General features: G+C 66.7%; 201 protein-coding genes, 2 tRNA genes and 2 riboswitches (2 of these 205 cut by a window edge). Of the genes, 120 read left to right on the top strand and 83 right to left on the bottom strand.

Features of this window, described 5'->3' with window-relative positions; translation table 11 throughout:
- The 9 genes from ASD15_RS20560 to ASD15_RS20600 all read left to right on the top strand — a co-directional run.
- Positions 1 to 517: the 3' portion of a sensor histidine kinase gene (locus ASD15_RS20560; protein ID WP_057156901.1), read on the top strand. 734 nt of this gene lie to the left of the window's left edge; only the last 517 of its 1251 coding nucleotides appear in the window; its start codon lies off the left edge, out of view; it ends in the stop codon at positions 515 to 517.
- Positions 514 to 1119, top strand: coding sequence for a response regulator transcription factor (locus ASD15_RS20565; protein WP_057156902.1), 606 nt, complete (start codon positions 514 to 516; stop codon positions 1117 to 1119). The genes ASD15_RS20560 and ASD15_RS20565 overlap by 4 nt, the downstream gene beginning before the upstream one ends.
- A gap of 108 nt (positions 1120 to 1227) precedes the next feature.
- Complete coding sequence (locus tag ASD15_RS20570; RefSeq protein WP_057156903.1) at positions 1228 to 1605, top strand: response regulator transcription factor; 378 nt, start codon at positions 1228 to 1230, stop codon at positions 1603 to 1605.
- 25 nt (positions 1606 to 1630) lie between these two features.
- Positions 1631 to 3397: a methyl-accepting chemotaxis protein gene (locus ASD15_RS33690; protein WP_082552004.1), complete on the top strand. Its 1767-nt coding sequence runs from the start codon at positions 1631 to 1633 to the stop codon at positions 3395 to 3397.
- Positions 3397 to 5619, top strand: coding sequence for a PAS domain-containing hybrid sensor histidine kinase/response regulator (locus tag ASD15_RS20580; RefSeq protein ID WP_057156905.1), 2223 nt, complete (start codon positions 3397 to 3399; stop codon positions 5617 to 5619). Before ASD15_RS33690 ends, ASD15_RS20580 begins: the two co-directional genes overlap by 1 nt.
- Positions 5616 to 6833 carry a hybrid sensor histidine kinase/response regulator gene (locus tag ASD15_RS20585; protein ID WP_057156906.1) on the top strand — a complete coding sequence of 406 codons (1218 nt, stop codon included), beginning with the start codon at positions 5616 to 5618 and terminating at the stop codon, positions 6831 to 6833. The genes ASD15_RS20580 and ASD15_RS20585 overlap by 4 nt, the downstream gene beginning before the upstream one ends.
- Before the next feature lie 76 nt (positions 6834 to 6909).
- A complete protein-coding gene (locus ASD15_RS20590; protein WP_057156907.1) occupies positions 6910 to 9174 on the top strand; it encodes an EAL domain-containing protein in 2265 nt (754 codons plus the stop codon).
- 8 nt (positions 9175 to 9182) lie between these two features.
- Positions 9183 to 10949 (top strand): DUF885 family protein, encoded by a 1767-nt coding sequence (locus ASD15_RS20595; protein ID WP_057156908.1) that lies wholly within the window; start codon positions 9183 to 9185, stop codon positions 10947 to 10949.
- Between the two features lie 71 nt (positions 10950 to 11020).
- Entirely contained in the window at positions 11021 to 11248 is a 228-nt protein-coding gene (locus tag ASD15_RS20600) for a hypothetical protein (RefSeq protein ID WP_057156909.1), read from the top strand.
- Here the strand turns inward: ASD15_RS20600 and ASD15_RS20605 are convergent.
- From ASD15_RS20605 to ASD15_RS33320, 3 genes are all read right to left on the bottom strand, one after another.
- A complete protein-coding gene (locus tag ASD15_RS20605; protein ID WP_057156910.1) occupies positions 11245 to 12417 on the bottom strand; it encodes a hypothetical protein in 1173 nt (390 codons plus the stop codon). The genes ASD15_RS20600 and ASD15_RS20605 overlap by 4 nt on opposite strands.
- A 94-nt stretch (positions 12418 to 12511) precedes the next feature.
- Positions 12512 to 14143, bottom strand: a complete 1632-nt coding sequence (locus tag ASD15_RS20610; RefSeq protein ID WP_057156911.1) for a hypothetical protein — start codon at positions 14141 to 14143, stop codon at positions 12512 to 12514.
- A 63-nt stretch (positions 14144 to 14206) separates the two neighbouring features.
- On the bottom strand, positions 14207 to 15643 hold the full coding sequence (locus tag ASD15_RS33320; RefSeq protein WP_057156912.1) for a sodium:proton antiporter: 1437 nt from the start codon (positions 15641 to 15643) through the stop codon (positions 14207 to 14209).
- Between the two features lie 217 nt (positions 15644 to 15860).
- Between ASD15_RS33320 and ASD15_RS20620 the strand changes: the two genes are divergently transcribed.
- From ASD15_RS20620 to ASD15_RS20655, 8 genes are all read left to right on the top strand, one after another.
- Complete coding sequence (locus ASD15_RS20620; protein ID WP_082552006.1) at positions 15861 to 16820, top strand: urease accessory protein UreD; 960 nt, start codon at positions 15861 to 15863, stop codon at positions 16818 to 16820.
- 9 nt (positions 16821 to 16829) lie between these two features.
- A complete protein-coding gene (locus tag ASD15_RS20625; protein ID WP_057156913.1) occupies positions 16830 to 17132 on the top strand; it encodes an urease subunit gamma in 303 nt (100 codons plus the stop codon).
- 10 nt (positions 17133 to 17142) lie between these two features.
- On the top strand, positions 17143 to 17469 hold the full coding sequence (locus ASD15_RS20630; RefSeq protein WP_057156914.1) for an urease subunit beta: 327 nt from the start codon (positions 17143 to 17145) through the stop codon (positions 17467 to 17469).
- Between the two features lie 3 nt (positions 17470 to 17472).
- Positions 17473 to 19173, top strand: a complete 1701-nt coding sequence (ureC, locus tag ASD15_RS20635; RefSeq protein WP_057156915.1) for an urease subunit alpha — start codon at positions 17473 to 17475, stop codon at positions 19171 to 19173.
- A 10-nt stretch (positions 19174 to 19183) separates the two neighbouring features.
- The gene (gene ureE, locus ASD15_RS20640; protein WP_057156916.1) at positions 19184 to 19723 is read left to right on the top strand and encodes an urease accessory protein UreE; all 540 of its coding nucleotides are present in this window, start codon (positions 19184 to 19186) and stop codon (positions 19721 to 19723) included.
- A 106-nt stretch (positions 19724 to 19829) separates the two neighbouring features.
- On the top strand, positions 19830 to 20510 hold the full coding sequence (locus ASD15_RS20645) for an urease accessory protein UreF (RefSeq protein WP_057157308.1): 681 nt from the start codon (positions 19830 to 19832) through the stop codon (positions 20508 to 20510).
- A gap of 14 nt (positions 20511 to 20524) precedes the next feature.
- On the top strand, positions 20525 to 21157 hold the full coding sequence (gene ureG / locus ASD15_RS20650; RefSeq protein WP_057156917.1) for an urease accessory protein UreG: 633 nt from the start codon (positions 20525 to 20527) through the stop codon (positions 21155 to 21157).
- Positions 21154 to 21792 (top strand): HupE/UreJ family protein, encoded by a 639-nt coding sequence (locus ASD15_RS20655; protein ID WP_082552007.1) that lies wholly within the window; start codon positions 21154 to 21156, stop codon positions 21790 to 21792. The genes ureG and ASD15_RS20655 overlap by 4 nt, the downstream gene beginning before the upstream one ends.
- Here the strand turns inward: ASD15_RS20655 and ASD15_RS20660 are convergent.
- Entirely contained in the window at positions 21789 to 22400 is a 612-nt protein-coding gene (locus ASD15_RS20660) for a 1-acyl-sn-glycerol-3-phosphate acyltransferase (RefSeq protein WP_057156918.1), read from the bottom strand. The genes ASD15_RS20655 and ASD15_RS20660 overlap by 4 nt on opposite strands.
- A gap of 186 nt (positions 22401 to 22586) precedes the next feature.
- Here ASD15_RS20660 and ASD15_RS20665 point away from each other — a divergent pair, with 186 nt between their 5' ends.
- From ASD15_RS20665 to ASD15_RS20695, 7 genes are all read left to right on the top strand, one after another.
- Positions 22587 to 24029 carry a sigma-54 dependent transcriptional regulator gene (locus tag ASD15_RS20665; RefSeq protein WP_057156919.1) on the top strand — a complete coding sequence of 481 codons (1443 nt, stop codon included), beginning with the start codon at positions 22587 to 22589 and terminating at the stop codon, positions 24027 to 24029.
- A 294-nt stretch (positions 24030 to 24323) separates the two neighbouring features.
- Complete coding sequence (locus tag ASD15_RS33555; protein ID WP_057157310.1) at positions 24324 to 26030, top strand: hypothetical protein; 1707 nt, start codon at positions 24324 to 24326, stop codon at positions 26028 to 26030.
- A gap of 2 nt (positions 26031 to 26032) precedes the next feature.
- Positions 26033 to 26533, top strand: coding sequence for a hypothetical protein (locus ASD15_RS32940; RefSeq protein ID WP_057156920.1), 501 nt, complete (start codon positions 26033 to 26035; stop codon positions 26531 to 26533).
- Positions 26530 to 27246: a C39 family peptidase gene (locus ASD15_RS20680; protein ID WP_057156921.1), complete on the top strand. Its 717-nt coding sequence runs from the start codon at positions 26530 to 26532 to the stop codon at positions 27244 to 27246. The genes ASD15_RS32940 and ASD15_RS20680 overlap by 4 nt, the downstream gene beginning before the upstream one ends.
- 10 nt (positions 27247 to 27256) lie before the next feature.
- Positions 27257 to 27727, top strand: a complete 471-nt coding sequence (locus ASD15_RS20685; RefSeq protein ID WP_057156922.1) for a hypothetical protein — start codon at positions 27257 to 27259, stop codon at positions 27725 to 27727.
- Between the two features lie 10 nt (positions 27728 to 27737).
- Complete coding sequence (locus ASD15_RS20690; protein ID WP_057156923.1) at positions 27738 to 29105, top strand: hypothetical protein; 1368 nt, start codon at positions 27738 to 27740, stop codon at positions 29103 to 29105.
- Between the two features lie 80 nt (positions 29106 to 29185).
- Positions 29186 to 30142: an MBL fold metallo-hydrolase gene (locus ASD15_RS20695; protein WP_057156924.1), complete on the top strand. Its 957-nt coding sequence runs from the start codon at positions 29186 to 29188 to the stop codon at positions 30140 to 30142.
- A 29-nt stretch (positions 30143 to 30171) separates the two neighbouring features.
- Here ASD15_RS20695 and ASD15_RS20700 read toward each other — a convergent pair whose 3' ends face one another.
- Both ASD15_RS20700 and ASD15_RS20705 read right to left on the bottom strand, forming a co-directional pair.
- Positions 30172 to 30756, bottom strand: a complete 585-nt coding sequence (locus tag ASD15_RS20700) for a chromate transporter (RefSeq protein ID WP_057156925.1) — start codon at positions 30754 to 30756, stop codon at positions 30172 to 30174.
- Positions 30753 to 31346 (bottom strand): chromate transporter, encoded by a 594-nt coding sequence (locus ASD15_RS20705; protein ID WP_057156926.1) that lies wholly within the window; start codon positions 31344 to 31346, stop codon positions 30753 to 30755. The genes ASD15_RS20700 and ASD15_RS20705 overlap by 4 nt, the downstream gene beginning before the upstream one ends.
- Before the next feature lie 96 nt (positions 31347 to 31442).
- On the opposite strand from ASD15_RS20705, the gene ASD15_RS20710 reads away from it, so the two are divergent.
- A complete protein-coding gene (locus ASD15_RS20710) occupies positions 31443 to 31652 on the top strand; it encodes a hypothetical protein (RefSeq protein WP_057157311.1) in 210 nt (69 codons plus the stop codon).
- Positions 31653 to 32036: 384 nt separating this feature from the next.
- On the opposite strand, the gene ASD15_RS33560 is transcribed toward ASD15_RS20710, so the two are convergent.
- The 3 genes from ASD15_RS33560 to ASD15_RS20720 all read right to left on the bottom strand — a co-directional run bounded on the left by ASD15_RS33560 (position 32037) and on the right by ASD15_RS20720 (position 33643).
- The gene (locus tag ASD15_RS33560) at positions 32037 to 32729 is read right to left on the bottom strand and encodes a PAS domain-containing protein (RefSeq protein WP_082552008.1); all 693 of its coding nucleotides are present in this window, start codon (positions 32727 to 32729) and stop codon (positions 32037 to 32039) included.
- Between the two features lie 73 nt (positions 32730 to 32802).
- Positions 32803 to 32982 carry a hypothetical protein gene (locus ASD15_RS32480; protein ID WP_157201054.1) on the bottom strand — a complete coding sequence of 60 codons (180 nt, stop codon included), beginning with the start codon at positions 32980 to 32982 and terminating at the stop codon, positions 32803 to 32805.
- 70 nt (positions 32983 to 33052) lie between these two features.
- Positions 33053 to 33643 (bottom strand): phosphohydrolase, encoded by a 591-nt coding sequence (locus tag ASD15_RS20720; protein WP_157201055.1) that lies wholly within the window; start codon positions 33641 to 33643, stop codon positions 33053 to 33055.
- A gap of 160 nt (positions 33644 to 33803) precedes the next feature.
- Between ASD15_RS20720 and ASD15_RS20725 the strand changes: the two genes are divergently transcribed.
- Positions 33804 to 36914 carry an NAD(P)-binding protein gene (locus ASD15_RS20725; protein ID WP_057156928.1) on the top strand — a complete coding sequence of 1037 codons (3111 nt, stop codon included), beginning with the start codon at positions 33804 to 33806 and terminating at the stop codon, positions 36912 to 36914.
- A gap of 196 nt (positions 36915 to 37110) precedes the next feature.
- On the opposite strand, the gene ASD15_RS20730 is transcribed toward ASD15_RS20725, so the two are convergent.
- Both ASD15_RS20730 and ASD15_RS20735 read right to left on the bottom strand, forming a co-directional pair.
- Positions 37111 to 38196: a DNA topoisomerase IB gene (locus ASD15_RS20730; RefSeq protein ID WP_057156929.1), complete on the bottom strand. Its 1086-nt coding sequence runs from the start codon at positions 38194 to 38196 to the stop codon at positions 37111 to 37113.
- Between the two features lie 81 nt (positions 38197 to 38277).
- Positions 38278 to 41304 carry a hybrid sensor histidine kinase/response regulator gene (locus ASD15_RS20735; RefSeq protein WP_057156930.1) on the bottom strand — a complete coding sequence of 1009 codons (3027 nt, stop codon included), beginning with the start codon at positions 41302 to 41304 and terminating at the stop codon, positions 38278 to 38280.
- Positions 41305 to 41392: 88 nt separating this feature from the next.
- On the opposite strand from ASD15_RS20735, the gene ASD15_RS20740 reads away from it, so the two are divergent.
- Positions 41393 to 42019 (top strand): LysE family translocator, encoded by a 627-nt coding sequence (locus tag ASD15_RS20740; protein WP_200954025.1) that lies wholly within the window; start codon positions 41393 to 41395, stop codon positions 42017 to 42019.
- Here ASD15_RS20740 and ASD15_RS20745 read toward each other — a convergent pair.
- Together ASD15_RS20745 and ASD15_RS20750 are read right to left on the bottom strand one after the other, a co-directional pair.
- Positions 42003 to 42749, bottom strand: a complete 747-nt coding sequence (locus ASD15_RS20745; protein ID WP_057156932.1) for a YceI family protein — start codon at positions 42747 to 42749, stop codon at positions 42003 to 42005. The genes ASD15_RS20740 and ASD15_RS20745 overlap by 17 nt on opposite strands.
- A 218-nt stretch (positions 42750 to 42967) precedes the next feature.
- Positions 42968 to 44935, bottom strand: coding sequence for a methyl-accepting chemotaxis protein (locus tag ASD15_RS20750; protein WP_057156933.1), 1968 nt, complete (start codon positions 44933 to 44935; stop codon positions 42968 to 42970).
- A gap of 278 nt (positions 44936 to 45213) precedes the next feature.
- On the opposite strand from ASD15_RS20750, the gene ASD15_RS20755 reads away from it, so the two are divergent.
- The 3 genes from ASD15_RS20755 to ASD15_RS20765 are packed head-to-tail and all read left to right on the top strand — an operon-like array spanning position 45214 to position 47359.
- Positions 45214 to 45921, top strand: a complete 708-nt coding sequence (locus ASD15_RS20755; RefSeq protein ID WP_057156934.1) for a glutathione S-transferase family protein — start codon at positions 45214 to 45216, stop codon at positions 45919 to 45921.
- A 3-nt stretch (positions 45922 to 45924) separates the two neighbouring features.
- Positions 45925 to 46545, top strand: a complete 621-nt coding sequence (locus ASD15_RS20760; protein ID WP_057156935.1) for a glutathione S-transferase family protein — start codon at positions 45925 to 45927, stop codon at positions 46543 to 46545.
- Positions 46546 to 46555: 10 nt separating this feature from the next.
- On the top strand, positions 46556 to 47359 hold the full coding sequence (locus ASD15_RS20765) for an ABC transporter substrate-binding protein (protein ID WP_082552009.1): 804 nt from the start codon (positions 46556 to 46558) through the stop codon (positions 47357 to 47359).
- Between the two features lie 6 nt (positions 47360 to 47365).
- Here the strand turns inward: ASD15_RS20765 and ASD15_RS20770 are convergent, their stop codons facing one another.
- Both ASD15_RS20770 and ASD15_RS20775 read right to left on the bottom strand, forming a co-directional pair.
- Positions 47366 to 50071 carry a M1 family metallopeptidase gene (locus ASD15_RS20770; RefSeq protein WP_057157312.1) on the bottom strand — a complete coding sequence of 902 codons (2706 nt, stop codon included), beginning with the start codon at positions 50069 to 50071 and terminating at the stop codon, positions 47366 to 47368.
- A gap of 57 nt (positions 50072 to 50128) precedes the next feature.
- On the bottom strand, positions 50129 to 50971 hold the full coding sequence (locus ASD15_RS20775) for a helix-turn-helix transcriptional regulator (protein ID WP_373888197.1): 843 nt from the start codon (positions 50969 to 50971) through the stop codon (positions 50129 to 50131).
- A 99-nt stretch (positions 50972 to 51070) separates the two neighbouring features.
- On the opposite strand from ASD15_RS20775, the gene ASD15_RS20780 reads away from it, so the two are divergent.
- On the top strand, positions 51071 to 51844 hold the full coding sequence (locus ASD15_RS20780; protein WP_057156938.1) for a methyltransferase domain-containing protein: 774 nt from the start codon (positions 51071 to 51073) through the stop codon (positions 51842 to 51844).
- A gap of 19 nt (positions 51845 to 51863) precedes the next feature.
- Here ASD15_RS20780 and ASD15_RS20785 read toward each other — a convergent pair whose 3' ends face one another.
- The 4 genes from ASD15_RS20785 to ASD15_RS20800 form a co-directional block, all read right to left on the bottom strand.
- Positions 51864 to 52715, bottom strand: coding sequence for a CheR family methyltransferase (locus ASD15_RS20785; RefSeq protein ID WP_082552010.1), 852 nt, complete (start codon positions 52713 to 52715; stop codon positions 51864 to 51866).
- Between the two features lie 10 nt (positions 52716 to 52725).
- On the bottom strand, positions 52726 to 57606 hold the full coding sequence (locus ASD15_RS20790) for a HAMP domain-containing protein (protein ID WP_057156940.1): 4881 nt from the start codon (positions 57604 to 57606) through the stop codon (positions 52726 to 52728).
- A gap of 197 nt (positions 57607 to 57803) precedes the next feature.
- Positions 57804 to 59849, bottom strand: a complete 2046-nt coding sequence (locus ASD15_RS20795) for a prolyl oligopeptidase family protein (RefSeq protein ID WP_229418282.1) — start codon at positions 59847 to 59849, stop codon at positions 57804 to 57806.
- 65 nt (positions 59850 to 59914) lie between these two features.
- Positions 59915 to 61606: a CehA/McbA family metallohydrolase gene (locus ASD15_RS20800; RefSeq protein WP_229418283.1), complete on the bottom strand. Its 1692-nt coding sequence runs from the start codon at positions 61604 to 61606 to the stop codon at positions 59915 to 59917.
- A gap of 184 nt (positions 61607 to 61790) precedes the next feature.
- Between ASD15_RS20800 and ASD15_RS20805 the strand changes: the two genes are divergently transcribed.
- Positions 61791 to 64949, top strand: a complete 3159-nt coding sequence (locus ASD15_RS20805; RefSeq protein ID WP_057156942.1) for a CHASE domain-containing protein — start codon at positions 61791 to 61793, stop codon at positions 64947 to 64949.
- Positions 64950 to 65003: 54 nt separating this feature from the next.
- Here the strand turns inward: ASD15_RS20805 and adhP are convergent, their stop codons facing one another.
- On the bottom strand, positions 65004 to 66032 hold the full coding sequence (gene adhP, locus ASD15_RS20810) for an alcohol dehydrogenase AdhP (RefSeq protein WP_057156943.1): 1029 nt from the start codon (positions 66030 to 66032) through the stop codon (positions 65004 to 65006).
- 203 nt (positions 66033 to 66235) lie between these two features.
- Between adhP and paoA the strand changes: the two genes are divergently transcribed.
- The 6 genes from paoA to recD are packed head-to-tail and all read left to right on the top strand — an operon-like array spanning position 66236 to position 79495.
- Positions 66236 to 66895, top strand: coding sequence for an aldehyde dehydrogenase iron-sulfur subunit PaoA (paoA, locus tag ASD15_RS20815; protein WP_057156944.1), 660 nt, complete (start codon positions 66236 to 66238; stop codon positions 66893 to 66895).
- On the top strand, positions 66892 to 67845 hold the full coding sequence (locus ASD15_RS20820; RefSeq protein WP_057156945.1) for a xanthine dehydrogenase family protein subunit M: 954 nt from the start codon (positions 66892 to 66894) through the stop codon (positions 67843 to 67845). Before paoA ends, ASD15_RS20820 begins: the two co-directional genes overlap by 4 nt.
- Positions 67846 to 67848: 3 nt before the next feature.
- Complete coding sequence (gene paoC / locus ASD15_RS20825) at positions 67849 to 70056, top strand: aldehyde oxidoreductase molybdenum-binding subunit PaoC (protein ID WP_057156946.1); 2208 nt, start codon at positions 67849 to 67851, stop codon at positions 70054 to 70056.
- Between the two features lie 52 nt (positions 70057 to 70108).
- Positions 70109 to 73648, top strand: coding sequence for an exodeoxyribonuclease V subunit gamma (gene recC / locus ASD15_RS20830; RefSeq protein ID WP_057156947.1), 3540 nt, complete (start codon positions 70109 to 70111; stop codon positions 73646 to 73648).
- Positions 73648 to 77484, top strand: a complete 3837-nt coding sequence (gene recB / locus ASD15_RS20835) for an exodeoxyribonuclease V subunit beta (protein ID WP_057156948.1) — start codon at positions 73648 to 73650, stop codon at positions 77482 to 77484. The genes recC and recB overlap by 1 nt, the downstream gene beginning before the upstream one ends.
- Positions 77474 to 79495 carry an exodeoxyribonuclease V subunit alpha gene (gene recD / locus ASD15_RS20840; RefSeq protein ID WP_057156949.1) on the top strand — a complete coding sequence of 674 codons (2022 nt, stop codon included), beginning with the start codon at positions 77474 to 77476 and terminating at the stop codon, positions 79493 to 79495. The genes recB and recD overlap by 11 nt, the downstream gene beginning before the upstream one ends.
- A gap of 39 nt (positions 79496 to 79534) precedes the next feature.
- Here the strand turns inward: recD and ASD15_RS20845 are convergent, their stop codons facing one another.
- Complete coding sequence (locus ASD15_RS20845; protein WP_057156950.1) at positions 79535 to 80410, bottom strand: serine hydrolase; 876 nt, start codon at positions 80408 to 80410, stop codon at positions 79535 to 79537.
- A 204-nt stretch (positions 80411 to 80614) separates the two neighbouring features.
- Complete coding sequence (locus ASD15_RS20850) at positions 80615 to 81649, bottom strand: sulfate ABC transporter substrate-binding protein (protein WP_057156951.1); 1035 nt, start codon at positions 81647 to 81649, stop codon at positions 80615 to 80617.
- Positions 81650 to 81889: 240 nt separating this feature from the next.
- On the opposite strand from ASD15_RS20850, the gene ASD15_RS20855 reads away from it, so the two are divergent.
- From ASD15_RS20855 to ASD15_RS20890, 8 genes are all read left to right on the top strand, one after another.
- The gene (locus ASD15_RS20855) at positions 81890 to 82363 is read left to right on the top strand and encodes a GNAT family N-acetyltransferase (protein ID WP_307188293.1); all 474 of its coding nucleotides are present in this window, start codon (positions 81890 to 81892) and stop codon (positions 82361 to 82363) included.
- A gap of 11 nt (positions 82364 to 82374) precedes the next feature.
- Positions 82375 to 82917, top strand: coding sequence for a putative 2OG-Fe(II) oxygenase (locus ASD15_RS33335; protein WP_057156953.1), 543 nt, complete (start codon positions 82375 to 82377; stop codon positions 82915 to 82917).
- Positions 82857 to 83417 carry an EAL domain-containing protein gene (locus ASD15_RS20865; RefSeq protein ID WP_229418284.1) on the top strand — a complete coding sequence of 187 codons (561 nt, stop codon included), beginning with the start codon at positions 82857 to 82859 and terminating at the stop codon, positions 83415 to 83417. The genes ASD15_RS33335 and ASD15_RS20865 overlap by 61 nt, the downstream gene beginning before the upstream one ends.
- A 191-nt stretch (positions 83418 to 83608) precedes the next feature.
- Entirely contained in the window at positions 83609 to 84322 is a 714-nt protein-coding gene (locus ASD15_RS20870) for a DUF882 domain-containing protein (protein ID WP_082552012.1), read from the top strand.
- 59 nt (positions 84323 to 84381) lie between these two features.
- Positions 84382 to 84798: a hypothetical protein gene (locus tag ASD15_RS20875; protein WP_057156955.1), complete on the top strand. Its 417-nt coding sequence runs from the start codon at positions 84382 to 84384 to the stop codon at positions 84796 to 84798.
- A gap of 20 nt (positions 84799 to 84818) precedes the next feature.
- On the top strand, positions 84819 to 85625 hold the full coding sequence (locus ASD15_RS20880; RefSeq protein WP_057156956.1) for a transporter substrate-binding domain-containing protein: 807 nt from the start codon (positions 84819 to 84821) through the stop codon (positions 85623 to 85625).
- A gap of 3 nt (positions 85626 to 85628) precedes the next feature.
- On the top strand, positions 85629 to 86297 hold the full coding sequence (locus ASD15_RS20885; RefSeq protein ID WP_057156957.1) for an amino acid ABC transporter permease: 669 nt from the start codon (positions 85629 to 85631) through the stop codon (positions 86295 to 86297).
- A 115-nt stretch (positions 86298 to 86412) separates the two neighbouring features.
- Positions 86413 to 88650, top strand: coding sequence for a bifunctional diguanylate cyclase/phosphodiesterase (locus tag ASD15_RS20890; RefSeq protein ID WP_082552077.1), 2238 nt, complete (start codon positions 86413 to 86415; stop codon positions 88648 to 88650).
- 8 nt (positions 88651 to 88658) lie between these two features.
- Here the strand turns inward: ASD15_RS20890 and ASD15_RS20895 are convergent, their stop codons facing one another.
- The 12 genes from ASD15_RS20895 to flgB form a co-directional block, all read right to left on the bottom strand.
- Positions 88659 to 89690: a hypothetical protein gene (locus ASD15_RS20895; RefSeq protein ID WP_057156958.1), complete on the bottom strand. Its 1032-nt coding sequence runs from the start codon at positions 89688 to 89690 to the stop codon at positions 88659 to 88661.
- Positions 89691 to 89709: 19 nt separating this feature from the next.
- The gene (flgL, locus tag ASD15_RS20900; protein WP_057156959.1) at positions 89710 to 90624 is read right to left on the bottom strand and encodes a flagellar hook-associated protein FlgL; all 915 of its coding nucleotides are present in this window, start codon (positions 90622 to 90624) and stop codon (positions 89710 to 89712) included.
- Between the two features lie 10 nt (positions 90625 to 90634).
- Entirely contained in the window at positions 90635 to 92005 is a 1371-nt protein-coding gene (gene flgK, locus ASD15_RS20905; RefSeq protein WP_057156960.1) for a flagellar hook-associated protein FlgK, read from the bottom strand.
- 96 nt (positions 92006 to 92101) lie between these two features.
- Complete coding sequence (locus tag ASD15_RS20910) at positions 92102 to 92527, bottom strand: hypothetical protein (RefSeq protein WP_157201056.1); 426 nt, start codon at positions 92525 to 92527, stop codon at positions 92102 to 92104.
- A gap of 11 nt (positions 92528 to 92538) precedes the next feature.
- Positions 92539 to 93678, bottom strand: a complete 1140-nt coding sequence (locus ASD15_RS20915) for a flagellar basal body P-ring protein FlgI (protein WP_057156961.1) — start codon at positions 93676 to 93678, stop codon at positions 92539 to 92541.
- 9 nt (positions 93679 to 93687) lie between these two features.
- Complete coding sequence (gene flgH / locus ASD15_RS20920; RefSeq protein WP_200954028.1) at positions 93688 to 94350, bottom strand: flagellar basal body L-ring protein FlgH; 663 nt, start codon at positions 94348 to 94350, stop codon at positions 93688 to 93690.
- Positions 94350 to 95141: a flagellar basal-body rod protein FlgG gene (gene flgG, locus ASD15_RS20925; RefSeq protein ID WP_200954029.1), complete on the bottom strand. Its 792-nt coding sequence runs from the start codon at positions 95139 to 95141 to the stop codon at positions 94350 to 94352. The genes flgH and flgG overlap by 1 nt, the downstream gene beginning before the upstream one ends.
- Positions 95142 to 95166: 25 nt before the next feature.
- Positions 95167 to 95892, bottom strand: coding sequence for a flagellar basal-body rod protein FlgF (gene flgF, locus ASD15_RS20930; RefSeq protein WP_057156964.1), 726 nt, complete (start codon positions 95890 to 95892; stop codon positions 95167 to 95169).
- A gap of 16 nt (positions 95893 to 95908) precedes the next feature.
- Positions 95909 to 97174, bottom strand: a complete 1266-nt coding sequence (locus ASD15_RS20935; protein ID WP_057156965.1) for a flagellar hook protein FlgE — start codon at positions 97172 to 97174, stop codon at positions 95909 to 95911.
- Between the two features lie 68 nt (positions 97175 to 97242).
- A complete protein-coding gene (locus ASD15_RS20940) occupies positions 97243 to 97914 on the bottom strand; it encodes a flagellar hook capping FlgD N-terminal domain-containing protein (RefSeq protein ID WP_057156966.1) in 672 nt (223 codons plus the stop codon).
- Between the two features lie 3 nt (positions 97915 to 97917).
- Positions 97918 to 98334: a flagellar basal body rod protein FlgC gene (flgC, locus tag ASD15_RS20945; protein ID WP_057156967.1), complete on the bottom strand. Its 417-nt coding sequence runs from the start codon at positions 98332 to 98334 to the stop codon at positions 97918 to 97920.
- Between the two features lie 11 nt (positions 98335 to 98345).
- Complete coding sequence (gene flgB, locus ASD15_RS20950; RefSeq protein WP_057156968.1) at positions 98346 to 98708, bottom strand: flagellar basal body rod protein FlgB; 363 nt, start codon at positions 98706 to 98708, stop codon at positions 98346 to 98348.
- A 136-nt stretch (positions 98709 to 98844) separates the two neighbouring features.
- Here flgB and flgA point away from each other — a divergent pair, with 136 nt between their 5' ends.
- The gene (flgA, locus tag ASD15_RS20955; protein WP_057157317.1) at positions 98845 to 99540 is read left to right on the top strand and encodes a flagellar basal body P-ring formation chaperone FlgA; all 696 of its coding nucleotides are present in this window, start codon (positions 98845 to 98847) and stop codon (positions 99538 to 99540) included.
- Here flgA and ASD15_RS20960 read toward each other — a convergent pair.
- The 17 genes from ASD15_RS20960 to ASD15_RS21040 all read right to left on the bottom strand — a co-directional run bounded on the left by ASD15_RS20960 (position 99525) and on the right by ASD15_RS21040 (position 113550).
- The gene (locus ASD15_RS20960; protein ID WP_057156969.1) at positions 99525 to 100304 is read right to left on the bottom strand and encodes a glycoside hydrolase family 73 protein; all 780 of its coding nucleotides are present in this window, start codon (positions 100302 to 100304) and stop codon (positions 99525 to 99527) included. The two genes, flgA and ASD15_RS20960, sit on opposite strands and share 16 nt — an antisense overlap.
- Positions 100291 to 100761 (bottom strand): flagellar export chaperone FlgN, encoded by a 471-nt coding sequence (flgN, locus tag ASD15_RS20965; RefSeq protein WP_229418286.1) that lies wholly within the window; start codon positions 100759 to 100761, stop codon positions 100291 to 100293. The genes ASD15_RS20960 and flgN overlap by 14 nt, the downstream gene beginning before the upstream one ends.
- Positions 100758 to 101030, bottom strand: coding sequence for a flagellar biosynthesis anti-sigma factor FlgM (locus ASD15_RS20970; protein WP_057156971.1), 273 nt, complete (start codon positions 101028 to 101030; stop codon positions 100758 to 100760). Before ASD15_RS20970 ends, flgN begins: the two co-directional genes overlap by 4 nt.
- Positions 101031 to 101096: 66 nt before the next feature.
- Positions 101097 to 102089 (bottom strand): flagellar motor protein MotB, encoded by a 993-nt coding sequence (locus ASD15_RS20975; protein ID WP_057157318.1) that lies wholly within the window; start codon positions 102087 to 102089, stop codon positions 101097 to 101099.
- The gene (motA, locus tag ASD15_RS20980; protein WP_057156972.1) at positions 102073 to 102990 is read right to left on the bottom strand and encodes a flagellar motor stator protein MotA; all 918 of its coding nucleotides are present in this window, start codon (positions 102988 to 102990) and stop codon (positions 102073 to 102075) included. The genes ASD15_RS20975 and motA overlap by 17 nt, the downstream gene beginning before the upstream one ends.
- Positions 102991 to 103017: 27 nt before the next feature.
- On the bottom strand, positions 103018 to 103761 hold the full coding sequence (locus tag ASD15_RS20985) for a FliA/WhiG family RNA polymerase sigma factor (protein ID WP_057156973.1): 744 nt from the start codon (positions 103759 to 103761) through the stop codon (positions 103018 to 103020).
- Between the two features lie 25 nt (positions 103762 to 103786).
- On the bottom strand, positions 103787 to 104254 hold the full coding sequence (locus ASD15_RS20990; protein WP_057156974.1) for a flagellar basal body-associated FliL family protein: 468 nt from the start codon (positions 104252 to 104254) through the stop codon (positions 103787 to 103789).
- A gap of 7 nt (positions 104255 to 104261) precedes the next feature.
- The gene (locus ASD15_RS20995; protein ID WP_157201057.1) at positions 104262 to 105611 is read right to left on the bottom strand and encodes a flagellar hook-length control protein FliK; all 1350 of its coding nucleotides are present in this window, start codon (positions 105609 to 105611) and stop codon (positions 104262 to 104264) included.
- Positions 105608 to 105925 (bottom strand): hypothetical protein, encoded by a 318-nt coding sequence (locus ASD15_RS21000; RefSeq protein ID WP_200954031.1) that lies wholly within the window; start codon positions 105923 to 105925, stop codon positions 105608 to 105610. The genes ASD15_RS20995 and ASD15_RS21000 overlap by 4 nt, the downstream gene beginning before the upstream one ends.
- A 31-nt stretch (positions 105926 to 105956) precedes the next feature.
- Positions 105957 to 106346 carry a flagellar export chaperone FliS gene (fliS, locus tag ASD15_RS21005; RefSeq protein WP_057156976.1) on the bottom strand — a complete coding sequence of 130 codons (390 nt, stop codon included), beginning with the start codon at positions 106344 to 106346 and terminating at the stop codon, positions 105957 to 105959.
- Between the two features lie 27 nt (positions 106347 to 106373).
- Positions 106374 to 107777, bottom strand: coding sequence for a flagellar filament capping protein FliD (fliD, locus tag ASD15_RS21010; RefSeq protein WP_057156977.1), 1404 nt, complete (start codon positions 107775 to 107777; stop codon positions 106374 to 106376).
- Positions 107778 to 107857: 80 nt separating this feature from the next.
- A complete protein-coding gene (gene fliJ / locus ASD15_RS21015) occupies positions 107858 to 108310 on the bottom strand; it encodes a flagellar export protein FliJ (protein ID WP_057156978.1) in 453 nt (150 codons plus the stop codon).
- Positions 108307 to 109617, bottom strand: a complete 1311-nt coding sequence (gene fliI, locus ASD15_RS21020; RefSeq protein ID WP_057156979.1) for a flagellar protein export ATPase FliI — start codon at positions 109615 to 109617, stop codon at positions 108307 to 108309. The genes fliJ and fliI overlap by 4 nt, the downstream gene beginning before the upstream one ends.
- On the bottom strand, positions 109614 to 110312 hold the full coding sequence (fliH, locus tag ASD15_RS21025; RefSeq protein ID WP_057156980.1) for a flagellar assembly protein FliH: 699 nt from the start codon (positions 110310 to 110312) through the stop codon (positions 109614 to 109616). Before fliH ends, fliI begins: the two co-directional genes overlap by 4 nt.
- Positions 110312 to 111334: a flagellar motor switch protein FliG gene (locus ASD15_RS21030; RefSeq protein ID WP_057156981.1), complete on the bottom strand. Its 1023-nt coding sequence runs from the start codon at positions 111332 to 111334 to the stop codon at positions 110312 to 110314. The genes fliH and ASD15_RS21030 overlap by 1 nt, the downstream gene beginning before the upstream one ends.
- Positions 111318 to 113075, bottom strand: coding sequence for a flagellar basal-body MS-ring/collar protein FliF (gene fliF, locus ASD15_RS21035; RefSeq protein ID WP_057156982.1), 1758 nt, complete (start codon positions 113073 to 113075; stop codon positions 111318 to 111320). The genes ASD15_RS21030 and fliF overlap by 17 nt, the downstream gene beginning before the upstream one ends.
- Positions 113076 to 113187: 112 nt before the next feature.
- Positions 113188 to 113550 carry a flagellar hook-basal body complex protein FliE gene (locus ASD15_RS21040; protein WP_057156983.1) on the bottom strand — a complete coding sequence of 121 codons (363 nt, stop codon included), beginning with the start codon at positions 113548 to 113550 and terminating at the stop codon, positions 113188 to 113190.
- Positions 113551 to 114080: 530 nt separating this feature from the next.
- Between ASD15_RS21040 and ASD15_RS21045 the strand changes: the two genes are divergently transcribed.
- Genes ASD15_RS21045 through ASD15_RS21075 form a run of 7 tightly spaced genes read left to right on the top strand, consistent with a single transcriptional unit; the run spans position 114081 to position 120372 of the window.
- Entirely contained in the window at positions 114081 to 114947 is an 867-nt protein-coding gene (locus tag ASD15_RS21045; RefSeq protein ID WP_229418287.1) for a FliM/FliN family flagellar motor switch protein, read from the top strand.
- 4 nt (positions 114948 to 114951) lie between these two features.
- The gene (locus ASD15_RS21050) at positions 114952 to 115335 is read left to right on the top strand and encodes a FliM/FliN family flagellar motor switch protein (RefSeq protein WP_057156984.1); all 384 of its coding nucleotides are present in this window, start codon (positions 114952 to 114954) and stop codon (positions 115333 to 115335) included.
- On the top strand, positions 115332 to 116090 hold the full coding sequence (fliP, locus tag ASD15_RS21055) for a flagellar type III secretion system pore protein FliP (protein WP_057156985.1): 759 nt from the start codon (positions 115332 to 115334) through the stop codon (positions 116088 to 116090). The genes ASD15_RS21050 and fliP overlap by 4 nt, the downstream gene beginning before the upstream one ends.
- A gap of 2 nt (positions 116091 to 116092) precedes the next feature.
- Positions 116093 to 116365 carry a flagellar biosynthetic protein FliQ gene (locus tag ASD15_RS21060; RefSeq protein WP_057156986.1) on the top strand — a complete coding sequence of 91 codons (273 nt, stop codon included), beginning with the start codon at positions 116093 to 116095 and terminating at the stop codon, positions 116363 to 116365.
- 11 nt (positions 116366 to 116376) lie between these two features.
- Positions 116377 to 117156: a flagellar biosynthetic protein FliR gene (locus ASD15_RS21065; protein WP_057156987.1), complete on the top strand. Its 780-nt coding sequence runs from the start codon at positions 116377 to 116379 to the stop codon at positions 117154 to 117156.
- Positions 117149 to 118285, top strand: coding sequence for a flagellar biosynthesis protein FlhB (locus ASD15_RS21070; protein ID WP_057156988.1), 1137 nt, complete (start codon positions 117149 to 117151; stop codon positions 118283 to 118285). Before ASD15_RS21065 ends, ASD15_RS21070 begins: the two co-directional genes overlap by 8 nt.
- Complete coding sequence (locus tag ASD15_RS21075) at positions 118285 to 120372, top strand: flagellar biosynthesis protein FlhA (protein WP_057156989.1); 2088 nt, start codon at positions 118285 to 118287, stop codon at positions 120370 to 120372. Before ASD15_RS21070 ends, ASD15_RS21075 begins: the two co-directional genes overlap by 1 nt.
- Positions 120373 to 120413: 41 nt before the next feature.
- On the opposite strand, the gene ASD15_RS21080 is transcribed toward ASD15_RS21075, so the two are convergent.
- The 3 genes from ASD15_RS21080 to ASD15_RS21090 all read right to left on the bottom strand — a co-directional run bounded on the left by ASD15_RS21080 (position 120414) and on the right by ASD15_RS21090 (position 124245).
- A complete protein-coding gene (locus ASD15_RS21080) occupies positions 120414 to 121361 on the bottom strand; it encodes a flagellar hook-length control protein FliK (RefSeq protein WP_057156990.1) in 948 nt (315 codons plus the stop codon).
- A 98-nt stretch (positions 121362 to 121459) separates the two neighbouring features.
- Positions 121460 to 122338 carry a flagellin gene (locus tag ASD15_RS21085; protein ID WP_057156991.1) on the bottom strand — a complete coding sequence of 293 codons (879 nt, stop codon included), beginning with the start codon at positions 122336 to 122338 and terminating at the stop codon, positions 121460 to 121462.
- A 230-nt stretch (positions 122339 to 122568) separates the two neighbouring features.
- The gene (locus ASD15_RS21090; RefSeq protein WP_200954032.1) at positions 122569 to 124245 is read right to left on the bottom strand and encodes an electron transfer flavoprotein-ubiquinone oxidoreductase; all 1677 of its coding nucleotides are present in this window, start codon (positions 124243 to 124245) and stop codon (positions 122569 to 122571) included.
- Positions 124246 to 124418: 173 nt separating this feature from the next.
- On the opposite strand from ASD15_RS21090, the gene ASD15_RS21095 reads away from it, so the two are divergent.
- Positions 124419 to 125195 (top strand): SDR family oxidoreductase, encoded by a 777-nt coding sequence (locus ASD15_RS21095; protein ID WP_057156993.1) that lies wholly within the window; start codon positions 124419 to 124421, stop codon positions 125193 to 125195.
- Positions 125196 to 125383: 188 nt separating this feature from the next.
- Here the strand turns inward: ASD15_RS21095 and ASD15_RS21100 are convergent, their stop codons facing one another.
- Positions 125384 to 125944 (bottom strand): LuxR C-terminal-related transcriptional regulator, encoded by a 561-nt coding sequence (locus ASD15_RS21100; RefSeq protein ID WP_057156994.1) that lies wholly within the window; start codon positions 125942 to 125944, stop codon positions 125384 to 125386.
- Between the two features lie 106 nt (positions 125945 to 126050).
- Between ASD15_RS21100 and ASD15_RS21105 the strand changes: the two genes are divergently transcribed.
- Together ASD15_RS21105 and ASD15_RS21110 are read left to right on the top strand one after the other, a co-directional pair.
- Entirely contained in the window at positions 126051 to 126749 is a 699-nt protein-coding gene (locus ASD15_RS21105; RefSeq protein WP_056391373.1) for a CoA transferase subunit A, read from the top strand.
- A gap of 10 nt (positions 126750 to 126759) precedes the next feature.
- Positions 126760 to 127410 (top strand): CoA transferase subunit B, encoded by a 651-nt coding sequence (locus ASD15_RS21110; RefSeq protein WP_082552014.1) that lies wholly within the window; start codon positions 126760 to 126762, stop codon positions 127408 to 127410.
- A 6-nt stretch (positions 127411 to 127416) separates the two neighbouring features.
- On the opposite strand, the gene ASD15_RS21115 is transcribed toward ASD15_RS21110, so the two are convergent.
- Positions 127417 to 128154, bottom strand: coding sequence for a PEP-CTERM sorting domain-containing protein (locus tag ASD15_RS21115; RefSeq protein WP_157201058.1), 738 nt, complete (start codon positions 128152 to 128154; stop codon positions 127417 to 127419).
- 113 nt (positions 128155 to 128267) lie between these two features.
- Positions 128268 to 128744 (bottom strand): GNAT family N-acetyltransferase, encoded by a 477-nt coding sequence (locus ASD15_RS21120; protein WP_057156997.1) that lies wholly within the window; start codon positions 128742 to 128744, stop codon positions 128268 to 128270.
- A gap of 212 nt (positions 128745 to 128956) precedes the next feature.
- On the opposite strand from ASD15_RS21120, the gene ASD15_RS21125 reads away from it, so the two are divergent.
- Positions 128957 to 130690, top strand: a complete 1734-nt coding sequence (locus ASD15_RS21125; protein WP_082552015.1) for a rhamnogalacturonan lyase B N-terminal domain-containing protein — start codon at positions 128957 to 128959, stop codon at positions 130688 to 130690.
- 8 nt (positions 130691 to 130698) lie between these two features.
- Positions 130699 to 131382, top strand: a complete 684-nt coding sequence (locus ASD15_RS21130; RefSeq protein ID WP_162249929.1) for a PEP-CTERM sorting domain-containing protein — start codon at positions 130699 to 130701, stop codon at positions 131380 to 131382.
- 7 nt (positions 131383 to 131389) lie between these two features.
- Here the strand turns inward: ASD15_RS21130 and ASD15_RS21135 are convergent, their stop codons facing one another.
- A complete protein-coding gene (locus ASD15_RS21135) occupies positions 131390 to 132703 on the bottom strand; it encodes a dicarboxylate/amino acid:cation symporter (RefSeq protein WP_057156999.1) in 1314 nt (437 codons plus the stop codon).
- A 142-nt stretch (positions 132704 to 132845) separates the two neighbouring features.
- A complete protein-coding gene (locus ASD15_RS21140) occupies positions 132846 to 133640 on the bottom strand; it encodes a 3-hydroxybutyrate dehydrogenase (RefSeq protein ID WP_057157000.1) in 795 nt (264 codons plus the stop codon).
- Positions 133641 to 133766: 126 nt separating this feature from the next.
- Between ASD15_RS21140 and ASD15_RS21145 the strand changes: the two genes are divergently transcribed.
- From ASD15_RS21145 to ASD15_RS21155, 3 genes are all read left to right on the top strand, one after another.
- On the top strand, positions 133767 to 134648 hold the full coding sequence (locus ASD15_RS21145; protein ID WP_057157001.1) for an alpha/beta fold hydrolase: 882 nt from the start codon (positions 133767 to 133769) through the stop codon (positions 134646 to 134648).
- 20 nt (positions 134649 to 134668) lie between these two features.
- Positions 134669 to 135019, top strand: coding sequence for a RidA family protein (locus ASD15_RS21150; protein ID WP_057157002.1), 351 nt, complete (start codon positions 134669 to 134671; stop codon positions 135017 to 135019).
- A gap of 86 nt (positions 135020 to 135105) precedes the next feature.
- The gene (locus tag ASD15_RS21155; protein ID WP_057157003.1) at positions 135106 to 137355 is read left to right on the top strand and encodes a bifunctional (p)ppGpp synthetase/guanosine-3',5'-bis(diphosphate) 3'-pyrophosphohydrolase; all 2250 of its coding nucleotides are present in this window, start codon (positions 135106 to 135108) and stop codon (positions 137353 to 137355) included.
- Between the two features lie 6 nt (positions 137356 to 137361).
- On the opposite strand, the gene ASD15_RS21160 is transcribed toward ASD15_RS21155, so the two are convergent.
- Both ASD15_RS21160 and ASD15_RS21165 read right to left on the bottom strand, forming a co-directional pair.
- Positions 137362 to 138270: a cation diffusion facilitator family transporter gene (locus tag ASD15_RS21160; protein ID WP_057157004.1), complete on the bottom strand. Its 909-nt coding sequence runs from the start codon at positions 138268 to 138270 to the stop codon at positions 137362 to 137364.
- Between the two features lie 5 nt (positions 138271 to 138275).
- Positions 138276 to 138722, bottom strand: coding sequence for a cache domain-containing protein (locus tag ASD15_RS21165; protein WP_162249930.1), 447 nt, complete (start codon positions 138720 to 138722; stop codon positions 138276 to 138278).
- Between the two features lie 108 nt (positions 138723 to 138830).
- On the opposite strand from ASD15_RS21165, the gene ASD15_RS21170 reads away from it, so the two are divergent.
- The 12 genes from ASD15_RS21170 (at position 138831) to ASD15_RS21225 (ending at position 149392) form a co-directional block, all read left to right on the top strand.
- Positions 138831 to 138907, top strand: a tRNA-Val gene (locus ASD15_RS21170).
- Between the two features lie 54 nt (positions 138908 to 138961).
- Positions 138962 to 139038: transfer RNA gene (locus tag ASD15_RS21175), tRNA-Val, on the top strand.
- 210 nt (positions 139039 to 139248) lie between these two features.
- Positions 139249 to 141156 (top strand): threonine--tRNA ligase, encoded by a 1908-nt coding sequence (gene thrS, locus ASD15_RS21180; protein ID WP_057157006.1) that lies wholly within the window; start codon positions 139249 to 139251, stop codon positions 141154 to 141156.
- A gap of 29 nt (positions 141157 to 141185) precedes the next feature.
- Positions 141186 to 141731: a translation initiation factor IF-3 gene (infC, locus tag ASD15_RS21185; RefSeq protein ID WP_307188299.1), complete on the top strand. Its 546-nt coding sequence runs from the start codon at positions 141186 to 141188 to the stop codon at positions 141729 to 141731.
- Between the two features lie 177 nt (positions 141732 to 141908).
- Entirely contained in the window at positions 141909 to 142106 is a 198-nt protein-coding gene (gene rpmI, locus ASD15_RS21190; protein ID WP_008449407.1) for a 50S ribosomal protein L35, read from the top strand.
- Positions 142107 to 142131: 25 nt separating this feature from the next.
- Positions 142132 to 142491, top strand: a complete 360-nt coding sequence (rplT, locus tag ASD15_RS21195) for a 50S ribosomal protein L20 (protein WP_028833836.1) — start codon at positions 142132 to 142134, stop codon at positions 142489 to 142491.
- Between the two features lie 100 nt (positions 142492 to 142591).
- Positions 142592 to 143608: a phenylalanine--tRNA ligase subunit alpha gene (pheS, locus tag ASD15_RS21200; protein ID WP_057157008.1), complete on the top strand. Its 1017-nt coding sequence runs from the start codon at positions 142592 to 142594 to the stop codon at positions 143606 to 143608.
- A gap of 12 nt (positions 143609 to 143620) precedes the next feature.
- Entirely contained in the window at positions 143621 to 146047 is a 2427-nt protein-coding gene (pheT, locus tag ASD15_RS21205) for a phenylalanine--tRNA ligase subunit beta (protein WP_057157009.1), read from the top strand.
- Between the two features lie 153 nt (positions 146048 to 146200).
- Entirely contained in the window at positions 146201 to 146548 is a 348-nt protein-coding gene (locus tag ASD15_RS21210) for an integration host factor subunit alpha (RefSeq protein ID WP_057157010.1), read from the top strand.
- Positions 146549 to 146561: 13 nt separating this feature from the next.
- A complete protein-coding gene (locus ASD15_RS21215) occupies positions 146562 to 146966 on the top strand; it encodes a MerR family transcriptional regulator (protein ID WP_057157011.1) in 405 nt (134 codons plus the stop codon).
- Positions 146967 to 147129: 163 nt separating this feature from the next.
- The gene (locus tag ASD15_RS21220; protein ID WP_056391326.1) at positions 147130 to 147762 is read left to right on the top strand and encodes a response regulator transcription factor; all 633 of its coding nucleotides are present in this window, start codon (positions 147130 to 147132) and stop codon (positions 147760 to 147762) included.
- Positions 147763 to 147880: 118 nt separating this feature from the next.
- A complete protein-coding gene (locus ASD15_RS21225; protein WP_057157012.1) occupies positions 147881 to 149392 on the top strand; it encodes a CHASE3 domain-containing protein in 1512 nt (503 codons plus the stop codon).
- Here the strand turns inward: ASD15_RS21225 and ASD15_RS31895 are convergent.
- Positions 149295 to 150104: a Crp/Fnr family transcriptional regulator gene (locus tag ASD15_RS31895; RefSeq protein ID WP_082552019.1), complete on the bottom strand. Its 810-nt coding sequence runs from the start codon at positions 150102 to 150104 to the stop codon at positions 149295 to 149297. The two genes, ASD15_RS21225 and ASD15_RS31895, sit on opposite strands and share 98 nt — an antisense overlap.
- A 304-nt stretch (positions 150105 to 150408) precedes the next feature.
- On the opposite strand from ASD15_RS31895, the gene ASD15_RS21240 reads away from it, so the two are divergent.
- Positions 150409 to 150735 carry a hypothetical protein gene (locus tag ASD15_RS21240; protein WP_057157015.1) on the top strand — a complete coding sequence of 109 codons (327 nt, stop codon included), beginning with the start codon at positions 150409 to 150411 and terminating at the stop codon, positions 150733 to 150735.
- 32 nt (positions 150736 to 150767) lie between these two features.
- Here ASD15_RS21240 and ASD15_RS21245 read toward each other — a convergent pair whose 3' ends face one another.
- A complete protein-coding gene (locus ASD15_RS21245; protein WP_057157016.1) occupies positions 150768 to 152804 on the bottom strand; it encodes a methyl-accepting chemotaxis protein in 2037 nt (678 codons plus the stop codon).
- Between the two features lie 200 nt (positions 152805 to 153004).
- Here ASD15_RS21245 and ASD15_RS21250 point away from each other — a divergent pair, with 200 nt between their 5' ends.
- The 10 genes from ASD15_RS21250 (at position 153005) to ASD15_RS21295 (ending at position 165433) form a co-directional block, all read left to right on the top strand.
- Positions 153005 to 153349, top strand: coding sequence for a hypothetical protein (locus ASD15_RS21250; protein WP_057157017.1), 345 nt, complete (start codon positions 153005 to 153007; stop codon positions 153347 to 153349).
- 92 nt (positions 153350 to 153441) lie between these two features.
- Positions 153442 to 154149: a response regulator transcription factor gene (locus ASD15_RS21255; protein WP_057157018.1), complete on the top strand. Its 708-nt coding sequence runs from the start codon at positions 153442 to 153444 to the stop codon at positions 154147 to 154149.
- On the top strand, positions 154142 to 155530 hold the full coding sequence (locus tag ASD15_RS21260; RefSeq protein WP_057157019.1) for a sensor histidine kinase: 1389 nt from the start codon (positions 154142 to 154144) through the stop codon (positions 155528 to 155530). Before ASD15_RS21255 ends, ASD15_RS21260 begins: the two co-directional genes overlap by 8 nt.
- A gap of 123 nt (positions 155531 to 155653) precedes the next feature.
- Positions 155654 to 156076, top strand: coding sequence for a type IV pilin protein (locus ASD15_RS21265; protein WP_057157020.1), 423 nt, complete (start codon positions 155654 to 155656; stop codon positions 156074 to 156076).
- Positions 156064 to 156711, top strand: a complete 648-nt coding sequence (locus ASD15_RS21270) for a Tfp pilus assembly protein FimT/FimU (protein WP_057157021.1) — start codon at positions 156064 to 156066, stop codon at positions 156709 to 156711. Before ASD15_RS21265 ends, ASD15_RS21270 begins: the two co-directional genes overlap by 13 nt.
- A 7-nt stretch (positions 156712 to 156718) precedes the next feature.
- Positions 156719 to 157231, top strand: coding sequence for a prepilin-type N-terminal cleavage/methylation domain-containing protein (locus ASD15_RS21275; RefSeq protein WP_157201059.1), 513 nt, complete (start codon positions 156719 to 156721; stop codon positions 157229 to 157231).
- Complete coding sequence (locus ASD15_RS21280; protein WP_057157022.1) at positions 157231 to 158391, top strand: PilW family protein; 1161 nt, start codon at positions 157231 to 157233, stop codon at positions 158389 to 158391. The genes ASD15_RS21275 and ASD15_RS21280 overlap by 1 nt, the downstream gene beginning before the upstream one ends.
- Positions 158388 to 158969, top strand: coding sequence for a hypothetical protein (locus ASD15_RS21285; protein WP_229418288.1), 582 nt, complete (start codon positions 158388 to 158390; stop codon positions 158967 to 158969). Before ASD15_RS21280 ends, ASD15_RS21285 begins: the two co-directional genes overlap by 4 nt.
- Positions 158970 to 159007: 38 nt before the next feature.
- Positions 159008 to 163678: a PilC/PilY family type IV pilus protein gene (locus ASD15_RS21290; RefSeq protein ID WP_057157023.1), complete on the top strand. Its 4671-nt coding sequence runs from the start codon at positions 159008 to 159010 to the stop codon at positions 163676 to 163678.
- An 87-nt stretch (positions 163679 to 163765) separates the two neighbouring features.
- Entirely contained in the window at positions 163766 to 165433 is a 1668-nt protein-coding gene (locus ASD15_RS21295) for a peptide chain release factor 3 (protein WP_057157323.1), read from the top strand.
- Positions 165434 to 165436: 3 nt separating this feature from the next.
- Here the strand turns inward: ASD15_RS21295 and ASD15_RS21300 are convergent, their stop codons facing one another.
- From ASD15_RS21300 to ASD15_RS21325, 6 genes are all read right to left on the bottom strand, one after another.
- On the bottom strand, positions 165437 to 165811 hold the full coding sequence (locus ASD15_RS21300; protein ID WP_157201107.1) for a cupin domain-containing protein: 375 nt from the start codon (positions 165809 to 165811) through the stop codon (positions 165437 to 165439).
- 35 nt (positions 165812 to 165846) lie between these two features.
- Entirely contained in the window at positions 165847 to 166215 is a 369-nt protein-coding gene (locus ASD15_RS21305; protein WP_057157024.1) for a hypothetical protein, read from the bottom strand.
- 410 nt (positions 166216 to 166625) lie between these two features.
- Positions 166626 to 168746, bottom strand: a complete 2121-nt coding sequence (locus tag ASD15_RS21310; RefSeq protein ID WP_057157025.1) for a peptidase domain-containing ABC transporter — start codon at positions 168744 to 168746, stop codon at positions 166626 to 166628.
- A 25-nt stretch (positions 168747 to 168771) separates the two neighbouring features.
- The gene (locus ASD15_RS21315; protein ID WP_057157026.1) at positions 168772 to 170058 is read right to left on the bottom strand and encodes an HlyD family secretion protein; all 1287 of its coding nucleotides are present in this window, start codon (positions 170056 to 170058) and stop codon (positions 168772 to 168774) included.
- A 103-nt stretch (positions 170059 to 170161) separates the two neighbouring features.
- A complete protein-coding gene (locus ASD15_RS21320) occupies positions 170162 to 170341 on the bottom strand; it encodes a hypothetical protein (protein ID WP_157201060.1) in 180 nt (59 codons plus the stop codon).
- A 93-nt stretch (positions 170342 to 170434) separates the two neighbouring features.
- Positions 170435 to 173620 (bottom strand): winged helix-turn-helix domain-containing protein, encoded by a 3186-nt coding sequence (locus ASD15_RS21325; protein WP_057157028.1) that lies wholly within the window; start codon positions 173618 to 173620, stop codon positions 170435 to 170437.
- Here ASD15_RS21325 and ASD15_RS32800 point away from each other — a divergent pair.
- On the top strand, positions 173513 to 173749 hold the full coding sequence (locus tag ASD15_RS32800) for a hypothetical protein (RefSeq protein WP_162249927.1): 237 nt from the start codon (positions 173513 to 173515) through the stop codon (positions 173747 to 173749). The genes ASD15_RS21325 and ASD15_RS32800 overlap by 108 nt on opposite strands.
- Positions 173750 to 173868: 119 nt before the next feature.
- Positions 173869 to 175569, top strand: a complete 1701-nt coding sequence (locus ASD15_RS21330) for a hypothetical protein (RefSeq protein WP_157201061.1) — start codon at positions 173869 to 173871, stop codon at positions 175567 to 175569.
- A 92-nt stretch (positions 175570 to 175661) separates the two neighbouring features.
- Here ASD15_RS21330 and gcvP read toward each other — a convergent pair whose 3' ends face one another.
- From gcvP to gcvT, 3 genes are read right to left on the bottom strand one after another with little or no spacing between them, the layout of a single operon-like run.
- On the bottom strand, positions 175662 to 178553 hold the full coding sequence (gcvP, locus tag ASD15_RS21335) for an aminomethyl-transferring glycine dehydrogenase (protein ID WP_057157030.1): 2892 nt from the start codon (positions 178551 to 178553) through the stop codon (positions 175662 to 175664).
- Positions 178554 to 178612: 59 nt separating this feature from the next.
- A complete protein-coding gene (gene gcvH / locus ASD15_RS21340) occupies positions 178613 to 178996 on the bottom strand; it encodes a glycine cleavage system protein GcvH (protein WP_057157031.1) in 384 nt (127 codons plus the stop codon).
- Positions 178997 to 179033: 37 nt separating this feature from the next.
- Positions 179034 to 180167: a glycine cleavage system aminomethyltransferase GcvT gene (gene gcvT / locus ASD15_RS21345; protein ID WP_057157032.1), complete on the bottom strand. Its 1134-nt coding sequence runs from the start codon at positions 180165 to 180167 to the stop codon at positions 179034 to 179036.
- A gap of 55 nt (positions 180168 to 180222) precedes the next feature.
- Positions 180223 to 180328: riboswitch (glycine riboswitch) on the bottom strand.
- A 19-nt stretch (positions 180329 to 180347) separates the two neighbouring features.
- Positions 180348 to 180434: riboswitch (glycine riboswitch) on the bottom strand.
- 83 nt (positions 180435 to 180517) lie between these two features.
- Here gcvT and ASD15_RS21350 point away from each other — a divergent pair.
- From ASD15_RS21350 to ASD15_RS21360, 3 genes are all read left to right on the top strand, one after another.
- Positions 180518 to 181114 (top strand): zf-TFIIB domain-containing protein, encoded by a 597-nt coding sequence (locus tag ASD15_RS21350; protein ID WP_157201062.1) that lies wholly within the window; start codon positions 180518 to 180520, stop codon positions 181112 to 181114.
- A gap of 154 nt (positions 181115 to 181268) precedes the next feature.
- On the top strand, positions 181269 to 182057 hold the full coding sequence (locus ASD15_RS21355) for an ABC transporter substrate-binding protein (protein ID WP_162249931.1): 789 nt from the start codon (positions 181269 to 181271) through the stop codon (positions 182055 to 182057).
- A gap of 53 nt (positions 182058 to 182110) precedes the next feature.
- Positions 182111 to 182467 carry a low molecular weight protein tyrosine phosphatase family protein gene (locus ASD15_RS21360; RefSeq protein WP_082552022.1) on the top strand — a complete coding sequence of 119 codons (357 nt, stop codon included), beginning with the start codon at positions 182111 to 182113 and terminating at the stop codon, positions 182465 to 182467.
- 9 nt (positions 182468 to 182476) lie between these two features.
- On the opposite strand, the gene ASD15_RS21365 is transcribed toward ASD15_RS21360, so the two are convergent.
- Positions 182477 to 183220 carry a hypothetical protein gene (locus ASD15_RS21365; RefSeq protein ID WP_057157035.1) on the bottom strand — a complete coding sequence of 248 codons (744 nt, stop codon included), beginning with the start codon at positions 183218 to 183220 and terminating at the stop codon, positions 182477 to 182479.
- Positions 183221 to 183366: 146 nt separating this feature from the next.
- Here ASD15_RS21365 and ASD15_RS21370 point away from each other — a divergent pair, with 146 nt between their 5' ends.
- Complete coding sequence (locus tag ASD15_RS21370) at positions 183367 to 183924, top strand: ATP-dependent Clp protease proteolytic subunit (RefSeq protein WP_057157036.1); 558 nt, start codon at positions 183367 to 183369, stop codon at positions 183922 to 183924.
- Positions 183925 to 184013: 89 nt separating this feature from the next.
- Here ASD15_RS21370 and ASD15_RS32485 read toward each other — a convergent pair whose 3' ends face one another.
- Entirely contained in the window at positions 184014 to 184229 is a 216-nt protein-coding gene (locus ASD15_RS32485; protein ID WP_157201063.1) for a hypothetical protein, read from the bottom strand.
- A gap of 160 nt (positions 184230 to 184389) precedes the next feature.
- On the opposite strand from ASD15_RS32485, the gene ASD15_RS21375 reads away from it, so the two are divergent.
- Complete coding sequence (locus ASD15_RS21375) at positions 184390 to 187215, top strand: DUF1631 family protein (RefSeq protein ID WP_057157037.1); 2826 nt, start codon at positions 184390 to 184392, stop codon at positions 187213 to 187215.
- A gap of 9 nt (positions 187216 to 187224) precedes the next feature.
- Here ASD15_RS21375 and ASD15_RS21380 read toward each other — a convergent pair whose 3' ends face one another.
- Positions 187225 to 187728: a low molecular weight protein-tyrosine-phosphatase gene (locus tag ASD15_RS21380; RefSeq protein ID WP_082552023.1), complete on the bottom strand. Its 504-nt coding sequence runs from the start codon at positions 187726 to 187728 to the stop codon at positions 187225 to 187227.
- Entirely contained in the window at positions 187712 to 188044 is a 333-nt protein-coding gene (locus ASD15_RS32805; protein WP_162249932.1) for a FlxA-like family protein, read from the bottom strand. Before ASD15_RS32805 ends, ASD15_RS21380 begins: the two co-directional genes overlap by 17 nt.
- A 178-nt stretch (positions 188045 to 188222) precedes the next feature.
- On the opposite strand from ASD15_RS32805, the gene smc reads away from it, so the two are divergent.
- The 6 genes from smc to ASD15_RS21415 all read left to right on the top strand — a co-directional run bounded on the left by smc (position 188223) and on the right by ASD15_RS21415 (position 198236).
- Complete coding sequence (smc, locus tag ASD15_RS21390) at positions 188223 to 191750, top strand: chromosome segregation protein SMC (protein WP_200954039.1); 3528 nt, start codon at positions 188223 to 188225, stop codon at positions 191748 to 191750.
- On the top strand, positions 191747 to 192925 hold the full coding sequence (locus ASD15_RS21395) for a cell division protein ZipA C-terminal FtsZ-binding domain-containing protein (RefSeq protein WP_057157039.1): 1179 nt from the start codon (positions 191747 to 191749) through the stop codon (positions 192923 to 192925). The genes smc and ASD15_RS21395 overlap by 4 nt, the downstream gene beginning before the upstream one ends.
- 9 nt (positions 192926 to 192934) lie before the next feature.
- Positions 192935 to 195283, top strand: a complete 2349-nt coding sequence (gene ligA / locus ASD15_RS21400; RefSeq protein WP_057157040.1) for an NAD-dependent DNA ligase LigA — start codon at positions 192935 to 192937, stop codon at positions 195281 to 195283.
- Complete coding sequence (galU, locus tag ASD15_RS21405) at positions 195280 to 196179, top strand: UTP--glucose-1-phosphate uridylyltransferase GalU (RefSeq protein ID WP_057157041.1); 900 nt, start codon at positions 195280 to 195282, stop codon at positions 196177 to 196179. Before ligA ends, galU begins: the two co-directional genes overlap by 4 nt.
- The gene (gene def / locus ASD15_RS21410; RefSeq protein ID WP_057157042.1) at positions 196176 to 196712 is read left to right on the top strand and encodes a peptide deformylase; all 537 of its coding nucleotides are present in this window, start codon (positions 196176 to 196178) and stop codon (positions 196710 to 196712) included. Before galU ends, def begins: the two co-directional genes overlap by 4 nt.
- Positions 196713 to 196814: 102 nt before the next feature.
- Positions 196815 to 198236, top strand: a complete 1422-nt coding sequence (locus ASD15_RS21415; RefSeq protein ID WP_162249933.1) for a serine hydrolase — start codon at positions 196815 to 196817, stop codon at positions 198234 to 198236.
- 132 nt (positions 198237 to 198368) lie between these two features.
- Here ASD15_RS21415 and recJ read toward each other — a convergent pair whose 3' ends face one another.
- Together recJ and ASD15_RS21425 are read right to left on the bottom strand one after the other, a co-directional pair.
- Entirely contained in the window at positions 198369 to 200063 is a 1695-nt protein-coding gene (gene recJ / locus ASD15_RS21420) for a single-stranded-DNA-specific exonuclease RecJ (protein WP_057157044.1), read from the bottom strand.
- The gene (locus ASD15_RS21425; RefSeq protein ID WP_057157045.1) at positions 200060 to 201106 is read right to left on the bottom strand and encodes a hypothetical protein; all 1047 of its coding nucleotides are present in this window, start codon (positions 201104 to 201106) and stop codon (positions 200060 to 200062) included. The genes recJ and ASD15_RS21425 overlap by 4 nt, the downstream gene beginning before the upstream one ends.
- A 122-nt stretch (positions 201107 to 201228) precedes the next feature.
- Here ASD15_RS21425 and ASD15_RS21430 point away from each other — a divergent pair, with 122 nt between their 5' ends.
- The 4 genes from ASD15_RS21430 to ASD15_RS21445 are packed head-to-tail and all read left to right on the top strand — an operon-like array spanning position 201229 to position 205262.
- Complete coding sequence (locus tag ASD15_RS21430) at positions 201229 to 202503, top strand: lipoprotein-releasing ABC transporter permease subunit (RefSeq protein ID WP_057157046.1); 1275 nt, start codon at positions 201229 to 201231, stop codon at positions 202501 to 202503.
- Between the two features lie 8 nt (positions 202504 to 202511).
- Positions 202512 to 203777: a lipoprotein-releasing ABC transporter permease subunit gene (locus ASD15_RS21435; protein ID WP_057157047.1), complete on the top strand. Its 1266-nt coding sequence runs from the start codon at positions 202512 to 202514 to the stop codon at positions 203775 to 203777.
- Positions 203770 to 204459 (top strand): lipoprotein-releasing ABC transporter ATP-binding protein LolD, encoded by a 690-nt coding sequence (gene lolD / locus ASD15_RS21440; RefSeq protein WP_057157048.1) that lies wholly within the window; start codon positions 203770 to 203772, stop codon positions 204457 to 204459. Before ASD15_RS21435 ends, lolD begins: the two co-directional genes overlap by 8 nt.
- Before the next feature lie 2 nt (positions 204460 to 204461).
- Entirely contained in the window at positions 204462 to 205262 is an 801-nt protein-coding gene (locus ASD15_RS21445) for a TatD family hydrolase (RefSeq protein WP_057157049.1), read from the top strand.
- An 80-nt stretch (positions 205263 to 205342) separates the two neighbouring features.
- Here ASD15_RS21445 and ASD15_RS21450 read toward each other — a convergent pair whose 3' ends face one another.
- The 3 genes from ASD15_RS21450 to ASD15_RS21460 are packed head-to-tail and all read right to left on the bottom strand — an operon-like array spanning position 205343 to position 207447.
- Entirely contained in the window at positions 205343 to 206509 is a 1167-nt protein-coding gene (locus ASD15_RS21450) for a trypsin-like peptidase domain-containing protein (RefSeq protein WP_082552026.1), read from the bottom strand.
- 26 nt (positions 206510 to 206535) lie between these two features.
- Positions 206536 to 206994 carry an Hsp20/alpha crystallin family protein gene (locus ASD15_RS21455; protein WP_082552027.1) on the bottom strand — a complete coding sequence of 153 codons (459 nt, stop codon included), beginning with the start codon at positions 206992 to 206994 and terminating at the stop codon, positions 206536 to 206538.
- A 15-nt stretch (positions 206995 to 207009) separates the two neighbouring features.
- Positions 207010 to 207447 (bottom strand): Hsp20/alpha crystallin family protein, encoded by a 438-nt coding sequence (locus tag ASD15_RS21460; RefSeq protein WP_057157330.1) that lies wholly within the window; start codon positions 207445 to 207447, stop codon positions 207010 to 207012.
- Positions 207448 to 207614: 167 nt separating this feature from the next.
- On the opposite strand from ASD15_RS21460, the gene ASD15_RS21465 reads away from it, so the two are divergent.
- The 9 genes from ASD15_RS21465 (at position 207615) to ASD15_RS21500 (ending at position 216922) form a co-directional block, all read left to right on the top strand.
- On the top strand, positions 207615 to 210155 hold the full coding sequence (locus tag ASD15_RS21465) for a DNA internalization-related competence protein ComEC/Rec2 (RefSeq protein ID WP_057157050.1): 2541 nt from the start codon (positions 207615 to 207617) through the stop codon (positions 210153 to 210155).
- Between the two features lie 288 nt (positions 210156 to 210443).
- A complete protein-coding gene (locus ASD15_RS21470; RefSeq protein ID WP_229418290.1) occupies positions 210444 to 211178 on the top strand; it encodes an N-acetyltransferase in 735 nt (244 codons plus the stop codon).
- A gap of 2 nt (positions 211179 to 211180) precedes the next feature.
- Complete coding sequence (locus ASD15_RS21475) at positions 211181 to 212074, top strand: ThiF family adenylyltransferase (RefSeq protein WP_057157332.1); 894 nt, start codon at positions 211181 to 211183, stop codon at positions 212072 to 212074.
- Complete coding sequence (locus tag ASD15_RS21480; protein WP_057157051.1) at positions 212071 to 213144, top strand: hypothetical protein; 1074 nt, start codon at positions 212071 to 212073, stop codon at positions 213142 to 213144. Before ASD15_RS21475 ends, ASD15_RS21480 begins: the two co-directional genes overlap by 4 nt.
- Positions 213145 to 213496: 352 nt before the next feature.
- Entirely contained in the window at positions 213497 to 214351 is an 855-nt protein-coding gene (pepA, locus tag ASD15_RS21485) for a flocculation-associated PEP-CTERM protein PepA (RefSeq protein ID WP_057157052.1), read from the top strand.
- 157 nt (positions 214352 to 214508) lie between these two features.
- Entirely contained in the window at positions 214509 to 214673 is a 165-nt protein-coding gene (locus tag ASD15_RS32490; protein ID WP_157201065.1) for a hypothetical protein, read from the top strand.
- Between the two features lie 63 nt (positions 214674 to 214736).
- On the top strand, positions 214737 to 215573 hold the full coding sequence (locus tag ASD15_RS21490) for an alpha/beta fold hydrolase (RefSeq protein ID WP_057157053.1): 837 nt from the start codon (positions 214737 to 214739) through the stop codon (positions 215571 to 215573).
- 105 nt (positions 215574 to 215678) lie between these two features.
- Positions 215679 to 216245 (top strand): dCTP deaminase, encoded by a 567-nt coding sequence (gene dcd, locus ASD15_RS21495; protein ID WP_057157054.1) that lies wholly within the window; start codon positions 215679 to 215681, stop codon positions 216243 to 216245.
- 95 nt (positions 216246 to 216340) lie between these two features.
- A complete protein-coding gene (locus ASD15_RS21500; RefSeq protein WP_057157055.1) occupies positions 216341 to 216922 on the top strand; it encodes a YSC84-related protein in 582 nt (193 codons plus the stop codon).
- Between the two features lie 2 nt (positions 216923 to 216924).
- Here the strand turns inward: ASD15_RS21500 and ASD15_RS21505 are convergent, their stop codons facing one another.
- Both ASD15_RS21505 and ASD15_RS21510 read right to left on the bottom strand, forming a co-directional pair.
- On the bottom strand, positions 216925 to 218508 hold the full coding sequence (locus ASD15_RS21505; RefSeq protein ID WP_057157056.1) for an ATP-binding protein: 1584 nt from the start codon (positions 218506 to 218508) through the stop codon (positions 216925 to 216927).
- 2 nt (positions 218509 to 218510) lie between these two features.
- On the bottom strand, positions 218511 to 219200 hold the full coding sequence (locus ASD15_RS21510) for a response regulator transcription factor (protein ID WP_057157333.1): 690 nt from the start codon (positions 219198 to 219200) through the stop codon (positions 218511 to 218513).
- A 183-nt stretch (positions 219201 to 219383) separates the two neighbouring features.
- Here ASD15_RS21510 and ASD15_RS21515 point away from each other — a divergent pair, with 183 nt between their 5' ends.
- The 9 genes from ASD15_RS21515 to ASD15_RS32950 all read left to right on the top strand — a co-directional run.
- Complete coding sequence (locus tag ASD15_RS21515; RefSeq protein WP_057157057.1) at positions 219384 to 219938, top strand: Spy/CpxP family protein refolding chaperone; 555 nt, start codon at positions 219384 to 219386, stop codon at positions 219936 to 219938.
- 98 nt (positions 219939 to 220036) lie between these two features.
- Positions 220037 to 220621: a hypothetical protein gene (locus tag ASD15_RS21520; protein ID WP_057157058.1), complete on the top strand. Its 585-nt coding sequence runs from the start codon at positions 220037 to 220039 to the stop codon at positions 220619 to 220621.
- A gap of 12 nt (positions 220622 to 220633) precedes the next feature.
- Positions 220634 to 221521, top strand: a complete 888-nt coding sequence (locus ASD15_RS21525; protein WP_157201066.1) for an intradiol ring-cleavage dioxygenase — start codon at positions 220634 to 220636, stop codon at positions 221519 to 221521.
- 159 nt (positions 221522 to 221680) lie between these two features.
- Positions 221681 to 222289, top strand: a complete 609-nt coding sequence (locus ASD15_RS21530; protein WP_057157060.1) for a hypothetical protein — start codon at positions 221681 to 221683, stop codon at positions 222287 to 222289.
- Positions 222290 to 222308: 19 nt separating this feature from the next.
- Positions 222309 to 223061, top strand: coding sequence for a hypothetical protein (locus tag ASD15_RS32945; RefSeq protein WP_057157061.1), 753 nt, complete (start codon positions 222309 to 222311; stop codon positions 223059 to 223061).
- A gap of 6 nt (positions 223062 to 223067) precedes the next feature.
- The gene (locus tag ASD15_RS21540) at positions 223068 to 224423 is read left to right on the top strand and encodes a hypothetical protein (RefSeq protein ID WP_057157062.1); all 1356 of its coding nucleotides are present in this window, start codon (positions 223068 to 223070) and stop codon (positions 224421 to 224423) included.
- Between the two features lie 10 nt (positions 224424 to 224433).
- Positions 224434 to 226659, top strand: coding sequence for a hypothetical protein (locus ASD15_RS21545; RefSeq protein ID WP_057157063.1), 2226 nt, complete (start codon positions 224434 to 224436; stop codon positions 226657 to 226659).
- A 15-nt stretch (positions 226660 to 226674) separates the two neighbouring features.
- Entirely contained in the window at positions 226675 to 227784 is a 1110-nt protein-coding gene (locus tag ASD15_RS21550) for an aminotransferase class I/II-fold pyridoxal phosphate-dependent enzyme (protein ID WP_057157334.1), read from the top strand.
- Positions 227781 to 228439, top strand: the 5' portion of a protein-coding gene (locus ASD15_RS32950) for a hypothetical protein (protein WP_057157064.1). 292 nt of this gene lie beyond the right edge of the window; 659 of the gene's 951 nt are visible here — the first part of the coding sequence; the start codon lies at positions 227781 to 227783; its stop codon lies beyond the right edge, outside the window. The genes ASD15_RS21550 and ASD15_RS32950 overlap by 4 nt, the downstream gene beginning before the upstream one ends.

The raw sequence follows: 228439 nt of genomic DNA on the forward strand, positions 1-228439 counted from the left end.
GAAGAAGTCCGATCCGGTGGCGCAGCGGCTGGACCTGAACGAGGCCATGGCGCAGGTGGCGGCCTTGCTGGGCAGCGAGGCGCGCATGCGGCGCGTGCAGCTGCACACCGAGCCGGCCCCGCTGCCGCTGATGGTGTCGGCCGATCCGGTGCAATTGCAGCAAATCCTGATCAACCTGGTCCTGAACGGCATGGACGCCATGGGCGAGCCGCCGCAGGGCGGCGCCGCCGCGGCGCCGGCCAGGCCGCGCCGGATCACGCTGTGCGCGCGCCGCCGCGACGCCGCCATGGCCGAGGTCCAGGTGAGCGACCATGGCTGCGGCTTCGGCGGCAACCGGGAACGCCTGTTCGAGTCCTTCTTCACCACCAAGGCGCACGGCATGGGGCTGGGCCTGTCGATCGCGGCGGCCATCGTGCAGGCGCACGGCGGCCGGATCTGGGCCGACAACAATCCCGGCGGCGGCGCCACGGTGGGCTTTGCCTTGCCGCTGGCGGCCAGGGCGGGGGCGGCGGCGTGAAGATCCACATCATCGACGATGACGAGCCGCTGCGCACCGCGCTGTCGCGCCTGCTGGGCGCCTGCGGCTACCGGGTCAGCGCCTACGAATCGGGCGACGCCTTCGTGCAGGCGGAAACCGGCGACGAGGCCGGCTGCATCCTGCTGGACGTGGACATGCCCGGCCTGACCGGCCTGCAACTGCAGGATCATTTGCGTGCGCGCAACAGCATCCTGCCCATTGTATTTCTCACGGGAAATGGCGACATTGCCATGAGTGTGCGCGCCATCAAGGCCGGCGCCGAGGATTTCCTGTCCAAGCCCATCGGCAAGGACGCGTTGCTGGACGCCATAGGCCGCGCCATGCTGCGCTACGAGGCGGCGGCGCAGCACAACAGCCAGCTCAGCGAACTGCGCAAGCGCGCCGCCACGCTGACCGCGCGCGAGCGCGAGGTGTTCGTGCTGGTGGTGCAGGGCATGCTGAACAAGCAGATCGCCTTCGAACTGGGCAACACCGAGCGCACCGTGAAAGCGCACCGCCACAGCCTGATGGAAAAGCTGGGCGCCGGTTCGCTGGCCGAGCTGGTACAGATGGCCAACCGCCTTGGGCTGGTTGCCGCCTAGCGCCTTGCCGGCGCGTCCGCGCGCTACCTGTACCAAAGGACACGTTACAGCCGTGTGAAATCTCCCTACAGTCATAACTATCGGTGCTTGCACCTTAGGGATGGCGTCATGGAAACAGGAAAACTCGTCGTTGCCGTCGTGGAAAACGACGCCGGCATGCTCAAGGCACTGGGCCGGCTGCTGCGCGCGGCCGGCTATATGGCCCAGCTTTATGCGTCGGCCGAGCAGTATCTGCAGCGCGGCGACCATAGCCACATTGCCTGCCTGATCCTCGACATCGACCTGGGCGGCCTGTCCGGCATCGAGTTGCAGCAAATGCTGGTCGGCGCCGGCAACGCGCCGCCCATCGTGTTCGTCACCAGCCAGATCGACGGCGGCATGGAGGCGGCGGCGCAGCGGCTGGGCTGCCTGGCCTATCTGCGCAAGCCCTTCGCTTCGCAGGATCTGCTGGCCGCCCTGCAGCAGGCCGCCGCTCACCAGCCATAACCATAAGACGACCAGGGATACCATCATGAAAAACCTCACGATCAAAGCCCGGCTTATCGCCGCCATCGCATTTCTGACCGTGCTGCTGGCGGCCATCGGCTTTGCCGGCCTGAACAGCCTGAGCCGCACCAACGCGTCGCTGCAGACGGTGTACGACGACCGCCTGGTGGCGATGGGCATGCTGAACCAGATCGGCACCGGCCTGCTGTACCAGCAGATCGCGCTGGGCAACGCGGTGGACGCGCAGGACGGCGGCCACAGCACGCTGCTGGCCCAGGCGCAACAGCGCGGCGGCGAGATCGACAAAGTGTGGGCGGCCTACATGGCCACCTACCTGACACCGGACGAGGCGGTGCTGGCCAAGGCCTTCGCGGCCAGCCACGCCGCCATGCGCGAGCAGGCCATGCAGCCGATGGCGGCGGCGCTGGCGGCGGGCGAGCGCGAGCGGGCGGCGGAATTGCAGCACAAGAAGCTGGACCCGGCCATGGCGGCGGCCGACCATGCGCTCGAAGCGCTGGTGGCGCTGCAACTGGCGGTGGGCAAGCAGGAATATGCGGATTCGCAGGCGCGCTATAGCACTTTCCGCGCCATATCCATCGCCTCCATCGTGCTGGGCGTGGCGGTGGGTGCGGTGATGGGCTACTGGCTGCTGCGCGCCATCCTGGTCCCGTTGCGCGGCGCCATCGGCGTGGCCGAGGCGGTGGCGGCGGGCGACCTGACGCAACGCATCGAGGTCAGTTCGAACGATGAGATGGGCCAGCTGACGGCCGCGCTGAAGCGCATGAACGACAGCCTGGCGACGATCGTGGCGCAGGTGCGGCAGGGCACGGAAACCATCACCGTGGCCTCCGGCGAGATCGCCAGCGGCAATGCCGACCTGTCCTCGCGCACCGAAACGCAGGCGTCCAGCCTGGAGGAGACCGCCAGCTCGATGGAAGAGCTGACCTCCACGGTGCAGCACAACACCGAAAGCGCGCGCGCGGCCGACACCCTGGCCCACGAAGCGGCGGCGGTGGCGCAGCGCGGCGGCGCAGTGGTGGCGCAGGTGGTGGCCACCATGGGGGCGATCAACCAGTCCTCCAACAAGATCGCCGACATCATCGGCACCATCGACGGCATCGCTTTCCAGACCAATATCCTGGCGCTGAACGCGGCGGTGGAAGCGGCGCGCGCCGGCGAGCAGGGACGCGGCTTTGCCGTGGTGGCCTCGGAAGTGCGCAACCTGGCGCAGCGCTCGGCGGCGGCGGCCAAGGAAATCAAGGAACTGATCGGCGACTCGGTGGCCCACGTCGGCGCGGGCAGCAAGCTGGTGGACCAGGCCGGCGCCACCATGCAGGAAGTGGTCACCAGCGTGGAGCGCGTGACGGGCATGATGTCGTCCATCCTGTCGGCCAGCGTGGAGCAGAGCTCGGGTATCGAACAGATCAACCAGGCGGTGGCCGAGATGGACACTGTCACCCAGCAGAACGCGGCGCTGGTGGAGCAGGCTGCGGCGGCCGCCGAATCCTTGCAGGACCAGGCGCGGACGCTGGAGCAGGCGGTGAGCGTATTCAAGCTGGATGCCGGCGCGCTGCGCACGGCGGCCCGCAGCGCGCCGGCGGCGGCAGCGCGCCCCGCGCAAGGCGGGCGCCCGGCCGTTCGGCCAGCGCTGCAGCCGGCGCGCGCCGCCCTGGCCCAGCCGGGGAAGGGGGGCGCCAAGCCGGCGGCGCGGTCCCCGGCCCAGGCAACTGCCGCTCCGCGCCACTTGAAGGCGGTGCCGGCGGCAACCGACGGCGACTGGGAAGAATTCTGATGCACTCGCCCGCGCACCGCGTCGCCGGTTTGCGCGCCAAGGGCGAGATCTCGATCGCGCTGCTGGTCAGCGTGGCGGTGACGGCAGTGGTGACGCTGGTGCTGGCCGCCTTCGCCGCCTATTTCTACCAGAGCGAAAAAGCGCAGCGCTGGGCGCAGCTGCGGGCCGACCTGGCCGCCAGCGCGGATGAACTGGCGGCGGCGGCAGCGCTGCCGGTGTGGAACTACGACGAAGCGCAAATCGTTACCATCATGAAAAGCGGGCTGAGCAACCGGGGGCTGCACGCCAGCATGGTGGCGCCGGCCGGCGTGCGTCCCTACATCCTGGTGCGCGGCGCCGACGGCCGGCTGCACGGCGTGGACAAGGCCCCGGCCGGCGCCGAATTGCTGCAGGAGCGGCGCGCCATGCGGGCGGCGAACCAGGATATCGGCAGCATCACGCTGTACGCCTCGCCGGCCAGGCTGCTGGCCGAACTGCGCAGCCGCAGCTACGCCATCGCCGGCATGATACTGGTGCTCGACGTGGCGCTGGTGGCCGGCCTGTACCTGGTGCTGTGGCACATGATGCTCAAGCCGGTGCAAGCCATCGGGCGCTACGCGGCCGACGTCAAGGCCGGGCTGAACCCCGCCGCGCCGGCCCCGCGCGCCTGGCTGTTCGGCGAACTGAAGAGCCTGCAGGCCTCGCTGCGCGAAATGATCGCGCTGCTCGAGAGCCGCTATCGCGCCATGCACGCCAGCGAGCAGCGCCTGCAGATCGCCACCCGGGCGGCCGCCATCGGCATCTGGGACTGGGATATCGGCAGCGGGGTGGTGGAGTGGGACGAGCAAATGTACCGCCTGTTCGGCGTGCAGCGCGCGCCCGTGGCCGAGCCGCTGCAACTGTGGCGCGAAGCGCTGCATCCGGAGGACAAGGCGCAGGCCGAGGCTGCGCTGCAGCGCACGCTGGACGGCGGCGGCCAGTTCGACCAGGCTTTCCGCATCGTCTGGCCGGACGGCTCGGTGCGCCATATCCAGGCCGACTCGATGCTGTTCCGCGACGGCGCCGGGCGGCCGCTACGCATGGTAGGCGTCAACTACGACATCAGCGCGCACAAGGCGGCGCAGCAGGAACTGCGCCAGCACCGCCACCACCTGGAAGAGCTGGTGGCCGACCGCACGCGCGCGCTGTCGGTGGCGGTGGCGCAGGCGCAGGCGGCCAGCCAGGCCAAGAGCGTGTTCCTGGCCAATATGAGCCACGAGCTGCGCACTCCCCTGAACGCGGTGATCGGCTTTTCGCGCCTGATGGCCGATGCGCCCGGCATGCAGGCCGGGGACAAGCGCAACCTGGGCATCATCCACCGCTCCGGCCAGCACTTGCTGACGCTGATTAACGATATCCTGGAGCTGTCCAAGATCGAGGCCGGCCGCATCGCGCTGCAAAACGAGCCGGTGCTGCTGACCGAGATGCTGCAGGAAGTGACGGACATGGTGAGCATGCGCGCGGCGCCGGGCGTGACGCTGCGCCTGGACAGCCGCCAGCTGCCGCTGCGCGCGCAGCTGGACGGCACCAAGCTGCGCCAGGTGCTGCTGAACCTGATGTCGAACGCGGTCAAGTTCACCCGTGCCGGGGGCATCGTGCTGCAGGCGCGGGCCAGCTGGACGGACGGCGCGGACCCGGCCGGGAGCGGGTGCTGGCAGCTCGAATTCGCCGTCAGCGACAGCGGTCCAGGCATCGCGGCGGCCGACCACGAACGCATTTTCGAACCTTTCGTGCAGGCCGGCCAGGACGGCGTGGCCGAAGGCACCGGCCTGGGGCTGGCCATTTCGCGCGAGTTCGTGCAGTTGATGGGCGGCGAGCTGACCGTGCATTCGGCGCTGGGCGAGGGCGCGGTGTTCCGCTTCGCGGTGTCGGCCGGGGTATCGGCCGGACTGGCGCTGGCCGGCGCGCGGGACGGCGCCGCCGGCGCGGCGAGCGCATTGGACGGCGCCGGGGGTGACGAGAACGGTGGCGCGGCGCTGACGGCGGCGGCGCTGGCCGCGCTGCCGGCGGGCGCCGCCGATGCGTTGCGGGAAGCGGTGCAGCAGCTGAACCTGGCCCGCGCGGCGCGGCTGCTGCAAGCGCTGCCGCCGGCCTGCGCAGGCACGGCGGCCGCGGTCGGGCGCATGCTGGCGCTGCACCAGTATCCGCAGCTATGCGCGCTGCTGGCGCCGGCGGCGCACGATGCAGGGCAGGGGGCGGCATGATGCAGCGCGCAGACCAGAACTCAAGCGGCGAAATCCTGGTGGTGGAAGATACGCCGGCCTCGCTCAAGCTGCTCAGCGAATTGCTGGGCAACGCGGGCTACCTGGTGCGCCAGGCGCCGGACGGCGGGCTGGCGCTGTGGAGCGCGCAAGCCCGTCCGCCGGAACTGATCCTGCTCGACATCCGCATGCCCGGCATCGACGGCTTTGAAGTGTGCCGGCAGCTGAAGGCCGATCCCGGCCTGAAGGAGATTCCGGTGATTTTCCTGTCGGCGCAGTACGATACCGATGACAAGGTGCGCGGCTTCCGCGCCGGCGCGGTCGACTTCATCGCCAAGCCTTACCAGTCCGAGGAGGTGCTGGCGCGCACGCACGTCCACATCCAGCTGTCGCGCGCGCAGCAGGCGCTGGCCGCCAGCAATGCGCAGCTCACGCGTACGCTGGATGAGCTGGGCTCGGCGCACGCCGAGATCGTGCGCTCGGAGCGGCTGGCGGCGCTGGGTGCTCTGGTGGCGGGCGTGGCGCACGAACTGAATACCCCGATCGGCAACGGCGTGCTGGCCGCCAGCGCGCTGGAGGACCGCAGCCGCGCCTTTTTCGGCGCGCTGGCCGAAGGCGCCGGCGTGCGCCGTTCGGCGCTGGAGCGCTATGGCGCAGACACGGCCCAGGCCACGGCACTGCTGCTGCGCAACCTGCACAAGGCGGCCGACCTGATCGAGTGCTTCAAGCAGGTCGCGGTGGACCAGACCAGTTCGCAGCGCCGCAGCTTCGAGCTGGCCAGTCTGGTGGACGGCATGGCCAAGACGCTGGCGCCGTCGCTGCGCGCGGCCGGCGCAACGCTGCGGGTGGAGGCGGTGGGCGGACTTGCCATGGACAGCTACCCGGGCGCGCTGTGCCAGATACTGACCCAGCTCACCCGCAACGCGCTGCTGCACGGATTCGGGCCGGACGGCGGCGCCATCACCGTGCGCATGGCGGCCGACGGCGCGGCGGCGCTGCTGGAATTCGAGGACAACGGCGCCGGCATTGCGCCGGACGGCATGGCGCGGCTGTTCGAGCCGTTCAACACCGCCAGCATGGGGCGCAGCAGCGGGCTGGGGCTGCACATCGTGCACAACCTGGTGGTCAATGTGCTGGGCGGCGCCATTGAGGCGGCCAGCGCGCCTGGCCGCACCCGCTTCGCCATGCGGCTGCCGCTGGACGCACCCGGACTGTAGGCCGGCTGCCCTTGGGGGCTGGTCCATTCTATGGTAGGGTGGCGAGGGATTCTGGATCAGGAGAGGACGCAAGGCGATGCATCGGGATTTGTCGGAACAAGGCAGCAAGGGCGAAGTGTTGATCGTGGAGGACACGCCGGCTTCGCTCAAGCTGCTCAGCGACCTGTTGACGGAGGCCGGCTACTACGTGCGCCAGGCGCCCAACGGCGAGCTGGCGCTGTGGACGGTGCAGTCGCGCCCGCCGGAGCTGATCCTGCTCGACGTGCGCATGCCCGGCATCGACGGCTTCGAGGTGTGCCGCCGCCTGAAATCCTCGCCGGCCACGGCCCATGTGCCGGTGATTTTCCTGTCCGCCCAGCACGACACGGACGACAAGGTGCGCGGCTTTGCGCTGGGCGGCGCCGACTTCATCGCCAAGCCGTTCCAGGCCGAGGAAATCCTGGCCCGCACCGATGCCCAGGTGCGCCTGGGGCGCGCGCAGCTGGCGCTGGCCGCCGAACGCGCCCACCTGGAGCTGCGCGTGCATGAGCGTACCGCCGAGCTGGCCGAGCTGGCCGCCTCGCTGGAGCGCGAGGTGGAGCGCCGCCGCGCCAACGAGGACACGCTGCGCCTGGCCGCGCGCGTGTTCGCCGCCACCCAGGACGCCATCGTCATCGCCGACGCCGGCGGCACCATCGTGGCCACCAATCCGGCCTTCACCGACATTTCAGGCTACGACAGCAGCGAGATGGTGGGGCGCCATGTCAGCACCCTGCAGACCGTGCAGCACAACACCAGTGCCTACCACGCCATGATGGCGGCGCTGGCCGGCCATGGCCACTGGTCGGGCGAGATGCTGGCGCGGCGCAAGAACGGCGCCACCTTCCCCGGCCTGCTGAGCGTGTCCACCGTGGCCGGCGCCAACGGCGAGGTGGAGAACTACATCGTCGTGTTCATGGACATCACCGAGCGCAAGGCCGAGCAGCACATGATCGACTTCCTGTCCTACCACGACGCGCTGACCGGCCTGCCCAACCGGCTGCTGGCGCGCCAGTGCTTCGACGAGGCGCAAGCGGCCGCGCAGCGCAACGGCCAGTGCGTGGGCGTGATGTGCCTGGACCTGGACCGCTTCAAGAGCGTGAACGATTCCTACGGCGCGCCGGTCGGCGACCAGGCCTTGCAAGCGGTGGCGCGCCTGTTGCGCAGCTGCGTGCCGGACGGGGCCACCGTGTCGCGCCAGGGCGGCGACGAGTTCCAGATCATCGTGCCGGACGACGCCCAGCTGGGCGCCACCGTGGCCGCCGCGCAAGCCATCCTGGCCGGGCTGCGCGACGGCTTGCCGCTGGCCATGGCGGCAGCCGAGGGGGCGGCGCAAGCTGCCCAGCCATCGCCCCAGTTGTCCACCCAGCACCTGGGACTGACCACCAGCATCGGCATTGCCGTGTGCCCGGCCGACGGCAGCACTTTCGACGAGCTGCTGCGCAATGCCGACACCGCGCTGTACCGCGCCAAGGAGGTCGGCCGCGACAACTATGCCTTCTTCACCGAGCGCATGGACGCCGACATCCGCGCCAAGCTGGCCATCCAGGCGCAGCTGCGCGGCGCCATTGCGCGCGGCGAGTTCGAGGTGCACTACCAGCCGCAGATGTGCTTGCGCACCGGGACCATGCTGGGCGCGGAGGCGCTGCTGCGCTGGCACAACCCGGTGCTGGGCCAGGTGCCGCCCAACCGCTTCATCCCGCTGGCCGAGGAGTACGGCCTGATTTCCGCCATCGGTGTCTGGGTGCTGGACACCGTGTGCGCGCAGATCGCGGCCTGGCAGGCGCAGGGCCTGGGCACGCTGAAGGTGGCGGTCAACCTGGCCGGCAGCCAGTTCGCGCACGACAGCACGGTGGCCAGCGTGGAGCAGGCGCTGCGCCGCCACGGCGTGCCGCCGGCCTCGCTGGGGCTGGAGATCACCGAAGGCACGGTGATGGGCGATCCGGACAAGGCGGTGGCCGCGCTGGGCCGATTGAAGGATATCGGCGTGGCCATTTCGCTGGACGATTTCGGTACCGGCTACTCCTCGCTGGCCTACCTGAAACGCTTCCCGATCGACGTGCTGAAGATCGACAAATCCTTCGTCGACGACGTGACCACCAAGGCCAGCGACGCGGCCATCGCGCTGTCGGTGATCTCGCTGGCGCACAACCTGAACATGCGCGTGATCGCCGAGGGCGTGGAAACGCGCGAACAGGTCGAGTTCCTGGCGGCGCACGGCTGCGACGAAATGCAGGGCTACTACTTCAGCCGGCCGCTGGCGGCCGGCGCCTATACCGCGCTGCTGCGTGAAAAGCGCTTGCTCAACCTGTTACCGGAATAAGGAAGTCCATGAAGAGAACCGCTGCCTCCCTGGCCGCCGGCGTGCTGTTGGCGCTGGGCGCTGCCACCGTTCCCGCGCTGCCCGCCCATGCCGCCGGCGAAAGCGCCGCCTTCAAGGCGCTCTACACCGAGGAGTGGCAATGGCGCATGGCCCAGCGCCTGGAGGACGAGGAGGACGATGTCAACGGCATCCGGCCCGACCTGCCGCGCATCGACGCCGCCACCCAGCAGGCGCGCCTGGCTTACTGGCAGCGTGTGCTGGCCAGGCTGGACGCGATCCCGGTGGCCGCGCTGGAGCCGGCGCAGCGCATCGATTACGCGGTGTACCGCGCGCAGATCGCTGCGCTGATCGAGAACCAGCGCTTCCGCGAATACGAAAAGCCGCTCAACTCCGATTCGGCCTTCTGGTCCAACATCGCCGGCGAGGCCGACAAGAGTTTCCGCAGCGAGGCCGAATACGCGGCCTACGTGCGGCAGCTGAACGACATGCCGCGCTACTTCGCCGAGGCCACCGCCAATATGCGCGCGGGCCTGCAGCGCGGCTTCACGCCGCCGCGCGTGACGCTGTTGGGACGCGACAAATCGGTGGCCGCCGTGGCCGAGGAAAAGACGCTGGAGAAACTGGCCTTCTACCGGCCGTTCAAGGACATGCCGGCCGCCATCCCGGCCGCGCGCCAGGCCGAGCTGCGCGCCGCCGCGCTCAAGGCGCTGCGCGAGTCGGTGGTGCCGGCCCACCAGCGCTTGCTGGCCTTCCTGCGCACCGAGTACCTGCCGGGCGCGGCCGAGGCGCTGGCGGCCGAGCGCCTGCCCGACGGCAAAGCGTATTACCAGTCCAAGATCAGCGAGTACACCACCACATCGCTGAGCGCCGAGCAGATCCACCAGACCGGCCTGGCCGAAATGGCCAAGATCCGCGCCGAGATGCTGGAGGTGATCAAGCAGGTCGGTTTCCAGGGCGGCTTGCCGGAATTCCTGCAGTTCCTGCGCACCGACCCGCGCTTTTACGCGCGCACCCCGGAGGAGCTGCTGATGCGCGCGGCCTACGTGGCCAAGCGCTTCGACGCCAAGGTGGGCGACTACTTCGGCTACCTGCCGCGCAGCCGCTTCGCCATCATTCCGGTGGCGCCGGACATTGCGCCGTACTATACCTCCGGCCGCGGCGGCCCCGGCGTCTACATGGTCAACACCTACAACCTGCCGGCGCGCCCCCTGTACAGCCTGCCGGCGCTGACGCTGCACGAGTCGGCCCCGGGCCACGCTTTCCAGATGCCGATCGCGCTGGAACAGAAAGGCCGTCCGGCCTTCCGCAACGCCTACATCTCGGCCTACGGCGAGGGATGGGCGCTGTACACCGAACGGCTGGGCGTGGAAATGGGCATCTACGAGACGCCGTACGAAATTTTCGGCATGCTGAGCTACCAGGCCTGGCGCGCGTCGCGCCTGGTGGTCGATACCGGCGTGCACGCCAAGGGCTGGACCCGCGCGCAGGCCCAGGCCTACCTGCGCGAGAACACGGCGCTGTCCGAGCACGAAGTCACCACCGAGGTGGACCGCTATATTTCCTGGCCTGGCCAGGCGCTGTCCTACTACCTGGGACAGATGGCGGTGCAGCAGGCGCGCAAGAAGGCGGAAGCGGCGCTGGGGCCGAAATTCGACATCCGCGCCTTCCACGACACGGTGCTCAACCTGGGTTCGGTGCCGCTGCCGGTGCTGCATGCGCGCATCGATACTTTCATCGCGGAAGGCGGCAAGAGCCCGTATCCCAAGGACGAGTGAGCGCGCTACGGTTTGCTTTGCGGCCGCGCGCGGGGCGGACTACACTGTAGGGACGACTGAAAGGACTCCCCATGGCAAGCAAAATCACGCACCGCGGCGTTGCCATTGTCACCTTGGACGATGGCGAAGCCGTGCTGGAACATTGCAAACCGAACTGCATTGCCATCCGGCATGACGACGCGGGCTGGTGGACCTGCTTTGTCGGCCCGGACGGCGAGGTGGATGACTACGACCAGCCTTTCCCCAGCCGCGACCAGGCGGTGTGGGCCGCCAAAGCGGCCGCCGAGTACGGCATTTAGCTGGATTCGCGGCGTGCTGGGGGCGTCTCGGGCGCCTGCTGCAAGTGCCCGGGCTGGACGATTCGCCCGGCCTGCCTGACCGCCACCGGCTGCGCCACGGGCTCGGCTTCCAGTGCCTTGCCTATCAGAATCGTAAAGCCCACATACATCAGGCTCAGGTTGCGCAACTCGCCCACGGCGGCGAAGGCGGCGAACAGCGGCAGGTTGATGGCTGCCGCCAGCAGGATATGCTGGCGCGCTTGCTTGGGACTGGCGCGCCAGCCGCGCGTGACCACGGCGGCAATCAGCACCAGCGTCAGTACAAAAGCCTGGCGCGGCCCCATGATGCCGTACGTTAGCTCCATCTGGCTATAGGTTTGCGGCGACAGGTAGGCCACCAGGTTGTCGGCCAGATGCAGCTCGACCGGGGTTCCGCCCGCCGCGGCGAACTGCAGCTTGGCGGCCACGTTCACCAGTCCGGACACCAGCACCGCCGCCGCCGTGGCGGCGACGGCTTTGGTCTTCGGATACGCGGCCAGCAGCAGCGGCAGCAGCGTGATGATATAGAAGAAGAACGATTCCTTGTTCAGCGTGGCCGGGATCAGCATGGCGAAGAACCACGCGATGCGGCGGCGCGACACCAGCAGGTAGGCCAGGCAGAAGAACAGCAGTTCGGCGGTGTCGTAGAAATAGCCGCCCAGCGTTTGCATGTAAGGGAAGGCCAGCGACAGCACGGTCGGCGCGAAGATGGCCGCCAGCCGGCCCGTGCCGGCGTCCAGCGCGATGCGGTGCAGCAGGAACAGGCTGCCCAGCAGCGACAGGAACGACAGGTAGTACACCACCACGTAGCGGAAACCGTAGGCCGGCCGTGCCGCGCCGTAGGTCTTGACGTAGACCTTGCTGGGATTGAGCTTGTCGGCCACGCGGGCTTTGATGTGCTCGGGCACTGCCCGGTCGGCGGCGTTGGCGATCAGCGGCAGCAGCTGGCGGTAAACGAAGGGACGGTCGGCGGTGGCCTCCAGCATGGCTTCGAGCGAGAAGCGCGGGGTGTTGTCGCGCAGGCCCCATTTGCCGATATAGCCGGAAAAGCTGGCCGCCGCCACCATCCAGAAGAAGGCGAAGTGCAGCAGCAGCGATAGCCAGTTGGACCAGGCCGCTCTGTGCCAGGCTTGATGCAGGAAGGAAATCATCGGTACTCCGGGACGAGGGGAGTGACCAATATTTCACGCCGTTAGCTGGCGGGACTACGAATGCGTCAATAGTGCTGCAGATTTTTGTTGCGCTTTACCCAGCCCGCAGCGCGTTCAGCACCTTGTCGATGTCGGCGCGGTGGAACTGTTGCCGCATGCGGTAGGGGTGCTGGCACGGCACCGCCAGCGTGCCGCCGTCCTGCAGGCCGAGCAGCACCTGGCGGCGCGCGGTGCAGGCCGCCGCCATCGCCTGGCCGGTGCCGGGATGGCCGAACACGGGCAGCCCTTCGATGGTGGTCGCATGGGCTTCCTGCAGGAAGGTCTTGCAGGCTTTCATGCCGTCCAGGATGACGCCGTGCGGCGTTTCGGTGGTGCCGCTGCGGCCGCCGCAATCGTCCTGCATCAGCTTGACGACAGCGCGCAGCACCATGGCGTCGCGCATGGCTTGCGTGGGCGGCTGCGGCGTGGCCAGGGCAGTGCTGTCCAGCATGGAGTCCCATTGTTGTTCCATGGAGCCGTCCGCGCCCAGCAGCTTGGGGAGCCAGCGCGGCTGGCAGGCCGGGGTTGCGGCCGCACCTGCGCCGCATTCCATGGCGTGGGCAAAATCGGGCCGGGCCCCTTGCCGGAGGCTGCGGTAGAAGCCATTGATGCGCGCCATGGCGCTGCCCTGGCCCTGGCGCGCAGCGAGCGCGTAGACGTACGCGGGCAGGCCGCACTTGTACTCCAGCCGGTTGCCGCCGACCTGGCGCGGCGTGAGTGCGCGCCAGCTTTTCGGTTCGCTGTACAGGATGCAAGTGGCCAACGCGTCGTCCAGTTCTTCGGCGGCCTGCGCCGGCGTCAGCCAGCCGTTGTGGATCGAGGCCATCCAGCGCAGGAATTCACCGCCGCCTTCGTGGATCAGGCGCGCGTCGGGATAGTCGTCGACGGCGTCGCGCAGCTGGAAGCGGTGGCTGAATTCGTGCGCCACCAGCAGCGTGGCCTTGGCCTGGTCGGCGGCGGAAGGGGCGCGCGGCCAGTTGTACAGCGCCAGGCGCAGCACGTCGCTGGCGTCGCCGCCTATATACACACCGCCCGGGGCCGCCACGTAGGCGGCGGCGACGATGGGGCGCTGGAAGACGGCGTCCGGCAGCGCCTTGCGCAGGTAGCCCACCGTGCCGGCGGCCACCATGCCGATGTGGGCCACGGTGGCCGCCGGCAAGCGCGGATCGAAGTAGCTTGGCGTTTCGGCGCCTGGCTGCGCCAGCGGGGCGGCCAGCAGCAGGGCGGCGGTGTCGGCGCCGGACTGCGCCTCGGCGGCGTGCTCGTAGCTGCGGCCGTTGACGGCGATGCCGGGCGCGGCGAAGCGGTAGTTCACCTTGCCGCAGCCGTCGCCCACGGCGTAGTTCGACAGGTGCGCGTACAAGCCCTGGCCCATCGGGAAGGCGGCCGGGTAGCCGGCCTGGCGGGTGGCGGCGGGCACGCGGAAGCGCAGGGTGGAGCAGGCGGCGTCCTGGCGGGCGAGCTCGCCGGCGCCGGCCGTGCCGCAGCCGTCCAGCGCCTGCCAGGCTTCGCGCGTGGCGCGTCCGGCGTCGCCATGCTTGGCGAAGGGGAGTGCGCGGCATGCGGCGGGCAGCGTGTAGCTCACTTCCAGCGCCTCAGGCGACAGCAGTTTCAGCTGGACATCGACTTCGGCTGCGGCGGATGCTTGCAGCAGTAGCAGTAATAAAGCAATGCCCGGTGGGCGCATGCGGATTCGCCTGAAAGATGAAAGGGCGGATAATATCATATAGGCAACTCCGGCAGGGCCGGCCTAGTCGCTCCAGAAACGGTCGAACAGGGGCTTGACGCTGATGCCGTGCACCGCGATGGACAGCATGATGACCACCAGCGTGATGTCGATTAGCTCCCGCGCCAGTGCCTGGGGCAGGCCGTGGTTGATCGCGTACATCAGGTAGTACACGGAGCCGATGCCGCGCACGCCGAACCAGGCGCTGATGCCGCGCACCCGGCCGCGTACGGTGGAGCGCACCAGGCCCAGGTAGACGCTCAGCGGCCGCGCCACCGCAAACAGGAACAGCGCCGTGCTCCAGGCGCGCCAATCCCATGCCTGCGCCGTGACGGCGCCGCCCAGCAGCAGCACCAGCGTCAGTTCCGACAGCCGCTCCAGGTGCTCCTTGAAGATCAGCGATTCGCCGCTGACGGTGAGCGGCGCTTCGGCCGGCGTTTCCGCCGCTGCCGCTGCGGGACCGGCAGCGGTAGCGGTGGGTGCCGGCGCATGGGACGCGCCGGGCCGTGCTTCGCCCTGGCTGGCGGCCGCCGCCGCGCCCGTTGCTGCCAGCGTGGCGGCGCCCGGTGCTTGCTGCGTGGCCGCGCCTGCCGCCGCCTGGCCCGCGCAGGGCTCCTTGAGCAAGCCATGGCGGTCCTTGCCGGCGCCCGCCAGCACCAGCTCGCGCTGGCGCAGCGCCACGCCGGCGAAGAACACCGCCAGGAAGCCCCAGGCGTGCAGCCACAGGCAGGCGCCGTACACCACCGCAATCAGCCCCAGGCCCACCAGGTCGTCCAGCACGTCGTGCCTGGGATCGGTGTTGCGCAGCGCCCAGCCCAGCTGCGCCAGCGCCGCGCCGCCCGCGATGCCGATCAACACCGCGCCCATCGTGCCCCACAGGACATCCATTGCCAGCCACCGCCAGCCGAAGTCGCCCAGCTCGTGCAGGCCCAGCAAGCCCAGCCCCAGCATCACGAAGGGGAAGGCGCTGCCGTCGTTCATGCCGGCTTCGCTGGTCAGGGCGAAGCGCAGCTGGTCGCGGTCGCCGGCGTGGCGCACCTGCACATCGGTGGCCAGCACCGGGTCGGTCGGCGCCAGGATGGCGCCCAGCAGCACGGCCGCGCCGAGCGGCAGGCCCAGCACCAGCGTGCCGAAGGCCGCCATCAGCCCTACCGAAATACTCATCGACAGCCACGCCAGGCGCAACGACGGCGCCCAGCGCGCCAGCGAGAACGGCACCGGCATTTTCACGCCGGCCGAAAAGAGGGAAATCAGCACCGCCAGTTCGGTCATCACTTCCAGCACGCCGGCCTCGGCATAGGGATCGACCGCGAACACGCCGAAGAAGGCCGGCCCCAGCGCCAGCCCCACGCCCAGATAGACGATAGCCGAGGTGACGGGCAGGCGCGCCAGCGTGGTGGCGGCCAGTCCGCGCGCCAGCATCAGGCAGCCGATCAGGATGAACCAGAGAGTGGTACTCATGCTGGAACAATATACGCTGTGCTTTGCTGCAATGGCGCGGCATTGCTGCGGGACGGGCGGCGGGCGAAGGGGGGCGGACCGGCCTTGCGCCAAGTTGGTGCGTGCGGTCCGAATTGGTGCGCTCCGTCCAGCCAGCGGCGAGGTAAAAGCACGCAAGTGCTGGCATGCTACTTGCGTAATGCATGTCCAGTACATAACGAGACCAGAAATCCGCCGCATGCCCGACACCGCCGCCAGCGCAGACCCGCTGTATAGCGCTACCAGCGCGATGAGCGCCTCCAGCACCGCCCCGGTCGCCCCACCGGCCGGGGCGGACGCTGCGCATCCGCCGTGGCAGGCCAGCCTGTCGCTGCGGTTCGCCGACGACCAGGGCACCACGCGCCTGGTGGAGCGCCGCCACAGCGGCCCGCTGCGCGTGCAGAAGCCGCTGTACCCGGAAGGCGGCGCGGTCTGCCATGCCATCATCGTCCATCCTCCCGGCGGCGTGGTCGGCGGCGACAAGCTCGAACTGAGCGCCACGGTGGGCGAGGGCGCGCACGCCTTCCTGACCACCCCCGGCGCGGCCAAGTGGTACAAGGCCAACGGCAAGGTGTCGCGCCAGACGGTGCGCCTGCACGCGGGCGCCGGCGCCGCCATCGAGTGGCTGCCGCAGGAAACCATTTTCTTTGACGACGCCCGCGTGGAACTGGCGCAGGACATCACGCTGGAGGCGGGGGCCAGCTACATCGGCTGCGAAATCCTGTGCATGGGCCGGCGCGCGTCGGGCGAAACCTTCCGCAGCGGCCGCGTGGCGCAGCGCACCCGCATCCGCCAGGGCGCGCGGCTGCTGTGGTGGGAGCAGGGTGCGCTCACGCCGCACGGCATCGCCAGCCCGCTGGGCATGGACGGGCATAGCGTGTGCGCCACCTTGCTGGCGGTGGGCGCCCCGCTGCCGGCCAGCGTGCTGGCCGCCATCCGCCGCGACGGCGCCGCCGCGACCGGCAGCGGCTCCGCCATGCCCGGCGCCGCCTCCAGCGCAGCCGTATTCGGCGCCACCCAAATGAAAGGCCTGCTGGCCGTGCGCTACCTCGGCGACGACAGCGAGGCCGCCCGTGAAATCATGCTGGCAGCCTGGCGCACCCTGCGGCCGGCACTGCTCGGCCGCGCCCCCTTCGACCCGCGCAGCTGGCGCACCTAGGACAAGAATATGGACCTGACCCCACGCGAAAAAGACAAGCTGCTGATCTTCACTGCCGCCCTGCTGGCCGAGCGCCGCCGCGCGCGCGGCCTGAAACTGAACTATCCGGAAGCGGTGGCGCTGATCAGCGCCGCCATCATGGAAGGCGCGCGCGACGGCCGCAGCGTGGCCGAACTCATGTCCGACGGCGCGCAGATCCTCACGCGCGCCGACGTCATGGAGGGCGTGCCCGAGATGATCCCCGACATCCAGGTCGAAGCGACATTCCCCGACGGCTCCAAGCTCGTCACCGTACACCACCCCATACCTTAAGGAGCACATCATGATCCCTGGTGAATTCATGCTCGAAGAAGGAGAGATCGGCCTCAACCAGGGCCGTGAAACCGTCACCGTCGTCGTCGCCAACCGGGGCGACCGCCCGATCCAGGTCGGCTCGCACTTCCACTTTTTCGAGGTCAACCCCGCGCTGGGGTTCGAGCGCTGGAAAGCCTACGGCATGCGCCTGAACATCGCCGCCGGCACCGCCGTGCGCTTCGAGCCGGGCCAGACCCGCACCATCGAACTGGTGAAGCTGGCCGGCGACCGCGTGGTGCACGGCTTTAACGGCGCCGTCAACGGCAAGCTGGCCGACACTCCGCCGAAAGCGTAAAACATGGCCACCATCCCGCGCGCCGCCTATGCCGAAATGTACGGCCCCACCACCGGGGACCGCATCCGCCTGGCGGACACCGAACTGTTCATCGAGATCGAGCACGACTACGCCATCTACGGCGAGGAAGTGAAATTCGGCGGCGGCAAAGTGATCCGCGACGGCATGGGCCAGTCGCAGCGCCCGCACGCCGAGGTGATGGACACCGTCATCACCAATGCGGTGATCCTGGACCACTGGGGCATCGTCAAGGCCGACATCGGCCTGAAGAACGGCCTGATCGCCGCCATCGGCAAGGCCGGCAATCCCGATATCCAGTCCGGCGTGACCATGGCGATTGGCGCGGCCACCGAGATCATCGCCGGCGAAGGGCTGATCGTCACCGCCGGCGGCATCGACTCGCACATCCACTTCATCTGCCCGCAGCAGATCGAGGAAGCCTTGATGAGCGGCGTGACCACCATGCTGGGCGGCGGCACCGGCCCGGCCGTGGGCACCGCCGCCACCACCTGCACGCCCGGTCCCTGGCATTTGCACGCCATGCTGAGCGCGGCCGACGCTTTCCCCATGAACCTGGGCTTTCTCGGCAAGGGCAATGTCAGCCAGCCCGTACCGCTGGAGGAGCAGATCCGGGCCGGCGCCATCGGCCTGAAGCTGCACGAGGACTGGGGCACCACTCCGGCCGCCATCGACAACTGCCTGTCCGTGGCCGACCGGCTCGACGTGCAGGTGGCCATCCACAGCGACACGCTGAACGAGGGCGGCTTCCTGGAGCACACGCTGGCCGCCTTCAAGGACCGCACCATCCACACCTTCCACACCGAAGGCGCGGGCGGCGGGCATGCGCCGGACATCATCGCGGCGGTGGGGCAGGGCAATGTGCTGCCCTCGTCGACCAATCCGACCCGGCCCTACACGGTCAACACGCTCGACGAGCACCTCGACATGCTGATGGTGTGCCATCACCTCGACCCGGCCATCGCCGAGGACGTGGCCTTTGCCGAATCGCGCATCCGGCGCGAGACCATCGCCGCCGAGGACATCCTGCACGACATCGGCGCCATTTCCATGATGTCGTCGGACTCGCAGGCCATGGGCCGGGTGGGAGAGGTCATCATGCGCACCTGGCAGACCGCACACAAGATGAAGGTACAGCGCGGATCGCTGGCCGAGGACAGCGCGCGGCACGACAATTTCCGCGCCCGGCGCTACATCGCCAAGTACACCATCAACCCCGCCATCACGCACGGCATTTCGCACGTGGTCGGTTCGCTGGAAGTGGGCAAGATCGCCGACATCGTGCTGTGGAAGCCGGCCTTCTTCGGCGTCAAGCCGTCCATGATACTGAAGGGCGGCATGATCGCCGCCGCGCAGATGGGCGACCCGAACGCGTCGATTCCCACGCCGCAGCCGGTGCACTACCGCATGATGTTCGGCGCCTACGGCGGCGGGCTGCGCAAGTCCTTCACCTTTGTGTCGCAGGCCGCGTTCGACGCCGATATCGGCGGCCAGCTGCGGCTGCAGAAGCAGACCATCGCCGTGAAAAACATGCGCACCCTGCGCAAGCGCGACATGATCCACAACGGCGCCACGCCGCACATGGAAGTCGATCCCGAAACCTATGAAGTGCGCGCCGACGGCCAGTTGCTGGTCTGCGAAGCGGCCGCCGTGCTGCCGATGGCGCAGCGCTATTTCCTGTTCTGACGAGGCCTGCATGTTTACCCTCCATACCAAACTGCCCGCCAGCGCCGGCCCCGGCGCGGTGCAACCGTCCGCGCGCCTGGTGCTGCCTTACGAGCTGCGCGAAAAATGCCGCCTGCGCGCGGTGCTCAGCAACGGCGAAGAAGTGGGCGTATTCACCGTGCGCGGCACGGTGCTGCGCGACGGCGACCTGCTGGTGGGCGAAGACCGCAGCAAGGTGGTGCAGGTGGTGGCCGCGCGCGAACCGACCTACAAGGTCACCTGCGCCGACCCCCACACCTTGCTGCGCTGCGCTTTCCACCTTGGCAACCGCCACACGCAGGCGCAGGTGGGCGACGGCTTCCTGCGCATCCGCGCGGACGCGGTGCTGAAAGAGATGCTGGCCGGGCTGGGCGCCACCGTGGTGGCCGAAGACGCCGCATTCGAACCGGAATCGGGTGCCTACGGCGGCGGCCATGGCCACAGCCACGACAGCCACGCCCACGGCGGCCATCCCTTGGCCCCCATTCCGCTGCGCCAAAAAATACACCGTCCCGGGGACAGTGCGGCATGAGCACGCGTCGCGTCGCCGCGGCAGGGCGGGATACGCCGCGCCGGCTAACCCGCCCTGCGGACCTGCGCTGCCTGCGCGTAGCCCGCCAAACCGGTGCCGCTCCATGATGCACGCGTCGGCCTTGCTGCACCTGCTGCAGTTCGCCAGCCCGGCCTTGCCGATCGGCGCCTACAGCTATTCGCAAGGACTGGAAGCGGCGCTCGAGTGCGGCGCCGTGCACAACGCGGACACGGCCCGCGCGTGGATCGCGCGCCAGCTGCACGAGGTGATGGCGCAATGGGAAGCGCCGGTCTGCTGGCGCCTGATGCAGGCATTCCGGCGCCGCGATGCGCAGGCCGTGGCGCAGTGGAGCGAGCGCTTCCTGGCCTCGCGCGACAGCGCCGAATTCCGCGCCGAGACGCTGCAAATGGGCTATTCGCTGGCCCGCCTGACGGCCGAACTGGGCATCGCCGACGCCGCCGTCACCGCCATGCTGCCGCCGGAAACCGAGCTGGCGCTGCCGGTCGCCTACGCCTGCGCGGTGGCCGCGCTCGACATCCCGCACCAGGAAGCCTTGCTGGCCATGCTGTTCGCTTGGACCGAGAACCAGGTGCTGGTGTGCGTCAAGTCGGTCCCGCTCGGGCAGGTGGCGGGGCAGCGCATGCTGCTGTCGCTGCGCCCCGATCTGGAGGCGGCTGCGCTGCATGCGCAGCAGCTGGCCGACGAAGACCTGAGCAACTGGGCGCCCGGCCTGTCGCTGCTGTCGATGCGGCACGAGGTGCAGTACAGCCGTTTATACCGATCTTAAAGAAGGAAAATGACATGAACCCATCCAACCCGCTGCGCGTCGGCATCGGCGGCCCGGTCGGCTCCGGCAAGACCGCGCTGTGCGAAATGCTGTGCAAAGGCATGCGCGATCACTACGACATGGCAGTCATCACCAACGACATCTACACCAAGGAGGACATGGAGATCCTGCTGCGCGCGGACGCCTTGCCGGCCGAGCGCCTGATGGGCGTGGAGACCGGCGGCTGTCCGCACACCGCCATCCGCGAGGATGCCTCCATCAACCTGGAAGCGATCGCCCGCATGCAGGCCGACTTCCCGGACCTGGACCTGATCCTGGTCGAATCGGGCGGCGACAACCTGGCCGCCACCTTCAGCCCCGAGCTGTCCGACCTCACCATCTACGTGATCGACGTGGCTGGCGGCGAGAAGATACCGCGCAAGGGCGGGCCCGGCATCACGCGCTCGGACCTGCTCATCATTAACAAGACCGATCTGGCGCCGCACGTCGGCGCCGACCTGGCCGTCATGGCGCGCGACGCCAAACAGCAGCGCGGCGCAAGGCCGTTCCTGTTTACCAATCTGCGCAGCGGCGAAGGGGTGGCCGCCGTGATCGACTTTATCCGCGAACAAGGCCTGCTGGAACAGGCGCACAAGGAGCAAGCATGAAAGCAAGCCTGAACATGAGCGTCAAGCTGACCCCGCGTAACGCCATACTGGTGCTGTTGACGGCAGGGGCGTGCCTGCCGGCGCTGGCCCATCCGGACGCCGCCGGCATCGCGCACGCCCATGCCGGCGCCGCCGAGCCGCTGCTGGCTGCCGCCCAGGCCAGCTGGATGGACGCCTTCCAGGCTGGTCTCCTGCATCCTTTCACCGGCTTCGACCACCTGCTGGCCATGCTGTCGGTCGGCATCTGGAGCGCGCGCCAGCCGCAGGGCAAGGCGCTGCCGCTGGTGTTCCTGGGGGCGATGCTGCTGGGGGCGCTGAGCGGCGTGGCGGGCGCCACTATCCCGGGACTGGAAGCGGGCATCGCCGCCACCGTGGTGCTGGCCGGGGTGCTGATCGCCATGGCCGCGCGCCTGCCACTGTGGGCCAGCGCCGCGCTGATCGCCGCCTTTGCGGTATTGCACGGCAACGCGCATGGCCACGAGCTGCCGCTGGCGGGCAGCGCCTTTGGCTTCCTGGCCGCGAGCGGCGTGCTGATGCTGGGTGGGCGCTGGTTCGGCCGGGCGGCCGGGCTGGACATGGTGCGCATCACCGGCGCTGGCATTGCCGCCACCGGCATGCTGCTGCTAGCCGCCTAGTTCGGCTTGCGGTCCGACAGCACGATGGGCGCCGCGTTCTCCGGATGCAGGCCCTGGTGGCCTGCGTACACCGCGCGGATGGCGGCCATGTCGGCGTCCTGGTCGCCGCTCAGGAACAAATGGTCCCGGATGCCCAGGGTCTTGTTCGGGTAATCGATGTACACCAGGCACAGCGGCACTTTAGCCGCCAGCGCCAGGTGGTAAAAGCCGCTTTTCCAGCTGGCGCGGTAGCCGCGCGTGGCTTCGGGCGTAATGCCCAGCCAGTACCAGTCGGCGGCGTGCATGCGCTCGGCCTGGCGCTGTATCATGCCGGTCTTGGCGCTGCGGTCGACCGGTTCGCCGCCCATGGCGCGGAACCATGTTCCCAGCAGCGGGATCTTGAACAGCGTGTCCTTGGCCAGCCAGCGGAACGGCAGATTCAGCGCCCATTTGGTAAAGATGCCGACCATGAAGTCCCAGTTCGAGGTGTGCGGATACACCACGCAAATGCCGCGCGGACCGGGCAGCGGCCGGTACAGCACGCGCCAGCCGAACAGCGTCAACACGCGCAGCGCGACACGCTGGCCCAGCTTGGGCAGGTCTGCCGGTTTCAGTTGATCATTGTTCATATTGGTCTGCTTGCCTGTCGGAAAAAGTGCGCCGACATTCTATCCGGGTGGAAAGGCCGCGGCAAGCGCGGCGCGCCGCCGCACGGCTGCTCAACAGGAAAACAACGCTCAGCAGATTGAGCTCTGGTACAGTATGCATTGCTGTTTTGTCACTATTGCCAAGCAGGCCAGCACGGAGACTACGCAATGACAACAAAAATACTGCTTTGCCTTACCCTGGGGACGTCCGCCCCGTCCGCCTGGTCCGCTGCTTCGCCGCGCGAGCTGGAGGCCTTGCTGCCGGGATGGGAATTGTGCCAGGCCGCCAATCTGCGCGACGCCAGCCGCCGGCTGCGCGGCCGCCGCTTCAGTGTAGGCCTGTTGCTGCTGGATTTCGAGCCGGACGGGGCCGACCCCGGCCCGTTGCTGGCCGGCATGGACGCCTTCCTGCGCGAACACCACCAGCCGTACTGGATCGCCGTGTGCCACCGCGCGCTGCTGCAGCGCGAGCCGTGCCGCCAGCTGGTGCGCGAACACTGCAGCGATTTCCACACCTGGCCGCTGGATGGCGCCCGCCTGCAGCACACGCTGGGTCACGCGCTCGGCCTGGCTGCGCTGCGGGCCGCACCTTTGCCGGCGCCCGAGCCGGCGCAAGGCGGCCAGGCGCTTGCCGGCGCGGCGGCGGGCGCCTGGTCCGGGCCGTCCGGGCGCAGCCGGCTGATCGGCCACGCCCCCGCCATGCGGCGCCTGCAGGGCCAGATTGCGCGCGTGGCCCCGGCCGATGCGGCCGTGCTGATCTGGGGCGAGAGCGGTACCGGCAAGGAACTGGTGGCGCATGCCATACACGCCCGCTCCGGTGCGGCGGCCGGGCCCTTCGTGGCGGTCAATTGCGCCGCCATTGCACCCAGCCTGGCGCAGTCCGAGCTGTTCGGCTATGTGCGCGGCGCCTTTACCGGCGCGGCGCAAGACCGGCGCGGGCTGCTGGAATCGGCCGACGGCGGCACCATTTTCCTGGACGAGATAGGCGACCTGCCGCTGGAGCTGCAAGCCAATCTGTTGCGCTTCCTGCAAGAAAAGTGCGTGCTGCGCGTGGGCGGCACGCGCAGCGTGCCGGTCAATGCGCGCGTGGTCGCCGCCTCGCACGTTGACCTCGAGGCGGCGGTGGCGCGCGGCGCCTTCCGCCAGGATTTGTACTACCGCCTCAATGTGCTGGCGCTGCGCGTGCCGGCGCTGCGCGACCGCAAAGACGACCTGCCGCTGCTGGCTGAACATTTCTTCGAACAGTACGCCGCCGAGCGCGCGCCACGCATCCGGGGTTACAGCGCGGCCGCCCTGGCGGCCATGCGGCGCTACGACTGGCCCGGCAATGTGCGCGAGCTGATCAACCGCATCCGGCGCGCGCTGATCATGGCAGAAGGCAAGCTGATCCAGCCAGCCGATCTTGGCCTGGACGGCGAGGCCGCGCCGGAGGGCTGCGAGCCGCTGGGAGGGGTGCGCGTGCGTGCCGAGCGGCAAGCCATCGAACTTGGCCTCGGCCTGGGCAAAAGCATGACCCAGGTGGCCGGGGAACTGGGGGTGTCGCGCATGACCTTGTACCGCCTGATGGCCAAGCACGGCATCAGCCACCCGGCGCGCGTGCGCGGCAAATAGCCCGGCCTCCCTCATAGCGTCGCGTCCGCCACAAGCGTGTTACACGCGGGACGCGGGCGCTGCCCAGCCAGATCAGCTTTCTTTGCCTGAAATCTGCGGCTGAGCATGTCACGAAGCTGTGACGGGTCCGCCGCCATAGCTTCCCCTTTCCTCCGGTGTTCCAGAAATTAGTCTGCGTTATCAAGCACTTGGCGCGCCGCGCCGGGCTGGCATCGCGCTTGCAAATCAGCCTCTGACCGGGGCCAGTTCCCGGCGCTCTTTAACGTTGAACTTTTAACCTGGTGAGGCATGGAAATGAAGATAACATTGCTGGCAACAACCATCGCGATGCTCTGCTGCTCAAGCGCATATGCTCAAAGCGACCCTGAAACCAACGCCGACGCCATGGCGCGCGCCCTGTCCGACGCCAAGGCGGCGGCGGACCGCGGCGCCACCGCGACGTCGAATCTGAGCAACGCCTTCAATCGGTCGTCCGCCACGGCGATCAGCCGCCTGAACGGCTCGGTCAGCGGCAACGCGGTCCACCACATTGGCAACACCGCCGGCAACTGGGGCGGCAGCAATGGCGGCAGCGCGCAAGGCGGCTACGGCGGCAATGCGACGGGCGGCTCGAACAGCGGGGCGAACGGCGGCAATGGCGCCACCGCGTTCGGCGGCGCAGGCGGCAGCGGCGCCTCGGCCTTCGGCGGCGCCGGCGGCAACGGCGGTACCGGCGGTACCGCGCAAAATGGCAGCGCCAGTTCCGGCGCGGCCGCCGGCGGCGAAGCCATGGGGGCCAACGGCGGCAACGGCGGCAACGCCAGCAACGCCAACAGCGGCCGGGCCGGTGACGGCGGCATGGGCGGCTACGGCGGCAACGGCGGCGCGGCGGGCGCCAGCAACGGCGGCTATGGCGGCAATGGCGGCGCCGGCGGGCTGGCCTCGGGCGGCGCGGGCGGCGCCACCGGTAACGCCAACGGCGGTGCCGGCGGCAATTCGGGCAGCGCCGGTGGCGCGAACGGCGGCTATGGCGGCGGCACCGGCGCGGCAAGCGGCGGCAACGGCGGCGGCAGCGGCGCGGCAGGCTACGGCGGCGCCGGCGGGGCCAGCGGCTCGGCCTCCAGCGGCAACGCGTCGGCCCAGCAGACCGCCTACGGCGGCAACGGGCAGGGCGGCGCCGCAGCCAGCACGGCCTCGGCCTCGTCCACCGGCCTGCCGGGCGGCGGCGGCATGCCGGGCGTCGGCGGCGGCCAGAGTGCCGACGCCACGTCCGGTGCCGGAACCGGCGGCTCGCCCAGCGCCGGCACCAATGGCGCCACGTCGGGTGCGCCCACCTCGGGCGCGGGCGGCGCGGGCGCGGCCGGCGGCGCGTCCGGTGACGGCGGAGCCGGTGCTGCGGCCAGCAACGCCGGCGGCGCGGCCGGCGACGGCGGCACCAACACCAGCGGCGGCGGCGGCGCGGGCGCCTCCGCCAGCAACACCGGCGGGGCCGGCGCGGCTGCCACCGGCGGCAATGGCGGCGGCGGCGCTGCCGGCGGCAACGGCGCCAGCACCGGCGGTGCGGGCGGAGCCGGGGCGGCAGGCGGGGCCGGCGGCACCAGCGGCACGGCCAGCAATACGGGCGGCGCCGGGGCAGCTGGCGGCGGCGCCACCGGCGGTGCAGGCAGCAGCGGTGCGGCCACCAACGGCAACGCCTCGGCCGGTGACGGCGGCAGCGGTGGCGCCGGCGGCGGCGGCAATACCGGCGGCGCGGGCGCGGCGGGCGGCGCAGCCAATGGCGGCGCGGGCGGCCAGGGCGGCACGCAGACGGCGGGCAACGCCGCCGGCGGTGCGGGCGAGGGCGGCAGCGGCGGGCAGGGCGGCAGCAACACCGTCAACGCCGGCACCTTCAACATGTCCAACACCATGAGCAGCGTGGGCCAGTCGGCTGCCGGCATCATGACCGTGAGCCAGAACAACGGCTTCTCGTCGCTGATCCAGCAGAGCGTCAACGTGCAGGCCAACCTGGCCGTCGGCAGGTAGCGATGGGCAGCGCTGTCAAGCTGGCGGGGGCCTCCACCCTCGCGCTGGCGCTGGCGGCGCCCGTCCTGTCCCAGGCGGGGCAGGACGGTGCGCCGCAGCTTCGGCCGGCGCCGGCCGCCGAGCAAGCGGCCGGCGTCGCGGGCACCGTTCCGCTCGCGCCGCGCGAGGCCGGTGCGGCCGGCGCCGTGGCCGCAGCGCCGTTGGGTGCGCCAGCCGGCGCTCCTGCCGGCGCCCCTGCCGGCGCCCCTGCCGGCGCCCCATTCGGCACGCCGCTCGACGACCGCCTGCTGGCGGTGCTGCGAGGCGGCAGCGACACGCCGTGGAGCGACATCAAGCTGAACGGCGCGGTCAGCGGCAATAGCGCGGTTTCGGTCGCCACGGGCGCCAATCTCATCACGGAAGGCGCGTTCAGCAGTGCGTCCGGCCTGCCCATGGTGATCCAGAACTCGGGCGCCAATGTGCTGATCCAGAACGCCACCATTGTGAACGTGCAGTTCAAATGAGGACGCTGCGCACAGCCCGGCGCATCAGGGCGTGGCTGGCGCCGGCGGCGGCTGCGCTGCTGGCGCTGTGCCTGCCGGCGCCGTCTTCACTGGCCGCTGACCTGGCCGGGGCCGACGGCGCCAGCTATGCGTTGCGTATTTCCAGCCTGAAAGAAGTACGCTTCCGTTCCACCGTGCGCCAGCAGTTCGACTACAGCTGCGGTTCGGCGGCGGTGGCGACACTGCTGACCTACCATTTCGACCACCCCGTCTCCGAGCAGGCGGCGTTCCAGCAGATGTATCTGCACGGCGACCAGCAGCGCATCCAGCGCGACGGCTTCTCGCTGCTGGACATCAAACGCTACCTGGCCAGCCTTGGCTACGCGGCGGACGGCTTCGAGCTGCCGCTGGAGAAGCTGGCCGAGGCCGGTTTGCCCGCCATCGTGCTGGTGGCGGAGCGGGGCTACCACCATTTCGTCGTCGTCAAGGGCGTGGCCGGCGGCCGCGTGCTGCTGGGCGATCCGGCCGGCGGCACGCGGGCGCTGCCGCGCCGCCAGTTCGACGCCATCTGGCAGGGCGGCCTGCTGTTCGTGGTGCACGGCAGTCCGGGCACGCCGCGCTTCAACGCAGCCGCCGACTGGCGGGCCGCGCCGCAGGCGGTGCTGGCCGGCGGCATCGAGCGCGACAGCCTGCTGCGCCAGACCCTGCCCAAGTTGGGCGACGGCAATTTTTAAGGAGTGCGCGATGACCCATCTGCGCTGCATCGCCGCCTTGTGCGGCTGCGTTTTTTCCGCCGGGGCGGCGGGGCTGCCGCCCGGCTGGACGCCGGTGCCGGACCAGACGCTGGAGGAGCGGCGCGGCGGTTTCGACACCGGCAGCGGCTTGCTGGTTTCGCTGGGCGTCGAGCGGCTGGTGGCCATCAACGGCGGCACGGTCGCCAGCAGCCAGTTCCATATCGCCGACCTGGCGCGCATCACACCCGGCGAAGCCTTGCAGGCGCAGGCCGCCATCCAGCCCCTGCTGGTCCAGAACGGCATGGGCAATGCCGCCCCCGCCGGCGTCCCGGCGTTGTTTATTCAGAACACCGTCAACGATCAACTGATACAGAGCCAGACAACGATCAATGCAGCCGTTTCCAGCTTATCTATGCTGACCAGTACCAATTTTGAAAGCAGCATGCGCGTTGCGCTGTCGAGTGCGCTCGCGCCCAGATAAGGAGGAGTGCATGCGCCTTGCAAATGTATTGCGCGCCGGCTCGGCCGGCGTGTCGATGATGGTCTGTATTACGCTGGCCCACGGCCAGACCGCCGCGCCCGGCACCGCCGAGCTGGCGCTGGAAATCGAGGCGCTGAAACGGCAACTGGCCGAGCAGCGCGCCCTGCTGCAGCAGTTGCGCCAGCAGATTGCGGGGCAGGCGGGGCAGCCGCCAGCGCAGCAAATGGCGCAGCAGCCGACGCAGCAAGCGGCGCAGCTGCCGATGCAGCAGCCGATGCAGCAAGCGGCGCAGCCGGCGCCAGGCCCGCAGCCCGCTCCCAGGCCGCCGGTGGCGCAACAGCCTGCGGTCCCGCAACCCGCAGCGCGCCAGCGTGACGGCGCGCCGCCGGCGGTCGGCCAGGCGCCGCAGCGCGACGGCCGTCCGCCGGAGGTGGCGCCGCTGTTCGAAGCCCCCGGCGTGCTCACGCCCAAGGGCGGCTACGTGCTGGAACCGTCCTACCAGTTCGGCTATTCGTCCAGCAACCGGGTGGTGCTGGTCGGCTACACCATTATTCCCGCTTTGCTGATCGGCCTGGTCGACGTGCGCGAAGTCAAGCGCAACACCATGACCGCCGCGCTGACCGGCCGCTACGGATTGACTCCGCGCACCGAGCTGGAACTGCGCATTCCCTACGTCTACCGTTCCGATTCCACCGTAAGCCGCGAAATTTTCACCGGCACGGCGGTGGAAAACGTGTTTGCCACCAGCGGCCGGGGCCGCGGCGATGTGGAACTGGCCGTGCGCCACCAGCTCAACGCCGGCGGTCCCGACCAGGCCTACTATGTGGCCGGCCTGCGCCTGAAAAGCCGCACCGGGCGCGACCCGTTCGAAGTAGTCACGGACTGCGTGCAGCGCTGCGTCGGCCCCAACGCCACCGGCACCGGCCTGCCGCTCGACCTGCCCACCGGCTCCGGCTTTTACGGCCTGCAACCCAGTATCACCTGGCTGTACCCGTCCGACCCTGCCGTGCTGTTCGGCAGCGTCAGCTACCTGCACAATGTGCAGCGCAGCGGCGTGCGCCGCCTGGTGCGCAACGGTGAATTCGAGGACCTAGGCAGGCTGAAACCCGGCGGCGTGATCGGCTTCAACTTCGGCATGGGACTGGCGCTGAACGAGAAGACCACCCTCAGCCTTGGCTACAGCCACGACTCCATCGGCCGTACCAAGCAGAACGGTGTGCCGGTGCCGGGTGCGGTGCGCACCCAGCTTGGCACCTTGCTGATGGGCTTTTCCTATCGGCTCAGCGATAAGCGCGCGCTCAACGTCTCGGTGGGCGCCGGCCTCACGCGGGACACGCCCGATGTGACCCTGTCGGTGCGCTACCCGGTCAGTTTCTGAGCGCCGTTGTTGCTGTTGCACACGTATCGTATTTTTACGATATGATGTGCAATTCAACAACATTCATCGAAAGAGCCACCATGAATTCTCGTCGCATTCCCGCCGCCGTGGCCGTCGCCATTGCCGCCATCCTGGGCCAGGCGCCCGCGTTCGCCGCCGCGCCGCTGGCCAAGAGCCAGGCCCCCGGCTACTACCGCATGATGCTGGGCGACTTCGAAGTGACCGCGCTGAACGACGGCACGGTGGACCTGCCGGTCGACAAGCTGCTGCACGACAAGCCGGCCAAGACCAACCAGGCGCTCAGCAAGTCCTTCCTGAAAGCACCGCTGGAAACCTCGGTGAACGGCTACCTGGTCAACACCGGCAGCAAGCTGGTGCTGATCGACACTGGCGCGGCCGGCCTGTTCGGCCCCACCCTGGGCAAGCTGCTGGCCAACCTGAAAGCGTCCGGCTACCAGCCGGAGCAGGTCGATGAAATCTATATCACCCATTTGCATCCGGACCATGTGGGCGGTGCGGCGGCCGCCGGCAAGGCGGCTTTCCCGAACGCGGTGCTGCGCGCGGACAAGCACGACACCGATTTCTGGCTGAGCAAAGTGAACCTGGAGAAAGCGCCGGCCGACAAGAAGGGTTTCTTCCAGGGCGCGATGGCGTCGGTGTCGCCTTACAGCGACGCGGGCAAGCTGAACCCGTTTGAAGGCAATACCGAGCTGGTGCCGGGCATCAAGGCCGTGACCCGCTACGGCCACACGCCGGGCCACACCACCTATGTGGTGGAAAGCCAGGGTCAGAAGCTGGTGCTGCTGGGCGACCTGCTGCACGTGCAGGCCGTGCAGTTTGACGATCCATCGGTGACCATCGACTTTGACAGCGACAGCAAAGCCGCGCTGGCCCAGCGCAAGCTGGTGTTCGCGGAGGCGGCCAAGCAAGGCTACCTGGTCGCGGCGTCCCACCTGCAATTCCCGGGCATCGGCCACATCCGCAGCCAGGGCAAGGGTTACCAGTTCGTGCCGGTGAACTACACTATTCCGCGCTGAGGCGGAACCGGCTGGGCTGGCAGCCGGATTTAAACCAGCTGGAACCAGCCCAGCGCCGCGCCGCCCGCCAGCAGCCACAGCAAATGAAGGCGGGTGCGCCAGATCACCAGGCCGGCAGCGGCCGACAAGGCCCACAGCGGCCAGTGCGCTGCGGTGTCGGCGTTGGCGGTGGCCAGGATGATGCCGGTGGAAACCAGCAGGCCGACCACCACCGGCGCCATGCCCTGCTTGAACGCGCGCACGCCGCGCCGTTCGCGGTTGCGGTGCAGCCACTGCGCCGCCAGATACGTCAGCGTCGTGCTTGGCAGCATGATGCCGGTCATGGTCACCAGCACACCCAGCACGGCGGCTACCCAGCTGCCCGCGTTCAGTCCCACATTCCAGCCCATCAGCGCCACGAACAGCACGTTCGGGCCCGGCGCCGCCTGCGCAATGGCAATGGCGTCGTTGAACTGCGCCGGCGTCAGCCACTGGTGCTGCTCGACGAGGTAGCGATGCATTTCCGCCGTGGTGGAGATGGCGCCGCCGATCGACATCAGCGACAGCAGCAGGTAGTGGCCGAACAGGCTGATCCAGTCGCCCAGGCTCAACACGATGTGGATGGGGGGAGTCATGCCTTGATCCTGCGGTAGGTGAGGGCGCAGCACAGGCCGCCAAGGCCCAGCAGCACATAGGCGAGCGGCACGCGCAGGAAGGCCACCAGGGCCACGCCCAGCACGGCCGCCGGCAGGCTCCAGGCCAGCGGCAAGGGGTGCTTGCGCAGCGCTGTCGCAAGCTTGAGGCCGGTTGCCCCTATCATGCCCGCCGACACCGCCGCCATGCCGCGCAGGGCGCCTTGGACTCCCGGGTGATCGGCGTAGTGCGCGTGCAGCACGGCCAGCATCAGCACCACGAGCAAGGGCACCGCCAGCATGCCGGCCAGCGCCGCCATGGCGCCGCGCAAGCCGAAATAGCGCGCGCCGATTACCAGCGACAGGTTGACCACATTGGGGCCAGGCATGATCTGTGCGACCGCCCATTCCTCCAGGAACTCCTCTTGCGTCAGCCAGCGCTTGCGTTCCACCATCTCGCGCTGGACCACGGCCAGCACGCCGCCGAAGCCTTGCAAGGCCAGCAAGGTGAAGGAAATGAAGAGGTCGCTTAGCGACTTGGGCCGGGGCCGCTGCGCATCCGTTTCAGGAGGGAATTCATTGCTGGATATCATCCTGCCATTATCCTTGACTTTGGGATTTATTGTTCGATACTCCTTTCACCGGGCTTTACCGGCCCGCCCGACCTGTGAAGGATGATGATGGATGCAATGACACTTCCTGCCCAGTCCGAGAGGCTGGCGCCACCTCAACAGCGTTCGGATGAGCGCTGCAGCGAGATCGTGAACAAGGGCATTGCGGTGCAGAACTGCTTTAGCACCTTGTGCGCGATCGAGTATCTCAAGTCCAACAATGTCCGGCCGGACGTCATCGAGCGCGTGCTGCTGCATCCCGATCTGCGCCGAAAATTCCCCCATTAAGTCTTAATTCCCGCAATTTCCGCCCGCTGCCGCAGCAATGCCCCGGCGGGCCGACTTATGCACAAAAATTGGTAATAAGAAAATGCGCAAAAATATTTTGCGGACCCTTTGCTTCTTGAGCTAAGTGATTGATTTTTAAGGGTATAAAATCTGCCTTTTGAATGGGCAGTTTGTTGAAAAGCCCATAGATACGGGCTGTCTGGGCTGTCAAGTGGCCCTTATCCACAAAGATATCCACATTCGCTGTGGATATCGGAAAAAGCGCTTCAGAATCCGCCACTTAGCGCAACGGCGAAGAACGATGGGGGTGTGTACGGGGCAAGATGCGGGGAGTTCCCAGCGAGATAACTACTGTACGAGCATACAGTGATTTGTCGAGGCGGCTTACCGGCGCTCCTCGCCGGCGTCGTCCGCAACCGCGCTCAGCACCAGTTTACGGCCCAGCAGCGCCTCTTCAGGGGCACCCAGCAGCGCGGCCGCCAGGCCGTTCAGTCCCAGGATGCGGCGCTGCTCGTCCAGCACGAAGCGCACACTGTTGTCGAGCTGGGCCTGGAGTTCCGCCAGGTGGCGGTCCGCCTCCACCAGGTTGGCGTAGCCGCGCAGCGAGGAGATCACCGTGGTGAACAGCTTGCGGGTGGTGAGGTCGCTTTTGCACCAGAAATCGTTGATGTCGTAGTCCAGGATGATGCTGTGTTCCAGCGCCTGGCCGGGCTGGCCGGTGCGCAGCACGATGCGCACCAGCTTGTTGTGCAACTCGTCGCGGATCTGGCGCGCCACCTTCAGGCCCGCCTCGCTGGTTTCCATGATTACGTCCAACAACACCAGCGCCACGTCCGGTGTGGTGCGCAGGATGTGCAGCGCCTCGTCGCCGCTATAGGCGTGCAGGAAGCTCAGGCGGCGCCCCTGGAAGCAGGCGTTGCTGAGAGAAAATTTGGTGACCACATGGACATCCACGTCGTCATCGACGATCAGGACGCGCCAGGGCGCGAGGACGGGCGCGGGGCCGGACTGGTCCGCATTGGCAGGCATATCTTCTTCTATCATCCAGTCGGCGCTGGTATCTTCTTTCACGTCCATGCACAATCCCGTGGGCTAGTAAAACTGTGAGTGCATCTGCTTCCGTCAACACTATTCCTCGCCTGCATTTTTGTCAAAGGATTCTATCGGGCACTTCCCGGCAGGTGAAAAATATTTTTTCAACTGGCAAAAAACCAGTCCATGATGCGTCCAGATGCCTTTCCAAGTCGTTGATTTTATTGAGTTTAAAAACTGCCTGCCAAACTGGCATTTTATTGAAACCCGCACCTGTGCTGGCTTTGCGGGCTGTCAAGTGGCACTTTTCCACATCGTTATCCACAGTTGATGTGGATAAGCTGAAAAAGCGCTTTAAAAACGGCTCTTTACAGCCGCTTCTTCAAGTTCTCCAATTCCGCCATAAAACGGTCACAGGCCAACGCCGGCGGCCACGGCTCCCAGGGGGCGCCGCCGTAAATGGCGTGCAGCGGATCGGTTTCCAGCACGCCGGCGCGTATCTTCAGCGTCCGCCGCACCTCCTCGGGCGACCAGCCCACCACATGCACCGCCTCGCTGGCGGCCGCCAGGCGGTCGGCCTTTTTGTGGATGCGGTGCTCGGCCGGCGTCCAGCCCGGTACCCCGTAGCGCAGGAACACCGCGCGCTCGAGACGCTGGCTCAGCGCCCGAAAACTGTCGCCCAGGAACGGTTTCAATACCGAGATGCAGTCGAAGCCCAGCAAACCCTCCTCGGCGTCGTGCAGCAGTTCGCGCAGCTCCAGCACCGGGTTCATCGGCTTGCTAGCCCAGCCGCGCCGCAGCTGCAGCACCGACAGCGAATGCTGGGCAACCGACAAGGGTAGCGGCCACGCCGAGTGCCCACCCCAGCGGTAAGTGCGCGCCAGGCCCAGGGCGAGGTCGCCATCGTCCCAGTCGAAGGGAGTGGGATCGAGCAGGTCCAGTCTCTTTCCGGAAGGCATGCGGACCCAGGCGCGGGTCTGGTCGCGGGTGTGGTGATTAACGCGGCTCATCCCGCATTGTAATCCGGCCACGCCCATTATGGAAATTGGTATGCTTTAGAGCAATACTGTGCATTTTTGCAATACACTGGCGGCTGTCCTTACCTACTCTGGAGACACCATGGCGGCACGTCCTTCCTACCTCTATCCCGGCGGCTCGGTGATGATGCATTCCCCGCTGCAGCTGAAACAGTCCGATATGTACGGCTTTTTCGTCAAGGGCGACCTGGCCAGGCTGCAGCGCACGCTGGACGCCGGCCTGAACGCGGTGGCCAACGGCCGCATGCGCTTCCAGGCGCTGTCGCCTTACGTGATGCTGACCTTTACCCGCGTCAACCATGCCGACTCGGCGGTGGCGGCGGACCAGGCCAAGGGCTGGATCTCGGAGGTGGACATCGTCACCTGGATCATGACGGGCGCGATGGATGCGCAAGGCAAGCTGGACCATATCTACTGGTATCCTTGCCACATCTTCGTCGATGACGCCATGGCGCTGATCAATGGCCGCGAGCTGTTCGGCTATCCCAAGTACTTGTGCGAGTACGAGATCCCGGAGGCGGGCGCGGCGCCGCTGCGCTGCTCGGTGGCGGCCAAGGGCTTCCATCCGTTCTCGCCCGACACGCGGATCGCCATGCACCCCTTGCTGGAAGTGAACGCCACCGAAAAGACCGGGCTCGACAAGCCGATCGGCAGCGTCGCCGACCTGCTCGAGGAAGCCATCACCCTGTTCCTGTCGCTGCCGGACTTCTTCAATATGGACCAGGACGGCTGGGACGACGTGCTGTCGCTGCTGCGCAACCCGCGCATCGACCAGCTTTTCCTCAAGCAGTTTCCCGACAGCGCCGGCATCAAGGCCGTGTACCAGGCCATCGTGGCCGCGCCGGCGGAGATAGACACGCTGCACAGCGCGCGCCTGCTCGGCTACGAATACGAATGCGTGCTGCATGCCTTCGACAGCTTCCCGCTGCACGAAACGCTGGGCCTGCAGCTGGGGCAGCAGCCAGCGATCCTGCCGTTCAATGTGAAGTTCGACTTCACCGCCATGCCAGGCGAGGAGCTGGTGGACAACTCCAGCATCGCGCCGGAAAAGATCGCCGTGCTGGGCGGCGGCGTCGGCTCGATGACGGCAGCCTACTACCTGACCGACCAGCCCGGCTGGCAGAACCGCTACGACATCACGGTCTACCAGCAGGGCTGGCGCCTGGGCGGCAAGGGCGCCAGCGGGCGCAATCCCGCCATGGGCGAGCGCATCGAAGAGCACGGCCTGCACATCTGGTTCGGTTTTTACGCCAACGCCTTCCGGATGATCAAGGCCGCCTACGCCGACCCCGGCCGCACGCCCGGCCAGGCGCTGGCCACCTGGCAGGACGCGTTCAAGCAGCACGATTACGTGGCCCTGTCCGAGAAGGTCGGCCAGGAGTGGCGCAGCTGGTCCATCGTCTTCCCCACCTTGCCGGGCGAGCCGGGCGAGGGCGGTGGCGACGTCACGCTGTGGCAGATGGCGGTGGCCATGGTGGGCTGGATCGAACAATGGCTGCGCGACGTGCGCGCTGTGACTGCCGGGCTGGAGCACCAGCGGGAATTGCCGCGCGGCGACAGCCTGCCGGACTGGCTCCACAACATGGCCGACGCCGTGCGCGGCGAAGCGCTCGACCTGGCCGGCGACGTGGTGGTGTCGGCCGGCGCGCTGCTGGCGCTGGTGAGCAATTTGTCGCCGGATGCCAGCCTGCACGAGCGCGGCCAGCACCGGCTGCTGTCCAATTCGCTGGGCGGCATCCGCGCCTGGCTGCACGCGCGCTACCGGCAGTTAATCGACGGCAATGACGACCTGCGCCGCATTTTCATCTGCCTGGACCTCGGCATCACCGTGATGAAAGGCATGTTCGAGGACGACGTCTTCTCCGAAGGCTTCGACGTCATCAACCACATCGACTTCCGCGATTGGCTGCGCAAGCACGGCGGCGACGAGGAATACAGCGTCAACTCCGCCCCGGTGCGCGGCTTTTACGACCTGGTGTTCGCCTACGAAGGGGGCGATTTCGGCAAGCCCAACGTTGAAGCCGGCACCATCTTGCGCTCGATGGCGCGCATCGGCCTGGCCTACAAGGGCGGCATCATGTTCAAGATGCAGGCCGGCATGGGCGACACCATCTTCACGCCGCTGTACGAAGTGCTCAAGGCGCGCGGCGTCAAGTTCGAGTTCTTCCATAAGGTAGACGAGCTGGTGCCGGACGGCGAGACTGTCGGCAGCATCCGCATGACGCAGCAAGTCAAGCTGGCCGGCGCCGAATACGACCCGCTGGTGACGGTGAAAAATCTGGGCTGCTGGCCCTCCGCGCCCAACTACAAGCAGCTCGACCCCGAGCAGGCCGAGCTGCTGCAGGTCAAGGACATCAATCTCGAATCGCACTGGAGCGACTGGCCGGCGGTGTACAGGGAAGCGTTCGGCCAGGAGCTGCCGCAGCGCGTGCTCAAGCGTGGCGTCGATTTCGACAAGGTGGTGTTCGGCATCTCGGTCGGCTCGCTGCCCGTGGTATGCCCGCAACTGCTGGCGCGCAGTCCCAAGCTGCGCCTGGCTGCCGAAAAAGTGCAGACCGTCGCCACCCAGGCCTACCAGGTCTGGCTCGACAAAGACCTGGCGCAGATGGGCTGGACCCACCAGCCCGGCGGCCAGCAGCCCGTGCTGAGCGGCTTCACGGAGCCCTACGACACCTGGGCGCCGATGGACCAATTGCTGTGCCGGGAACAGTGGCCGGCCGGGCTGGAGCCGAAGAACGTCAGCTACTTCTGCAGTGCGCTGCCGGTATCGGACTATCCCCCGATCAGCGACCACGGTTTCCCGGCGCGCATGACGGAGGTGGCCAGGGCGGGCGCGCTGAACCAGGTCGGCAAGGATCTCTGCGCGCTATGGTCGGCTGCCGGCCCGTCGGGCGCCTTCCCGTGGCAATGGCTGATCGACCCGGCCGGCGGCAGCGGGCCGGCGCGCTTCGACAGCCAATACTGGCGCGCCAATGTCGACCCTTCCGAGCGCTACGTCATGTCGGTAGTGGGCAGCACCAAATACCGCCTCGCCACGGACGAATCGGGCTTTAGCAACCTCTACTTGACGGGCGACTGGATCAAGACCGGGCTCAACGCCGGCTGCGTCGAAGCAGCCGTCATGGCCGGCATGCAAACCTCGCGCGCCCTGACCGGCCACCCCGCCACCATCCACGGCGAGACCGACTTCTAAAACGTGCCGCCAAGACAAATGGGGTCAGGGTTAATTATTCCGGAAATATTTCTTGAATAATTAACCCTGACCCCATTTGTCGTTCCGGAAATATTGGAAAAATTTCCTGGCTAGTTAACCCTGAGCCTTTGTCGATTGGTCGCTTCAGAAATATTTCCCAAATAATTAACCCTGACCCCATTTGTCGGGGTGGCAACTAGGGGTGCAGGCGGCGTTGGAGGAGGGCGAGCACGGCGGCTTCTTCGGGGCTGAGGGCGTGCAGGTCGGCGCTGAATTCGCGTTCGGTGCTGGCGCGCAGCGCGGCCATGTCGCCGCCGTCGAGGTAGGCTTCGATGACGGCGGGGTGGACGTAGCATTTGCGGCAGATCGTGGGCGTGTTGCCGAGCTTTTGCGCCACCGCTTCGATCGCGCGCACGATGTTTTTCTTGGCCTGCGCCTCGCTGTCGAAGCGCTCGAACTCTTGCAGCGCGAGCGCCGCCAGCACCGTGCCGTACCAGGTGCGGAAGTCTTTGGCGGTGTAGTCCTCGCCGCTGATGCTGCGCAGGTAGTCGTTGACGTCGGCCGAGCCTATGCTGTGCGTGGCGCCGTCGTCGCCAACGTACTGGAACAGCTCCTGGCCGGGCAGCTCGCGCGTGCGCCCGATGATGCGCGCCAGGCGCCGGTCATTGACCGTGACGCGGTGCTCCACGCCGCTCTTGCCCCGGAAGTGGAATTCGACCGCGCTGCCGTCTATCCGCACGTGGCGGTTGCGCAGGGTGGTCAGGCCGAAGGATTTGTTTTCGCGCGCGTACTCTTCGTTCCCGACCCGCATCATCGTCACTTGCAGCAGGTGCACCACGGTGGCCAGCACTTTTTCACGCGGCAGGCCGGGCAGGCCGAGGGCGGCGTCCACCGCCGCGCGGATGCCGGGCAGGGCGCGGCCGAAGGCGAGCATGCGTTCGTATTTCACGTCGTCGCGCACGCTGCGCCAGCGCGCGTGGTAGCGGTATTGCTTGCGCCCGCGCGCGTCGCGCCCGGTGGCCTGCAGGTGGCCGTTGGCCTGCGCGCAGATCCAAACCTGTTCCCAGGCTGGCGGGATGGCCAGCGCCCGGATGCGGGACAGCGTGGCGGCGTCGCGCACCGGCTTGCCGCCGGCGTCCACATAGCGGAAGCCTGTGGCGCTGCGCCTGCGCGCAATGCCGGGCTGCTGGTCGCCCACGTAGCGCAGCCCGGCTGCCTTGGCCGCTGCGGGTGCGTCGGCCGGTGGCAGGGGACTGTTGGCGGAGGGCGTGTCGCGTTTCATCGCTGTCCTTGTGAATGGATGAGACGATGGTAGGGGCTTTTCGGCGGGAATTCCGTTCCCTGCCGCACATAGTCCGGCGGCTTATTCGGCGGCGACCCGGGCTTCGGCGGCGCCGCGGCTGCAGCCGCGCAGGTCGGCGCAGGCTTGCTCGAGGGCGGCGGCGACTTCGGGCAGCGAGTCGATCACCAGTTGCAGTTCGCCGGCGGCGGACAGTTTTTCCAGGTCGTGGCACAGGCTGTGCAGGCCGGTGTCGCTGAGGTAGCCGGCGCTGCCTTTGAGCGCGTGGAAGGCGGCCGACGCGGCGTGGCTCTTGCCGCTGAGGGCGGCGTTGCGGGCCACCTCCAGCCGGCGCGGCGCCTCTTCGAGGAAGGCCTGGGTGATGCGCTGCATGTGTTTCGGCGACAGCCCGGCCAGCGGCATGATGCCGATTTTGCCTTGCGCTGCAGCGCCGCCGCTGGCCGGCTCGACTCCGAACTGCGCGGCCAGCTCGGCCTCGGAGGGCGCCGCAGTCGCCCCATGCGCCGCTGCGCCGGCGGGCGCCGGGCCGGGCGCGGCCAGGGTGTAGCCGGAGTTCCAGGTGCTGCCGTCGTGCGCGGCGGGCTCGGGCGGCGACTCGGGGGCCGGGCCCAGCGGCGGCAAGGTGCGGCCGCGGCTGAGCAGCTGGGCGATGGTCTTCTCGATCTGGTCGTACAGCAGCCGTTCGTCCACCGGCTTGCTGAGGAAGCCGTCCATGCCGACCGCCAGATAGCGCGCGCGGTCGTGGTCGCTGGCATTGGCGGTCAGCGCGATGATGGGCACGCTGGTGTCGCGCACCCGGTAGTCTTCGCTGCCGCCGCGCCGCACCAGGCGCGCGGCCTGTTCGCCGTCCATGGCCGGCATGCGGCCGTCCATCAGCACCAGGTCGTAGTCGCCGGCGCTGAGCGCTTCCAGCGCTTCGATGCCGTTTTCCACCAGCACCACGTCGTGCCCCATGGTTTCCAGCAGCGTGCTGATGATGATCTGGTTGGTGCGCACGTCCTCGGCGCACAGGATGCGCAGGCGGTAGGCGTGGCGCTGTTCGCGCGGCGCGGCCAGCACGTCCGTCTCGGGCGGCACGCCCAGCGTCAGCGGCAAGGTGAAGAAGAAGGTGGAGCCGACGCCGGGCTGGCTGGCCGCGCCGATGTCGCCGCCCATCATTTCCACCAGCTCCTTGCAGATGGCCAGCCCCAGGCCGGTGCCGCCGTAGCGGCGCGTGGTGGACATGTCGGCTTGCTCGAATTTCTGGAACAGCCGTCCCAGCGTGGTTTCGCTGATGCCCGGCCCGGTGTCGCTGATGCTGAAGTGCAGCATGGTGACGCCGCGCTTGTCCTTGCCGGCGGCCGCTTCCAGCCGCACTTCGCCGCGGTCGGTGAACTTGATGGCGTTGCCCAGCAGGTTGAGCAGGATCTGGCGGATGCGGGTGGGGTCGCCCAGCACGTAGCGCGGCAGGTCCAGCGCCAGCTCCCGCCGCAGCAGCAGGCTCTTGGCGTCGGCCTGCGCCTGCAGGATGCCGATCGCTTCGTCGATCAGGGTGCGCAGGTCGACGTTGATGGTTTCGATCGACAGCTTGCCGGCGTCGATCTTGGAGAAGTCGAGGATGTCGTTCAGGATGGCCAGCAGGGCCTCGCTGTTTTGCAGGCCGATGCGCAGGTATTCCTCGGTGCGCCCTTGCACGGTCTGGTCGCGCAGCGCGAATTTGAGCATGCCGATCACGCCGGCCAGCGGGGTGCGGATGTCGTGGCTCATGGCGGACAGGAAGTCGATGCGGTGCCGGCTGACGATTTCGGCGTGCTCCTTGGCCTCGGTCAGTTCGGCGGTGCGCTCGTTGACGCGCTGCTCCAGGTGGTTGCGCAGCAGGCGGATCTGGTCGGCCAGCGCAAACGCCAGCAGGATGCCGTCCAGCGTGCCGCCCAGCAGCGTGAACAGCTGGGCGTTTTCGACGGCGGCCGGAATCAGGCCGACATTGGCGGGCAGGATCAGCAGGCCGGGCAGCATCAGCGCGACGAAGCCGAGCACGAAGAAGCGCGCCGGCTGGTAGCCCTTGCGCCACACGATGATGCCGCTCACCAGGGCCATGCTCATCCAGATCATGATGGCGACGGTGGCCAGCGTGTGCGCCCAGCTCAGCGCAATGAAGCAGCTCGGCAGCAGCACCAGCGGCAGCACGATGTTGATGGTGCTGAGCTTGTAGAGCATAGGCGAGGTGTCGCGCAGCTGCAGGAAGGTGCGGTAGAACAGTGTGCTCAGCACCGGCAGCAGGAAGAAGGGAACGTAGTGCCAGTGCAGGTTGTGCCAGTCGAACAGGTCGGCTGGCAGGTGGAAGGTCAGGCCCCAGCCGGCCGCGTAGCACAGCACGTACAGCGAGTAGTACAGCGGCGAGCGTTCGCGCGTGTAGCTGTAGATGAAAAAATTGAAGATGCCCAGCGCGAGCAAGGCGCCGATGGAACCGATGATGAGGAAGTTTTCGCGCGCCACCAGCTGGCGGTAGGCGTCGCGCTGGGTCACGGCGAACACCGGCGTGCGCGCGTAGTAGGGGCTGCTAAAGCGTATCAGCACGTCGTAGCTTTCGCCCGGCTGCAGCTCGATGTCCTTGCCGTAGTGGAGCAGGTATTCGTGCGGCGCGCGGTAGCCGGACTGCAGTTGCTGCAGCGCGCCGTCCGGACCGTAGATGCGGGTTTCGACGGCGTCGATCAGGGTGTCGTTGGGGTCGATCACCCAGGCGCTGTGGCGCGTGTCGTTGCGCAGGCGGGCATGCAGCCAGTAGCCGCCGCCGAGCAGGTCGACGTCCTTGGCCGGTGTCAGCGTGGCCAGGAAGGCGGGCAGCTCGGCGGCGCCGGCCGGGAAGGGGGCGCCGGCGCGGCCAGCGTGGTACAGGTGGGCGCTGCGCATCAGGTCCAGCGCGCGCGGGCCGGTCAGCACGGCCTGGCCGATGCGGGTGTCGGCCGCGACCGCCTGGCCCGGCGCGCCCGCTTGCGTTTGCGCGGGGGCGGCCAGCATGGCGCACAGCACGGCCAGGGATAGCAAGGCAGGCAGCAAACGCGAGGCGAACAGTGCAGTGTAGCGTATGAAAATCTTGCTGGCTGTACTCATGTTGTTTGCCAAAGGTATCGCGCTGGGATAGTAGAATGGCGTAAATCTTGCCTTATTCTAATCGACTATTCATGGAATCCCTATTTTGATGATCGCTCCCGAACAAATAGTTGCCTTTCTCGCCGCCGCGGTGGTGATCACTGTGTCGCCCGGCCCGGACAACCTGATGGTGCTGGGCGTGGGCATGTCGCGCGGACGGCTCAAGGGCATGGTGTTCGGGCTGGGCTGCGCGCTGGGCTGCCTGACGCACACCCTGCTGGCCACGCTGGGCGTGAGCGCGCTGATTGCGGCCTCGCCGCTGGCGTTTACGGCGCTGAAGGTGCTGGGCGGGGTGTATCTGATCTGGCTGGGCTGGGGCGCGCTGCGCAGCCCGGGCGGCGCGCGCGTGGAGGGCGGCGGCTTGCCGGACGAATCGCTGCTGCGCCTGTTCGGCAAAGGGCTGTTTGCCAACAGTATCAATCCGAAAGTGGTGCTGTTCTTCCTGTCCTTCCTGCCGCAGTTCGTGGTGGCGGGCAACGGGCCGGTGAGCTGGCAGACTGCGCAGCTGGGCCTGCTGTTTACTTTGCAGGCGTGCGTGCTGTTCGGCTTGCTTGGCTATTTCTCGGGCGCCATCGGCAAATGGCTGAACCGCAGCCCGCGCGCCGGGCTGTGGATGGACCGCGTGGCCGGCACCATTTTTGTGGGCCTGGGCATCCGCCTTATCGTGGCGCGCTGAGTTTCCCGCCCACCGCGCTGATGTTGAAGCTGAGCTCGAGCTCGTCCTGCACGGCGAGCGCGCCGCCCATCACCGAAAACGGCTTGATGCCGAAGTCGCTTTGCTTGAGCCTGAACGTGCCGCTGGCGCTGACGCTGTCGGCGCGCGCGGTCAGCGCCGCCGGGATGGCGTAGCGGCGCGTCACGCCGTGCAGCTTGATGTCGGCCTGCAAGGGGCCTTGCGGGGTGGTCACCGCTGTCACTTCCACATAGGGATATTTTTCCGCGTCCAGCACCTTGGTCAGCATATTGCTGCGGGTGCCGGCGATGGCGTCGGCCGTGGTGACGCTGGGCAGCCCGGTTTCGGCGCGCAGCGCGCTTTCATCCACGGTTAATTGGTCCAGGCGGAAGCGGAAGCTGGTACTGCCCGGCTGGCCGTCGGCGGGCGCCGCGGCCTGGCCTTCGATGTGGCGGCTGGCCACCACGTGGTCGTGGCCCAGCTTGGCGAACAGGCCGCCGCGCCGCACCACCACCAGGATGCGGGAATGGCGGGTGTCGATCTGCAGCGGACTGGCGGCGGGCGCCGGCTTGGCCGCCTGGGGCCGTGGGGCCGCCGCGGCCCTGGTCGGGGCTGGCGCCGGGACGGCGGCTGCGGCGGGCGGCGCTGCCGGCGGCGCAGGCGCACAGGCGCCCAGCAATACTGGCAGGAGAACGGCGGAGAATGTGCAGATTGCTAGTGGCTTTTTCGTCATTGTGACTTTTCGAGAGTTTTGCCGGCATTGCTTTGTACTAATCTATGCCGGTGAGCATGAGTAAGCAAGAGCAACCATAGCACCGATGACTGTGCGCTGTCATTTCCCTGTCATAACGCTGTGCGATGATGGTGCTGCTCAAATCTCTCCCGATTTGGATCCCTTGGCCCGCAATGCAACACATTGCGGGTTTTTTTTGTCCGCGCAGTCGCGTACGCTTACCTGAGCTGGAACACGCGCACCACCTGCGCCAGCGCGGCCGCTTCCTGCTGCAGCGAAGCGGCCGCGGCGGCCGCCTGTTCCACCAGCGCCGCGTTCTGCTGCGTCACTTCGTCCATGCGCGTGATGGCCGTGCTGACCTGGGCGATGCCGGCGTTCTGCTCCTGGCTGGCGGCCGAGATCTCGGTCATGATGCCGGTCACGTGGGCCACGCTGGAGACCACTTCGTCCATGGTCGAGCCGGCCTGCTGCACCAGCTTGCTGCCGGCTTCGACCTGTTCGACCGAGGCGTTGATCAGCTCCTTGATTTCCTTGGCCGCCGCCGCGCTGCGCTGGGCCAGGTTGCGCACTTCGGAGGCCACCACGGCGAAGCCGCGCCCTTGTTCGCCGGCGCGCGCCGCTTCCACGGCCGCGTTCAGCGCCAGGATGTTGGTCTGGAAGGCAATGCCGTCGATGACGCTGATGATGTCGACGATTTTGCGCGAAGACTGGTTGATCGAGCCCATGGTGTCCACCACTTGCGACACCACCTGGCCGCCGCGCGCGGCCGTGTCGGACGCGGCCAGCGCCAGGCGGTTGGCTTGCTGCGCATTGTCGGCGTTCTGGCTCACGGTGGAGGTCAGCTGTTCCATGGCGGCGGCAGTCTCCTCCAGGTTGGAGGCTTGCTGCTCGGTGCGCTGGCACAGGTCCTGGTTGCCGGTGGCGATCTGGGTGGTGGCGGTGGCGATGTGCTCGGCGCCTTCGCGCACCTGGCCCACCACGCGCGACAGGTTGCCGCTGATGCCGTTCATCGCGCCGCACAGTTTGCCGATCTCGTCGTTGCTGTTGGTGGCCAGGTTGACCGTCAGGTCGCCCTCGGCGATGCGGCCGGCCGCGCCTTCGGCTTCGGCCAGCGGCCGCGTCACGTAGTTGCGCACCAGGACCATCAGCGCGAAGGCGAAGGCGCCCAGCGCGACAAAGCCGAACAGCACGTAGCGGTTGCGCAGGCGCACCGCGTCCACCGTGATCTCCTCGGTGTAGGCGCCGCCGGCGATCACCCAGTTCCAGTCCGGGAAGGCGGTGTAGGCCACCACCTTTTCGCGCGCGCTGCTCTCGCCGGGGTTCAGCCACGGGTAGCGGATGATGCCTTGCTTCTTCTCCAGGATTTCCTTGATGAATTCGCGGCCGCCGGCGTCCTTGCTCTCGAGGATGTTGGCGCCTTCCTTGGCCGGGTGCACCACCAGGGTGCCGTAGTTCTTGCCCGGGGTGGAGTTGAGCACGTAGAAATAGCCGGTCTGGCCCACTTTGATGGCCTTGATCTTGTCCTTCAGCGCCTGCAGCGGGGCGCTGATATCGACGCCCACGAACAGGATGCCGATCACCTTGCCGCCGGCGTCGCGGATCGGATCGTAGCGCGTCATATAGGTCTTGCCGAACAGGGTGGCCAGGCCGGTGTAGTTTTCGCCTGCGCGCAGCTTGGCGTAGCCGGGGTGGGCCCGGTCCAGCACGGTGCCGATGGCGCGCTCGCCGTTCTCTTTTTTCAGCGAGGTCGAGACGCGCATGAAGTCCTCGCCGGCGGCGGCGAAGATGGTGGCCACGCTGCCGCTGTTGCGCTGGAATTTGTCGGGCACGCTGAAGTCCATATTGACCACCCGCTCGCCGTTCTTCAGCGTGGGCGCCGGCTTGCCATCGACCGGAGTGCTGGTGGCTTGGTCCAGCGTGAACTTGTCGTCGAAGGAGGCGGCCAGCATGCCGGCGTAGCCCGCCGTTTGCGCTTTCAGCGTGGAGTTGAAGATGTCCACCATGTCGGTCACGCCCTTCAGTTCCTGGCCGACGGCGTGGGTGCTGTTGTCTTCCAGCAGATTGGTGGTGGCGTTGCTGATCATCAAGATCAGGATGCCGATGATGGCGCTGACCAGGCCGAAGGTGAACACGGTGATCTTGGCGCCGACGCCCCATTGGCGGGGATCGAATGTGAGCTTACGCATGCTGGGTCCCCTGTCGGATTGTTATTTTTTTACTTATGTTGATTTAATGAAGTTCTAAGCCTTGCCGGACGGATTGCTGGCAAAGTGTCACCTGTAGCGCGCGGCCTCCTCCGCGCGCCAGGTTGCCGTATCCCTTAGATGCGGCACGATATCCCCGCGCTCTAAAAAGCGTTTTGACCGGCTCCCTCCAAAGATCGCCGGTCTTTTTTTGCCCGTTGTACCGGACAACCCAGTTTCGCCTACACTGGCGTGCACTGCAACTAAAAAGGGGCGTTCCGATGATAGACCTGTACACCGCAGCAACACCCAACGGCCACAAGATTTCGATCGCGCTGGAAGAACTGGCGCTGCCCTATGAAATGCACGTGCTGGACCTGGCGGCAAACGTGCAAAAAGAGCCATGGTTCCTGGCCATCAACCCGAACGGCCGCATCCCGGCCATCGTCGACCGCGCAGCCGATCACTTCGCCGTGTTCGAGTCCGGCGCCATCCTGGTCTACCTGGCCGAAAAGACCGGGCGCCTGATGCCGTCCGATGCCAAGGGCCGCTCGCAGGTGCTGCAATGGCTGATGTTCCAGATGGGCGGCGTCGGCCCCATGATGGGTCAGGCCAATGTGTTCCACCGCTACTTCCCTGAAAAGATCCAGGCCGCCATCGACCGCTACCAGGGCGAGAGCAAGCGGCTGTTCCGCGTGCTGGACGGCCACCTGGCGCAGCACGAGTACCTGGCCGGCGACTATTCGATTGCCGACATCGCCAACTGGGCCTGGGTGCGCACGCACAGCTGGTCCGGCGTGGACGTGGACGGCCTGCCGCACCTGCAGCGCTGGCTGGCGCTGGTGGGCGAGCGGCCCGCTGTGCGGCGCGGCATCCAGTTGCCGCCGTCGAAACTGGATCGCGGCGCCAGCCCCGAAAAAGCCGAGCAATTTGCAGCCGAAGCGCGCAAAATGCTGGAAACCGGTCAATCACGCGAGCAAGGCGTCTAGAGCATGAAACTGTACACGAGCGCGCGCGCGCCCAATCCCCGCCGGGTGGCGATGTTCCTGGCCGAGAAGGGCGTCAGCCTGGACACCCAGCTGATCGACCTGGGCAAGCTGGAGAACCGCAGCGAGGCCTTCCTGGCCAAGAATCCCTTCGGCCGCGTGCCGGTGCTGGAGCTGGACGACGGCCGCGTGCTGTGCGAAACGCGCGCCATCTGTTCCTATCTTGAAGGCGCTTTTCCCGAACCTAACCTGATGGGGGAGGGCTTCGAGGAGCGCGCGTTCATCGAGATGGCGGACCGCCGCGTGGAATTGCACGTGTTCGCCGGCATTGCCAACTGCGTGCGCCACACGCACCCGGGCCTGGCGGCGCTGGAGCAGCCGCAGTTTCCGGAGTACGGCGCGGCGCAGGGCGAGAAGATGCGCGAGTGGGCGCGCTGGCTGGACCAGACCCTGGCCACGCAGCCATACGTGGCGGGGCAGCGCTTCACCATCGCCGACATCACGGCGTTCTGCGCCATGGAGTTCGCGCGCGGGCTGATGAAGTTCCGCCCGGGGGCGGAGGGCATGGAGCACCTGCAAGCCTGGCGCGACCGCGTCGCCGAGCGTCCCAGCGCGGCGGCGGGGTGATCCCCGGGCCATGAGCGCCGCGCGCCCGTCCGGCCGGTTCGCCACGCGGCGGCGGGTGCTGCGCGGGGCACTTTCCCTTGCCGGGACAGCCAGCGCGGGCAGCACCGGTGCTGCTGCCGCTGCGCCGGCGGCGCCGGCGGCGGCTGTGCTCAAGGTGGTGATCTTTGCGCTGGTCCCGTTCGGCATGCTGGACGCGGCGGGCCAGCCGGCCGGCGTTGCGGTCGAGCTGCAGAAGGCGCTGGCGCAGGAAAGCGGTCTGCCGATGGCCATACAGCTGGTGCCCTATCCGCGCGCCATCGCCATGGTGGCGGCGGGCGACGCTGACCTGGTGTTCAGTTTCCAGAATCAGCAACTGCAGGCACATGCGCACACGCTAGGCATGATTGCCAGCGGCGACGTGGTGGTGGTCGGCCGCGCGGGCAGCCGCTATGGCAGCCGGGCCGATTTGCGCGGCAAGAAGCTGGGCCACATCCGAGGCGCGCACTACGACGCGCAGCTGCAGTCCGATCCCGCCATCGCACGCTACGAGGCGGTCTCGTACGAACAAATGGTGAAGATGCTGGTGGAAGGACGCTTCGATGCGGTGCTGGGCGCGCGCCTGTCGATACTGCACACGCTGCGCCTGCTGGGCATGCCGCGCGGAAGGCTGGGGCCGGAGCTGGTGGTCGGCAGGCGGGACATGCTGGTCCACTACGCCAACAAGCGCTACGACCCGCAGATCGCCGCCAGGCTGGAGCGCGCGCTGGCCGCCATGCGCGCGCGCGGCACGGCGGCCGCGCTGATGAAACCCTACGAGGACGGCAGCGCGCCGTAGCGCCCTTTACAGCGCCTGGCGGTCCAGCCAGGCATCCACTTCCGGCATGCGGTCCCGGATCACGGCGGCGCGGTACTGCATGCGCGACACGGCCGTGTTGGTCTGGCTGCGCGCAGTGGCCGGCAAATTGGCGTCGGCGTAGGCCTTCAGCTTGTCCACCATGGCAGGATTGGCCGAGCCGCCCGCCAGGGCCGGGAAGTAGCCGGCGCGCGAGCTGCTTTCCACCAGCCCGTTCACCTTGGGCAGGTTGGCCAGCGCGAAGTCGAAGGCGCGTTCGCTGTGCTCCTGCGCCACGGCGGCGATGATGCCGGAGCCGATGGTGGCGTCCGGCTCGCCGCTGACGGCCAACTCCAGCGCGCGCTGCGCCAGCGCCGGATCGATGGTCTGTCCCAGCAGGCCGTAAAGCTCGGCCTTGACGATGGAGGACTGCTCCGCCCTGGCTGCCGCGTGCAGCTGCTCCCACACGCGGCTATCGGCATTGCGCGCCACCACGCCCAGCACCACGCGGCGCAACGCCGGCGGCAGCGCCGCCTTGTCGCCGGCCAGCGAGGCGTCGTAGCGGCGGCGCGCTTCGACCATCACCTCGTCGTCGCCCAGCGCACCGAGCGTGTAGATCAGCTGCTCGCGCAAGATGGCGGTGGGGGCGGCCTCGCCGCTGCGCGCTTCCCAGCCCACGCGGGCCAGTACCGGCGCCAGGCGCGAGATGGCGAAGGCCGACAGTTTGGCGCGCGTGGCCTCGTTGTCGCGCGCGTAGATGCGTACCTCGTCGAACATGCGGGCGATGCGGCCCCACACTTGCGGCGCGGCGTCCACCGGCGTGGCGCGCGCCAGGCCCAGGGCGTCGGAGGCGGGCTGCTTGCCGGCCAGGCCCAGTGCCCAGCTTTCCGTCATCAGTCCGAGCTGGTCCAGCGGGGCCAGCTTGTCGAAGCTGGCCGCCAGCGCGGCGTAGGCCTTGGGCGCGTACACCGTGCGGTAGTAGCCGGCCTGGCCCGCGTTCACCAGCACCGGACCGCAGCCGGGCAGCGTGACGGTGGCTTTGCCGCCACTGACCACGGTGCGGCTGGCATCGGCCGCACCCACGGTCTTGGCCAGCACCGGTACGCGCCACGACAGGGCCTTCTTGTTCGGCTTGTCCTTGCTGTATTCGCCCTGGGTCAGCGTTACGCTGGTCTTGCCGTTGCGGCAGCTGTACTCGGACACGCGGATCAGCGGCACGCCCGGCTGCAGCGTGAAGTCGTGCGCGATGGCTTTCACCGGCTTGCTGGCGGCGCGCTCGATGTGCTGCCACAGCTGGTCCGACACGGCGTTGCCGTAGGCATGGGCCTTGATGTAGCTGCGCACGCCGGCGCGCCAGGCTTCCTCGTCCACGTAGTTTTCCAGCATGTTGATGACGGCGCCGCCCTTGGCGTAGGTGATCTCGTCGAACGCCGCATGCGCTTCCTCCACCGTGGCCACGCGCTGCACCACCGGGTGGGTGGTGGCCAGCGCATCGCGTTCGATGGCCGAGTTGCGCCCGGCCACGCGGTTCAGCGAGGTTTGCCATTCCGGGTGCTGCAGCGCGGTGGTGCGGCCCGCCATCCAGGTGGCGAAGCCTTCGTTGAGCCACAGGTCGTCCCACCAGCGCATGGTGACCAGGTTGCCAAACCACTGGTGCGCGGTTTCATGGGCGGCGATGCCGAACGCGGCCTGCTTGTCGGCCTGGGTGGCGATGGCCGGGTCGAGCAGCATCACCGTTTCAAAGCTCATGATGGCGCCCCAGTTTTCCATCGCCCCGAAAAACTGGCTGCGGCCGGGGGCTGCCACGTTGTCCAGCTTGGGCAGCGGGTAGGGGTGGGCGAAGTAGTCGTTGTACTCGCGTAGCACCGCTTTCGACGAATCGAGCACGAATTGCGCTTGCGGCAGGCGGCCCTTGACGGTGACCACACCCAGCTCGGTGCCGCCCTCGGTGGCGGTGGCGCGCTCGAAGTCGCCCAGGCCGAAGAACAGCAGGTAGGTGGACATGCTGGGCGTGGTGGCAAAGCGCACCAGCTTGCGGCCGCCATCGATGGCGGTGCTGCTCGCCACCGGCATGTTGGACACGGCCATCTGCTCGGCCGGCACGTCCGCTTCCAGCGCGAAGGTGGCGCGGAAGGCCGGTTCGTCCCACGACGGCACCATGCGGCGCGCGTCGGCCGCCTCGAACTGGGTGTACAGCGCGCGCTTCCTGCCGGCTGGGCTGTCATAGTCAAGCGAGAACAGGCCGGCGGCCTGGTTGCCGATCTTGCCGCTGTAGTCGATGGCCAGCTGGTAGCTGCCCTTGGCCAGCGGCTGGGCGAAAGTCAGGGTGGCGGTCTGCTTGCCGGCGTCGAGCGCGATGCCGGCGGCCTGCTGCACCGCTTGCCCTGGGCCGGCGGCGATGCTGGCGCTGGCCAGCGCCAGGTCCAGCGCGTGCAGCGTGATGGCGGAGGTGGGCTGCAGCACCTCGATGGCGATCACCACGCGCGCGCTGAAGCTGGCCGCCTGCGCATCCGGCTTGAGGGAGATGGCGTAGTGGCTGGGGCGCACGTTGCGCGGCAGTTGGGTCGTGGCCAGGCTGTCCGCGCCGGCAGCGCCTTTGCCGGGTTTGGCCGGTTTCGCTTTGGCGGCCTTGGCGGTTTCGGCGGCCTGCGCCGGCGCGGCTGCGGCAAGCGCAGTCAATGACAGGATGGCGGCTGAAATCAGACTGCGCTGCATGCGGTGCTCCAAGGATGATTTTTCAAGTGAGCAATGTAGCCGCATTGGGCAGCGCGGTCAATGTGCGGCGTGTTGCACGGCGTCTTGTGCGCCATGCGGCTCAGGCATGGGGAGCAGCATGGTCAGCTTCAGGTCTTGGCGCCGGGCCAAATGCAGCGTTACCTGCTGATAGCCCAGCGCGCCGCGTGCCGGATGCTGGAATCGGCGCACGCCGCCTTCGCGGCCCAGCACGTCCTGCAAGTTCCACAGTTCACGGAACTCGCAGCTGTCGCGTGCGAGTTCCGCGATCAGCGAGGCCAGCGGCTCCTGGCCGGCGTGCTGGGCCGTGTCGGCGCGGAATTCCGCCACCAGGCGCTGCGCGCGGTGCGGCCAGTCCACAATCAGGTTGCGCGCGGCGCGCTGGCAGAACATAAAGCGCAGCAGATTCGGTGGCCGGCCGTGCTGGTCCGCGCCGCCGTCCAGCCATCCGGCAAACAAGGCTGCGGCGTCCGCATTCCACGCGGCGGCATCCCATTGCAGGTCCAGCACGTAGGCTGGCGCTTGCACTGCCTGCACGATGGCGTCCAGCTCGCGCGCCGTGCCGTCTTCCTGTCCGCCATGCGCGCCATGCATGGCCCGCTGCGGGTCCAGCCGCTCGGCCAGGCTGAACAGGTACGCCCGCTCGGCGCCGCTCAGCTGCAGCACATCGGCCAGCCGCGCCAGCATCTGGGCGGAAGCTGCCACCTGCCGGCCCTGCTCCAGCCAGGTCAGCCAGGTAGGGCTGATCTCGCACAGCTGGGCCAGCTCTTCGCGCCGCAAGCCGGGCGTGCGGCGCCGCCCGCCGCCGGGCAAGCCCGCGCTTTGCGGACTGACGCGCTCGCGGTGGCTGCGGATGAATTCTCCCAGTTTATTGGTCGTCATCGTGTGCATGGCAGCATTTATACCAGGATAAGTTGTGGTCTTGTTACAGGATAAAAGCCCGCCTATTCTGCAACAACTCGTCCCTTCATGGAGAATTAAATGCAACAACAAAGCTATGTAGCCCAGCAATTCGGCAATACCGCCAGCAGCTATCTGAGCAGCAGCGTCCACGCGCAAGGGGCGGACCTGGCGGCGCTGCACGCCATCGCCCAGGGCATGCCGGCGCCCCGTGTGCTGGACCTGGGCTGCGGCGCCGGCCACGCCAGTTTCGCCGTGGCGCCGGCCGCGCAATCGGTGGTGGCCTACGATTTGTCAGCGCAAATGCTGGACGTGGTGGCTGCCGCAAGCCGGGAACGGGGCCTGCGGAATATCGGCACGCGCCAGGGGGACGTTGGCAAACTGCCGTTCGCCGACGCCAGTTTCGAGCTGGTGGTGACGCGCTTTTCCGCCCACCACTGGCCGGACGTGCAGGCTGCCCTGCACGAGGTGCGGCGGGTGCTGTGCGCCGGCGGCCGCCTTGTCGTCATCGATATCGTTGCGCCGCAAGCTGCGCTGTTCGACAGCACGCTGCAGGCCGTGGAGCTGCTGCGCGATGGCTCGCACGTGCGCGACTACCGGGTGTGCGAATGGGGTGCCAAGCTGGGAAACGCCGGTTTCGCGCATCAGTTGTCGCGCCAGTGGAAGCTGAGGATGCAGTTTGGCGAATGGGTGGCGCGCATGCGCACGCCCGAACTGCGTGTGCAGGCGATCCGCAGCCTGTTTGACACGGCGCCGGACGAGGCGCGCGCGTATTTCAGCGTGCAGGAGGACTATTCCTTCGACATCGACGCCGCCATGTTCGATGCCGTTTGCGCGCCGCAGGAGATTTACTGACGGCGCCCGGGCCGCGCCGCTAGGCGATGCGCTTGTACCAGGGCTGCAGCGGCAGCAAGGGCCGGTAGAAGGCGGCCAGGGCTTCGCTTTCGTCGAACTGGCGGTCCAGTGCCAGCACGCCAAACGGCGCCAGGCTGGCGTGGAACAGCTGCAGCACGCGCTGGCGCAGCAGCGGGCCGAAGTCGGGCAGGGCGCGGCGGCAGACGATGAGGTTGAATTCGTTGAAAGAGGCGTCCGTCACCAGGTTGTATTGCGCCCAGGTGATGCGGCTGCGCAGCTGCGGCAGCAGCACGGCGCGCCGGCCAACCACCTGGAAGTGGTCCATCAGGCGTCCGTGGCCCGCGCCGGCATGGTCATAGCTGGCCTGGCATTCGGCCACGCGCTCGAGCGGAATGGAGGCGTCCTGGGCTTCGGCCAGCAGCGCGTCGCTGGCGACGGTGCAATGCAGCTCGGTGCGCGCCAGCAGGCCTTGTTCGGCCAGCAGCACGGCCAGCGTCCAGGCCTGCTCGGCGCCGGCGCAGTCGGCCAGCCAGACCTTGGGCAGCGCCGCGCCGTGCAGGCAGGCGGCGGAGGCCTGGCGCAGCAGGCGCGCTTCTTCGGGATCATCGAACATGGTTGCCGGCGGCACGTGCAGCGCGCGCAGCACGGCGCTGGCGGCGCCGGGGTCGTGCAGCACCTGGCCTTGCAAGGCTGACAGCGTGCGCAGGCTGCGTTGCTGCAGCACGCCGCGCAGCTTGCGCCGCAGGATGGCGCGGTCGTGGCCCCGGAAGTCGTAGCCGTAGCGCTGGAACAGCGCTTCGGCCAGCAAGTCCAGTTCCAGTTCCTCGACTTCCGGCGGCGCGTCGCGCCGCATCGGGGACACATTTGTCATCGCGCGCTCATCAGTGCAGCCAGACCCGCATCAGCGACAGCAGCTGCGCCACGTCCACCGGCTTGGTGATGTAGTCGGAGGCGCCGGCGGCGATGCACTTGTCGCGGTCGCCCTTCATGGCCTTGGCGGTCAGCGTGATGATGGGCAGCGACTTGAACTTCGGTATGCGGCGGATGGCGCGCATGGTGTCGTAGCCGTCCATCTCCGGCATCATGATGTCCATCAGGACGATCTCGATGGTCGGATCGCGCTCCAGCACTTCGATGCCGTCGCGTCCGTTCTCGGCGAAGGACACCTGCATCTGCTGGCGCTCCAGCAGCGAGGACAGCGCGAAGATGTTGCGCAGGTCGTCGTCGACGATCAGCACCTTGCGCCCGGCCAGGCCGCTGTCGGCAGCGTGGATCTCTTCCAGCATGCGGCGCTGCAGCTCCGGCAGGCTGGCCTGGGAGCGGTGCAGGAACAGCGCCGTCTCGTCCAGCAGGCGCTCCGGCGAGCGGGCGTCCTTGATGACGATGGTCTTGGCGTAGCGTTTCAGCTTGGCCACTTCCTTGCGGTCCAGCTCTTTCGCCGTGTTGATTACGATGGGCAGGTCGCGCAGCGAGGAATCCTTGCCGATGATGTCGAGCAGGTCGAAGCCGCTGATGTCGGGCAGCGTCAGGTCCAGCACCATGCAGTCGAAGTGGTTGTCGCGCAGCGCCTGCAGCGCGCGCTCGCCGGTGTCCACCGCCACGATGCGCAGGTCGGAGTCGCCGATCAGGCTGACGATGGCGTCGCGCTGGTGCTGCTCGTCGTCCACCACCAGCAGGCTGCGTTTGCCGCCCAGCAGGAACTTCTGGATGCGGGTGAATTCCTCGTGCAGCGCGTCCTTGCTGACCGGCTTGTTCAGGTAGGAGATGGCGCCCTGGCGCAGCGCGCGTTCGCGCTCGCGCAGGCTGGACATCACGTGCACCGGGATATGGCGCGTGCTCGGGTCGCGCTTCAGGCGGTCCAGCACCGTGAAGCCGTCGATGTCGGGCAGGTCGATGTCGAGCAGGATGGCCGACGGCAGGTAGTCGCGCGCCAGCGACAGCGCCGAGTCGCCTTTGTGCGTGACGATGCCCTTGAAGTTCTTCTCGCGCGCGTATTCCAGCACGACCTTGGCGAAGCGCTCGTCGTCCTCGATGATGAGCACCGACGGGTCGCCGGCCGCCACCAGCCCGCGGTCGTCGATGGTGGCGCTGTAGATGGAGAGGTCGGCTTCCGGCTCCGCGATGGTTTCCACTTCCTGCGCCGGCGGCATGTAGACCACCTGCGGCGGCTGTACCGGTGCGCGCGTCGGCGGCTGGCGGCTCAGGTCGTAGTTGATGAATCCTGCGCGGTTGTAGGGCAGGAACAGGGTGAAGGTGGAACCACTGCCGACCACCGATTCGACGCGGATCTCGCCGCCCAGCAGGCGCGCCAGTTCGCGCGAGATCGACAGGCCCAGGCCGGTGCCGCCGTATTTGCGGGCGGTGGAGCCGTCGGCCTGCTGGAACGCTTCGAAGATCAGCTGCAGCTTGTCGGAGGCGATGCCGACGCCGGTGTCGGTGACGGCGAAGGCCAGCACCGCGTCCGCGTGCAGCAGGTTGGGGTGGTCGCTGCTGAAGCCACTGGTCACCAGGCCGATGGCCAGCGACACCTGGCCGTGGTTGGTGAACTTGAAGGCGTTCGACAGCAGGTTTTTCAGCACCTGCTGCAAGCGCGTGGTGTCGGTCATCACGGCGGTCGGCAGGTTGTCCGACAGTTCCACCGTGAAACCGAGGTGCTTGGCTTCTGCCATGTGGCGGAAGGTGCGGTCGACGTAGTTGCGCAGGTTGGCGAAGCGGTATTCGGACACATCCAGCGTGACGGTGCCGGATTCGATCTTCGACAAGTCCAGGATGTCGTTAATCAGCGTCAGCAGGTCCGAGCCGGAGCCGTGGATGGTCTTGGCGAACTCCACCTGCTTGCCGGACAGGTTGCCCTCGGGGTTGTCGCCCAGCTGTTGCGCCAGGATCAGCAGCGAATTTAGCGGCGTGCGCAGCTCGTGCGACATATTGGCCAGGAACTCGGACTTGTACTTGGACGACAGCGCCAGCTGGGTGGCTTTCTCTTCCAGCGCCAGCTTGGCTTGTTCCACCTCGCGGTTCTTGCGCTCCACCTCGATATTCTGTTCGGACAGCAGGCGGGCTTTTTCGGCCAGTTCCTGGTTGGTCTGCTGCAGTTCCTGCGCCAGCGACTGCGACTGCGTCAGCAGCGATTCGGTGCGGCTGTTCGCTTCGATGGTGTTGAGCACCACGCCGATCGACTCCATCAGCTGGTCCAGGAAGGACAGGTGGGTCTCGGTGAAGCGGTCCAGCGATGCGATCTCGATCACCGCCTTGACCTGCTGCTCGAACAGGATGGGCAGCACCACGATATTGGTCGGCGGCGCCGCGCCCAGGCCGGACGAGACCACGATGTAGTCGCGCGGCACGTCGGTCAGCCAGATGCGGACCTTCTCCAGCGCGCACTGGCCGACCAGGCCCTCGCCCGGCAGGAAGGAGGTCGGCAGCTTGCGGCTGGAACGGTAGCCGTAGCTGGCGATCATGCGCAGGCGGGCGTCGGTTTCCTGCGAGTCCATCATGTAGAACACGCCGTGGTGGGCCGACACCAGCGGCGCCAGTTCGGACAGGATCAGCTTGGTCACGGCCTGCAAGTCGCGCTGGCCCTGCAGCAATCGGGTGAAGCGCGCCAGGTTGGTCTTCAGCCAGTCCTGCTGCGCATTTTTCTGCGTGGTTTCCTTCAGGTTGCGGATCATCTCGTTGATGTTGTCCTTCAGGTAGGACACCTCGCCGCGCGCCTCCACCTGGATGGAACGGGACAAGTCGCCGCGCGTCACGGCGGTCGCCACCTCGGCAATCGCGCGCACCTGGTTGGTCAGGTTGGCGGCCAGCTGGTTCACGTTCTCGGTCAAGTCCTTCCAGGTGCCGGCCACGCCGGACACGTTGGCCTGGCCGCCCAGCTTGCCCTCGGTACCGACCTCGCGCGCCACGCGCGTGACTTCCGATGCGAAGGACGACAATTGGTCCACCATCACGTTGATGGTGTCTTTCAGTTCCAGGATCTCGCCCTTGACGTCCACCGTGATTTTCTTGGACAAGTCGCCGCGCGCCACGGCGGTGGTCACCGCCGCGATGTTGCGCACCTGGCCCGTCAGGTTCGATGCCATGAAGTTCACGTTGTCGGTCAAGTCCTTCCAGGTGCCGCCCACGCCGGGCACGTAGGCCTGGCCGCCCAGCTTGCCCTCGGTGCCCACTTCCCGCGCCACGCGCGTTACTTCCGAGGCGAAGGAGGACAATTGGTCCACCATCACGTTGATGGTGTTTTTCAGTTCCAGGATTTCGCCCTTCACGTCCACCGTGATCTTTTTCGACAGGTCGCCGTTCGCCACGGCGGTGGTCACTTCCGCGATATTCCGTACCTGGCCGGTCAGGTTACCCGCCATCGAGTTCACGCCGTCGGTCAAGTCCTTCCAGGTCCCGGCCACGCCGGGCACGTTGGCCTGGCCGCCCAGCTTGCCCTCGGTGCCGACTTCCCTGGCCACCCGCGTTACCTCGGAGGCGAAGGAGTTCAGCTGGTCCACCATCACGTTGATGGTGTTTTTCAGTTCCAGGATCTCTCCCTTCACGTCCACCGTGATCTTTTTCGACAAGTCGCCGTTCGCCACGGCGGTGGTCACGTCCGCGATGTTGCGCACCTGGCCGGTCAGGTTACCCGCCATGGAGTTTACCGAGTCGGTCAAGTCCTTCCAGGTGCCGGCCACGCCCTTCACCTGCGCCTGGCCGCCCAGCTTGCCCTCGGTACCCACCTCGCGCGCCACCCGCGTCACCTCGGATGCGAAGGAGGACAGTTGGTCCACCATCACGTTGATGGTGTTTTTCAGTTCCAGGATCTCGCCCTTCACGTCCACCGTGATCTTCTTGGACAAGTCGCCGTTCGCCACGGCGGTGGTCACCGCCGCGATGTTGCGCACCTGGCCCGTGAGGTTGGACGCCATGAAGTTCACGTTGTCGGTCAAGTCCTTCCAGGTGCCGCCTACGCCGGGCACGTAGGCCTGGCCGCCCAGCTTGCCTTCGGTGCCCACCTCGCGCGCCACGCGCGTTACTTCCGAGGCGAAGGAGCGCAGCTGGTCCACCATCACGTTGATGGTGTCCTTCAGCTGCAGGATCTCGCCGCGCACGTCCACCGTGATTTTCTTGGACAAGTCGCCGTTGGCCACGGCGGTGGTCACTTCGGCGATGTTGCGCACCTGGGAGGTGAGGTTGCCGGCCATGGAGTTCACCGAGTCGGTCAAGTCCTTCCACGTGCCGGCCACGCCTTTCACCTGTGCCTGGCCGCCCAGCTTGCCCTCGGTACCCACTTCGCGCGCCACGCGCGTCACTTCGGAGGAGAACGAAGACAGCTGCTCCACCATGGTGTTGGCGGTGGTGGCCGCGCGCAGGTACTGGCCCTTGAGCGGATGGCCGTCCACTTCCAGCGCCATGGTCTGCGACAGGTCGCCTTTCGCCACCGCGCCGATCACGCGCGCCATTTCGGTGGTGGGGCGCACCAGGTCGTCGATCAGCGTGTTGACGGAGCTCAGGATGGTCTGCCAGCCGCCGGTCACGTTGGGCACCAGCGCGCGCTGCGTCAGGCGGCCTTCGCGGCCCACCACGCGGCTCACCTCGGTGACCACTTTGACCATTTTTTCCTTGGTCTCGATGATCTCATTGAGCGTGTCGGCGATCTTGCCCGGCATGCCAGTCCAGTCGGACGGCATGCGTACCGTAAAGTCGCCTTTTTTCAGGGCCATCAAGGTCTGCAGCAGCAGCTTGATGTCCAGTTCCTCGGCAAAGTCGGTCATGTTGTTCATCGGCGGAAATCCTCGGCAGGGGGAGCGGATATGGACGTAAAAGATACTCCGCTAAATAGCGGAGTCAAGCAGTCGTTGCACGCAGCAACACGCTGCAAAAATAGTTAGTTTAGCAATAAGGCAATACTGTTGGGAACTATTTCCAAAGATAAAACTTTCTGTCTTTCCGCCGCGCACGATAGGCGCAACGACAGCGCTTAGCCCAGCTGCTTGAGCAGGAAGGCGTAGGTCAGCGCCCACATCATGGCTTGCTGGTCGTTGTTGGCGGCGCCGGCATGGCCGCCCTCGGTATTTTCCCAGTACAGCACGTCGTGTCCCTGGCCTTGCATCAGCGCTGCCATCTTGCGCGCGTGGCCGGGATGGACGCGGTCGTCGCGGGTGGAAGTGGTGAACAGCACGCGCGGATAGCGCTTGCCGGCGTGCACGTTCTGGTAGGGCGAATAGCGCGCAATGTAGTCCCACTGCGCCGGATCGTCCGGGTCGCCGTATTCGCCCATCCAGGAGGCGCCGGCCAGCAGTTGATGGTAGCGCTTCATGTCCAGCAGCGGCACCTGGCACACCACGGCGTTGAACAGTTCGGGGCGCTGCGCCATGACGGCGCCCACCAGCAGGCCGCCGTTGCTGCCGCCCATGATGCCGAGGCGGCGCGGAGTGCTCAGGCCGCGCGCGAGCAGGTCTTCTGCCACGGCGATGAAGTCGTCGAAGGCGCGCTGGCGGTGTTCCTTCAGCGCCGCCTGGTGCCAGCGCGGGCCGAATTCGCCGCCGCCCCGGATGTTGGCCAGCACGTAGACGCCGCCTTGCTCCAGCCACGCGGAGCCGGTGACGGCGCTGTAGAAGGGCTTCAGCGACACCTCGAAACCGCCGTAGCCGTACAGCAGCGCCGGGCGTTCGGCGCCGGGCGCCGCGTCCTTGCCGCTGACGACGAAATAGGGCACGGCAGTGCCGTCACGCGAGGTGGCCTGGAACTGCTGCACCCGGCATGGCGCGGCGTCGAAATAGGCGGGCAGGGCTTTCAGCTGCAGCCGCTCGTCGCTGCCGGCCTCGGCCAGGTAGAGCGTGGTGGGCGTGAGGAAGTCGGTGACGGACAGGAAGTACTGGTCGCTGTCGATGCTGTCGAGCGCGCTCGCGTCCAGGGTGCCGAAGGCGGGCGCGTTGACGGTGCGGCGCTGCCACGCGCCGTCCACGTGGCGCAGCTCGACGATGCGGTTCTTCACGTTGTCCAGTTCATTCAGCAGCAGGGCCGAACGCGTGGCGCTGACGCCGTCGAGCGAGCTGGTGGGCGTGGGCGCGAACAGCACCGCGAAGTCGCGCTCGCCCCGCATGTGGCGCCGGAAATCCGTGGCCAGCAACGCGCCTTGCGGATAGACGGCGCCGTTCACCGTCCATTCGGAGCGCAGTTCGATGATGAGCTGGTCGCGCACGGTGTAGGCGGTGGCGTCGTCCGGCTTGTCCACCTTGACCAGGCCGGCGCCTTCGCGCAGGTACAGCTGGTTGGCGTAGAAGCTCATGGAGCGCCAGATCAGCTGGAACTCGTGGCCGGGCGTGAAGTCCTTGGCCGCGCCCACTGCCAGGTCGTCCGGCGCGCCTTCGAACACGGTCAGCGCCTGGTCCAGCGGCGTGCCCCGGCGCCATTCCTTGACGATGCGCGGGTAGCCGGAACTGGTCATGGACCCCGGGCCGAAGTCGGTGGCGACAAACAGGGTGTCGCGGTCGATCCAGGCCGAGCGCGTCTTCGCTTCCGGCAGCCTGAAGCCGTCCGCCACGAAGGCGAGGGTGGCAACGTCGAATTCGCGCAGCACGCAGGCATCGCCACCGCCGCGCGACAGCGACAGCAGGCAGCGCGTATCGCGGTGCAGGAAGTCGGCGCCGGCCCAGACCCAGTTCTCGTCCTCGGCGGCGGCCAGGGTGTCGAGGTCGAGCATGGTCTGCCACGCCGGATCGGCCAGCACGAACTGTTCCGGCGTGGTGCGGCGCCAGATGCCGCGCACATGGGTGGCGTCGCGCCAGAAGTTGTAGTAATAGCCTTCATGCAGGCTGACGTAAGGAATGCGGTCCTGCGAATTGAGGATGGTCTTGAAGCGCGCATGCAGCGCCGCGAACTGCGGCGTGGCTTCCAGTTCGCCGCTGGCGACGGCGTTTTGTCCGCGCACCCATTCCAGCGGCGCCTCGCCTGCCACGTCCTCAAGCCAGAGATGGGGATCGGCGCCGGTGGCGGTTTGGGCGGTATTCTGTCGTGCGGGCATGCAAGTCTCCATAGCGGCGCGTGGTCTCATCCGTCTATTGTGACATGCCCGGCGCATGCCTGTTGCTAGGGCGGCGCAGGCTGCTGGCTAACCCAGACCGGGGCGGACCACAGCACGGCGCCGTCGTCCTGGGTGATGCGCGCGTAGTAGAAGTGCTCGCCCGGCGTGGGGGTGATGGTGGTGCTGGCGGAGGCGCCCGGCAGCGGGGCGGCCGAGTTGCGGCGGCCGGGCTCGCCTTCGATGATGGCCAGCGCGGCTACCTGCTTGCCGCCAGCGCTGGCGTGCCGCACTTCCAGCGTCAGCGGCCCGCTGTTGCTAAAGCGCTCACCCATCAGGCGGCCGTTCGCGGTGAGAATGATCTGGGCCTGCTTGTCCATGGTGGCGAACACGCGCCGGGCGCGGATCGCCTCGAGGAAGGCGGTGGACGACAGCGCGGATGCTTGCGGTATCAATATTGCCGTGCGGTTGGGCGCCGACATGCCCCAGTTGGCGCAGTGGTTGTCCTGGTTGGTGGCAAAGGCCACGTGGTAGCCGGCCTCCAGGAGGCGCTGGCACGTTTCCTCGTAGGTGCTGCGGCGCGTTTCCGTTTCGGTGGTGTTGACGGAGAAGGCGTTGGTGTTCATCACTTCGCACAGCGCCATGGCGGCGTCGCCGTCTTCGGTGTAGCCCAGCGGCTTGCCGCCGGCGCGGAATTGGTTCTGCTTGGGATGGTTGAACTGGCCCAGCCAGCCGCGCTCGCGCATCAGCGTGTAGAGTGCGCCGTAGTCCCCCTTGGCGGTGGCGGTGTCGGCCAGCAGGTCGCCGCCGGCGTTGCGTTCCCAGCCCAGCAATTCCTGGCTGTTCAGGATGTTCAAGTGGCCGCCGCCGCTGATGACGCCCCATTCCAGGCCGTATACGGCCAGGAAGTCCGGGTGCGCTGCGCTGTAGGCGTTCGCCGCCGCCAGGCCGCTGCGGTACAAGCCGGTTGCGCGGGCCGGATCGGCGGACGCATCGGTGCCTTCCGAGCCGTCGTACATGTGGTTGTGTTCGGACGTCATCAGGAAATCCAGGCCGTGGCGGCGGGCGTAGTCGTACGCATCCTCCGGTCCGAAGGGTGCGCTTTGCGGCGCCTGGGCGCCGCTGCAATGCTCGATCGCACCGCCGCCGTCGCTGTGGCTGGTCTGGCTGTGCAGGTTGCCGTAGTAGACGGTATAGGGCAGTTCGCCGGCGGCCGGCTGCAGGCCAGCGGCGCTGCGCGCGGCGCGGGCGGTGGGCAGCGGGGCGAACTGCCGCATGGCCAGCGGCGCCGGGTGTCCCACCATGACTTCCCAGCGTTGCCGGATGACTTCGCGCGCGCGGCCGCTGCCGGCCTCTGCGCGCAGGCGCAGCTGGTAGACGCCGTCGGGCAGGGCGGGCGCCGCGCCCTGCCGCTGCGGGCGGCGAGCGGCGCAGCACGGCAGCGTCACAGTGCCTTCGCCGTCGCGTGCCCCGCTGGCGCCGCGTTGCGTGGTAGCCGCACCACGCCATTGCCGTACGGTGTTGCCGGCCGGGTCCACCAGCTGCAGGCGCCAGCCGACCTTGCGTCCCAGCGCGCGCGGCACGGTGAAATGCAGGCGCACCGCCGCATCCGCTGCGCCCGGGCCGCCGCTTGCCAGCTGCGCCGGCACTGCCAGCACCGCGTCGAATTCGCTGTGCTCCCGCTCTGCGGCGGTGCAATTTGCGCCCCATGCGAGGCCGGCAGCGATTACCATGGCGGATGGTCGTGGAATGGCATGCATGATCACCTCCTGCTCGTTGCTTAGAGCGCAAAAAGGAGCAGAGGTTCCGTGCTTGCCATAAAACCAATCCGCGCATCACTAGCGTGTTGCTAGCAGCGGCTATGGCCAGTTAGTTCTGGTTGAGAAACCGTGTTTAATAGTATGCTGCTCCAATGCAAAACAACTTGGCATGAAGTGACCGTGAATGCGTAACCTGGGTTCCCTGCTCAAAGGCCTGATGAATTTAAGGACTGTGCTCTGGGGCATAGGCTTGTCGCTGGCAATGTCGGTCGGCATGGTGCTGTACTCGAACGCGGCGCGCGCCGTGGAAGACGACGACCGCCAGCGCTTCGACAACCTGGCGCGCAGCACCCAGTACAGTATTTCGCAGCGGGTGAAATCCTATTCGGACGTGGTGCGCGGGCTGGTGGCGCTGTTCCAGACCAGCGACTCGCTCAACCGCCAGCAGTTCCACCAGTACGTGGCCAGCCTGAACCTGCCGCAGCATTTCCCGGCCATCGAAGCGCTCAACTACGCGGTGCCGGTGACGGACGCCGAACGCGACGCCTTCGTGGCCGCCGTGCGCAACGACCGCAGCCTGAATCCGCAGGGCTACCCCAATTTCGACATCAAGCCGCCCGGCCGGCGCGACCAGTACACCGTGCTGCTCTACCTCGAGCCGATGGACAAGGTCATGGAGCGCTTCGGCGTGGACATCGGCGTCAACCCGGCCATTGCGCGCGCAATGGATTTGTCGCGCGACACCGGCCAGATCAGCGCCTCCGGCCAGCCGGTGATCGTGAAGAAGCCGCTGCCGCACATCGGCCTCGGCATGCGCCTGCCGGTGTACAAGCGCGGCATGCCGATCCACGACGTGGCCAGCCGCCGCGCGGCCTATATCGGCTCGGTCGGCATCGGCTTTTCGGTCGCCAAGCTGGTGCAGGGCGCCATCGACGAGATGGCTATCCGGCAAGTACACATGCTGCTGTACGCGGACAGCTCCACCGACGTGGAAAAGCGCCGCCTTGCCATCGAAAAAACCGACCGCCTGCTGTACAACGACGACGGCTCGATCGAAGCGGCGCCGATCGCCCCATCCAACCCGGACGAGTACATGGAAACGGTGCTGCCGATCGACTTCAACGGCACCTTGTGGAAGGCGCTGTTCCGCGTCAAGCGCTCCGACATGCACACCGGGCTGGACGCCTACTTCCCATGGATCGCGCTGGCCACCGGCTTCATCGTCACCATGCTGATCTACAGCTACCTGCTGACCATGTACTTCTCGCGCCGCAGCGCCGTCGAGCAGCGCCTGCTGCTGGATAGCGTGCTCAACAACGTGGATGCGCGCGTCTTCATGAAAGACCAGCAGCGCCGCTATATCTACGCCAACGCCAAGACCGCCGAAGCCATGGGCTTGCCGGTCGAGGACATCATCGGCAAGAGCGACCGCGAGCTGATGCCGGCCGCGCAGGCCGACGCCGCCTGGGCCGAGGAGCGCGAAGTATTCCTGGACGGCGTGAAGCGCGCCGGCGAAGAGCGCTATGTGGGCCGCGACGGCGCCGTGCAGCACTTGTGGACCGTCAAGGCGCCGGTGCGCATCGACGGCGACGTGGCGGCCGTGATCGGCCTGGCCACCGACATCACCGAGCTGCACAACCTGAAGGAGCAGGCCCAGGCCGCCAACCAGGCCAAGAGCGACTTCCTGTCCAATATGAGCCACGAGATCCGCACGCCGATGAACAGCATCATCGGCATGGCGCACCTGGCGCTGAAGTCGGTCACCCATCCCAAGCAGCGCGACTACTTGCAAAAAATCTATCACTCCGGCCAGCACCTGCTGGGCATCATCAACGACATCCTCGACTTCTCCAAGATCGAGGCGGGCAAGCTGGAGCTGGAAGTGCTGGATTTTGCGCTGGAAACCTTGCTGGGCAACGTTTCCAGCCAGCTCGGCGAAAGTGCCGCGCGCAAGGACCTGGAACTGATTTTCGAGATCTGGCCCGGCCTGTCGCACCAGCTGCGCGGCGACCCGCTGCGGCTGGAGCAGGTGCTGCTCAACTTCACCAGCAACGCCATCAAGTTTTCCGAGAACGGCAAGATCTACATCCGCGCCCGCCCGGTGGAAGACCGCGACACCCACACCGTGGTGCGCTTTGAAGTGCAGGACCAGGGGATCGGCATGACCAAGGAGCAGATGGACAAGCTGTTCCAGTCCTTCCACCAGGCCGACACCTCCACCACGCGCAAGTACGGCGGCACCGGGCTGGGCCTGGTCATCAGCAAGCAGCTCGCCGAGCTGATGGGCGGCGCGGTCGGCGTCGACAGCCTGCGCGGCCACGGCAGCACCTTCTGGTTTACCGCGCGCCTGGCCAAGGGCACCAACTTCCTGGAGCAAAGCCGCAACGACGTGCTGCAGGCTGACGTCATGGCCACCATCCAGGGCGCCAACATCCTGCTGGTGGAAGACAACATCTTCAGCCAGCAGGTGGGCCAGGAATTGCTGGAAGACGCCGGCGCCACGGTGTGCATCGCCAACAACGGCAAGGAAGCCATCGACCTGCTGCTCAAGGAGCGCTTCGATTGCGTGCTGATGGACGTGCAGATGCCGGTGATGGACGGCTACGAAGCCACGCGCCTGATCCGTTCGCATCCCAGGCTCACCGGCACCCTGGTGATCGCCATGACCGCCAACGCCGGACGCGACGACCAGGCCCGCTGCATCGCCGCGGGCATGGACGAATTCATCACCAAGCCGATTGCGCCCAATCTGCTGTTTACGGTGCTGTCGCGCTGGATGATGCAGCGTGCCGTGGAAGGCACGCGGCCGCCGCGCCTCGATGGCAGGCTAGCCGTGTCGGCCGCCGCCGGCATTGAAACGCCGCTGCCGGAAAGCCCGGCGGCGCTGGACGACGCCGCTGCCATGGCCGCCGCATCCGCATCCGCCGCCGACCTCCCCGGCGCCGGCCCGCCGGCCGGCCCCGCCGACACCCGGCCCGTGCCCGTCGCGGACGCCGACTTGTTCGACATCGCCGCGCTGGCGCAAACCTTCGGCAACAAGCACGACAAGATGCGCAAATACGCGCTGATGTTCCTGGACGCCGCGCGCGACGGCATGGTGGAAGTAAGCCAGGCCATGGCCGAAGCCGACATGACGCGCCTGGCCGAGCTGGGCCACCGCATCAAATCGTCGGCCCGCGCGGTCGGTGCGATGAGCTTCGCCGAGCTGTGCCTGGCCCTTGAGCACCTGCCGCCCGACGCCACGCCCGCCCAGGCTCAGCAAATCGTCGCGCAAATGCAGCCGCTGCTGGACGTGCTGAAGGACCACATCGCCCAGGAGTTGACGGCGCATGCGGCGGGGTAGGATCTGGGGCCGGCGGAACGCGCGCTGACAGGCGCATGCCGCCGGCCGGACTGCTCAATGCGATAGGTCCAGCACCACCCGGCCTTCGATATCGCCCTCGCGCATGCGGTCGAAGACCTGGTTGATGTTGTCCAGGCGGTCGGTCGAGACGGTCGCTTTGACCTTGCCTTCGTCGGCGAACGCCAGCGATTCCTGCAGGTCCAGGCGGGTGCCGACGATGGAGCCGCGCACTGTGATGCCGTTCAGTACCATGTCGAATATGGGCAGCGGGAAGTCGCCCGGCGGCAGGCCGTTCAGGGAAACCGTGCCGCCCCGCCGAACCATGCCCAGCGCCTGGGAGAAGGCCTTGGGCGACACCGCCGTTACCAGCACGCCATGTGCGCCGCCGATCTCTTTCTTGATCGCAGCCGCCGGGTCGGCGGTGCTGGCGTTGACGGTGAGGGCGGCGCCCAGCCGCCGCGCCAGGGCCAGCTTGCGCTCGTCGATATCGACCGCCACCACGTTCAGTCCCATGGCCCTGGCGTATTGCACCGCCATATGCCCAAGCCCACCGATGCCGGAGATGACAACCCAGTCGCCCGGCTTGGTGTCGGTTACCTTCAAGCCCTTGTAAACGGTGACGCCGGCGCACAGGATGGGGGCAATGTCGACAAATGCGATGTCCTTCGGCAGGTGGCCCACGTAGCCGGCATCGGCCAGCGCGTATTCGGCGAACCCGCCGTTGACGGAGTAGCCGGTGTTTTGCTGCGATTCGCACAGCGTTTCCCAGCCGCCCAGGCAATGCGGGCAGTGTCCGCAGGCCGAGTACAGCCAGGGGATGCCGACCCGGTCGCCGGCCTTGACGTGCTTGACGCCCGCGCCGACTTCGGCCACGTAGCCTACGCCTTCATGGCCGGGGATAAAGGGCGGATTGGGCTTGACCGGCCAGTCGCCGCAGGCCGCGTGCAGGTCCGTGTGGCAGACGCCGCACGCCTCGATCTTGACCAGGACTTGCCCGGGACCCGGCGCCGGCACGGCCACGTCTTCAATGTGCAGCGGCTGGCCGAAGGCCCGTACCACCGCTGCTTTCATCATCTTGCTCATGGAATCTCCCTGTCGAGTGTGGGGGCCACCAGGCCCGCGTCTCAGTGATCGTAAGAAATTAATCCGCCCAAACCTTTGATCTCGATCAAAAACACCGGGAACGGATCACCTTCATTGCGTTAAATCCGGCAGGCAACAGTGCAAGTCGTGTTCGATAGTTGTCCTAGAATGGTTCGCGTCACCAGCCCCGGAGGATGCGAACCATGGATGAGTTACCCGGTACCAAGATCTCCCGCCGCGACCTGCTGATCGCGGGTGCGCTGTCCGCCACGGCGGCCGCCATTCCGCCCGTGGCGCTGGCCAAGGCACAGGACGGCGCAGCGCCGCCGGCCAGCCTGCCGCCGGTCAAGTGCGCCTTGACGGTGAACGCCGCCAGGCACGAGCTCAATGTGGACGCGCGCACTTCGCTGCTCGACGCGCTGCGCGAGCATCTGCACCTCACCGGCACCAAGAAGGGCTGCGACCACGGCCAGTGCGGCGCCTGCACCGTGCTGCTCGATGGGCGGCGCATCAATTCCTGCCTGACACTGGCTGTGATGCACGAGGGCGCGCAGGTCACCACCATTGAGGGGCTCGGCAATCCGGACAGGCTGCACCCCATGCAGGCCGCCTTCGTCCGGCACGACGGCTACCAGTGCGGTTACTGTACCCCCGGCCAGGTCTGTTCGGCGGTGGCGGTGCTGGATGAGATCAGCCAGGGCAAGCCCAGCCACGTGACGGCGGACCTGACCGCCAGGCCCATGCTCAGCGTGGAGGAAATCCGCGAGCGCATGAGCGGCAACATCTGCCGTTGCGGCGCCTACTCCAACATCGTGGACGCCATCGTCGAGGTGGGCAGCGGCGCGGCCGGGAGGGCGGCATGAGAGCCTTCACTTATCAGCGCGTGCAGTCGCCGGCCGAGGCCGCGGCGGCCGCGCAGCGTGCGCCCGGCAGCCGCTTCATCGCCGGCGGCACCAATCTGCTGGACCTGATGAAGCTGGAAATCGAAACCCCGGCGCACCTGATCGACGTGAACGGGCTGGCGCTGGACCAGATCGAAGTGCTGCCGGACGGCGGCCTGCGGGTGGGCGCGCTGGTGCGCAACACCGACCTGGCTTCCGACGAACGCGTGCGGCGCGACTACGGCGTGCTGGCGCGCGCGCTGCTGGCCGGAGCGTCGATGCAGCTGCGTAACCGCGCCACCACGGCCGGCAACCTGCTGCAGCGCACCCGTTGCCCCTATTTTTACGACACCAACCAGCCCTGCAACAAGCGCCAGCCGGGCAGCGGCTGTTCGGCCATCGGCGGCTACACGCGGCATCACGCGGTGGTCGGCGGCAGCGACGCCTGCATCGCTACCCATCCGAGCGACATGGCGGTTGCCATGCGCCTGCTGGACGCGGAAGTGGAAACCGTGAAACCGGACGGTTCGGCGCGCACCATCCCCATCGTGTCGCTGCACCGCCTGCCGGGCAATACGCCGCATATCGAAACGGCGCTGGAAGCGGGCGAACTGATCACGTCGGTGAAGCTGCCCAGGCCGTTGGGCGGCAAACATGTCTACCGCAAGGTGCGCGACCGCGCGTCGTATGCGTTCGCGCTGGTGTCGGTGGCCGCCATCGTCCAGCCGGACGGCAGCGGGCGGGTGGCGCTGGGCGGCGTGGCGCACAAGCCGTGGCGCATCGAAGCCGCCGAGCAGAACCTGGCGCGCGGCGCCGGGCCGGTGGCCGAGCAGATGCTGGCCGGCGCCCGCACCACGCCGGACAACGCCTTCAAGATCCAGCTGGTGCAGCGCACCCTGGCTTCCGTGCTGGCCGAAGCGAAGAAAGGTTGAGCCATGAAATTCAACACTCCCGCAGGCACCAATCCCATCGACCAGCTCAAAGTGGTGGGCCGCGCCACGGACCGCATCGACGGGCCGATGAAAACCAGCGGCACCGCGCCCTATGCCTACGAACAGCATGGGGTAGCGCCCGGCGCGGCCTACGGCTACGTGGTCGGCTCGGCCATCGCCAAGGGCCGCATCGCTTCCATGGACGTGGTCATGGCGCAGCGCGCGCCTGGCGTGCTGGCGGTGGTCACCGCCGCCAATGCGGGCAAGCTGGGCAAAGGCAAGTTCAATACCGCCAAACTGCTGGGCGGCCCCGAAATCCAGCACTACCACCAGGCCATCGCGCTGGTGGTGGCCGACACCTTCGAGCAGGCGCGCGCCGCCGCGCAACTGATCAAGGTGAAATACGTGCGCGAGAAGGGCGCCTATGACCTGGCGAAGGCCAAGGACAAGGCCAGGTCGCCCAGGCCCGACCCGGATTCGCCGGCCGATTCCAAGGCGGGCAACTTCGATGCCGGCTTCGCGGCGGCGCCTGTCAAGCTGGACTTGCACTACACCACGCCGGACCAGTCGCACGCCATGATGGAGCCGCACGCTTCGGTGGCCTCATGGAAGGGCGACCACGTCACCGTCTGGACCTCGAACCAGATGATCGCCTGGGGCAAGGGCGACTTGGCCAAAACGCTGGGCATCCCGAAAGAGCAGGTGCGGCTGGTGTCGCCGTATATCGGCGGCGGTTTCGGCGGCAAGCTGTTCGTGCGCGCCGAGGCGCTGCTGGCGGCGCTGGGCGCGCGCGCGGCCAGGCGGCCGGTGAAGGTGGCGCTGCAGCGGCCCCTCATGATGAACAACACCACGCACCGTCCCGCCACCATCCAGCGCATCCGCATCGGCGCCACGCGCGACGGCAAGATCACCGCCATCGGCCATGAGTCCTGGTCCGGCGATCTGCCCGGCGGCAAGCCGGAAGTGGCGGTGCAGCAGACCCGCTTGCTGTACGCCGGCGCCAACCGCATGACCAAGACCCGCCTGGCGGTGCTCGACCTGCCGGAGGGGAACGCCATGCGCGCCCCCGGCGAAGCGCCCGGCCTGATGGCACTGGAAATCGCGATGGACGAGATGGCCGAGAAGCTGCAGATGGACCCGGTGCGCTTCCGCATCCTGAACGACACCAAGGTCGATCCCGAAAAGCCCGGCCGGCCGTTCTCGCAGCGGCGCCTGATCGACTGCTTGCGCAGTGGGGCGGAACGCTTCGGCTGGAACGCGCGCAAGCCGGTGCCGGCCAGCGTGCGCGACGGCCGCTGGCTGGTGGGCATGGGCGTGGCGTCCGCTTTCCGCAACAACCTGGTGATGAAGTCGGCCGCGCGCGTGCGGCTGGAGCGGGACGGCAGCGTCACCGTGGAAACCGACATGACCGACATCGGCACCGGCAGCTACACCATCATTGCGCAAACCGCGGCCGAAATGCTGGGCGTGCCGCTGGCCAGCGTGGCCGTGCGCCTGGGCGATTCGGAATTTCCCGTCTCGGCCGGCTCCGGCGGGCAGTGGGGCGGCAACAGCGCCACCTCCGGGGTGTACGCGGCATGCGTGAAACTGCGCGAGGAGGTGGCGCGCAAGGCTGGCTACCCACCGGCGGACGCCGTGTTCGCCGATGGCCAGGTGAGCGCGGGCGGCAAGTCCACGCCGCTGGCCAAGCTGGCCGAAAGCGGCGAAATCGTGGGCGAGGACGCCATCGAATTCGGCAAGCTGGACAAGGAATTCCAGCAATCGACCTTCGGTGCGCATTTCGTCGAAGTGGGCGTGGACGCGGCCACCGGCGAAACCCGCGTGCGGCGCATGCTGGCCGTGTGCGCGGCCGGGCGCATCCTCAACCCCAAGTCGGCGCGCAGCCAGGTGATCGGCGCCATGACCATGGGCGTGGGCGCCGCGCTGATGGAGCACCTGGCGCTGGACAAGCGCCACGGCTTCTTTGTCAACCACGACCTGGCCGGTTACGAAGTGCCGGTGCACGCCGACATACCGCACCAGGATGTGATCTTCCTGGATGAAACCGACCCCATTTCCTCGCCCATGAAGGCCAAGGGGGTGGGCGAGCTGGGCATCTGCGGGGTCGGTGCGGCGGTGGCCAACGCCATCTACAACGCCAGCGGGGTGCGGGTGCGGGATTATCCCATTACGCTGGACAAGCTGCTGGCGCGAATGCCGGCCTACACTTAAAGCCGGTCTGGGGTGATAATGGCGGTTCCGGCGCCGCCTTTACACTTCATCTATGGAATCAAGCATCACCCCAGGCCTGTTGATCCTGCATGGCAACCAGATGGAATTGCTGCGCGCGGCCGTGTTCCAGTGGCTGCGCAACCATCCGCTGGCGCCGCTGGAGTCCGACATTTTCCTGGTGCAGTCGAACGGCGTGGCCGAATGGCTGAAAATTGCGCTGGCCGAGGAAATGGGCGTGTGCGCCGCCAACCGCGTGGCGCTGCCGGCGCGCTTCCTGTGGGAGACTTACCGCGGGATGCTGGGGCGCGACCGGGTGCCGCGCATTTCCGCTTTCGACAAAGGGCCGCTGACCTGGCGCCTGATGCGCTTGCTGCCTACGCTGCTGGCCGACGAGGTGTTCGCGCCGCTGCGCCACTTCCTCGGCGACGGCGACCCGGAACGCCGGCTGCAGCTGGCCGAACGCCTGGCCGACTTGTTCGACCAGTACCAGGTCTACCGCGCCGACTGGCTCACCGACTGGGCCGAAGGGCGCGACGCGCTGCGCACGGCGCGCGGCGAGAGCATCCCGCTGGCGCCGGACCAGCAATGGCAGGGCGCGTTGTGGCGCGCAGTGATCGCCAGCGTGCCGGAGCAGGATCGCGGGCTGGGGCGCGCCACCGTGCACACCGAGTTCGTGCTGGCCGCCGAGCGCGGCGAACAGCCGCAGGGCAAGCTGCCGCGCCGCATCGTGCTGTTCGGCGTGTCGGCGCTGCCGTACCAGACCTTGCAGGCGCTGGCCTCGCTGGCGCGCTACACGCAGGTGGTGCTGGCGGTGCCCAATCCCTGCCAGTTCTACTGGGGCGACATCATCGAAGGGCGCGATCTGCTGCGTTCGGCGCATCGCCGGCAGCAGCTGCGCAACGGCGTGGACCTGGGACTGATTCCGCTGGAGGAACTGCACGCGCACAGCCACCCGCTGCTGGCGAGCTGGGGCCGCCAGGGGCGCGACTTCGTGCGCATGCTGGACGAGTTCGACGCGGCTGCCAACGAGGCAGCGCAGCTGGCGCAGGAACGCGGCGACGGTGGCGCCTTGGCGCCGCTGCGGGTGGACCTGTTCAGCGACGGCGACGGCGACACCATGCTGGCGCAGATGCAGGCCGCGGTGCGCGACCTGCTGCCGCTGTCCGACCACCACTACCCGCAGCCGCCGGACGATGACCGCTCCATCGAGCTGCACGTGGCGCACAGCGTGCAGCGCGAAGTGGAAGTGCTGCACGACCAGCTGCTGGCCATGTTCGCCGCCGCCCAGCACACAGACCGCCCGCTGCGTCCGCGCGACGTGGTGGTGATGGTGCCGGATATCGACGTCTTCAGCGCAGCCATCCACGCCGTCTTCGCGCAGCACAAGCGCAGCGACCCGCGCTACATCCCGTTCGAAATCGGCGACGTGAACGACCGCAGCGTGAATCCGCTGCTGGTGGCGCTGGAATGGCTGCTGCGCCTGCCGCAGCAGCGTTGCCGGCAGAGCGAGGTGCGCGACTTGCTGGACGTGCCTGCGCTGGCGGCCCGTTTCGGCCTGGAGGAAGAAGACCTGCCCACGCTGGGCCTGTGGATCGAGGGCGCCGGCGTGCGCTGGGGCCTGGACCAGCAGCACCGCGCCGGCCTGGGCCTGGCGCCGGCCGGCGAGCAGAATGCGTGGATCTTCGGCGTGCGGCGCATGCTGCTCGGCTACGCCAGCGGCAGGGACACGGCCTTCAGCGGCATCGAATCGTACGGCGAAGTAGGCGGGCTGGACGCCGCGCTGGCCGGCTCGCTGGCGCAACTGGTGGAAGCCTTGCTGCACTGGCGCGCCTTGCTGGCGCAGCCGCGTTCCCCTGCTGAATGGGGCGTGCAGGCGCGCGCGCTGCTGGCGGCCTTCTTCAACGCGCGCGAGGAGGGCGACCGCCTGACTTTGGCACTGCTGGACGACACACTGAACCGCTGGCTGGAGACCTGCGAAGGCGCGGGCTTCGACGAAGCGGTGCCGCTGGCGGTGCTGCGCGAGTCCTGGCTCGGCGCGCTGGACGAGCCGACGCTGGACCACCAGTTCGTGTCTGGCGGCGTCACCTTCTGCACCTTGATGCCGATGCGCGCGGTGCCGTTCCGCGTGGTCTGCCTGCTGGGCATGAACGACGGCGACTTCCCGCGCCGCGCCCGCAAGGCCGACTTCGACCTGCTGGCGCTGCCCGGCATGGCCCGTCCGGGCGACCGCTCGCGCCGCGACGATGACCGCTACCTGATGCTGGAAGCGGTACTGGCCGCGCGCGACAAGCTGTACCTCAGCTGGGTGGGCCGCCATGTGCGCGACAACAGCGAACAGCCGCCGTCGGTGCTGGTGGCGCAGCTGTGCGACTACCTGAAGGCCGGCTGGCATGTGGACTTGGCCGCGCGCACCACCGAACACGCCCTGCAGCCCTTCAGCCGCCGCTACTTCGAAGCCGGCGGCCTGCTGACCTACGCCGGCGAATGGCGCACCGCGCACACCGCCGCACCGGCGTCCGCGTCCGATGCCGGCGGCGCCGCGCCAGGCGCCCGCGCAGCTGCCGGTACCGCCGCGCCTGACGCCGGCGCCGATGCCGCCGCGCCGTCCGTGACCGCCGGCATTCCGCCCTACGAGCTCGAACCCAGTTTCCGCCTGCGCCTGAACAACCTGGCCAGCTTCATGCGCCAGCCGGTGCGCTACTTCTTCCGCCAGCGCCTGGGCGTGATGTTCGCCGAAGCGGCGGTGGTGGGCGAGGACGAGGAACCGTTCGCCCTGAATGCGCTGCAGCGCTACCAGCTGGAAGACCTGATGCTGGACGACAGCGGCGAACCTGAACCGATGGCCGATGTGCGCGCCAACCTCACCGAGCGCGCCGAGCAGCTGGGCCGCGAAGGCCGCTTGCCGATAGGCCTGATCGGCAAGCAGGAACAGGCCAAACTGGTCGACGCCCTGGTACCGGTGCGCACCGCGTGGCTGCAGCTGTGCGCCCGCTACCCGCTGCCCGCGCCCAAACTTCCGGTCAGCCTGGAATTCGGCGCGGCGGGGGACAGCATCGTCCTGGAAGACTGGGTCGACCAGCTGCGCAGCAACGGCACCGACAAAGTCTGGCTGGCGCAAATCTCCTCCAAGGCCGCCACCAAGGCCAAGGATGAATACAAAGGCCGTGGCGACAAGCTCATTCTTATGTGGCTGCGTCAGCTGGCCGCCGCCGCGCAAGGCGAATCCGTTACCGGCTACCTGGCCGCGCGCGACGTGATCGTCAAGATGGACCCGCTCGGCTTGCAGCACGCGCGCGAAACGCTGGCCCGCGTGGTCGCCATCTGGCGCGACGGCATGAACCGCCCATTGCCCACCGCCTGCAAGACCGGCCTGGCGCTGGTGCAGGGCGGCGACCCGCGCGCCACGTACGACGGCGGCTTTGAAGTGAACGGCGAGAGCGACGACCTGTGCCTGGCCCGCCTGTGGCCGGACTTCGCGGCGCTGGCCGGCGAAGCCGAATGGGCCGACGTCGCGCAGGAACTCTACGGCCCGCTGGCCGAATGGATGGCGCAGCAAATAACGATAACGCCCATCGCAGGCGAGGACGAATAATGAGCTTGCTCGCACCACTGACTTTCCCGCTGCACGGCTCGCGGCTGATCGAAGCCAGCGCCGGCACCGGCAAAACCTGGACCATCGCCGCATTGTATGTGCGGCTGGTGCTGGGCCACGGCGGCGAGCATGCCTACCGCCGTCCGCTGCTGCCGGCCGATATCCTGGTAATGACCTTTACCCGCGCCGCCACGCGCGAACTGTCCAACCGCGTGCGCGAGCGGCTGATTGAAGCGGCGGCCTACTTCCGTGGCCAGTCCGATAAACAGGACGGCTACCTGGACGCCCTGCTCGACTCGTATCCCTCGCACGAAGCGCGCCAGCAGGCCGCGCACCGGCTCATGCTGGCTGCCGAGACCATGGACGAAGCGGCCATCTTCACCATCGACGCCTGGTGCCAGCGCATGCTGCGCGAGCACGCTTTCGACAGCGGCAGCCTGTTCGACGAGGAACTGGTGGGCGACGAGGGCGCGCTGTTCGAGGACGCCGCGCACGACTACTGGCGCCAGCACGTCTATCCCTTGAAGGAAGCTGCGCTGGAGCAGTTGCTGGGCTGCTGGCCGGACGTGGAAGCGCTCAAGCGCAGCGTGCGCGAACTGTCGCGCCGCAGCGAGTTCGTCGCCGAGGCGGATAGCGAGCATACCGCGCAGCCGGGCCTGCCATCGCAGCCAGAACCGCTGGACGCGCTGATCGCGCGCGTGCTGCGCTTCCAGCGCTCCCAGCTGCTGGAGCTGAAAGACGGCTGGGGCGAGCGCGCCAACCGCATGGAGCAGTGGATCGCGCAGCAGCGCGAAGCCGCGCCCAAGTGCTTCAACGGCGTGAAGATGAAACCGGAAACACTGGTCAAATGGTTCGACGGCTTGCGCGCGTGGGCCCAGGACGACTATCAGGTCTTGCCCGACATCAGCGACACGGCCTGGCGCCGCCTGACCCCTGACGGCATCGCCGATGCTTGCGCCAAGGGCTACAGCCCGGCGGTGCCGGACGACTTCGACGCCACCGCGCTGCTGGCGGCCGGCCTGAAAGAGATCGAGCCGCTGGCGCACCCGCTGTACCGCCACGCGGCAGCGGCCATCGCCCGCCGCATGGCGGAACTGAAGCGCCGCACGCGCCAGTTCGGCTTTGCCGACATGCTGGAACGCCTGCGCGCCGCGCTGCTGGGCGAGAACGGCGCCGCGCTGCGCAAGCGCATCACCGAGCAGTACCCGGTGGCCATGGTGGACGAATTCCAGGATACCGCGCCGATCCAGTACCAGATCTTCGACCTGTTGTACCGCGTGGCGGCCAACGAAGCCGAGACCGGCCTGTTCCTGATCGGCGACCCCAAGCAGTCGATCTACGGCTTCCGTGGCGCCGACATCCACAGCTACCTGTCGGCGCGGCTGGCCACCGAAGGGCGGCACTACCAGCTGGGCACCAACTTCCGCTCCACGGCGGCGCTGGTGGCGGCGGTCAACCAGGTCTTCCTGCACGCCGAGGGGGCGGCCCCCGGCGAAGGCCTGGCGCGCGGAGCCTTCCGCTTCCGCAAGGCCGACGGCAGCAACCCGCTGCCCTTCGACGCGGTGGGCGCAAACGGACGCAAGGAGCGGCTGGTCGGCGCCGCCGGCCAGGTAGAGGCGCTGACGGTATCCTGCAGCGTGGCCGACGACATGAAGGCGGACGCCTACCGGGAATTTTTCGCCTGGCATTGCGCCGAGCACATCACCGCCATGCTGAACGACCCGCGCGCCGGATTCGACGGGCCGGACGGCTTCAAGCGCCTGCAGCCGGCCGACATCGCGGTGCTGGTGCGGGACGGCAAAGAGGCGGCGGCGATCCGGCGCGCGCTGCAACGGCGCAAGGTGATCAGCGTCTACCTGTCGGACAAGGATTCGGTGCTGGAGAGCGAGGAAGCGGGCGACGTGCTGCGCTGGCTGTCGGCGCTGGCCAATCCGCTGGACGGCGGCCTGGCGCGGGCCGCGTTCGCCACGCGCACGGCGGGCTTGCCGCTGGCCGAACTGGCGCGCCTGTCGGCCGACGAGCTGGCGTGGGAAGCGCGCGTGGAGCAGCTCAAGGCGCTGCACGTGGTGTGGCAGCGGCAGGGCGTGCTGGCCATGCTGCGCCGCTTCATCCACGAACTGAACCTGCCGGCCAGCTTGCTGGCGCAGGCGGGCGGCGAACGCCGGCTAACCAACCTGCTGCACCTGGCCGAACTGCTGCAGTCGGCCAGCCGCCAGCTCGACGGCGAGCAGGCGCTGATACGCTGGCTCGCCGAGCAGGTCGAGGGCGGCGGCGAGGGCGGCGACGAGCGGGTGCTGCGGCTGGAAAGCGACGCGGAGCTGGTGCAGGTGGTCACGGTGCACAAGTCCAAGGGCCTGGAGTATCCGCTGGTGTATCTGCCGTTCGCCACCACGGCGCGCAAGGTGGACCGGCGCAACCGCAGCTTCTTCGAATACACGGGAGAGGACGGCAAGCGCAGGATAGACATGTCGCTGTCGGACGAGGCGCTGGCGGCGGCGGAGGCGGCGCGGCTGGAAGAGGACTTGCGGCTACTGTACGTGGCGCTCACGCGTCCGCGCCATTTCCTGTGGCTGGGCGTGGCCGCGCGCGGCGCCAGCTTGCTGCACGACTCGGCGCTGGGCTATCTGCTGACCGGCGGCGAACCCTTGCCGGGGGCTGAGCTGCTGGCGCGCTGGGAACAGGTGAAAGGCGGTTGCGAGGCGATTTCCGTACGCGCGCTGGAGCAGGCCGGCGCGCTGACCATGCTGAACCGTGTCGAACAGCGCCCGGAGCTGGTCGAGGCGCAGCGCTTCGAGGGCGACTTCGAACGCGACTGGTCGGTCGGCAGCTTCACCTCGCTGGCGCGGCGCGGCAACGGCCCCGGCGCCGCAGCCTACGGCGGCGCGCATGCATCGGGCCACGGCGCATCGCTGGCCAGCACCGGCGCACCATCGGCCGCTGCCGGCGCGCCGTTCGACTCGCCGTTCGACACACCTGCCGGCGAACCGTTCGGCGCCGCCGGCCTGGCTGGCGGCCGCCACGTGCCGCGCAGCTCGGGCGAGGAAAAGCTGCTGGAAGGGCTGGACGCGCCGCCCATCCTGCGTCCCGAGGACGCCCCCTGGCACCGCTTCCCGCGCGGCTCGGTGCCCGGCAACTTCCTGCACGAGCAGCTGGAGTGGATGGGCCAGGAAGGCTTCGGCGAGGTGCACGATCCGCACTTCGACCAGCGCCTGTTACGCCGCATCGAGCGCGCCGGGTGGTCCAACCGCGCCGACGACACGCTGGCCTGGCTGCGCGCCATCGCCACGACGCCGCTGCCGCAACTCGGCGCGTCGCTGTCCGGCCTGCACGCCGTGCTGCCCGAGATGGAATTCTGGTTCCCCAGCGAGCGCCTCCGCACTGGCGCGCTGGACCGCCTGTGCCGGCGCCACCTGCTGTGCGGCGTGCCGCGCCCAACGCTGCCCGAGCGCCAGCTGCACGGCATGCTGAAAGGCTTCACCGACCTGGTGTTCGAGCACGAAGGGCGTTACTGGGTGCTGGACTACAAATCGAACGCGCTGGGCGCGGGCGACGCGGCCTACCAGACGCCGTCGCTGGCGGCCGGCATGGCCGAGCACCGCTATGACATCCAGGGCGCCATCTACATGCAGGCGCTGCACCGCCTGCTGCGCAACCGCATGGGCGAGGCCTACGATCCGGCCCAGCACCTGGGCGGCGCCATCTTCTTCTTCCTGCGCGGCGTGGGCAACGCGCACACGCGCGGCTGTTACCTGCTGGAGCCGGAGGCGGCCCTGCTGGACGGGCTGGACGAATTACTGAACGAGGCACCACAGCTTGGACACATCCATGAAACCTGACGCGCATGCCGCTACGCCGCAGGCCGCAGCAATGCAAGCGGCGGCGCTGCTGGAGCAGATCGACGCGCTGACCGAAGCGGGCCAACTGCGGCGCCTGAGCGGCGCCTTTGCGCGCTTTGTCGGCTCGCTGGGCCACAACTCGCCGCCGCTGATGCTGGCTTGCGTGCTGTTGTCCGAGCTGGAAGGGCGCGGCCACAGCTGCCTGCTGCTGTCCGAGCTGGCCGGCGACCCGCGCACCCTGCTGGGCTGGAACGAGGACGACTGGAGCGCCTTGCGCAACGCCGCCGGCGCGCTGCCCAAATCGGTCGCCGCCTGGCGCGCCATGCTCTACCAATGCGAGCAGGTCTGGCCGGTGCAGGACTTGGACTTCCAGCAGCCGCTGGTGCTGGACGGAGAACGCCTCTACCTGCGCCGCTACTGGCGCGACGAAACCACGGTGGCGCACGCGGTGCGCGAGCGCGCCGCCACGCCGCGCCTGGTGGACGTGGGACGGGTGCGCCACTGGCTGGATGTCCTGTTCGACCATGCGCCGCGCGAGGGCGGGCCGGACTGGCAGAAGATCGCCTGCGCGGCTGCCTTGCGCAGCAATCTTGGCATCATCACCGGCGGCCCGGGCACGGGCAAGACCTACACCGTCGCGCGCCTGTTGGCGCTGCTGTTCGCCACCGCCGGAGGCGGCGCGTCCGCGGCCGGCCTGCGCATAGCGCTGGCGGCGCCCACCGGCAAGGCCGCCGCGCGCCTCAAGCAGTCCATCGACCACGCGCTGGAGGACCTGGCCAGGCGCGTGCCCGAGCTGCACCTGCCGGAGCTGGCTGCCCGCATGGGCGTCGCGCGCACCTTGCACAGCCTGCTCGGCGCGCGGCCGGACACGCGCAGCTTCGTGCACCATCGCGGCAACCCGCTGGACGTGGACGTGCTGATCGTGGACGAGGCGTCGATGGTGCACCTGGAAATGATGGCCGTGCTGCTCGATGCGCTGCCTGCCAACGCGCGCTTGATCCTGCTGGGCGACAAGGACCAGCTGGCGTCGGTGGAAGCGGGCGCGGTGCTGGGCGACTTGTGCCACGACGCGCAGGCCGGCGGCTACAACGCCGCCACGGTGGACTACATCCGCGCCGCCACCGGCCAGGACATCCCGCCCGGCTTCCAGGGCGGCGCCGGTGCGCTGGCGCAGCAGACCGTGATGCTGCGCGAAAGCCGCCGTTTCGGCGGCCCGATCGGGCAACTGGCGCTGGCCGTCAATGCGGGCGACGCGCCAGCCGTGCGCGCCGTGCTGGGCGCCGACAGCGGCGGCAAGCTTGCATGGATCGACCCGGCGCAGCAGCAGGACGTGCTGCAGCTGGCCCTGTCCGGCCGTCCCGGCACGAATGGCGGCCACCAGTACGGCGGCTATCAGAATTATCTGCGCATGATCAAGTCCGCCGACGCCAGGCTGCTGGCCGAGCCGGGGCCGGCGCATGACGCGTGGGTGCTGGCAGTGCTGCGTAGCTTCGAAGCGTTCCGCATCCTGTGCGCGGTGCGCGAAGGGGAGTGGGGCGTGACCGGGCTGAACGACGCCATCGAACAGCGGCTGGAAGCGGCCGGTCTGCTGCGCAAGCGCAGCGAGTGGTACGTGGGGCGGCCTGTCATGGTTACCCGCAACGACTACGGCACCGGTGTTTTCAACGGCGACATCGGGCTGACCTTGCCCGACCCGGCGCGTCCCGGCTCGCTGCGCGTGTACTTCAGCGAGGGCGCCAGCATCCGCAGCGTGCTCGCCACGCGGCTGCGCCAGGTCGACACCGCGTTCGCCATGACGGTGCACAAATCGCAGGGATCGGAGTTCGCCCACACGGTGATGGTGCTGCCGCGCGAGGGCGGCGCTGTGCTGGCGCGCGAACTGGTCTACACCGGCATCACGCGCGCCAAGGAGCACTTCACGCTGTGCACCCCGTCGGCAGCGGTGCTGGACACCGCTATCGGACAGCGCACGCAGCGCGCCAGCGGCCTGCGCGCGCTGATCAGCGCATGATCAACGCTAAATCACCGCTAAAACAACACTTAAGCGGCGTCAGGACGCGCGGCGGCGGCGCGGATTCTTGGTGGCCGGCGCCTTTTTGCGGCTGGAGGCGCGCATCACGCGCGGCTTGGCCTCTTCTTCCGCGCCGGAGATGAAGCGGCGGATGTTGAAGGCGTCCATCAGCCGCGCCGAGTTGGCCTTGGCGTTCAGCAGCACCAGGGTGGCGTTCTTGCCGGCCGAGGTGATGCGCATGATCAGGCAGCGGCCCGCTTCCTCGGTGTAGCCGGTCTTGGACATGCCGATGTCCCAGCCCTTGGCGCCCACCAGGCGGTTAGTGTTGTGGTACTCCACCTTGCGGCCCTTGATGTTGATGATCTCGTTCTTGTCCGTCGTCATGCGGCGGATCGCCTCGTACTTGGAGGCGGCGGCGGCCATCTTCACCAGTTCGGAGGCGGTCGACTTGTTGTTCGGCGACAGGCCGGTGGGCTCCTCGATCACGGTCTGGGTCAGGCCCAGCGCGCGGATCTTGGCGTTGACGGCGGCCTTGAAGGCCGGCGTGCCGCCCGGGTAGGTGCGGCCCAGCGAGGCGGCGGCGCGGTTGTCCGAGGACATCAGCGCCAGCTGCAGCACGTCGCCGCGCGGAATGGCCGCGCCCACCGGCACGCGCGAGGTGCTGTGCTTGAGGGTGTCGACGTCTTCCTTGTCGATCTCGATTTCCTCATTCATGTCCTGCTTGGCGTCCAGCACCACCATGGCCGTCATCAGCTTGGTCAGCGAGGCGATCGGCACCACGGCGTTGGCATTCTTTTCCACCAGGATCTTGCCGGTGTCGTCTTCGACCACCAGCACCGACTGCGAGCCGAGCGGCATCGCCATAGCGGCGGCGCTCAAGGACATCAGCAGGGCTGCTACTGTTTTCTTGATCATTTTTGTCTTCGGAATGAGAGTATTCGGACGGGGGCGGCGGGATAGAATTTTACTATCTATGCGGCAACGTTTCCCCAGAATCGACAATACAGGAAATCGCGTAACTCGTCTATTGAATGTGAGGCGCACGCTTGAGCGGGCGCAAAAAAAAGCCCCGCAGAGCAACTGCGGGGCCGGGGTAGCGCGAACACGCTGGGCTAAGGCTTATTTCGTGGCGTAGATCTTGTCGAATTCACCACCATCGTCGAAGTGTTTCTTCTGCGCGGCGCGCCAGCCGCCGAACACCGTGTCCACGCTCAGCAGCGTGATCGGCTTGAAGGCGGCGGCGTACTTCTTGGCCACCGCTTCCGAGGTCGGGCGCAGGTGGTGCTTGGCCAGGATGTCCTGGCCGGCGTCGGAGTAGAGGAAGTTCAGGTAGGCGGTCGCTTCCTTGCGCAGGCCGCGCTTGTCGACCACCTTGTCCACCACCGCCACCGGCGATTCGGCCAGGATGGAGACGGCCGGGTAGACCACTTCGAAGTTGTCGCCGAATTCGCTGCTGACCAGCTGCACTTCGTTTTCAAACGTCACCAGCACGTCGCCGATCTGGCGCTGGGTGAAAGTGGTGGTGGCGGCGCGGCCGCCGGTGTCCATCACCGGCACGTTCTTGAAGATCTTGCCCACCAGCTCGCGCGCCTGCGCTTCGTTGCCGCCTTTTTTCAGCACCGAGCCCCATGCGGCCAGATAGGTGTAGCGGCCGTTGCCGGAAGTTTTAGGATTCGGGATCACCACCTTCACGTCCGGCTTGGCCAGGTCGGTCCAGTCCTTGATCTGCTTGGGATTGCCCTTGCGCACCAGGTAGACCACGGTGGAGTAGAACGGCGCGGCGCCGTGCGGGAACTTGGTTTTCCAGTCCGCCGCGACCAGGCCGCGGTCGGCCAGCAGGTCCACGTCGTTGGCCTGGTTCATCGTCACCACCGATGCTTTCAGGCCGTCGGCCACGGAGCGCGCCTGCTTGGACGAGCCGCCGTGCGACTGGTTTACGGTCAGCGTGACGCCGGTCTTCTTCTTATAGTCGGCGATGAAGGCCGGGTTGATATCCTTGAACACTTCGCGCATCACATCGTAGGAAACGTTCAGCAGCACGGGGTCGGCGGCCCAGGCATTGCCGGCCAGCGGCAGCGCGGCGGCGGCCACGGCAGCGAGGAAGAAACGGCGTGGCAGCTTGCCTGCACCTAATACGGAAATTTTCTTAGACATTATTGGCTCTCGTAAAAAACATATATGCATGGTCTATAATTCGGCCCGGAAAAGATACGAATTTTTCGTAATATGCTTAGACCGCAGCTGGCTTTCATGGTGCGGGTCGAGCGGCCCGACGGTTTTCTTACCGCTGGTGTATAGTCGGCCTGTGACGCCATGCGGCGGGTAATTTTTTTGAACACAATGAGTCTTGAAATTCGTATTGCTGCATCGGAAGACGCTTTTGCAGCGTGCAATGTGCTGCGCCGCTCCATTACCGAGTGCTGCGTGCTCGACCATAAGAACGACCCCGGCATCCTGGGCGCATGGCTGGGCAACAAGACCCCGCAGACCGTGGCGAGCTGGTTCGAATCCCCGACGAATTACTGCGTGGTGGCGCTCAAGGACGGCGAGGTGATCGGCGTGTCCCTGCTGACCGGCGCCGGCAAGCTGGCGCTGTGCTACCTGCTGCCGGAGGCGCGCGGCCAGGGCGCCGGCAAGGCCATGCTGGCCAAGGTGGAGGAAACCGCCTGCAACTGGGGCGTGAAGGCGGTGCAGCTGCACAGCACGGCCACCGGCGAGGAATTCTTCGCCAGCCAGGGCTATATCCGCTCCGGCCACGTGCGCTCGCCGTATGGCGTGGACACCATCTTTTTCTGGAAACAGCTCGACCGCAGCGCCGAGCCGGACGCCAGCCAGCGCAAGCGCTTCTGCAACTGCAACTCGGCCTGAGCCGCTCCCCCATGCCCGACATCACGGTCGCCCGCCAGGCTATCTTCCCGACCACGCTGTGGTCCTTCGATCTCACTTTCCTGCAGCAGCATTTCCCGCTCTGGCTGAACGCGGCGGGGCAGTGGCGCGCGGCCCAGCCGCAAGCGGCCGGCGGCAGCATGCGCCAGGGCTGGAACAGCGCGGCCACCTTGTTCGAGCAGCCGGTGTTCGCGCCGCTGCACGAGGCGGCGCAAGCCTGTTTCGGCCAGGCCTTGCAGGAAATGCAGCTGCCCGGCGCGGTGCGTTTCCGCATGGAGGCCTGGCTGGAGGTGCATGAGCGCGGCTGCTTCAACATGCCGCACATGCACGCCAACCGCTTGCTCAGTGGATGTTTTTATCTGCAGGTGCCGCAGCAGGCCGGGCCGCTGCTGTTCCGCGATCCGCGCCCGGCCGTTGCACTGGGGCAGGTGGCGGGACGCGGCGCCAACGGCGGCGGCCTGACGGGCTGTGCCGCATGCTGCACGCGATCAACTTCTTCCGCCAGGAAGACAGCGGTGGCGCCGACCTCTGCTTGAACGTGCATGACCGGCTGCTGAGCGCCGTCAGCAGCAACCACGGCTACGCATTCCAGCGCATCCTGGACGCGCTGGACTTGCCGATAGGCCGCATCGTGCTGCAGCTGCCGCCGGTGACGGCGCAGCAGGGCTGGCTGCTCAACTACGTGGCCGACAACTACCGCCGCAACGGCTTCCGTTTCGCGGTGAACGCCGCCAGCGCGCGCGAGGGCCTGCATCTGCTGGAACGGGTGCGGCCGGACGTGATCCGGCTCGACGCGGGCCAGCGCGCGGACCAGGGCAGCGTGCTGGCGTTGCTGGCGCAGGCCCGCCAAGCCGGTGCGCGCGTGGTCTTCAAGCGGGTGGAAACGGCGGAATCGCTGCTGGCGCTGCAGCGCATGGGCGACGTGTCGGGGCAGGCCTTGCTGGCGCAGGGCATGCTGCTGGACCCGCCGCGTACCGCGCTGGCGGCTGACGTGGCGCATGCCCATCCGTTCCATGCAGCCGGAGCGGGCGCCTGAGCGCTCCGGGCTTAAATTGGGTGCTTCACGGATGTCCGGCGTGATGTTGTCGCCGCACTAAAGTGCCATGCTCGTGTTCCGCAAAGGAAGGACCTTAAATTTTTCTTAAACCTGCGTCGTATACTTAAAGAGGTTTCTCAACTCCCCCTGCTATAGGCTATAGTAATCAATATCGTTACACTGGAATTGCTATGGCTACTCGCAGGAATTTTCTACAGACAGGATTCGGCCTGACGGCCGCAAGTTTCATCGGCGTGCCGCTGCTTGGCTGCGCGTCGCCGCCGGCCAAGGCCGTTGCCAAGGCCAGGCCGGCCGCGCAGCCGGCAATCAAGCCGGCCACCCAGCTGGCTGCGGCGGCGGCGCAGGCCGATCCGGATCTGGAGCCGCCGCCGGACATATTCGACGCCCAGCTGCTCGATATGGAGTTCTGGCTCAAGCCGCGCACCATCAGCGTGACCCGCCCGGCCAGCGGCGAGAAGGCCAGCCTGCTGTACTGGAAGGACGGCGAGATGATCGATGCGGCCTATCAGGAATTGTGCCACCTGCTGCGCGACGTCAACGGCAAGGAAACCGCACCCATCGATCCCAAGCTGCTGGAAACGCTGTGGGGCACGCAAGCCTTCGTGGCGCGCTACGGCATTGAAAGCCCGGTCGAGATCCTGTCGGGCTACCGCACGCCGGATTCGAACAAGCGCCTGATCGAACAGGGCGTGCCGGCCGCGCGCCAGTCGCTGCACATCCAGGGCAAGGCGGCCGATATCCGTATCCGCAACCTGAACGCCGAAGTGCTGGGCGGACTGGTGCGCAGCTTCCGCCAGGGCGGGGTCGGCTACTACTACCGCAACACGCCGCAGGGCGGCTGGATCCATGCGGACACGGGCCTGAAGCGCACCTGGAAAGGCTGACGTTTTTGCCGGGCCGGGTTACACTGCCGGATTCTTTTAGTTTTACCGACAGGAAATCCATGCAGGACGCAGTAGACAATATCGAAGCCAAGCCGCGCTTCCGCCCGGTGCCCTGGACCGCGCTCGAGAGCCCGGGCGACGTCGAGCTGTGGATCGAAGAGCACAACCTGGCGCTGAAGGAGCATATCGGTCCCAACGAGACCGGCTATGGCGTGTGCTTCACGCTGGCCGAGGGCGGCACCATCCACATGCAGACCAGCGCCGACGGCGCCATCATCCTCGACGTGGACGCCGAGGCCGAATGGGTGTCGCCGCTGATCGTGGCCATCGCCCAGGCCGAACCGCCGCAGGGATCGATGTGGGTGCTGCCGGACGACAAGCTGATCCAGCTGGTCATGGGCTTGAGCAGCCTGATCGCCAGTTCCATTCTGGTGGTGGGCCACAATTTCGGACGCGGCCAGCGCCGCCGCTACTAAACTTCATCACAAGGATAACCATGCGCACTTCCCGATCCTCTTTGAAACTGGCGGCGGCCTCCCTGTTGCTGGCGGCCGCTGCCGCAGCCGCGCCTGCGGGCGCCCACGCGGCCGACCTGCTGGAGACCGTCAAGGCGCGCGGCGCCATCAAAGTGGCGCTGGAAGGCACGTATCCGCCGTTTAACTACAAGGACCAGAAAAGCGGCGAACTGGCCGGTTTCGACGTCGACGTGGCCAAGCTGCTGGCCGCCAAGCTGGGCGTGAAGACCGAGTTCGTCACCTCGGAGTGGGCCAGCATCCTGGCCGGCCTGCAGGCCGGCAAGTACGACGTCATCGTGTCGCAGGTGACGGTCAACCCGAAGCGCGAGCAGGCCTTCGATTTCTCGGCGCCCTATGAGTATTCGATGCCGCAGCTGGTGGTGCGCAAGGACGAGAAGGCGCAGTACAGCACGCTGGCCGACCTGAAGGGCAAGCGCCTGGGCGTGGGGCAGGGCAGCGTGTACGAGCAGCAGGCCAAGGCCGTGCCCGGCATCGAGGTGCGCAGCTACCCGGCCGCGCCGGAGAACCTGCGCGACCTGGCCGTGGGCCGGGTCGACGCCGCGCTGAACGACAGCCTGATGACAGCGTATCTGCTGAAGACGTCGGACCTGCCGATCAAGGCCGGCGCCAAGGTCGGCAAGGTGGAAAAAGTGGCGGCCGCCTTCAAGAAGGGCAACCCGCAGTTCAAGGCCGCGATCGACAAGGCGCTGGCCGAGGCCGCCGCCGACGGCAGCCTGAAAGCCATTTCGGTGAAATGGTTCGGGGTGGACGTCAGCAAGGCGCCGTAAGCGATGGGGCTGCAGGAATTGCAGGAGCTGTTCCGCGAAGCGGGGCCGGTGATGCTGACCGGCGCCGGCTACACGCTGGCGTACGCGGTGGCCGCCATGCTGGGCGGCCTGCTGCTCGGTTTCCCCACCGCCGTGGCGCGCATCCTGCCGTGGAAGCTGCTGGCCTGGCCGGCCGGGCTGTATGTCAGCGTGATGCGCGGCACGCCGCTGCTGGTGCAAATGTTCGTCATCTATTACGGCCTGCCCAGCGTGGGTATCGAATTCACGCCGGTCACGGCCGGCATCCTGGCGCTGAGCCTGAACGCCGGCGCCTACCTGTCCGAGAGCCTGCGCGGCGCCATCCAGAGCGTGGCGCGCGGCCAGTGGTGGGCCAGCTACAGCCTGGGCCTGGGCTATTGGCGCACCTTGTACCACGTGGTGCTGCCGCAGGCGCTGCGGGTGGCGGTGCCGTCCATGAGCAACACCTTGATCAGCCTGATCAAGGACACCTCGCTGGTGTCGGTCATCACCATGACCGAGCTGATGCTCACCACCAAGGAACTGATCGCCACCACCTTCCAGCCGCTGCCGCTGTACCTGGCGGCGGCGGCCATCTACTGGCTGCTCAGCCTGGGCTTTGAAACGCTGCAGCGGCGCGCCGAGCGGCACCTGAACCGGGCCCACGCACGCTAGGCCGGGCGGCGCCTGGCGCCGCCGGACGCTCGACATTGCAAATGAGACATGCTAGTCTAGAATCGCGTTCGGCCACTGCCTGGCCATTGCGACCAAGGGTGACATGGATAAGGATATGCAAGCTCCCACCGCCGGGGGCGCCGAAGCCGCGCCGGCCGCCGGCGCGCCGCCGGGCGGCCTGGCCGGTTTGCACGCGCCGGCGTGGCATGCCTTGCCCGCGCTGGCCTCGCTGGCGGTGCAGCCGGCCGGCGGCGCCCAGTTAGGCGCGGACGAACTGGCGCTGAGCCCGGAACGCCTGCGCTACGAGCAGGAGCAGGGCTATTTCAACGACATCTATCTGCTGGCCCCGGTGGGCTATTTCGTGCTGGCGTTCGACACCACCGTGCTGCAGATGAACCTGGTGGGCGCCGACCTGCTGGGCCTGCCGCGCAACAATCCCGCCCGGGTCAAGTTCCGCCACTTCGTGGCGCCGCGCTTCATGGCCGATTTCGACGCCTTCGTGCAAAGCGCGCTCAATACCAGCGCGGTGCAGCGCTGCGACCTGCAGATGACGCGCGGCCGGCCAGGCGAACAGGGCTATCCGGTCACGCTGCGCGCCAGCGCCGACGGCAGCGGCCAGGCGTTCCGGGTGGTGCTGGAACTGGCCGAAGGCAAGCTGGCCGCGCTCGAGCACAGCGAGGAGCGCTTCCGCCGCATCGTGCACAGCGCCGACGAGGGCATCTGGGAGATCGACGCGCAGTCGCGCACCTCCTTCGTCAATCCCAAGATGGCCAGCATGCTGGGCTACGCCATCGAAGACATGGTCGATCGGCCGCTGATGGCCTTTATGGACGACGAGGGCCGCGCCATCCTCGAGCGCAACATCGCGCAGCGCCAGCAGGGCCTGCGCGAGCGCCACGAGTTCAAGTTCCTCCGCAGCGATGGCGCGCCGCTGTGGGCCACCCTGGCCACCAACCCCATCTTCGACGCCGAGGGCGGCTACCTGGGCGCGCTGGCGCTGGTGACCGACATTTCCGAGCGCAAGCAGTCGTCCGACCTGATCTGGCAGCAGGCCAACTTCGACGCCCTCACGGCGCTGCCCAACCGCCACATGTTCCAGGACCGGCTGGGCCAGGAAATCAAGAAGGCCAGGCGCGAAGGCATGCAGCTGGCGCTGCTGTTCATCGACCTGGACCAGTTCAAGCAGGTCAACGACAGCCTGGGCCATGACAAGGGCGACGCGCTGCTGGTGCAGGCGGCGGCCCGCATCGCCGGCTGCGTGCGCGCCTCGGACACGCTGGCGCGCCTGGGCGGGGACGAATTCACCGTGATCCTGGCCGGGCTGGAGCAGCTGGCCAGCGTGGAGCGGGTGGCGCAGGAGATCGTCCGCGCGCTGGGCGAGCCGTTCGAGCTGGACGGCGACAGCGGCGTGGTGTCGGCCAGCGTCGGCATCGCCTGCTACCCGGCCGACGCGCAGGCGCCGCAGGAGCTGCTCAAGCATGCCGACCAGGCCATGTACGCGGCCAAGCAGGCCGGCCGCAGCCGCTACCACTATTTCACCCAGGACCTGCAGCTGGCCGCGCAGCAGCGCCAACGGCTGGCGGCCGACTTGCGCGGCGCGCTGGCGGCGGCGCAGTTCGAGCTGGTGTACCAGCCCATCGTCAACCTGGCCAGCGGCGCCATCGAGCGCGCCGAGGCGCTGCTGCGCTGGCGCCATCCGCAGCGCGGGCTGCTGCAGCCGGACGCTTTTATCGCCCAGGCCGAGCACAGCGGCCTGATGGGTGAAATCGGCGACTGGGTGTTCCGCCGCGCGGCCGACCAGGCGCGCCAGTGGCAGGATCAGCTGGGGCGGCCGTTCCAGATCAGCGTGAACCAGTCGCCGGGGCAGCTGCGCGGCGACCCCGGCTGGTCCGAGGGCTGGCCGGCCTATGTGGCGGCGCTGCAGCTGGCGCCGCGCAGCATTGTCATCGATGTCACCGAGGGCATCTTGCTGGACGGCGCGGCCGAGGTGCTGCGGCGCCTGCGCAGCTACCGCGCCATGGGCCTGCAGGTGGCGCTGGACGACTTCGGCACCGGCTACGCGTCGCTGACCCACCTGAAGAAGTTCGACATCGATTTCCTCAAGCTGGACCGGGTGTTCGTGCAGGACATGGCGGGCGACTCGGGCGACCTGGCGCTGTGCGAGGCCATCATCGTGATGGCGCACAAGCTGGGGCTGAAGGTGGTGGCCGAAGGGGTGGAAACGGCAGCCCAGCACGCGCTGCTGGTGCAGGCCGGCTGCGACTATGCGCAAGGCTATGTGTTCGCGCACGCGCTGGCGCCGGACGCGTTGATCGCGCTGGCGCGGCGCGGCACGGCGCTGCCGGAACGGTAGGGGGCGGCTTAGCGCAGGCCCAGCAGGGCCATCACGCGTTCGCGGTTGATGCCGGTCAGCGCCGAGGTCAGGCTCAGCAGGGAAGCGTAGCTGGGCTCGTTGGCCGCCACCACGAAGTTCTGCGCCGCCTGGTCCATGCCGGCCGCGCTCACTTGCGGCATGGCCGACGCGGCGCGCGCGCTGGCGTCGCTCAGGGCCAGGTTGACCTTGGCCAGCGCCGCTTCCACATGGCTCAGCGCCTGGATCACCTGGCTCAAGGTCTGGCGGATCGCTTCGGCGTCGCTGGTGCTCCAGGTTTCCGGCGCGATGGCCGGCGCTTCCGGCTCGGCGCGCACGCGGTGCAGCTGGCCGGTGGGGAAGCGGATGCCGCCGCCCTGGATGGCCATGGTGTCGCGCACGCTGGCCCAGGCCGACTCGGGCACGGCGAATTCGAGGTCGCCATTGTCGCCCAGGCCGACGCTGATGTTGACCGGCACCAGCGCCTGGTTGAAGCGCTGCACGATTTCCTGGTCCGACAGGCCCGGCTCCAGCGCCACCGAGCGCAGCCCGGCGGCGCCGCCGCCGACCGCGATGGCCAGCGTTTCGCGCGCGCCGCTGCGCAGGTTGGCCATATTCATGCCGCGCACCTTGAAGCGCTGCAGGGACTGGCTGGCGTTGTAGCCGAGCTGGCTGTCCAGCGTGCCTCCCGAGGCGTCCTGGCGGTTGCGCCAGGTGTCGTTGAACTGGCGCACGCGCGCCTCCACCTGGCCGTCGCGGCCGGCGCGGCTGGCCAGCTTGGCGCTCAGCTCGGCTTTCAGCATGCGCAGCTGGGCCGCGCTCTGCTCCAGGAAGTCGACCGCCTGCTGGGCGCCCGAGATGTCGCTCTGCAGCGGACCGTCCCAGTTGCTCACGCCGCGCCGCGCCACCGGCGCGGGCGCACCGGCCGCACCGGCTTCAGGCGTGCCTACCGGCGCCGCCAGCCTGGTCTCGTCGACCTTGCCGGTGGAGCTGGTATTGCCGGCGGCGAGGCCGCTGGAACTGGGGCGTGGAGCGATTTGCATGCGGAGTGGACGGCGTCAGTTAGAGTACGTTAAACAGCGACAGGTTGCTGACCTTGGCATACGCCTTGTAAGTGGATTGTAACGCAACCGTATAACCGTTCAACTCGGTTGCCGCCAGGCCGTAGTCCAGCTTGCCGATATCGGTCAGCGCCATCTGGTTCGACAGGCTGACGTTGGTGTGGTTGTCGTACAGCGTGGCCAGGATGTTCTGGGCGCCGCCGAAGGTGGCGATCTTGCCCGACACCAGGGTCAGGCCGTCGTCCGAGCCGGTCAGGGCGCTGCTCAGCAGCGCGCGGAAGGCCGGGTCGTTGGGCGTCACGCCCGGCACCGTCAGGCCGTCCAGCACCGCGTCGATCTGGTTCAGGTACACTTCCAGGCCCTGGGCGTCGACGTTGGCGGTCTGCGAGATGCCGTTGCCCACCACCACCTGCTGCTTGCCGTTGTTGCCGGTGAAAGTGTAGCGCGCGCCGGCCGCGGCGGCCGCGTCGTAGCTCACCGACGGCGTGCTGGTGAGCGTGCCGGAGAAGATGTAGCGGCCTTCCTGGTCCTTGGTGTTGGCGCTGTACAGGATGCTCTCGCGGATCGATTCGAGCGAGGTCACCATGGACTGCAGGTCGTCGGCCGTGGTGCTGCCGCCGTCCAGCGCCCACACGAACAGGTCGCGCGCGTCGTTGATGTCGCGCACCACGCTGCTCAGGTAGGTTTCGTTCTTTTGCAGGCGGATCTGCACCGCGTCGATATTCTCGCGGTACTGGCCGACGATGGCTTCCTCGCGGTTCAGGCGCGAAATGCGCACGTTCGAGACCGGGTCGTCGGACGGCACCTGGATGCGCGAGCCCGACGCCATCTGCTGCGACAGGCGGGTCAGCGCGTCCTGATTCATCATCAGCGAGCGGTTCATCGTGGCTTGCGATTGGGAAGTGGCGATGCGCATGGCGATCCTCTTAGTTGAACATCGCCAGCGTGGCGTCGAACAGGCTGTTGGCCACGGCGATCACTTTCATGTTCGCCTGGTACATATTCTGGAATTCCACCAGGTTGATTGCTTCCTCGTCCTGGTTTACGCCACTGGTCGATTTCCAGTCATCCTCGGCCTGCTGGCGGATGGTGGTGGCCGTTTTCAGCAGCGCCTGGTTCTGCTGGCTGTCGATGCCCAGCTTGCCCACCAGCTGGGTGTCGGCGTCGCCCAGCAGCACCGAGCCGACCGAGGTCAGCGTCACGGGCTGGTTCTTGATGCCGATCAGCAGCTGCAGGTTGGCGTTGTCGCCCGGCGTGCCGTCGGCCGAGAAGGCCAGGTCGGCGGCCAGGAAGGCGGGGTCGATCTGCAGCATGCCGGTGGTGCTGGCCGCGTCGAAGGTAAACAGCGGCTTGCCGGGATTGCCGGCCGAGTCGAAGCCGAGGCCGAGCTGGGTGTTGATCTTGTCGGCCATCTGCGAGGCCATGTCCTGGATCGACTTTTGCAGCGGCTCCAGCACGTTCTTGTCGTAGGCCGACAAGCCGCCCATCTGGCCGCCCACCTTGGTGTCGTCGAGCTGGAACTTGGACTGGGCGAAGGTCAGCGTCAGCACCGGGCTGCCGCTGGTGCTGTCGATGGCGATGGTGCTGGCCAGGTTGCCCACCACCAGCGGCTGGCCGCTGCGCAGCGACACGCTGCGCGAGCCGTCCGGCTGGTCGATCACCTCGATTGCCGCCATCGAGGCCAGCTGGTCGATCGCCATGTCGCGCTCGTCGATCAGGGCCGACACATTGGTGCCGGTGGCCGAGGCGCCGGTGATGCGCGCGTTCAGGGCGGCGATGCCGGCCATGCTCTGGTTCATCGACGGCATCAGCGCGTCGCGCTGCTGGCGCACCGACAGGCGCTGGTTGGCCGTCACGTTGTAAATGCTGTTGAAGTGCTGCGACATGGAATTGGCCGCCGTCACCACCGCCTGGCGCAGCGGGGTCGAGGTCGGATCCACGCCGGCCGCGTTAAGGGCCTTGAAGAACTCGTCGACGCCGTTGCTCAGGCCGGACTTGTCGTCGCCCATCACGCGTTCGATCTGCGACAGGTAGGGCTGGGTCTGGCTGTGGGCGCCCAGGTCGGACGCCGCGCGCCACATCTGCTGGCTCTTGTAGGAATCGGAGAAACGCAGCAGGCCGCCGATTTCCACGCCGTTGCCGGCCTGTTTGGAACCGAGGCCGGGCGCCATGGCGTTGAGCAGCACACCCTGGCGGGTATAGCCCTTGGTTTGCAGATTGGCAAGGTTCTGGCTGGTGGTGTGGATCGCCGCTTGGGCTGCGTTCGAACCGGACAGCGCGTTGCTGAGTATGCTCATTGGTGCTGGTCTTTCCTGGTGTAGGCGGGGACCAGTTGCTTTAAAGCATCTTCACTGGTCCGTTAACTGATAAAGGCGACCACTTTCCGCGCCGCATTAAATGGTTTTGGCTTTATTTGCCGGCGCCAGCGGCATCGGCGTGCCCGGCAGCTGCGGCGCCACCGGCGCGGCCGCAGGCAGCAGCTGGCGCAGGATGGCGTCGGCCACGCCGAAGGCGCGCTGGCCGGCCATCTGGTCGGCCACCAGGTTGTCGGCCATGTCCAGCATGTCGCGGTTGATGCTGTCCTTGCGCTCCTCGTCCTTCAGCGCCTCGGTCGAGGTGCGCATGCGGTGCAGCATGTCGCCGATGAAGAACGATTCGAACTTGACGGCCGCCTCGGTGGCCTTGGCGCGGTAATGGGCGTCGGCCGGGTCGGCCGGGGCGGCCTCGGCCGCCGGCGCCGACAGCGCGGGGCGGGTGGCCGGGCCGATGTCGAGCTGGCGCGGCAGGATGGGGGCGAGGTTGGGCGTGAGGCGGTCCATGGTGCTTTCCGTTAGATGACGACCAGTTCGCCTTCGATGGCGCCGGCCTGGTCCAGCGCCTGCAGGATGGCCATGATGTCGTCCGGCGAGGCGCCCAGCGCATTGACGGTGTCGATGATGGTTTGCAGCTTGGCGCCGGCCGGCCACTTGAACATCTGGCCCGAGCCCTGGTCCACGCTGACGGCCGACTGCGGCGTGACCTGGGTGCTGCCCTGGGCGAAGGCGTTCGGCTGGCTGACCTTGCTGCTTTCCGAAATCACTACCTTCAGCGAACCGTGCGTGACGGCGGCGGCGCGCACGCGCAGGCCGTCGGCGATCACCACGGTGCCGGTGCGCGAGTTGAACACCACTTTCGGGTTGTTGTCGCCCACTTCGATGGCCAGGCTTTCCAGCTTGGCCATGAAGGCCACGCGCTGGGTCGGGTTTTCCGGCGCTACCACGTCCACGCTGGTGGCGTCGGTGGTGCTGGCGATCTCGCCGAATTTCCTGTTGATCGACTCCACGATGTTGGTGGCGGTCTGGAAATGCGGATGGCGCAGCGACAGGCGCACGGTCGGCCTGGTGGCGAAGTCGGTGGCGATCTCGCGCTCGATGGTGGCGCCGTTCGGCACCCGGCCCGAGGTGGGGGTGTTGACCGTCACCGACGAGCCGCTCTTGCCGGCGGCCGACAGGCCGCCCACCACCACGTTGCCCTGGGCCAGCGCGTAGACTTCATTGTCGGCCGCGCGCAGCGGCGTGAGCAGCAGGGCGCCGCCGCGCAGGCTCTTGGCGTCGCCCAGCGAGGACACCGTGATGTCGATCGCCTGGCCGCGCCGGTAGCCGGGCGGGAACACCGCGCTGACCATGACGGTGGCCACGTTCTTGCTCTTGGCGTCGGTGCCGTCCGGCACCTTGACGCCGAACTGCTTGAGCATATTGATCACGGACTGGCTGGAGAACTTGACCTGGGTCGAGTCGCCGCTGCCGTTCAGGCCCACCACCAGGCCGTAGCCCACCAGCGGGTTCTCGCGCACGCCTTCGATGCTGACCAGGTTGCGCAGGGTTTGCGCGGCCTGGGCCTGCAGGGGCAGTGCGCTCAGCAGCGCGGCGCAGGCGAAGGCGAGGGCGGCGCCGGCGGAAAGGAAAGGAGTGCGGACAGGAGTGCGGCGCATGGTGCCACCTTAGAAAGGCATGTAGGGACTGGCGAAAAAGCGCGTCAGCCAGCCGGGGGAATTGGCGTCGGCCAGCGTGCCCTGGCCGGAATAGGCGATGCGGGCGTTGGCGATGCGCAGCGAGGAGACGCGGTTGTCGGCGTCGATGTCGGCTGCGCGCACATAGCCGCGCAGGCGCACGAATTCCTCGCCCTGGTTCAGGGTCAGCATTTTTTCACCGGCCAGGCGCAGCAGGCCGTTCGGCATGACTTCCTGCACGATCACGGTGATGGCGCCGGACAGCGCGTTCTGCTGGGTGCTGGTGGCGTCGCCCTCGAAGGAGCGGCCCGCGTTCAGGTCGATGCCCGCTTTCGGGTAGGTCTTGCCCAGCAGGCTGGGCGCGGCCACGTTGATGCCGGAATCCTTCTTGAAGGAGGTGCCGGCGCTCTTCGAGGCCTGGGTGGTTTCTTCCAGCAGCACGGTGACCACGTCGCCGACGCGGAAGGCGCGGCTGTCCGAGGTCAGCGACAGGCCGGCGTCGGCGGCGTAGACGCCGCCCGCGGTGCCGCGCGGCGCGGCCGAGCGCGCCATGGTGGGCGCGTCGTCGAAGGGGCCCGGCCGGACCACAGGCGGCTGGACGACGGCGCAGCCGCCGAGCAGCAGCGCCAGGGCGGCGGGCAGGGCGGTTTTCATCAGCGCGCCGCCTGCGACAGGTATTGCAGCATGTTGTCGGCGGCGGTCAGCACCTTGGTGTTCATTTCATAGGTGCGCTGCGCGGCGATCATGTCCACCATTTCTTCCACCACCTGCACGTTGGAGCCTTCCAGCGCGCCCTGTTTCAGCTTGCCGAACTGGTCGGTGCCGGGATTGCCTTCGGTCGGCGCGCCGCTGGCGGCCGTCTCGGCGAACAGGTTCTCGCCCAGCGCCTGCAGGCCGGTCGGGTTGATGAAGGACGTCAAGGTCAGCTGGCCCAGCACGGCCGGGGTGGCGCTGCCGGCCACCACCGCCGAGACCACGCCGTTTTCACCGATGGTGACGGCGGTGGCGTTGGCCGGCACGGTGATCTGCGGCACCAGCGGCAGGCCGCTGCTGTTGACCAGGATGCCGTTCTGGTCCAGCTGCAGCTGGCCGGCGCGGGTGTAGGCCGCTTCGCCGTCCGGGCGGCGCACCTGGAAGAAGCCGTTGCCGTTGATGGCCACGTCGAGCGCATTGGTGGTGTTCTGGATATTGCCGTTGGTGAAAATCTTCTGCGTGCCCACCAGCTGCACGCCATTGCCCAGCTGCACGCCGGACGGCGCCAGCGTGTTGTTGTCGGCGCGCTGCGCGCCCGGCTGCTGCTCGATCGAATAGAACAGGTCCTGGAAGGCGACGCGGTCGCGCTTGAAGCCGACGGTGTTGGCGTTGGCCAGGTTGTTGGCGATGGTTTGCAGTTTCGCGTCCTGCGCCTGGACACCGGTCTTGCTGATCCACATTGCTGGATTCATGTTTGCTCCCTGTAAATTGGTGGACTCAGCCGCCGATCAGGCGGTTGCCGGCTTCGGCCATGCTGTCGCTGGCCTTGAACAGCTTCATCTGGATTTCAAAAGTGCGGTTCAAGCTCATGGTGGCCACCATTTCCTCGACCGCCGACACGTTGCTGCCTTCCAGGTGGCCGGCGCTGACCTTGACGGTGGCGTCGGTGGCCAGCAGCTGGCCGTCGCGCGCCGTCAGCAGGCCCGCTTCGTTCTTGGTCAGTTCCGACGCTTCGGCCTTGACCAGCTTGAGCTTGTCGACCACCTGCATCTGGGCCGAGCCCGGGGTCTGGATCGACACCGTGCCGTCCTGGCCGATCTGCACCTTGGTGTGGATCGGCAGCGTGATCGGGCCGCCTTCGCCCAGGATGGGCATGCCGCCCACCGTCATGGCGCCGTCGGCGTCCAGCGTGATGGCGCCGGCGCGGGTGTAGGCTTCGCCGGTCGGGCCCTGCACGGCGAAAAAGCCGTCGCCGGAAATGGCCACGTCCAGTTCGCGCCCGGTCGACTTGAGCGTGCCGCCGCGGGTGTTGACCGCGTTGGCCTGCATGTCGGCCATGTGGCGGTCGTCGTAGCCGTAGCCGCTCAGCGGGCGGGCGGTCGACAGTTCCAGGTTGGCCCGGAAGCCGGTGGTGTCCATGTTCGCCAGGTTGTTGGCGTGGACCTGTTGTCCGCGCAGCGCCCGCTCGGCGCCGCTCATGGCGGTGTAGATCAGTGCATCCATCTGTCGGCCGGTCCGGTTACAGCGCTTGCATCAGCGCTTGCATCATGGCGTTCTCGGTCTGGATGACCTTGGAGTTCGCCTGGTAGTTGCGCTGCGACGTCATCAGGCCCACCAGCTCGGAGGTGATGTCGACGTTGGACTGTTCCAGCGAGGTGGTGTTGAGCGCGCCGGTCATGCCGGTGCCCGGGGTGTTGTACAGCGGCGTGCCGGACTCGTTCGAGGCCAGCCAGCTGGTGTCGCTGATCGGCGTCAGTTCGCCCTCGGCGGGGAAGGTGGCCAGCACCACCTTGCCCACGGCCTGGCGCTGGTCGTTGGTGTACTTGGCGATCAGCGAGCCGTCTTTGGCCAGCTCGACGCCGATGTAGCTGCCGGCGGCGTAGCCGTCGGCCTTGTTGGTCGAGTTGGTCGCTTCGCCGGCCGACTGGGTGGTGCCGACGTAGTCGATATTGATGGCCAGGTCGGACGCGCCGGTGCTGACGAAGGCGTTGGTGACCGGGTCGTAGATTTGCGGCACCGACGCCGGCAGCGCGTACAGCACGGTGGCCGGATCGGTGACGGTGTCGAGCTGGCCCTTGGCGTCGAAGGTCAGGGTGTTGCCCGAACCGGCCACTTCCAGGCCGTTCAGCGTGTAGCGCACGCTGACGCTGTTGGGCGAAGTCTTGATGAAGTACTGGGTCAGCGTGTGCTGGTTGCCCTTGCTGTCATGCAGCACCGACACGCGCGACATATTGTAGGAATCGGACGGCGGGAAGGTTTGCGGGTTGGCCGTCAGGTCGGGCGGGGTGAAGGTGCCGGTGGGGACCTTCCAGTCGTCCGACAGGTTGCTGACATAGGCCAGCTTGCTGCTCGCCACGGCCGGGATCTGGCCGGTCGGGATGGTCAGGTCGCCCATCGGGCCCAGCGTGGTGGACGGCGGCGTCATGGTGTAGCCCTGCACTTTGCGGCCCGAAGCGTCGACCAGGTAGCCGTCCGCGTTGGCGTCGAAGATGCCGACGCGGGTGAAGTTCATCTGGCCCTGCGCGTCCTTGACGGTGAAGAAGCCGCGGCCGTTGATGGCCGCGTCCAGGCCGCGCCCGGTCGACACCACGCCGCCGTTGATGCCGATGCTCTGGGTGACCGAACCGATCTGCACGCCGGCCGCCTGCGTGCCCGCGTACTGCGAGGCGAAGTTGGCGCGGCTGGACTTGAAGCCGTAGGTGCCCGCATTGGCGATGTTGTTGGAGATGGTGCCCAGTTGCTCGTTGATGGCCTGGATGCCGGACAGTGCAATGTCGAAACTCATGGCGTCTACCTTTCGTGGGGGACTGCGTTAATTTGGTGAAGAGAAGCTGGCTAGGGGGCGGCGCCGGCTCAGTTGCTGGCCACCGTGGCGCCGGCGGACTTGCCGTTGAAGGCGGTGATCTTGGCCGGCGAGGTCTCGCCGACATTGGCCACGTTGAGCACCACCGCGCCGCCCGAGCCCAGGCGCACGCTGTTCAGGCGGCCCACCAGGTCGATGGCCGGATCTTCCTTGGTGCTGGTTTCGACGCGCATCTTGTAGGTGCCGGCCGGCAGGCCCATGGCTTGCGGATCGAGCGCGAACGGCACCGGGCCGCCGGACTGCGAGCCCAGCTCGACCTTGTGCTCGCGGCCGTCCAGGCCGGTCAGCACCAGCGTGGTCTTGCTGCTGCTGGCCTCGAGCGTGACCTCGCCCTGGACCTTGGCGCTGTCGAGCTGCACTTCGGTAGCGGTAACTTGCACATCGGAACCGACTTGCGCGCCCAGGGCCAGCACTTGCATGCTTTGCAGGATGCTGGCGTTGGCGCTGGTCAGGTTGCCCACGTTTTGCAGCGCCTCGGTCTGGGACAGCTGGGTCAGCTGGTTGATGAACTGGCTGGGGTCGGTGGGCGAGAGCGGATCCTGGTTCTGGATCTGGGCCACCAGCAGCTTGGTAAACATGGTCGACGTTTCGCTGCCGTTGGCCAGCGGATTGCTGCCGGCCGTGGTCGCCGCGGGGGTATTCGAGAAGAAATTGGTTTGCATGGCTTAACCTTCACCGAGTTTGAGCAGCGACTGCTGCATGGAGCGGATGCGACCCAGCACTTCCACATTGGTTTCAAAGGCGCGCGAGGCCGACATCATGTCGGTCATCTCGGCCACCTGGTTGACGTTGGGGTAGTACACCATGCCGTCGGCGTTGGCCAGCGGATTGCCCGGTTCGTACACCTTGCGCAGCGGCTCGCTGCTCTCGACCACGTCCAGCACCTGCACCCGGCCGCCGCTGTCGGCGTTGGCGCCTTCGTTCATCACGGCCGCGAACACCGGCTTGCGGGCGCGGTAGGTCTCGTTCTCGCTGCCGGCCACCGAATCGGCGTTGGCCAGGTTGCTGGCCACCGTGTTCAGGCGCACCGTCTGCGCCGCCATCGCCGAACCGGCGATCTGGGAAATATCCTTGAAGCTCATGTGAGGCGCCCTTACTGGCCGTTGATTGCTTTAGCCAGGCCCTTGAGCTTCATGTTGATGAAGGTCAGGCTGGTCTGGAAGTCGCTCGCGTTCTGCGAGAAGGCGGCCTGTTCCACGCCGATTTCGACGGTGTTGCCGTCGCGGGTCGGGTGGTAGGGCACGCGGTACAGGGCGTTGCCGTCCGAATCGAGTTCCGGCTCGCCCGTCTGCAGCGCCTGGCTCTGCGCCAGGGTGGCGGCGAAGTCCATGTCCTGCGCCTGGTAGCCGGGCGTGTTCTCGTTGGCGATGTTCGATGCCAGGATGCGCGTGCGCTCGGCACGCAAATGGAGCGCGTCGCCATGCAAGCCGAGTGCGTCTTTGAAGTTGATACCCATTTATTCCCTCCTGTCGTGAGTACGTTGCCCATGTAAAATGGCGACCGGGCGCACTGCGCGCGCCGCAGCCATCATAGTAAAGGTATTGCCCATGTTCAACAATCCCATTTTACATCCGATTTTTGCCGCGTTGGCGATGATCGTGCCAATTGTTGGCGAAGCGGCCACGACAGTTGAGCAGACTGTGGCGCTGGTGGAACAAACCGCGCGCGAGGCGCTGCTGCGCCAGGCCGACAGCAGCGGCCTGGCCGAGCCTGAATTCGACGTGGCGGCCGTGCGCAGCGGCCGCGCGCTGGCGCCGTGCGCGGCTGCCGCGCCGGTGGCGGTAGGCGTGCTGGACGCGCGCCAGCTCACGCGCATGCGCCTGGTGGCGACCTGCCCCGGCGAGGGCGGCTGGAAGCACGAATTCGTGGTGCGCGCCAAGGTCAGCGCGCGGGTGGCGGTGATGGCGGCCGACGTGGCCAGCGGCCAACCGGTGGACGCGGCCGACGTGGCGCTGGAGCGGCGCGACGTCAGCCTGGTGAGCGACACCGTGTCCGACCTGGCGCTGCTGGAAGGCATGGCGGCGCGGCGCGCGCTGCGCAGCGGCGAGCTGCTGCGCCAGAACATGCTCACCGCCCAGCTGCTGGTCAAGCGCGGCGAGGCGGTGCGCATCGTGGCGCGCAACGAACAGATCGAAGTGAGCATGGCGGGCGAGGCGCTGGACCCGGGCGCGCGCGGCGCGCTGATACGCGTGCGCAACAACAATGGCAACATCATCAAGGCTCGGGTGACGGGCGCTGGAACGGTGGAACCGGCCGATCTGCCCGTGTCCATTCAGTCGCCCAGGTGATGTTTCATCTGCTGGACCTTGCCGGCCAGCTTGCTGAGCTTGTCGGCGTAGGCCGGGTCGGTGGCGTAGCCGCCCCGGGCCAGGCCGCTGGCAAAGGCGCGCGCGTCGTTGCCGGTGTTGAGCGCTTGCTGGTAGCGCGGATTGGCGATCAGTAAATTGGCGTAGTCGTGGAAGGCGGCGGCCGGGTCCGGATAGCTGCGGAAGCGTTCCACTTTCTTCAGCGCCACGCCCTGTTCGTATTCGGTGGTGGTGGCGGCCGCGACGGCGCCCTGCCAGGGGCCGCCGGCCTTGATGCCGAACAGGTTGTTGCTGTTGCCGACCGGGCGCTGGCCCCAGCCCGATTCCAGCGCCGCGTGCGCGGCCACCAGCTCGGGCGCCACGCCCAGGCGCTTGGCGGCATCGGCCGCCCAGGGTTCGATGGTGGCCAGGAATTCCTGCTGTTCGGCGCTGCTGGCGCCGCCGGCCGGGCCATCGATGACGCCGGCCGCGCGCGCGCGCAGCGCCGCCGCCGCGGTGCTCAGCGCCTGCGAGGGCAGGGCGTCGCCGCCGCTGCCCTGGGCGGGGCCCACGCCGTTGCTCCAGCCGCCGCTGATCAGCGAGGCCACGTCGCCCTGCACCTGGCGGAAGGCGGCGCCGAAGCTGCCGGCCGAGGCCGCGCCGCCGCCGGACAGGCCGGCGGTGGGGCGCATATTGCTGGCGGTGGCCGCCGTGGCGGCGGTGGCCGCAGTCGCTTGCAGGGGGCGCAGCAGGTCAGGCCGGCTCATAAATCTGGTCCTCGCCATGCAGCACGCGCTGCATGATAGTGTATTGTTCAACCAGCAAGTCGCTATTGCGCTTGCCCAGGCGTTTGCATTCGAGCACGCGCTGCTCCAGTTCCTGCCACTGCTGCTGCAGGCGGGCGCGCGGTTCGGGCTTGAGCAGCGCGAACACCTGCGCCATCGACGGCGCCGGACCGAGCAGCTGCACGGCGCAGGCCACGCGCTGCACGCGGCGCGCTTCCATCGCTTCCACCAGCGCCGAGACCGCCTCGGCGAGCTGTTCCAGCGCGGCGCGCTGGTGGCGCACGGCCGCTTCGAATTGCTGTTCCAGCAAGTGCTGCAGGGTGGCGTAGGCCGCCATGTCGGCGGCGATGCCGTCGAGCAGCATGTGCATCGCTTGCTGGCGGCTCGGCTGTTGCTGACTCGCAACAGCGCCGGCCGCGGCCGGACCTGCTGCTGTCACTTGTCGCTCCCGTGGAAGCGCTGGATCAGGCCGGCCAGCTTGTCCGCGTCGAACGGCAGTTCGCCCTTGGCCAGCGCGTCGCGCAGCATGGCCACCCGTTCGTGGTCCACTTCCGGCATGTCCTTCAGGGCGGCCAGCGCCGGCTGCAGCACGGCCGACTGCAATCCGGGCGCGGCAGGCGCCGGCGGGGCGTGCGCCGCCTCGGCCGGGGCGCTGTCGGCCACCCGCTGGACGGCCAGGCCGTCCGCGCTGCCAGTCGAAATTCTCATACGTTGACCTCTGGTCTTGGAAGTTTGCATAGTAACCCGCCTTACGCCCGTGCGCGAAGTAAATGTTCAGTTCCCATTCCGCCCGGTCCCGTACTTGCCCTCCGGCCCCAGCTTGTTGCGCAGTTTTTGCAAGGACTCCGCATCCGGCAGGGCGGTGTCGACTTCGCCGCCCAGCGTGTTCTTACTGCCCGGCATGCCGAACATGGACGACACCGCCTGGGCCTGGCCGGCGGTCAGGATCAGCAGTTCGATGCGGCGGTTCACGCCGGCGTCGGCCTTGCCGGTGTCGATCGGCGCGCGGTCGGCCATGCCCACCACCTGCAGCACGCTGTCCTTGCGCATGCCGCCCGACAGCAGCATGGAGCGCGCCGCCATGGCGCGGTTGGACGACAGCGTCCAGTTCGAATAGGCGAAGTAGCCGGTGTCGGCGTACTGGGTGGAGTCGGTGTGGCCGACCACCAGCATCTGGTTCTGCATGCGCTCGAACAGCGGGCCCATGCTGCGCAGCAGGGCGCGGAAGCGGTCGGTCGGCACGGCCGAGCCGCGCACAAACATGCCTTGCTTGTCGGTATCGTGCAGCATCACGCGCAAGCCGTACGGGGTGATCACCGATTCCAGGTTGGCCGCCAGCCCGGTTTCGGCGCTCAGCTTGGCCAGCGCCTTGGCCAGCTTGTGCAGCTCGCCCGGGGTTTCATAGCTGACCTTGTCCTGCACCTCGGAGGCGCTCTCGCCGCTGGCCAGGGCCTGGCCGGGCGAATCGTTCTTGCCGGTGCGCGGCATCGGGAAACGCTCGATCAGGCTGCCGCGCGGACCGCCCACCTGCTCCGGCATCACGCCCTTGCCCTGGTCGGTCTTGTTGCCATCCTGCTCAGTCATGATGTGCTGCAGCGATTCGGTGTTGCGCGCCGCCATCAGCCACAGCACCAGGAACAAGCACATCAGCGCCAGGCAGAAGTCGGCGAAGGCGACCTTCCAGGCGCCGCCGTGGTCGTCGTGCGCGTGCTTGCCGCCGCCGCGCTTGACGATGGTTTCCTCATGCTTCTCATGCGGCTTTAGCACGGCCACCTCCACGGCGCGAGCCGGACTCCGGCTCGCTGTCGCGGCCTTCCAGTTCGTTGATCCAGCGTTCCAGCTGGGCGAAGCTCGGCTTGATGTTGAGCGGCACCAGGCGGCGCCCGGCGTCGATCGCCAGCAGCGGCGGCTTGCCGGCCACGTGGGTCACCAGCACCACTTTCACGCATTCCTTGTTGGACGCTTCCTGGTTGACCAGCTGCTTCATCACGTTGGCGATCGGGTCCAGCACGCCGTAGCACAGGAAAATACCGATGAAGGTGCCGACCATGGCCGCGCCCACGTGTTCCGCGATTTCGCCCGAGGTGGCGCCTTCGGACACGGTGTTCATGGTGATCACGATGCCCAGCACGGCGGCCAGGATGCCGAAGCCCGGCATGGCTTCGCCAATCTTGGCGATCGACTTGGCCGGCTGGTTCAGTTCTTCGTGGATGGCTTCCAGTTCCTGCTCCAGCACCCCTTCCAGCTCGTGCGCGTTGATCTTGCCCATCGCCATCAGGCGGAAGTTGTCGACGATGAAGGCCAGCAGCTTGGGTTCCTCCAGCACCAGCGGGTAGCGCTGGAACAGCGGGCTGTCCTTGGGCGCCTCGACGTGGGCGTCGAGCGCCTTCAGGCCGCCGGCGGCCAGCTGCAGCAGTTCATACATCAGCAGCAGCAACTGGCGCTGGAATTCCGAGTCGTACTTCTTGCGCGTGATGATCTTCTTGAGCTGGGTGCCCATTTCCTTCAGCACGTGGGTCGGATTGCCGATCACCAGCGCGCCCAGGCCGGCGCCGGCAATGACGAACAGTTCGATCGGCTGCCAGATCTGGTGGAACACGCCCCCCATCATGAAGAAGCCGCCGAACACACTGCCCAGGACGATGATGATGCCGATTAGTTGCTGCATGATACGCCTTTCTGCGTCATTTTCTTATCAGGCGCTTTGCAGCACCGCTTTCATTTTGTTCAGCGCCGCCTTGTTGAGTTGGCAGACGCGGGCGTCGGTCAGGTCCAGCACGGCGGCGATTTCCTTGTAGCTGAGCTCGAACTCGTAGTACATCTGCACCACGCGCTGTTCGCGCTCGTCCAGGCCGCCCAGCGCCTGGGCCAATGAACGGCGCACCATCAGCTGTTCCTCCGGGCTGGGGGCGACGTCGCTGCCGGGGCTGACGGTGTCCTGCAGTACCTCGTCGAAGCTGGCCATCAGCTCGGCGCTTTCGTCGAGCTGGTAAGCCTGGTAGGCCTCGGCGGTGATGCCCAGGCCGGCGATGATTTCGCGTTCGTCCGGCTCGCGCCCCAGCTTGCGGGTCAGCTCGCGCACCGCGTCGCGCAGCTTGTGGCTGTGCTGGCGCACCGCGCGCGGGCGCCAGTCCTGGCGCCGCAGCTCGTCGAGGATGGCGCCGCGGATGCGCAGGCTGGCGTAGCTGCCGAACGCCGCGTCCGGCACGCCGTAGCGGCGCAGCGCCTCGAGCAGGCCCATCAGGCCGATCTGCTCCATGTCGTCGCGGTCGATGGCGCCGGCGATCTGCGAATTGAGCTGGCGCACGATGCGCTTGACCAGCGGCGCATACGACAGCAGGTGCTTCTGCTCGTCGGCCACGCTGTGCGCAGCCGGCGCGCTGCCGGCCGCGCCGTAACTTTCGGCGTAGCTGTCTGCGTATTGCTCTATGTATGCCATGCCCGCCCCACTCATATCCACGGTGTCACTCCAGGATCAGTTTCCCGATCATCACTTCCGAGAATGGCCGTTCGCGCTTGTCCTTGGCGTAGGTCTCGTCGAAAGCCTTGTTCAGTTCGTCGGCGAACTGGTCGATCGACATGGTCGCCGCCTTCGACATCGGCAGCGCCGACAGCGCCTTGACGGCCACGCTGCGCAACAGCGGCAGATGCTCCTTGCATTCCTTCTCCTGCTTGGCGGTGGTGGCCACCACCAGGTCGGCCGACAGGTAGTGCGTCACCGCCTCGCCTTCGCTGCGCTTGAGCATGACGATCACCTTGTCCACCGTGATGTACTTGGGCGGCTCGGTCTCGGCCTTCGGTTCCTCGTGCTTGACGGTCTTGCCGTCGGCGCCGGCGGCAGCCTGCTTGCCCATGTACCACACCGCGCCGCCGGCCACGCCGCCGCCCAGCAGCAGCACGCCGACGATGGCAATTACCAGTTTTTTATTCATCTGTTTCTTACTCCCGCTCGGTCGTCATGGCAAAGGTGGGCGCGGCCTGCTCGTCGTCGCCCAGGGCGCGGCCGGGCGCGCGCTGCTGCTGTTCCTGGCCCTGCTGGCGGCCGGCGCCGCCGTCGGCCAGCGAGGACTGGCTGCCGCCGCGCGGCGTGGCCGACACGGTAACGGCGACCTCGCCCACGCTGCGCTGCGACAGGTCCTGGCGCACGCTGTCGCCGATGCTGTTGAGCTGGCGCAGCACTTCGGCGTTGTTGGCCGACAGGTTCACCTGCAGCGCGCCGGCGCTGTGGCGGATCGAGATCTCGACCGTGCCCATATTGGGCGGTTCCAGGCGGATCATCGCGTGCTCGTTATTGCGCTGCAGGCTCAGCTGGAGACGGTCGCCCAGGGCCTCGCGCAGCGGCTGCTGCCATTGTTCCGGCGTGCCGGCCAGGCGCAGCGCGTCGCCGCCGGCCGGGGCAGGCTGGGCGCCGCCGGCCAGCGGGGCGGCGGCCGCGGCCACAGCCGGCTGGGCGAGGGCGCCGAAGCTGGCGCCGTCGCCGGCCGCCGCGGCCATGGCGGCGCCGGGCGCGGCGCCGGCGGCCAGGGCCGCGCCGCTGATGGTGGCCAGTTCGGCGCGCTGGCCGCTGGCGCGGCGCTGGCCTTGCAGCAGCTGGTCGGCCGCTTGCTGCAGGGCCAGCGGGATGGCCGGCTGCGCGGCGGCCGGGGCTGCCTGGCTGGCAGGCGCGGTTTGCTTGGCGCTGGGCGCGGCCGTTGGGGCGGCGGTGGCGGTGGCGAACGCGGCGCGTTCTTCGCGCGCCGCTTGCTGGGCCGCCAGCTGCGCGGCGGCTGGCGCGGCGCCCGGCACGGCGGCGCCGTAGCCGGCCTGGCCTGCGGCCGGCGGCAGCGCGGCGGGGGCCGGCGCGGCGCTGGGCGCGGCCGACGGCGCATAGGCTTGCTGGCCGGCGCCCGGCGCGCCCGTGGGGGCGGCGGTGGCGGCGTAGGCGCCCGGCGCGTAGGCCGGATTGAGCGCGGCGCCGGTGTGCAAGGTCACGCCGGCCTGGCCGGGGGCGGTCCCTGGCGCGGCCGTGGGCGCGGCGGCCGGGGCGGCGCTCGGCAGCAGCAGCGCCAGCAGCGCATTGGCGGCGCCGGCCGCGTCGGCGGCGGCGCTGCCGTCCTGGCCGGTGCTGTCCTCGGCGGCGCCGTCGAGCGGCTCGGCCTGTTCGGTCTGGCCCAGCAGCTGCGCGAACAGCGGCAGCGCCGACGGCGCGGCGCCGGCCTCGGGGGCGGCGGCGGCGGCCGGCGGCGCGCTGTCGAGCAGCGACGCGGCAGGGGCGGGCGCGGCGGGCGCGGGAGAGGAAATCATAGTCATGCAGTGGTTCCGGTGTCGGCAGCTTCGCTGCGGTTGCGTAATTCGTCGAGGTTGTCGTGATCGGGGTTGCTCATGGCGTAGGCGACCCAGCCTTCCTTGCGGCCCTGCAGCTCGCCCAGCTTGGCTGCCAGCTGGTCGCTGGCCAGCTTGGCGCAGTGCTCCGCTTGCAGGTGCAGCTGGCGCAGCGCGGCCAGCGCGGCGCGCTCGGCCGGGGTCCACGGCCCTTGCGCGGCCATGGCCGGCAGCGCGGCGGCCATCAGGCTGTTGATCGCCCCCAGCGCCGTCCAGTCCGAGGCGGCGGTGGCGGCGCTCATTTTCTGTGCCAGTTGCAGCAGTTGCGCTTGCCTATCCATTTTTGGCCTGCACGCCGAGCCAGCCTTGCTTGATGGTGGTCAGCAGGCCGACCACCTCGTCCAGGATGGACGGGTCCATGTCCACCCCGGCGCGGTACAGGCGCGCCACGCAGTAGTCGTACAGGCGGCCCAGGTTGGCCACCACCTCGCCGCCCTGGTCGTAGTCGAGCGAGCTGGACAGGCCATTGATGATCTCGGTGCACTTGTTCAGGCTGGCGGCCTTCAGTTCATAGCGCTTGCCCACCACGTGGCCGCGCGCGCGCGCCAGCTCTTCCAGCAGGCCGTCGGTCAGCACCAGCACCAGCTCGATCGGCGAGGCGCGCGCGGTCTGCGCGTCCAGATTGACGGAGTGATAACTGCTATAGGCGTCCTGGTTCATCATGATTCTCGGATAGGGTTACGTGCGCGGTTACGTGTCTTTGCTGTTCGAGAACAGCGCTTCGAACAGGCCGGTGTTCTGGGCCATCTGGTTTTGCACCTGCTGCAGCGCGGTAAATTGCTGCAGATAGCGCTTGTAGGAGTTGTCGAACAGGTTGTCGAGCGCGGCCTGGCGGTCGACCAGGCGGTCCTGCAGGCGCTCGTTGGCGGTGCGGCGCTCGCCGATGAAGCCGTCCACGCTGTTGGTCCAGTTCTTCATCTGCTTGTCCAGGCCGCCCAGCAGGGTGCTGCCGTTGCCGATGTCGCCGGTGCCGAAGATCTTGTCCAGGCCTTCCGGATTGGCGGCGATGCTCCTGGCCAGGCGCTCGGCGTTGACGGCCAGCGTGCCGTCGCGCTGCGCGGTGATGCCATACACCGGCAGGCTGGCGCCGTCCACGCTCTTGCGCATCATGTCCTGCATGCGCGCGCGCAGCGCCTTCAGGCCGGCGTCGTTGGCCATCGGGCCGGCCGGCTTGTTGTTGGCCAGGTCGCCGACATAGGTCAGCTCGTCGAGTACCTTGTTGAGCTGGTTGTAGGCGTCCACGAAGGCTTGCACATTGGCCTTGGTGCCGGCATTGTCGGGCGCCACCGTCAGCGTGGCCGGCACGCCGCCGGTCTGGGCCTTGGTGAAGGTCATCTTGACATCGTTGACCACGGCGAAGGTGTTCGACGCTTGCTGGATGCGGTTCTGCGGGTCGCCGCCGGGCGCGCCCACCCACACCACCGCGTCCTGCGCGGTCACCAGCTGGGTTTGCGTGGCGGGGTCCTGCAGCATGGCTTGCAGCGCGCCGCCGACGTTGGTGGCGTCGATGGTGGCGGCCTTGTCCACGCCGGTCGCGTTCGAGGTCAGCACCAGGGTGGTGGCGCCGTTTACCGTCATGGTCGAGGCGGTCACGCTGGAGTCGTTGTCGGCCGCGGTGTTGATGGCGGTGGCCACTTCCTGCGCCGTCAGGTTGCCGTCCAGGTTCTTGTCGGCGTTGACCAGGTTGACGTTGAAGTTGGTGCCGTCGGCCAGCACCACGTTCAGGCTGCCGGCGCCGGCCGCGGAGGTGTCGCTGATGCCGCCGTAGGCGATCTGGCCGGCCGTGGCCAGCTGTTCGACATAGAAGCTGTAGGTGCCCGCCACGGCGGCCGGGCCGGCGCTGGCGGTGCCGATGTCGCCGCTCAGGGTGGCGGCGTTGGCCAGCACGCTCTTCTTGCCGGACAGGGCCAGCAGGCTGCTGCTGAAGGTGCTCATGGCCGAGCTCAGCTTGGTAATGCCGGTGCCGGCCGAGGCCGCCGCCTTGGTCTTGTCGGTCAGCAGGGTCTGCGTGGCTTCCGTGTAGCGGGTCGCCAGCTGCGCTGCCATGTAGGATGGGTAGTCGGCGCTGCCGCTGCCAGGGACTGAGGTTGCCATGATGTGCTCCAGAGAAATTAGAGGGAAGTGTACAGTGCTAACAGGCGACCGAAAATGTTTCCCTATGAAATTTTTATGGTTTATCCCGGTTTTTGACTGCGCAACCACAGTTGCGTTGCCAGTTCGTCATGCTGCTTGCGTTCCTTGGCCTGTTCCTGGTGCACTTCGGCCAACTGTTTCTTTTGCAGCACCTGGTCCAGCACTTCGCGCTTGACGTAGGCCGCCGTCAGCGCGCGCTGCGACACCGCCATGTCGGCCTCGTGCATGGACAGGTCGAGGCGGTGGCTGTCGGCCATCTGCATCACCGCCTGCTTGTAGTCGCCGCAGTTGGAGGCCAGCGCCATCGGCAGCTTGCCGCTGGCGCCGCTGTTCTGGTACAGGCCGGTGAGCCGTTCCAGGTTCTTCTGGTAACGTTCGCGCACGGTTTCCTTGGCCGCCATTTCCGTCTGCAGCCGCGTCACTTCGCTCGAGCGCAGGTCCACCAGGGTGGACAGGTTGCGTATCATGTGGGACTGCGGTTTGGTCTTGTTCATGCCATCAGCCTTTCAAGGGTTTCCACGCACGCGGTGTAGGGCGCCGCCTCCTTGGTGCCCTGGCACAGGAATTCTTCGATATGGGAATGCAGGTTGACCGCCTTGTCGGTCACCGGATCGGCCCCGGGCACATAGGCGCCCAGCGGGATCAGGTCGCGCACGCGGTCGTGGCGCGCCATCGACGCCTTCAGCGCGCGCGCGGCCAGCACATGCTCCTTGCCGATCACCTGGTTCATGCAGCGGCTGATCGAGGCGCCGATGTTGATGGCCGGGTAATGGCCGCGCTCGGCCAGCTCGCGCGTGAGCACGATGTGGCCGTCGAGGATGGCGCGCGCGGTGTCGACCACCGGGTCTTGCTGGTCGTCGCCTTCGGCCAGCACGGTGTAGATGGCGCTCATGCTGCCGACCGGGTTCTCGCCGTTGCCAGCCGATTCCACCAGCTGCGGCAGGGCCGAGAACACCGACGGCGGATAGCCCTTGGTGGCCGGCGGCTCGCCCAGCGCCAGCGCCTGCTCGCGCAGCGCCATCGCGTAGCGCGTCAGCGAGTCCACCAGCAGCAGCACGTTCTTGCCCTGGTCGCGGTAGTGCGCGGCGATCGAATGGCACAGTTCGGTGGCCATGATGCGCATCAGCGGCGATTCGTCGGCCGGGGCGATCACCAGCACCGCCTTGCGCAGCCCTTCCTGGCCGAGCGACATGTCGACGAACTCGCGCACTTCGCGCGAACGCTCGCCGATCAGGCCGACCACCACCACGTCGGCCACGGTCTGGCGGGTGAGCATGCCCAGCAGCACCGACTTGCCGACGCCGGAGCCGGCCATCAGGCCGACGCGCTGGCCCTTGCCCAGGGTCAGCATGGAATTGATGGCGCGCACGCCCACATCGAGCGGCTCGGTGACCGGCTTCTTGCGCAGCGGATGCACGCGCGGCGGGGTGTAGTCGAGCGGGAAATCGCCGCCCAGCTTGCCCAGTCCGTCGATCGGCTCGCCCAGGCCGTTGACCATGCGGCCCAGCCAGCCGGGGCCGATGCTCAGGCTCACTTTTTCCGGCGAGGGCATGACGCGCGCGCCGGTGGTCAGGCCGACCGCCTTCTTGAACGGCATCAGGAATGAAAGCTTGTCGCGGAAACCGACCACCTGCGCGTCCAGCCAGTCGCCGTTGACGGTCTCGATCTGGCAACGCTGGCCGGTGTGCAGCGGGCACCCCATGGCTTCCAGCAGCAGGCCGGAGGCGCCCACCAGGCGCCCGGTCGGGGTGGCCATGGGGACCGCGTCCAGCTCCAGCTTGCGCAAGGCATCGGCTATCATTCTTCGCTCTCGGACTCGTCGCCGCTGTCGGCGGCCTGCAGTTGATTATCGACCTGTTCCATGACGGCAGCAAGACGTTGATGACACCCGGCATCGACTTCGTTGTCGCCGGCGCGGATGCGGCATTCGCCGATGTCCAGGCGCGGGTCGGGGATCAGGTTCCAGCGCTTGGTGCGCTTCGGATCGAGGTCGGCAATGCGCTTCAGCTCTTCCGGGTTCAGGTAGACGTCGATGTCCTCGCGGGTCGGCGGCATCGAGGCCAGCGTCTCGTCGACCAGGGCCATGATCTGTACCGGCTGCAGCGCCAGCTCGGCGCGGATCACCGAGCGCGCCACCTTGGCCACCAGGTCCACCACTTCCTTGCGCTGCGCCGCGCGGTAGTCGGCGCGCAGTTTCTTCAGGCCCTTGAGCATGGCTTCCACCGGGCGCGCCATGGTGTCGAAGCCGACCAGGGTTTCATTGCGGCCTTCCTCGCGGCCCTGCTCGAAGCCGGCGTTGCGGCCGGCCTCGAAGCCGTCCTCCTGGCCGCGCTGCAGGCCGATCTCGTAGCCGTCGCGCTGGCCCTGCTCGAAGCCTTCGCTGACGGAGGCTTGCCACTGGGCGCTGTCGGTGGTCATGCCCGGGCTGCCGTTGCGGCTCGGCGGCGGGGCGAACTGCGACAGGGGCGGGAAGCGGTAGGGGCGGAACTGCTTCATCATTCCACCACCGTTTCGGCAAACAGCTGCACTTCGACTTCGCCGGCGTCGGCCAGCGCCTTGACGGTGGCCATGATTTCCTGGCGGGTCTGTTCGATGCGCGACATCGGCACCGGGCCGGCGCGCCGCATCATGTCCTCGAAGGCTTGCGCCTGGCGTTTCGGCATGGTCTTCAGGATCGCGTCGCGGATCGCCAGCTCGGCGCCCTTGAGCGCGATGGCCCACTGCTCCAGCGGCACTTCCTCGATCAGGCGCGACAGGGTCGCTTCGGTCTGGGTCGACAGGATCAGGAAGTCGTACATCGACAGTTCGATCTGGTTCACCACTTCCGGGTCGTGCGCGCGCAGCAGCTCGACGATCTGGGCGCGGTTGCCGGGCAGGCGGTTGAGGATCTCGGCGGTCTGGCGGATGCCTTCGACGCTGGTGCTTTGCGAGTCGAAGCTGCCCAGGCAGCGGTCGACCAGCTCGTCCAGTTCCTGCAGCAGCTCGCGGTCGATCTCGTCCAGGCGCGCCAGGTTCAGCAGCACCAGGTCGCGCCCTTCGAGCGGCAGCGCGTCGATGATCTGGCCGGCCAGCGCGGGCGGCAGGAAGGCCAGGAACACGGCCTGCATCTGCACGTGCTCGTTGGCGATGTACTCGGCCAGCCACTTGGCCGAGGCCCACTGCAGGCGCGCCATTTTCGGGCGCAGCTCGTCGCCGTAGATATTGTTGAGCACGGTGTTCGCGATGTCGTTGCCCAGTGCCAGGTCCAGCGAGCGCTTCAGGTAGGCGCGCGAGGCGCCGTGCACGCCGGACTGCTCGCGGTAGTCGTCGAAGAAGGACTGCATGGCGGACTTGACCGCTTCGACCTTGATGCCGCTCATGCGCGACATCACCTGCGTCACTTCCAGCAGCTCCTCGCGCGACAGGCAGCGCAGCACGGCCGCGGCCGGCTCCTCGCCTATGCTCAGCAGCACGATGGCGGCCTGTTCGACCGGGGTCAGGCCCGAACCATCGGGCATATCGTTATTGAGTTCGGCCATTTTTCTGCATCCATTGTTTGACGACTTCGGCTACGCGTTCCGGCTCTTTTTCGGCCAGGATCTTCAGGTGATCGACCATCACGTCGACCGAGGAACCGGTCGGCGGCAGGTCGTAGTTCTCCAGCAGCGGCACCACCGGCATGCCCGGCTTGGCGGCGCGCTCTTCCAGCTGCGCGGCGGCGCTGTCCTGCGCCGCCTCCGGCGAGCCGAGGGCAGGGGCGCCGGCGGCGGCCTTGTCGCCCGGCGCATGGCCGCCCACCACGTTCGCTTCGGCGCTGCCGGCGCGCGCCGCGGCGCCGCGCAGGGCCACCGGGGCCGGCGCCGGCGGCGCGAAGCGGGCCGTGACCAGGCGCAGCAGCGGACGCAGCAGCAGGAAGTAGGCCAGGATGGCGCCCACCGCGTAGCTCAGCCAGGAGCTGAAGTCGACCACGGTGTCGCGTTCCTGCCACCACGGCACCATCGGCGCCTTGGCCGGGAAGTTCATGGCGGTGACCATCAGCGTGTCGCCGCGCGCTTCGTTGATGCCCAGGCCGTTGCGCAGCACCTTGTCGATATTGGCCAGCTCGGCCGGGGTCCAGCCGGTTTTCGGGAACGGCGCGGCGGCCTGCGCCAGCACCACGGCAATGCTCTGCTTTTCCAGCGTGCCGCGCGCGTGCTTGGTTTGCACGATGCTGCGGTCATAGGCGTACTGGCGGGTGGTGGCGTTCTTGCGCGCCGAGCCGTCCGGCTGCTGGTTGGGGTCGGCCGGGTTGGTCTTGGGCGCCTCGGCCGCCGGCGGGCGGTTCGACAGGGTGCCGGGCACGCCCATCACGAGGCGGTTGCGGTCCTGCTCTTCGCGCATGGCCTCGCTGGTTACTTTCGGCGTCTCGCCGTACTTCTCGACCGTTTCCTCGACCTTGTTGTTGTTCACGGCGGCCGTCACGCTGAGGCGGAAATTGTCCTCGCCGACGATGGGGCCGAGCAGGCCGCGGATGTTGTTGCGGATATCGTCCTGCAAGCGCTTGCCGTTCTCATTGGTGGCGGCCGAGGAGTCGAAGCCGTCGGCCAGGTCCACGTGCGAGGACAGCAGGTTGCCGGCCTGGTCGACCAGGCTGACGCGCGCCGGGTTCAGGCTGGCCACGCTGCCGGCCACCATGTTGACCACGGCGGCGATGGTTTCCGGCGACAGTTTCTGGCCCGGCTTGGTGGCGATCACCACCGAGGCCGACGACTTGTCGCCGTCGCTGGTGACGAAGGAGGTCGACTTGGCGATCGACAGGTGCACGCGCGCCGAGGCGATCGCGTCCAGCGTCATGATCGATTGCGCCAGTTCGCCCTCCAGGCCGCGCCGGAAGCGCACGTCCTGCACGAACTGGGACACGCCCAGCGGATCGTTCTTGTCCATCAGCTCCAGGCCGGCCGGCAGCTGGGCCGTCACGCCTTTCGAGGCCAGCAGCATGCGCACCTTGCCCAGCATGGACTCGGGCACCAGCACCTGGCCGCTGTCCGGATGCACGCGGTAGGGGATCTGCTCGCCGTCCAGCACCGTCATCATGTCGGCCGCCACCACTTTTTCGCGCGCGCCGAACACCGGCTTGTAGGCCGACTGGTCTTTCCACAGCACCATCAGCACCAGCGCCGTCACGCCGACTGCCAGTAGCAAGATGGGAGTAAGGTTTTTGAGCAAGGCTGGGGGGACGGCGGGAGTTGCGCCGTCGCCGGAGCGCCAGCGCCCGAAGGCGGACTTGATGGTGTTGATCACTGTGAACTTTCGCGTGGAAAGGTTGAAGCCGGAACGGGGAACTGCAGCCGGCGCGGGCCGGCGTTGGTACGCTGCATGTCAGCGGTAAAGATGGCGGTGGTTGCTGCTGCGGTCAAAGCGGCAGTTTGATCAGTTCATCGACCGCGCCCATGACCTTGTTGCGCACTTGCATCAGCATCGAGAACGACAGGCTGGCTTCCTGGCTGGACAGCATGGCACCGACCAGGTCGTCGCTGCGGCCGGCGTCGACATCGGCCATTTTCTGGGCCGCCATCGCGTCGTCGTTGTTGACGCGGGTCACCGCGTCGCGCATCGACTGGGCAAACGAGAAAGACGCATTGCCGGCGTGGCCGGCCTGGCCGGCCAGCGCGCCGAACTGCGCCGCCGGCGCAATGGCGCTGGACGACAGGTCCGCCGCGGCGTTCGTCAGGGAAGCCAGATCCGCCTGGATCAGGCTGGCAAATTCATTAGCCATGAAACCTCCACTTAATTGCAACGTTGCTCACACATGGCTACCACAGCCCCATGCCGGCCATATTCAGACAGTGCCCGGCGCAAACCGCCGGTTGCGACGCGTCTCAAAGCGGACTCAGGGGAATGATACATGCTGGAAATTAGTTCGGCGTATCGACGTGCACCGAAACAACAAAAAAGCCGCCGAAGGAGCGCCCGGTGGCGCAGGAAAACGACAGAATTTCCTTTTTAATCATGCACTAAGCATCACTTTGGCGGGTTTTTGTTGCGTCGCGGCTGCAACGCCGTCATGCTACGAATAAGCTTACCCGCTGGCAACTTCCCTGTAAAGCCCCCAGAGGGAGAAAACGTTTTATCCGCACTTTATTGATGCGTAGCAATAACAGGGGAATTGTTGTAAGCTTCGGCTCCGCGGCGCGGACCAGAACGCCCTAGCTATCCGGACGCTTTTTAAGCTAGGATATGGCATGCGGTTGTGCAACAATCGGCGTATCGCCAGCGCACTCACAGCGTACCGACCAAACCACTGAAATGACCATCATAAAACAGACCGCGCAACACCAAGTTCTGGATCCCTGCCTGCTGGGCAGGCCGGTGCACCGGCTGCCTGCGTTTGCCGCCCAGTTGAAGGAAGACCTGGCCCAGGCCATGCGGCTGAACGTGAACCGCCGCTACTGGGGCACATTCCAGGTCGACAGCGTGGCCTTTTCCCGCCTGGCCGGCGAAGAGAACACGCTGCGCTGGACCAATTTCTCGGCGCCGGCCGGCCAGATCGCCTTTTCGCTCGAGCGCAAGGTGCTGCTGGCGGTGCTGAACTACCGCTACGGCAAGGCCAAGAGCAATGCCGCGGCCGACGACAGCGCCGTCAAGGTGACCGCCACCGAGGAGCGCCTGGCCGTGCTGCTGGGCCAGCAGCTGGCCGGCACCCTGGCCAGCCGCATCGAATCGAACCTGCCTGCCGCGGCGGCAGGCGCCGAGGACGAGGGCTTCAAGCCTGCCGGCGCCGGCTTGCCGGCCAAGGGCGGCTGGGTCATCAGCGTGACGGTGAGCGATCCCGACAGCGAGGGCGGGCAGCCGCTCAGCGGCCGCTTCCTGTTTGCCCTCGACAAGCCTTTGATGGCCAGCGTATTGCGCGGCCTGCAGCCCGAGCGCGACCCGGTGCGGCGCGCCGGCCGCAACCAGGCGCCGCTGGGCGCGCGCCTGCAGGTGGGCCTGCAGGGCCGCCTGGTGAGCAAGGAAATGGAACTGGGCAACCTGTTCGACTTGCGCATCGGCGACGTGATCCCCATCAGCATGCACCGGGCCGAGGTCCTGCTCGACGATTCGCGCCTGTTCACGGCCGCCGTGAGCGAGCACAAGGGCAAACTCTGTTTAACCTCTTTTGAAGATGTCGAGTAAATCCATGATGAACATCAACGCAAACAGCACCAGCGACGCGCTGCTGGAGGACTTGTCGGAAGAAATGATCATCGACCAGGTCAGCAACGACCTGGCCGATGTGGCGCCGGCGCGCAGCGGCGGCGGGCGCCGCGACTTGCCGCAGATGATGCGCAAGATCCCGGTCACGCTGACCCTGGAAGTGGGCTCGGCCCGCATCTCGCTGCAGGACCTGATGGCGATCGGCCCGGACAGCGTGGTCGAGCTCGACGTGCTGGCCGGCGAACCGCTGGTCATCAAGGTCAACGGCACCGCCATCGGCCGCGCCGAAGTGGTGGTGGCGGGCGAAAACTATGGTTTGAAGGTGATCGACCTGGACGGCCTGAACCTCGACATGATGACGCCATGACCCTGGCTGACCGCAGGACGCTCGCTGCCGCCGGCGTGGCGGCCCTGGTCCTGTCCCTGCTGGCGAGCGCGCCAGCCCACGCGGTCGACCTGCTGGCCAACGTGGTGCCCGGCGCCAAGACCGAACTGACGGTCAAGACCCAGATCCTGATCATCATGACCTTGCTGGGCTTGCTGCCCATCATGGTCATGATGATGACCAGTTTCACCCGCTTTGTCATCGTGCTGTCGCTGCTGCGCCAGGCCCTGGGCCTGCAGCAGGGCTTGCCCAACCGCGTCATCACCGGGGTGGCGCTGATCCTCACGCTGCTGGTGATGCGCCCGATCGGCGACCAGGTGTGGCAAGACGCCTTCGTGCCCTACGACCAGGACAAGATCGGCCTGCAGCAGGCGCTGAAGATCGCCGAGCAGCCGATTTCGCGCTTCATGCTGGCCCAGACCAGCAAGTCCGCGCTCAAGCAGATCGCCCACCTGGCCGGCGAGGACAATGTGGCCAAGCCGGCCGACCACGCCTTCACCGTCAAGCTGGCCGCCTTCGTGCTGTCCGAGCTGAAGACCGCGTTCCAGATCGGCTGCCTGCTGTTCATTCCTTTCCTCATCATCGACCTGGTGGTGTCGTCGGTGCTGATGGCCATGGGTATGATGATGCTCTCGCCGCTGGTCATTTCGCTGCCGTTCAAGCTGCTGCTGTTCGTGCTGGTGGACGGCTGGACCCTGACGGTCAACACGCTCGTCACGAGCATCCAGGCGTATTAGCGATGCTGACGCCCGACATCGCGGTCGACCTGATTGTCGAATCGCTGCACATGGTGATGCTGCTGGTGCTGGTGCTGGTGGTGCCCGGCCTGATCATGGGCCTGCTGGTGGCCCTGGTGCAGGCGGCCACCCAGATCAATGAACAGACGCTGAGCTTCCTGCCGCGCCTGCTGGTCACGCTGCTGGCGCTGATCCTGGCCGGGCGCTGGATGGCCGGCTACCTGATGGACTATTGCGTGTCCATCTTCACCCGCGCCGCCACACTGGTAGGGTAGGGCGGGCGGCGATGGAATCCGTACTGGCCCAGCTGCTGCCGCTGCTCAATGCCTGGTGGTGGCCCTTCGTGCGCGTGCTGGCCATGCTGAGCGCGGCGCCGGTGCTGGGCGAGGCCATGGTGCCGGTGACGGTGCGCATCCTGACCGCGCTGGTGCTGTCCATCCTGATGCTGCCGCTGACCCAGAACGCGCTGGCGATCGACCCGATTTCCATCCAGGGCGCGGTGGCCACGCTGGAGCAGGCCGTGATCGGCGGCGTGCTGGGACTGGCCTTCCATTTCAGCGTGTCGGTGATGATGGTGCTGGGTTACGTGGTGTCGAGCCAGATCGGCTTTTCGATGGCGGTGATGAACGACCCGGTCAACGGCCAGTCGTCGGACGTGGTGTCGGCGCTGCTGTCGATGCTGGTGATCATCGTGTTTTTCGCCATCGACGGCCACCTGGTGATCGCCGGCGTGATCGGCGGCAGCTTCCAGGCCTGGCCGCTGGGCGGCGGCTACCATCCGCTGCTGCTGCAGACGGTGGCCTGGAACGTGGCCTGGATCTTCGCCGCCGCCATGCTGCTGGCCATTCCCATCGTGTTCGCCACCATGGTGGTGCAGATCGGTTTCGGCTTCCTGAACCGGGTCGCGCCCACGCTCAACCTGTTCGCGCTGGGTTTTTCGGTGATCACCATCTTCGGCCTGCTGATGCTGGGCCAGGTGGTGCGTTTCATTCCGGAGCACTATATCCGCATGACCGGCCGGGTGCTGGAAATGATACGGCAGCAGATGCAGGTGGCCCATGGCTGAGAGCAGCACCGGCGACAAGTCGGAAAAGGCTTCACAGCAGAAGCTGAAGAAGTCGCGCGAGGAGGGGCAGGTGGTGCGTTCGCGCGACCTGGCCACCGCGCTCGGCATCCTGGTCACGCTGAAGCTGTTCGTCTGGCTGCTGCCGTCCTACCTGACCGACTTTCGCGAGCTGTTCCAGCAGAGCTTCGCCCAGTACGATAGCGAGGGCGCCATGGACAACACCCTGTCGACCATCTTCATGACGGCCATGTGGCTGCTCATCAAGATGGTGCTGCCGCTGTTCGCCGTGCCGCTGGCCATCGTGCTGGGCGGCCTGATCCCGGGCGGCTGGGTGTTTACCAGCAAGCACTGGGCGCCCAAGCTGGAGCGCTTTTCCCCGGTGACCAACCTGGGCCGGCTGTTTTCCGGCAAGCACGCGTTCGAGTTCGGCCTGTCGCTGGCCAAGTCCGGCGTGCTGATCTGGGTGCTGGTGCACGTGGGCACCTCCAGCGTGCGCGACTACACGCGGCTGCAGGGCATGCCGCTCAACGAGGCGCTGGTCAACGGTGCGGCGCTGATGCTGGACGGGCTGATGGCGCTGGTGTCGGTGTTCGTGCTGTTCGCCATTGTCGACGTGCCGGCGCAGGCCTTCTTCTTCGCCAAGAACCAGCGCATGAGCAAACAGGACCTGAAGGAAGAATACAAGAGCAGCGAAGGCCGGCCCGAAGTGCGCCAGCGGGTGCGCCAACTGCAGCGCGCGCTGGCCCAGCGCGCCGCGCGCAAGACCGTGCCCAATGCCGACGTGGTGATCGTCAACCCCGAGCACTACGCGGTGGCGCTCAAGTACGACGAGCAGCGCGCCGAGGCGCCCTATGTGCTGGCCAAGGGCGTCGATGAAATGGCGCTGTTCATCCGCCAGATCGCGCAGGAACACCAGATTGAAGTTTTGCCCCTGCCGCCGCTGGCGCGGGCCATTTACAATACCAGCCAGGTCAACCAGCAGATCCCGGTGCAGCTGTACCAGGCCGTGTCGCAAGTGCTGAACTACGTACTGCAGATCAAGGCCTTCCGCGCCGGCCGCCGCAACGCCGAGCCCGGCTTGCCGGTTGACGTCGATGTGCCATCTTCCATGAGTGAGGTAAGACCCTGATGAATTTCCTGAACCGTATCGTCGCCGAGCTGCGCCGCCACAAGTTCGCCACGCCGCTGTTCGTGATGGCCATCCTCGGGATGATCATCCTGCCGCTGCCGCCCATCCTGCTGGATGTGCTGTTCACTTTCAATATCGTACTGGCGCTGATCGTGATCCTGGTCAGCGTGTCGGCCAAGCGGCCGCTGGACTTCTCGGTGTTCCCGACGGTGATCCTGGCCACCACGCTGATGCGGCTGACGCTGAACGTGGCATCGACCCGGGTGGTGCTGCTGCACGGCCACGAGGGCACGCACGCGGCCGGCCGCGTGATCGAGGCCTTCGGCAATGTGGTCATCGGCGGCAACTTCGTGGTCGGCCTGGTGGTGTTCGTGATCCTGATGATCATCAACTTCATCGTGGTGACCAAGGGCGCCGAGCGGATTTCCGAAGTGTCGGCGCGCTTCACGCTGGACGCCTTGCCGGGCAAGCAGATGGCCATCGACGCCGACCTGAACGCCGGCCTGATCAACCAGGAACAGGCCCAGCTGCGCCGCAAGGACGTGGCCAACGAGGCCGACTTCTACGGCGCCATGGACGGCGCCTCCAAGTTCGTGCGCGGCGACGCCGTGGCCTCGATCCTGATCCTGATCATCAACATGGTGGGCGGCGTGGCGATCGGCGCGCTGATGCAGAACATGTCGTTCGGCGACGCGTTCCGCCAGTACGCGCTGCTGACCATCGGCGACGGCCTGGTGGCGCAGATCCCGGCGCTGCTGCTGTCGGCCGCCTCGGCCATCCTGGTGACCCGCATCAGCGATTCGGGCGACTTCGAAGACACCGTCAAGAACCAGCTGCTGACTTCGCCCAGCGTGATCGGCGGCGCGGCCGGCCTGATGGCCATCCTGGCCGTGGTGCCGGGCATGCCGTGGCTGATGTTCCTGACTTTCGCCGCCGTGCTGGGCTATGTGGCCTGGCGCCTGAGCGGCAAGGTCAAGGCGCCCGACACCAGCGCCATCAAGGCCATCGAGGCCGCGCTGCGCGAGGAGAAGGCGCCCGAGCTGGAGTGGCAGAGCCTGCCTGCGGTGCAGCCGCTGCAGCTGACCCTGGGTTACAAGCTGGTGGGCCTGATCGACAAGGCGCACGGCGAGCCGCTGACCAAGCGCATCCGCGGCGTGCGGCAAAGCCTGTCCGAAGCCATGGGCATGGTGCTGCCGCCGGTGGCCGTGCGCGACGACCTGGGGCTGAAGCCGTCGCAGTACGCGGTGGTGCTCAGCGGCAGCGTGGTGGCGCAGGCCGAGGTGTTCGCCGACCGCCTGATGGCGATCCCGTCGCCCACCGTGTACGGCAAGCTGGACGGCATTCCCGGCGTAGAGCCGGCCTACGGCATGCCGGTGATCTGGATCGAGAGCGGCGAGAAGGCCAATGCGCTGGGGCTGGGCTACCAGGTGGTGGAGGCGCCCAGCGCCATCGCCACCCACGTCTCCAAGCTGATCCGCGAATACCTGCCCGAGCTGTTCCGCCACGAGGACGTGCCGGCCATCCTGGAGCGGCTGGGCGCGCTGTCGCCCAAGCTGGCGGCCTCGCTGGACAAGGCGCTCACGCACACCCAGCTGCTGCGCGTGTTCCGCGTGCTGCTGGCCGAGAACGTGTCGCTGAAGGACATCGTGCCGATCGCCACCACCTTGCTGGACAGTTCGGAAACCACCAAGGACCCCATCCTGCTGGCGGCCGAGGTGCGCTGCGCGCTGCGGCGCCAGATTGTCACCGGCCTGTTCGGCCAGAAGGCCGAGATGCTGGCCTTCAACCTGGGCGGCGAGCTGGAGAACATGCTGCTCGGTTCGCTCAACCAGGCGCGCCAGAGCGGCAAGGTGGTGCTGGACAACTATCCGATCGATCCGCACCTGCTGGCGCAGCTGCAGGTCAATATGCCGGTCGCGCGCGAGCAGATGAAGCAGCAGGCCACGCCGCCGCTGCTGCTGGTGCTGCCGCAGATCCGGCCGCTGCTGGCGCGCTATGCGCGCCTGTTCGCGCCGGGGCTGAACGTGCTGTCCTACAATGAAGTGCCGGAAAACCGCGAAGTGAGCATCATCGGCACGGTGGGCTGAACCCCGGGGCCTGGCCCGGGGGCCGCCGCCGGCTTTCAGGCTCAGGCCGACTCGGAGAACAGGTCGGCCGGCTGCTGCGGCCGCGACAGCAGCACGGCGGTTTCGGCCATGGCCTTGAAGATGGCCTGGGTCAGCATGGCGGTCTGGACCCGGGTCGGATTGTTGTATTCATCGCGCACCGGCGCCAGCTCGCGCATCAGGTGGCAGCGCACCAGCGACAGGCCGTTGCGGCTGACGATGGCGGCCAGTTCCGGCAGCATGGCGCGCATGAACTGCATGGTGGCGTTCTGGTTGGCGCCGATTTCCAGCACCACGCCGTCGCCGGCCGGCTCCATCTGCACCAGCACCTTGCCCATGCCGTCGATGTGGAGTTCCAGCCGGATCGCCACCCGCGCGCGGCGGCGGCGCGGCTCGTCCTGCTGGCCGGGGTCGCGCGACACCACCCGCAGCACCAGCTTTTCCGCCCCCCAGGCATACACCGCGAAGCGCCAGGACTCCAGTTCGCTGAGCATTTGCGGCGTGACGCGGCCTTCGCGCATGGCGGACTGGCCGTGCTCGGTCATGAACAGGCCCGACGGCAGGTGGCGGCCATGGGCCTGCTCCATCAGCGCGGCGCGCTGCTCGCCGTAGGTGCGCACCATCACCGCCCACGACATGGCCATGGTATTGGCGTCCGGCTGTTGCCAGACCAGCTGGCGCGACATTTGCAATTGGTCCGGGCGCAGCGCGGCCGGGTCGGCCAGACTGGCCGCCTGCGCGTGCACCGCGTTGGCGAGCGACTTCAGCCCCTGCTGGGCCAGCAGGGCCTCTTGCGCATCGGCCACCCCGCTCAGCGCCTGGGGCAGTCCCGGCGGCAGCGAGAAGCTGGCCTCCTCGCCGGGCACGTTGGCCACTGGCGGGATGGGCTGGGGCTGGCCCGGCTGCTCGCGCGCCACCCGGTCGGGGATGTTGAGCGAGGAGCTGATCGGATTGAGTCGGTCTATAGCCATAAAGCGATTTTACACTGACCTTAAACGAAAAAAGCCAACCGGCAGTCCGGTTGGCTCTTGTGCTCCCGGGCGCGCGGGCGCCCGGGATGCCCTGGCTATTATTGCAGCAGGGACAGAACCAGCGAGGACTGGCTGTTGCTTTGCTTCAGCATTGCGGTGCCGGCTTGCAGCAGCATCTGGCTCGAGGTCATCGAAGCGGATTCCGAAGCGAAGTCCACGTCCATGATGCGGCCGGTTGCGGTCTTGGTGTTGGTCGAGATGTTGGCCAAGTTGTTGTAGACGTGGTCCAGACGGTTCGACACGGCACCCAGTTTCGAGCGCAGGGTAGCGACGGAGTCGATCGCGGTGGTCAGCTTGCCGATGGCGCCGTTGGCGGCGGTGTCGGTGATGACTTCGGTACCGGCGGTGGTCGATGCGGTGCCGGCGGCGCTGAACTGGGTTGCGCCCAGGCCGATGTCGGTCGTCGCTGCGGTCAGTTCGGTGGTGAAGTCGGCAGACATGGTTTCGGACTGGTCTGCGCCGATCTGGAAGGTGATTGCTGCGGTCAGCTTGCCGCCGGTGCTGTTGAACAGCGCGGTGCCACCGAATTTGGTGTTGCCGAAGATGTTGCTCAGTTCGTTGCTCAGCGAGTCGAACTCGGCTTGCATCGCGGTACGGTCAGCGTCGGTCGAGGAGCCGTCGGCGCCCTGGGTGGCCAGATCTTTCATGCGGACCAGGATGTTGGTGGTTTCGTCCAGCGCGCCTTCGGCGGTCTGCATCATCGACACCGAATTCTGGGTGTTGCGCATTGCCACGGCCATGCCGCTGGTCTGGGCTTTCAGGCGGGTTGCGATCTGCAGGCCTGCAGCGTCATCCATTGCCGAGTTGATGCGGAAGCCGGTGCTCAGACGGGTCATCGACGTGGACAGGTTGTCCTGCGTGCGGGAGATCGAGTTTTGTGCGGAAAGGGCCGCAGCGTTGGTGTGAAGACTCAGCATGAATAACTCCTGGTAGGTGGGTTCGATTCAGAGCAGCGGTACTTTTCTGCGCTCTCCCAAGTACAAGACGACCGTTTGAACGTGGGCATTAAATGCTTTAGAGAAATTTCGTGAAAATAATTTCTTTCCTTAAAAATCGCCTCGGCAGCGGCTTCCGATTATGTTCCCAAAAGCACAACAGCGCAGGCCGGGCGGGCGCTGCGCTGTTGTTTTAATGCCGGTTGGCGCGCTTACATGTTGGGATAATTCGGGCCGCCGCCGCCTTCCGGCGTGATCCAGACGATGTTCTGGGTCGGGTCCTTGATATCGCAGGTCTTGCAGTGCACGCAGTTCTGGGCGTTGATCTGCAGCCGGTCCTGGCCTTCGTCGGTCTTGACGAATTCATACACGCCGGCCGGACAGTAGCGTGCCTCCGGGCCGGCGTACTTGGCCAGGTTCACGTCCACCGGCACGCTGGCGTTTTTCAAGGTCAGGTGGATAGGCTGGTCTTCGGCATGGTTGGTGTTGGAGATGAACACCGAGGACAGGCGGTCGAAGGTCAGCTTGCCGTCCGGCTTGGGATAGGCGATGGGCTGGAAATTGGCGGCCGGCTTCAGGCATTCGTGGTCGCCGTGGCTGTGGCGCAGCGTCCATGGCGCTTTGCCGCGCAGGATCAGCTGGTCGATGCCGGTCATGATGGCGCCCAGGTACAAGCCTTTGCTCAGCCACGGCTTGACGTTGCGCGCCACGTGCAGTTCCTCGTGCAGCCAGGACTGTTCGAAAGCGGTGGGGTAGGCTGCCAGTTCGTCGTGCTGGCGGCCGGCGGCCAGCGCGTCGAAGGCGGCCTGGGCGGCCTGCATGCCGGTCTTGATGGCCGCGTGCGACCCTTTGATGCGGCTCATGTTGAGGAAGCCGGCGTCGCAGCCGATCAGCGCGCCGCCCGGGAACACCAGCTTGGGCAGCGATTGCAGGCCGCCGGCGGTGATGGCGCGGGCGCCGTAGGAAATGCGCTTGCCGCCTTCGAAGAAGGTGCGGATGGCCGGATGGGTCTTGTAGCGCTGGAACTCTTCGTACGGCGACAAGTAGGGGTTTTCATAGTTCAGGCCGACCACGTAGCCCACCATGACCTGGTTGTTTTCCAGGTGGTACAGGAAAGAGCCGCCGTAGGTCTTGGCGTCCAGCGGCCAGCCGGCGGTGTGGATCACCAGGCCGGGCTTGTGCTTGGCCGGGTCGATTTCCCACAGTTCCTTGATGCCGATGCCGTACGACTGCGGGTCCTTGCCCTTGTTCAGGTCGAACCTGGCCATCAGCTGCTTGCCCAGGTGGCCGCGCGCGCCTTCGGCGAACAGCGTGTACTTGCCGTGCAGTTCCATGCCCAGCTGGAAGTCGGGACCGGCTTCGCCGTCGCGCTTGACGCCCATATTGCCGGTGGCGATGCCTTTCACGGAGCCGTCATCGTTGTACAGCACCTCGGCCGCCGCGAAGCCGGGGAAGATCTCCACGCCCAGCGCCTCGGCCTGCTGGCCCAGCCAGCGCACCACGTTGCCCAGCGAGATGACATAGTTGCCATGGTTCTGGAAGCAGTTCGGCAGCAGCATGTTGGGCGCCTGGTAAGCCTTGCTGTCGGTCAAGAACAGGAAGCGGTCTTCGGTCACTTCCGTGTTCAGCGGTGCGCCCAGTTCTTTCCAGTTGGGGATCAGTTCGGTCAGCGCTTGCGGGTCCATCACGGCGCCGGACAGGATATGGGCGCCCAGTTCGCCGCCTTTTTCCAGCACGACGACCGACACTTCCTGGCCTTTTTCCGCAGCCAGCTGCTTGATCTTGATGGCGGCCGACAGGCCGGCAGGGCCGCCGCCGACGATCACGACGTCGTATTCCATCGCGTCGCGCGGGCCGTACTGTTCCAGCAGAGTGTTTGCTTGTGTCATGGTCTGTAGCTTCTTATAAGAATGAGGCGAGAAATTAGCACGAGTGTGCTTCTTTTTCGTCAGTTTAGCAAGATGGGCGCCATTTTGCGGGACAATCTTAGACGCCGCAATCTAATACTGGCATTTTGTGTAATGATTACGTACATGCTAATTACCGATACAGGAGCTGCGCCGTGGGCATAGAAGTGAACTTTGAAGGCAAGATTGCGCTGGTGACGGGCGCCTCCAGCGGCCTTGGCGCACGCTTCGCCAAGGTCCTGGCGCAAGCCGGCGCGCAGGTGGTGCTCGCCTCGCGCCGCATCGAGCGCCTGAAGGAACTGCGCGCCGAGATCGAAGCCGACGGCGGCGCCGCCCACGTGGTGGCGCTGGACGTGACCGACTACGCCAGCATCAAGTCGGCCATCGCGCACGCCGAGACCGAAGCCGGCCAGATCGACATCCTGGTCAACAATTCCGGTGTCTCCACCACGCAACGGCTGGTGGACGTGACGCCGGAAGACTATGCCTTTGTGATGGACACCAACCTGCGCGGCGCCTTTTTCGTGGCGCAGGAAACCGCCAAGCGCATGATCGCGCGCGCCAAGGGCGACCCGAAAAAGCAGCACCGCATCATCAACATCGCCTCGGTGGCCGGCTTGCGGGTGCTGCCGCAGATCGGCGTGTACTGCATGAGCAAGGCCGGCGTGGTGCAGATGACCAAGGCCATGGCGGTGGAGTGGGGCAAGTACGGCATCAACACCAACGCCATCTGTCCCGGCTACATCTCGACCGAGATCAACGAGGACTATTTCGCCAGCGAACAGGGGCGCAAGCTGATCGACATGCTGCCGCGCCGCCGCCCCGGCAAGCCGGAAGACCTGGACGGCCTGTTGCTGCTATTGGCCGGCGAGGACTCGCACTTCATCAACGGCGCCGTGATTTCCGCTGACGATGGCATGACGGCGATGTAACGGCGCGGGCCACAGCGTGGGCAAGCGCGGTTTTCTCTACCCCTGCAGCGCCATGCCGGACGGCGACCACCAGCCGGCCGTGCTGGAACACCGGGACACGCGCGGCCAGGCACGCGAACTGCTGCGCGACTACGGCCTGCGGGCTAGAGCGGGTGTGGCTTGCGCGGCTGCGGCGGCCGGGCAAGACCTTACAGTTGCACGCCCACCAGCTTGTGCACCAGCTCGGAGGAGGTGGCTGCTTCGAACTTGCGCATCAGCTTGGCGCGGTGCATTTCCACCGTGCGCGGGCTGAGGTCGATCTGGCGCGCGATGACTTTGCTGGTCTTGCCTTCCACCAGCAGCGCGGCGATCTCGCGTTCGCGCGGGGTCAGTTCGGCTGTCACGGGCCGCTTTTCGCTGACGTCCTCGAAGGTCCAGATGCCCGGCCCCAGCGGTTCGCGCGCTTTCAGCGCGTGGCCGGTCACGTGGCACCAGAACAGCTCGCCATTTGCGCGGCGCATGATGCGCTCGTCCGAATAGCGGCCCTTGGCGTTCATGATGGGGATGATGCGGTCGCCGGTGCGGATGAACTCGTCCGGGGAAGGGTAGAGCAGGCAGAAGGACTTGCCCACCAGCGCTTCGCGCGCGTAGCCGAACATGCCCGCCAGCGCCTCGTTGCAGGACTGGATGGTGCGGTCCTCCGAGATGCACATGCCCACCGGCGCGTGCAGGAAAATGCTTTCATAGTCGATAGCGAGCGGTGCGTTCATCGGTGCGGGCCGGTAGTTCTACGGTATTGTGGTTTGACTAGGCGTATTCTATGCTGATACCCCATGTGAACAACAGTGCAAGCTTATCAAAACATAAGGGAGATGTATGAATAAAGTGTATCCCGATGCCGCCGCCGCCCTGGCCGGTATTGTGCAGGATGGGCAAACCATTGCCGTCGGCGGCTTCGGCCTGTGCGGCATCCCCGAGGCGCTGATCGGCGCACTGCGGGACAGCGGCGTCAAGCAGCTGACCGCGATCTCGAACAACGCCGGCGTGGACGGCTTCGGCCTGGGCCAGCTGCTGGAAACCCGCCAGATCCGCAAGATGATCGCGTCCTATGTGGGCGAGAACAAGGAATTCGCGCGCCAGTACCTGGCCGGCGAGCTGGAACTGGAGTTTACGCCGCAGGGGACGCTGGCCGAGAAGCTGCGCGCCGGCGGCGCCGGCATCCCGGCCTTCTTCACCAAGACCGGCGTCGGCACCATCGTTGCCGACGGCAAGGAAATCCGCGAGTTCGATGGCGAGCAGTACGTGATGGAGCGCTCGCTGGTGGCCGACGTGTCGCTGGTGAAAGCATGGAAGGCCGACAAGGCCGGCAACCTGGTGTTCCGCAAGACGGCGCGCAATTTCAATCCGAATGTGGCGGCCGCAGGCAAGATTACTATCGTGGAAGTCGAGCAGCTGGTGGAAGTGGGCGAAATCGATCCGGATGCAGTGCATACGCCGGGGATTTTCGTGCATCGCATCGTAGTGAACGCGACGCCGGAAAAACGCATCGAACAGCGCACCGTGCGCGCCAACTGAGGAGACGGACATGGCATGGACTCGTGATGAAATGGCCGCCCGCGCGGCCAAGGAACTGCAAGACGGTTTTTATGTAAACCTGGGCATCGGTTTGCCCACCCTGGTGGCGAACTATGTGCCGGAGGATATCGAGGTGTACCTGCAGTCGGAGAACGGCTTGCTGGGCATCGGCCCCTTCCCGACCGAAGACGAGATCGACGCCGACCTGATCAACGCCGGCAAGCAGACCGTGACGGCGCTGCCGGGCTCGGCCTACTTCAGTTCGGCCGATTCTTTCGGCATGATCCGTGGCGGCAAGATCAACCTGGCCATCCTGGGCGCGATGCAGGTGTCCGAGCAGGGCGACCTGGCCAACTGGATGATCCCCGGCAAAATGGTCAAGGGCATGGGCGGCGCCATGGACCTGGTGGCCGGCGTGAAGAAAGTGGTGGTGCTGATGGAGCATGTGGCCACCGCCAAGGACGGCAGCACCTCGCACAAGCTGCTGAAGAAGTGCGACCTGCCGCTGACCGGCGTGGGGGTGGTGGACCTGATCATCACCGACCTGGGGGTGATGGAAGTGACGCCGGCCGGCCTGAAGGTGACCGAGCTGGCGCCCAACGTGACGAAAGAGCAGCTCGCCGCCGCCACCGGCGCCGAGCTGGACTTGTCGGCAGTCTAAGCGGCCTTAGCGGCGCTGCCTGCCACGCGTGGCGGCGCCGACCATGGCGACGCCTGCCAGCAGCATGGCCCAGGCGCCCGGTTCCGGCACCGGCGAGGCGGGCGCGAACGCGCCGGCTCCCGCCGACAGGCTCAGCGTGCCCTGCAGCGCGGTAGCGCCGCTGTAGGTGGTGCGCCAGAACGCGCCGGAATAACTGCCGCTATCGATGTAGTAGTCTTCGCTGCCGGCGTTCGGCACGCCATTCATGACCAGGTTGGCTTCCGCGACGGCCGTCTCGCCTTCGCCATGGGCGGCCGCCAGCGTCAGGTCGGCCATGAAGCGCACCTCCGTGTTGGGCCCGAGCGTAAAGCCGCTGATCCAGTAACTGCGCACGTTGGCGCCGGCCCCCAGCGTCAGCGGCACGCCGCCGGCGTTGACTTCGCTGTACTGGCTGGCGGGCGTGAGCGTGCTTTCTGCGGCCACCCCGGTCAGGCTGCGCGTCAGCGTGCCGTAGCCGGACGCGCCATAGTTGGGGTACTGGCCCTCGGAACTCATCCAGATATTTCTCGACAGGACTTCGGGCGCGCCATTGACCAGTTGCAGGGTGAAGCTGGGCGCCACGCCGTCGTCCGGCGTCAGGTCCAGCAGTTCCACGCGCAGCGGGCCGATCAGCGACGTGGCGGAGGCGGCCGCGCTGGCCGCACCGCTCCAGCCGCCCAGGCACGCGGCCAGCGGCGCTGCCATCAGCATATGCTTCATTCTCATCGTTACACTCCTTGAATAGACAACGAGGTCCGCAGCCGGCCGGAATGCCAACTGTCGCGTGAATATATGCTGTTCGGTTTTTGCGCGCCAATGCCTGCGCGTATCGAACTCGGCTACGGATTTGCTAGTGACGCCAGCGCCTTGCGCATGAAAATGGTGGCCTGGGGGTTGTCGTTGTAGCGCGCGCAGGGCTGGTAGGCGCGGCGCTGGTAGTGCCGCAGCGCGTGCGCCAGGTCGTCTTTGCTGTCGAGGTAGATCCAGGCGGCGCCGCTGGCGGCGGCGTGCGCCTCCATGGCGTCCAGCAGCGCCTCGGCGATGCCGCGTCCCCGGTAGGCCGGCCGCACGTACAGGCGCTTGCATTCGGTGGCTGCGGCCACGCCGTCCAGCGGCAGGGCGCGCAGCGCGACGCAGCCGGCCGGGTGGCCGTCGGCGTAGGCCAGCCACAGCGCGCAGTGCGGGTCGGTCAGGAAGGCGACGATGTCCTCGGGCGCGTCGCGCACCACCACGCCGATGGCGTCGAAGTATTCGTACAGCAGGGACTGGGTGGGCTGGAGCTCGGAGCGGGTGGCGCGGGCGACAGTGATGGTCATGTGCTGGTCTTGTTCTGGTTCATGGCCTTACTCTAAACCATCCTGGCGCCGGCTGCAAAACGTGGCGAATCCGCCGCGTTCGCGGCGCCCCGACACGGCGGGCCGATCAACACGGTGATTCTTTCGGCCCAGTCCGGCGTGCGCCGTTGACCTTTCCCCAAGGACAAAATGATACTGGGCTCTCCTACTAAAAATTAACAATTGGAGACACCATGCATATCCTGAAAAGCCCTGCGGCCGGCCTGGCCGTGCTGATGCTGGCGGCCGGTTGCGGCGGCGACACCGCCAGCGACGCAAGCCCGGCCAGGTCCGCCCTGCGCATGGGGCTGGCCGGCAGCGCGGCCCTGGCCGAGGCCAGCAGCTTCGGCCTGAGCGCGGACGCCAACTTTTACACCATCGACACCGGCGCCGGGCTGGTGTTCAAGATACGCCGGCTGGACAACGGCGTTAGCACCCAGTCGGCCGGCGACATCGCGTCCATGGTCTACAACGGCGTGCAGTACCAGGACCAGTCGCGCGGCAGCCAGGTCAATTCCGGCTTCGACTTCCTGTACACCGGCGTGTCCGCCGTCAGCGTGAACGCGGAGGCGATCGGCGCCGACTACATCAAGGTGACCGTGGTGGCCGGCAACCTGACCCACTATTACATCGTCAAGAAGGGCGTCAACAACATCTTCATGGGCACCTATTTCACCAGCGAGCCGAGCACGCTGGGCCTGGCGCGCTTCATCCTGCGCGTGCCGATCGCCGCGCTGCCCAACGGCCCGGTGCCGTCCGACCTGCGCGGCACCACCACCACGGTGGAATCGGGCGACGTGTTCGGCCTGCCGAACGGCCAGACCCGCTCCAAGCACTATTCCAATCTGCGCCTGAAGGACTGGCAGTACATCGGCGCCACCAGCGCCAGCGCCGGCATGTGGGTGGTGCGCGACAACAACGAGGGCAACTCGGGCGGGCCGTTCTACCGCAGCCTGCTGAACCAGGCCACCGCCACCAACCAGGAGCTGACCTATATCGTCAACTACGGCGAAGCCCAGACCGAAACGCTGCGCACCAATATCCTCAACAGCTACACGCTGGTGTTCAATGATGGTAGCGCTCCCGGCGCTGTCGACACCGCCTTCTTCAGCGGCCTGGGCCTGACCGGCTACGTGGGCCCTGCGGGGCGCGGGCGGGTGGCCGGCGTGGGCCTCACCGGGCGCGACGCGGGCTACGAGTACACGGTCGGCTTCGCCAACGCCACGGCGCAGTACTGGGCCAAGGCCGACCCGGCCACCGGCCACTTCGACAGCGCCGGCATGCTGCCTGGCACCTACACCATGAAGGTCTACAAGAACGAATACGCGGTCGACACCCGCAGCGTGACGGTGACGGCTGGCGGCACGGTGGCGCTGAATACGATCGCCATCGCGGGCGACCCGAGCGCGGCGGCGCCGCTGTGGCGCATCGGCGACTGGGACGGCACGCCGGCCGAGTTCATCAACGGCGACAAGGTCACCACCATGCATCCGTCCGACGTGCGCATGGCGTCCTGGTCGCCGGGCGACTACCAGGTCGGCACGTCGAACGCGGCCACCGGCTTCCCGGCCTACCAGTGGAAGAACGTGAACGGCACGCTGACCATCAAGTTCAACCTGACGCAAAGCCAGATCGCCGACTACCAACTGCGCCTGGGCATTACCGCCGCGTTCGCCGGCGGCCGGCCCAAGCCGCAAGTGAACGGCTGGATCCCCGCCAACCCGTCGCCGTCCACGCAGCCGTCCACCCGCACGCTGACGGTGGGCACGTATCGCGGCAACAACACCATGTACACCTTCAGCGTGCCGGCTTCGGAGTTGCAAGTGGGCCAGAATGTGCTGACGCTGACCGCCATCAGCGGCTCCAGCGGCGTCACCTACCTCAGTCCCGGCTATGCCTGGGACGCCGTGGACATGATCAAGCAATGACGGGAGCGATGATGAAGACGACTTTGCAACGGGCGCTGGCATCGGTGCCGGCGATGGCCGCGGCCGCCGCCATGCTGCTGTCCGGCAGCGCGGGGGCTGCGGTGATTGCCACCCTGGGCAGCGGCACGGCCGTCAAGACGGTCACCAATGCCGCCCATTTCGCGCTGAACACGGCCATGGCCAGCGGCTACGTGGAGGACGGCCTGCTGTTCAGCTACACCGGCTCGGCCAACAACAACGGCTGCGGCTACGCCGGCGTGGACTGCTACGGCGCGCCAAGCGACCTCAGCCCTGCGTTCAGCGGCAATTACATGGCCTCGTCCGGCAACAACGCCTACATCAGCATCCGCCTGGCGAGCGGGCTGGACTTCTACAAAGTGGAGTTCGCGGCAGGCAGCAGCTACCTCAACCTGAACGGCTACTGGAAGACGTTCAACGACAGCGTGCAGACGGGAGCGGGCAATATCAGCCAGCCGCGCGGTGCGGTGCTGGCGCTGGCCGACGCGGCCGGCTTCGACGAGGTGCGCTACTACGCCTTTTCCACCGCCAACAGGCAGAGCGGTTTCAGCGGCGCTGCGATCGATGAGGTGAGGGTGGGGGTGCCGGAACCGGCGTCGGTGCTGCTGGTGGCCGTGGGCCTGTTTGGACTGACGGCGGTGCGCAGGCAGCGCACCGCCGTTGAAGCGGACTAGCCGGGGGTTACGCTGCCTTGGCTGCGGCCGGGGCAATTGCAGGCGCGGCGTGCGCCTCGCCCATCGGCGACGGGTTGGCCAGTTCGCGCTGCATGGTTTCCATGTCCAGCTCGTTTTCCCACTTCGACACCACCACGGCGGCCACGCCGTTGCCGATGAAGTTGGTCAGCGCGCGGGCTTCGCTCATGAAGCGGTCGATGCCCAGGATCAGCGCCATGCCCGCCACCGGGATGGTCGGCACCACGGCCAGGGTGGCGGCCAGGGTGATGAAGCCGGCGCCGGTGATGCCGGAGGCGCCCTTCGAGGTCAGCATCGCCACCGCCAGGATGGTCAGTTCCTGGCCCAGGGTCAGGTCGGTGTTGGTGGCTTGCGCGACGAACAGGGCGGCCATGGTCATGTAGATGTTGGTGCCGTCCAGGTTGAAGGAGTAGCCGGTGGGAACCACCAGGCCGACCACCGGTTTGGCGCAGCCCAGCTTTTCCAGCTTGCGCATCAGCGAAGGCAGCGCGCTTTCCGACGAGCTGGTGCCCAGCACGATCAGCAGTTCTTCTTTCACGTAGTTGATGAAGCGGGTGATCGAGAAACCGGTGAACTTGGCGATCGAGCCGAGCACGATGAAGATGAACAGGAAGCAGGTCAGGTAGAACGAACCCATCAGCTTGGCCAGCGGCAGCAGCGAATCGATGCCGTATTTGCCGATGGTGAAGGCCATGGCGCCGAACGCGCCGATCGGGGCCACTTTCATGACGATGTTGACGATGCCGAAGATGGCGTGCGCCAGCTCGTCGATCAGCTTGGCCAGCGGCCGGCCTTTTTCGCCCAGCAGCGACAGGGCGAAGCCGAACAGCACCGAAATCAGCAGCACTTGCAGGATGTCGCCCTTGGCGAAGGCGTCGACCACGGTGTTCGGGATGATGTTCATCACGAAGTCGGTGGTGGACTGGTGCTTGGCTTTTTCGGTGTACTGGGCGATGGCCTTGGTGTCCAGCGTGGCGGGATCGACGTTGAAGCCGTCGCCCGGGCGCAGGATGTTGGCCACGAACAGGCCGATCACCAGCGCGAAGGTGGACACCACCTCGAAGTACAGCAGGGCCTTGCCGCCGACGCGGCCGATTTTCTTGACGTCTTGCATGCCGGCAATGCCGGACACCACGGTGCAGAAGATCACCGGGGCGATGATCATCTTGATCAGCTTGATGAAGCCGTCGCCCAGCGGCTTCATGGCGACGGCGTCGCCGGGCAGGTATATGCCCAGCAGCACGCCGCATAGAATCGCGAACAAGACCTGCACGTACAGGACTTTGTAGAATGGTTTTTTCATGATCGTCTCCCCATTGATAAATCGAATGAGGCCGATCATGAGGGAAAATAACTGTGTGGACTATTGTGGCAATCACTATTGCGGTTAACCACATTGCGGCTATCCACAATGGTCCGGCGGCAGCGCTTGCCTTATTGCGCGCTTACTGCGCGACCCAGCCGCCGTCCATATTCCAGGCCACGCCGCGCACCTGTTTGGCCGCGTCGCTGCACAGGAACACGGCCAGCGCGCCCAGTTCCTCGGGCGTGACGAACTCGCCGGACGGCTGCTTGTCGGCCAGCAGCGCTTTCTTGGCCTCGTCGTTGCTCAAGCCGTCCTTCAGGGCGCGCGCATCGACCTGCTTTTGCACCAGCGGCGTCAGCACGAAGCCGGGACAGATGGCGTTGGCGGTGACGCCGGTCTGCGCCGTTTCCAGCGCGGTCACCTTGGTCAGGCCCACCAGGCCGTGCTTGGCCGCCACGTAGGCCGATTTGCCGGCCGAACCCACCAAGCCGTGCGCCGAGGCCAGGTTGATGATGCGGCCCCAGTTCTGCTTGCGCATGAAAGGCAGCGCCAGGCGCGACGTGTGGAAGGCGGAGGTCAGGTTGATGGCGATGATGGAGTCCCATTTTTCGACCGGGAAGTCTTCCACGTTGGCCACATGCTGGATGCCGGCGTTGTTGACCACCACGTCCAGGCCGCCGAACTTGTCGGCCGCGAAGGCGAACAGCGCTTCGATTTCCGGCGCTTTCGACATGTCGGCGTTGTGGTAGGCCGTTTGCACGCCGAATTCGCGCGCCGTGTCCGCTTGCAGCTGGGCGATTTCGGCGGCGTCGCCGAAGCCGTTGAACAGGATGTTGGCGCCTTCGGCCGCCAGCGAACGGGCCATGCCCAGGCCGATGCCGGACGTGGAACCGGTGACAAGTGCGGTCTTGCCGCGAAGGAGGGTGCTGGCCATGGAGTTCCTTTATAGAGTGAATCGAAATCTGCGGGTTGTCGGATGGGAAATGCGTGCGCTACACTTCTTCAAGATTTTAAGCCCAACGCCGGGTAAAATGTCGTACGTTGAAAAAAAGGAATCAGCATGATCGAGGCAAAAATAAAGTCTGTGCAGTGCATTTCGCCCAGCGGCTTGCACCAGATGGCCTACAAGGAATGGGGCGACGAGGACAATCCCAACGTGCTGGTCTGCGTGCATGGCGTGACGCGCGTTTCCGACGATTTCGATAATATGGCGCGCGCGCTGGCCGGCCACTACCGCGTGGTGGCGCCGGACGTGGTGGGCCGCGGCCGTTCCGGCCGCCTGCGCAACCCCGAACTGTACCGCCTGCCGCAGTATGTGTCCGACATGGTGACCCTGGTGGCGCGCGTGACCGCGCGCGGCCCGCGCCAGACGGTGGACTGGTTCGGCACCTCGATGGGCGGCCTGATCGGCATGGGCCTGGCCTCGCTGCCGGACAGCCCGGTCAGCAAGCTGGTGCTCAACGATATCGGCCCGGTGCTCGACCCGGACGCGCTGCGGCGCATCGGCGACTACATCGGCCAGGACCTGCGCTTCCCGAGCTTTGAACTGGGCGCCAAGTTCGTGCGCGACGTGTCGCTGCCGTTCGGCCCGCATACCGACGACGAGTGGCACAAGCTGGCCGCCGACGTCTTGCGCCAGGATCAGGACGGCCAGTGGGTGCGCCACTATGATATGGGACTGGCCCAGCCGTTCCGCTCGGCCACGCCCGAATCGGCGCGCGCCGACGAGGCCATGCTGTGGGCCGCCTATGACGCGATCCGCTGCCCGACCCTGCTGGTGCGCGGCGCCCAATCCGATTTGCTGTCGCCGGCGACGGCATTGAGCATGACACAGCGCGGGCCAAAAGCCACGCTGGTGGAGATACCGGACGTCGGTCACGCTCCCACCTTCCTGCATGGCGACCAGATCGCCATCGCCAAGAAGTTTTTACTTGACCTATAAACCTTTAGAAAGAACATCGTATGGAAATCACCCGCCTGCACGTTGGCAAACGCCTGTCCGAAGTCGCCATCCATAACGGCACCGTCTACCTGGCCGGCCAGATCGCCGAAGACACCAGCAAGGACATCGTGGGCCAGACCCAGGAAGTGCTGGCCGCCGTCGACCGCCTGCTGGCCGAAGCCGGCAGCGACAAGACCTGCATCCTGAGCACCGCCATCTACATCAAGGACATGGCCCTGTTCCCGGGCATGAACGAAGTGTGGGACAGCTGGGTCGCCCAGGGCCACACGCCGCCGCGCGCGACCGTGGAAGCCACGCTGGCCAATCCGGCCTGCCTGGTGGAAGTGGTGGTGGTCGCAGCACAGCGTTAAGCACTGCGCGCGCCAGGCGCGCCAGGCAGTGGGCAACAAGCATAACCCCGCAACTGCGGGGATGATTCAACAAAGTAAGAGGTATCATGGTTTCTATCGCAGCGCTCAACAGCGCAACGTCGGACCAGCTGGTCCAGGGCCTGTCGGCCGAAGACGGCGCGCGGGTGCTGGCCGCGCTTGACCTGGCCAGCGCAGCGTATGGCGACAAGACCTGCAGCAGCGGCCAGAGTGCGTTCGAGTTCGCCGTCGGCGTCGCGAGCACGCTGGCCTTCCTGCGTATCGATGCGGAAACCCGCATCGCCGGCCTGATGTTCGAGGCAACCCTGCTCGATCCATCCCAGGCCCCGAATATCGAACCCCGTTTCGGTCCCGCCGTGGCTGAACTGGTCAGCGGCGTGCGCCAGCTGATCCGCCTGCGCGAGCTGACCCAGACCCAGCCTTCCGGCACGCCCGGGCGCGGCAAGAACGCGGCCCAGCAGGCCGTGGCGCAAGTGGAAACGCTGCGCAAGATGCTGCTGGCCATGGCCAGCGACATGCGCGTGGTGCTGGTGCGCCTGGCCTCCTGCGTGACCACCTTGCGCTATTTCGCCGACATCAAGCGTTTTGACGAGGTGACCCACAGCTACGGCCGCGAAACGCTGGACCTGTACGCGCCGCTGGCCAACCGGCTCGGCATCTGGCAGCTGAAATGGGAGCTGGAAGACCTGTCGTTCCGCTTCATCGAACCGGATGCGTACAAGCGCATCGCCAAGATGCTGGAAGAAAAGCGCATGATGCGCGAAGGCTTCGTGTCGTCCTCCATCACGCGCCTGCAGAACGAGCTCAACAGCGCAGGCATCAAGGCTGAAGTGTTCGGCCGGCCCAAGCACATCTACTCGATCTGGAGCAAGATGCGCGGCAAGGAGCTGGACTTCACGGAGCTGTACGACGTGCGCGCCTTCCGCGTCATCGTCGACGACGTCAAGACCTGCTACACCGTGCTGGGCGTGGTGCACAACATCTGGACCCCGATCCCGAAAGAATTCGACGACTACATCTCGCGGCCCAAGCCGAACGGCTACCGCTCGCTGCACACGGTGGTGACGGCCGACGACGGCCGCCCGCTGGAAGTGCAGATCCGCACCCAGGAAATGCACAACTTCGCCGAATACGGCGTGGCCGCGCACTGGCGCTACAAGGAGGAGGGCGGTTCCAACTTCCAGGGCCAGAAGTACGACGAAAAGATCGCCTGGCTGCGCCAGCTGCTGGCCTGGAAATCGGACGTGGCCGACACCGTGGTGGGCCAGGAGGAAGTGCAGCGCGAATGGGTGGAAAAGCTCAAGTCCGCCTCGCTGGACGACCGCATCTTCGTGCTCACGCCGCAGGCGCGCGTGCTGGAGCTGCCGGTGGGGGCCACACCGATCGACTTCGCCTACCATTTGCACAGCGACGTGGGCCACCGTTGCCGCGGCGCGCGCGTGGACGGCATCATGGTGCCGCTCAACACCGCGCTGAAGAACGGCCAGACCTGCGAGATCATTACCGCCAAGGGCGCGCCCGGCACGGCCGGGCCGTCGCGCGACTGGCTCAATCCCGAATACACGGTGGCCACCCGCACCCGTTCCAAGATCCGTGCCTGGTTCCACGCCATCGACCAGCAGGAAACGCTGTCGCACGGGCGCGCCATGGTGGAGAAATCGCTGCAGCGCGAAGGCAAGACCGCGGTCAACCTGGAGGCGCTGGCGAACAAGCTCGGCTTCGCCAAGGTGGACGACCTGTTCATCTCGGTGGGCAAGGAAGAGTTCAGCCTGCGCCACGTGGAGCAGGCGCTGCACGACACGGGCGAGCCGGTCGAAGTGGAAGATGCGGTGGTGCTCGGCAAGAGCCGCGCCTCCAGCGTGGAGCAGGGCGCCAAGTCCGGCGTGCTGGTGGTGGGCACGGACGGGCTGATGACGCAGCTGGCCAAGTGCTGCAAGCCGGCGCCGCCGGACAGCATCGTCGGCTTCGTCACGCGCGGCAAGGGCGTGTCGATCCACCGCGCCACGTGCAAGAACTTCGCCGAGATGCGCGCCAAGGCGCCGGAGCGCGTCATCGTCACCGAATGGGGGCGCGCGGTCAACGAGACCGTCTACCCGGTCGGCATCTTCGTGCTGGCGGGCGACCGCCAGGGCCTGCTGCGCGACATTTCCGAGATTTTCTCGCGTGAAAAGCTCAACGTCATCGGCGTCAACACGCAGAGCGCGAAAGGGCAGGCGCGCATGACCTTCACTGCTGAAATCGGCTCCACCGCGCAGCTGCAAAAAGCCCTGTCGGCGATCGCCGAAGTCAGCGGCGTGCTGGAAGCGCGCCGCTCCTGATTGCGCTCAGGCCGCCAGTTCGGCCTGCAGCGTCACGTGGTCGATGCCATGCCGCGCCAGCAGCATGGCCTTGATGGCGGCCAGGATGGCCGGCCAGTCCTGCAGGTCGCGCACCTCGATGTGGCCGATCAGCGCAGGCTGGCCGGGGGACATCGACCACACGTGCAGGTCGTGCACCGACGCCACGCCCGCCACCTGTTCCAGGTCCGCGCCCACCTGCAGATAGTCGATGTGGCCGGGCACGCCTTCCATCAGGTGATGGTAGGACTCGCGCAGGATCTCCACGGTCGACTTCAGTATCAGCAGCGACACCAGGATGGACAGCAGCGGATCGATCTGCATCCAGCCGGTGTACCAGATCACCGCGCCGGCAATCAGCGCGGCAATGGAACCGAGCAAGTCGCCCATCACGTGCACCAGCGCGGCGCGCGTGTTCATGCTTTTCTTGTCGTGCGACAGCACCCAGGCCACCGCCAGGTTCACGCCCAGGCCGATGCCCGCCACCACGAACACCATGCCGCCCTGCACCTGCTGCGGCGCGCTGAAGCGCTGCACGGCTTCGAACACGATCCAGCCCACCACGCCCAGCATCAGCAGGCCGTTGACGAAGGCGGCCAGCGCCTCGGCGCGGCCATAGCCGAAGGAGTAGCGCGCCGACGGCGGCCGCTTGGCGATCAGCTGCGCCAGCAGGGCCAGGCCCAGCGCGGCGGCGTCGGTCACCATGTGGCCGGCGTCCGAGATCAGGGCCAGCGAATTGGCCAGGAAGCCGGACACCGCTTCCACCCCGGCAAAGCCCAGCGTGAGCGCCACCGCCCAGCCCAGCACTTTCAGGCTGCGGTCTCCCGTGTAGTGTTTGTGCTGGGCGTCGCCCGCGCGGTGCGCGTGCAGGTGGGCGGTGTCGGTATCGAGGTGCATAGGCGTTATTTGTAAGTGCCGCAGGTGATGATGTATTGGCCCACCTGGCGGAACCAGGCCGACTTGGCGTGCATCTGCTGGGTCGTCGGGTGTACCCACTTATAGTCGACCGGACCTTGCTGGCCTTTGCTGGCTTTGTCCAGGATCTCGCGCACGAAGTACTTGTCGTCCTCGTCGCGGTAGTTGTATACGTTGAGGCCGACCAGGCGCGGAATGGCCCCGTGCGCCATTACCTTACCATGCTCGTCGTAGATCACGATATAGAGGTCGCGGTGGATGAAGCGGCCCTTGGGATTGCTGGCTTCGAAGAAGGTCTTGGCCGGCCCCTGGTCCGCCAGGTAGGCGGCGGTCTTGTTGACCAGGGCGAGGGCGTCGGCCGGCGTGCCGTGGCCGCTGGCGCAGGCGCACAGGCTGAACAGCGCTGCGGCCAGAAAAGTTAACAACTGTTTCATGTTTCTAGCGTTTTCTGTAACAACTGAATATAGCATAGTGGGCTAGAGCAATGTTTTCACATTTGCCCCTTGCGGAAGCGATTTTCACTCTCTATAATGCTGGTCTTCGGGCGGTTAGTTCAGCTGGTTAGAATACTTGGTCGACATCCAAGGGGTCGGGGATTCGAATTCCTCACCGCCCACCAGAACATGTAGTAAGATGGTTTTTCAGTTGTATGCAGTAAGCGAGCAGTAAACAAGGGCGGTTAGTTCAGCTGGTTAGAATACTTGGTCGACATCCAAGGGGTCGGGGATTCGAATTCCTCACCGCCCACCACCAACATTATGTAAGAGCGAGAAAGGCAATCCGGTTATGACACCGCGAACTACTACCAAGGTTAGTAAGTAACGCTAGTCACCGGCTTTCTCACGCTATCACATGGAAGAAAACGCGGCTAGCCCGCGTTTTTTTTTCGTCCGCAGTTTCGCAGTTTCCCAATATTTCCGTTTCACCCACTATCCGGCATTTTGCCGACTGGAGAGCATGATGGTTGCAGTCCGACTTCCCGATGGTTCCGTGCGTCAGTTCGACGCGCCCGTCACGGTGGCCCAGGTGGCCTCCAATATCAGCACCAGCCTGGGCAAGGCTGCGCTGGCCGGCAAGGTTGACGGCAAGGTCGTCGACACTTCCTTCCTGATCGAGCAGGATGCCGACGTGGCCATCGTGACCGACCGCGACCCGGAAGGCCTGGACGTGATCCGCCACTCCACCGCCCACTTGCTCGCCTACGCCGTCAAGGAGCTGTTCCCGGACGCGCAAGTGACCATCGGCCCGGTGATTGAAAACGGCTTCTACTACGATTTCTCGTACAAGCGCCCGTTTACGCCGGAAGACCTGGTGGCGATCGAAAAGAAAATGGCCGAACTGGCCAAGAAGGACGAGCCGGTCACCCGCCAGGTCCTGCCGCGCGACGAGGCCGTGGCCTACTTCAAGTCCATCAACGAACACTACAAGGCCGAGATCATCGCCTCGATTCCAGCCGACCAGGATGTGTCGCTGTACTCGGAAGGCAAGTTCACCGACTTGTGCCGCGGCCCGCACGTGCCGTCGACCGGCAAGCTGAAAGTGTTCAAGCTGATGAAGCTGGCCGGCGCCTACTGGCGCGGCGACTCGAAGAACGAGATGCTGCAGCGCGTCTACGGCACCGCCTGGACCAAGAAGGAAGACCAGGAGCAGTACCTGTTCCAGCTGGAAGAGGCGGAAAAGCGCGACCACCGCAAGCTGGGCAAGCAGCTGGACTTTTTCCACTTCCAGGACGAGGCGCCCGGCCTGGTGTTCTGGCATCCGAAAGGCTGGACCATCTGGCAGCAGGTTGAGCAATACATGCGCAACAAATACCAGGTCAACGGCTACCAGGAAGTGAAGGCGCCGCAGATCCTGGACGCCAGCCTGTGGGGTAAGACCGGCCACTGGGACAACTACCGCGAAAACATGTTCGTGACGGAGTCGGAAAACCGCTCCTACGCGCTAAAGCCGATGAACTGCCCGGGCCACGTGCAGATCTTCAACAGCAATATGCGCTCCTACCGCGACCTGCCGCTGCGCTACGGCGAGTTCGGCCAGTGCCACCGCAACGAGCCGTCCGGCGCGCTGCACGGCATCATGCGCGTGCGCGGCTTCACCCAGGACGACGGCCACATCTTCTGCATGCAGGAGCAGATCGAGCCGGAAGTGGTGGCGTTCCACACCCAGGCCATGGAGGTGTACGCCGACTTCGACTTCACCAACATCGACGTCAAGCTGGCGCTGCGCCCTGACAGCCGCATCGGCACCGACGAAGTGTGGGACGAGGCCGAAGAGGCGCTGCGTTCCGGCCTGCGCGCCTGCGGCGTGGCATGGACCGAGCTGCCGGGCGAGGGTGCCTTCTACGGCCCGAAAATCGAATACCACCTGAAGGATTCGCTGGGCCGCCCTTGGCAGGTCGGCACCATGCAGGTCGACTTCTTCATGCCGCAGCGCCTGGGCGCCGAATACGTGGCGGCCGACAACTCGCGCCAGGTGCCGGTCATGCTGCACCGCGCCATCGTCGGTTCGCTGGAACGCTTCATCGGCATCCTGATCGAAAACTACGCCGGCGCGCTGCCGATGTGGCTGGCGCCGGTGCAGGTATCGGTGCTCAACATCTCCGACGCGCAGGCCGATTATGTGAACGATGTGGCCGCCAAGCTGCGCAAACAGGGCTTCCGCGTGCAGACCGATTTGCGCAACGAGAAGATTACGTATAAAATACGCGAACATTCCGTCCAAAAACTGCCGTACATTCTGGTCGTCGGCGACAAGGAACGGGATGCCAACACTGTGGCCGTGCGGGCACGTGGGAATGTCGATCTGGGCGTAATGTCCCTCGACTCCCTGGTTGAGCGACTCCTCAAGGACGTTGCCGACAAAGCCTGACCCCGAGGAAACTCGCATACCGGCCGATCATCGAATTTTTAAAGGAAACTACAATAGCTACTGACAAGTCGCATCGCATCAATGGCGAAATCACCGCTCCCGAAATGCGTCTGAGCGGGGTTGACAACGAACCGCTCGGTATCGTGAGCCTGGCCGAAGCCTTCCGCCTGGCGGAAGAAGCGAACGTCGACCTGGTGGAGATCGCCCCGACGGCGGTCCCGCCAGTCTGCCGTCTGATGGACTACGGCAAGTTCAAGTATTCGGAGCAGAAGAAGGCCCACGAAGCGAAGCTCAAGCAAAAAGTCATCTCCGTGAAGGAAGTCAAATTCCGTCCGGGCACCGATGACGGCGATTACAATATCAAGCTGCGCAACCTCATCAAGTTCCTCGATGACGGCGACAAGACCAAGATCACGCTGCGCTTCCGCGGCCGTGAGATGGCGCACCAGGATATCGGTTTCCGCATGCTCGAGCGTCTGAAGGCTGACCTGGAGCCGTACGGCCAGGTCGAGCAGTTCCCGAAGATGGAAGGCCGCCAGATGATCATGGTCCTGGCGCCGAAAAAGAAGAAGTAAACAAGAATTTGCGGAATAGCGGACACCTTAGGGTATAATCGCGTTCCGCAAAATGTAGTGGCCAACAGCAAGACGGACCGCTGCATCAACAAGTGAAAGCAGGCCTCTAAGCGCAGCGTAGTGCTGCCACCTGCAATCCTGTTAATTTGGAGCTGCCCGTAAGAGGGCAGATGTGTTATGCCAAAAATGAAGACCAAAAGCTCCGCGAAAAAGCGTTTTCGCGTGCGTCCAGGTGGTACTGTTAAATCGGGTATGGCTTTCAAGCGCCACATCCTGACCAAAAAGACCACCAAGAACAAGCGTCAGCTGCGTGGTACCCGTAACATCAACGCATCGGATGTCACGTCCGTCATGCGCATGATGCCTACCGCTTAATCTCACACTCATTTAAGGAGCTAATATGCCTCGAGTAAAACGTGGGGTTACTGCGCGTGCCCGTCATAAAAAAGTATTAAACCTGGCCAAGGGTTACCGTGGTCGTCGTAGCAAGGTATACCGTATTGCCAAGCAAGCAGTCATGCGCGCTGGCCAGTACGCATACCGTGACCGCCGTAACAAGAAGCGCGTCTTCCGCCGCCTGTGGATCGCCCGTATCAACGCCGCTTCCCGTGAGCATGGCGTGACGTACAGCGTGTTCATGAACGGTCTGAAGAAGGCGAACATCGAGCTGGACCGTAAGGTTCTGGCCGATATGGCTGTGATGGACAAGCCGGCCTTCGCCGCGATTGTCAACACCGTCAAAGCACAAATCGCTGCCTAATATCAGCGTTTGATGCGTAGCGCTGCTTCCGGCAGCGCATGAGAGCGGGGCAAGGTGTGAACCTGTGCCCCGTTTTTAATTTCCAAGACAGGAATATTGCATGAACTCCCTGGAAGAACTGGTCGTCTCGGCACGTGCTGACTTTATCGCCGCCGCAGACGCCGCCGCACTTGAGAACGCCAAAGCCAAGTATCTGGGCAAGACCGGCCAGATCACCGAAATGATGAAGGGCCTGGGCAAGCTCGACCCGGACGCGAAAAAAGCGCAGGGCGCGCTGATCAACGCCGCCAAAGTGCAGATCGAAGCCGCGCTGACCGCGCGCCGCGACGCCATGGCCGAAGCCCAGCTGCAAGCCCGCCTGAACGCGGAAGAAATCGACGTCACTTTGCCAGGCCGCGGCCGCGCCGGCGGTGGCCTGCATCCTGTCATGCGCACCTGGGAGCGCGTGGAGGAAATCTTCCGCTCGATCGGCTTCGACGTGGCCGGCGGCCCCGAGATCGAAACCGACTGGACCAATTTCACTGCCCTGAACAGCCCGGAGAACCATCCGGCCCGTTCGATGCAGGACACCTTCTACGTGGACGGCAACGACAGCGCCGGCAAGCCGCTGCTGCTGCGCACCCACACCAGCCCGATGCAGGTACGCTACGCGCGCAGCCACACGCCGCCGATCAAGGTGATCGCGCCGGGCCGCACCTACCGCGTCGACAGCGACGCCACCCACTCGCCGATGTTCCACCAGGTCGAAGGCCTGTGGATCGCCGAGGACATCAGCTTCGCCGACCTGAAGGGTGTGTACCTGAACTTCGTCAAGGCCTTCTTCGAGACCGATGACCTGCAGGTGCGCTTCCGGCCGTCATATTTCCCGTTTACCGAACCGTCGGCCGAGATCGACATCGCCTTCGGCAGCGGTCCATTGAAGGGCCGCTGGCTGGAAGTGTCCGGCTCCGGCCAGGTGCACCCGTCGGTGGTGCGCAACTTCGGCCTCGATCCCGAGCGCTACATCGGTTTCGCGTTCGGCTCCGGCCTGGAGCGCCTGACCATGCTGCGTTACGGCATCAACGACCTGCGCCTGTTCTACGAAGGCGACCTGCGTTTCCTGAAACAGTTCAACTGAGGCACCACGACTATGCAATTCTCTGAAAATTGGCTGCGCACTCTTGTCGATCCGAAAATGACGTCGGATGAACTGGCGCACATGCTGACCATGTCCGGCCTGGAAGTGGAAGAAGTCGAACCGGTCGCGCCGCCGTTCTCCAACGTGGTTGTGGGCCAGGTGCGCGAGATGGCCAAGCATCCGGACGCGGACCGCCTGAACGTGTGCCAGGTCGACGTCGGCACCGGCACCTTGCTCAACATCGTGTGCGGCGCGCCCAATGTGCGCCCCGGCCTGAAAGTGGTGTGCGCCATGGCCGGCGCGGTGCTGCCGCCGGGTGCGGACGGCAAGCCGTTTGAAATCAAGGTGGGCAAGCTGCGCGGCGTCGAATCGCAGGGCATGCTGTGCTCGGCCAAGGAACTGAAGCTGTCGGAAGAGGGCTCCGGCCTGCTGGAACTGCCCGACGACGCGCCGGTGGGCCAGAACTTCCGCGACTACTACGCGCTGAACGACCTGAAATTCACCATCAAGCTGACCCCGAACAAGGCGGACTGCCTGTCGGTGCTGGGCGTGGCGCGCGAAGTGTCGGCGCTGACCGGCGTGCCGCTGACCATGCCGTCCTTCCGCACCGTGCCGGTGACGATGGGCGAAGTGCTGCCGGTGAAGATCTCGGCGCCGGACCTGTGCGGCCGCTTCTCCGGCCGCGTGATCCGCAACCTGAACGCCAAGGCCGCCACGCCGGAGTGGATGAAGCAGCGCCTCGAGCGCAGCGGCCAGCGCGCGGTGTCGGCGCTGGTGGACATTTCCAACTACGTGATGCTGGAGCTGGGCCGTCCTACCCACGTGTTCGACCTGGCCAAGATCCACGGCGGCCTGGACGTGCGCTGGGGCAAGGCCGGCGAAACGCTGAAGCTGTTGAACGGCAACACCGTGGCGGTGGACGAGTGGGTCGGCGTGATCGCCGACGACAAGGAACTCGAATCGCTGGCCGGCATCATGGGTGGCGACGCCACCGCCGTGTCGCTGGACACCGAGTCGATTTACCTGGAAGCGGCGTTCTGGTGGCCGAACGCCATCCAGGGCCGGGCCCGCAAGTACAACTTCTCGACCGACGCGGCGCACCGCTTCGAGCGCGGCGTGGACTACGCCACCACCGTCGAGCACATCGAGCGCATCACCTCGCTGCTGGTGGAAATCTGCGGCACCCCCGCCACGCAAGTGGGCCCGGTGGACGACCAGATCGTCAACCTGCCGCAGCCGAAGCCGGTGCAGATGCGCACCGCGCGCGCCCAGAAGGTCATCGGCGTGCCGCTGACCGACGAACTGGTGGCCGACATCTTCACCCGCCTGGGCCTGCAGTTCACCCTGGCCGACAGCATCTTCTCGGTGAGCGCGCCGTCCTACCGTTTCGACATCGAAATCGAGGAAGACCTGATCGAGGAAGTGGCCCGCGTGTACGGCTTCGAGAACATCCCGGCGGTGGCGCCGGTGGCGCCGAACACCATGCATATCGCGCCCGAAAACACCCGTTCGCTGTTCGCCGTGCGCCACCAGCTGGCCGACCTCGGCTACCAGGAAGTGGTCAACATGAGCTTTGTCGAAGCCCAGTGGGAGCTGGACTTCAGCGGCAACGACAATCCGATCAAGCTGCAGAACCCGATCGCCAGCCAGCTGAGCGTAATGCGCTCGTCGCTGATCGGCAGCCTGGTGGCCAATGTGCGCTACAACCTGAACCGCAAAGCCAGCCGCGTGCGGGTGTTCGAGCTGGGCGCCATCTACCAGCGCGATGCGTCGGTGCAGGACGGCCCGCTGACGGTGGCGGGCTACAGCCAGCCGCAACGCGTGGCCGCGCTGGCCTACGGCCCGGTGGCCGACGAGCAGTGGGGCCAGGATACCCGCCTGGTCGACTACTTCGACGTCAAGGCCGACCTGGAGCAGCTGTTCGCCCCGGCCACGCTGCGCTTCAGCAAGGCCGCGCACCCGGCGCTGCACCCGGGCCGCTCGGCAAATATCGAACTGGACGGCAAGGTGATCGGCTTTATCGGCGAGCTGCATCCGCGCTGGCTGCAGAAATACGACCTGCCGCAGGCGCCGGTCTTGTTCGAAGTTGATGCAATTGCCTTGCAGCAACGCAGTGTGCCAAAATACAGCGAGATCTCCAAGTTCCCGGGCGCCACGCGCGACCTGGCGCTGGTCGTCAAACAGGCTGTGCCGGCGCAGGATCTGCTTGACGCTTTCGCCGCCGCGCTGGCCGGCCACGCGCACGGCAAGCTGGTGCAAGCCATTGTTTTGTTTGATGAATATCGCGGCAAAGGGCTGGAAGCGGACGAGAAATCGCTTGCTTTCCGCTTTAGCTTGCAAGATACTCAAAACACCCTGCAGGACGACGTAGTGGACGCTGTGATGAGTGCGCTGGCCGAGTCGGCACAGCAAAAGCACGGCGCGAAACTGCGCTCTTAAGCGGGCCGTAAGTCACAGCGGGCAATATGCCATCCCGGAATCCGGCCGCCGCCGGATTCCCGTTCTTTTTATAGGCAGGGCAGCAAAATTAATAACAACGACGTTGATACCGCCGTACTCGAATCCGCCCTGGATGCCGAGCTGCACAGCGCGATGCTGGTGGCCAAGGTGCGCCAGGAGGCGGAAAAGGACATGCCCACGCTGACCAAGGCGGAGCTGGCAGAGTTGCTGTTCGAGCAGGTTGGACTGAACAAGCGTGAAGCCAAGGACATGGTGGAAACCTTCTTCGACGAGATCCGCAACGCGCTCGAGCGCGGCGAGGCCGTCAAGCTGTCCGGTTTCGGTAATTTCCAGCTGCGCGACAAGCCGCAGCGTCCCGGCCGCAATCCCAAGACCGGCGAGGAAATTCCGATCACCGCGCGCCGCGTGGTGACCTTCCACGCCAGCCAGAAGCTGAAGAGCATGGTCGAGGAAAGCAATCCCATGGCGCGTGCCGCCTGAGTGAGACAGCAGCATGAACGATAGGCCAGGCAAATCCGAACTGGTGGTGTTGCCGCCGATTCCAGCCAAACGCTATTTCACGATAGGCGAGGTGAGCGAATTGTGCGGCGTGAAGCCGCATGTGCTGCGCTACTGGGAGCAGGAGTTCACCCAGCTCAAACCGGTCAAGCGGCGCGGCAACCGGCGCTATTACCAGCATCATGAGGTGCTGCTGATACGCCGTATACGGGAACTGTTATACGAACAAGGTTTTACCATCAGCGGTGCGCGCAGCAAACTAGATAGCCGCAGCGCCGATCCTGCGCAGGCAGGGTATGATGGAGGCTATGAGCGTGCAGCGCCGGCCGTGCCGCCGCCGCCGCTGGACCGGGACATGATACGCAGCGAACTGCTTGCCATCCTCGGCCTGCTTGGCTGACCGGTTTGCTGGGCAGCCGGGCGGCGCGGGGCGGGCGGCACCAGGGGCGCGCCGCAAAGCGCCTTTTTTTTCGCGTAGAATAGCAGTGCTACAATAATAAGATTATTATTTTGTTAGCGGAAGCGCGGGGACTTTCCCATGCAAGGAAGACACGAGGGAACACATGATACGCGTTGCCATATGTGACGATCATCAAATAGTTAGAGCCGGCTTCAAGCAGATTTTTTCGTCCGCGGACGATTTCAGTGTAGTGGCGGAGGGCAGTACCGGGCGCGAAGCGCTGGACATTGCCCGCCGCGAGATATGCGACGTGCTGTTGCTGGACATCGCCATGCCGGACCAGTCCGGCATTGACACCCTGCGTACCATACGCCAGGGCCAGCCGGACTTGCCGGTGCTGATACTGTCCGGCTATCCGGCGCAGCAGTACGCGCTGAACCTGTTCAAGATGGGCGCCAACGGCTATCTGAACAAGGAGTGCGAAGCCGACGAGCTGATCACGGCGGTGCGCACCGTGCACCAGGGCCGGCGCTACGTCAGCTCGCAAGTGGGCGAGCTGCTGGCGCAGAGTTTCGACCGCGACCCCAACACGGCGCTGCATACCGAACTGTCGGACCGCGAGTTCCAGGTGTTCCTGCGCCTGGCGCGCGGCGCCACGGTCAGCGATATCGGCGTGGCGTTGTCGCTCAGCATCAAAACGGTGAGTACCTACCGCACCCGCATCATGGAAAAAATGGGCCTGCAATCGAACAGCGATCTGACCTATTATGCTATGAAGAACAACCTGCTGGATTAGCGCACAGCGCCCGTCCTGGCGCGCACGTTAGGAAACTGATGCGGCGCAGCAAAAAACGGCAGGGTCTATAATGGCCCTGCCATAACGGCTGCTCATCTAGCAAAGGATGCCTATCAGGATGTATTTCACCGTCGACGCGGCGCCCCATCACAGACTGCCGCTGTACAAGACCGTACTGTGCGTAACTTGCGCACTGATACTGATCGTGAACGGCTTCAGCCTGTTCCATAACTTGCAGTCGCTAAAGGGCGCCAACTTCCTGTTAAGCCAGTCCTCGCGCGTGGCTGAGCGGCTGCAGTACCTGAACGTGCTGGTGCTCGACGCCGAGAGCAGCATGCGCGGCTACTTTGTGTCCGGCAAGGAATCCTACCTGGGGCCAACCCGCACCGTCACGGTGGAAACGGAAACTGAATTCAAGGAACTGGAGCTGCTGCTGGCCGATAGCCCGTCGCAGCTGAAAAACCTGGCGCAGCTGCACACCATCGTGCGGCGCAAGCTGGCCCTGATGGGCGAATCGATCGAAGTCTATCGCCACGGCGGCCTGGAAGAGATCGTCAACATCGCCAAGGTCACCGACGACCGCGCGTCCATGGACGAACTGCGCCTGCTGGTGGTCATCATGGTGCAGGAACAGAATGAAACGCTGGCCGCGCGCAGCGCCAGCTTCTACCACCAGTACCAGAAGGCCGTGCTGCTGGGCACCGGCATCAACGCGGTGGCCATCTTCGTGCTGATCATGTTCTACCAGCTGGTGCGGCGCAGTTTCCGCAACCAGGCGGCGGTCGAGCACGCCTTGCAGGTGTCGAACGACAACCTCGAATCCATGGTGGCCCAGCGTACCGAGCAGCTGTCGGTGCTGTCGCGCCACCTGATCAGTATCAGCGAGGAAGAGAAAGTGCGGCTGTCGCGCGAACTGCACGACGAGATGGGCGCGCATTTGACGTCGATCAGCATGGACCTGGGCGCCGTCATGCACCAGTTGCAGAAAACCAACCCCGAACTGGCCTCCCAGCTCAAGCGCGCCCGCGCCACGTTGCTCGACACGGTGGAAATGAAGCGCCGCATCATCGAGAACCTGCGCCCCAGCCTGCTGGACAACCTGGGCTTGTGCGCCGCCATCGAAAGCTATTGCGACGAGTTCAGCCGCATGTCGGCGCTGCCGTGCGAGACCGATATCGCCAGCCATATCGACAACGTGGCCAAGGGCCGCGACTCCAGCCTGGCCATTGCGCTGTTCCGCATCGTGCAGGAGTCGCTGACCAATATCCGGAAGTATGCGCGCGCCACCAAGGTGATCGTGACGCTGCAGTGCAGTGAAGACTTGCTGGTGCTGCGCGTGATCGACGATGGGGTGGGCATCGAATCGAACACGCTGGTGAAGCCGATGTCGCATGGCTTGCTGGGGATGCGCGAGCGGGCACTGCTGCTGGGCGGCACGCTGACCATCCGCCGCGGCCGCAACGACAAGGGAACTTGTATCGAAGTACATATTCCGATGCGCGCCAGGGCCGGTGTCGCCGAGCAGTGCGAGCCTAGCAGCCCGCCACGTCCACCAGCAGGCGATCGTACTCCGTCTTCGCCACCTTATAGCACTCGCCCGCGTAGCGTTCCAAGCCTGAACGATCAATAACGGTGATGTTGCCGCGGCGATAGGTGATCAGGCCGTCTTCCTGCAGCTTGCCGGCGGCCGCGGTGATGCTCTCGCGCCGCACGCCCAGCATGATGGAGATCATTTCCTGGGTTACCTTCAGTTCGTTGCTCAGCGACCGGTCCAGGCGGTCCAGCAGCCAGCGGCACAGTTTCTGCTCGATCGAGCTGTGGCGGCCGCCGACGGCGTTTTGCGCCATCTGCGCGAACAGCGCATGGTTGTAGCGCATCAGCAGCTGGGGCAGGGCGCCGCCCTGGTTGAACGCTTCGCGCAGGTGCTGCGCCTTCAGGCGGTAGCCGTAGCCGGCGCTTTGCACCACGGCGCTGCACATGGCGCGCTCGCCGGGGAACATCGACACGCCTACCACGCCTTCATGGCCTACCACGGCGATCTCGGTGGTGGCGCCGTCTTCCATCACGTACAGCAGGGACACTATGGCAGTGGTCGGGAAATACACGTTTTCCAGCTTGCTGCCGAATTCAAACAATTCCTTGCCAAATGGCAAGGTCACCAGTTCCAGGTGTTCAAACAGGGATTCCAGGACTTCACGAGGCAAGGCGGCCAGCAGTTCGTTCTGCTGTGTACCGCTATAGCTGACAACCGGCCGGGACGCAACTTTGAATTCCCGCGAGCCTACGGGCATCGTCTGGGAGAGCGACTGTGTGACGGTATCGCTAAGTTGAGTGTTGTTCATTTTATTCCTCACAGGCTAAGTACAAAGTAGCGCTGGATGCCGGTTGTGCTCGATTTTGCTGAGTCCGGGTGGGCTTCTGTTCTCGCTCCACTTTATCCATCGCGTTGTTAGTACTTTAGGTCTGTATGTACTTTACGAACATAAGACGGGGCAGCGCCCCCGTGTAGGCTCGTTGCATGGCGCCTTGTCAGCCTAGTCCTACTGCAAGCATCATGGGCGGCTTCACGCGCAGCGCATCCTGCCTTCACACAGCGGCATTACGATGGCTCCTGGACTACGCAATTCAATCAAAAAGGAGGGGCAGATGGGCACACTGAGGAAGGGCGCCGCGCCGGGCGGGGCGCAGCCGGCCGGCTGGCAGGTATTGCTGGTGGTGCTGGGAACGGCGCTGTTGCTGCTGGTGCCGCTGGTGGCGATGCAGTTCACCGACGAGGTGGTGTGGACCGGGTCCGACTTCGCCATTGCCGGCGTGCTGCTGGCCGGGACCGGCCTGTCCTACGTGGCGGCGGCGCGGCTGTTGCGCACCCGGCAGCGGCGCCTGGCGCTGGGCCTTGGGCTGGCGCTGCTGCTGGCGCTGGTGTGGGTGGAGCTGGCGGTCGGCCTGATCGGCACGCCGTTCGCAGGAAGTTAGCCTGCTGACTTGCCCGCCGGCTAAGCTCCCGGCTAGCCGAGCAGGCGCGCGCGCTTGCGCGACACGATGGTGGGCTGGTTGGCGCTCCAGGCGAGGGGCGGCGCCACGGTTCCCAGCACGGCCGGCTGGCCGTCGAGCCGGAAGCGGCTGACGGCTTCGCCGAGCTGGGCCGCCTCCTCGTGCAGGCGGTCCGCTCCGACAGAGGCTTGCAGCACCAGCGCGCCGTTCTGGCGCGTCATGTCGTCGATGCGGGCCAGGGCGTGGTCGACTTGCTCGATTTCGCTGCGCTGCACCGCCTCGGCGGCGCTGATCTGTTCGATGATGGCGGCGGTCTGCTGCACCGAATTCACCACCTGCGTCATGGTGGCGCCGGCCGCGTTCACCAGCGCGCTGCCGGCCTCCACTTCGCGCACCGAATCGACGATCAGCTTCTTGATTTCCAGCGCGGCGGCAGCCGAGCGCTGCGCCAGGCTGCGCACTTCGCCCGCCACCACCGCGAAGCCGCGGCCCTGTTCGCCGGCGCGGGCCGCTTCCACCGCCGCGTTCAGGGCCAGGATGTTGGTCTGGAAGGCGATGCCGTCGATCACGCCGATGATGTCGCTGATCTTGTCGGAGCTGGCCCGGATGCCGGCCATGGTCTCGACCACGGCGGCCACGCTGCGCCCGCCCTGCTGGGCGATGTCGGACGCGGCCTGCACCAGCTTGCGCCCGCGTTCGGCGTGCGCGGCGTTGCGCTGCACGGTGGCCGTCAGCGCGCGCATCGAGGCCACGGTGGCCGACAGGTCGCCGGCTTGCGCTTCGGTGTGGCCGGACAGCGCGGTGTTGCCGCTGGCCAGTTCGTCGGCGCCATCGGCGATGCGGCCGGCGCCGCTGCGGATATCGTCCACCAGCATGGCCAGCGCTTGCGTCATGCCGCCGAAGGCGTTGACCAGGCCGCCGATCTCGTCGCGCGCCGGGGAGCTGATTTCCAGGGTCAGGTCGCCGGCCGCCGCCGCCTGCACGGCGCGGTTCAGCGTGCCCACGTCGCGCGAGAAAGACAGGTAGAAACCGGTGAACAGCACGGCGGCCACGGCCAGCGCGGCGGCCACGGCGCCCAGCATCAGGTTGCGGCGCAGGCGGTCGCGCGCCAGGCGTTCGGCCAGCAGCCGGTCCAGCGCCGTGGCCGACGCGGCCGCAAAGCCGTACAGCTTGCCGATCGCCTCGTGGCCGGCGGCGCTGAATTCCTTGCCGCTGGTCTGGTTGTAGGAGTTGCTCACTTCGTTCTTGTTGCGCTCCAGGAACGCCAGCGCGGCGGGAATGGCGGCCAGGTGCGGCTGCAGCGCCGCTTGCAGCTGCGGGTTGTGCAGCAAGATGGCGTCGGCCTGCGCCGGCAGGCGTTCCAGCTGGTGGCGCGCCAGCATGGCGGTGGCGTTGAGCAGCTGGTCCTCGTTGCCTTCGAACAGGCCGGTGTCGATGTAGGCGGCGCCGCGCGCGGCGATCACGGACAGGTCCTCGGCCACTTCCGGCAGCGTCTTCTGGAACGCGGCCACCAGGTAGTGGGTTTGCACTTCCGGGTCCAGGCTCAGGCTGGAGCGGTCCGCCACCAGCGCGCTCAGTTTGGCCAGCCTGGCCAGCAGCGCACCGTGCAGCGCCAGGCTGTCCCTGGCGTCCGATGCCGGCTGGCGTTCGGCCAGCGCTTGCCATGCTTGCCGCACCGCCGTCCACGCCGGCAGCCCGGCCAGGCCGGCCGCGGCGGGCCGGCTGTCCAGCTGCCAGCTGTCCAGGCGTTTCAGGCGCGCCTCGATATCGGCGCGCAGCGCGGCGCCGTCGAGCGGCTGGCGCGCTGCCAGGCGCAGGCGCTCCAGCGCACGGTGCTGCTGGGCCAGCCGGCTCACTTGCTGCAGTTGCCCGATATAAGCCACGCCCAGCTGCTCGCGCTCGCTCACCTCCAGCGATTTGTGCAATTCATGCATGAGCAGCGTGGTCACCAGCAGCAGCGGCAGCAGGAACACCAGCGACACCAGCAGGAATTTGGGGAACAGGCGCAGGCGCTGCATCAGCGCGATGACCGGGCGGAATAGGGTATTCATCAATGTTTCGAGCCATAAAATTGCCATGACGCAATGGTGCCTGCCGAATGTGACCGCAGCGTGAATAAATTTGGGCACTTTGTGACTATTTGAGAGATTTTCCGACGCGAAACGTGCCATTCTTGGTAGAATTTTCCATGTGGGAATTTGAATTTCCTATGATGAAGATGTGACAAGAAGGGAGAGCCGTCATCGACGCCATGGACGCCAAGCTGTACTTCTACCTGGGAAGCACGCTGCTGCTGCTGGTGCATTGCATCAGCGCCGCGTATTTCGTCGCCTCCGGCAAGCGCAAGCCGAAGCAGGTGAAGGCCATGTGTTTCCTGTCGCTGGCCACCGCCACCTGCGTGCTGATCGCCTTGCTGTTCTTCGAAGTGTGCTTCGCCGCCAGCATGGAGCGCATCGACGCGGCCATGCTGATGGTGCCGCTGATGGTGTGCGTGGCGGGCGACGTGCTGATGTACCGCCTGTCCATCGTCAAGCCCTACACCATGACCGACGGCAGCGGCAGCCGGGTGCGCACCCGCCGCCGCAACATCGTCTGACGCCGGCCCGCCGCACGGCTGTACATCGGCCGTGCCAGCCCTTATAGTGCCTGCAGGCGCGGCCTTGACCGCGCGCAATCATGAGGCAGGCTATGCACGTACTACTGGTGGAAGATGACGCGGTGCTGGCCGACGGCCTGCAGCGCGTGCTGAGCGGCCATGGCATGGCGGTGGACGTGCTGCGCAGCGGCACCGAGGCCGACGCGCTGCTGCAGCGCGCCGGCGCGGCCTACGCCGACCATCCCGGCACGGCCGGCGAACTGGCGGTGCTGGTGCTCGACATCGGCTTGCCCGGCATCGACGGTTTCGAAGTCGTGCGCCGCCTGCGCGCGCGCGGCAGTTCCATCCCGGTGCTGCTGCTGACCGCGCGCGACGCCATCGAAGACCGCGTGCGCGGCCTGGAACTGGGCGCCGACGATTACCTGGTCAAACCTTTCGCCACGCCGGAACTGGTGGCGCGCGTGCGCGCGCTGGCGCGGCGCCATGCGCCCAAGGCGGCCGCGCTGGCCATGGGCGACCTGGCGCTGGACAGCAGCACCAAGCGCGCCCGCGTGAAAGAGCGCTACATCGAGCTGTCGGCGCGCGAGTGGGCGGTGCTGGAATACCTGCTGCAGCACGGCGGGCGGGTGGTGTCCAAGCAGCAGATCATCGACGCCATCCTGCCCTGGGGCGAGGACATGACGCAGAACGCGGTGGAAGTCTATATTTCCCGCCTGCGGCTGAAGATCGCCGACGCCGGCGTCTCGATCCGCACCATACGCGGCTTCGGCTACATGCTGGAGCTGGCGCCGCATGCCTAGCATCCGGCTGCGCCTGCTGAAGTGGCTGATCGCGCCCATCCTGCTGATCAACCTGGCGGGCGGCGCACTGACCTATATGCTGGCCTGGCTGCCGGCGCAAACCGCTTTCGACCAGAGCCTGTCCGACGCCGCCGGCGCGCTGGGCGCGCGCCTGTCGGCAGCCAACGGCGCCTGGCGCATCGACCTGCCGCCGCAGGCGGAGCAGGTGCTGCGCAACGGCGACGCCGACGCGGTGTATTTCGTGGTGCGCGACAGCGCAGGGCGGGTGGTGGCGGGGGACGCGGACTTTCCTGCGCTGCGCCAGGCCGGCGGCGCCGCGCTGGCCTACGACGGCGCCATGCGCGGCGAGGCGGTGCGCGTGGGCACCTTGCGCGTGGCCGCCGCCGGCGGCGCAGCCGCGCCGGCCTATGTCGGCGTGGCGCGCACGCTGCGCCAGCGCACCCAGGTGCGGCAGGCGATTTTCCGCGCGCTGGTGCTGCTGGACGGCCTGTTCACGCTGGCGTGCGTGGGCTTGATCTGGTTTTCCGTGACCAACGGCCTGCGCCCGCTGGACCGCATGCGCGCCGGCCTGAACGCGCGCGCCGGCGACCAGCTGGCGCCGATCCAGCAGGAGGACGTGCCCTATGAGCTGGCGCCCGTGGTGCATGCCTTCAACGGCCTGCTGGCCCGCGTCAGCGAAGGCGCGCAGGCGCAGCAGGACTTCCTTGCCAATGTGGCGCACCAGTTGCGCACCCCGCTGGCCGGCCTGCAGACCCAGCTTGAATGGCTGGGCAACCGCCACGCCGAGCCGGATACCGCGCATTCGATCCGCCTGATGCAGCTGTCGACCGAACGCATGATACGGCAGACCAACCAGCTGCTGGCGCTGGCGCGCGCCGAACCCAGCCATTTCGAGAAGACCCGGCTGGAACCGCTGGCGCTGGACGCGCTGGTGGAGGAGACGGTGCAGCACTTCGTCGAGCAGGCGGCGCGCAAGGCGATCGACATCGGCTTCGAGCTGCAGCACGCCAGCGTGCTGGGCGACCGCTTCCTGCTGCGCGACCTGATCGACAACCTGGTCGACAACGCCATCCGCTACACGCCGGCGCACGGCACGGTGACGGTGCGCTGCCGGCCGGGGGAGGAGGGCGGCGGCGCGCTGACCGGCGGCACGGTGCTGGAAGTGGAGGATTCCGGGCCCGGCATCGCCCCGGCGCTGCGCGAGGCGGTGTTCCGGCGCTATGTGCGGCTGGACGACACGATAGCCGGCAGCGGGCTGGGCCTGGCCATCGTGCGCGACATCGCGGCCGCGCATGGCGCCCGCATCGCCGTCGCCAGCCCGGCGGGCGGGCAGGGGGCGCTGTTTTCGGTGCGTTTCCCGGTGCACCAGCTGCGCCCGTGACGGCGCGCGAGTGCGCTACTGTGCACTTGTCAGGGTTTTGTCAGTATTTCTTCAGGGAAATGCAAGCTAGGGACGCTACCATGCTGTCATGACGTACGACAACATAACCGGGAGCGCACCAGAATGAAACGCACGCACAAGGGCTTTACGCTGATCGAAGTCATGATCGCCGTGGCGGTGGTTGGCATCCTGGCTGCGGTGGCCCTGCCGGCCTACACCAAGTACGTGACCCGGGCCCGGCTGACCGAGGCGTTCACCTCGCTGGGCGGGGCCCAGCCGGCCGCCGAGCAGTTCTGGGCCAACACCCGCAGCTACGAGGGCTTTGGCGACGCCGCCACCTTCCCCGGCTCCACCGCCAATTTCGACTATTCGCTGTCCAGCGCGTCGGCCTCGGCCTACGTCATCACGGCCACCGGCAAGGGCAAGGCGGCCGGCTTTTCCTACACGGTGGACCAGAACGGCGGCCGCGCCACGACCGCCACCCCGGAGTGGGGCACCAGCAGCAACTGCTGGGTAGACCGGGCGGGCGGCTTATGCAGCAATTGACACGCCCCCGGCCGCGTCCTGCTGCGCGCCAGCGCGGCACCACGCTGATCGAGCTGATGGTGGGCCTGGTGATCCTGGCGGTGCTGGCGGCGGTCGGCATCCCCAGCATGGTTAACTGGATCAGCGGCAACAAGGTGATCTCGGCCGGCGAATTTTATGCCGAAGGCTTCGCCATGGCGCGCCGCCAGGCGGTGCTGCACAACGCCGCCAGCCGCATCGTGCTGACGCCGAACCTGAACAACGGCCAGATGGACTGGCAGGTCGACCTGTGCTTCCCGGCGCCGGGCGTGCCCTGCTCGGCAAGCAGCGGCACCTGGTCCACCACCACCGAGGTGGCGCCGCTCGACCCGGAAGGCGCGAACGGCTACAAATCGGTGCTGCGCCCGGCCGACGCGCTGCCGCAGAGCGACTTGCTGGCGCCGCGGCTGGAACCGGAAGGCGCCTCGGCCGTGTATTTCACGTCGCTGGGCTGGGTCGACACCGGCTACGCCGACCGCCTGAGCCGCATCCGCCTCGATCCGGCCGGGCAAAACGCCGGCATCCCGCCGGTGGCGGTGGCCGTGTCGCTGGCCGGCCTGGCCATCAAATGCAACCCCTTGCTGAGCGCGCCGGATTCGCGCGCCTGCCCACCGTGAGCCCGCCATGAGACTGCACCGCCCCCCTGGCCCTGCCTCCGGCCGCCTGTGCCGGCCCGCCACCCGGCCCGCCATCCGGTCCACCAGCCCGGCCCGGCGCCTGTCCCGGCCGCAGCGCCAGCGCGGCGTGGCCATGCTGGAAGCGCTGATCGCCATCGTGATCCTGGCCATCGGCCTGCTCGGCACGGTGGGCTTGCAGGCGCGTTCCTATTCGGCGCTGTCGGACGCGAGCATGCGCGCCGAGGCCACCATCGCCGGCGAGCGGCTGTTCGGCATCATGAGCAACGACCTGCCCAACCTGGCCAACTACGCGCTGGCCGAGAACGCCACCCCCGGCGCCGCCGTGGCGCCCTGGCTGGCCGACACCAAGGCGCAGATCCCGGGCGCCATCGTATCGGTCCAGCTGGCGCAGCAGAACACCACCACCACCATGGTCGTGATCAGCATCCGCTGGACACGCAAGACCGGCGCGGCCGAAAACCGCCACGTGCTGACCTCCTACATTGCGAGGGCCACCTGATGCGCCCGCACACGCCCTCCCACGCCGCGCGCGGCTTTTCCATCGTGGAACTGATGGTGGCCGTCACGGTCGGCATGCTGGCCATCATGTTCGCCACCCGCCTGATCGTCAATTCCGAGCAGAACAAGGCGGTGTCGCTGGGCGGTTCGGACCAGATGCAGAACGGCATGCTGGCCCTGTTTTCCATCAGCGAGGACGCCGCCCAGGCCGGCTGGGGCATGAACGACGACCTGATTGCCGGCTGCAACACCGTGTTCAGCGACACCGCCGGCTACGCCTTGCTGGCGGCGGACCGGGGCGGGGTGGCCATCACGCCGCTGGCGGCGGTGGTAATCCGCAACAACGCCAACGGCTCGGACGAACTCAGCCTGAATAGCGGCAGCTCGCCGTCCGGCGTCGGCTCGGTGCGGGTCAGCGCGGCCTACGCCGGCGCCGACACCCTCAGCATCTCGACCGCCGCGCCGTTCGGTTTCGCCAGCGGCGACGCCGTCATCGTGGTGCCCGAGCCGCGCGGCGGCGACTGCGCGCTGGCGCAGCTGACGGCCGATCCGCTCGCCACCACGCTGACCTTCAGCGCGGTGAACGAGGCGCGCTACAACCGCAACGGTCTCGGCGCGGCGTTCGGCGCCAACGTGGCGCGGGTCTACAACCTGGGGCCGGCGCGCAACCTGGCGCTGCATACCTGGTCGGTGCAGAACAGCGTGCTGATGCTGCGCGCCGCCAACCTGGCCGGCGCCATTGCGGCACGCTCGACGGTGGTGGAGGGCATCGTGGCCCTCAAGGCGCAGTACGGTTTTGCCACCGGCGCCTTCAATCCGGCCGCCGGGCTGCAGGTGGCGCAGTGGTCGAACACCATGATCAATGCCGACGGCGACGCCGTGACCGGCAGCGCCGGCGATTTCCAGCGCGTCGCGGCGGTGCGCGTGGCGGTGGTGGCGCGCAGCAAGATGCCGGAAAAACCGTCCGCCACCAGCGGCCAGTGCAGCGCCACCACCGCCAAGCCGGTGGTGTTCGCCGCCGCCAGCCCGGCCAGCGTGGCGGCCGTGCCGGTGACGGTGGAAGTGGCGCAGGCCGGCGACAGCGTGGACTGGAAGTGCTACCGCTACCGCGTGTTTGAAACCATCATCCCTATCCGCAACGCGGGCTGGAGGCCAACGTGAGCACCTTGAACCGACCGCAACGCGGCATCGCGCTGCCGGTCATGCTGATCATGCTGGCCGTGATGATGCTCAGCAGCATATACCTGCTGCGCTCGACCAATTCGACCACCATGACCACCAGCAACCTGGCGTACGACTCCGCGCTGGCCAAGGCCGCCGACCTGGGCCTGCACACGGCGTTCCAGTTCCTGGCCACCCAGCCCAAGGCCGCCCTGGTGGCCGATATTCCTGCGGCCGGCTACGTGGCCAGCATGGCGCCCAACCGGGGCGTGAACCATCCGGACTTCTGGACCGGCTCCACCACGGTGCGCGACGGCGCCAACAACACGGTGCAGTACATCATCCACCGCATGTGCATGCTGCCGGGCGCCTACAACGCCTCGGCGCCGGCCAACAACTGCACGCTGACGGCGGCCAAGCAGGCCGTGGCCAGTTCCACCGGCCTGGGCGACAGCCTGTCGACCGACCGTTCCGAGTATGCCGACATGCCCGAGCTGCACTATGTGGTCACGGCGCGCATCTATGGCGCGCGCGGCGGCAACGTGGTGACGCAGTCCGTGGTGATGATGGGCCCGTGAGGCCTCTTTAAGAGTAGATTGCAGCGATAGGACCGCATATGAACAAGCAAATTTCCAGGCGGGCCGCGCGCCACGCCATCGGGCTGGCATGCGCGCTGGCCATCCTGGCTCCGGCCGCCTGGGCCGGCACCACGCAGATCGCGCAGGTGCCGCTGCTGAACATTGCCGGCACCGGCACCGTCAAGCCCAACCTGATGCTGTTGTTCGACAATTCCGGCTCGATGGAGCAGCACTACACGCCGGACTATGTGAACGACAACCTGTGCCGCTCCACCGCCAAGCTGTCGAGCGGCACCACGGCCTGCAACGTCGGCCACCCGCCTTTCATGGCGGCCGACTTCAACCGCCAGTACTACAACCCCAAGATCCGCTACCAGCCGCCGATCAAGGCCGACGGCACCTATTACAATGAACAGACCTCGGCCAACACCACCGGCTGGACCCGGGTCGTCAGCGACGGCTTCGGCGTCTACAACCGCAACCTGTACGCCGCCAGCGACACCGAGATCAACCTGCTGACCGAGTTTCCCGACCTGCAGTGGTGCGACCCGGACAACACCGGCGACTGCCGCGTCAACAGCGCCACCTACACCTACCCGAACAACACCTACCGCAGCGCGTCGGCCGTGTCGACCAGCCCGTACTACTACAACATCGGCGTGGCGGAGTTCTGCACCGACGAGAGCATGACCAACTGCCGCTCCACGGCGGCCGGCGCCACCGCGCCGTCCGGCTATCCGGTGCCGGTGAAGGTGCGCTGGTGCCGGGAGACCACGCTGATCAACTGCCAGGCCAAGCGCGTCGGCAACTTCATCTACCCGCGCTATTCGACCGCCAGCGGCGGCGTGGCCGCTTTCGGCACGATCGCCATCGGCGCCTCGTCCAGCAGCGCCTCGATGACCATCAGCAGCGTCACGATACCGGACCCGAGCACCGCGCGCACCATCACCAGCGGTGCGGTGACGGCGCCCAACGGCACCAATACGGCGCTCAAGCAGCAAACCATGGCCAGCGCACTGGCGGCCAGCATCATCGCCCGGACCGGCCTGACCAACCAGTACTTTGCCTGCGTCAGGACGCCGATCGGCCAGACCACCGTGCCGGCCTGCTCGAGCTATGGCATCACGCTGTCGGCCGAGAACGTGGTGGCGGTGATCGCCGTGGTGTGCAGCGGCACCAAGTCGCAGGCCAGCTGCATCCCGATCGCCGACAACAGCCGCGCCGGCTGGGGCATTACCGTCAACGCGCCCAGCGTGACGGTGACGGCGGCCGTGACGCGCGTCTCGCCCACCGCCTCGGTCACCGTGTCGGGCACCACCGCCAACTCCGGCACCCCCCGGCTGTCCAGCCTGAGCTGGGGCGGCACCACGCTGGTGAGCGACCTGTCGCTGGGCCGCAACCGCAGCGCCGCCCAGATCACCGCCAGCATCATTGCCGACATCGGCACCAGCGGCACCATCCGCGCCTACGCGGCCGGCAACAGCGTCACGCCCGCCTGCGCGGCGCTGAGCGGCAATACGCGCTTCTGCCTGGTCGACACGGCCGCCACCGGCAACTCCAACACACCCTCGGTGGGCACCGTCAGCGGCGGCGGCGTCAGCTTCAGCACCACCGCCGGCGGCGGCTACGTGCCGGCCGCCAGCGCCGTCACCGATGCCATCCCGACCACCACCGCCGCCATTTCGTCGGGCACCGAACCGCCCAGCACCTTTGTGCGCGTCAACATTACCAGCGGCAATACCTATCCCAAGTCGGCGGACCGGGTGGACTGCGCCGGCGCCACCTGCACCTACGACGAGGAAATGACCAACTTCGCCAACTGGTACAGCTACTACAAGAGCCGGCTGCAGATGATGAAGACCTCGGTCGGCATCGCGTTCGCCGCCCTCAACAGCAATTACCGCGCCGGTTTCGTGCGCCTGTCGCAGTCCGCCGCCGGCGGCGCCATCGACATGAAGCCGGCCGATTTTTCCGGCAGCGCGCGCACCACCTGGTACAGCACCCTGTACGGCACCACCACCAGCGGCTCGACCCCGATCCGCGCGGCGATGGACAACGTGGGCCGCATGTACGCCAACCTCAGCCCTTACGAATACGCGGCCGGCCAGGAAGTGGTGCAGTTCCCCTGCCAGCCCAATTTCCTGATCTTGACCACGGACGGCTACTGGAACGGCAGCACCACCGCCAATGTGGTCAACAACGACAATGTGGAAAGCCCGTCGCGCTTTTGCACCCAGGCGCGCGGCTGCGTCGACCGCCGCGAACAGGCCCAGCCGTCGATCTCGGACGTCGCGCTGCACTGGTATAACGGCGGCTCGAGCACCGGCACCGTGTCGCTGCGGCCGTCGCTGGAACCGGACATGACCAAGCCCGGCCAGGTGCCGGCCGCCGGCGGCGAAAACACCCACCTGCATATGAACACCTACACGCTGGGCCTGGGCATGGATGGCGTGATGACCTATGAGCCGAACTACGACACCGCGCCCCGGCCGGGCGGCGATTTCTACAACCTGATCACGGGCGCCGCCTCCGGCTGCCCGTGGAACAACAACGGCGCCTATGTATGGCCGGATCCGCAGACCAGCAGCACCGCCAGCACCGTGCAGGAGCGGGTGGACGACCTGTGGCACGCGGCCATTGCCGGCCACGGCAAGTACTTCAGCGCCAACGAACCGAAGGAAGTGGTGCAGGGCCTGGCCTCGGCGCTGGCCAATATGCAGGTGTCGGTGGGCGCGGCGGCTGCCGCGGCCACGTCCACGCCGAACATTTCGCTGCAGGACAACGACATCTTCTCGGATACCTTCACCACCGTGAAATGGTACGGCGAACTGTCGGACAAGAAGATCGACCCGGCCACCGGCATCGTCGGCACCACTCCGGTGTGGATCAGCTCGGACACCGTGGGCCCGCAAGCCATCGCCGGCACCGGCGGCACGCCAGCCACCTCGGGCGGACGCACCATCTACATGCTGGACCCGGCCGGCACCACCACGCTGACCGAGTTCCGCTATGCCAACATGGGCGGCTCGGCGCTGATGCAGGGCTGGTTCAGCAACAAATGCCTGGCGCTGGCACAGTGCACCCTGCTGTCCACGGCCGACCGCGCCATCGTCAACAGCGGCGCCAACCTGGTCAACTGGCTGCGCGGCGAGCAAACCTATGCCAACGACGAGATCTTCCGCGCCTACAGCCTGACCGGCCACACGCCGGCCGGCCAGGCGGGCCCGGTGCCCATCGTGCTGGGCGACATCGCCTCGTCCAAGCCGGCCTACCTGCGCGAACCGCGCAAGGGCTACACCTCGGCCAGCTATGCCGCTTACCGCGCCAAGTGGACCGCCGAGCGCGTGCCGACCGTGTTTACCGCCGCCAACGACGGCATGCTGCACGCCTTCCGCGCCTCGGACGGGCATGAACTGTGGGCCTATGTGCCGCGCATCACCATGAAGAAACTGCACGCGCTGGCCAGCACCACCTACGGCACCAATCACCAGTTCACCACCGACGGCTCGCCGGAAGTGGCGGACGTGGAAATTGGCGGCGCGTGGAAGACCGTGCTGGTGGCCGGCCTGAACGGCGGCGGGCGCGGCTATTACGCGCTGGACGTGACCGATCCGACCGCGCCGCGCGCGCTGTGGGAAGCCTGCGCCGACAGCACCGTCTGCGCCAACGCCGACCCCGACCTGGGCCTGAGCTTCGGCAACCCGCAGTTCGGCACCTGGCGCGGGCAGTGGGTGGTGTTCGTCAGCTCCGGCTACAACAACGTGCCGGGCACCGACGGCGTGGCCGGCGGCAGCGGCAGGGGCATCCTGTTCATCATCGACGTGGCCACCGGCGTCATCCTGCAGAAGATCGACACCGGCTCGGGCAACACCAGCACGCCGTCGGGGCTGGCCAAGATCACCGCCATCACCAACAATCCGGCCACCGATCCGGCCGTGACCTATGTGTACGGCGGCGACAACCAGGGCCAGCTGTGGCGCTTCGACGTCAACGCGCTGACCAAGCGCCTGATGTCGGACTCGGGGGCGCTGCAGCCCATCACCACCCGTCCGGAAGTAACCCTGTGCAAGGCCAGCCGCACCGACGAGACCACCGGCGCGGTCACCGATTTCGCCCAGCGGGTGGTGCTGTTCGGCACCGGGCGCCTGCTCGACGTGCCCGATACCGTCAATATCGACCTGCAAAGCCTGTACCTGGTGAAGGACGCCGACACCTGCACCAGTTCGCCGTGCATCCCGGCGCGCGGGGACAGCATGGTCAAGCAGACCCTGGCGCTGCAGGGATCGAGCAGCAACATCAACACCTACACCATCACCAGCAACCCGGTCAACCTGGTCACCCAGGACGGCTGGTACTTCGACTGGGCGCTGAACAACGGCGAGCGCATGAACCTGGATCCGAAAGTGGTGAGCGGGGTGGCCAACGTGGTGACCAACCTGCCGACCTCGTCCTCGTCGTGCTCGGTGGGCGGCACCAGCAATGCCTACGCGGTGGACGTGTGCAACGGCAATGCGGCGATTGGCACCATCGCCGGCAGCACGCTGTCGAACACCTCGGCGGCGGTCGGCTTCATCATCGTACGCCTGCCGAAGGGCGAGCTGAAGATGATCACCACCACCGCCAAGGGCGAAACGCTGACCCGGCCGCTGGTGGAGCTGGAATCGACCGCCGCGCACCGCGCCGGATGGCGCAGGATCAAGATCGACTAAGCAAATCGGCGAAGCAAGGATGGCCCCGGCGGGCGGCCCCGTGTAAAATAACGGGTTTTACGCGGGGCCATTGTTATGGTCGCGAACATGGCCAACGACATCGACAACAGCATTCCTGACATTCCAGACGACGCCCCGGCAGCCGGCAGCGGCAAGACGCCTGCGCTGATCGCGCGCGAAACCCAGCGCCGCCGCACCTTCGGCATCATTTCCCACCCGGATGCGGGTAAAACCACGCTGACCGAAAAACTGCTGCTGTTCTCGGGCGCGATCCAGATGGCCGGCACGGTCAAGGCGCGCAAAAGCGGCCGCCACGCCACTTCGGACTGGATGGAGATCGAGAAGCAGCGCGGCATTTCCGTGGCGTCGTCGGTGATGCAGTTCGATTTCCGCGACCACATCATCAACCTGCTCGATACCCCCGGCCACCAGGACTTCTCGGAAGACACCTACCGCGTGCTGACGGCGGTGGACTCGGCGCTGATGGTGATCGACGCCGCCAAGGGCGTGGAAGCGCAGACCATCAAGCTGCTGGACGTGTGCCGCATGCGCAATACGCCCATCGTCACCTTCATGAACAAGCTGGACCGCGAGTGCCGCGATCCGCTGGAACTGCTCGACGAGCTGGAATCGGTGCTGAAGATCCAGTGCGCGCCGGTGACCTGGCCGATCGGCATGGGCAAGAACTTCCGAGGCGTGTACCACCTGCTGAACGACGAGATCCTGCTGTTCCGCGCCGGTTCCGAGAGCGCCGACCAGGCGGTGGAAATCATCAAGGGCATCGACCATCCGCGCCTGCAGGAAATGTTCCCGCTGGAAATGGATCAGCTACGCATGGAGGTCGAGCTGGTCAAGGGCGCCTCGCACCCGTTCGACCTGGAAGCGTTCCTGGCCGGCGTGCAGACCCCGGTGTTCTTCGGTTCCGCCATCAACAACTTCGGCGTGCGCGAGATCCTGTCGGCGCTGGTCGACTGGGCCCCGGCGCCGCGCGGGCGCGACGCCACCGTGCGCGTGGTCGAGCCGACCGAGCAGCCGTTCACCGGCTTCGTGTTCAAGATCCAGGCCAATATGGACCCGGCGCACCGCGACCGCATTGCCTTCCTGCGCGTCTGCTCGGGCCGTTTCGAGCGCGGCATGAAGGTCAAGCACCTGCGCCTGGGGCGCGAGGTGAAAGTGTCGTCGGTGGTGACCTTTATGGCCTCCTCGCGCGAGCAGGTGGAAGAGGCGTACGCGGGCGACATCATCGGCCTGCCCAACCACGGCAATATGCAGATCGGCGACTCCTTCTCGGAAGGCGAACTGCTGACCTTTACCGGCATCCCGTATTTCGCGCCGGACTTCTTCCGCCAGGTGCGCATCCGCAACCCGCTGAAGATCAAGCAGCTGCACAAGGGTTTGCAGCAGCTGGGCGAGGAGGGCGCGGTACAGGTCTTCAAGCCGGTGCAGGGCGGCGAACTGGTGCTGGGCGCGGTCGGCGTGCTGCAGTTCGAGGTGGTGGCCAGCCGCTTGATGAACGAATACGGCGTGGACGCCGTGTTCGAAGGCACCAGCATCAGCAGCGCGCGCTGGGTCTCGTCGGACGACAAGAAGGCCCTGGTGGACTTCGAGGCGGCGCTGGGCCACAACGTGGCCTACGATGCGGCCGGCAATATGGCTTACCTGGCAACTTCCAGCGTCAACCTGCGCCTGACGCAGGAACGCTGGCCCAAGCTGCAGTTCCACGCCACGCGCGAGCACGCGGCCAAGCTGACCTGACGGTTATTTCGCAGGGGAGGCCAGCGGCTTCCCCTTTTCCACCGTAAACACCCCCACCAGCTTCATCGGCACGCTGCCGGTGTTGCGGGCGTCGTGGATGGTGCCGGCCGGCAGGATGAAGGCGTCGCCCGGCTTCAGCTTGCGCGGCGGCTGACCGTCGATCAGCAATTCTCCTTCACCTTCCATCACATAGCTGACTTCGTCGCCCGGATGCGTATGGCGGCCCGCCAGCACGCCGGGCGCCACTTCCACGGTGGCCACCACCGCTTCGCGGCCCGGCACCGACACGTCGCCTCTTTGCACCACGGTGCGCTGGATGCCGCCACCCTGCGCCTGCGCGCCGGGCACCGCCAGCATGGTTGCGGCCATGGCGGCCATGGCGGCCAAGCTGCGCGCCGCCAGTCGGGCATGCATCATGATTGTCCTTGCTGTGGGTGGGGATGGTGGTAGTGGTGATCGTTGCCAAAGAATATCGCGTCCAGTATGCTGGCCGACCAGCACAGTACGCATGCCAGCGTGGCGGCTGTCATGGCCGGCCCTTCCGTGCGCGACGCGGCGATCTGCTGGGCGATCATGGCGATATCGAAAGGTATGGTGCCGTTGGCCAGTTGCCCGGCCAGCACGTTCACCTGCGCCATCACCACGCGCAGGATGTACAGCGCGCCAGCCAGCGTGGGCAGCAGGAAAATGCAGCCACGCGCGAAGCGCTTCAGTACCAGTATCTGCCCCAGCCCCGGAAACAGCAGGCCCGAAATCAAAGCCGCCTTGAGTGATTGCTTCATGGCCGTCCTCCTGAACAGTGAGTCCTTATCTTACTCTTTTTGCAAAACCGTGGGAACGTGTTGTTTGTTGCACAGCGCAAGCATGCCCATGCTGTGAGCCATCGGCGACTGGTATTCCAATCATCTCCGTTGCGGTCAAGGCAGTAATATTTCCCCTGTGAAGCGCCAAGTTCCCGCCGCCGGCGAACACGGCGAATCTCTATTTACGGCGTTGAAACATGTTGCGGCGCGTGCAGCAGGCGCAATTCAAAATCGGCAATGGCCGATTAATTTCTTTCGGCAATACCGACAGCCACGATCTGGTGCGGAACCGGGCACGCTGGCGCTGGCGGACCGGGCCCTGGCTGTAATTGGGCGCCGTCCGCCGCGCATCGCCAGCTCCTGCGGCAGGCTTCCTGGCATGCCTGGAATCAGCACGAAGCAGCCAGAATATGGCATGGTTCGGCTTCCAGCCGCCCGTTCCTGACCACGATGACGCGCTCCGCCATGGCGATGGTCTCGGGGCGGTGGGCGACGATGATGCGGGTCAGTCCCAGCGCCTGGATGGTGGCATTGACGCTCTTTTCGTTTGCGATGTCGAGTTCGCTGGTCGCTTCGTCCAGCACCAGGATGCTCGGACGGCGGTATAAGGCGCGCGCCAGTAATATGCGCTGTTTCTGTCCGCCGCTGATTCCCACGCCGTTATCGCCCGTAATGGTGTTGTAAGCCATCGGCATATTTTCTATTTCCTGGTGTACCGCCGCCTGCTGCGCGCATGCGCGGATACGCTGCCAATCCGGTTCGGGATCGAAGAAACTGATATTCTCCGCCACCGATCCGGAAAACATGCGGTCCTCCTGCATCACCGTGCCTATTAATTGGCGGTAACTGGTTAATCCCAGCCTTCTGATCGGTACGCCGTTTACCAATACCTCGCCGTGTTCCGGCGTTAATAAGCCCAGCAGGATCTTGATCAGCGTGGTTTTACCGCAGCCTGAGGCGCCGGTAATGGCGACGCATTCGCCGGGCTGGATCTTCAGGTCGACCTGGTCGAATACCAGCGGCTCGGTGGGCGAATAGCGGAAGCCGACGCCGCGCAACTCCAGGCTGGGCGCACCGGCCGGCAGGTCCGGCTCGTCGGCGTCGTGCGGGCCTTCGGCTTCGCTTTCCGTCAGCACGATATCGGCCACGCGCTCGCCGTGCAGGCGCAGCATGCGGAACTCCACCAGCTTGTCGATCAGCGCACCCAGGCGCTGCGAGAACTGGTCCTGGTAGGCAATGAAGGCGAACAGCATGCCGACCGTGAACTGATGGTCGAGCACGGCCCGCGCGGCCAGCCACACCACCAGGATGCGCTCGGCGCCGAACAGCAGGGTGCGCGCGGTGTCGTGGCTGATGTGCAGGCGCTGCATGCGCAGCTCGGCGTTGAACTGCTCGGCCAGGATGTTGAGCCAGCCGGCGCGGCGCTGCTCGCCCTTGCCGAACAGGCGCACGCTCTGGATGCCGTTGACGGTTTCGAAGAAGTGCGTGGTCTGGCGCGCCGCGTGGATGATCTGCTCGGCGGTGGCGTCGCGCAGCGCGTGCAGCAGGCTCCAGCGCAGCAGCGCGTACAGCGCCACGGCGCCTACCGCCACGGCGGCCAGGGTGCGGCTGTACAGCATCATCATTACCAGCGTGCCGGCCACCATCACGCCGTCCACCAGCGCCTGCACGAAGCCGGTGGTGAGCGTTTTCTGGATCGCGGCAATCGAGCCGAAGCTGGCAATGATGCGGCCGACGTGGCGTTTTTCATAATACTCCAGCGGCAGCCGCATCATATGCGAGAACACATTGCCGAACCACTGGAAATTCATGCTGGTGCTTAGCGCCACCACGAACCAGCCGCGCACGGCGGTGATGGCGGCCTGGATCAGCACCAGCAGGCCGAAGCCGAGCGCCAGCGTGGCCAGCAGGTCGCGGTCGGCCGACAGCAGCGCCTGGTCGACCACCCATTGCAGGAAAAATGGCAAGCCGATAGCGACGCACTCCAGTCCCAGCGCCAGCAGCAGGATCTGGCTCATGCCACGCCGCAGCCCGGTGATATGGCCCATCAGGCCGCGCAGGGTGAACTGCAATTCCTGGCGCGCCGGACGGAAGTCGGAGGCCGGGCGCAATTCCAGCGCCACGCCGGTGAAATGCTTGCCGAATTCGGCCAGGGTCATGCTGCGCCGGCCCACGGCCGGGTCGTGGATCACCACCTGGCGCGCCGAGACCGACACCAGCACCACGAAATGGTCCATGTCCCAGTGCAGGATGCAGGGCAGGGCCAGTTCCGGCAGGTTGGCCGGCTCCAGGCGCAGCGGCCGGCTCTCAAACTTGAGTGCACGGGCGATGCGCATCAGGCTCTCCAGCGTGGCGCCTTTGCGCGAAATCGGAAAGCGCAGCCGCAGCGCGGCCAGGCCGGTGCGGTAGCCGTGGTAGTCGGCCACCATGGCCAGGCTGGCCAGGCCGCATTCGGTGGCTTCCGTCTGCAGGAAGACCGGCGCCTTGCGGCGCCATCCCAGATTGATCATTCGGCTTGCCTTCTTGTTGCTTTCTTCATAACCGGCCCCGCATGCCCAGCAGCGGTTCCAGCGCCCACTCGGCCAAGGTGCGCTGTTCCAGCACCAAAGTGGCGCCCAGCTGCATGCCGGGCATCAGGGCGCGCCGCTGGCCCGCGGCGCTGATCTGTTGCGCGTCGAGCCGGACGCGGACGCGGTAAACAGGTTCGGCCGCGCCCAGCGTGGGCATGCCGGGTGCGCCGGTGGCGGCCGTGGCGTGGCCGCCGGCGCGCTGCAGCTCGCCCAGCGGCGCGGTGGCCTGCGAAATTTCCCGCACCTGGCCAGTGAACTGGCCAAATTTCTGGTAGGGGAAGGCATCGTAGCGCAGCATCACGGCGGTGCCGGGACGGATGAAGCCGGCGGCGCGGGTGGGCACATACAGCTCCGCTTCCAGCGCGCTGTCCTGCGGCAGCAGGCTGGCCACGCGCTGGTCGGCCGTCACGGCCTGGCCCTGGTCGAGCACGATGGCTGCCACGCGGCCGGGCTGGTCGGCGCGCACCAGCAGTTCGCGCTGCGCTTCGCTCTCGCTGGCCGCCTGTTTCAGCGCTTCTATGTCGCGCTGCAACTGCGACGCTTCGCGGCCGCTTTGCAGCGGCAAGTCGGCGCGGCTGGCGGCCAGCGCACCGATGTCGCGCTGCAGCGCCAGGCGGGTCACTTCCAGCGCGGCGATGCGCGCTTGCTGTTCCACCAGTTCGGCAGCCTTGTCGCTGGCGGCGTTGCGCGGCACGGCGCCGTCGCGGGCGAGATCGGCGACGTTGCTGCTCACTTCACGCATGATCTGTACTTTTTCGCGGCGCAGCGCCAGTTCGCTGTCGAGCTGGCGCAAGCTGGCCTGGAGGTTGGCCAGGCGCTGCGCCAGCTCTGCGCCCCGGTTGCCGCGCTGTTGGCCTTGCTGTTCCAGTTCTTGCTGCAAATGGGCGATGCGCGCCTGCAGTGACTGGTTGATGGCCGCTTGGGTGGCGCCGCTGGCGCTGGTGCGCTCGCTTGACAGCAGATACAAGGGGTCGCCTGCGCGCACGGCCTGGCCTTCCCGCACGTACAGGCGGCTGATGACGCCGGCCTGCGGCGTGGCCAGGCGCACGCTGCCGCGTTCGGGCACCAGCATGCCGCTGACGGTTTCCTTGCGGGTGAAGCCGAAATTGAGGGCGAAGACGATGATGGCCGCGACCAGCGCGCAAAAGAACAGCGTCAGCGCCGGGTAGCTCCAGGTGCGGGCAAGCACGACGGTGCCGTGAAATCTGTGGGTCTTGTGGGTAATGGCCTGTTGCCGGAACAGGCTATTCATACGCGGATGCCATAAAATGTGCGGGGTTGAGCCGGACTGCCCGAGGGCGGCCCGGCTGGTGTTGAACGCGCTGGCTGGCTAGGCTGGCTGGCGCGCTGCGTGCTTAGGCCTTGGCGGCGACCGTGATGGTGGCTGCCGCGTACGGCACCAGGTCATGGCCCAGTTCCGGCGCGCCGGCGACTGCGGTCACTTCAGCGGTGGACAGTTCGCGCATGGCGGTGGTGGCCACCGGCGCGGCGTTGGTCGAGAAGGCGCTGCTCAGTACGGAGAAGATCGATTGCATGGTGTACTCCTTAAAAAACGACGATGGGAACTGCTCGGAAAACAGATGTGCGTTGCGGCGCATCTGCGAAACTGCTGCTACAAAACATGTTGTTCATGGGCTAGCCTTGCCGGCGGACGCGGCCAGTGCGCGCACATAATGCGTTTCCTGGTAAGCGATGCGCTGCAGCCTGGCTTTTTGTTCCGCCACCGCCGCAGCGTTGCCGGTGCACAGGTGCGCACGCACGTGGGGGGCCAGCAATGCGTAGTCGAAACTGTGTTCGGCCAAGCTGCCCAGCACTTGCTGCGCCTTGAGGCAGGCGGCGCGCGCCGCCTCGCCATCGCCCGCCGCGCGCTCCAGGTCCGCCTGCATCAGCAGCGCGGTCGCCAGCGGCGGCACCGGCTGGGTGGTTTTTTTGTTGCTCTCGTATAGCTGTTCCAGAATGGCGGTGGCGTCGGCCAGGTTGCGCCGCGCATCGCCCAGTTTGCCGAGCTGGAGCTGGGTGGTGGCCAGCGCCTGCTGAGCCAAGGCGGTGACCTGCAGCATGCGGTCGGTGGGCGGCTTCCGGTCGGGCGAGGGCAGCGAGGCCAGCTTTTCACGCAGCGCCAACTGTTTCGGCAGGCTCTCGGCTGCGTTGCCCAGTTCGCTGTCCAGCGCGTACAGTTTGCTTTGCGCCGCGTACAGGTTGACCTGCCAGTGGCGGTTGCTGGCGTCCAGCTTGACCACCTCGCGCATCAGGCTTTCGGCGTTGCGCAGTTTGACGCGCGCCTCGTGCTGTTGTCCCATCGCCAGCAGCAGTTCGCTCTGGAATGCCATGGCGTTGGCGATGCGATAGGTCCACAGCGCGTCGCTCGGGGCGGATGAATGCAGCGGCAGCAGCAGTTCTTCCTCGCGCTGGTAGAGCGCTTTGGCTTCGTTCAGCAGGCCCAGCTTGCTTTTCGCGTCCGCCAGCCAGGACAGGGTGTTGGACAGGTCGGCCGGCAATTTGGGGTGGCCGGGCTGCGCGGCCAGCGCCTTCTGCTTGAGCTGTACGGAACTGTCGAACGAGTCGGCGGCGGCCGCGTAGTTGCCGCGCCGCATGGCGAGCGCGCCGAGGTTGCTGTGTGCATACGATTGCTCGATCCAGCTCTCGCTGTCGTCGGGCGCGGCCGCGGCCAGGCTGTCGCTGTGCAGCCGGTATTCGATGAAGAACTTTTCGGCCGGTTCCAGTTCCCCCCGCAGCAGATGGATCTGGCCCTGGTAGAAGGCATTGGCGCCCAGCGCCTTGTACAGCGCCTTGGGATCGGTGTCGGTGTGCTGCAGGCGGAGCAGGATGGCGTGCGCCGCCTGCAAGGCTTCGGTGGCGTTGGTCAGGTTGGAGCGCGCGATATTCACCTCGGCGATCACATGCAGCGCCTTGGCGCGTTGCGACAGCGTGGTCGGGCCGGCATCGGTGTTCTGGGCCGAGGACAGGTAGGCCAGCGCGCGGCCGCTGATGCCATCGAGCAGGTCCAGCCGGCCCAGCGGACGCAATTTCTCGACGAATTCGCCCAGCATATAGCTCATCAGGCCTTCGGCCTCGGTGCGCTGCTGCTCGGCGTCGCGCTCGGCGTTGCGGGCGGCGATGCCCAAGATCACGGCCAGTATCGCCAGCAGGGTCACGCCCGCCATCATGGCCACCTTGATGCGTTCGGCCAGCTTGACCCCTTGCACCGAGACGCGCACGTATTCCTGTTCCAGCGGCGCCAGCGTGAAACCGTCCAGGTCCAGGAGCGCGCGCGCCTGGTTGACCTGGCTGCCGCGCGGCAGCAGCAGGTCGCGCGGGCGGCCGGCGGCGGCCCAGCGTTCGGCGTCGTAGCCGATGCGGGTGCGCACCTGCAGCGCGTGGCGGTGCTGTTCGATCCAGTCGGCCACGCGCGGCCAGCGCCGCAGCAGCGCCTCATGGGTGACGCCGAAGCTGGCTACGTCGCTGGCCAGCTCGCTGACGAACAGGCGCGCCTCGACCAGCGCGCGCACCAGCGCCTGCGCCTCGGCACCGTGCAGCGAGGACCAGGCGGCGCGCCGCGCGGTGACCGCGCCTTGCTCTTCGGACAGGTCGACCAGCAGCGACAGCACATGCGGCAGGGCCGCCCGCTGCGACGGTTCCAGCGCCTCCACCACCTGTTCGGCGCGCGCGGCAATGGCGCCGTCGATGCCGCCCAGCTGCTCGAACACGGCAAAGCGCAGCATGCCGTCCTCGCTGCGCTGGCGGTACAGCTCGTTAAGGCAATACTGTAGCAAAGGCAAGGTATCCGGACTGCCGCGCGCGGCGTCGCACAGCACGTCGTCCAGGCTGGCGCCGCTGACCGGGTCCTGCTCGAAGCGCAGCTGGGCGGCGCGCGCGGGCTGGCGCACGATCTGGGCGATGTCCGCCCCTTCCGGCGGGCTGAGGTCGAAATGGCCGCCGCGCGCCTTGAGCGCCATCAGCGCGGGCAGGGCGATCACGTCCGGGTAGAAATCATTGCGGCAGGCCAGCATTACCAGCACGGCGCCGGAGCGGGCCAGTTGCTCGAGTAATGCAATAAAGCGGGCGCGGGTCTCGTCGTTCATGCCGGGCGCGCGGAAAATCGCTTCCAGGCGGTCGACAAACAGGCCCACGCGCGGGCGGCGGCCGCCCAGCTGCAGGCGCTCGATTACCGCCTCGCTGTGCGCGCCCTCCAGGCGCTTGGCCAGCGCCTCGGCGTTGTCGCCGCTGAACATCAGCTTGCCGTCCAGCTCGGTATCCAGCAGCACGGCGGCCAGCGCCTGGAACAGGCCGCCTTCTGCCAGGTCGGCGCAATCGAGGTACAGCGTGCATTCCAGCGCCACCGGTTCGGCCACGCTGCTCAGGCTTTTCATCAGTTGCGGCAGCAGGCCGGCCCGCACCAGCGAGGTTTTGCCGGAACCGGACGGGCCCAGCACCAGGGCCATGGCGCAGCCGGAGGTGGTTTGCTTGCGCACCAGGTCGCGCAGCTGGGCCACGGCCTGCATCCTGCCGAAGAAGACCGCGGCGTGATTTTCCTGGAACGCTTCCAGGCCGCGGAAGGGGGAGCCTTGCAGCCAGCCGCCTTCATCAGCGGCAACATTGGCGACCACGGCCGCGATGGCGCGGTAGCCACGCTTGCGGATGGTCTCGATGAAGCGCGGGTCCGTACTCGAATCGCCGAGTGCGCGGCGCAGCTGCGTGATGGCTTTATGGACCGGATTGTCGCCCAGTTCCATATTGCCCCAACAGGCTTGCAGCAGCTCTTCGGCCGGGATTACGGCACCGGCATGACGGCACAAATAGCGCAGAACATCCATCGCACGTGGTTCCAGCTGACTACTTTCGTTTCCATTATGCAACGTATTGCTGTCTGGATTGATTTGCCATTCGCCGAAGCGAAAGCCCCTGTCGCTCATTGTGCTGCCTATGATCAGATTAATTTTTGATAAAAATCAATGCCTTACGTATCCGGAAGAATTCAGGAAGGCGCCGGAAGGTAATCAACATTACAGTACATTCATGCAATCAGGCTAGATATTAGCATTTCCTCAAGAAAGAATATAAGATGTCAAATGTATCCATGTTTACCTTTAGCAACGCCGTCGAAGCCGGAGGCATGCGCACGCTAAGCCTCCCGCCGCAGGGTTCGGCTTTGCACGCGCCGGCAGCGTTGGGCGGCTACGATCTGGTCTGGGCGCTGGCGCCGGAAACCCTGCGGGCCCAGCTTTTCGGCTTGCAAAAGGCGGGCAAGCTGCCGTCCGAAGTTCTGGTTGGTAACCTTGAAGCGGCGGGCCTGATGATAGGCGGGCCGGACGCCGACCGGGTCCGCCTGGCGGTCCCGCACCTGACGCTGGACGCCGGCGCGCCGCGCAATGCCAGCCTGGAATTGCTGTTTACAAGCGGAAACATGAGTTTTTATGACGGCACGGTCAATCGCGCCAACGTGCGCAAGCAGTCTGTTGCAGGGTGGAAACTGACTTTCAATGTCAAGCTGCAGTTGGAACCGGTCGCCCTCGGCGACGCCATGAAGGACGCCAGCCCGGACTGCGCCCGGGCGCTCATGCGTTTTGACGACACGCGCTACCGCCTGCACGCGCTGGCGCTGGATTTCGACCATGGCGACCTGCTGCACGCCGATCCGGCGCGCACCCGCCTCGGCACCGACGATCCGGTTCTGGCTGGCAATTTTGTCAACGCCATCGGCGCCTGGCTGCGCGGTCTGGCCGACACCGGCACGCCGTTTGTGCTCGGCTACGCCGCCGTGCGCGCCTGCCCGGGCGAGGATGCGCTGAGCAGGCTGCAGGCCGGCAGCGTCAGCGTGGCGGCGGCGGGCACGTTGAACTTGCTGCACATGCTGGGCCGCAAGGCCAGCTCGGACGGCCGTGGCGCCGCCGGCGGGCCCGGCCTGGCGACGCTGCGCCCTGGCTATGCGCCTGGCTGCGCCGCCCGCGCCGTACTGTCGCGCGACGTGTTTTTCAAGCGTTTCCTGAAGCCGCTGCTGATCGAGCCCATCCAGCAGCGCCTGACCCAGTTGCCGGACTACCGCAACCTGCGCGTGGCGCCGGACGGCGCGCTGAACCGCGAAGAGTCGTTCAATGAGAAATCCGGCGTGTCGGCCACCATGGACAATGCCGCGCGCGCCGTGTTCGTGCCCAACGCCAGCGGCTGGGGCTACCGCGACCACGTGCTGCTGCATTGGCGCGAAGGCAACCGCCTGTCCCACGTGCGGGAGTCGGAGCAAGACCTGCAGTTCAGCGTCACGGTGTCCACCCAGCCCGACAGCATGGGCGTGCCGCGCCTGACGGTTGACCTGTACAGCTCGCTGATGCGCTACGAGTGGGACCGCGCCAGCCAGAAGATGGCGCTGTTCAACCGCAAGGTCAACCTGGGCAAGGGCTGGGCCCGCTGCACCATGCACTGGGCGATGCGGCTGCAGTTCGTGGCCGACGACCATGGCGCGATCCGCGTGACGGTGACCCCCAAGCGTTCCCCGGCAGCGACTGATTCGGGCGTGGTGGGCATGTATATGGTGTCCGATGCGCTGGGCCACCTGCTTAATATGAATAAGCTGAGCAACGAATGGGAAGGCAATCCCGCCAGCCTGGCGGTACTGCAGCAGGAAGTAGTGGCCGGGTTCGGCGAAGCGGCGACCGGCTTGTTCAACCAGATGGCCGGCCAGCTGGTGCTGCCAACCGGCCCGCAGCCCGGCTGCCGCCGCGTCCAGTTGAACGAGGACGGCAATATCGAGCTGGATCTGGGCTGGTAAGGCTGGCCGGTTGGGGCGCGCAGCGCCCAACCCGCCCCACGGTGGCCATCACGCCAAAAAAAACCCGGCAGCGCCGGGTTTTTTGCTTGCGGTTACTCGTAATCGCTGATCGGTGCGCAGCCGCACATCAGGTTACGGTCGCCGTAGACGTTGTCGGCGCGGCCCACCGACGGCCAGTACTTCTGCTTGCGCAGCGCCGGCACCGGGAAGGCAGCCACTTCGCGGCTGTACTTGCGGTCCCAGTTGTCCGAGGTCAGCACTTCGGCCGTATGCGGGGCGAACTTCAGCGGGTTGTTCAGCTTGTCGAACTCGCCGCTTTCCACTTTGGCGATCTCGCCGCGGATGACGATCATCGCATCGATGAAGCGGTCCAGCTCGGCTTTCGCTTCGGATTCGGTCGGCTCGATCATCAGGGTGCCCGGAACCGGGAAGCTCATGGTCGGGGCGTGGAAGCCGAAGTCCATCAGGCGCTTGGCCACGTCTTCGTTGCTGATGCCGGTGGCATCGGTCAGCGGACGCAAGTCGAGGATGCACTCGTGCGCCACCAGGCCGTCGTGGCCCGAGTACAGCACGGGGTAGTGCGGCGCCAGGCGGCGTGCGATGTAGTTGGCGTTCAGGATCGCGGTCTCGGTGGCAGCCGTCAGGCCTTCGCCGCCCATCATGGCGATGTACATCCACGAGATCGGCAGGATCGATGCGGAGCCGAACGGCGCCGCCGAGATCGAGCCGATGCCGTCTTCACTGCGCACGTAGCCGTTGGAGCGCTGGTTAGGCAGGAACTTGGCAAGGTGCGCGCCCACGCCGATCGGGCCGACGCCCGGACCGCCGCCGCCGTGCGGGATGCAGAAGGTCTTGTGCAGGTTCAGGTGCGAGACATCGCCGCCGAACGCGCCCGGTGCGGCCACGCCCACCAGTGCATTCATATTGGCGCCATCTATATATACCTGGCCGCCGTGCGAGTGGATGATGTCGCACAGTTCCTGGATGCCGTCTTCGAACACGCCGTGGGTCGAAGGGTAGGTGACCATGACGCAAGCCAGGTTCTTCGAGTGCAGCTCGGCCTTGGCTTTCAGGTCGGCCAGGTCGACGTTGCCGCGCTCGTCGCAGGCGGTGACCACCACCTGCATGCCGACCATATTGGCCGATGCCGGGTTGGTGCCGTGCGCCGAGGACGGGATCAGACAAATGTTGCGGTGGCCTTCGCCGCGCGACTGGTGGTACTTCTGGATCACCAGCAGGCCGGCGTATTCGCCCTGCGAACCGGCGTTCGGCTGCAGCGACACGGCGGCGTAGCCGGTGACGGCGCACAGCATCTCTTCCAGCTGCGCGATCATTTCGCGGTAACCCACGGTCTGCTCGTTCGGCGCGAACGGGTGGATCGACGAGAATTCAGGCCAGGTGACCGGGATCATCTCGCTGGTGGCGTTCAGCTTCATGGTGCACGATCCGAGCGGGATCATGGTGCGGTCCAGCGCCAGGTCCTTGTCCGCCAGGCTGCGCAGGTAGCGCAGCATTTCGGTTTCGGAGTGGTAGCGGTTGAACACCGGGTGCGTCAGGTAGGCCGAGCTGCGGGCCAGCGCATCAGGGAAGCTGTTGTCCACGCCCGCTTCGACGGTGTCGAAGTCCGGCGCGGCAGGGGCGTTGGCAACGCCGGTGGCGAACACGGTCCACAGCGTGGCGATGTCGTCGCGGGTGATGGTCTCGTCCAGCGAGATGCCGACGTGGTTGGCGTCGATCTTGCGCAGGTTCACGCCATTGGCTTCGGCGGCGGCGTGCAGTGCGGCGGCGTTGGCGGTCTTGACGGTCAGCGTGTCGAAGAAGGTGTCGTTGATGCTGTAGCCCAGCGTGCGCAGGTTGGCGGCCAGGATGCCGGTATAGCGGTGCACGCGGTTGGCGATCTGCAGCAGGCCGGCAGGGCCGTGGTAGACGGCGTACATCGACGCGATCACGGCCAGCAGCACTTGCGCGGTGCAGATGTTGGAGGTGGCTTTTTCGCGGCGGATGTGCTGCTCGCGGGTCTGCAGGGCCAGGCGGTATGCCTTGTTGCCTTGCTGGTCGATGGTCACGCCCACCAGGCGGCCCGGCATCGAGCGCTTGAAGTCGTCGCGGGTGGACAGGTAGCCGGCGTGCGGGCCGCCAAAGCCCAGCGGTACGCCGAAACGCTGCGAGTTGCCGACGACGACATCCGCGCCCCATTCGCCCGGCGGCGTGAGCATGGTCAGGGCCAGCAGGTCGGCAGCGACGACCACCATGGCGCCGGTGGCTTTCACGGCTTCCACAGCGGCGCGGTAATCGCGCACCACGCCGTTCACGCCTGGGTACTGCAGCAGCACGCCAAAGGCGTCCGTCACGCCGGCCAGTTCGGCCGGGTCGAAGGTCTTCACGGTGATGCCCAGCGGCAGGGCGCGGGTCTGCACCACTTCCAGCGTTTGCGGCAGTACGTCGTTGGCGACGTAGAAGGTGTTCGATTTCGACTTGCCCACGCGCTGGATCAGCGTCATGGCTTCAGCGGCGGCGGTGCCCTCGTCCAGCATGGACGCGTTGGCGATACCCATGCCGGTCAGGTCGGTGATCACCTGCTGGAAGTTCAGGATGGCTTCCAGGCGGCCTTGCGAAATCTCGGGCTGGTAAGGGGTGTAAGCGGTGTACCAGGCCGGGTTCTCGAAGATGTTACGCAGCACCACGCCGGGCGTGTGGGTGTTGTAGTAACCCTGGCCGATCAGCGATTTGAGCACCTTGTTCTGCGCGGCGATGCCTTTCAGCTTGGCCAGCGCGGTGGTTTCCGGCATCGGCTGGTAGAACTGGCCGAGCGGCAGGGCGCTCTTGTTGCGGATCGACGGCGGCACGATCGCATCGATCAGCGCGGTACGGGTGGCGTAGCCGAGCACGTCGAGCATTTGCTGCTGCTCGTTGGCGTCCGGGCCGATGTGGCGGGCGATGAAAGCATCGCGGGCTTCGAGTTGGGTCAGGCTGGTACGGGTCATGATATTGGGCGCGGGCAGAAAAAAGGGCCAGCGGAATGCTGGCCCGGGGACATGCGGAATTAAGCGTCGGTGGTCTTGCCGTAGGCTGCTGCGTCGAGCAGGCCGTTGATGGCGCCGGCGTCGGCTGGCTTGATCTTGAACAGCCAGGCGGCGTAAGCGTCGGTGTTGATGGACTCAGGGGCATCGACCACGGCGTCGTTTACGGCAACGACTTCGCCGGCGATCGGTGCGTAGATGTCGGAAGCGGCTTTTACCGATTCCACCACGGCTGCGTCGTCGCCGGCGCCGTAGGTGGTGCCGACTTTCGGCAGTTCGACGAACACGATATCGCCCAGTGCGTCCTGCGCGAACTCGGTGATGCCGACGGTCACGGTGCCGTCAGCTTCAGCGCGCACCCACTCGTGGGACTCGGTGTACTTCAGGTCTGCAGGAATATTGCTCATGTGTGGCTCCAGTTGGTTATGTTCTTAAGGATTGGGGTCAAGCTACCAGGATTTTACCGTTACGCACGAACGGCAGCTTCACTACGGTGGCGGCCAGTTTCTTGTCGCGGATTTCCACGTGCACGGTGTCGCCCACGTTCACGCCGTTTGGCACGCGCGCCAGCGCAATGGCCTGCTGCATGGTTGGGCTGAAGGTGCCGCTGGTGATCTCGCCGGTCTGTTCGGAGCCGGCCACGATAACCTTCTGGTGGGCGCGCAGCACGCCGCCTTTTTCGCGCAGGATCAGGCCCACGAACTGGGCGTTCTGCCCCATGGCCTGCAGTGCCGCCTTGCCGATGAAGTCACGCTCGGACACCAGGTCGATGGTCCATGCCAGGCCGGCGTCCAGCGGGTTCACGGTTTCGTCCATGTCCTGGCCGTACAGGTTCATGCCCGCTTCCAGGCGCAGCGTATCGCGCGCGCCCAGGCCGGCAGGTTTCACGCCGGCGGCGTACAGCGCGTTCCACAGCGCCTCGGCCTGGTCGGCGGCCACGCCGATCTCAAAGCCGTCCTCGCCGGTATAGCCGGTGCGGGCAATCATCGCCTCGCCGTACGGGGTGTCCTGCACGAAGGCCACGTTGAACGGTTTCATCTCGGCGGTGGCGGCCTGCGAACCGGCGATTACTTCCCATACCTTGGCGCGGGCGTTCGGGCCTTGCACGGCGATCAGGGCCATGGCGCTGGCGCCGCCTTGCGCGGCATCCCTGCGCTGGGTGATGGTGACGCCCGAGCCCGTGGCTTCGTTCTGCGCTTGCATCCATGCCACGTCTTTTTCTGCCGTGCCGGCGTTGACCACCAGGCGGAACCAGCCTTCGTTGATGAAGTAGACGATCAGGTCGTCGATCACGAAGCCTTGCGGGTTCAGCATGCACGAATACAGCGCCTTGCCCGACACCTGCAGCTTGTCGACGTTGTTGGCCAGCAGGCCGCGCAGGAAAGCACGGGTGTTGTCGCCCTTGATATCGACCACGCACATGTGGGCCACGTCAAACATGCCGACGTCGGTGCGCACCGCATGGTGTTCCTCGATCTGCGAACCGTAGTTGACTGGCATGTCCCAGCCGCCGAAATCGACCATGCGAGCGTTCAGGGCGCGGTGAGCGTTATTGAGTGGGGTCGCTTTGAGCGTCATGGGGCAGTCCAATAGATATAGGGGTTAACAGAAGCAAAATGCACAGCACAATGCGACGAACCCCTCTGTCCTTGGTACCTGAGAGATAGCGGATGATCATCCGCACGCCCCTTCGGTGGGCTGCTGGCGTGGTGCCGCAGCCGCTCTCCAGAGTTTGACCCAGCTGCGCGGTGCGCCGCTGGCCCTTGACCGGTCCTTTTGCCTGAGAGTTTTTGGGTAGTGCCCCTTCGGCGGCAACGCGAGTTTGCCCTCTCCCGATCAAGACTGAGGAATATATGCCAGAAGGGACTTTATGTCAATCTTGCGGCGCGCGCGGGAGCGCGATGACCAGTGCCGTCCGGTGATGATTGGTGACTTTTTCGCCCTGGCAATCTGGTAATCTCATGGGCATTCTTTGTACTGAAGGAATTGCCATGCTTTGCCCAATCGACGACGCCCAACTGGCGCCCGGCAGTTTCAACGGCCACCAGCTTCACCGCTGCCCAAAGTGCCTGGGCGTGTCACTGAGCGGCACCTTGCTGCGCGAAGTGCGGGCGCACGCGGCGCTGCAGCTGCACAAGCAGGCCGATACGGCTGGCATTCGCCCGTGCCCTGCCGATGGCAAGGCGATGAAGCCGCTGAACTACAAGGGCGTCGCCATGTGCGCCTGTCCGCAGTGTTTGCGCCTTTGGCTGGACGCTGGCCAGCTTGCCCAGTTGCTGGAACTGGTCGAGCCACCCAAGCAGGAGGACTTGTCGAAAATCGGCCTGAGCCTACCCGGCAATTCGTCTGCGAACGGCTTCGATGGGCTGGGAGACCTCCTCGAATTCGCCTCGGAGGTGCTCGATGTTGTTTGGAAATATCACGGATTAACCAGGCACGAGAGCGGCCCCAATTATCGAAGTTCTGATCCGGCCTGGCGCTTTTCAACAACAGCTTATGGGCTGACGAGGCCGCCAGGCGGCTGAATTCGCAGCGCTGCGGCGCGCGCCGCCAGCATACTGGTAGAGTTGAAACAGTCTCCCACTGTTACTGCTCATGTTGTACAAATCAAAATTGTTGAACTGGCAAGCCTCGCGGGCGCAAAGCGGCGCGTGTCGCCTTGTCGAACGGAAAACCAGCATGCCCGCAGGCGCAAGGTCTTGCGGACGGCTCGTTCAGATTGCCCGTGCGTTCACTCTTGCTTTTCTGATCGGACTTTGCGCGCTTCCGGCAACAGCGCAGCAAGTTGTCAAAGTCGGCGGCTATGATTTTCCGCCATTTGTGGACAAGACCGCAGGCAGCGCCAGCCTGACGTTTGATCTGATTGCCGCCCTGAATGCATTTCAGAAAAAGTATGTCTTCGAATTTGTTCACACGTCATCGAAGCGGCGCTTTTCCCATTTTGACGAGAAACGTTTCGATCTTATTCTTTTTGAGGCCCTGGACTGGGGCTGGCTGGGCAGAGAGATCGAGGCGACGAATGTCATCATGCATGGCGGCACTGTCTACGTCACGCGGATGGAAAAGTATAAGGATCAGCGGTATTTCGATGATCTGAAAGGGAAAACGATCTGGGGAATTCTTGGCTACCACTATGGCTTCGCCAACTTCAATTCCGATTATGAGTTCCTGAAGAAGCACTTCAATGCCCACATGATCACGTCGCAGGATGGCCTGATTGAGGCGGCGGTTGCGGGGCGCGCGGATATATCGGTGGTGGTCAGGGAGTATTTGCAGATTTACCTGCTCAGGCACCCGGACGTACAACAGAAAATTCTGGTCTCGACGAAATTTGATGCCGTCAATTCCTACACCATCCTTGCCAGAAAAGGAAACAGGCCGGATGTCGCCGAACTCAACAAAATCCTGTCGGAGATGGAAAGCGCCGGCATTCTTAAAAAACTGTGGGGCAGATATAATCTGAAATGAACGGGCCGCTGGTGGCGGCCGCTGGGAAAGCGGGAATATCGGATACAGGGAATATGAACTCCAAAATCGAGGGTGGTGGCCGGATAAATGTGCTTTTTGTTTGCAGCAGAAATCAGTGGAGAAGCCCGACCGCAGAATCGGTCTGGCGCAGCCATCCGGCACTGAATGTCCGGTCAGGAGGAACAAGTCCGAATGCCAGGCACCATGTTTCCGAGGATGACATCCGATGGGCTGATGTCATCCTGGTCATGGAAGAGAAGCACAAGTCGCGGCTAAAAGCCGAGTACACGCGAGTGCTGGATTTTAAGCAGGTCCACGTGCTCGATATTCCAGATGAGTACAAGTATATGGACGCGGAACTTATCGAGCAGCTGCAGCAGGCCGTGCCGTCCATTCTGGGTGTGGACTAGAATCCCAGGTCATTTCCGGATCAAATGCCGGAAGCTTGGCTCAATGTTCCTCGCGTGCAGGAACTGAATGATGTCCTCCAGTGTGGCGTCTTTCAGCAGCAGCCCGTCGGCCGGCGCGGACGCGGGCGCGGAGGAGGGCGACGGCGGCGGGGCGCTTTGCTCGGCAACGGGCGCCTGCTGCAGCAGGCTGAGCGCATGCCGGAATTGCTCATCACTGATGCTGTGCAGCCCGTCCAGCAGGGCTGCTTGCCCGGCGTGGGGCGGCGGCATTTCCAGTCCCGATTCTTCCGCAAACGAGGCGCCCAGCCCGGGATTGATGAAGGCGGCCCATTTGCCGGTGCTCTGATGCAGGCAGGGTGGCACATCCATCAGGGCGCTGCCCGGTGGCGGCAGGTCGGGCACATATTTGGTCCACAGGAGCGCTGCGAAGCGCTGCGCCAGCGCTTCCGGCACCGCCGTGGCCAGCGACAGCCACAGGCCGTAGCCGCTGTCGCCGGAAATGCTCACCGCCGGCGCAGGCAAGCCCAACTCCGCCTGCAGCGCATTCGCCACGTCGCACAGCTGGGTCCAGTGCTGCGCCTCCAGGCCGCCCGCGACAGGGCGGAACGGGATGGCGATGGCGCGCGTGCGGCCATCCGCAACCAGCCGCACGTCCACGCCGGTCTGGCCCTGGGCGCGTTGCGCCAGCAGGTTGGTCTGCGTGGCGCCGCCGGGAAGGTAGAGTCTGGTTAATGCCGAAGTGAGGTTGTCCATCTGATTCCTTATGATCTGGGCCAGATTGTAGCGCGGCTGGCGCCGGACCGCGGTGTTGCCGTCCCGCGCACGAATGCCGTCCTGTCCCGCTATGAGGCGCTATGTTTTGTTAGAATCATTGCATGCATAAAAGTGAGGATACATTCATGGAAGACCAGGACAAATTGCAGGGCCATTCGTGGTTTACCCTGTCCGGCGACGTCAACAGCGACATGGTGCACCGCATGTTCGACGCGGCGGCGGACATGAGCGAGGACATGGTGACCGATGCGCACGTGCTGCTGCAGTCGAACGGCGGCTACGTGAGCGACGGCATCTGCCTGTACAACTACATGAGCAACCTGCCGGTCCGCTTCCACCTTTACAATGCCGGCGCCGTGGCGTCCATCGCGGTGATCGTTTTCCTGGCCGGCCACAAGCGCTACGCCAGCAGCACCGCCCGATTCATGGTGCACAAGTCGCATGCCAGCGCGCCGTCCGGGGCGCGGCCCGATGCGCTGCGCATCATCGTCGAAGGCTTGCAGGCGGACGACGCCCGCACGGAGGAAATTCTGCGCAGCCATGTGCAGTTCAGCGAGGAGCACTGGCGCACCCATGCCTATTCGGACTTGCACCTGACCGCCGCCGAGGCCGTCAAGGTGAACATGATTGACAAGGTAAGCGACTTCCGTCCGCCGCCGGGCCGCCGCATCACCAATATCTGAGTCCGAGGTCCGGGTCCGAGGCCTGAGCCCAACGCGAAACCGCCCGGCCGAGCGGGCCGGGCGGCGGGGGGGGCGGACAGCGATGCTGCCTAGCGGTTGCGCGAACCGCTGCGGCTGGTGCTGCGGCTGACCTCGCTGCGTGCCTCGTCGCTGCGCGAACGGCGGCTCTCTTCCTTGCGGTCGATGGCGCCGCCCTGCATGTCGGCGCGGCCTACCGAGGCCGATCCCGGTGCTCCCGATTGACGGCTGGCGCTGTTGGCATCACTATCTTTGCTCGGCCGGTCGCTTCTTTGCTTCGATTTCATGTCGCTGTCCTTTATGCAGTGAGGGAAAAATCAAACAAAATCACTATTTGTTTCTCGCGGGCTATTGCCAGATGGCAAGAATGTGCAAGAATGTGGTATCGCGGCTGTTAACATGAAATGGACAGGCCGGCCGCGCAGCCTGCCGCATTCAGGTTAGACCATGCTTTCACATCCGACAACTCCGGCAGCGCCAAAAAAAGCGGTCACCCCGCGGCATGCGCTATTGGAGAACCTGATCGAGATCGTCAAACGGCATGTGGGCGATCAATTCCTCGATTTCACCACCCGGATCGCCGCCGCGCTGGTCGACGTGGCAGATGGCGGCGGCGACGTGCGCGAACTCCAGGCCCGCATCCGCGCGGGCAATCTGTTGCGGAATGATCACTACCGCTACCTGAACCTGGCCCTCAGGGAGTTGGAGCGCGCGCTGCGGCAAGAGATCGCCGAACTGGCGCCCGGCGCCAGGGTCAAGCCGCGCGTGCTGGACCAGCCGCTGTCGCTGGTGTCGCTTGAAGAGATGGACAGCAAGGTCACGCTGGGCGGCATCAGCAAGCCGTTCGAAGTGCAATATTCGGATGCGCTGGCGACGCTGAACGTGCGCCTGGCCTTCCTGCTGGACCGCGACATTCTGCGGGTAAACCAGAATCCCTTCCGTCCGGAAGTGCTCCTGAATGCGCTGCAGCTGGCCTGGCTGGAGTTCAATCCGGACGAGGAGGCGGCGGGGATGCTGCTGGGCTTGCTCAAGCCCGGCATGTTCATGGAATTGTCGGCCATGCTGGAGGAGCTGAGCCTGACCTTGCAGCGCAAGGGCGGGTTGCCCGGTTCGGCGGAGGGCCACAAGCTGCGCAAGGCGGATTCGCACGACGCCAGCAGCGCCAGTCCGGCGCGCAAGCGCAAGCAGCAGGCCGAACTGGCCCAGCAGTTGCGGCAGTTCTTCTCGGCTACGCAGGACGCGCCGCTCGATCCCGATCTGATCATTCCCGATCTGCCCGATATTGCCAACTTGAAGGCGGGTGCGTGGGCGCAGGGCGCCGCACAAGGACCGCTGGGCGGCGTGGCGAACGAGGTGGCGCAACGGGCGGTGCAAACCGCAGCCAAGCAGCCGCTGATGAATTACCTGGCGCAGGTGCAGCAGAGCGCCATGCCCGCCGCCGGCTTCCTGATGGCGGGCGCGCAGGGCGGCGGCGTGGCCGTGCCTTACCCGGGCTTTGCGACCGGCTTCGCCCCGGCGGGCGCAGGGCAGGCGGGCGTCGGTGTGGGAGGGGCTGCGCCGGCAGGCGCCGGATTGCCCGCCGCAGCAGCTGCCGCTGGACATGGGGGCGGCTTCGGCGCCGCGGCGCCAGGCATGGTCGGCTTGTCCGGCGCGCATGGCGCGGCCGGAATCGCAGCCGGTGCTGGCGGTACCGGATGGGCCGCGCCAGGCGCGGCGCATGGCGGCTATCCCATGCCGGCCACTGGCTTCGTGCCGGCCGAGGGCATGGTGGCGGTGCCGGCCGGCAGCTTTGCGGTCCCGGTCAGCCTGGCGGGCTTGCCGGGTATGGCGGCTATGGCGGCTATGGCGGGCGGCGTTTCCGCCGGCGGCCAGGGCAGTGCGCAGGGCGGCAGCGCGCAAGGCCTGCTCGGCCTGCTGAACGCCGCGGCCAGCGCCGCAGGCGTGCAGGGCATCGCCAGCCTGGGCGCCGCGGCGCATACGGGAGATGGCGTTGCCGGCAGCGCTGCGCCCAACGTCTTCTACTTGCCCAACATCAAAAAGAACGCCCCGCAGGGCAGCCTGACGCGCTCGGACGAAAGCACCATCGACCTGCTGTCGGCCATCTTCGACACGGTCTTCCGCGACCAGAATATTTCGCAGGAAATCCGCGACCTGATCCGTTTCCTGCAAATCCCCGTGCTGAAAGCGGCGCTGGTCGACAAGGACTTCTTCTTCCAGGACAGCCATCCGGCGCGGCGCATGATAGACCTGCTGTCCAAGATGGGTTGGGAGCAGCGCAAGAGCCCGGAAGATCCGCTGTTCCAGGCCATGCAGCGCAGCGTCGAACGCGTCGGCCGCGACCACGACCTGGAGGTGTCCGCTTTCAGTGAAGCGGTGCAGGAGCTGGAAGCGTCCATCAAGGCCGAGGAGGCCGCGTCGGCGGCGGCCATCGCCGAGCCGATTGCCGCCGCGCTGAAGCAGGAGAAGATGGCCGTGGCCGCCAAGTCCGCCAAGAATGCCGTCGCCCTGCGCATTGGCACCGGCGAAGTGATCGCCATGGTGGAGGCCTTCCTCGAGAACAAATGGGTGTCGGTGCTGACCATCGCCTACAGCGTGGAAGACGGCAAGCCGGGCGCGGTGCAGAACGCCACGCAGACCATGGACGACCTGATCTGGAGCGTGCGGCCGAAAATTACCGGCGATGAACGCAAGCAGCTGATTTCCAAGCTGCCCAAGTTGCTCTCCACGCTGAACAAGTGGCTGGACGTGATTCGCTGGCAGGACGCGGACCGCCTGCAGTTTTTCGCCGAGCTGGCCGAGTGCCATGCCTCCATCGTGCGCGCGCCGCTGGAACTGTCGCCGGAGCGGCAGGTGGAAATCGCGCTGGAGGTGGCGCAGAAAGCCGCCGAGCGCCGCCTGGAGCTGGAGGCGAAGGCTGCCGAAGCGGCCGCCCAAACGCAGCCCGAACCGCAGCTGGCACTGGACGACGACGCCAGCATCGAGGCCGACGGCTTGGCGCGCGGCATGTGGCTGGAGTTCGACCAGGACGACGGCAGCACCCGCAAGGTCAAGCTGGCCTGGATCAGTCCATTGCGCACGCTCTACATTTTCTCCACCAGTGCGCGGCAGGAAGCGTTCTCGCTGTCGGGTGAAGCCCTGGTGCAAAAATTCCGCGACCACAGCGTGCGCGCGGTGCGCACCGAAGGCGTGGTGGCGCGCGCCCTGTCCGCCGCCATGGGCGGCCTGGCCGTCAACGACGACAATCTCGATCCCCCGGCCGGCGTGGCGGCCTGATCCGTCCTTTCAGGCTTTCTTCAGCGCGGCGATCAGGCCGTCGGACGCATCCTCGATATAGTCCAGCACCCGGTCGAAGCCGTTGGCGCCGCCGTAGTACGGGTCCGGCACCACGTCCGAGTCGGAGCGGGTGGCGTACTGCATGAACAGGGCCAGCTTGTGGCGGTGCTGGGGCGGGCAGGCCGCTTGCAGGCGGGCGAAATTCTCGTGGTCCATGGCCAGCAGTTGGTCGTAGTGCGCGAAGTCGCTGGCCGACACTTGCCGCGCGCGCTGCGCGCTCAGGTCGTAGCCGCGCAACGCGGCGTGGCGCGCGGAGCGTGCGTCCGGCGGATTGCCGACGTGGTAGGCGTGGGTGCCGGCCGAATCGACCTCAAGCTGGAGCCCTGCCGCTTCGGCACGCTGGCGGAACACGCCTTCGGCGGTCGGCGAGCGGCAGATGTTACCCATGCAGACGAACAGCACGGCCGGTTTGCGGCCGCCGGCCGGGCCGGCCGGATCACCAGGCGGGGCCATAGGCGTCCTTCCACTTGTCCTTCTCTTCGGGCTCGGGCAGCGGTTCCGGCACAGGCTGCCCGCGGCGCCTGGCGCGCAGTTGCAGCTCGGCGATCTGCGCCTCCGCCATCGCTACCTGGGCTTGCATGTCGATGATCTGCTTCATGATGGCCATGCGTTCTTTCGGATCGGTGGCCTCCATCAGCGCCTTGCGCAAGGTCTGGATTTTCTTCAGCAGGCCCTTGATCTGCGAGCGCAGCATGGCGATGCGCGCCGGCGTATCCATGCTGGCGGCGGTCCTGTTCGAGCCGGCCCCGGCTCCCGCTTGTATCTGCAAAATGTTCTCCCAATGTGGCGGGCGGACCTGCCCGGCGCCGCCAGTATAGCAAGGCGCCCGCGCACGGGCGGTTAGAGGCCGGCCTCGCCCCGCAGCGCACGCGTTTTTAGCCTGAATCCGGCTTTGAAATGGTATGATAAGCCACTTTTCATTGTGGCAATTCAATTCGTCCCAAAACGTGCGTCTATCTTCCATTAAATTGTCGGGATTTAAGTCGTTTGTCGATCCCACCAATTTCCAGGTGCCCGGGCAGCTGGTCGGCGTGGTAGGTCCCAACGGGTGCGGCAAATCGAACATTATCGATGCCGTGCGATGGGTGCTGGGCGAATCGAAAGCGTCGGAACTGCGCGGCGAATCGATGCAGGACGTGATCTTCAACGGTTCCACGCACCGCAAACCGGCCGGCCGCGCCTCGGTCGAACTGGTGTTCGACAACAATGACGGCAAGGCTTCCGGCCAGTGGGGCCAGTATGCCGAAATCGCGGTCAAGCGCACGCTCACACGCGACGGCACTTCCACCTATTACATCAACGGCCAGCCGGTGCGCCGGCGCGACATCCAGGACATCTTCCTCGGCACCGGCCTCGGTCCGCGCGCCTACGCCATCATCGGCCAGGGCATGATCTCGCGCATCATCGAATCGCGCCCGGAAGAGCTGCGCGTATTCCTGGAAGAGGCGGCAGGCGTGTCGAAGTACAAGGAGCGCCGCCGCGAGACCGAGAACCGCCTGCACGACACGCGCGAGAACCTGCTGCGGGTGGAAGACATCCTGCGCGAACTGAACGCCAACCTGGAAAAGCTGGAGGCGCAGGCCGCCGTGGCGCACCGCTTCCACCAGCTGCAGGCCGACCAGGACGAGAAGCAGAAGCTGCTCTGGCTGCTGCGCAAGAACGAAGCGCAGTACGAGCAGACCAAGTTCTTCCGCGAGGTGGAGCAGGCGCAGACCGACCTCGAAGAGCAGACTGCCAAGCTGCGCAACGTGGAGCTGACGCTCGAGCAGATGCGCCAGTCTCACTTCGCTGTCGGCGACCGCCTGCACACCGCGCAAGGCCACCTGTACCAGACCAACTCCGAGATCGGCAGCCTGGAAGCGCAGATCAAGTTCGTGGTCGAGTCGCGCACCCGCTTGCAGAACCAGCTGGGCACCCTGACCGCGCAGCGCGACCAGTGGCAGAGCCAGGCGGCCGAATACACCGAGCAGATCGAAGAGGCCGAATTCAACCTGGAAGAGCTGTCGGCCAAGGTGGAGCAGGCGCGCATGATAGCCGAGCAGAAGGCCGAATCGTTGCCGGTGCTGGAAGCGGCATGGCGCGCGGCGCAGGACAAGAGCAGCGAATCGCGCGCCCGCATCATGCAGGCGCAGCAGCAGCTGGAACTGGAGTCGGCGCACCAGCGCAACGCCAGCAATATCCTGAACGGCCTGGCGGTGCGGCGTGAACGCCTGCAGCAGGAAAAGAACGCACTCAGCCTGCCGGACTCGGCGCACCTGTCCAACCTGAAGCTGCAGCTGGAGGAAAAGCAGCAGGCGCTGGAAGAGCAGGCCTACCACCTGGAAGAGGCGCTGGAGCAGCAGCCCAGGCTGGAAGCAGAGCGCCAGGACGCGCAACTGCAGGTGAACGCCGAGGCGGCCGCCAATGCGCAACTGGAAGCGCGTTTGAACGCGCTGCGCCAGTTGCAGGAGCGCGTACAGACCCAGGGCAAGGTCACGCCCTGGCTGCAGAAGCACGAACTGGACGCGCTGCCGCGCCTGTGGCAGAAGCTGCAGATCGAGGCGGGCTGGGAGACGGCGATGGAAGCCATCCTGCGCGAACGCACTTCGGCGCTGCAGGTGTCCAACATCGAATGGGCCAGGCACTTTTTCAGCGACGCGCCGCCGGCCAAGCTGGCGCTGTTCGCTCCGGGCGCGTCGGCGCCCGCCATGCAGCAGGAGCAGCTCGGCCTCAAGCCCTTCATCTCGCTGCTCAAGCTGAACGATTCGGGCTTGCGCGCCGTGCTGCAGGACTGGCTGCACAACGTCTTCATCGCCGACGACGCGGACGCCGCCTTCAAGGCGCGCGGCACGCTGCCTGCTGGCGCCTTGTTCGTCACCGCGCAGGGCCACGTCATCACGCAATCGAGCGTGCGTTTCTATGCTGCCGACGCGGAGCAGGACGGCATGCTGGCGCGCCAGCAGGAGATCGACAACATCACCAAGCAGCTGCGCGCCCAGACCATCCTGGCCGACGAGGCGCGCGCCCGCTCGGTGCGCGCGGACGCCGCCGTGGCGGCCCATGCGCGCAATCTGGCCGAGCTGCGCCAGAAGGTGCAGCAGCTGCAGCAGTCGGTGCACGCGCTGCAAATCGAAGTGGTGAAACTGTCCGAGATCGAAGCGCGCTTTAACCAGCGCAGCACGCAGATCGCGTCCGACCTGGCGGAAATCGCCGCGCAGGAAGCGGAGCAGATGCAGGTCAAGCTGGAGTCCGAAGAGAAGTTCGAGCAGCTCGATATGGAGCTGGGCAACCTGCAAGGAGAGCATGAGGATGGCCAGACCGTCTTCATGGAAAAGGAACAGAAGCTGGCCGACGCGCGCCAGGCGCTGCGCGACCTGGAACGCGGCGCGCAGGAAGCCGAATTTGCCGAGAAGTCCCAGCGCAGCAAGATCGACGAACTGCGCCGCAGCATCGCCACCGCCACCACGCAGGCGGCGCAGGTGGCCGACAGCCTGAGCGCCGGCCAGCGCGAACTGGCAAGCCTGGAGGCTGGCACCGCCAGCGAAGGCTTGCAGGAGCTGCTGGACCGCCGCACGCAGCAGGAACGCGCGCTGTCGGACGCGCGCCATGAGCTGGACCAGATCACGCAGCAGCTGCGCTCCTTCGAGGACGCGCGCATGAACAACGAGCGCAGCCTGCAGCCGCAGCGCGACAAGATCATGGAGCTGCAGCTCAAGGAGCAGGCCGCGCGCCTGAACCAGGAACAGTTTGCCGCGCAGCTGGCCGAAGCGGGCGCCGACGAGGCCGCGCTGGGCGAAAAGCTGAACCCGGACATGAAGCCGTCCTACCTTCAGGGCGAGGTCACGCGCTTGAACAACGCCATCTCCATGCTGGGCGCGGTCAACCTGGCGGCGCTCGACGAGCTGGCGCAGGCGTCCGAGCGCAAGAATTTCCTCGATTCGCAGAACGCGGACCTGACCGAGGCGATCAACACGCTGGAAGACGCCATCGCCCGCATCGACAAGGAAACGCGCGACCTGCTGCAGGACACGTTCGACCGCGTCAACGGCCACTTCTCCGAGCTGTTCCCCATCCTGTTCGGCGGCGGCCAGGCCAAGCTGATCATGACCGGCGACGAGATCCTGGACTCCGGCGTGCAGGTCATGGCGCAGCCGCCGGGCAAGAAGAACGCCACCATTCACTTGCTCTCGGGCGGTGAGAAAGCGCTGACGGCAACCGCGCTGGTGTTCTCCATGTTCCGCCTGAACCCGGCGCCGTTCTGCCTGCTCGACGAGGTCGATGCACCGCTGGACGACGCCAATACGGAACGTTTCTGCCGCATGGTGAAACGGATGTCCGACCAGACCCAATTCCTCTTCATTTCGCACAACAAGATTGCGATGGAGATGGCCAATCAACTGATCGGTGTGACGATGCAAGAGCAGGGCGTATCGCGCATCGTGGCGGTGGATATGGAAGCCGCCGCCAACTTCGCTTCCGAGGCACAAGCAGCATGACAGATCTTCAAATGAGTTTGATCGCAGCCGGCGGCGTCTTTATCGTCGGCGTTTTCTCGTACAACAAGTGGCAGGAGTACAAGGCCAAGAAAACCGTGGAACGGGCCTTCTCGTCCGACCACGACGACGTCTTGATGCGGCCCGACGGCGAGCCCGCCGCGCCGCGCCACGAGCCCAGTTTTTCGCTGGATGACGACGCGGCCACCGCCGCCGGCGGCGCGGCTGCGGCACGCGCGCATGGCTACGACGCTGACGATACGCATGCCACAGCCGGCACGGCTGCGGGCGCCGGCGCAGCCACCGGCGCGAGCGAGGCCGACGGCGAAGCCTACGTGCCTCCCGTGCATCCGGCTGGCACATTGACGCCCGCCGCCGAGCAGGCCACCGCGCTGGTGGACCCGCTGATCGACTGCCTGCTGCCGCTGGCGCTGGAGGCGCCGGTGCGCGGCGACAAGATCCTGCCGGTGCTGCAGAAGCTGCGCCTGGTGGGCAACAAGCCGGTGCACTACATCGGCCTGCACGTGAACGGCGACTGGGAACCCATCGTCCACGGCGGCGTGTACACCGAGCTGCAAGGCGGCGTGCAGCTGGCCAGCCGCAGTACCGCGCTGAACGAACTCGAATATTCCGAACTGGTGACGCGCCTGCGCGCCATGGCCGACGAGATCGGCGCCGAGCCGGCCATCCCGGACATGATGGAAGTAATGGCCGAGGCCAAGACGCTGCACCGCTTCGTCTCCAGCCACGACGCCCAGCTGGGTGTTAACCTGCACACCAACGGCGCGCCGTGGGCCATCAGTACGCTGCTCGGTGCGCTGGAGAAGCAGGGCTTCGACGTGCGCCCCGACGGCCGCTACGTTATGCCGGACGGCGAAGGCGGGCACCTGTTCTCGCTGTCGACCAACGTCACGCTGGCAGAGGAAACTACGCCGCGCCTGACGCTGCTGCTGGACGTGCCCTGCGTGGCGCCGGCGCGCGACGGCTTCGGCGCCATGATCGCCTGCGCCAAGTCGCTGGCGGGCCGCCTGGACGGCACCATCGTGGACGACTACAGCCAGCCGCTGTCGGACCAGGCGCTGGCCGAAATCGCCGGCCAGGTGCGCGACTTCTACGCCGATATGGAATCGTCCGACATCCCAGCCGGTTCCACCCGCGCGCTGCGCCTGTTCTGCTAAGGGTGCGCAATGAGTGACAAGGAATACCAGGCCAAGGTTGAACGCGCGGCCTGGCTGACGGCCGAATTGAACCGCCATCTGCACGCTTACCACGTGCTCGATGCGCCCACCATTCCGGACGCCGAGTACGACCAGCTCTACCTCGAGCTGCAGAAACTGGAAACCGAATACCCTGCGCTGCAAGAGCAGGATTCGCCAACCTTGCGGGTGGGCGCTGCGCCGCTGCCGCAGTTCGCGCAGGTGACGCACACGGTGCCCATGCTGTCGCTGAACAATGGCTTTAGCGACGAGGACGTGGAGAACTTCGACCGCCGCGTGCGCGAAGGCCTGGACGTGCTGCAGGTGGAGTACGCCGCCGAAGTGAAGTTCGACGGCCTGGCCATCAACCTGCGCTATGAAAACGGCCTGTTCGTGCAGGCCGCCACGCGCGGCGACGGCTACACCGGCGAGGACGTCACCGCCAATATCCGCACCATCAAGGGCATTCCGCTGCGCCTGCACGGCAGCAATGTGCCCACGCTGCTGGACGTGCGCGGCGAGGTGCTGATGTACAAGCGCGACTTCGAGAAGATGAATGAACGCCAGCGCGAAGCCGGCCAGAAGGAATTCGTCAATCCGCGCAATGCGGCCGCAGGCAGCTTGCGCCAGCTCGACTCGCGCATCACCGCGCAGCGCGCGCTGAGCTTCTTCGCCTACGGCATTGGCGCGCTGGAAGGTGCCGAGATGCCCGAATCGCATTCCGCGCTGCTGGACTGGTACCACGCGCTCGGCCTGCCGGTGGCCAGGGAGCGCGCCGTGGTGCGCGGCGCGGCCGGGCTGCTGGAGTACTACCAGAGGATCGGCCGTGAGCGGCCAGGCATGGCGTATGAAATCGACGGCGTGGTCTACAAGGCCAACAAGCTGTCCGACCAGCGGCAGCTCGGCTTCGTTTCGCGCGCGCCGCGTTTCGCCATCGCCCACAAATTCCCGGCCGAAGAAGCCACCACCATTGTGCACGACATCGAAGTGCAGGTGGGCCGCACCGGCGCCATCACGCCGGTGGCGCGCCTGGAGCCGGTGTTCGTGGGCGGCGTGAACGTCACCAACGCCACGCTGCACAACGAGGGCGAAGTGCAGCGCAAGGACGTGCGCGTGGGCGATACCGTGATTGTGCGCCGCGCCGGCGACGTGATCCCCGAAGTGCTGGCCGTGGTGCTGGAAAAGCGCCCGCAGCCGGAGCCGCCGCGCTACGTGCTGCCCAAGGTGTGCCCGGTGTGCGGCTCGCACGTGGTGCGCGAAGAGGGCGAAGCGATTGCGCGCTGCTCCGGCGGCCTGTTCTGCCGCGCGCAGCGCAAAGAGGCCATCCGTCACTTCTCGGGCCGCCGCATGATGGACATCGAAGGCCTGGGCGACCGCTACATCGACAACCTGGTCGAATGCGACCTGGTCACGCGCGTGGCCGACTTGTACAAGCTGACGCTGGACGACCTCTTGAAGATGAAGCGCCTGGCCGATGAACGCGACGGCACCACGCCGGAGACCGTCCAGCAAGGCAAGATCGCCACCAAGTGGGCGGACAACCTGCTGGAAGCCATCGCCGCCAGCAAGAAACCGCCGCTGGAGCGCCTGCTGTTCGCGCTGGGCATACGCCACGTGGGCGAATCGACCGGCAAGACGCTGGCCGAATGGCTGGGCCGCTTCGACCTGATCCGCCGCGCCCCGGTCGCGCTGCTGCGCGTGCTGCCCGATATCGGCGGCACCGTGGCGGAATCCATCGCCGAATTTTTCGCCGAGCCGAAGAACCAGGAAGCCATCGACGCACTGCTGGCGGCGGGCGTCACGCCGCAAGGCGAGCATCCGCCCAGCGCCAAGCTGCGCGAGAAGCTCGACACCGTCAAGCTGATGGCGGCCCTCGGCATCCCCAAACTCACCGAGCCGCGCTGCAAGCAGCTGGTGGAGCAGGAAGTGACGCTGGAAGTGCTGGCCCACCTGGGCGTGTTCTCCGTGTTCGGCCTGCCTGCGGCGGTGGCGTCCGCGCTGGAAGAATGGATGGCGCAGCCAGGCCACCGCGAGCAGCTGCTGGCGCTGGACGCGCTGCGCAAAGACCTGCTGGCGCAGTTGCCGGAAGCGGTAGAGGTGGCCGGCGCGCTGAGCGGCAAGACCTTTGTGCTGACCGGCACGCTGCCTAAGCTGAGCCGCGACCAGGCCAGCGCCATGATCGAGGCGGCCGGCGGCAAAGTGGTCGGCTCGGTGTCGAAAAAAACCGGCTACGTGGTGGCCGGCGCCGAGGCGGGCAGCAAGCTGGCCAAGGCGGAAGAACTGGAAATCCCTATCCTTGACGAAGCAGGGCTGCTGGCCCTGCTGGAGAACAATAAATGACGCAAATCCGTAAAGCCGTATTCCCTGTTGCAGGCCTGGGCAGCCGTTTTCTGCCCGCCACCAAGGCGCAGCCGAAAGAGATGCTGCCTATTGTCGACAAGCCGCTGATCCAGTATGCGGTGGAGGAGGCCGTCGCTGCCGGCATCACCGACATGATCTTCATTACCGGCCGCAACAAGCGCGCCATCGAAGACCATTTCGACAAGGCCTACGAACTGGAAGCCGAGCTGGAGGCGGCACAGAAGACCGCGCTGCTGGAGCAAGTGCGCAACATCATCCCCAAGCACATCAACTGCATCTTCATCCGCCAGTCCGAGCCGCTTGGCCTGGGGCATGCCGTACTGTGCGCGCGACCCGTGGTGGGCGACGAGCCGTTCGCCGTGCTGCTGGCCGACGACTTCATGGACACCGACAACGGCGCCCGCCCGGTGCTGGCGCAGATGACCGAAGTGTACTCCTACGAGCGCGCCACCATCCTGGCGGTGCAGGACGTGCCGCGCGCGAACACGCGCCAGTACGGCATCGTCAGCGCCTCGCCTTACCAGAGCAGGCTGGAGCTGGTCTCGGGCATCGTGGAAAAACCGCAGCCGGAAGAGGCGCCTTCGACGCTGGCGGTGGTGGGGCGCTATGTGCTGTCCGGCCGCATCTTCGAACACCTCGAACACCTGGGCGCGGGCACCGGCGGCGAAATCCAGCTCACCGACGGCATCGCCGCGCTGATGAAGCACGAGCGCGTGCTGGCCTACCGCTACGACGGCACGCGTTACGACTGCGGCTCGAAGCTGGGCTACCTGAAAGCCACCACCGCCATGGGCCTGAAGCATCCTGAAATGGCCGGCGAATTCCGCAAATACCTGCAGGAGATGCAGCTGGAACTGGGAGCAGGAACGAAATGACGGTCCGTGAAATCCTGAAAATGGGCGACCCGCGCCTGCTGCGGGTGGCCGAACCGGTGCGCGAGTTCGACACCCCGGAACTGCACGCGCTGATCGCGGACATGTTCGACACCATGCACGCCGCCAACGGCGCTGGCCTGGCTGCGCCGCAGATCGGCGTCAACCTGCAACTGGTGATCTACGGCTTCAAGAACAACGTCCGCTACCCGGACGCGCCGCAAGTGCCGGAGACGGTGCTGATCAATCCCGTGCTGACGGCGATTACGGACGAGAAGGAAGCCGGCTTCGAAGGCTGCCTGTCCGTGCCCGGCCTGCGCGGCAGCGTGGCGCGCTTCAAGAAGCTGCATTACGAAGGCGTGGACCAATACGGCAAGCCCATCGTGCGCGACGCGGAAGACTTCCATGCGCGCGTGGTGCAGCACGAGGTGGATCACCTGCACGGCATCCTCTACCCAATGCGGATCACCGACTTCAGCCAGTTCGGCTACACCTCGGTGATGTTCCCGGATCTCGATCCGAACGACGACGATTGAGCATCAGGCGCGAGCTGGCAGTGAGCAGAAGGCGCATGCAGGCTACAGCGAAATTACGGCGATATACTCATGCGCCGGGTGGGCGGTTAAATGGAGAACAATATGTTTCGAGTTTTGCTTGCCTGTCTCTTGATGGTCGGCACCGCCGCAAAGGCGGACAATATCGAGCGCGACCTCGATGCCATCGTACAAAGCTACGGCAAGGTCGGCATATTCACCGGCACGGTGCTGGTGGCGCATGACGGCAAGATCGTCTACGAAGCGGCCGTGGGCCTGGCCAATCGCGAGACCAATGAGCCAAACCGCGCCAACACGCGCTTTAACATTGGCTCCATCGGCAAGACCTTCACCGCGGTGTCCATCTTGCAGCTGGCCGAAGCGGGCAAGCTCAAACTAAGCGACCCGATCTCGCGCTTCCTTCCCGACATCCCTTACGCGGAGAAGGACACGATCACCGTCGCCCACTTGCTGAACCACTCGGCCGGCACCGGCAACTACATGGCGCACAAGGACTTCGCCGCGAACATGGGCAAGCTGCGCACCATTGACGCCTTCCTGCCCCTGATTTACGACCAGCCGCCCAGCTTTGCGGCCGGCAGCCGCTTCCAGTATTCGAATTCGGGCATGGTGCTGCTCGGCGCCGTCGTCGAAAAAGCCAGCGGCCAGTCCTACCGCGACTACTTGCGCGACCATATCTTCAAGCCTGCGGGCATGACTGACAGTTCGCTCACCCTCGAAGACGAGCCACTGCCTAACCGCTCGATCGGCTACACCCGCAACGGCGACGGCAGCATAAGCTCCAACGTGAGGTCAGTACCCCCGCCGTCGTCCGATGGCGGCATGCGCACGACCACGCGCGATATGCTGCGCTACGATCAGGCGCTCAAGCGAACGGCGTTGTTGTCCGAAGCGAGCAAGGCGGCGATGTGGACCCCTGTGGGACCGGACAGGGAATATGCCTTCGGCTGGCAGCGCAAGAGCGCTTTCGGCGACGCCGTCGTCGGCCATAATGGCGGCGCGCCCGGCATCAATGCGGTGTTCAGCCGCTACCAGGGCAGCGGCTATACGGTCATCGTCCTGTCCAACACGGGCATGGGAGCAAGCGACGTTGCTGAAAAGGTCGAGGCGCGCCTGTACGGCAAACCGGTGCAGCTGGCCGTGCAGGCCGATTCCGACATGATGCTAGCCCTCGATCTGGTGATGCGCGGCGACTTGCGCGGCGCCGCCAAGCTGTATGACCGCAATCCGGGCCACGCACCGTCGGTGTACCAGGCTGCAAGAACCCGCATCGACGGCGGCTATGAAGCCACCGAGGCGATAGCACTGCTGGACCGCTACCTGCGCTTCGACGCCGCAGTCCAAGTGGCGCCTCCCGCTGGGGCCTGGTGGCGCAAAGGCATGGCCTACGAGCAGCTGGGCGACAAGGCCAAGGCGCGCGCGAGCTACATGCAGTCGCTGGCGCTCGATCCCGCGTTCGACAAGGCCAGGCAGGCGCTGGCGAAGCTCGACACGCCCAAGACCTGATGCCAGGCGTGGCGGGCGCGCGAATCGGGCGGCGCTTCCGCTTTGGGGGGAAAGCAGTCGAACATACAGACTGGAGAGCATTCGGTAGTGCAGGTGGCTACGCGTGCCCGCTGGCCCCGGAGGGCGCACGTTTTATGCCGGTTCTGCGTGTTCGACCATCAGCTGGACCTTGGTGGTGCCGTTGTATTCGTTGGCGTCCAGCCTGAAGGCGACGCGGGCGCGCTCGCCGATGGAGTCGGTGTGGCCGAACCAGATGGCGTCGTAGCGGGTGCCGTTCTTTTCCAGCAGCAGCTTGAGGTGGCGTTCTTTCAGGATGCGCTGGCTGACGACACGGAATTCGTCGCAGAATACCGGCGGCGCAAAACCCTGTCCCCATACCTGGCCGTCCATCAGTTCGATGAACTGGGTGGTGTAGTAGGCGTCTTCCAGCGGGCCGTCGGTTTCGATCACGCGCTCCAGTTGCTGCTCCGTCAGCCATGCGCGGCCGACGGCTTCGAAGGCTTCCGAGAACGCGTCGAAGGCGTCGGCGCGCAGGCTCAGGCCCGCCGCCATGGCGTGGCCGCCGAACTTGTCGATCAGGCTGGGGGCGCGCTTCGATACCAGGTCCAGCGCGTCGCGCATGTGGAAGCCGGGGATGGAGCGGCCGGAGCCCTTGATCCAGCCGTCGCCCGCCGGCGCGAAGGTGATGGTGGGGCGGAAGAACTTCTCTTTCAGGCGCGAGGCGACAATGCCGATCACGCCCTGGTGCCAGGTTTCGTCGAATACGCTGATGGTGCTGCTGGCGGCCGGTTCGAAGCGGTCCAGGTGCAGCAGGGCCGCGTCCTGCATCTCGGCTTCGATCTCGCGGCGTTTCAGGTTGATCTCGTTGAGTTGCTGCGCCAGTTGCCAGGCGCGGTCCTCGTCGTCGGTGAGCAGGCACTCGATGCCGAGCGACATATCCTCCAGGCGTCCGGCCGCGTTCAGGCGCGGGCCGAGCGCGAAGCCCAGGTCGAACGGGCTGGCGGTGCGTGCCTGGCGGCCCGCGACGCGGAACAATGCGGCCACGCCGGGATGCATGCGGCCGGCGCGCATGCGCTTCAGGCCTTGCGCCACCAGGATGCGGTTGTTCGGGTCGAGCTTCACCACGTCGGCCACGGTGCCCAGCGCCACCAGGTCCAGCAGGTGGTCCAGCTTGGGCTGGGTGGCGGCGTCGAACACGCCGCGGCGGCGCAGTTCGGCACGCAGCGCGAGCAGCACGTAGAACACCACGCCAACGCCTGCCAGGTTCTTGCTGGGGAAGCCGCAGGCCGGCTGGTTGGGGTTGACGATGACGCGCGCGTCCGGCAGCACGTCGGCCGGCAGGTGGTGGTCGGTGACGACGACTTCGATGCCGCGCCGGTTCGCTTCGGCCACGCCGTCGATGCTGGCGATGCCGTTGTCCACCGTGATGATGATGTCCGGCTGCTTTTCGCGCGCCGTCAGGGCCACGATTTCAGGCGTGAGACCATAGCCGTACTCGAAGCGGTTGGGCACGATGAAGTCCACGTTGGCGCCCATGGCGCGCAGGCCGCGCAGGGCCACGGCGCAGGCGGTGGCGCCGTCGCAGTCGTAGTCGGCCACGATCACCATGCGCTTTTGCGCGGCGATGGAGTCGGCCAGGAACACGGCGGCGGCGTCGATGTGCAGCAGGCCGGAAGGCGCGATCAGCGCGGCCAGTTCGCTCGACAGGTCTTTCGGATCGGTCAGGCCGCGCGCGGCGAACAGGCGGGCCAGTACAGGGTGGATGCCGCCCTGGCGCAGCATTTCCGAGGTGCGGAAGGGGCAGGGGCGGGTGGCGATACGTGTCATGGCGTCAACTTGGTGAGGGCGGGCTTGCGCCAGAACTTGCGCAAAGAGCCCTTGGTGATGGTGAACTCGGCCAGCTTCAGGTGGCTGCTGAAGACCAGCTTCAGGCTGCCCAGGCGGCCGGCTTTCAATGCCGCAAGCAGGGGTGCGAACCATTGCTGTTCGATCTGCTGCATGTGGGCCAGCCAGGGCGACCAGTCGCCCGCTTTGCCGACCGGGATCAGCTCGCCCAGCACCACCACGGCGTCGCCGGCCAGCGGCAGGACCTGTTCGGCCGTGGCGGCGCGCAGGGCGGGATCGGCCAGCAGCGTGAGCCACGCCGGACAGTTCGCCACCGCCAGTGTGCCGGCGGCGCCTGCAGCGGTGCCTGGGATTGCCGGCGCGCCGGCCCACAGCCAGAACGAATTTACCGGCTGCAGCCCGCGCTGCTGGCGCGCTTCGTTCACCGGATGCTCGTGCCACAGCATCTGCACTTCATTTTGCAGCTTGCGGAAGGCACGCTTGGCGTCGCCCTCGGGCATCCAGTCGGCCAGGTTGTCGTTCACCGCGGCGTCGGGCGAGGCGGTGCGCAGTTCGCTCCAGTCGTCCGCGCGCATGAACCACATGTCCGGCGCGGCGTAGATCAGCGGTTTGCCCACTTCATCGAAGTAGGGCTTGACCAGGTCGAACAGCGCACGGGAGTCGGCATCGTTCACGTTCAGGGAGCGCGGATCGCCCAGCACCATGTGGGTGCGGGTCAGTTGCAGGTGCACCGGCTGCACGGCAAACCAGTAGCCTTCCGGCTGCGCCACGCCCAGCGCGCGCATCATGGCGGGGGCAAAGGGGGCGTTGTCGGATGGCGCACCGTATGCTGCGGCGCTGAAGGCGCGCGACAGCCAGCTTTCGTGCGGCAGCAGGCGGTTGCCGCCGTCTTCCTCCGACACGCGATACGTGCTATTGCGTTCAAGCAATATTTCCAGCGACGGCACTTGCAGGGCGCGGGCCAGGTCGGAGGCGAGTTCGGGCGGGGTGAGGGCGAAGGGCAGGACGAGGGTAAGCTGATTCATAACCCGCGATTGTATCAGTCCGCCGCCTCCAGCTTGCCGGCATGGTGCGGTGTTTCACTCACGAAATGTGATTTGTATGGCACACTTCGGGCTCGGAACGTAATTCATCTTTCACAGGGCCCATGAGCATCATCAAGAATCTGCCTTTCGAATGGCTGGTCGGCCTGCGCTACACGCGCGCGGGCAAGCGCAGCGGGCGCAACAGCTTCATTTCCTTTATCTCCGCCATCTCCATGCTGGGCATTGGCCTGGGTGTAGCCGCGCTGATCGTGGTGCTGTCGGTCTACAACGGTTTTCAGAAGGAAGTGACCGAGCGTATGGTGTCCGTGCTGGGCCATATCGAGATGTACGACCTGCGCGGCGGCGGCCTGCGGGACTGGCAGGGCACGGCCAGGGAAGCGTTCAAGAATCCTGAAGTGCGCGGCGCCGCGCCTTTCGTCGAGACCCAGGCCATGCTGATACACGGCAGCGACAAGCTGCGTCCAGCCATCGTGCGCGGCATCCTGCCGCAGGCCGAGGCTACCGTGTCCGACGTGAGCAAGCAGCTCAAGCAGGGCAGCTTCGATGCGCTGCAGCCCGGCTCGTTCAATATCGTGCTGGGCGTGGGGCTGGCCAAGGCGCTGGACGTGGATGTGGGCGGCAAGGTCGCCCTGGCGCTGGCCCAGCGCGGCGAGAACATGATGAGCGGCGGTGCGCCGAGCATGCGCTATTTCACGGTGACCGGCATCTTCGAGGCCGGCCACAACGAATTCGATTCAGGCCTGGCCTACGTCCATCTCGGCGACGGCATGGAGCTGCTGCACCTGGACCTGCCGTTCGCGCTGCGCCTGCGCGTGGCGGACGTGCAGAGCGCGCCGGAAGTGGCGCACCAACTGAAGCTGTCGGTGCCGGGCGAGCTGCTGGTGCGCGACTGGTCCAAGCAGAACGCCAACTGGTTCGCGGCGGTGCAGACGCAGAAGAACATGATGTTCATTATCCTCACACTGATTATCGCGGTGGCCGCCTTCAACCTGGTGGCCACGCTGGTGATGACGGTGACCGACAAGCAGGCCGATATCGCCATCTTGCGCACGCTGGGGGCTTCGCCGCGCTCGGTGATGCATGTGTTCATGGTGCAGGGCGCGCTGGTGGGCATTATCGGCACCGCGCTCGGCGTGGCCGGCGGCGTACTGCTGGCCATGAACGTGGACGTGATCGTACCCGCGATCGAACGCATGCTGGGCATGAAATTCCTGGCCAAGGACATCTATTTCATCAGCGCCGTGCCGTCCGACCTGCGCTGGCATGACGTGACCGTGATCGCCGCCACGGCGGTGGCGCTGGCTTTCGTCGCCACCCTGTATCCGAGCTGGCGCGCCGCGCGCGTCAAGCCGGCCGATGCCCTGCGCTACGAGTGAATCAGAATATGTTTACGAATCTACCCTTTGAATGGCTGGTGGGCCTGCGTTACACGCGCGCAGGCAAGCGCAGCTCGCGCAACAGCTTCATCTCCTTTATCTCGCTGATCTCCATGGGCGGCATTGCCCTGGGCGTGGCGGCGCTGATCATCGTGCTGTCCGTGATGAATGGCTTCCAGAAGGAGGTCACCGGACGCATGCTGTCCGTGCTGGCCCACGTGGAGGTGTTCAACACCGGGGGCGACGGTATGCCGGACTGGGAGCAGCAGGCCAGGAACGCGTTCAAGAATCCGGAAGTGAAGGGCGCCGCGCCGTTCGTCGAGACCCAGGCCATGCTGCAGCACGGCGGGGACAACCTGCGCCCGGCCATTGTGCGCGGCGTGCTGCCGGAGCAGGAACCGAATGTGTCTGACGTGGCCAAGCACACCAAGTACGGCGACTTCAATGAACTGCGCCAGGGCGAATTCAACATCGTGCTCGGCATCGACCTGGCGCGCGCGCTGCAGGTGAACCTGGGCGACAAGGTCACCATGGCGCTGGCGCAGGGCACGGTTACGCCGGCCGGCATCGTGCCGCGCATGCGCTCGTTCACCGTGACCGGCATCTTCCAGGCCGGCCACGCGGAGTTCGACGCGGGCCTGGCCTTCATCCATATTGTCGATGCCGAAAAAATGCTGCGCTTGTCCGCGCCGGCCGGCCTGCGCCTGCGCCTGGCGGATATGCACCGCGCGCCGCAGGTGGCGGAAGACCTGAAAAAGATCATGCCGGCCGGGCTGGAGATGCGCGACTGGTCCAAGCTGAACGCGAACTGGTTCGCGGCGGTGCAGACCGAGAAGCGCATGATGTTCATCATCCTGGCGTTGATCGTGGCGGTGGCCGCGTTCAACCTGGTGTCCACGCTGGTGATGACGGTGACCGACAAGCAGCCCGACATCGCCATCCTGCGCACGCTGGGCGCGTCTCCCCAATCCATCATGCGCATCTTCGTGATCCAGGGGGCGCTGGTGGGCATCATGGGCGCCGCGCTGGGCGTGGCCGGCGGCGTACTGGTGGCTTCGAATATCGATGTGATCGTACCGTTTATTGAATCAACTTTGGGAGTGCAGTTCTTGTCTAAGGATATCTACTACATCAGCACCGTGCCTTCGGACATGCGCTGGCCGGACGTGACCAGGATCGGCGTGGTGGCGGTGGCGCTGGCCTTCCTGGCCACCATCTATCCAAGCTGGTGGGCCGCCCGTGTGAAACCTGCGGAGGCGCTGCGCTATGAATGACCAATCCATCGTCCTGTCCTGCCGTGGCCTCGGCAAGACCTTCACCCAGGGCACCTACTCGGTGCAGGTGCTGAACGGCATCGACATCGACGTGCGGCGCGGCGAGCGCGTGGCCATCGTCGGCGCGTCCGGTTCCGGCAAGTCCACGCTGCTGCACTTGCTGGGCGGGCTGGATACGCCAAGCAGCGGCAGCGTGACCCTGCTGGGCAAGGACTTCGCCACCCTGGGCGAACGCGAACGCGGCGACCTGCGCAACCAGTCGCTCGGCTTCGTCTACCAGTTCCACCACCTGCTGCCCGAATTCTCGGCGCTCGACAACGTGGCCATGCCGCTGATGATACGGCGCGTCAAGCGATCCATGGCGCAGGAAGAGGCGCAGAAGGTGCTCACGCGCGTGAACCTGGCCAAGCGCGTGACGCACGTGCCGGGCGAGCTGTCAGGCGGCGAGCGCCAGCGCGTGGCCCTGGCGCGTGCGCTGGTCACGCAGCCGGCCTGCGTGCTGGCCGACGAGCCTACCGGCAACCTCGATCACAGCACGGCGGAGCAGATTTTCGACTTGATGCTGGAGCTGTCGCGCACCCTGGGCACGGCCTTCGTCATCGTCACGCACGACCCCGAACTGGCGCGCCGCTGCGACCGCGTGCTGCGCCTGACCGATGAAGGCCTGCACCCGGAGAAGTAATCATGTGGATAGACACGCACTGCCACCTTGACGCGCGCGAGTACGGCGGCGCCTCGCTGGACGTGGCGCGCCAGGCCGCAGAGCAGGGCGTATCCATGATCGTCATACCGGCAATTGACCGGCACAACCTCGATACCGTGGCCGGGCTGGGCGCGCAGGCGCCGAACGCCTGCTACGGGCTGGGCATCCATCCCATCTGCGTGCCCAAATCCACCGACGACGACCTGGCCGCGCTGCGGGCCAAGGTGGAAGCGTCCATGGACGACCCGCGCTTCGTGGCCATCGGCGAGATCGGGCTGGACTTCTTCATTCCCGAACTGGCGGAACCGGCCATGCGCGAGAAGCAGGTGCATTTCCTGCGCGAGCAGCTCAGGATAGCGCGCGACTTCAAGCTGCCGGTGCTCACGCACGTGCGCAAGTCGCAGGACCAGGTGCTCAAGCAGGTGCGGCAGATCACGCCCAACGGCGGCATCGCGCACGCCTTCAACGGCAGTTTCCAGCAGGCGCAGGGCTATATCGACGTCGGCTTCAAGCTCGGCTTCGGCGGCAACATGACCTTCACGCGCGCATTGCAGATCCGGCGGCTGGCGGCCGAGCTGCCGCTGTCGGCGATCGTGCTGGAGACCGATGCGCCGGACATTTCGCCGGCCTGGGTCCACCCCGGCGTGAACACGCCGCAGCAGATCCCTCGCATCGGCGAAGTACTGGCCGAACTGCGCGGCATCGGCGTGGACGAAGTCCGCACCGCCACCGGCGCCAACGCGCGGTTTATCCTTCCCAGGATGTCCGGCCTGCTGGATTAGGCCAGCGTCCAGCGCATCGCTTGATGCCGCCGAACTGGATCGGTATCGTGTTTGGGCCCCATGGGCTCGATGTCCGGCGGTCAACCCATGCCACGCTGTTCGTCCACGTCGATCTTCACGCTGGATTTGGCGCCGTTGCGCCAGACCTCGGCCGTCACGGTCGATCCGGGACGCGCGCTGCCGATCAGCCGCGCCAGGTCGGCCGTTGTGGCTACCGTTTGCCCGTCCAGCGAGAGGATCACGTCGCCGGGCCGGATGCCGCCCCGGTGCGCCGGGCCGCCACGCTCGACTGCGGTGACCAGCGCGCCCTGGATCTCCGCGAGATCCAGTGTCTCGGCCAGCTGGTAGGTCAGCTCCTGCAGTTGCACGCCGATGCGCCCGCGCACCACCCGGCCGTGCTGGCGCAGCTGCTCCGAGATGTCCATCGCGATGTTGATGGGAATTGCGAACGAAATCCCCATGTAGCCGCCGGTCTGGCTGTAGATCTGGGAGTTGATGCCGATGACGTTGCCGCGCGTGTCGAACAGCGGCCCGCCCGAGTTGCCGGGATTGACGGCGACGTCGGTCTGGATGAACGGCACATAGCTGCCATTCGGCAGCAGGCGGCCCTTGGCGCTGACCACGCCGACCGTCACGCTGTTGTCGAACCCGAACGGGGAACCGATGGCGGCAACCCACTCGCCCGGTTCCATCCGCGCCGGGTCCCCGGCGTGCACGGTCTGCAGGCCGCTGGCGTCGATCTTGAGCAGCGCCACGTCGGTGTACGGATCGGCGCCGATCACCTTGGCCGGGTATTCGCGCTTGTTGGTCAGCCTCACGCGCACCGCGTCGGCGCCGTCGATCACGTGCGCGTTGGTCAGCACATAGCCGTCCGCCCGGATCACGAACCCCGACCCCACGCTGCCGATGTCGGCCTCGCCCGTGTCGGGCAGCCCGCCGAACCGGCGAAAAAACTCGTACAAGGGATGGTCGGGCGGAACCGGCGGCCGGGCAAGGGCGCGAACCGCGCTGATATTGACGACCGCGCCGCCTTGCTGTTTGACCAGATCCACAAAGCGCGGCAACTCAACCGCGCCGCTGCTGCCTGCGGACGGCGCAGACTGCGACAGCGGCGCGGGCGGTGGCGGCGCCGGCGCCGCCGGCGGCTCGGAGCGCGAACAGCCGCCCGCCCCGGCACAGGCCAGCACGGCCAGCGCCACCAGCAGCGGGCGTCCGGCGACTTGTCTAGTGCGATGCGTTCCGCTCATGGCTCCTGCGCCCGTTGCCGGCTTGCTTACGCGCTGGTGATCTCGATCTTCCTCGGTTGCGCCTGCTGGGTTTTCGGTATCCGCACGTTCAGCACCCCGTTCTTGAGCTCGGCCGTGGCCTGCTCGGCATCGAGCTCCCTGGACAGGGAAAACGTGCGCTGGTAGTACTGCTGCTGCACCTCGGCATAGCGCGATTCCATGTCGCCCGGAACGTCCATGCCGAGTTCGCCTTCAATGATCAGGCTGCCGGTCTCGAGCCGCAGTTGAAGCTGGTCCCTGGACACGCCGGGCATGTCGGCCAGCAGCGTAATGCCGCCTCCGTCCTCGATCACGTCGACCGGCGGCCGCAGCGGGCGCGGCCCGGCCGCCGTGGCGCGGCGCTGGCCTTGCTGCTGCAGCTCGCGGCCCTGGGCGCCGCCATCCTGTCCCGGGTTGGCGGCCTGGTTCTGGCTCTGTTGCTGGTCCTGCGGCTGATTGCTTTGCATGATGACATTCTCCCGTCAATGAACAGAAATCTGGCGCGCGGGCGGCGGTTGGCGCCGGGCAACGCTGACATGCAGCACGCCGTCGCGGTACTCGGCATTCACCGCGTCCGCATCGGCATCCTCCGGCAGGCTGATCACCCGTTTGAAGCGCCCCGCGAAGCGCTCATTGATCTGGACGGTTGCCTGCTGCGCCTGGGTGGACAGGTCATCCGCGCGCTCACCGGCAATGGTCAGCACGCCGCTCTCGATTTGCACATCGATACTGGCGGGCTCTAGGCCCGGCACGAAGGCGTACACCTCGACGCTGCGGGGCGTGGCGCCCACGTTCAGCGCGGGAAAGCCGCCGCGCCCGAGGCCGCGGATGCTGGGGCCGAAATCCAGGGCTTGCTCGATGTCGCGCTGAAAGCGGTCCAGTTCCGCGAACAAATCCCCTGGTAGCATTGATCGAAACATCATGACGCACCTCCTATTGAAAGTCAGTTCGACATGCGGCCGGCGCATTTGGTTCCATGTCGCGGCGCCGGCCCGGAAGATCGTTGCGCCGCACGCAGCAAGTTTGATCGCGCGTAGTACGCGCCGGCCGTTGCTCCGCAATAATCGGTTTTTTGGCTGGGACCGGTATGCGATGCGCAATTCTTGGCTTTGTCGGCGGTGCCGCGTGCCTGCAGATGCAGGCGGCGCTGCCCGCGCATGCGCCGGTGGCGCTGGCGGGCGCCGTCGCCGGGGCGGTGGCGCTGGCGCTGGCGCTGCTGCCGTTGCCGCCGCCGCGCAGGCTGCCGGTGCGGGTGCATTGGCTGCGGCACGTGCTGGCCGCGCTGATGGGCGCTGCTGTCGGGTTCTGCTGGGCGGCGCTGCTGGCGCAGGCGGCGCTGGCGCCCGAACTGGCCAAGGCCGATGAGGGCCGGGACGTCACGCTGGTCGGCACCGTCGCCAACCTGCCCAACCGCTTCGAGGGCGGCGTGCGCTTCAATTTCGCGGTGGAGCAGGTGGAACGGCGCGCGATGCGGGTGCCGCCGCTGGTCGCGCTTTCCTGGTATGCGGGCTATCGCGGCGAAGTGCTGGCGATAGGCGACGTGCAGCCGGGCGAGCGCTGGCGGCTGACTGTGCGCTTGCAGCGCCCGCACGGCAATGCCAATCCGTACGGATTCGACTACGAATTGTGGCTGCTGGAGCAGGGCGTGCGCGCCACCGGCTACGTGCGGCAGGATGGCCGCAACCAGCGCCTGGCGCCGTTTGTCATTGGCTTCACCAACATGGTGGAGCGCTGCCGCGCGGTGCTGCGGGCGCGCCTACAACGGGTGCTGGAGGGCAAGGAGTATGCGGGTGTGATCGTGGCGCTGGTGGTGGGGGACCAGCGCGGCATACCGCAGTCGGACTGGCAGGTGTTCAACCGTACCGGCATCAGCCATCTGATCAGCATCTCCGGCCTGCACATCACCATGATCGCCGGCCTGGTGGCGCTAGCTGCGTCGGCGCTGTGGCGGCGCTCCTTTTTTACGCGCGCGCAACTGCCGCTGCTGTTGCCGGCGCAGAAGGTGGCGGCGCTGGCGGGCATGATGGCGGCGCTGGCCTATGTACTGCTGGCGGGCTTCGGCGTGCCGGCTCAGCGCACGCTGTACATGCTGGCGGTGATCGCTGTGGCCCTGTGGAGCGACCGGCTCACCAGCGTTACGCACGTGCTTTGCCTGGCGGCCGGCGTGGTGGTGCTGCTCGATCCCTGGGCGGTGATGTGGCCGGGATTCTGGCTCTCGTTCGGCGCCGTTGCCGCCATCCTGTACGCCACCGTGGGACGCACCGAAACGCATCACCTCAGCGGCGACATGGTGGCGCTGGGCGTGGGCGCGGCGATTGCTGGCGCAGCCGGCAGCGGCACGCGGCCGCACGGAGCGGCGCCAGCGCAGCAGCACCGCCCGCCGCGCCGCCAGCCATTGACGCGCCGCCAGCGCTGGATGGCGGACCTGAAGTTGGCCGCGCGCGTGCAGTACGCCGTCACGGTCGGGCTGGTGCCGTTGACCATGCTGCTGTTCGCGCAGGTCTCGGTGGTCAGTCCGCTGGCGAACGCGGTCGCCATTCCCGTGGTCAGCCTGCTGGTGACGCCGTTGGCGCTGGCGGGCGCCGTGCTGCCCGAGCCGCTGGCGGCGCCGCTGCTGCACCTGGCGCACGCGATGGTCTGGCTGCTGGCGCAGGCGCTGCAGTGGCTGAGCGCGAGCCGCATCGCCGTCTGGACCGCGCCGGTGCCGCCACCCTGGGTATTTTGCTGGGCCTTGTTCGGCACCGCGTGGATGCTGGCGCCGCGCGGCTGGCCGGTGCGCTGGCTGGGCCTGGTGACGTGGGTGCCGCTGCTGGCTGCCGTGCCCAGCCATCCGCCCGAGGGAGAATTCAGGGTGGTGGCGTTCGACGTGGGGCAGGGCATGGCGCTGCTGGTGGAGACTGCCGGCCATCGGCTGCTGTACGACACCGGTCCTGCCTACACGCCCGAGTCCAACGGGGGCAACCGCGTGATCGCGCCTTACCTGCGGGCACGCGGCATCACCGCGCTGGACGCGCTGGTGGTCAGCCATGCCGACGCCGATCACGCGGGCGGGGCGCTGGCCGTGATGGAGGCCGTGCGCGCGGCCTGGACACTGAGCTCGCTGCCCGCCGGCCATCCGGTCGTGCGCGCCGCACCGCTGCACACGCGCTGCCAGGCCGGCCAGGCATGGACCTGGGACGGCGTGCTGTTCGAAGTACTGCACCCGGCCGCCGCCAGCTACGGCGATGCCGCGCTGAAGAACAACGGCCGCAGCTGCGTGTTGAGGATCAGTGCCGCCGGCAGCGCGATGCTGCTGGCGGGCGATATCGAGGCGGCGCAGGAGGCCGAACTGCTAGGCCGCGCCCCTGGCCGGCTGGCTGCGGACGTGCTGCTGGCGCCGCATCACGGCAGCGGCACTTCCTCCACGCCCGCGTTCCTGGCGGCAGTGCGGCCCGGTTACGCGATATTCCAGGTTGGCTACCGCAACCGTTATCACCACCCGCAAGCCCAGGTCTACCGGCGTTACGGCAGCCTGGCAGCGCACCGCCTGCGCACCGATGAATCCGGCGCCATCACTCTGGTGTTCGGCGGCCGGCTCGGCGTGGAGCGCTACCGCGCTGCTTATCCCCGTTATTGGCGGCAACCATGACCGCCCAGGTCTAGATTGAATATCCGAGACGGCAGCGTATTTTTATCAGTGCAGTTGGTAAGGCGGAATAATTAAAATAATTAATATTAATTCTCACCGAATCTCACTAATGGATATAATATTTGTTTCCCGATGGAATTCAATATGTTTCAATTGAACTGCATGTCGAAGATGCTTCCATATTGATAGTAATCGTCCCGTAAACTATTACTTGCCATGGAGGAGCTAACATGCCAAGATATTTCCGGACCTCCCTATGTGGCGTGATTTTTTATTCTGGAAATCGACATGAACGGTGAGCTAGAGGCGGGGCTGGAAAACCTGCTCGATTCAAATGTGGCTGAAGACGGCGCTCAGTCCGGCATAGAGGACATCGTAACCGACGAGGAATCGTTCGGCATACGGCTGGTGGATACGCCGGAGGGCCGCAACAAGGCCAGCATGCTGATCCACAAAATGTACGCCTGGCGCGGCTTGGCCGGGTCCCACGCATTGACGCCGGACCCCAACCGCGTCACCCTGATGGCGCACCGGCGCGGCGACGCGGTCGGCACCTTGACGCTGGGCCTGGATTCGCCGTCCGGCCTGCTGGCCGACCAGCTATTCAAGGACGAGATCGACGCATTCCGCGCGCGCGGCGCCCGGGTTTGCGAAATCACCAAGCTGGCCTTCGACATGGGGGGCACGTCCAAGAGTTATCTGGCGGCCCTGTTCAACCTGTCGGTCATCTTTGCGCGCGACATCCATGCCTGCGACTACATATTCATCGAGATCAGCCCGCGCCACCGTGGTTTCTTCAACCATATGCTTGGCTTTGAGCAACTGGGTGAGGAAAAGGTCAACCCGCGCGTCAATGTGCGCGGCATCCTGATGCACGTGGCGCTCGACTATATGACCGAGCAGACCCGCCTGTATGGCGGCAAGGGTGCGGCGGCGGTCGGCGTGCGCTCCTTCTTCCCCTTGTTCTATTCGCCACGCGAGGAGCAGGGCATAGTCAACCGGCTCAGGCAACGGAACGGATGACCATGGCGGACACCTCAGGCGGCAATGCCGAATTTGTGTACGAGCAAGCCTTTTCGCGGAATATCGGTTGGGTTACAGCAGCCGAGCAGGCCGCCCTGCGCGGCAAGCGGGTGGCCATTGCGGGGGCGGGGGGCGTTGGCGGCTGGCATTTGCTGGCGCTGGCGCGGCTGGGTATCGGCGCCGTCCATATTGCCGATTTCGACCGCTTCGATATCGTCAATTTCAACCGCCAGGCAGGCGCCTTTGTCTCCACACTGGGCTTGCCCAAGGTGGATGTGGCGGCCCGCATGGCGCGCGACATCAATCCCGGGATGGCGGTGCGGGTGTTCCCGCAGGGCGTGAATGCCGGCAACCTGGGCGACTTCCTTGACGGCGTGGACCTGTACGTGGATGGCCTGGATTTTTTCGCCTTCGACGCGCGCGCAGCCACCTACGCCGAGTGCGCCCGGCTTGGCATCCCCGCCACCATGGCAGCGCCGCTGGGCATGGGAGTGGCCAGCCTGAATTTCATGCCAGGCAAAATGACTTTCGAAGAATATTTCAGGTGGGGCAATTTGCCGGACCCGGAAAAAGCCCTGCGTTTCCTGATCGGCCTGGCGCCGGCAGGGCTGCACCGGCCTTACCTGGTCGAGCCGGCGGCAGTCAATCTTCCCGAACGGCGCGGCCCGTCGACGGTCATGGCTTGCCAGCTGTGCGCCGGCGTGGCGGTGACGCAGGCGCTGAAGATCCTGCTCAAACGCGGCAGGGTGCTCGCCGTGCCGCACGCCACCCAGTACGACGCCTTCCGCGACAAGTTGGTGCGCACCTGGCGGCCGGGCGGCAACCGCAATCCACTGCAATGGCTGGCGATCCGCATCGGCCGTTATTTTTACAGCAAAAGCCTGCGCCAGCCATGACACAGAACGCCACCGTAATGCAGATCCTGGACTTGGCACGCTGGGCGCCCAGCGGCGACAACGTGCAGTCGCACCGCTTTGAAGTTGCCGGGCCGCACCATGTGGTGATCCATGCGCGCGATACGCGCGCCGACTGCGTCTACGACCTGGATGGCCACGCCAGCCAGATCGCCCTCGGCGCCTTGCTCGAAACAATGGCGATCGCGGCCACGGCGCACGGCTGGGCTGCCAGCGCTGTCCGCCGCGTCCGCGCGCCCGAGTTGGACGAGGAGCTGATATTCGACGTCCATTTCAACCCGTTGGCAGGCCTGCCGCCCCATCCGATGCTGCCTTTCATCGTGACCCGCGCCGTGCAGCGCCGGCCGATGAGCACCCGCCCGCTGGGCGCTGCGGACAAAGCGACACTGGAAGAAGCCGCAGGTCCGGATTACGCAGTGCACTGGCTGGAAAGCCGCGAGGAAAAGTGGCGCGCGGCACGCCTGATGTACCGGAACGCCCGCCTGCGGCTGACCATGCCGGAGGCCTACGAAGTGCACAGGCGCATCATCCACTGGGGGGTGTCGCATAGTCCGGACCGGGTGCCGGACCAGGCGCTGGGTGCGGACGCGGCCACCCTGCGGCTGATGAAATGGGCCATGACAAGCTGGTCGCGTTTATCCAAGGTCAATGCCATGCTGGGAACCTGGGCGCCGCGGCTGCAGATGGACTTGCTGCCCGGGGTGCTGTGCGCAGCCCATTTCGTACTCCAGGCGCGCCGCGCGCCCGCCAGCGTGGACGACTTCGTCGATGCAGGCAGGGCGGTGCAACGCTTCTGGCTGCGCCTGACGTCGCTGGGCCTGTACATGCAGCCCGAAATGACACCGCTGATCTTCGCCCGTTACATCGACGAAGGGCGCCGGTTCAGCAAGCTGGACGCATTGCAGGCGCAAGCTGCCGAGTTGAAGGCCGAGACCGAGGCCATGACCTGCGGCGCCGGGCGCCACCCGGTTTACATGGGGCGCCTTGGCTTCGGGCCGGCGCCGGTGTCGCGCGCTGAACGCAAGCCCTTGTCGGAGTTAATGCTGCCCTAGTTCCGCCGCTCCCGTTTTAATCTCCCTGTGACAATTCGCGTATTTATTCCAGGTGTTTATTCTCGCCTGTAGATCCTGCGTGGCCGCTGCATGGGGAAATAATAAAAAATTCTATCGAATTGTTTCAAGTTTCCAATACGTAATAATAATTATTAAAATGAAGCGGGTGTCGGAAATTCTTACATATAATATTTTAAAACAACCGTTAACTTTTTGAAGTTACAATTAAGTCGCTGTTTTATAACATTATTAAAATCCAGGCATGGTCTTTGCTGAGTTGTTGCGTGGCCACTTTGTAAACAAGGTCATATTTTATTTTTTAACAGTTCTAGCGTCCCTCTCTGGAGATGAAATGAAAAAACCATATGCAACACTGCGGCGCGGCACCGGCCGCGCACTGCTGGCGGCGGGCTTGCTCGCCGGCGCCGGCGCCGGCGCCGCTGTCATGCCGGTCTTTACGGTCTCGCCCAACCTGGGCGGCGTGCTGAGCAATAGCGGCCAGCCATTCCAGGCCTCTGCCATCAGCGGCTTCTCCTCCAACCGCATCGCCCACACGGGTGTGAACCACAATTACACCACCGACGGCTATGCCATTTTCACCGGCTTCTCCCTGAACAGCCTGCCGGTGTCCGGCACCGTGAGCCGGGTTAACTTCGACTATGGCCTGTATGCCGTGTTCCACCAGGACCTCAGCTGCAGCGGCGACCTGTCGCCCGGCGTGAACTGCGTGACGACCGGCATGACCTTCAGCCTGTACGCCGATCCGGGCAACGACAACACCTACAATCCCGCCACCGTCGCGGCCAACGCGTCGGTGAATACCCAGAACTCGGCCGATATCCTGCTGGCTTCGTCCAACCAGCTGATTTCCGGCATCGGCGGGCTCGACCCGCTGGGCGGCGCTTACCAGAACCTGAACATCGGCTGGACCCTGACGGCGGCCGGCGCAAGCTATTTCACGTCGCCCGATCCCTTCTACAACGCTGCGTTCACGGCGTTCAACAATACTTCGCAAGGGCTGAGCTGCGACACCGCCAACTGCATCGGCGCCAAGGTGGTGGCGATCGATTCCGAGGCCGGTATCCTGGACTTTAACGCCGCAGCCGTTCCCGAACCCGGCGTGCTGGCCCTGACCGGCATCGGCCTGCTGGGCATGGGCATATTGCGCCGCAAATCGCCAACGGCGCGCTCTGCGCGGCTGGCTTGAGCAAAGCTGGTTAAGTGGTGCATGCAGGATCGGCGGCTGGGCCCAGCCGCTTTCCTGCATGGCGCAGATGGCCGGGCTCTGCTGGCTTTCGCGAAAATCTGTTGAGATTGCGGCAACCGCCCGCAACTGGTGAACCCGACAACTCGCAGGCCCTCGCATGATTTTCCCACGCCACCCCAAGCCCGTCACCCCGTCCAAGGCGGTCGCCACGCAAGTGGTACAGCAGCAGCAGGACGGCAAAGCAATGGACAAGCATGTGCTGATTGTTCCCGTATCCCAGCCCGTGCCACCGCCGTCCCCGCCGGCCGAAGCTGAAAATTAGAGCAAGCGTTCTATTTTTTGGCCGCCGCTCTCCTTACAATGAGCCTAAGGAGACATTACAAAAATGAACAAACCCAAGTTGCACTTTTCGCACGCCAACAGCTATCCGGCAGGCACCTACCGCCGCCTGTTCGAGCTGCTGGGCCAGCACTACGATATTTCGGCGCTGGACATGCACGCGCACAATCCGGCCTATCCGGTGGAAACCGGATGGCCGCACCTGGTGCGGGAGCTGGTCGATGAGCTGGAAAGCCGCCACGCCGAGCCGGTGGTCCTGCTGGGACATTCGCTGGGCGGCATGCTGAGCGTCATGGTGGCGGCCATGCGGCCGGACCTGGTGCGCTGCGTGGTGATGCTGGATTCGCCCGTGGTGGCCGGCTGGCGCGCCATGCTGCTGCGCGTGACGCGCAACTGGGCGCTGGCCAACAAGTTTTCCCCGGCGCGCTTCTCGGAAAAGCGCCGCAACGTGTGGCCGGACGCCGCGTCCGCCTACCAGCACTTCGCCGGCAAGGACATGTTCGCAGCCTGGGCCCCCGGCGTGCTGGAGGACTACATTGCCGCCGGGCTGAAGCCGCACCCGGAGGGCGTGCAGCTGCGCTTTACGCGCGAGAATGAAACGGCGGTCTACCGCAGCCTGCCGCACCACATCGGCGCCCTGGTCAAGCCGGGCCTGGCGGTGCCGGCCGGTTTCATCGGTGGGGCCGAGTCCGTGGAAAACCGCCAGGCCGGCCTGGACGCCACCCGGCGCCTGGTGGGCGATAATTTCCGCATCGTCCCCGGCGGCCACTTGTTCCCCATGGAAGCTCCCGAGCTCACCGCCAGGGTCACCCACGAAATGATCTCGCAACTGCTGGCGCAGCAGGGCGCACAGCGCCAGCGGCAGCCTCGGCGGCGGGCCTGAGCTTGTAAAATTGTTCTTGGAAGCAGGGCTTTCGCGTAAAATCCCGGGTGAAATGGCGCTGGCGCAAGCCGGAGCCTCCCTGCAATCTTGAGAAATGGTTTTGCGATGGCAATTAAGAGCGATAAATGGATACGCCGCATGGCGGAGCAGCACAGCATGATCGAACCCTTCGAGCCGGGCCAGGTGCGCGAGGAAAGCGGCCGCAAGGTGATCTCCTACGGCACCTCGTCGTATGGGTACGACATCCGCTGTGCGGACGAGTTCAAGATCTTCACCAACATCAACAGCACCATCGTCGATCCGAAGAACTTCGACTCCAACTCTTTCGTCGATATCAAGAGCGACGTGTGCATCATCCCGCCGAACTCCTTCGCGCTGGCCCGCACCATCGAATACTTCCGTATTCCGCGCAACGTGCTGACCGTGTGCCTCGGTAAATCCACCTATGCGCGCTGCGGCATCATCGTCAACGTCACGCCGTTCGAGCCGGAATGGGAAGGCTATGTGACGCTGGAGTTCTCCAACACCACGCCGCTGCCGGCGAAGATCTACGCCGGCGAAGGCTGCGCCCAGGTGCTGTTCTTCGAGAGCGACGAAGTGTGCGAAACGTCGTACAAGGACCGCAACGGCAAATACCAGGGCCAGCACGGCGTTACCCTGCCGAAAGCCTGATTTTTCGCAAGCCTGCTTCGGAAGAGGGAGGTTCTGTCGGCCGGAAAGTGTCAGAATCACAAGGATACACTGACCCTGACGACTGGAGAGCTTCCATGCATAAGCGTACCTTCCTGTTCAAATCCGCCGCCGCACTGGCGTTCGCCGGTGCCGCGCTGTCCGCTTGCACCACCACCACCACGTCCGGAAGGGCCGAACCGGGCGCGGTCCGTGCGGAAATCGATACCGGCGTCGACAGCACCCTGAATCGCCTGTATGCGGAGGTGAAGGGCTCGCGCGAGCTGGTGGCCAAATCCACCGCAGTCCTGGTGTTCCCGCGCGTGCTGGCGGCCGGCCTGGTGGTGGGCGGCGAATACGGCAAGGGTGCGCTGCGCATCAAGAATGAGCACGGCGGCTATTACAGCATGGCCTCGGCTTCGGTGGGCTTGCAGGCCGGCGCGCAGTCCAAGGCGGTCGTGCTGCTGTTCATGACACGCGAAGCGTTCGACAAGTTCGGCCAGAGCAAGGGCTGGACGGCGGGCGTGGATGCCTCGGTGGCCGTCGTCAAGGTCGGCGTGAACGGCGAGATCGACACGGTTACCGCCAACCACCCGGTGCAGGCGCTGGTGCTGACCAACGCCGGGCTGATGGCGAACCTGACGCTGGAAGGGACCAAGATCTCGCGGCTGGAGCTCTAGGCTCAGGCCCGTTGGTCGCTGTCGTGCTGCGCGATCGGCAGCGCGATTTCCACGCACAAGCCGCCGTCCTCGCGGTTGCGGGCGGCGATGCTGCCGCCGTGCACCAGCACCACCTGCTGCGCGATCGCCAGGCCCAGGCCGTGGCCCTCCACGTCCTTCAGGGTGTCGCTGCTGCGGAAGAACGGCTCGAAGATCGCTTGCAGGTCGCCCTGCGCCACCCCGGGGCCGCGGTCCAGCACCCGGATGTGCAGGCGGTCGGTGGCCTCGTCCACGTCCAGTTCCACGCGCACCGCGCCGCCGGCCGGGCTGTGCTTGATGGCGTTGCGAACGATGTTCTCGACCGCGCGCGCCAGCAGGTCGGCCTGGCCGTTCACCGCCACATCGGCACTGCCGCGCAGTTCGATGGCGCGGTCGTGCGAGGCGGCCTCGAATTCGGCATCGGCCACGATTTCGTCCAGCAGCTCGGCCATGCTGATTTGCTCGCGCCCCTGCTTGATCGGGCCGGATTCCAGCCTGGCCAGCGTCAGCAGCTCTCCCACCAGTTTGTCCATGCGCACACTTTCGCGCTCGATGCGCTCCAAGGTGGCGTGCGCCTTTTCCGGCTGTTGGTGCGCCAGGCCGATGGCTGCCTGCAGGCGCGCCAGCGGGGAGCGCAGCTCGTGGGACACGTCGTGCAGCAGTCGTGTCTGTGCGTCCATCAGGCTGCGCAGGCGCGCGGTCATGCGGTCGAAGTCGCGCCCCAGGCCGGTCAGTTCGTCGCCGCGCTTTCCAGCGGCGTGGGCGAAGCGGGGCGCCAGGTCGCCTTGCGACGCGGCCTCGAAGGCCTGGCGCAGGGATCGTATCGGGCGCGAGAAATACCACGCCAGCAGGGCGGCGAACAACAGGCTGGCCAGCACGGCGGCGGCGATGGGGATGAACGGCGCGATTGGCCGGAAGCGTTGCGGCGCACCTTGCGGACCGGGGCCAAGGCCAGAGCGGGGAGCGTAATCCGCAGCTGGCGCCGGCCCGCTGTCGTGGAAGGGAGGCGGACTGCCGCCGGGACCCATGCCAGGGCCGGGGCCGCGCCAGTCGGGCGGGTTGCGCAGATGGGGCGGGTGCGGGCCGTCGATCGGCACGCTGGCGATGCTGGCCAAGCTGCGCAGCAGCGGCGCACCGTCGGCCGGCATGCCCATGCCGCCCGGGTTTTCGCGTGACGGCAGGAATAGCACGTAGCGGTGGCCGTCGGCCGCTTTCACTTCGCGCACCACGCGCTGCGAGCCATCCTGCTTCAGCAGCCGGCGCGCCTCCAGTATCATGGCCGGCTTGACGATGCGTCCCAGCAGTTCGCGCCCCTGCTCGTTTACCGCGAACACGCGGTGCCGGTTCATGTTCTCCAGCAGGCTTTGCAGCGCATTCACGCCGCCGAACTCCAGCGTGGCGGCGGCCGATTCGATCGCATCCTCCGCACGCGGGCCGATGTCGATATCCAGCTGGCGCGGCGTTGCGGCGTCGCGGTTCTTGAGCCAGATGGCCCCGCCGATGCCCACCGCCGCCACCACCTGCGCCAGCAGGATGGAGAAGAAGAACTTCCAGAACAGGCGTCCCACGGCTAATCCTTGATCAGCTGGTAGCCAAGCCGGTACACCGTCTGCAGGCAAGAGCGGCCGTCGGCGATGGTGCCCAGCTTGTGGCGCAGGCTGCTCAGGTGGACGTCGATATTGCGGTCAAAGCGCGCCATTGGCCGGCCCAGGCCCTGCTCGGACAACGTGTTCTTGCTGACCGGCTTGCCCGCGTTGCGCGCCAGGACTTCGAGCAGATTGAATTCGGTGCTGGTCAGTTCCAGCGGCGTACCGGCCCACGTGGCGCGGCGCTGCTCGGGCCACATGGTGAGTTGGCCCACCGTCAGCTGCGCGCTGCCGCCGGCGGCCATGGGCGTGCCCAGCGTGCGGCGCAGGATGGCGCGGATGCGCGCGGTCAGTTCGCGCGGCGTGCAGGGCTTGGCCACGTAATCGTCCGCACCCAGTTCCAAGCCGACGATGCGGTCGGTGTCGTCGCCGCGCGCGGTCAGCATCAGGATGGGCATGCGGCTGTGGGCGCGGATGCGGCGCAGGGTCTCCAGCCCGTTCATGCGCGGCATCATCACGTCCAGCACGGCGATGGCGTACAGGCCGGACAGGGCGGCGGCGGCGCCGGCTTCACCGTCGTGGGCGGTCTGCACCTGGAACCCTTCCTGCTCGAGGTATTCCTGGAACATGCCCACCAGTTCGATGTCGTCGTCTATTAACAGTACCTTGCTCATTGCGGCGTGCTTCATGATTGTTGATGGCCCATCATAGCAAACAAGATGGCCTCCAAAGCGCGCTTTTACCCCGATTTACACCTGCCACGCCCGCCGTCTTTACACCGTTTTACGTTGCGCTAACCGCGCTTTACATGCCCCGGCCGGACAATGGCTGCTCCTTACGAACTATCCGGAGCAAACATGAAAACCAGGAAGATCTCCCTGCAACACCTGCTGCTGGCGGCTGCGCTGGCGGCGCCGCTGGCGTCGCACGCCGCAGTCGGCGGCGACGCTGCCGATGCTGACGGCGCACCGTTCGGCGGGCCGCACGGTGCGCACGGGCCGCGCGGCGACGGTCCGGGCACGCCGCCTGGCGGTCCTGGCCTGGGCGGCCGTGGCGGTCCGGACGGCGAACGTGGCCCGCGCGGTTTTGGCGGCCCGGGCCCGCATCGCGGCCTGCTGCACGGCGTGGACCTGAGCGAAGCGCAGGAGGATAAGGTATTCGCCATCCTGCACGCGCAGGAGCCCTACATCCGCGAGCAATCGAAGGCGCTGCGCAAGGCGCGGCAAGCGCTCGACGCCATGGGCGATGCCGACCAGTACGACGATGCCAAAGCGGCTTCCTTGGCCAAAGCCGCTGCGCAAGCGATGAGCAACCTGGAATTGCAGCGTGTGCGCACCGATCAGAAGCTGCTGGGCGTGTTGAGCGCCGAACAGCGCAAGCAGATGGACCAGCGCAAGCCCCCGCGTCCTTAACCTTCGCAAGGAGTAAAGCATGACGATCGGTTACCTGACCTCCGGCAGCGCAGCCAGCCAGTTGGGCTATACGGGCAAGCTCGGCGCCACCGGCGCCAGTGCCACCGCCAATAGCGAAAGTACCCAGGCTGGCAGCCGCCCGCCGCCCGCCGCCACCGCCGGACCGTGGCGGCTTCGTTAACGCCATCGCCAGCGCGCTGGAATCGCTGGGACTTGCGGCGGGCGATGGCGCCGGCAGCACCGCTAGCACCAATACCGGCGCCAGCGGCGCGGCGGCCGGCAGCGGCAACGCGGCGCAGGCACTGGGCAGCTTCCTGCACGAGCTGATGGGCGCTTTGCACGAGCAGGGCGCGTCCGCCGAGGCGTCGGCCACGTCCGGCGAAAGCCAGGTGTACGGTCCGCAGGGCGGCGCCGGCGGCCCCAGCGGTCCCGGCAAGCTTGAGGCGGACCTGCAAAGCCTGATCGCCAAACTGGGCTCGTCCAGCGAGACGGACAGCAGCGGCAGCACCGATGGCGCCGGCGACGCCGGCAGCGCGCTGGAGACTTCGTTCCAGTCGCTGCTCGACGCATTCGGCGGCGACACCGCCGACGCCAGCGGCAAACTGGCCAGCTTCCTGCAGGCGCTGTCGGACAAACTGTCCGATGCGGGCGCCAGCGGCAATTTGATCAACACCACGGTATGAATGGAGCAAGTCATGCAAAAACACGGACACAGCCTGGCCGAAGACCTGGACAAGATGACGCAGATGGCGGCCGGCCGACGCCAGAGCCTGCGCTGGATGCTGGCCAGTGCGGCGGCGCTGCCTGTTCTCGGCTGCGGCGGGTCAAGCGGCAGCAGCGATTCCACGGCCAGCACCGGCACCAGTAGCACTGGCGCCACGGGCACCGCCGGCACTACGGGCACTACGGGTACCACCGGCACGACCACCAACGGTTCCTGCAGCGTGATTCCGGAGGAAACCGGCGGCCCGTATCCGGGTGACGGCACCAACAGCAACAGCAGCGGCGTGGTCAATGTGCTGACACAGAGCGGCGTGGTGCGCCAGGATATCCGCAGCAGTTTCGGCGGCGCCACCGCTGTTGCGGCCGGCGTGCTGCTGACCATCAAGCTGAAGATCCAGAACGCCAACAGCAGTTGCGGGGCGGCCGGCGGCTTCGCAGTATATCTGTGGCACTGCGACCGCGACGGCAACTACTCGCTGTACTCGAGCGGCGTCACCAGCCAGAACTACCTGCGTGGCGTGCAGGAGGCGGACGCGAACGGCGACGTGACCTTCACCACCATCTTCCCCGGCTGCTACGCAGGCCGCATGCCGCATGTGCATTTCGAGGTCTATCCCACGCTGGCCAAGGCCAGCAACGCCTCCAACCGCATCAAGACCTCACAGTTCGCCTTCCCCAACGCGACTTGCAACGAGGTGTACGCCACCACCGGCTACAGCGCCAGCGTGCGCAATTTCTCTCAGATCAGTTTTGCCACCGACAATATCTTCAGCGACGGCTACGCGCTGCAACTGGCGAGCATGACCGGCAATGTCACGGATGGCTATGTCGCGACCCTGAGCCTGGCCGTGATCGCTTAAACCGGCTTTCCCCCTTCGCGCGAAGTCCGTTTCGCGCAAACTCCTTCCCACGGCGGCCGCCGCGAAGCCATCTTCGGCGGCGCGGCGGCCGTTTCGCCCTGCGCGTCCAGGCACGCCGCTTGCAATGGCTGCTGTACACACGCCTGACCGGAGCTTCACATGAACCGCCTGCTCGACTACATGCCTGAACTTGAGATTGCGTTTCCAGCCGGCGCTGCCGGTGCCGGGCCTATGGCGTACGCATCGGCATCCGCGCCGGCGCTGGAGGACGACGCCGAAATGGCTGATGGCGCCGCGCTGCTGGAAGCCGGTGCGGGCAACGGCGACGGGCTGGCGCCATTCCTGGCCGGCCTGGTGGCCAGTGCGGGCCCGGCCGGCCGCACCGCGTTGCGCATGCCGCTGGGAAGGGCGCTGATGTCTGTGCTGCTGCAGGCGGCAACCGCCCTCATGCCCTTCAGCAGCAGGCCGGCGCAGCAAAAGGCCGCCGCCATTTTCGGCCTTGAGCTGGAAGGCCTCAGCGCGGAGGACAAGGAGTTTGCGCTGGCGCGCCATTTTATCCGCATGGCGCGGGAACTGATCGCCGGCGCACTGGCCTCCGGTCCTGCGGTCGGCGTGGGCAGGGAGGATGCGGAAAGCAGGGTGCAGGCGGCGCTGGTGCAGACGGCGCGCAAGTATGCGCCGGGTTTGCTGCACCGCACGGAACGGCAGGAGCCGGCAGGGGGACGCTGGCAGCGCAGCGGCAAGCGCATCGTGGTCCTCAATTGTTAACCACCATCGGGAGCTAATCATGCATGACATCGATCGTACCACCCTGGAATTTGGCCAGGAAATGGGTTATGAAGGCGAGCAGTACGAGTTCGGCCAGGGCGAATGGAGCGGCGAGGGCGGCTTGCTGTCGGAAGCGGACGAGATGGAGCTGGCCAACGAACTGCTGTCGGTCACCAACGAGGCCGAACTGGAACAGTTCCTCGGCAATTTCCTCAAGAAGGCCGCCTCGGTGGCCGGTTCTGTCATCAGGTCGCCTGTCGGCCAGGCCGTGGGCGGCGTGCTGAAAGGGGTGGCCAAGAAGGCGCTGCCGCTGGCCGGCGGCGCCATCGGCGGCTATTTCGGCGGCCCGCTGGGGGCCAAGATCGGCAGCGGCCTGGCGTCGGCGGCCGGCGGTGCGCTGGGTCTGGAGGCCGAAGGCGAAATGATGGGCGAGGACCGCGAGTTCGAGGGCGCCAAGACGTTCGTGCGGCTGGCTGCGGACACCGTGAACCGCGCCGCCCAGGCGCGCGGCGGCGACCCGCGCGCGGTGGCGCAGGCTGCCGCCACCGCGGCGGCGCGCCAGCATGCGCCAGGCTTGCTGAAGGCGGCCGGTCAGCAGGGCCGGGGCCAGCAAGGCGGCATGGCCGGCGCGCAGCGCGGCGGCAGCTGTGGCGGCGCTACTGGCGGCCTGGGAGGCGGCATGGGCGGCGCCGGTGGCGGTGCGGCCGGTGCAGCCGGTTCGTCCGGCCGCTGGGCGCGCCAGGGCCGCAAGATCGTACTCTACGGAGCTTGATCCGCCATGGCCATCAGCTCCTATGCCCGGTGGATGCTGGCGCAGGAGGCGCGCTCGCTGCTCACGCGCCTGCGCCGCGTGCGTCCTTTCGTGCTGATCGAACCGATGGTGCCGGCGGCGGCCTTGCTGCCATCGGCGCAGACGGCCATCGAGACGCACCTGGCGCAGGGCCGGCGCGGGCTGCATGGCATGGTGATGGCTTTCCTGGCATGGCTGCAGGGGCCGGCGGCGCGCAACGCCACCGCCGCCGAGGCCCAGCGCCGCTTCACCTTCGTGCGCCTGAAGTTCAACGCGGCGCTGACACAGTTCGACCTGTTCAACGACGTCATCACGCAGCGCAGCGAGCACAAGAACGGGACCTGGCTGTCCGGCCTGGACGTGGTGTCGGCCGACGCGCTGGCGCTGCCGGGCAGTTACTACCGCGCGCCGCCCGTGATTTGCTATCTGGACCGGGGCCCGGGCGCGGCCATTCGCCGCGCGCGCACCCGGCTGCCGGGCGGGGGCGACAATCCGGTCGCCATCGTGCGGGTGCCGCGCGAGCGCATGGTCGGCAGCAGCATCGCGTCCTCGCTGTTCCACGAAGTGGGGCACCAGGGCGCGGCCCTGCTGGACCTGGTCAATTCGCTGCGGCCGGTGCTGCAGTCCATGCAGCGCGGGGCCGGCGGGGACGGCGGCGCCAGCCCGGCGCACGTGTGGCGGCTGTGGGAGCGCTGGATATCCGAAGTGGTGGCCGACCTGTGGTCGCTGGCGCGGGTTGGCGTGGCGGCCACCATGGGACTGATCGGGGTAGTCAGCCTGCCGCGCGTGTTCGTGTTCCGCGTGAACCCGGACGACCCGCACCCCGCGCCGTGGATACGGGTCAAGCTCAGTTGCGCGCTGGGCGAAGAGCTGTTCCCGCATCCGCAATGGCGGCGCGTGGCGGCGCTGTGGGAATCGTTCTACCCGCTCAGCGGCTTGCCGCCGGAGCAGCGCCGCTTGCTGCTGCAGCTGGAGGACAGCCTGCCGGCCCTGGCCGGACTGCTGGCGCGGCACCGGCCGGCGCTGCTGCGCGGACGTACCTTGCCGGACGTGATGGCGGTGCGTGCGCGCCATCCGCGCCGGCTGGCCAGCCTGTTCCGGCAATGGAGCGGGGCCCCGCAACAAATGTATGACGCCGCGCCCTCGCTGGCATTCGCCGTGCTTGGCCAGGCCCGCGCCGACGGCCGCCTCAGCCCCGAGCACGAAAGTGTGCTCTTGGGGCGGCTGCTGACCCATTGGGCCTTGCGCAGCACGCTGGACCTGAGCGCCCTGTGCGGGGGCGCCGCCCAGTATCCGCAATATACGCAGTCACGGCGCACCGAATACCGTAGCACCATCCTTTAAGGAGATAGACATGGCAAATATCAAGAACGCGGCGGCCAAGGCGGATCTGCGCGGGGCGGTCCAGGTGACGGTGCACGACAGCCTCACCGGCGCACCGCTGGTCAACGCCGCCATCAAGCTGTACAAGGCGCAAACGCAGCAGGGCGCGCCGATGCAGGAATGCGACGTGGAGGAAGTCAAGAAGTGGCTGCCGGACGAGGCGCTGCTGGTGGCCGTGGGCTTCACCGCCGCCGACGGCGCGGTGCTGTTCCCGGCGCTGGACGCCGGCGCTTACATCGCCGCCTTCGACAACATCGTGCCGATGCGCATGGACGCGCTGTTCTACCAGTGCGCGGCGGTGCGCAACGGCTGCACCGAGAACGTCTGCTTCGATTTCGCTTTCAATCCCGAGGTAGTGCTGGCGTTCGAGTCGAACTGCCGCGAAGTGGAGCACAATTGCGCCTTCGTGGGCGACAAGGCGATCGCCGAGGTGCACGTGGACGGCGACGGGCCGCTGGGCGAGGACATGCTGCGTATCGTGGCGCGCTCGCCGTGGCAGCCGCGCGGCGACGGCCACCATTTCAGCGCCATCATGCGGCGCGCCGGGCCGCAGCGTTTCGAGGCCCAGGTGCTGCTGGCGCGGCGCCCCCAGGCCGGCGGCGCGGTGGCGGCGGGCGCGGGCGCAAGGCCCATGGCGCGCAGCGGCGGCCCGGGCGCCTCGCTGACGGCGGACCAGCTGGCCGGCGTGATTGCGCCCGGTTCGATGGCCTCGCTGGGCGTGGCGACCGACTTCGACGCGGACCAGCGCGTGCCCCAGCCTATCAGTGGCAACGTCGGCGTGTCGCTCACGCGCACCGAGACCGAGCCGACCGAGGACCTGCCGCTGTGGACCCTGATCCGCAACAGCACCGAGGCGCTGTCCTTCACCAACTACCTGGCCTTCCTGGACCAGCTGTTCTGCGACGCCAATGTGGCCGTGTCGGACTTCGAGCGCCTGCGCTTCGTCGGCAAAAACGCGGCCTTCAACGCCATCAAGTCGCGCCGTGCGCTGCCGTTCAACGACTCGGACTCCTACCGTGTGCTGAAGGCGGCCACGGAGGCGTTCGTGATGGTCAACTGCGGCGTGCTGAGCCTGCCGCTGGCCTTCAATCCGGCGGAGGACGCGGCCTACCTGGACCGGCGCGACATCCCCAACGGCGGCAGCCTGGCCGACGTGCTGGCCAACGAATACCTGGAGACGGTGGACGGCAACACGCTGGCCTTGCCCTACCTGGCGGTGATCCGGCGCAAGCTGCCCGACATCCCCATCAACATCCCGGGCAGCGGCAGCGAGGCCGACCTGTGCTTTGGCATCATCCAGGAGCGGCTGTCGAACCCTTGCCTGATCGAGTTGATCTGGTCCTACTGGCTGGAGGAAGGCATGCTGGTGCAAACCATGAACGCCATCACGCAGCGCTTCCAGAACCTGCGCGCGCCCAGCCACGGCCTGGACCCGCTGGCCAACACCGAGATCGACATGCTGCGCCCGCTGAACAACCTGCTGTGGGGCTACACCCAGGACGAGCAGCACCGGCTCACGGTGGTGCGCCGCAACTACGAGTACGACCACCACTACGGCGTGCGGCTGGACGGCAAGGCGGTGCAGCATTTCCGTCCGGCCGACAGCCGCTCCAAGTTCCTGGAAGCCTTCCACCACCTGCTGCGCTTGCTCACCTCCTTCTACAAGCAGGACGACGACACCACCGTCAAGGCGGACGCCTTCCCGGTGCTGAACGCGCTCAAGGAAGTGCACCTGATCCTGTCGCAAGGCGCCCACAACCAGTTCGGCGACCTGCCATCCACTGCGCGCATTGAAATGCTGATGCAGCAGTGGCTGCTGGGCCGGCCGGAGTTCCGCGAGTTCCTGCCCACGCGGGTGATGGTGGCCTATCCGGAGCCGTGGATGGACCGGGTGGACGCGATGAAGAAGCTGCAGGGATGGACCGACACCAGCGTGATGCATTTCCGCTCGCTGGCCATGTTCGGCGAGCAGCTGTTGCTGTCCATCCGTTACGGCAACTGGAGCGACATTTACGAATCGACCCAGGCTTTCAACTGGGCGCGCTTCTGGCGGCCGCAGGCGCAGGGTTACATCCACGCCTACCGCGCCGCCACCGGCGTCGACCTGTCGGCCGATGGCGCCGACGCGGTGTCGGACGCCACGCTGCCGTCGGTGCTGCTGCGCCAGCGGCTGGCCGCACAGCAGGCCCGCGCCTGAGCCGGCGCGATGGGCGTGCTGGATTTTACGAGCGCGCTGTATCTGGACATGCGCCATCCGTCGGCAGCGCTGGCACCGTGGGCGGCGTTCACCCTGGGCAAGCCGGCGGCTTTGGCCGAGCCGCCCGGCGCGGCCAGCCTGGCGCGCGGGCTGGCGGAACTGCTGGGCTGCGAAGCGGCGCTGTTGCTGCCGTCCACGCTGCATCTGTACTGGGACTTGTTCGGCATGCTGGCCCAGGAATCGGTGGCGCTGCTGATCGATGGCGGCGCCTATCCGGTTGCGCGCTGGGGCGCGCAGCAGGCGGTGGCGCGCGGCGCGCCGATGCAGGTGTTCCGCCATGGCGACGCCGCTGGCCTGGCGCGGCTGGCGCGGCGCTGGCGCGCGGAAGGACGGCGGCCGGTGGTGCTGGCGGACGGCTACAGCCCCGGCCGCGAACATCCGCCGCCCTTGTCGGCCTACGCCGACATCGCCGCGCGGGGCGGGGGCTGGCTGGTGCTGGACGACACCCAGCCCCTGGGCCTGCTGGGCCGCCACGGCGGCGGCTCGGTGCCGCTGCATGGCCTGGGCAGGGCGCTTGGCGTTGCGGCCGGTGCGGCCGTTGGTGCGATGTCGGGCTCGGCGGGAACGCAGCTGTCCCTCCCGGCCGGCCGCGCGGTGCTGGTGGGCGCATCGCTGGCCAAGGCCTTCGGCGCGCCGCTGGCGGTGCTGGCCGGGAGCGCGGCGATGCTGGCGCGCTTCGAGGCACGCAGCCTGACGCGCGTGCACGCCAGCCCACCCAGCGCGGCAGCCATGGCGGCCGCACGGCATGCCTTGTGCGTCAACGCCGCTTGCGGCGACGCGCTGCGCCTGGCCTTGCGGCAGCGCGTGGGGCAATTCCGGGCCGGGATGGCGGCGGCCGGCATTGCGAGCCGTGGCGGCATGTTCCCGGTGCAGGTGGTGCCGCTGGCGGATGGTGTCGACGCGCCTGCATTGCAGGCGGCGCTGAGGGCCGAAGGCGTGCTGGCGCTGCCGCAAGTGCATCGCGGCGCGGCGGGCCTGACTTTCCTGTTGCGCGCGGGGCACAGCGCGCAAGACGTGGCGCGTGCCGTGGACGCGCTTGAACATCACATGAAGGAGCTGGCATGAATCAGCAATTCGAAGCCCTGCCTTTCGAGCTCGAAGGCGAGATGGGATATGGACAGGCATACGAGCTCGGGTTCGAGTTCGAACCGGAGCACGAACAAGGGCTGGAGCAGGAGCGCGGCGGCCGCCCGATGGGCGCGATGCGCGGCGCCGCACGGGGCAGTGGCCGGATCGGCCCGGCGCGAGCGCTGTCCATGGGCCGCAACCCCGCGCGCGGCCCGCAAGCCGGCGGGCGGCCGGGCACAGCAGGCGGCTTTGGCCGTCCGGGCAGTCCGGGGCGCCCAGGGCGTCCTGGTGTCCCCGGCCGTCCGGGCTTTCCCCGCCCGCGTCCCCGTCCCGGGCCGGCCTGGCCCTACTACCATGGCCCGCGCTATGGCGGACTGTGGCCCTACACCCAGGTGACGGTGCTGCCGCCCGAACCCGACGGCTGGTCCGGCGCAGCCTTTCCGCAGGACGGCACGCCGGCCTTCGATGACGGCAACGGCAATGGCAATTTCAGCGCTAGCGGCGACGGTGTCGGTGGCGCTTATGCGCCGCCCGAATCGGGCGAAGTCCCGCCCACCATTGCCGCCACCATAGCCCGCCTGCCCGCCGCGCAGCGGCCCGCATATGTGGCGCTGGGCCCGATCACCGCCGCGCTGCGCGATCCCCGCGCCAC

Origin of the sequence: Massilia sp. Root351 (genome assembly GCF_001425045.1) — a bacterium.
Lineage (GTDB): Bacteria > Pseudomonadota > Gammaproteobacteria > Burkholderiales > Burkholderiaceae_D > Rugamonas.

Bases quoted from the DNA above. Each gene is read 5' to 3' on its own strand.
- ASD15_RS20610 (WP_057156911.1), bottom strand. From the start codon at position 14,143: ATGCGCCCACCGGGCATTGCTTTATTACTGCTACTGCTGCAAGCATCC.
- ASD15_RS21510 (WP_057157333.1), bottom strand. From the start codon at position 219,200: ATGAGCAAGGTACTGTTAATAGACGACGACATCGAACTGGTGGGCATG.
- ASD15_RS21300 (WP_157201107.1), bottom strand. From the start codon at position 165,811: ATGGCCGCCATGGCCGCAACCATGCTGGCGGTGCCCGGCGCGCAGGCG.
- recB (WP_057156948.1), top strand. From the start codon at position 73,648: ATGAGCTTGCTCGCACCACTGACTTTCCCGCTGCACGGCTCGCGGCTG.
- ureG (WP_057156917.1), top strand. From the start codon at position 20,525: ATGAACCCATCCAACCCGCTGCGCGTCGGCATCGGCGGCCCGGTCGGC.
- ASD15_RS20935 (WP_057156965.1), bottom strand. From the start codon at position 97,174: ATGAGTTTCGACATTGCACTGTCCGGCATCCAGGCCATCAACGAGCAA.
- ASD15_RS20990 (WP_057156974.1), bottom strand. From the start codon at position 104,254: ATGAATAAAAAACTGGTAATTGCCATCGTCGGCGTGCTGCTGCTGGGC.
- ASD15_RS21250 (WP_057157017.1), top strand. From the start codon at position 153,005: ATGGACGCCAAGCTGTACTTCTACCTGGGAAGCACGCTGCTGCTGCTG.
- ASD15_RS21540 (WP_057157062.1), top strand. From the start codon at position 223,068: ATGGCCATCAGCTCCTATGCCCGGTGGATGCTGGCGCAGGAGGCGCGC.
- ASD15_RS20710 (WP_057157311.1), top strand. From the start codon at position 31,443: ATGACACTTCCTGCCCAGTCCGAGAGGCTGGCGCCACCTCAACAGCGT.
- ASD15_RS21050 (WP_057156984.1), top strand. From the start codon at position 114,952: ATGATGAACATCAACGCAAACAGCACCAGCGACGCGCTGCTGGAGGAC.
- ASD15_RS21460 (WP_057157330.1), bottom strand. From the start codon at position 207,447: ATGTTTCGATCAATGCTACCAGGGGATTTGTTCGCGGAACTGGACCGC.
- ASD15_RS21270 (WP_057157021.1), top strand. From the start codon at position 156,064: ATGCAGCAATTGACACGCCCCCGGCCGCGTCCTGCTGCGCGCCAGCGC.
- rplT (WP_028833836.1), top strand. From the start codon at position 142,132: ATGCCTCGAGTAAAACGTGGGGTTACTGCGCGTGCCCGTCATAAAAAA.
- ASD15_RS20895 (WP_057156958.1), bottom strand. From the start codon at position 89,690: ATGCAAATCGCTCCACGCCCCAGTTCCAGCGGCCTCGCCGCCGGCAAT.
- adhP (WP_057156943.1), bottom strand. From the start codon at position 66,032: ATGAGCAAGATGATGAAAGCAGCGGTGGTACGGGCCTTCGGCCAGCCG.
- ASD15_RS33560 (WP_082552008.1), bottom strand. From the start codon at position 32,729: ATGGACGTGAAAGAAGATACCAGCGCCGACTGGATGATAGAAGAAGAT.
- flgA (WP_057157317.1), top strand. From the start codon at position 98,845: ATGATCGTGCCAATTGTTGGCGAAGCGGCCACGACAGTTGAGCAGACT.
- ASD15_RS21415 (WP_162249933.1), top strand. From the start codon at position 196,815: ATGTTTCGAGTTTTGCTTGCCTGTCTCTTGATGGTCGGCACCGCCGCA.
- gcvT (WP_057157032.1), bottom strand. From the start codon at position 180,167: ATGACGCTCAAAGCGACCCCACTCAATAACGCTCACCGCGCCCTGAAC.
- ASD15_RS20880 (WP_057156956.1), top strand. From the start codon at position 84,819: ATGCGCACTTCCCGATCCTCTTTGAAACTGGCGGCGGCCTCCCTGTTG.
- ASD15_RS21070 (WP_057156988.1), top strand. From the start codon at position 117,149: ATGGCTGAGAGCAGCACCGGCGACAAGTCGGAAAAGGCTTCACAGCAG.
- ASD15_RS21065 (WP_057156987.1), top strand. From the start codon at position 116,377: ATGGAATCCGTACTGGCCCAGCTGCTGCCGCTGCTCAATGCCTGGTGG.
- ASD15_RS21325 (WP_057157028.1), bottom strand. From the start codon at position 173,620: ATGGATGTTCTGCGCTATTTGTGCCGTCATGCCGGTGCCGTAATCCCG.
- ASD15_RS20785 (WP_082552010.1), bottom strand. From the start codon at position 52,715: ATGACAAATGTGTCCCCGATGCGGCGCGACGCGCCGCCGGAAGTCGAG.
- flgG (WP_200954029.1), bottom strand. From the start codon at position 95,141: ATGAATCCAGCAATGTGGATCAGCAAGACCGGTGTCCAGGCGCAGGAC.
- fliH (WP_057156980.1), bottom strand. From the start codon at position 110,312: ATGAAGCAGTTCCGCCCCTACCGCTTCCCGCCCCTGTCGCAGTTCGCC.
- ASD15_RS21280 (WP_057157022.1), top strand. From the start codon at position 157,231: ATGCGCCCGCACACGCCCTCCCACGCCGCGCGCGGCTTTTCCATCGTG.
- ASD15_RS21480 (WP_057157051.1), top strand. From the start codon at position 212,071: ATGACACAGAACGCCACCGTAATGCAGATCCTGGACTTGGCACGCTGG.
- ASD15_RS21145 (WP_057157001.1), top strand. From the start codon at position 133,767: ATGATCGAGGCAAAAATAAAGTCTGTGCAGTGCATTTCGCCCAGCGGC.
- ASD15_RS20865 (WP_229418284.1), top strand. From the start codon at position 82,857: ATGCTGCACGCGATCAACTTCTTCCGCCAGGAAGACAGCGGTGGCGCC.
- ASD15_RS21120 (WP_057156997.1), bottom strand. From the start codon at position 128,744: ATGACCATCACTGTCGCCCGCGCCACCCGCTCCGAGCTCCAGCCCACC.
- ASD15_RS20585 (WP_057156906.1), top strand. From the start codon at position 5,616: ATGATGCAGCGCGCAGACCAGAACTCAAGCGGCGAAATCCTGGTGGTG.
- ASD15_RS21125 (WP_082552015.1), top strand. From the start codon at position 128,957: ATGCATATCCTGAAAAGCCCTGCGGCCGGCCTGGCCGTGCTGATGCTG.
- ASD15_RS20690 (WP_057156923.1), top strand. From the start codon at position 27,738: ATGCGCCTTGCAAATGTATTGCGCGCCGGCTCGGCCGGCGTGTCGATG.
- flgL (WP_057156959.1), bottom strand. From the start codon at position 90,624: ATGCGCATCGCCACTTCCCAATCGCAAGCCACGATGAACCGCTCGCTG.
- ASD15_RS20850 (WP_057156951.1), bottom strand. From the start codon at position 81,649: ATGTCTAAGAAAATTTCCGTATTAGGTGCAGGCAAGCTGCCACGCCGT.
- dcd (WP_057157054.1), top strand. From the start codon at position 215,679: ATGGCAATTAAGAGCGATAAATGGATACGCCGCATGGCGGAGCAGCAC.
- ASD15_RS21465 (WP_057157050.1), top strand. From the start codon at position 207,615: ATGCGATGCGCAATTCTTGGCTTTGTCGGCGGTGCCGCGTGCCTGCAG.
- pheS (WP_057157008.1), top strand. From the start codon at position 142,592: ATGAACTCCCTGGAAGAACTGGTCGTCTCGGCACGTGCTGACTTTATC.
- gcvH (WP_057157031.1), bottom strand. From the start codon at position 178,996: ATGAGCAATATTCCTGCAGACCTGAAGTACACCGAGTCCCACGAGTGG.
- ASD15_RS20765 (WP_082552009.1), top strand. From the start codon at position 46,556: ATGAGCGCCGCGCGCCCGTCCGGCCGGTTCGCCACGCGGCGGCGGGTG.
- ASD15_RS21295 (WP_057157323.1), top strand. From the start codon at position 163,766: ATGGCCAACGACATCGACAACAGCATTCCTGACATTCCAGACGACGCC.
- paoA (WP_057156944.1), top strand. From the start codon at position 66,236: ATGGATGAGTTACCCGGTACCAAGATCTCCCGCCGCGACCTGCTGATC.
- flgC (WP_057156967.1), bottom strand. From the start codon at position 98,334: ATGAGCTTCAAGGATATTTCCCAGATCGCCGGTTCGGCGATGGCGGCG.
- ASD15_RS21365 (WP_057157035.1), bottom strand. From the start codon at position 183,220: ATGGACAACCTCACTTCGGCATTAACCAGACTCTACCTTCCCGGCGGC.
- ASD15_RS21060 (WP_057156986.1), top strand. From the start codon at position 116,093: ATGCTGACGCCCGACATCGCGGTCGACCTGATTGTCGAATCGCTGCAC.
- ASD15_RS21030 (WP_057156981.1), bottom strand. From the start codon at position 111,334: ATGGCCGAACTCAATAACGATATGCCCGATGGTTCGGGCCTGACCCCG.
- ASD15_RS20600 (WP_057156909.1), top strand. From the start codon at position 11,021: ATGGCAAGCAAAATCACGCACCGCGGCGTTGCCATTGTCACCTTGGAC.
- ASD15_RS21310 (WP_057157025.1), bottom strand. From the start codon at position 168,746: ATGATCAATCTGGGATGGCGCCGCAAGGCGCCGGTCTTCCTGCAGACG.
- ASD15_RS20885 (WP_057156957.1), top strand. From the start codon at position 85,629: ATGGGGCTGCAGGAATTGCAGGAGCTGTTCCGCGAAGCGGGGCCGGTG.
- ASD15_RS21155 (WP_057157003.1), top strand. From the start codon at position 135,106: ATGGTTTCTATCGCAGCGCTCAACAGCGCAACGTCGGACCAGCTGGTC.
- ASD15_RS32940 (WP_057156920.1), top strand. From the start codon at position 26,033: ATGGGCAGCGCTGTCAAGCTGGCGGGGGCCTCCACCCTCGCGCTGGCG.
- ASD15_RS21245 (WP_057157016.1), bottom strand. From the start codon at position 152,804: ATGAATACCCTATTCCGCCCGGTCATCGCGCTGATGCAGCGCCTGCGC.
- ASD15_RS21330 (WP_157201061.1), top strand. From the start codon at position 173,869: ATGTCAAATGTATCCATGTTTACCTTTAGCAACGCCGTCGAAGCCGGA.
- flgK (WP_057156960.1), bottom strand. From the start codon at position 92,005: ATGAGCATACTCAGCAACGCGCTGTCCGGTTCGAACGCAGCCCAAGCG.
- ASD15_RS20745 (WP_057156932.1), bottom strand. From the start codon at position 42,749: ATGACGAAAAAGCCACTAGCAATCTGCACATTCTCCGCCGTTCTCCTG.
- ASD15_RS20590 (WP_057156907.1), top strand. From the start codon at position 6,910: ATGCATCGGGATTTGTCGGAACAAGGCAGCAAGGGCGAAGTGTTGATC.
- ASD15_RS21085 (WP_057156991.1), bottom strand. From the start codon at position 122,338: ATGCTGAGTCTTCACACCAACGCTGCGGCCCTTTCCGCACAAAACTCG.
- ASD15_RS21525 (WP_157201066.1), top strand. From the start codon at position 220,634: ATGCAAAAACACGGACACAGCCTGGCCGAAGACCTGGACAAGATGACG.
- recD (WP_057156949.1), top strand. From the start codon at position 77,474: ATGAAACCTGACGCGCATGCCGCTACGCCGCAGGCCGCAGCAATGCAA.
- ASD15_RS21100 (WP_057156994.1), bottom strand. From the start codon at position 125,944: ATGAACGCACCGCTCGCTATCGACTATGAAAGCATTTTCCTGCACGCG.
- ASD15_RS20730 (WP_057156929.1), bottom strand. From the start codon at position 38,196: ATGAAACGCGACACGCCCTCCGCCAACAGTCCCCTGCCACCGGCCGAC.
- ASD15_RS20720 (WP_157201055.1), bottom strand. From the start codon at position 33,643: ATGCCTTCCGGAAAGAGACTGGACCTGCTCGATCCCACTCCCTTCGAC.
- ASD15_RS20960 (WP_057156969.1), bottom strand. From the start codon at position 100,304: ATGAGCCGGCCTGACCTGCTGCGCCCCCTGCAAGCGACTGCGGCCACC.
- ASD15_RS21115 (WP_157201058.1), bottom strand. From the start codon at position 128,154: ATGAGAATGAAGCATATGCTGATGGCAGCGCCGCTGGCCGCGTGCCTG.
- fliI (WP_057156979.1), bottom strand. From the start codon at position 109,617: ATGATAGCCGATGCCTTGCGCAAGCTGGAGCTGGACGCGGTCCCCATG.
- ASD15_RS21490 (WP_057157053.1), top strand. From the start codon at position 214,737: ATGAACAAACCCAAGTTGCACTTTTCGCACGCCAACAGCTATCCGGCA.
- ASD15_RS21150 (WP_057157002.1), top strand. From the start codon at position 134,669: ATGGAAATCACCCGCCTGCACGTTGGCAAACGCCTGTCCGAAGTCGCC.
- ASD15_RS32490 (WP_157201065.1), top strand. From the start codon at position 214,509: ATGATTTTCCCACGCCACCCCAAGCCCGTCACCCCGTCCAAGGCGGTC.
- ASD15_RS20685 (WP_057156922.1), top strand. From the start codon at position 27,257: ATGACCCATCTGCGCTGCATCGCCGCCTTGTGCGGCTGCGTTTTTTCC.
- ASD15_RS20820 (WP_057156945.1), top strand. From the start codon at position 66,892: ATGAGAGCCTTCACTTATCAGCGCGTGCAGTCGCCGGCCGAGGCCGCG.
- ASD15_RS21315 (WP_057157026.1), bottom strand. From the start codon at position 170,058: ATGAATAGCCTGTTCCGGCAACAGGCCATTACCCACAAGACCCACAGA.
- ASD15_RS21445 (WP_057157049.1), top strand. From the start codon at position 204,462: ATGTGGATAGACACGCACTGCCACCTTGACGCGCGCGAGTACGGCGGC.
- ASD15_RS21360 (WP_082552022.1), top strand. From the start codon at position 182,111: ATGAACTCCAAAATCGAGGGTGGTGGCCGGATAAATGTGCTTTTTGTT.
- ureE (WP_057156916.1), top strand. From the start codon at position 19,184: ATGTTTACCCTCCATACCAAACTGCCCGCCAGCGCCGGCCCCGGCGCG.
- ligA (WP_057157040.1), top strand. From the start codon at position 192,935: ATGAGTGACAAGGAATACCAGGCCAAGGTTGAACGCGCGGCCTGGCTG.
- ASD15_RS31895 (WP_082552019.1), bottom strand. From the start codon at position 150,104: ATGAACAACACTCAACTTAGCGATACCGTCACACAGTCGCTCTCCCAG.
- flgB (WP_057156968.1), bottom strand. From the start codon at position 98,708: ATGGGTATCAACTTCAAAGACGCACTCGGCTTGCATGGCGACGCGCTC.
- ASD15_RS21395 (WP_057157039.1), top strand. From the start codon at position 191,747: ATGACAGATCTTCAAATGAGTTTGATCGCAGCCGGCGGCGTCTTTATC.
- ASD15_RS20875 (WP_057156955.1), top strand. From the start codon at position 84,382: ATGCAGGACGCAGTAGACAATATCGAAGCCAAGCCGCGCTTCCGCCCG.
- ASD15_RS21130 (WP_162249929.1), top strand. From the start codon at position 130,699: ATGATGAAGACGACTTTGCAACGGGCGCTGGCATCGGTGCCGGCGATG.
- ASD15_RS21220 (WP_056391326.1), top strand. From the start codon at position 147,130: ATGATACGCGTTGCCATATGTGACGATCATCAAATAGTTAGAGCCGGC.
- ASD15_RS20725 (WP_057156928.1), top strand. From the start codon at position 33,804: ATGGCGGCACGTCCTTCCTACCTCTATCCCGGCGGCTCGGTGATGATG.
- ASD15_RS21470 (WP_229418290.1), top strand. From the start codon at position 210,444: ATGAACGGTGAGCTAGAGGCGGGGCTGGAAAACCTGCTCGATTCAAAT.
- ASD15_RS21225 (WP_057157012.1), top strand. From the start codon at position 147,881: ATGTATTTCACCGTCGACGCGGCGCCCCATCACAGACTGCCGCTGTAC.
- ASD15_RS21430 (WP_057157046.1), top strand. From the start codon at position 201,229: ATGAGCATCATCAAGAATCTGCCTTTCGAATGGCTGGTCGGCCTGCGC.
- ASD15_RS32945 (WP_057157061.1), top strand. From the start codon at position 222,309: ATGCATGACATCGATCGTACCACCCTGGAATTTGGCCAGGAAATGGGT.
- ASD15_RS20780 (WP_057156938.1), top strand. From the start codon at position 51,071: ATGCAACAACAAAGCTATGTAGCCCAGCAATTCGGCAATACCGCCAGC.
- ASD15_RS20915 (WP_057156961.1), bottom strand. From the start codon at position 93,678: ATGCGCCGCACTCCTGTCCGCACTCCTTTCCTTTCCGCCGGCGCCGCC.
- ASD15_RS21040 (WP_057156983.1), bottom strand. From the start codon at position 113,550: ATGGCTAATGAATTTGCCAGCCTGATCCAGGCGGATCTGGCTTCCCTG.
- fliP (WP_057156985.1), top strand. From the start codon at position 115,332: ATGACCCTGGCTGACCGCAGGACGCTCGCTGCCGCCGGCGTGGCGGCC.
- ASD15_RS20645 (WP_057157308.1), top strand. From the start codon at position 19,830: ATGCACGCGTCGGCCTTGCTGCACCTGCTGCAGTTCGCCAGCCCGGCC.
- recJ (WP_057157044.1), bottom strand. From the start codon at position 200,063: ATGACACGTATCGCCACCCGCCCCTGCCCCTTCCGCACCTCGGAAATG.
- ASD15_RS21425 (WP_057157045.1), bottom strand. From the start codon at position 201,106: ATGAATCAGCTTACCCTCGTCCTGCCCTTCGCCCTCACCCCGCCCGAA.
- ASD15_RS20755 (WP_057156934.1), top strand. From the start codon at position 45,214: ATGATAGACCTGTACACCGCAGCAACACCCAACGGCCACAAGATTTCG.
- ASD15_RS20790 (WP_057156940.1), bottom strand. From the start codon at position 57,606: ATGAACAACATGACCGACTTTGCCGAGGAACTGGACATCAAGCTGCTG.
- flgF (WP_057156964.1), bottom strand. From the start codon at position 95,892: ATGGATGCACTGATCTACACCGCCATGAGCGGCGCCGAGCGGGCGCTG.
- ASD15_RS21355 (WP_162249931.1), top strand. From the start codon at position 181,269: ATGCCCGCAGGCGCAAGGTCTTGCGGACGGCTCGTTCAGATTGCCCGT.
- fliD (WP_057156977.1), bottom strand. From the start codon at position 107,777: ATGGCAACCTCAGTCCCTGGCAGCGGCAGCGCCGACTACCCATCCTAC.
- pheT (WP_057157009.1), top strand. From the start codon at position 143,621: ATGCAATTCTCTGAAAATTGGCTGCGCACTCTTGTCGATCCGAAAATG.
- ASD15_RS21545 (WP_057157063.1), top strand. From the start codon at position 224,434: ATGGCAAATATCAAGAACGCGGCGGCCAAGGCGGATCTGCGCGGGGCG.
- galU (WP_057157041.1), top strand. From the start codon at position 195,280: ATGACGCAAATCCGTAAAGCCGTATTCCCTGTTGCAGGCCTGGGCAGC.
- ASD15_RS20760 (WP_057156935.1), top strand. From the start codon at position 45,925: ATGAAACTGTACACGAGCGCGCGCGCGCCCAATCCCCGCCGGGTGGCG.
- ASD15_RS20940 (WP_057156966.1), bottom strand. From the start codon at position 97,914: ATGCAAACCAATTTCTTCTCGAATACCCCCGCGGCGACCACGGCCGGC.
- ASD15_RS21530 (WP_057157060.1), top strand. From the start codon at position 221,681: ATGAACCGCCTGCTCGACTACATGCCTGAACTTGAGATTGCGTTTCCA.
- ASD15_RS21080 (WP_057156990.1), bottom strand. From the start codon at position 121,361: ATGGCTATAGACCGACTCAATCCGATCAGCTCCTCGCTCAACATCCCC.
- ASD15_RS20775 (WP_373888197.1), bottom strand. From the start codon at position 50,971: ATGACGACCAATAAACTGGGAGAATTCATCCGCAGCCACCGCGAGCGC.
- ASD15_RS20770 (WP_057157312.1), bottom strand. From the start codon at position 50,071: ATGCAGCGCAGTCTGATTTCAGCCGCCATCCTGTCATTGACTGCGCTT.
- ASD15_RS21435 (WP_057157047.1), top strand. From the start codon at position 202,512: ATGTTTACGAATCTACCCTTTGAATGGCTGGTGGGCCTGCGTTACACG.
- ASD15_RS21210 (WP_057157010.1), top strand. From the start codon at position 146,201: ATGCTGGTGGCCAAGGTGCGCCAGGAGGCGGAAAAGGACATGCCCACG.
- ASD15_RS21265 (WP_057157020.1), top strand. From the start codon at position 155,654: ATGAAACGCACGCACAAGGGCTTTACGCTGATCGAAGTCATGATCGCC.
- ASD15_RS33690 (WP_082552004.1), top strand. From the start codon at position 1,631: ATGAAAAACCTCACGATCAAAGCCCGGCTTATCGCCGCCATCGCATTT.
- ASD15_RS21275 (WP_157201059.1), top strand. From the start codon at position 156,719: ATGAGACTGCACCGCCCCCCTGGCCCTGCCTCCGGCCGCCTGTGCCGG.
- thrS (WP_057157006.1), top strand. From the start codon at position 139,249: ATGGTTGCAGTCCGACTTCCCGATGGTTCCGTGCGTCAGTTCGACGCG.
- paoC (WP_057156946.1), top strand. From the start codon at position 67,849: ATGAAATTCAACACTCCCGCAGGCACCAATCCCATCGACCAGCTCAAA.
- ureC (WP_057156915.1), top strand. From the start codon at position 17,473: ATGGCCACCATCCCGCGCGCCGCCTATGCCGAAATGTACGGCCCCACC.
- ASD15_RS20630 (WP_057156914.1), top strand. From the start codon at position 17,143: ATGATCCCTGGTGAATTCATGCTCGAAGAAGGAGAGATCGGCCTCAAC.
- ASD15_RS21105 (WP_056391373.1), top strand. From the start codon at position 126,051: ATGAATAAAGTGTATCCCGATGCCGCCGCCGCCCTGGCCGGTATTGTG.
- ASD15_RS20700 (WP_057156925.1), bottom strand. From the start codon at position 30,756: ATGACTCCCCCCATCCACATCGTGTTGAGCCTGGGCGACTGGATCAGC.
- lolD (WP_057157048.1), top strand. From the start codon at position 203,770: ATGAATGACCAATCCATCGTCCTGTCCTGCCGTGGCCTCGGCAAGACC.
- ASD15_RS32485 (WP_157201063.1), bottom strand. From the start codon at position 184,229: ATGAAATCGAAGCAAAGAAGCGACCGGCCGAGCAAAGATAGTGATGCC.
- ASD15_RS20910 (WP_157201056.1), bottom strand. From the start codon at position 92,527: ATGGACCGCCTCACGCCCAACCTCGCCCCCATCCTGCCGCGCCAGCTC.
- ASD15_RS20740 (WP_200954025.1), top strand. From the start codon at position 41,393: ATGATCGCTCCCGAACAAATAGTTGCCTTTCTCGCCGCCGCGGTGGTG.
- ASD15_RS21140 (WP_057157000.1), bottom strand. From the start codon at position 133,640: ATGGCCAGCACCCTCCTTCGCGGCAAGACCGCACTTGTCACCGGTTCC.
- ASD15_RS21110 (WP_082552014.1), top strand. From the start codon at position 126,760: ATGGCATGGACTCGTGATGAAATGGCCGCCCGCGCGGCCAAGGAACTG.
- def (WP_057157042.1), top strand. From the start codon at position 196,176: ATGACGGTCCGTGAAATCCTGAAAATGGGCGACCCGCGCCTGCTGCGG.
- ASD15_RS20625 (WP_057156913.1), top strand. From the start codon at position 16,830: ATGGACCTGACCCCACGCGAAAAAGACAAGCTGCTGATCTTCACTGCC.
- ASD15_RS21475 (WP_057157332.1), top strand. From the start codon at position 211,181: ATGGCGGACACCTCAGGCGGCAATGCCGAATTTGTGTACGAGCAAGCC.
- ASD15_RS21500 (WP_057157055.1), top strand. From the start codon at position 216,341: ATGCATAAGCGTACCTTCCTGTTCAAATCCGCCGCCGCACTGGCGTTC.
- ASD15_RS21380 (WP_082552023.1), bottom strand. From the start codon at position 187,728: ATGGCCCCGCCTGGTGATCCGGCCGGCCCGGCCGGCGGCCGCAAACCG.
- ASD15_RS32800 (WP_162249927.1), top strand. From the start codon at position 173,513: ATGGACCGGATTGTCGCCCAGTTCCATATTGCCCCAACAGGCTTGCAG.
- rpmI (WP_008449407.1), top strand. From the start codon at position 141,909: ATGCCAAAAATGAAGACCAAAAGCTCCGCGAAAAAGCGTTTTCGCGTG.
- ASD15_RS20800 (WP_229418283.1), bottom strand. From the start codon at position 61,606: ATGCATGCCATTCCACGACCATCCGCCATGGTAATCGCTGCCGGCCTC.
- ASD15_RS21305 (WP_057157024.1), bottom strand. From the start codon at position 166,215: ATGAAGCAATCACTCAAGGCGGCTTTGATTTCGGGCCTGCTGTTTCCG.
- ASD15_RS20845 (WP_057156950.1), bottom strand. From the start codon at position 80,410: ATGATCAAGAAAACAGTAGCAGCCCTGCTGATGTCCTTGAGCGCCGCC.
- gcvP (WP_057157030.1), bottom strand. From the start codon at position 178,553: ATGACCCGTACCAGCCTGACCCAACTCGAAGCCCGCGATGCTTTCATC.
- ASD15_RS20620 (WP_082552006.1), top strand. From the start codon at position 15,861: ATGCCCGACACCGCCGCCAGCGCAGACCCGCTGTATAGCGCTACCAGC.
- ASD15_RS21045 (WP_229418287.1), top strand. From the start codon at position 114,081: ATGACCATCATAAAACAGACCGCGCAACACCAAGTTCTGGATCCCTGC.
- ASD15_RS21515 (WP_057157057.1), top strand. From the start codon at position 219,384: ATGAAAACCAGGAAGATCTCCCTGCAACACCTGCTGCTGGCGGCTGCG.
- ASD15_RS20735 (WP_057156930.1), bottom strand. From the start codon at position 41,304: ATGAGTACAGCCAGCAAGATTTTCATACGCTACACTGCACTGTTCGCC.
- ASD15_RS21165 (WP_162249930.1), bottom strand. From the start codon at position 138,722: ATGAAACAGTTGTTAACTTTTCTGGCCGCAGCGCTGTTCAGCCTGTGC.
- ASD15_RS21000 (WP_200954031.1), bottom strand. From the start codon at position 105,925: ATGAGCGCCGCCACCGCCGCCTCGGACTGGACGGCGCTGGGGGCGATC.
- ASD15_RS21240 (WP_057157015.1), top strand. From the start codon at position 150,409: ATGGGCACACTGAGGAAGGGCGCCGCGCCGGGCGGGGCGCAGCCGGCC.
- ASD15_RS21455 (WP_082552027.1), bottom strand. From the start codon at position 206,994: ATGCAAAGCAATCAGCCGCAGGACCAGCAACAGAGCCAGAACCAGGCC.
- ASD15_RS20805 (WP_057156942.1), top strand. From the start codon at position 61,791: ATGCGTAACCTGGGTTCCCTGCTCAAAGGCCTGATGAATTTAAGGACT.
- ASD15_RS21375 (WP_057157037.1), top strand. From the start codon at position 184,390: ATGCTTTCACATCCGACAACTCCGGCAGCGCCAAAAAAAGCGGTCACC.
- ASD15_RS21215 (WP_057157011.1), top strand. From the start codon at position 146,562: ATGAACGATAGGCCAGGCAAATCCGAACTGGTGGTGTTGCCGCCGATT.
- pepA (WP_057157052.1), top strand. From the start codon at position 213,497: ATGAAAAAACCATATGCAACACTGCGGCGCGGCACCGGCCGCGCACTG.
- ASD15_RS33320 (WP_057156912.1), bottom strand. From the start codon at position 15,643: ATGAGTACCACTCTCTGGTTCATCCTGATCGGCTGCCTGATGCTGGCG.
- flgH (WP_200954028.1), bottom strand. From the start codon at position 94,350: ATGAAAACCGCCCTGCCCGCCGCCCTGGCGCTGCTGCTCGGCGGCTGC.
- ASD15_RS20970 (WP_057156971.1), bottom strand. From the start codon at position 101,030: ATGAGAATTTCGACTGGCAGCGCGGACGGCCTGGCCGTCCAGCGGGTG.
- fliS (WP_057156976.1), bottom strand. From the start codon at position 106,346: ATGATGAACCAGGACGCCTATAGCAGTTATCACTCCGTCAATCTGGAC.
- ASD15_RS20890 (WP_082552077.1), top strand. From the start codon at position 86,413: ATGCAAGCTCCCACCGCCGGGGGCGCCGAAGCCGCGCCGGCCGCCGGC.
- ASD15_RS21370 (WP_057157036.1), top strand. From the start codon at position 183,367: ATGGAAGACCAGGACAAATTGCAGGGCCATTCGTGGTTTACCCTGTCC.
- ASD15_RS20705 (WP_057156926.1), bottom strand. From the start codon at position 31,346: ATGATATCCAGCAATGAATTCCCTCCTGAAACGGATGCGCAGCGGCCC.
- ASD15_RS20985 (WP_057156973.1), bottom strand. From the start codon at position 103,761: ATGGCATACATAGAGCAATACGCAGACAGCTACGCCGAAAGTTACGGC.
- ASD15_RS21075 (WP_057156989.1), top strand. From the start codon at position 118,285: ATGAATTTCCTGAACCGTATCGTCGCCGAGCTGCGCCGCCACAAGTTC.
- ASD15_RS21090 (WP_200954032.1), bottom strand. From the start codon at position 124,245: ATGACACAAGCAAACACTCTGCTGGAACAGTACGGCCCGCGCGACGCG.
- fliJ (WP_057156978.1), bottom strand. From the start codon at position 108,310: ATGAACAAGACCAAACCGCAGTCCCACATGATACGCAACCTGTCCACC.
- ASD15_RS20795 (WP_229418282.1), bottom strand. From the start codon at position 59,849: ATGCCCGCACGACAGAATACCGCCCAAACCGCCACCGGCGCCGATCCC.
- ASD15_RS20570 (WP_057156903.1), top strand. From the start codon at position 1,228: ATGGAAACAGGAAAACTCGTCGTTGCCGTCGTGGAAAACGACGCCGGC.
- ASD15_RS20665 (WP_057156919.1), top strand. From the start codon at position 22,587: ATGACAACAAAAATACTGCTTTGCCTTACCCTGGGGACGTCCGCCCCG.
- ASD15_RS21320 (WP_157201060.1), bottom strand. From the start codon at position 170,341: ATGCAATCGATCTTCTCCGTACTGAGCAGCGCCTTCTCGACCAACGCC.
- ASD15_RS20680 (WP_057156921.1), top strand. From the start codon at position 26,530: ATGAGGACGCTGCGCACAGCCCGGCGCATCAGGGCGTGGCTGGCGCCG.
- ASD15_RS20605 (WP_057156910.1), bottom strand. From the start codon at position 12,417: ATGATTTCCTTCCTGCATCAAGCCTGGCACAGAGCGGCCTGGTCCAAC.
- ASD15_RS20580 (WP_057156905.1), top strand. From the start codon at position 3,397: ATGCACTCGCCCGCGCACCGCGTCGCCGGTTTGCGCGCCAAGGGCGAG.
- ASD15_RS21450 (WP_082552026.1), bottom strand. From the start codon at position 206,509: ATGAGCGGAACGCATCGCACTAGACAAGTCGCCGGACGCCCGCTGCTG.
- ASD15_RS33555 (WP_057157310.1), top strand. From the start codon at position 24,324: ATGAAGATAACATTGCTGGCAACAACCATCGCGATGCTCTGCTGCTCA.
- ASD15_RS21135 (WP_057156999.1), bottom strand. From the start codon at position 132,703: ATGAAAAAACCATTCTACAAAGTCCTGTACGTGCAGGTCTTGTTCGCG.
- ASD15_RS20995 (WP_157201057.1), bottom strand. From the start codon at position 105,611: ATGACTATGATTTCCTCTCCCGCGCCCGCCGCGCCCGCCCCTGCCGCG.
- ASD15_RS20695 (WP_057156924.1), top strand. From the start codon at position 29,186: ATGAATTCTCGTCGCATTCCCGCCGCCGTGGCCGTCGCCATTGCCGCC.
- ASD15_RS33335 (WP_057156953.1), top strand. From the start codon at position 82,375: ATGCCCGACATCACGGTCGCCCGCCAGGCTATCTTCCCGACCACGCTG.
- ASD15_RS20655 (WP_082552007.1), top strand. From the start codon at position 21,154: ATGAAAGCAAGCCTGAACATGAGCGTCAAGCTGACCCCGCGTAACGCC.
- ASD15_RS21290 (WP_057157023.1), top strand. From the start codon at position 159,008: ATGAACAAGCAAATTTCCAGGCGGGCCGCGCGCCACGCCATCGGGCTG.
- recC (WP_057156947.1), top strand. From the start codon at position 70,109: ATGGAATCAAGCATCACCCCAGGCCTGTTGATCCTGCATGGCAACCAG.
- ASD15_RS20870 (WP_082552012.1), top strand. From the start codon at position 83,609: ATGGCTACTCGCAGGAATTTTCTACAGACAGGATTCGGCCTGACGGCC.
- ASD15_RS21260 (WP_057157019.1), top strand. From the start codon at position 154,142: ATGCCTAGCATCCGGCTGCGCCTGCTGAAGTGGCTGATCGCGCCCATC.
- ASD15_RS20750 (WP_057156933.1), bottom strand. From the start codon at position 44,935: ATGCGTAAGCTCACATTCGATCCCCGCCAATGGGGCGTCGGCGCCAAG.
- ASD15_RS20595 (WP_057156908.1), top strand. From the start codon at position 9,183: ATGAAGAGAACCGCTGCCTCCCTGGCCGCCGGCGTGCTGTTGGCGCTG.
- ASD15_RS20660 (WP_057156918.1), bottom strand. From the start codon at position 22,400: ATGAACAATGATCAACTGAAACCGGCAGACCTGCCCAAGCTGGGCCAG.
- motA (WP_057156972.1), bottom strand. From the start codon at position 102,990: ATGCAGCAACTAATCGGCATCATCATCGTCCTGGGCAGTGTGTTCGGC.
- ASD15_RS21255 (WP_057157018.1), top strand. From the start codon at position 153,442: ATGCACGTACTACTGGTGGAAGATGACGCGGTGCTGGCCGACGGCCTG.
- ASD15_RS21160 (WP_057157004.1), bottom strand. From the start codon at position 138,270: ATGCACCTCGATACCGACACCGCCCACCTGCACGCGCACCGCGCGGGC.